We start from the raw sequence: 218,344 nt of genomic DNA, 5'->3' as shown, positions 1-218,344 counted from the left end.
TGCTGGCCTGCGCCAGCAAGACGGAAATATTATCGCGCCCGCCATTGGCGTTCGCCGTCTGAATCAACTGCACCGCCTTCTGCGACAGAGGCATCGAGGCCACCAGGATCTGCGCGATGCCCGGATCATTCACCATGTCCGACAGGCCATCCGAGCACATGAGGTAGATATCGCCGGGCTCGACGCGGTGCTCGTTGATTTCGAGCAGCACCGTGTCTTCCACGCCAAGCGCGCGCGTCACCAGATTCTTGTTCATGGAGGTCGCGGCCTGCTCGGGCGTGATGAGCCCCGCATCCATCTGCTCCTGCAGCAGCGAATGGTCCTTGGTGATTTGCGCGAACTCATCGCCGCGCAGGCGATAGCAGCGCGAATCCCCGATGTGGCCCAGCATCAGGCGCGAATCCTGGAACACGCCAACCACCAGCGTCGTCCCCATGCCGGTGTACTGCGGATTGGAGTTGGCCGCATTGAAAATCGACCGGTTGGCATTCTCGACACAGATCTCAAGGGCTCGCCGAACCTCCTTGGCATTCGCGTGCTTGCCGGCCTGGGACAGCCAGCGCCCCATCTCCGATTTGATGAACGTGGTTGCCATGCCGCTGGCGATTTCTCCGGCGTTGTAGCCCCCCATGCCGTCCGCCAGGATCCCCAGCCGGGCAGGACCATCGAAGGTCACGGAATCCTCATTGTTCTCTCGTGCGAGACCCGGATCGGTATTCGTGCAAAACTCGTAAATCATCATGTACCCGGGTTACGTCTCCAGATCGGTGCGTCCAGCACCGGCGGGGCCCTGATTCTGCGGCACCGGCGACTGGGCCACCACAGTTTTCTCAAAAGCTTCCGCTCCACCCGCGTCGCTCCTGTGGCCCAGATCATAGTCGGGAGACGATGCAGGCGCGGCGACTACCGTCGCTTCAAATGTGCCAGCCGGAGAAGCGGAGAACACCGCCGTTTGATCGGCCTGGGCTCGCCCCTGCTCCGCCGAAGGAACGGCAAAAACAGCCGTCTTGTCGGCCGCCGCCATCGAGGAATGCACAGCAGGAGCCTGGGATGCCGGCACGCCTGCGGAAGTCAGAACCGCGCGCAGATCGGCCGCGAACTGGTCTCCATCCTGGTAGCGCATCTCGGGTCGCTTGTTCAGCGACAGTGCAACGATGTTGGCCAGCTGTTCCGGCAATTCGCTGCGAATGATCCGGATGTCGGGCGCCGGTTCGTTGGCGATCTTGTACATCAGTTCGGCCATCGAGTCGCCTCGAAACGGCAGGACACCGGCCAGCATCTGGAACAGCATCACGCCCAGCGAGTACAGGTCGGAACGACCATCCACCTTCTTGCCTGCGATCTGCTCGGGCGACATGAAGCTCGGGGTGCCCAGCACCAGGCCGGTCTTGGTCTTGCTGGAGTCGGTGATGCGCGCAATGCCGAAATCGGTCACCTTGACCGTGTCGCTATCGAGCTCGTACATGATGTTGGCGGGCTTGATGTCCCGATGCACCACGTTCTGTCGATGCGCATAGGCCAGCGCCTCGGCCACGCGCGCCACGATGGACAGGACTTTCGGCACGGGCAGCAACTGGCCATCCTTGCAGAAATCCACCAGATCCTTGCCCTTGAGGAACTCCATGGCGATATAGGCCAGATCATGTTCTTCGCCGGCATCGAAGATCGTCACGATGTTCTGATGCTGCAGGCGGCCAGCCGTCTCGGCTTCCCGGAAGAAGCGCTCGCGCGCATCAGCAAGTTCTTCGCCCTCGAACTCCTGGCTCAGTGCCATGGTCTTGATGGCTACCACACGGCCGATCTTCGGGTCTTTCCCCAGGTAGACCACGCCCATGGCCCCCTTGCCCAATTCCTTCTCGACCTGGTAGCGGCCCAGCATCGGCTTTTCGACCGCCCCGCCATCCAGCAGCATGGTGCCGCCGGGGTGCGCCCCGCCACCGCCCAGCATCACGGTTTCGGACAGGTTCTTGGCACGATTGAGCTTGGACTGCAGATCCTTGTAGCCCTTGTCGTACGCGGCCATGTGTTCGTAGACGGCCTGCGCCTTGTTGAACTGGCGCTTGCGCTCGAAATCCAGCGCCAGGTTGTACAGGTTGTCCATCACCGCATCGCCCATCGGCACCCGGCGGAAGCGGTCGAACGCCATGTCGAGCTGCCCCTGCCCCTGCAGCGCCAGCCCCATCATGCGATTGGTTTCAGCCGATTCCTCGTCGGATTTGAGCTTGCCCGCCTCGGTCACCAGGAAGCGCTTGGTCGTCAGGGCGAGGTGGCCGATCACCAGCAGGGTCGCCGGAAAAACGAACTTGAGCCACAGCGCCGCCCCCGACAGCAGACCGAACTCGGTGCCGAGCAACGCCACAAACAGCACCAGGGTGACGAGGGCCGCCTTGCCGGCCGACAGGCGAGGCAGGGCGGCGATCAGGTAGGCCGCCACCAGCAGGAAGACGCCGAAAGCCGCCCAGAGACCCCAGCCGGGCTGCACGATGAAGTGCTCGCCCAGAATGCTGGAAGTGATGTGCGCAATGGTTTCCGCCGGCGACAGCGCCGGGTAGCCGGGCACCGGAAACTGCACGCCCACGCCCGCCGCCGTGGCGCCGATGATGACGATCTTGTCGGCGTATTTGGCTGCAGGAATCTTGCCGCTCAGGACGTCGTAGAACGAGTCCACCGCAAATGCGGGCCGACCGTCGCGCCCCTTGTAGAACTGGGGCAGCATCAGTGCCATCTCGTCGGTCTTGACGCGCAGTTTGCCGATCTGCACCGATTCGCCCACGTTCAGCTTGATATCGCCCGGGCTCAGGTTCAGGCTCTTGGCAGCCGCCAGCAGGGCCATCGAGGGCACAGCCTTGCCATAGTAGTTCACCAGCAACGGCTCCTGCCGCACCGCACCATCCACGTCCTGGAACTGGTTCAGATGGGCAATCCCGGCCGCAGCGTTGCCGATGGAATCGATCGGTTGCTGGCCCTTGAAGGCCGGCATCGAAAACCCATTGGTTTCATCGATGGCGCTTTTGAGCGCATAGGAAGGCAGCGGATGGTCGGGTTTGCCCTGCGGCTCACCCAGCATGAACACCGAGGGAACCAGCACATTGCCGGCCTTGCTCATGCTGGCCGCCAGCTTGGCGTCCGTGTCCAGCGCCACCTCGGCCTCCGCAATCACCCGGGACAGCTGCTCGTTGGTTCCGCCGGCTGGGCCTCCCGCATCGGCGGCCTGCCCCAGCGCTTCTTTCATCTTGCGGATGAACACCAGTCCGCGATCGGTCTGCGGCTCGAAAAAGAACACCGTGTGAACAATGGTCTTGGCCTTGGCCGCCGTCAATTGATCGATCAGCTGCGCATGGATGTCGCGCGGCCAGGGCCAGCGGCCAATGTTGGCAACGCTCTGATCATCGATCGCGATGACGGCGATCCGGTCGGAGGGCTGCCGCGAGGTGCTGGTGCTCGCAAAGTCGTAGAAACGCCGCTCCAGCGTTCCGATGAAATCGGTCGATTGGTGCAGGATGACAACCGCCAGCACGATCAGCACCCCGACGAACCAATCGGCGCGCCAGAATCGACCGCGTTTAGCTGATGAAGATGTGCTCAATTCCCGCCCCTTGCCCAGATCGCTGACCGAAAATATCCTTGGTTTTCACAGCATTTAGCGCCCACAGGGCAAAACCGTGCGGGTACAAGACTCCTGACTGTGGACGTTAACAGACAGGCTGGTGGCGGACAAGGGACTTTGTCACACGGGCTCGATGGTCTGTTGCAAATAAGTAGCACCCGTGGGGCCGGCTGAAGGCGCCACGGGCTTCATGAAAGAACCGGCTCGTGGAGCCGGTCGCCCCGGCGCGATGCCGGGGAGCTGCAACAAAAGAGTCAGCTGGCCTTCGCCGTGTTTTCGGCGCGCGCCTGCAGCAGCTTGCCCGCTGCGAGCACGAAGGCAGCGCCGGCGGCGGCGCCGACGTAGTGCAGCCACGGGTTGGCCGCAGCGTAGTCCTTGAGCAGCACGTCGCTGACGATGGTTTCTCCGCCCACCCAGCCGATCAGGGCCGCACCCAGGGTGACGATGATGGGGAAACGCTCCATCAGCTTGATCATCAGCGTGCTGCCGAAGATCACCAGCGGAATGCTGATGGCCAGGCCCAGCACCAGCAGCAGCATGCTGCCCTTGGCGGCGGCGGCCACGGCGATCACGTTGTCCAGGCTCATCACGAGGTCGGCAATCAGGATGGTGCGCACGGCGGCCATCAGGTTGCCGTATTCCTTGCCTTCGCCATCCCCATCTTCCTCGTCGCCCAGCAGCTGCACGCCGATCCACAGCAGCAGGCAGCCGCCGATGATCTGCAGGAACGACAGCTCCAGCAGCTTGGCCGCCACCACGGTCAGGACGATCCGGAGCACCACGGCGGCGCCGGAGCCCCAGAAGATGGCCTTGCGCTGCTGATGGGGCGGCAGCGAGCGAGCCGCCAGCGCGATCACCACGGCGTTGTCGCCCGAGAGGATGATGTTGATCCAGATGATCTTGACGAGACCGATCCAGAAATCGGGGGTAGCCAGCATGTCCATGCAAATCTCCATTGTTGTGAATGCAAAGAAGCGCCCGGGCAGTCCACCCGGAGCGCTTCTTTTTTGTTTTGCGGAGTTTAACGGCGCGGCCGGCCGCGGCCGTTGGTAATTCTGCTTACAGCAGTGCTTTCAGCAGCTTGCCCATTTCCGACGGGTCGCGCGTGACCTTGAAGCCGCATTCTTCCATGATGGCCAGCTTGGCGTCGGCCGTGTCGGCACCGCCGGAGATCAGCGCGCCGGCATGGCCCATGCGCTTGCCGGGGGGGGCGGTCACGCCGGCGATGAAGCCAACGATGGGTTTCTTCATGTTGGCCTTGCACCAGCGGGCGGCATCGGCCTCGTCCGGACCGCCGATTTCGCCGATCATGATGACGGCATCCGTGTCCGGATCGTCGTTGAAGGCCTTCATCACGTCGATGTGCTTGAGGCCGTTGATCGGGTCGCCGCCGATGCCGACCGCCGAGGATTGGCCCAGGCCGATCTCGGTGAGCTGGGCCACGGCTTCATAGGTCAGCGTGCCGGAGCGCGAGACCACGCCGATGCGGCCCTTGCGGTGGATGTGGCCGGGCATGATGCCGATCTTGATCTCGTCGGGCGTGATCAGGCCGGGGCAGTTGGGGCCCAGCAGCAGGGTCTTCTTGCCGCCGGCGGCTTCCTTGGCCTTCATCTTGTTGCGCACTTCGAGCATGTCGCGCACCGGGATGCCCTCGGTGATGCAGATGGCCAGGTCCAGGTCGGCCTCGACGGCTTCCCAGATGGCGGCCGCGGCGCCCGCGGGCGGCACGTAGATCACCGAGACGGTGGCGCCGGTCTGCGAGGCGGCTTCCTTGACGGAGGCGTAGATCGGGATGTTGAAGATCGACTCGCCGGCCTTCTTGGGGTTCACGCCCGCCACGAAGCAGTTCTTGCCGTTGGCGTATTCCTGGCATTTCTCCGTGTGGAACTGGCCGGTCTTGCCGGTGATGCCCTGGGTGATGACCTTGGTGTCTTTGTTGATGTAGATCGACATGACTGTGTTCCTCTTAGGCTTTGACGGCGGCAACCACTTTTTGGGCCGCTTCGGCCATGGTGTCGGCGCTGATGATGGGCAGACCGCTTTCGGCCAGCATCTTCTTGCCCAGCTCTTCGTTGGTGCCCTTCATGCGCACCACCAGCGGCACGGACAGGTTCACCGCCTTACAGGCCGTGATCACACCGGTGGCGATGGTGTCGCACTTCATGATGCCGCCGAAGATGTTGACCAGGATGGCCTTGACCTTCTTGTTCTTCAGCATGATCTTGAAGGCCTCGGTCACCTTCTCGGGGGTGGCGCCGCCGCCCACGTCGAGGAAGTTGGCCGGCTCGGCGCCGAACAGCTTGATGGTGTCCATGGTCGCCATGGCCAGGCCGGCGCCGTTCACCAGGCAGCCGATGTTGCCGTCCAGGCTGATGTAGGCCAGGTCGAACTTGGAAGCCTCGACTTCCGCCGGATCTTCCTCGTCCAGGTCACGCAGGGCCACGATCTCGGGATGGCGGAACAGGGCGTTGGCATCGAAGTTGAACTTGGCGTCCAGCGCCATCAGCTTGTTCTTGCTGTCGCGGTTCAGCGGGTTGATCTCGACCAGCGAGGCGTCGGTGTCCATGTAGCACTTGTAGAGCTTCTGGAACACGTCCACCGCCTGCTCGGTCGACTCGGCGGGCAGGCCGATGCCGGCGGCGATCTTCCTGGCTTGCTCGGCGGTCAGGCCGGCCAGCGGATCGATGAACTCGGTGATGATCTTCTCGGGCGTGGAATGGGCCACTTCCTCGATGTCCATGCCGCCTTCGCTGGAAGCGATGAAGGCCACCTTCTGCGTGGCGCGGTCGGTCACCACGGAAACGTAGTATTCCTTCTGGATGTCGGCACCGTCCTCGATGTAGAGGCGGCGCACCTTCTGGCCTTCGGGGCCGGTCTGGTGGGTCTTGAGCTGCATGCCCAGGATCTCGCCGGCCAGACGCTTGACGTCGTCGATCGACTTGGCCACCTTCACGCCGCCGCCCTTGCCGCGGCCGCCCGCGTGGATCTGCGCCTTGACCACCCAGACCGGGCCGCCCAGCTTCTGGGCGGCTTCCACCGCCTCCTGCACCGTGAAGGCCGGAATGCCACGCGGCACAGGCACACCAAAATTGCGCAAGATTTCCTTGCCTTGGTACTCGTGAATCTTCATGAGGTCTCTCTCAGGAATGGATGGTTTTTTCGCCCGGCTGCGCAAATCTGCCGTTGGGCAGCAGGCACTGGACACAGCAGCCGGGAACTGTATCATGTTGCAATGCACAAAATCCGTGCATGCGACGGCACGCATTTTCGAGCACATTGGCAGGAGCAACGATGCCCAAGGTCTTTATTGACGGCGAAGCCGGAACCACCGGCTTGCAAATCCGCGAGCGGCTGCAGCAGATGCCGCAGGTCGAGCTGGTCAGCATTGCGCCCGAGCTGCGCAAGGACCCGGCCGCCAAGCGCGCGCTGGTGGCCGGCGTGGACCTCGTCATCCTGTGCCTGCACGACGATGCCGCCCGCGAATCCGTCGCCCTGATCGACGACGTGGCTCGGGCCAGCGGCCAGCCGGGCCCCAAGATCATCGACGCCTCGACCGCGCACCGCACGGCGCCGGGCTGGGTGTTTGGCTTTCCCGAACTGGTGCAGGGGCAGCGCGAGGCCGTGGCCAGCGCCCGCCGCGTGGCCAACCCGGGCTGCTACGCCACGGGGGCGATCGCGCTGATCCGCCCGCTGGTGGATGCCGGCCTGGTGCCGGTCGACTTCCCGCTGGCGCTGCCGTCGGTGAGCGGCTACTCGGGCGGCGGACGCAGCATGATCGAGGCCTACGAGAGCGGCTCCGCTCCGCCGTTCGAGACCTATGCGCTGACGCTCAACCACAAGCACCTGCCGGAGATCATGAAGTACACCGGCCTGACGCGCCGGCCCCTGTTCGTGCCGTCGGTGGGCAACTTCAAGCAGGGCATGCTGGTGCAGTTGCCGCTGCACCTGGACGTTTTGCCCGGCGCCCCGAAAGCCACCGACCTGTACGAAGCCCTGGCGCGGCACTACGCCGGCAGCGAATGGGTCACGGTGGAGCCGGCCACGGACGACGGCAAGCTGGACGCCACCGCGCTCAACGACACCAACAAGATGGAGTTGCGCGTGTTCGGCAACGAGGCGTTCCGCCAGGCCGTGCTGATCGCGCGGCTGGACAACCTTGGCAAGGGCGCCAGCGGCGCGGCGGTGCAGAACCTCAAACTGATGCTGGGGCTGTGAGCCGCTCGCTACTGATTTGATAGCATCAGATGACCGCAGGACCTGGACATCCGGCCGAAATGGCTGAAAACCTGCGCTGAGGCGGCCTCAATCCTCGCCGTCCGCCCCCGCGGACACCACCCGGCGCACCACCTCGGCGCCAAAGCCGCGCGAGGCCAGGAACCGCATCTGCCGGCCGCGCTCGGCGGCATCGGCGGGCGGCTCGCCGAATTTCTTGCGCCAGACTTCGCGGGCGCGGGCCAGCTCGGTGGCCTGCAGGCCGGCCACGGCATCCAGCACCGCCTCCGGGTCCAGCCCCTTGTTCTGCAGTTCCTGCCGGATGCGCGCCGTGCCGACGCGGGCGGCGCGGCGGTGGATCACCGACTCGACCACGCGCTGCTCGTCGATGAAGCCCTTGGCCTGCAGTTCGTCGAGCGCCCGCGCGAGCTGGCCAGGCTCTTCCTCAAAGGAGGCCAGCTTGCGCTCCAGCTCGGCCCGTGAGTACTCGCGCGCCGACAGCAGGCGCAGGGCGCGGCCTTTGAGGGACGGCTGACCGGCCAGCGCCATGCCGCCCTACGCCTTCTCTTCGTCGACTTCGGCCGCCAGCAGCGGGATGCCCAGCGACTCGCGCACCTTGTTCTCGATCTCGAAGGCGAGCGCCGGGTTCTCGCGCAGGAACTCGCGCGAGTTGTCGCGGCCCTGGCCGATCTTCTCGCCGTTGTAGGCGTACCAGGCGCCCGACTTCTCCAGGATGCGCGCGGTCACGCCCATGTCGATGATCTCGCCATGGCGGCTGATGCCCTCGCCGAACAGGATGTCGAACTCCGCCGTCTTGAACGGGGGCGCGACCTTGTTCTTCACCACCTTGACCTTGGTTTCGTTGCCGATCGCCTCTTCGCCCTTCTTGATGGTGCCGGTGCGGCGGATGTCCAGCCGCACCGAGGCGTAGAACTTCAGCGCGTTGCCGCCCGTGGTGGTTTCGGGGCTGCCGAACATCACGCCGATCTTCATGCGGATCTGGTTGATGAAGATCACCATGCAGTTGGTCTTCTTGATGGTGGCGGTGAGCTTGCGCAGGGCCTGGCTCATCAGGCGGGCCTGCAGGCCGGGCAGCGAGTCGCCCATTTCGCCCTCGATTTCGGCCTTGGGCGTGAGCGCGGCCACCGAGTCGATCACGATCAGGTCGACCGCGCCGGAGCGCACTAGGCTGTCCACGATCTCGAGCGCCTGCTCGCCGGTGTCGGGCTGGCTGATCAGCAGGTCCGGCACGTGCACGCCCAGTTTCTGCGCGTACTGGATGTCCAGCGCATGCTCGGCATCGACGAAGGCGCAGGTGCCGGCCTGCTTCTGCATCTCGGCGATGACCTGCAGCGTCAGCGTGGTCTTGCCCGAGGATTCGGGGCCGTAGATCTCGATCACGCGGCCGCGCGGCAGGCCGCCCACGCCCAGCGCGATGTCCAGCCCCAGCGAGCCGGTGGAGACCACCTGGATGTCCTCGATCGCCTCGCCTTCGCCCAGGCGCATGATGGTGCCCTTGCCGAACTGCTTCTCGATCTGGGCCAGGGCCGCCTGCAAGGCCTTGGCCTTCTCGCTGTTGGCGCCACTGATGCTGCTGCCTTTGACTTGAGCGTCCATGAAAATCTCCTTGGGAATCAACGGGTTGAACGGCTGCAGCCAGTGTTTTTATCTACAGGCTGGATGTTTGACCAGTACTTTATCGCAGCTCTTCGCGCAAAGTAAGCCTTATTTTGGTCAGTTTGCCTTACCATCTGGCGATGACCTCCTCGCTCCCCGGCCTCCCCGCCGAAGACGGCTGGCGGCAGACCCACCTGGGCCGGCTGCTGGGCCATGCCATGCGGCGTTTCGACGCCCGCGTGCTGGCGCTGATGGCGCACAACGTGGAAGTGCCGCTGGCGCTGTCCAACCTCGCCGCGCGCGCCCAGGTCAGCGCCGCCCACATCCACATCACGCGGCACCTCGCGCTGGAGGGCTCGCGCCTGACCGATCTGGCCGAGCAGGCCGGCATGAGCAAGCAGGCCATGGGCGACCTGGTGGACCAGTGCGAGGCCTGGGGGCTGGTGCTGCGCGAGGCCGATCCGCGCGATGCGCGCGCGCGGCGGGTGCGCTTCACGCCCACCGGCCTGGCCTGGCTGCAGGCGTTCCGCGACGCCGTGGCGCAGGCCGAGGCCGAATTCCGCGCCGAAGTGGGGGCGGACGTGGCCACCGTCGCCATGATCGGGCTGGAGGCCTACGGCGCACAAGCCTAGAATTTCATTCAAAGCCCCGGGCCGGACGATGCCGGGACGGCACAACAGGAGACAGTCATGCGGATTCTGATTGCGGAAGATGACCAGGTGCTGGCCGACGGGCTGCTGCGCAGCCTGCGCGGCTCGGGCGCGGCGGTGGACCATGTGGCCAGCGGCACCGAGGCGGACGCCGCGCTCATGACCAACAACGAGTTCGACCTGCTGATCCTGGACCTCGGCCTGCCCAAGATGCACGGCCTGGAGGTGCTCAAGAAGCTGCGCGGCCGCGGCTCCTCGCTGCCGGTGCTGATCCTGACAGCCGCCGACAGCGTGGAGGAGCGCGTCAAGGGGCTGGACTACGGCGCCGACGACTACATGGCCAAGCCGTTCTCGCTGCAGGAGCTGGAGGCGCGCGTGCGCGCGCTGACGCGCCGCGGCATGGGCGGCACCAGCTCCACCATCAAGCACGGCCCGCTGGTGTACGACCAGGCCGGCCGCGTGGCCACGATCGACGGCAAGATGGTGGAGCTGTCGGCGCGCGAACTCGGCCTGCTCGAGGTGCTGCTGCAGCGCGCCGGCCGGCTGGTCAGCAAGGACCAGTTGGTGGAGCGGCTGTGCGAGTGGGGCGAGGAAGTGAGCAACAACGCGATCGAGGTCTACATCCACCGCCTGCGCAAGAAGATCGAGAAAGGGCCGGTGCGCATCGCCACCGTGCGCGGGCTGGGCTACTGCCTTGAGAAAATTCCTGGCTAACGCTATCAAATCAATAGCATCCAACGTCCACCCGACGAGAACATTGGCTTGTTTTGATGCGCAAACGGCGCGGGAGAGGCCATGAAGATCTTCCAGCGCGAGCAGCGCTCGCTGTTCGGCGAGATCCTCGACTGGATGCTCACGCCGCTGCTGCTGCTGTGGCCGGCCAGCCTGGCGCTGACCTGGCTGGTGGCGCAGGGCATCGCGGGCCGCCCCTTCGACCGCGCGCTCGAGTACAACGTGCAGGCGCTGGCCCAGCTCGTGACGGCGCAGCACAACCGCGTGCAGCTCAACCTGCCGCAGCCCGCGCGCGAACTGCTGCGCGCCGACGACTCCGACCTGGTCTACTACCAGGTGATGGGCGTGAAGGGCGAGTTCCTCAGCGGCGACCACGACTTTCCCGCGCCGCCCGAAGACGAGAAACCCGCCATCGGCGAGGTGCGGCTGCGCGACGGCGAGATCCATGGCCTGGACGTGCGCATCGCCTACACCTGGATCCGCATGGACATCCCCGATGCGCAGCCGGCCCTGGTGCAGGTGGCCGAGACGCGCGAGAAGCGCAAGGTGCTGGCCACCGAAATCATCAAGGGCGTGATGCTGCCGCAGTTCGTGATCCTGCCGCTGGCGGTGCTGCTGGTGTGGCTGGCGCTGGTGCGCGGCATCAAGCCGCTGAACCAGCTCGAGGAGCGCATCCGCGCGCGCAAGCCCGACGACCTGAGCCCGCTGGACGACAGCGCCGTGCCGCTGGAGGTGGCGCCGCTGGTGTCCTCGGTCAACGGGCTGCTGACGCGGCTGAAGGACTCCATCGCCACGCAGAAGCGCTTCCTGGCCGACGCTGCGCACCAGCTCAAGACGCCGCTGGCGGGCCTGCGCATGCAGGCCGACCTGGCCCAGCGCGAGGGTGCCAACGCCGACGAGCTCAAGCAGTCGCTCAAGCAGATCGGCCTGGCCAGCATCCGCGCCACCCACACCGTCAACCAGCTGCTGGCGCTGGCGCGCGCCGAGAGCAGCGGCGCGGTGATCGCGCGCCAGCCCTGCGACCTGGCGCGCCTCACCACCGAGGTGGTGCGCGACTCGGTGCCGCGCGCGCTCGAAAAGCGCATCGATCTCGGCTACGACGGCGCCCAGCCCGGCACGCCGGGCGTCATGCTCGACGGCAACCCGACCCTGCTCAAGGAGCTGATCCGCAACCTGCTGGACAACGCCATCAACTACACGCCATCCTCGGCCGACAAGCCCGGCGTGATCACCGCCCGCGTGCTGGCCGACACCTTCGGCAAGGTGCTGGTGTTGCAGGTGGAAGACTCGGGCCCGGGCATTCCGGCGGCCGAGCGCGAACTGGTGTTCCAGCCGTTCTACCGCACGCTGGGCACGAATGTGGACGGCTCGGGCCTGGGCCTGCCCATCGTGCTGGAAATCGCGCGCCAGCATGGCGCCACGGTCAGCCTGGAAGAAGCCCATCCCGGCCACGTGCCGCCGGGCGCCTGCTTCAGCGTGCGCTTCTCGGCCGCCGCCGGCGCGGGCTGACGCGGCCGGGCTACGCGGCGGCTCAGGCCGCCTTGTAGAGGTTGAGCTGCAGGCGCTCGCGCTCGATCACGCGCGCCACCGGTGGCAGCTGCGCCAGGCGCTGCACGAAGGCCCACAGCGGGCCGTAGTCCTGCGGATCGATGCCGGCCAGGCTGCCCCAGCGCAGCAGCGTGAGGCTGTAGGCATCGAGCGGGCCGAACTGCGCCCCGCCGAGGTAGGGCCGGCCGGCGCGCTGCGCGGCGTCGAGCAGGCCCTGCAGCTCGGCCAGCAGGCCGCGGTAGAGCTGCGTGTTGTAGCTGCGCAGCTCACCCTGCACCGCCGCGCTGTCGCTGTACTTGTGCGGCATGAAGATGTGGGTGAAGGTGGGATGCACCGTGTTGTTCATCCAGGCCAGCGTCTCCATCACGCGGGCCTGCGCCAGCGGCTCGCGCGGCAGGAAGCCCTGCTCCGGAAAGCGCGCGTCGATGTAGCCGACGATGGCCACGATCTGCGTCACCACCTGGCCGCCATCCACCAGCACCGGCACCTGGGCGCGCGGGTTCAGGGCCTTGTACTCGGCGCCGTAGTTCTCGCCCTTGTGGATCTTCACCAGCACCGGCTCATAGTCGGCGCCGGCCGATTCCAGCAGGGTGTGCGGCACGAACGAACAGGCGCCTGGCGCGTAGTACAGCTTGAGCGTCATGGGAATCTCCTTCAGCGAACGGGCGAAATGCGGCGGCGCGGCCTCACTTGCAGGGCCGCCAGGGCTTGGCCGCCAGCGCGGCCTTGAGCTCGTCCAGCCGGGGACGCAGGCTGTCGTCCACCACCGGCAGCCGCAGGCGCTGGCCGCGCGCCTCGGCGCGCTCCTGCATCACGCGGGCCGTGCGCACGCCGCGCCGGGTCAAGGCCTCGAGCTCCTGCGCGGCGCGCTCCTGGGTCTCGAAACCGCCCAGCGAGAGGCCGGGCTCGAGCGCCGGATTGGCCGGCGCCTCGAACAGCACGTTGAGCTGGCGCAGCTCGGCCTTCTTCTTGTTCACGGCCTCCAGCCCCGGGTACTTGCCCATGTAGACGATCCAGCGCGCCGGCTCGACCGCGCTGTCCAGGCTCCAGGCGCCGGCCGGCCAGGCCGACAGGGCCTCGCGCAGCGCCGCCGCCTGCTTGTCGTCGTACAGGCCGGCCTGCAGGCATTCGGGCGGCTTGCCCGCCGGCGCTGCGGACGAGGCGTCGAGGCGGCGCGCCTCGTCGGGGCTCAGGATGTGCAGCGCCTCGGGCCGGATCTGCTGCGCCAGGCGCTGCGGCTCGGCCTGCTGGGCCGGCGCCAGCCCGTAGGAGCGCAGCAGGCCCTGCGACCAGGCAAAGTAGGCCCCATTGGCCAGCAGCAGGATCAGCACAAGCAGTCGCAACATGGTTCAGGCGGGTCGGGCGTTCACGGGGCGCACGCTCACTTCGGAGCTGGTGATCGGCATCATGCCTTGCGCAGTATGCACCAGCAGGGCGCCGCTCTCGCCCACGCCATGGGCCGTGCCCGAGCTGCCGTCACTCAGCGTGACGGCGCGGTCGCGCAGCACGTCGCGGGCATTGAAGCGGGCCTGGAACGGCGCGAAGCCCAGCGCCTCGAAGGCCTGCACCGCCTGCACCAGCGCCGGCGCCATCCGCAGCAGGGCCTGCGGCGCATCAATCGCGGGCAGCAGCTCGCGCAGCCAGGCCGGCGGCGTGGCGGGCAAGGCGGCACCCGCCGGCAATGGCGCGGGCGGCGCGATGTTGGTGCCGATGCCGATCACCGCATAGCGCTGCTCGCCGAAGCTGGCCGTCTCGATCAGGATGCCCGCCAGCTTGCGGTCGCGCAGCCACAGGTCATTGGGCCATTTGAGGCCGATGTCCGGGTGCAGGCTCTCGGCCACGGCCGCGCCCACCGCCAGCGACAGGCCCGACCAGTCGCGCGGCGCCAGCGGCAGCCCGAGCGAGAACGTCAGCGAATCGCCCGCAGCGCTTTGCCAGGCCCGGCCCAGGCGCCCGCGCCCTGCCGTCTGCCGCTCGGCCACCAGCAGCACCGGCTCCAGGCGCCCGGCGCGGGCGCGGCGCATCAGCTCGGTGTTGGTGGAATCGATCTCGGGCAGGATCTCGACCGTGAAGCCCGCCAGGGTGGGCGACACCGCTTCCCAGATCGCTTCGGCGGGCCACCGGATCATTTCAGCCTCCAAGGCGCTGTGCCACCGAACAAAACTAGCTCGGCCCATGCGCGGGCCACCGCGGAACCGGCTCCGCCGGGCCGCTGGTGGCGCCCCCTCGAGGGGGAGGCGCCGCAGGCGCTTCGGGGGTGCTTCACCTCCCGCGCTTGGGCGCCAGCAAGGTACCGCGGCACTGCTTCGAGCCGCACCAGCACGGGTACTGGGCCTTGAGCTTTGGGGTGTAGCGCTCGTCGATGATCAGGCCGTAGTCGTAGTTCAGCTCCTCGCCGGCCTGGATGTTGCGCAGCGCCTTGATGAAGACGCGCCCTTCGTCCTCGTCGGCCTCGCAGTTCGGGTCGCAGGCGTGGTTGATCCAGCGCGAGGAGTTGCCGCCGTGCTTGGCGTCGATCACCCGCTTTTCATCGATGTGGAAGTAGAACGTGTGGTTCGGGTCCTTCGGGTCGTGCGGGTGACGGCGCAGCGCTTCCTTCCAGGTGATGATCTCGCCCACGTATTCGATGATGGTTTCACCCTCGGCAATGTCCTGCACCGCGAACACGCCCTTGCCATGCACGCCGGAACGGCGGGTCTGGATGCGGCGGGAGGACGCGAGGGCCTCCACTGCCGGCTGCGCCGCTGCGCCCTTGCGGGGCGTGCCCCCCCGGTGGGTCGGCCCGGGGGCGGGTCGGTGATTCGGGGAGGCTTTTTGAGGCATTGCCAAAACTCTGTTAAGTTGAATAGGTGCACATGTGCGCGCGTACGCGTATGCGCGCGAGAAACCGCCGATTGTAGGAGAGCCCCATATGCTGACCCGCCGAAACATGCTTGCCGCCGTAGCCACGGCCGGCCCGGCCCTGGCCTGGGCGCAGGGCGCCAGCAGCTCGCCGCCCGGCGATGCGCGGGCGCCGGCCCTGCCCGGGCTCGGCACCCCTTTGCCGCTGGCGCGGGTGCCGCTGCTCGACGGCGGCACCTTCCAGCCGGCCCAGGCCGAAGGCCAGGTGCTGGTGGTCTACTGGTGGGCCAGCTGGTGCCCGTTCTGCGCCGTGCAGAGCCCGCATATAGAGAAGCTCTGGCGCAGCCAGCGCGAACGCGGCCTGCAGGTGCTGGCGCTGTCGATTGACCAGAAGCGCGAGAATGCCGCCAATTACCTGCGGCAAAAAGGCTACACCTTCCCGGCCGGCATGCTGACGCCGGAAGTGGCGAAAATCCTGCCCAAGCCCAAGGGGCTGCCGGTCACGGTCGCACGGGGCCGCAACGGCCGGGTGGTGTTTGCGGAGGCCGGGGAGATGTTCCCCGAAGATATTGAAGGACTGGCGAAATTCCTATGACGAAGACCTTGGTGATAGCAGAGAAGCCATCGGTGGCGCAGGACATCGTGCGCGCCCTCACGCCGGTGGCCGGCAAGTTCGAGAAGCATGACGAGTATTTCGAGAGCGAGCAGTACGTGGTGACGAGCGCCGTCGGCCATCTGGTGGAAATCCAGGCGCCCGAGGAGTTCGACGTGAAGCGCGGCAAGTGGAGCTTCGCCCATCTGCCGGTGATCCCGCCGTATTTCGACCTCAAGCCGGTGGACAAGACCAAGACGCGCCTGAACGCGGTGGTGCGCCAGGCCAAGCGCAAGGACGTGACGGATCTGGTGAACGCCTGCGACGCGGGGCGCGAGGGCGAGCTGATCTTCCGCCTGATCGAGCAGTACGCCGGCGGCGGCAAGAAGGCGCTGGGCAAGCCGGTCAAGCGGCTGTGGCTGCAGTCCATGACGCCGCAGGCCATCCGCGAGGGCTTCGAGCGCCTGCGCAGCGAGCAGCAGATGCAGGGCCTGGCCGACGCGGCGCGCTCGCGCTCCGAGGCCGACTGGCTCGTGGGCATCAATGGCACGCGCGCCATGACGGCCTTCAACTCGCGCGACGGCGGCTTCTTCCTGACCACCGTGGGCCGGGTGCAGACGCCCACGCTGGCGGTGGTGGTGGAGCGCGAGGAGCAGATCCGCAAGTTCGTCAGCCGCGACTACTGGGAAATCCACGCCAGCTTCCTCGCCGAAGCCGGCGAGTACCCCGCCAAGTGGTTCGATCCAAAATGGAAGAAAGACCCTGAAGACGGCGAGAAGAAAGCCGATCGCGTCTGGAGCCTGCAGGAAGCCGTAGCCATCGCCGACGCCGTGCGCGGCAAGGCGGCCACCGTCACGGAGGAATCCAAGCCCACCACCCAGGCCTCGCCGCTGCTGTTCGACCTGACCAGCCTGCAGCGCGAGGCCAATGGCCGCTTCGGCTTCTCGGCCAAGACCACGCTGTCTCTGGCGCAGAGCCTGTACGAGCGCCACAAGGCCCTGACCTACCCGCGGACCGACTCGCGCGCCCTGCCCGAGGACTACCTGCCGGTGGTCAAGCAGACCTTCGGCATGCTGGCCGACAGCGGCATGCGGCACCTGGCCCCGTTCGCCCAGCAGGCGCTGGACGGCAACTACGCGCGCCCCAACAAGCGCATCTTCGACAACGCCAAGGTCAGCGACCACTTTGCCATCATCCCCACGCTGCAGGCGCCCAGCGGCCTGTCGGACGCCGAGCAGAAGCTCTACGACCTGGTGGTGCGCCGCTTCCTCGCGGTGTTCTTCCCGAGCGCCGAGTACCTGGTGACCACACGCATCAGCCAGGCCGTGGGCCATCACTTCAAGACCGAGGGCAAGGTGCTGGTCAAGCCGGGCTGGCTCGCGATCTACGGCAAGGAGGCCGCCGACGAGGTGGCCGACGCCAAGGACGGCGACAAGGGCCAGAGCCTGGTGCCCGTCAAGCCGGGCGAGATGGTGCGCACGGAGACCGTGGAGCCCAAGGGCCTCAAGACCCGGCCGCCGGCGCGCTACAGCGAAGCCACGCTGCTGGGCGCCATGGAAGGCGCGGGCAAGAGCATCGACGACGACGAGCTGCGCGAGGCCATGCAGGAAAAGGGCCTGGGCACGCCGGCCACGCGCGCGGCCATCATCGAAGGCCTGATCACCGAGAAGTACATGCTGCGCGAAGGCCGCGAGCTGATCCCCACGGCCAAGGCCTTCCAGCTCATGACGCTGCTGCGCGGGCTCGATGTCGAGGAGCTCTCGCGCCCCGAACTCACGGGCGAGTGGGAGTACAAGCTCGCGCAGATGGAGAAGGGACAGCTCAGCCGCGAGGCCTTCATGCGCGAGATTGCGCAGATGACCGAGCACATCGTCAAGAAAGCCAAGGAATACGACCGCGACACCGTGCCCGGCGACTACGCCACGCTGGCCACCCCCTGCCCCAACTGCGGCGGCGTGGTGAAGGAAAACTACCGCCGCTACACCTGCACCGGCAAGCCGGGGGCGGCCGAGGGCTGCGGCTTCTCGTTCGGCAAATCGCCGGCGGGCCGCACCTTTGAAGTGGCCGAGGCCGAGGCGCTGCTGCGCGACAAGCACATCGGCCCGCTGGACGGCTTCCGCTCCAAGGCGGGCTGGCCCTTCACGTCGGAAATCGTCATCAAGTTCGACGAGGAAGCGAACAACTACAAGCTGGAGTTCGACTTCGGCGATGACAAGGATGCGGCAGAAACCGGCGAGATCGTCGACTTCTCGGGCCAGGAGCCGCTGGGCCACTGCCCCAAGTGCGGCGGCCGCGTGTTCGAGCATGGCAGCAACTACGTGTGCGAGAAGTCCGTGCCGACCTCGACCCAGCCCACGCCCAGCTGCGACTTCAAGAGCGGCAAGATCATCCTGCAGCAGCCGGTGACGCGCGAGCAGCTCAGCAAGCTGCTGGACACGGGCAAGACCGATCTGCTGGACAAGTTCGTGAGCATGCGCACGCGCCGGGCCTTCAAGGCCTTCCTGGTCTGGAACAAGGACGAAGGCAAGGTGACCTTCGAGTTCGAGCCGCGCGCCAGCAAGTTCCCGCCGCGCAAGACGGCCGCGGGCAAGACCCCGGCCGCGAAGGAGCCGGCGGCGAAGTACGCGCCCACCGCGAAGAAGGCGGCCGCCAGGAAAGCCCCGGCGAAGAAGGCTGCACCCGCCAAGAAGGCCGCCGCGCCCAAGGCCCCGCGCAAGACCGGCGCGGGCCTCAAGCCCAGCGCCGAACTCGCCGCCGTGATCGGCGCCGAGCCAGTGGCGCGCACCGAGGTCATCAAGAAGCTCTGGGACTACATCAAGGCCAACGGCCTGCAGGACGCGGTCAACAAGCGCGCCATCAACGCCGACGCCCGGCTCAAGCCCGTGTTCGGCAAGGACCAGGTGACGATGTTCGAGCTGGCGGGGATCGTGGGCAAGCACCTGGGCTGAGGCGGCGGCCGCGGCCGCCGCTTGGGCCGCGCAGGCCGCCCGCAGCAGCCTCAACCCTCGTTTCAGGCATCAAACCGGCCCGATGTCTGCACGGGCTGGTCATTCATAGCTATCAAAATAGTAGCGCCCTGCCTCACCTTCAGTGCAGATGCAGCACCGGCCAGCCCGCGCTGCCCGCGATGGCCGCGAGCTGGGGATCCGGGTCCACCGCCACGGGATGGTTCACGGCCTGCAGCAGCGGCAGGTCGTTGATCGAATCGCTGTAGGCCGTGCTCTTGAAGCGGTCCAGCGTGTGGCCGCGCGCGGCCAGCCACTGGTGCAGGCGCGCCACCTTGCCTTCGCGCATATTGAGCGTGCCATGGGTGCGGCCCGTGAACGCGCCGTCCACGGATTCGACGTCCGTGGCCAGCAAATGCTCGATGCCAAGGAACAGCGCGGTCAGTTCGGTGATGTAGCGGTTGGTGGCCGTGGTCAGGACCACCAGATCGCCCGCGTCCAGATGGCGCTTGACCAGGTCGAGCGCGCCCTGCGGGATGCGCGGCACCACCTGCGTCGCCAGGAATTCCTGGCGCACCGGCTCCCACTGCGGCGCGGTGCGCCCCGCCAGCGTGCCCACATAGAAATCGGCGAACTCCTGCACGCCGACGGTGCCGGCCTGGTAGCGCGCCGCCATGTCGGCATTGCGCGCGGCGAAGGCCTCGCGCGCGAGCAAGCCCTTGTCCATCAGGAAATCGCACCACAGCACGTCGCTGTCACCGGACAGCAGCGTGTGGTCCAGGTCGAACAGGGCGAGCTTGGGCAGCGGGTTCACGTTTGACGCAGGTGCCAGGCCTTGGGCCGGGTGAAGGTCTGGATGCCGTAGCGGGACAGCGTCAGGCCCACGCCCGAATCGCCTACCCCGCTCCAGGGCAGGCGCGGGCTCACGCGGTCGCAGCAGTTCCAGTAGACGCTGCCCGCATTCACCTGCGCCAGCAGGGCCTGGGCGCGCTGCGCGTCGGGCGTGTAGACGCCAGCCGTGAGGCCGTAGCGGGTGTCGTTCATGAGCGCCACGGCTTCGCCGTCGCCGCCGACCTTCTGGATGCCGATCACGGGGCCGAAGCTCTCTTCCCGCATCAGCGCCATGCCGTGGTTCACGTGGGCGAACACCGTGGGCTCGAACCAGTTGCCAGGGCCCGCGCCGCGCCGGCCGCCGGCCAGCAGCACGGCGCCCTTGGCCCGGGCATCGGCCACCTGGGCTTCCAGCAGCTCGAGCTGCGGCGCGCGCGTCAGGGCACCGATGTAGGTGTCCTCGCTCAGCGGGTCGCCCACCTTGAAGGTTTTCACGGTGTCGACGAAGGCGGCGACGAAGGCGTCGTGGATCTTCTCGTGCACGTAGATGCGCTCGACCGAGCAGCAGCTCTGGCCGGTGTTGTACATGGCGCCATCGGCCAGCGATTCGGCCGCAGCCTTCGGGTCGGCATCGTCGCAGACATAGGTCGGGTCCTTGCCGCCAAGTTCGAGCTGCAGCTTGATGAAGCGGCCGCCCACCGCCTGGGCGATCTTCGCGCCCGTGGCATGCGAGCCGGTGAAGAAGAGCCCGTCGATCGGCTGCGCGAGCAGCGCCGCGCCCACGGCGCCGGCGCCCACGAGGGGAATGAAGACATCCTGCGGCACGCCGGCCTCGTGCAGCAGGCGCGCGATCTCCAGGCCCGTGAGCGTGGCGTATTCGGAAGGCTTGTAGAGCACCGTGTTGCCCGTCAGCAGCGCGGGCACGATCACGTTGCAGCCCACGAACCAGGGGTAGTTCCAGGCCGAGATGTTGGCCACCACGCCCAGCGGCACATGCTGGATCTGCTCCTTCATGCCGCCGTCGTCGAACACGGTTTCGCTCGCGGCGGCGCCGTCCACTTCGGCAAGAAAGAAGTCGATGCGGCCCAGCAGCCCGTTGAGCTCGTTGCGCGACATCCTGATGGGCTTGCCGGTTTCGCGCGTCATGGTGGCGGCCAGCGTGTCCAGCTCGCGCACGATGCCGGCCCGAAAGCGCGTGATGCAGGCCTTGCGCACGGCCAGCGGCACGGCGGCCCAGCCCGGCTGCGCAGCGCGCGCGGCAGCGGCCTTGGCGGCGACCGAGGCCGCGTCGTCGGCTGGTAGTTCGGTGATGCGTTCGCCGGTGGCGGGGTTGTCAATGGCCAGTGTCGTCATGTGTGGGGGGTCCGATGTTGCGCGGCAGCCGCGGCCACCAGGAAGTCTTCCAGCAGGGCGCCGTCGTCGATGGTGTCGGAGCCGGGCTGGTGGAATTCGGGGTGCCACTGCACGGCCGCGATGTAGCTGCGGGCTGAGTCCTTGCGGCGGATGGCCTCGATCAGGTGGTCGTCCACGCTGTAGGCTTCGGCGGTGAATTCGTCGGACAGGTCCTTGATGGCCTGGTGGTGGATGCTGTTGACGCGCACCCGTTCCACGCCCGGGTACAGCGCCGACAGGCGCGTGCCCTGCAGGATGTCCACGCTGTGGTAGTTCTGGTCGTAGGTCTTGGCATCGCGGTGGACGAAGGACTGCGGCACCTGGGTCTGGATGTCCTGGTACAGCGTGCCGCCGTAGGCCACGTTGAGCAGCTGCAGGCCGCGGCAGACGCCGAACACGGGTTTGCCCTGCGCCTCGAAGGCCGCGACCAGCGCCTTGTCGTACTCGTCGCGGATGCGGTCGCCGGCCCATTTCTCGTCCAGCGGCGTTTCCCCGTAGCTGCCCGGCCAGACGTCGGAGCCGCCGTGCAGGACCAGGCCGTCAAGCCACTGGGCATAGTGGTCGTAGGTGACGTCGCCGCGCTGGGTGACGCCCGTGGGGCAGGGCACCATGACCACCATGGCGCCCGAGGACATGATCCAGTGCGCGATCGACTGTTCCACGTACTGCAGCGTCTTGCCGGTGAACAGCGAGCGCAGCGGGTCGGCGTGCAGAAAGCAGGCCGACAGGCCAATCTTCAGGCGGTTCGCAATCATCGGGCCTCCTTGTTTCAGAGCGCGGCCCTGAACAATGACTCGAAATCCGCCGCCGTGCAAGGCCGGGGGTTGGTCTGGTGGCAGATGTCGGTGGTGGCAATCTCCACCAGGCGCGGGATCTGTTCGGGCGTCACGCCATGCGCGGCCAGCGTGCCGGTGATGCCGATGCTGCCCTTGAGCGCCCTGAGCCAGGGCGCGAAGGCCTTGCCGCCACCCGGCACGCCGCACGCATGGGCGAGCTCGTCGAACCGGGCGGGCGCGGCCTCCAGGTTCCAGGCCATCACGGTGTCGATCATGAGCGCGTTGGCCAGGCCATGGTGCAGGTCGCAGACCGCGCCCAGCGCGTGGGCGCAGGAGTGCACGGCGCCCAGGTCCTTCTGGAAAGCGATGGCCCCCATCATCGAGGCCATCATCATGTCGCTGCGCGCCTTCAGGTTGCCGGGCTCCTTGACGGCGGTGAGCAGCGCCGCGGCCGCGATGCGGGCGCCCTCGAGCGCGATGCCGTCGCACAGCGGGTGGTAGGCCGGGGAGAGGTAGCTCTCGATGTTGTGGGTGAGCGCATCCATGCCGGTGGCCGCCGTCACCTGCGCGGGCAGGGCCAGTGTGAGTTCGGGGTCGGCAAACACCGTCTTCGCCAGGATCTTCGGGCTGAACACCACGCGCTTGAGGTGGGTGTCGTTCTCGCTCACCACCGAGGAGCGCCCCACCTCCGAGCCCGTGCCCGAGGTGGTGGGCAGCGCGACGAAGTACGGCAGCGCGTTGACGATGGGCCGCACCTGCGGGTGGTCCCACACGTACTCCAGGATGTCGCCCTCGTGCGTGGCGGCCACGCCGACCACCTTGGCCACGTCGAGCGCGGCGCCACCGCCAAAGCCGATGATGCAGTCTGCGTGATGCGCCCGGTAGGCAGCCGAGCCGTCCATCACCTGGCTGCAGGTCGGATTGCCGAACACGCCCGAAAACACGGCCACGTCGAGGCCCTGCAGATGGCTCCTGAATTCGGCCAGCACGGGCAGGGCGGCGAGGGCCTTGTCGGTCACGATCAGCGGACGCCGCAGCCCCTGGTCCAGCAGGTGCTGCGCCACCAGCCTGCGCGCGCCGGGACCGAACCTGATCGCCGTGGGAAAGGAAAAGCTGTGGATGTTCATGGGTGCCCTGCCGTTTTCAGATGATCTCGAAGTAGCGTTTCAGTTCCCAGTCGGTCACGCCGTCGAGCCACTGGCGCCATTCCCAGTCACGGGTGGCGGCAAAGTGGTCCACGAACGTGTCGCCCAGCCAGTCGCGGGCGATCTTGCTGTTGCTGAAGTTGCGCGTGGTTTCAATCAATGTGCGCGGGGCGCGGGGAATGTGCTCCGCCCCCTGGTTGGTGCCGGTGATCGGCGGCGCGGTGAGCTTGAGGCCTTTTTCCACACCGTCCAGGCCGGCGGCGATCACGGCGGCCATCGCCAGATAGGGATTGACGTCGGCGCCGGGACAGCGGGTTTCCAGGCGCGTGGCCTTCGAGCTGCCCGCGATCACGCGGAAGCTCGCGGTGCGGTTGTCCACGCCCCAGGTGGGTTTGACCGGCGCCCAGAAGCCGTCCACCAGGCGCTTGTAGCTGTTGATGGTGGGCCAGAACAGGGGCGCGAACTCCATCAGGCAGGCCACCTGGCCCGCGAGGTAGCTCTCGAACAGCTTGCTCATCGAGCGCCTGGCCTTGCCGTCGTAGAACAGGTTGGTTTTGCCGTCGGACAGGCTCTGGTGGATGTGGCCCGAGCAGCCCGGGTACTGCTGGTTCCACTTGGCCATGAAGCTGGGCATGATGCCGTAGCGCTTGCCGATCTCACGCGCACCGGTCTTGAACAGGATGGCGCGGTCGGCCTGCTCCAGGGCCTCGCTGAAGCCGATGGCGGCCTCGTAGACACCGGGGCCGGTTTCGGTGTGCAGACCTTCGATGGGCACGTTGAAAGCCTGCATGTCATCCATCAGCGCGTTGAAGAACTCGCTGTGGTCGGCCATGCGCAGCAGGGAGTAGCCGAACATGCCCTGGGTGATCGGCTCGGGCCCGACGCCCTTCTTGGCGGCCCAGCTCTGCGGCGTCTCGCGGAAGTTGAACCATTCGAACTCCATCCCGGTCATGACCTTGAAGCCCAGCTTCTCGGCGCGCCTGAGCACGCGCTTGAGCGTCTGGCGCGGGCACACGGGATAGGGCCCGCCGTCGGCGGTGACGAAATCGCCCAGGAAGAAGGGCACGTTGCCGTCCCACGGCACGCGGCGCGCCGTGTTCAGGTCGATGCGCGCGAGCGCGTCGGGAAAGCCGTGCTGCCAGCCCGTGACGGTGGTGTTGTCGTAGCAGCTGTCGCTGCTGTCCCAGCCGAACACCACGTCGCAGAAACCGAAGCCGCCCCGGGGCGCGGGCTCGGCCGCGCCGAAGAACTTGTCCCGGTGCAGGTACTTGCCCCGCAGGATGCCGTCGATGTCGCTGACCGCGACCTTGACCTTGGTGGCACCGGACTTCTGCACGGCGGCGAGCGCGGGGTGGATCTTGCTGCTTGCGGCTTGGACGGCCATGGCGTTCTCCTGGGAATTCAGAGGGCGGGCGCTCCCGAGGCAATGCCCATGTCCTGCAAGGCCAGCGCGACGGCGTGCACCGCCTGCTCCATCTCGACCGGACCGATGGCGCCGATGCAGCCGACGCGGAATGTCTCGACCTGCGTGAGCTTGCCGGGGTAGAGGATGAAGCCGCGCGCGCGGGCGGCGGCATAGAAGGTCTTGAAGTCGTAGCACGGGTCGGCCGGCGCATGGAACGTCACGATGATGGGCGCTTGGACGGCCGGGTCCAGGAACGGCTTGAAGCCCAGCTTCGCCATGCCCCGCGTGAGCGCCTGGTAGTTGCTCACATAGCGCGCCAGGCGGGCGGGCTGCCCGCCTTCGGCCTCGAACTGAGCCATGGCTTCGGCCAGCGCGACCACCACGTGGGTGGGCGGCGTGAAGCGCCATTGGCCGGTTTTTTCCATGTAGGTGTACTGGTCGTGCAGGTCCATGGCCAGCGACTGGCTGCGGCCCGCGCAGGCGTCGAGAATGGCCTTGCGGATGAACACGAAGCCCATGCCGGGCACGCCTTCCAGGCATTTACCGCTGGCGGCGATCAGCGCGTCGAAGGGCGTCTTTCGCGCATCGATCTCCAGGGCCGCAAACGAACTCATCGCATCCACGATGAGGCCCCTGCCGTGCGCGGCACAGACCTCGGCCACCGGCTGCAGCGGGTTGTGCACGCCGGCGCCGGTCTCGCAATGGATCAGCACGACATGGGTGATGCTGGCATCGGCCCGCAGCCGCTCGTCGAGCGCGGTGGGCGAGACCGGCTGGGCCTCGTCAAAGCCCATCACGGAGCATCGGCGGCCCATCAGCGTGGTGAGCCGGGCGGCGCGCTTGCAGTAGGCGCCGTTGTCCAGCACCAGCACATGGCCGTTCGCCGGCACCAGGGTGGCCACGGCCGCTTCGACGCTGAAGGTGCCGCTGCCCTGCAGGGGCACGACCACGTGCGTCTCCTGGCCGTGGATGATGGCCAGCAGGCTCCTGCGCAGCCGCGCGGTCACCTCGTTGAATTCGGCGTCCCACGAGCCCCAGTCGCGCAGCATGGCGAGCTTGGTGCGCAGGGTGGTGGTCAGCGGGCCGGGGGTCAGCAGAATCTTGTCTCTGTCCATGGATGTCTCGGTTATTGGTTTTATGCCTTCTGGGCAAAGGCATCTCTCAGGAAGACCGGCAGGTCCATCGTGGGAGGCCGGGCCGGCACCTGGTAGATCATCTCGGCCACATAGCCGCGGTGATAGGTCTTGTGGTTGACCACGTGCAGCAGGATGTCGCCCCGCGTCATGGCGCCTGCGCCGCCGTCAACGAACCTGAAGTTCACCACCTCGTCGTGCATCGCCGCGTCCATGTCATCGGCGTACGCCACATACCAGTGGTCCAGCCGGGCTTGCGCTGCCTGTAGTTCTGCCAGCGAGGGGGTGGTTTCCGTATTGCGGTCGCTGAAGCCGTGCGGCCGCTCTTGCAAATGGGCCTGCCAGATCAGGTCGACCACGTGCGCGTGGTTGAGGGTACGAAGCATCCTGCCCAGGCCGTCCGGCCGCGAGGCCGGCAGCGCATCCGTGGCAAGCTCGGTCAACGCGTGAAACAGCCGATGGTTGGCCCACGCGGTGTAGCGGGTCAGCATGCGGAGGTTGCGAAGCGCTGGCATGGCGGGCCTTCAACGGGCGGCAACACGCCAGGCCTGGGTGCGGCGATCGACCCACCAGCCCAGTAGCATGAACAGCGCCGTGGCCACCGCCGAGGCGCAGGCGATCAACACCGCCATCGCAGCGGCCGGGCTCAGCTCGCCGGCTTCGTCCATATTCAGGATTGCGATGGAGGCCAGCTTGGTTTCCGGTGAATACAGGAACACCACGGCCGAGATCGTGGTCATGGCGTTGATGAAGAAGTAGCGCGCGATGTCCACCAGCGCCGGCGTGCAGATGGGCAGCGTGACGCGCCAGAAGGTCTTGAAGAAAGGCACCTTGAGCGAGGCGCTCACCGCCTCGAACTCGCTGTCCAGCGCTTTGAGCGCGGTCACCGCCGTGAGGTGGCCCGTGGTGTAGAAATGCGCGATGGTGCACAGCATCATCAGCGTGAGCGTGTGGTACAGGCCGTTCAGCGGGTTGCCGGGCGCGTTGAAGAAGAAGATGTAGCCCAGGCCCAGCACCAGCCCGGGAACGGCCATCGGCAGCATGGCCAGCAGGCGCACCAGGCCGCGCAGGCTGTCCATGCCCTTGGTCTTCTCCAGCATGTAGGCCCCCATGAACACCAGCGCGGTGCCGAACACCGCCGTGCCGGCCGCCATCTTGAGGCTGTTGACGAAGCCCGCAGCGACCTCGTTGTCCACCAGCCCGTAGATGTAGTGCTTGAGGCTGGGCGTGAGGTCGTAGGGCCAGAAGCTCGCGAACGAGGCGAACACCGCCATGCCCAGCATGGCCAGCATCAGGAAGGCGATCGCACAGCAATAGGCCGTCATGGCCGCGTCGTAGCGCCCTGATTTCTTCGGGCTGTAGGGCACGGCGCGCGCCGTCAGCATCGCGGTCTGTTTGCGCTGCACGAAATGGTCGACGCCAAAGGTGAGCACCGCGGGCAGCAGCAGCAGGATAGCCACGACCGCGCCCTTGGCGAAGTCCTGCTGCCCGATCACGAGCTTGAACACGTCGGTGGCCAGCACGTTGAAGCTGCCGCCGATTACCTTGGGAATGCCGAAGTCGGTGATGACCAGCGTGAAGGTCACCAGCGCCGCCGAGATCAATCCGTACTTGGCGCCGGGCAGCGTGATGGTGAAGAATTTTCGGGCGGCCGTGGTGCCCATGGCGTCGGCCGCCTCGTACAGGCGCGCGTCGGCCAGTGTGAGCGCCGTCACCAGGATCATCAGGGCATGCGGGAATGTCGCCAGGCATTCGGCAATGACGATGCCGGGTGCGCCGTAGATCTGGTCGATGCCCAGGCCCTGCATCCAGCCCTTGAGGAAACCCTGGTTGCCGAACCAGTAGATCAGCGAGATGGCCGAAAGCAGCGAGGGCGCCAGCAGCGGGATCAGCGTGATGGCCCGGAACAGGCCCTTGGCCGGCATGCAGGAGCGCGTGAGCGCATAGGCGAAGCCGAACGCCAGCGGCACCGTGATGAGCGTCACCGCCGCCGACACCCAGAGGCTGTTCCACAGGCTTTGCAGCAGCGCGGGCGTCTGCGCGTACTCGATGAAGTTGCGCAGGCCGACGAATTCGCCCGCCCGGCCTTCGATCGCCTGGCTCAGGATGGACAGCAGCGGAAAGGCCAGGAAGGCCAGCAGCAGCAGGGCGATGACGGCGAGCACCAGGTGGGCGAGGCGGTCGGTCCAGTGCGCCTTGAGCCGCACTGGGGTGCCGGTTCCGTGCAGCACCGCGCTCATCAGAACACTTTCACGCGTTCCTGCAGCAACCGCAGCCGCAGGCTGGAGCCCACTTCCAGCGACTGCTCGGCCAGGTAGTTGAGCGACAGGTAGACCGTGAGCCGGTGCGGCGCCAGCGCGGGTGACGCCACGTGCACGTGGCAGTAGGAGCCGAGAAACTCGATCTTCTCGATGCAGGCATCGAACACATGCGGATCACCTTCGGCGATCGGCCGGGCCAGCACGTCCTCGGGCCGCAGGTAGACGCGCACGTCGCGGTCGGCGCCGTCGGCCAGCAGCCGCAGCGAGCCGGTTTCCAGCTGGCCGGCGCGCACGCGCCCCGGCAGCATGTTGACCTTGCCCACGAAATCGGCCACGAAGGGCGATGCCGGTTCGCGGTACACCGCCTGCGGCGTGCCGACCTGCTCGATCACGCCATGGTTCATCACCACGATGCGGTCGGCCACGGCCAGCGCCTCTTCCTGGTCATGCGTGACCATGATGGTGGTCACGCCCAGCTTCTGCTGCAACGCGCGGATTTCCTGGCGCAGCCGCACGCGCTCCAGCGCATCCAGCGCCGACAGCGGCTCGTCCAGCAGCAGCAGGCCGGGCGAGGTGGCAAGCGCCCGCGCCAGCGCAATGCGCTGCTGCTGCCCGCCCGAAAGCTGGCTTGGGTATTTGCCTTCGCTGCCGGGCAGGCCCACGAGCTTGACCAGTTCGCTCACGCGCCGGTTGATCTCGGCGCGCGGCGTCTTGCGGTTGACCAGGCCATAGCCCACGTTGTCGGCCACGCTGAGGTTGGGAAACAGCGCGTAGCTCTGGAACACGATGCCGTAGTCGCGCTGGGCCGGCGGCAGGCGGGAGATGTCCCGGCCGCCTTGCCAGACCTCGCCGCGGCTTTGCGCTTCCAGCCCCGCAATGATGCGCAGCAGCGTGGTCTTGCCGCAGCCCGAGGGACCGAGGAAGCACATGAACTCGCCCTGGCGGATGCCGAGGTTGATGTCCTGCAGGGCGATGAAGGCACCGAACTCCTTGCGGACGCGGCGCAGATCGAGATAGAAGTCCTGGCTCATGCGGCTGTGGGGTCCATCGGGAACAGGGGGCGGCAACAGGCCCCGGGGTCATGCACCGGTCAAGACGCGATCAACGCTTCTCGGATTTGGCGTTGTAGCGCTTGTTCCACTCGGCCAGGATGCGTTCGCGGTTGCTGGCGGAATAGCTGAAGTCCATCTTGATCAGGCGCGACTCGTAGTCGGCCGGGATGTTGGCCAGCTTGGGCGCGACGCCGGGCTGCGCGGTGATGGCGAAGTTCTTGCCGTAGGCGATCATCGCGTCCTTGCTCGAGGCCCAGTCAGCCAGCTTCTTGGCGGCATCGAGCTTCTTGGTGCCCTTGTGGATCGCGAAGGCCTCCAGGTCCCAGCCCAGCCCTTCCTTCGGGAACACCAGGTCGATCGGCGCGCCCTTGGCCTTGTTGCTGTGGCCGCGGTATTCGAACGAGATGCCGGCCACGTATTCGCCGGCAGCGGCCATGTTGCAGGGCTTGGAGCCCGAGTGCGTGTACTGCGCGATGTTGTCGTGCAGCGCGTCCATGTACTTCCAGCCGCCGCCCTTGCCGGCGTCGTCGCCCCAGAGCTGCAGCCACGCCACCACGTCGAAGTAGCCGGTGCCCGACGACGCCGGGTTGGGCATCACCACCTGGCCCTTGTAGATGGGCTTGAGCAGGTCCTTCCAGCTCTCGGGCTTGGGAATGCCTTTCTTCTGCGCCTCGACCGTGTTGAAGCACACCACCGCGCCGTACACATCCATGCCCCACCAGGCGGGCGGGTTCTTCTTGTCGCGGTACTGGCTCATGATGGCGTCGAGATTGAGCGGCGCATAGGGCTCCAGCATGCCCTGCTGCTCGAACAACGCCAGCCCCGAGGCGGCCACGCCCCAGATCGCGTCGGCCTGGGGATTGGCCTTCTCGGCCAGCAGCTTGGCGATGACGACGCCGGTGGAGTCGCGCACCCACTTGATCTCGATGCTGGGTTCGACCTTGTTGAACGCTTCCTGGTAGGCCTTGAGCTGATCGGTCTCCAGCGCGGTGTAGACCAGCAGCTGGGTTTTCTGGGCCGAGGCGGCCGCAGCGAAGGCGCACAGCCCGGTCAGGGCGAGGGACTTGAAGACACTGGACAAGCGCATGGGAACTCCTCTGAGACAAAAGGTTGCAATGCTGTGACCCGACAGTGACGGCGTGATGACATCCCGATCCCGCTCCCCGCATCCCGCGTCGTCCTCGGAATTGATTTAACGCCGACCCTTTTATCTTGTCAATTGTTTTTTGCAGATTGTTGACAATCTGGCGATTGGTGCTTTAATGCAGGGCATGAATGCGGCGCTCCATCCCACCATTGCTCTGCTTCAAAGCAGCTCGCTCACCACCGTGGTGCAACAGGAGATCGAGCGCGCCATCCTGGCGGGCGAGTACGCCCCCGGCAGCAAGCTGATCGAGGCCACGCTCGCAGAGAAGATGGGGGTGTCGCGCGGCCCGGTGCGCGAGGCCTTCCGCATGCTCGAGGAGGCCGGGCTGGTGCGCAACGAGAAGAACCGCGGCGTCTTCGTGCGCGACATCCCGATCGACGAGGCCGTGGAAATCTTCGATCTGCGCGCCGCCATGGATGAGCTGGTCGGGCGCCAGCTGGCACGCAACATCACGCCGGCGCAGCTCAAGGAGATCAAGGGCCTGGTCGATGCGATGGAGCGGGCCGTCAAGGCCGAGGACGCCTACAACTACCACCTGCTCAACCTCCGGTTCCATGACCGGCTGGTGGAGATGGCGGGCAATCGCAAGCTGACCGCCATCTACCGCAAGCTGATCAAGGAGCTGTCGCTGTTCCGCCGCCTGAACCTGGCCGATGGCTGGCTGCTGCCGATCTCGGCCAGCGAGCACCGCCAGATCGTCAAGGCCATCGCCTCCGGCGATGCCGACGCAGCCGGCCGCGCCCTGTTCGACCATGTGATGGAGAGCAAGGAGCGCACCATCGAAAACGACCTGCGCCGGCAGGCGCGCCTCGGCGCCGGCGCATCGTCCGACACCCCAGACCCTGAAAGGCCCAAACGTGGCAAGCACTGAGCTGAATGTCAACGCCAGGCGCTACAAGCTGCCGGCACAACCCACGGTGGTCGTCTGCGTCGACGGCTGCGAACCCGACTACCTGGCGCAGGCCGTGGCCACGGGCCACATGCCCTGGCTCAAGCGCGCGCTGGCCCAGGGCTCGGGCCTGATCGCCGAGTGCGTGGTGCCCAGCTTCACCAACCCCAACAACCTCTCGATCGTGACCGGCGCGCCGCCCAGCGTGCACGGCATCTGCGGCAACTACCTGTTCGACACCGCCAGCGGCACCGAGGTCATGATGAACGACCCCAAGTGGCTGCGCGCACCCACGCTGCTCGCGGCGCTGGCCGAGGCCGGCAAATCGGTGGCCGTGGTCACGGCCAAGGACAAGCTGCGCCGGCTGCTGGGCCATGGCATGAAGGGCATCTGCTTTTCGTCCGAGAAGTCCGATCAGGTCACGCTGGAGGAGAACGGCATCGAGGATGTGCTGGGCCTGGTCGGCAAGCCCGTGCCCAGCGTCTACAGCGCCGACCTGTCCGAGTTCGTGTTCGCGGCCGGCGTGAAGCTGATGCAGACACGCCGCCCGGACGTGATGTACCTGTCCACCACCGACTACGTGCAGCACAAGCACGCGCCCGGCACCGAGGGCGCCAACGCGTTCTACACCATGATGGACGGCTACCTGGCGCAGCTCGACGCCATGGGCTGCGTGATCGTGCTGACGGCCGACCATGGCATGAACGCCAAGGTGGCGATGGACGGCACGCCCGACGTGATCTACCTGCAGGACTGGTTCGATGCCTGGCTGGGCGCCGCGCAGGCGCGCGTGATCCTGCCGATCACCGACCCCTATGTGGTGCACCATGGCGCGCTCGGCTCCTTCGCCACGGTCTATCTGCCCTCCGGCACGGATGTGGAGGCCGCCCGCAGCCGCCTGCAGCAGCTCAAGGGCATGGAGGCGGTGCTGACGCGCGCGCAGGCCGCCGAGCGGTTCGAGCTGCCGGCCGACCGCATCGGCGACCTGGTGGCCGTCTCGGAGCGCTTCACCGTGATCGGCACCTCCGCCTCCCGGCATGATCTTTCGGGCCTGGACGCGCCGCTGCGCTCGCATGGCGGCCTGAGCGAGCAGCGCGTGCCGCTGATCGTCAACCGGCCGCTGCCGGGGCTCGACACGACCCGGCGCTTTCGCAACTTCGATGCGTTCGAGCTGGCGCTGAACTACGCCCAATAGGCAGGGGAGACACGGTGTGATCGAGCAATACATCCGCGACCACCATCTCGACGCCATGCGCATCGCCGGCCGCCAGGTGGGCGCAGGCCGCAGCGGCGACCGGGCCATCGCCGTCTTCAACCCCCATACCGGGCAGCCGATCGGCAGCGTGCCCAAGGCCTCGCTGGACGAAGTGCGCGAGGCCTTCGCCGCCGCGCAAGCCTGCCAGCCCGGGCTCACGCGCTACGAGCGCGCCGCCATCCTGAACCGCGCGGCCGAGATCATCAGGACGCGGCGGGACGAGGTGGCGCGGCTCATCACCGCCGAGGCCGGCCTGTGCCTCAAGGATTCGGTCTACGAGGCCGGCCGGGTCAGCGATGTGCTGCTGTTCGGCGCCAACGAGGTGCTCAAGGACGACGGCCAGATTTTCAGCTGCGACCTCACGCACCATGGCAAGCAGCGCCGCGTCTACACCCAGCGCTCGCCCCTGCTCGGGGTGATCACCGCCATCACGCCGTTCAACCACCCGATGAACCAGGTGGCGCACAAGGTGGTGCCGAGCATCGCCACCAACAACCGCATGGTGCTCAAGCCGTCGGAGAAGGTGCCGTTCTCGGCCATCCTGTTCGCCGATATCCTCTACGAGGCCGGGTTGCCGCCCGCCTGCCTGAGCGTGGTCACGGGCGACCCGCGCGAGATCGCCGACGAGCTGATCACCCACGAGCATGTCGACCTCGTGACGTTCACCGGCGGCGTGGCCATCGGCAAGTACATCGCCGCCAAGGCCGGCTACCGGCGCATGGTGCTGGAACTCGGCGGCAACGACCCCATCATCGTGATGGAGGACGCCGACCTCGACGAGGCCTCCACGCTGGCGGTGCAGGGCTCGTACAAGAACTCGGGCCAGCGCTGCACCGCCGTCAAGCGCCTGCTGGTCCACGAAGCCGTGGCCGACCGCTTCGTGGAGCAGGTGCTCGACAAGACCCGGGCCTGGAAGCACGGCGACCCGATGGACCCGGCCAGCGACATGGGCACCGTGATCGACGAGGCCGCGGCCAGGCAGTTCGAGTCGCGCGTGAACGAGGCCGTGGCGCAGGGCGCCCGGCTGCTGGCGGGCAACCAGCGGCGCGGCGCGCTGTATGCGCCCACCGTGCTGGACCGGGTGGACCCGCGCATGACGGTGGCGCACGAGGAAACCTTCGGCCCGGTGTCGCCCATCATCCGCTTTCGCGGCATCGACGAGGCGATCCGCATCTCCAATGGCACGGCCTACGGCCTGTCCAGCTCGGTCTGCACCAACCGGCTCGACTACATCACGCGCTTCATCAGCGAGCTGCAGGTGGGTTCGGTGAACGTGCGCGAGGTGCCCGGCTACCGGCTGGAGCTCACGCCCTTCGGCGGCATCAAGGACTCGGGCCTGGGCTACAAGGAAGGCGTGCAGGAAGCCATGAAGAGCTTCACCAACCTCAAGACCTACTCGCTGCCATGGCCCTGACGCTGGACGACATCGAGCACCTGTTCGTGAAGCGCGGGCACGAACAATACACGGGCGAGCCGGTCACCCAGCTGGAGCATGCGCTGCAGACCGCGTGGCTGGCCGAGCAGGCCAGCGAGAGCGACGCGCTGGTGACGGCCGCGCTGCTGCATGACCTGGGCCACCTGCTGCACGACCTGGGCGCCAGCCCCACGGTGCAGGGCGTGGACGATGTCCACCAGTACCGTGTGCTGCCGTTCCTGCGCGGCCTGTTCGGCGATGACGTGCAGGACGCCATCAAGCTGCATGTGGATGCCAAGCGCTACCTGTGCGCCACCCGGCCGGACTACGTCTCGGGCCTGTCCGACGACTCCCGCCGCTCCCTAGCGCTGCAGGGCGGCATCTTCAGCGCGGCGCAGGCCCAGGCCTTCATCGGCCAGCCCGGCGCGCAGGCCGCGGTGCGCGTGCGCATCTGGGACGACCTGGCCAAGGCCGAAGGGCTGGCCACCCCGCCCTTGCGGCATTTCCTGGACCGCGCGCGCCGCTGCGCCCTGGGCGCATGACGCTGACCTGGCCGGTGGTCTGCGCCGTGCTGCTGGGCGCGCTGCTGCACGCCAGCTGGAACGCACTGGTCAAATCCAGCACCGACAAGGCGCTGGACACCGCCCTGATCCACCTGTTCGGCTCCTTCATCACCCTGCCCCTCGTGCTGGTGCTCGGCTGGCCGCCGGCCGCCGTCTGGCCCTACATCCTGGCCTCGGTGGTGATCCACATCGCCTACTACGTCGCACTCACCGGCGCCTACGAGCACGGCGACCTCGGCCTGACCTACCCGCTGATGCGCGGCGTGGCGCCGCTGCTGGTGGCGCTGTCGGCCACGCTGACGGTGGGCGAGCAGCTCTCGCCGCTGGCCTGGGCCGGCGTGCTCGGCGTGTGCTGCGGCGTGCTGGTGCTGGGCCTGTCGCGGCATGCCATGGATTCGCCGCGCGCGGTCGGCTTCGCGCTGGCGAATGCGGTGGTGATCGCCCTCTACACCGTGATCGACGCCCTGGGCGCGCGCGCCAGCGGCCACCCGGTCCAGTACGTGGTGGCGCTGTTCGCGCTCGACGGCTGGCCGTTCGCGCTGATCGTGCTGGCGCGCCGGCGCAGCGCTGCCTGGCCCTATGCCCGCATGCGCTGGCCGCTGGCCATCGGCGGGGCCCTGGCCTCGCTCGGCTCCTACGGCATTGCGCTGTGGGCCATGACGCGCGCGCCGGTGGCCACCGTGGCCGCGCTGCGCGAAACCTCGGTGCTGTTCGCCGCGCTGCTGGGCAGCCGCTTCCTGCGGGAGGCGTTCACGCTGCGCCGCATGGTCGGCACCGCCACCATCGTGGCCGGCGTGATGGCGTTGCGCCTCGGATAAACCAACGGAACACCCTCATGACGCTCCCCAGCCATGCAGACATCGTGATCGTGGGCGGCGGCGTCGCCGGCTGCTCCGTGGCCTACCACCTGGCCCAGCTCGGCAAGACGAATGTGCTGCTGCTCGAACAGGGCAAGCTCACCAGCGGCACCACCTGGCACGCAGCGGGGCTGGTCGGCCAGATGCGGCCCAACCGCACCATGACGGCCATGAGCCGCTACGGCATCGAGCTGTACGCCTCGCTCGAAGCCGAGACCGGCCTGGCCACCGGCTGGAAGCCCTGCGGCAGCGTCAACGTGGCGCGCACGCCCGAGCGCATGAAGGTGCTGAAGAAGCAGGCCGCCATGGCCAACAGCTTCGGCGTCGAGTGTCATCTGATCTCACCCAACGAGGCCGGCGAGCGCTACCCCCTCATGCGCACCGACGACCTGCAGGGCGCGATCTGGCTGCCCGGCGACGGCAAGGCCAATCCGGCGGACCTGTGCATGTCGCTGGCCAAGGGCGCGCGCAACCGCGGCGTGAAGATGGTCGAGGGCGTGGAGGTCACCGGCGTCATCACCCGGAACGGCGTGGTCCAGGGCGTCCGGACGGCGCAGGGCGAGGTGCGGTGCGATGTCCTGGTGAACTGCGCGGGCCAGTGGGCCCGCCAGTTCGGCCGGCTCGCCGGGGTCAACGTGCCGCTGTACTCGGCCGAGCATTTCTACATCGTCACCGGCAAGATTCCCGGCGTGCACCCGATGCTGCCCGTGATGCGCGATCCCGACGGCTACATCTACTACAAGGAAGAAGTTGGCGGCCTGGTGATGGGCGGCTTCGAGCCGAAGGCCAAGCCCTGGAAGATGGACCCGATTCCCAGCACGTTCCAGTTCGAGCTGCTGGGCGAGGACTGGGACCAGTTCGAGATCCTCATGACCCACGCCCTGCACCGCACGCCGTGCCTGGAGACGGCCGAGATCAAGATGCTGCTCAACGGCCCCGAGAGCTTCACGCCCGACGGCAACTTCATCCTGGGCGAAGCGCCGGAGCTGCGCAACTACTTCGTCTGCGCGGGCTTCAACTCGGCGGGCATCGCCAACAGCGGCGGCGCGGGCCGGCTGATGGCCGAATGGATCGTGGGCGGCGAGCCCGCCACGGACCTGTGGGACGTGGACATCCGCCGCTTCGGCGCCTTCACCGGCAACCGCAAGGCCCTGGCCGAGCGCACCGGCGAAACCCTTGGCCTGCACTACGCCATGCGCTGGCCCCGGCAGGAACTGGAAACCGCGCGGCCGCTGCGCACCTCGCCGCTGTACGACCTGCTGGCGACCCAGGGGGCCGAGTTCGGCAGCAAGAACGGCTGGGAGCGCGCCAACTACTTCCGACCGGCCGGCCAAGCCCGGCCGCCCCACACGCTCGGCGCTCCGGGCTGGCTGCCCTGGGTGATCGACGAGCAGCGGGCCACGCGCGAAGCCGTGGCGCTGTATGACCAGACCTCGTTTTCCAAGTTGCTGCTGCAGGGCCGCGACGCACTGGCCGTGCTGCAACGCCTGTGCGCCAACGAGATGGACATGCCCGTCGACAGGATGGTCTACACCGCGATGCTCAACGAGCGTGGCGGGTTCGAAAGCGACCTGACCGTGATCCGCCTGGCGCCGGACCGCTTCCACCTCATCACCGGCTCGGCCCAGGCGGTGCGCGACTTCGACTGGATCTCGCGCCATATCGGCGCGCACGAGCATGCCGTGCTCACCGACGTCTCGGCCCTGACCTGCGTGCTCTCGCTCATGGGGCCGAAGGCGCGCGAGCTGCTGGCCCGCGTGAGCCCGGACGACCTGTCGCCCGCCTCGCTCGGTTTTTCATGGACGCGGGAGATCGATCTCGGCTTCGCCCGCGTGCGTGCGGCGCGCATGAGCTACGTGGGCGGGCCGGGTTTCGAACTCTATGTGCCGGTGGAAATGACGCGCCACGTCTACCTCGCGCTGCAGCAAGCGGGGGCGGACCTGGGCCTGAGGGAGGCCGGCTACTACGCGCTCGACGCACTGCGCATCGAGCAGGGCCGCCGCGCCTGGGGCGCCGAACTCGGCCCCGACGAGACGCCCTGGGAGGCCGGCCTGGGCTACGCCGTCAAGCTCGACAAGCCGGCCGGCTTCATCGGCAAGGCCGCCCTGCGCGCCTCGCAGGGCCAGCCGCTGCGCAAGAAGCTGGTGACGCTGGTGTTCGGTTCGCCCGAGGCCTATGCCTGGGGCGGCGAGGCCATCGTTCTGGACGGGCAGACCGTGGGCGAGATTTCGTCTGCCGGCTGGAGCCCGCTGGCCCAGGCCTGCGTGGCACTGGGCTATGTGCGCGGCGAGGGTGCCGGCCGGCCGCACGCCGGTACGCCGGCCCAGATCGAGCTGTGGGGCGCTTCGGTGCCCGTGCGGCTCTACGACCAGTGGCCGCCCCGGCCCTGAATTACTATCAATTCAATAGCAACAAACGACCGCCCGACCTGGACCTTCGGCCATTTCAGGCTCGACGACGCCACGCCAGCCCGGCCAGCAGCCACAGGGCCGCGCCCCACAGCCAGCCGGTGGAGCCGCCACCACCACCACTGCTGCCGCCACTGCCACCACCGCCGCTGAGCGTGCTGACCGAGAGCGAGTCCGCACTGCTGCGGCCGGCGTTGTCGGTCACCGTCAGGCGGAACACGAAGTTGCCCGGATTCTGGGACAGCACGGCCGTGGTCACGGCGCTGCCAGGCGACTGGATGCTGGCACCGCTGCCCGCTGCCAGCTCCCAGCGATAGCCCACCAGGGCCGCACCCACGGCGGCGGCACTGGCACGGCCGTCCAGCGTGATCGTGGCGCCCGCGCCTGGCGAGCCCACAGGCGCGATCAGCACCACCGGATTGAGCGCCTGCAAGGTGCTGTTGCCGGCATCCAGCAGGCCGGCGCCACAGGCCGCCGTGGTGCAGTTGCAGGCCAGCCCGCCGCCGGCGTCGCATTGCGCATAGGACGCCGTGAACGTGTGAGGCCGTGCGCCGGCCTGCAGGCGTGCCACCAGCTGCGCGGGCGTGAGCGCGGGGTTGAGCGTGAGCATCAGCGAGGCCACACCGGCCGCCAGCGGGGCGGAGAAGCTGGTGCCCTGCTTGTAGCCATAGCCATTGGTGGCCGGGACCGTGGTGCCGAGATTGAGGCTCGAGTACAGGTTGGTGGACGAGCCCTGCGTGCCGCTGCCGCCCGGCGCCATCAGCCCCATGTTGGCGCCGACGTTGGAATAGTCCGTCTTGAGTCCGTTGGGCTGCACGGCCCCGACGGCCAGCACGCCGCGGCAATCCGCGGGCCGCTTGAGCGCACCCGAACTGTTGCCGGCCGCCACCACCACCAGGACGCCGGCAGCCGCCACCTCGTCGATCACGTCCTGGTAGCTCTGCGTGCAGGGCACGTCGCCGCCAAAGCTCAGGTTGATGACGCGCGCCGGCGTGGGATTGGGCGGCACGCCGACGACCGACAGGCCGGCGGCCCAGCGGGTGGCGTCCAGGATGTCGCTGAGCAGCGCGCCGCACTTGCCGGACACGCGCACCGGCAGCACCTGCGTGCCCCAGTTGATGCCCGCGATGCCGATCCCGTTGTTGGTGGCCGCCGCGATCTGCCCGGTGATGAAGGTGCCGTGCCAGGAACTGTTCTGCACGCTGCACTGGCTGAACAGGGCCGGCTGGCTGGCCTTGTCGGCGGCCGACACCCAGTCGCCCGGATCGCTGGGATCGGGGTCGCGGCCATCGCCGTCGTTGGCATACGGCACTTCGCTGACGAAGTCGTAGCCGGCCAGCAGTTGGCCCGCCAGATCGGGATGGTCCTTGCGCACGCCGGTGTCGAGCACCGCCACCACCACCGGCCCGCCCGTGGTGCGGTCCCAGGCCGGCGGCATGTTGATGGCCGCCGCATTGGGCGTGGGCACGCTCAGGTGCCACTGGGTGGCGTAGCCCGGGTCGTTGGGCACGGCCGCCGGCTGGAGCAGCACGTCGGGCTCGACCGAAGCCACGTCGGGATGCAGGCGCAGGCGCCGCAAGGCGGCCTCCAGCGCCTCGCCCTGCAGCGGGCTGGCCAAGCGCATGAGCCGGTGCCCGGCCCCCACGGCGTCCTGGCTCTGCCAGGCCACGCCCGCGCCCTGCGCCACCGTGGCCAGGCGCTCGCGCGCGGCCTGCGGCGTCTCGCGGCCCGACGATTCGGCGGACGGGGGCTTGAGTTTGACGATCAACCCCCGGACCGGCTGGGCACCGGCATGCAGAGGCAACGCGAAGGCAAGGGCCAGCAAAGGGCCGACAAGAAATCGATTCATCCCGCTTTGTAGCACGAGGCCCGCGGCCCGCCTACTCCACCCCGGGTCCCGGGCCGGGCCAGCTGCTTCTGCAAACAACAGCCCGCGATCCATCAGGTTCGCGTCAGGCACCATCAGGTTGAGCGCCCACCCGCCCGGCCCCGGCCACCCGCCGAGTCCGGCTTGAAACCCCGGGCGCGGCCCGCATCTGTTGTTCTTTGGAAGCCCCGCCATGCCCGACCACCCCATCCTCCAGATCCAACCCCTCGGCTTTCCGTGGCAGACCCTCGACCCATTCCTGTTCTGCGCCTACCACGACGATGCCTACCCGCAAGGCAATGCACAGATGGGCCCGGCCACCTCGCTGGCCGGGCGCGATCTGGGCCAGGACTTCAGCCGCAAGGACGGCTGGAGCATGTACCACGGCGGCACGGTGCCGGGCTTTCCCTCGCATCCGCACCGCGGCTTCGAGACCGTGACCGTCGTGCGCAAAGGGCTGATCGACCATTCCGACTCGCTGGGCGCCACCGCGCGCTTCGGCCAGGGCGACGCGCAGTGGCTCACGGCGGGCCGGGGCGTGGTGCACGCCGAGATGTTCCCGCTGCTCGATGAAACGCGGCCCAATCCGCTGGAGCTGTTCCAGATCTGGCTGAACCTGCCGGCGCGCCACAAGATGGTGGCGCCGCACTTCACGATGTTCTGGTCGCAGGCCATTCCGCGCCTGACGGCGCAGGACGACCAGGGCCGCGAGACCGAGGTGGCCTGCATCGCCGGTACGCTGGCCGGGGCCGGCGCGCCGCTGCCGCCGCCGCCCGACTCCTGGGCCGCGCAGGCCGAGGCCGATGTGGCCATCTGGACCCTGCGCATGGCGCCCGGCGCGCGCTGGACGCTGCCGCCGGCAACCGGCAAGGACACGCGGCGCATGCTGTATTTCTTCAAGGGCCGGTCGGCCGCGATCGCGGGCCAGACCGTGAGCGCGCCCCAGGCCATCGAGCTACGCGCCGGCGTGCCCGTGGAGCTGGCCAACGGCGAGACCGAGGGCGAGTTCCTGCTGTTGCAGGGCCGGCCGATCGGCGAGCCGGTGGCGCAGTACGGCCCGTTCGTGATGAACACCCAGGCCGAAATCATGCAGGCCATGCAGGACTACCGCCGCACCCAGTTCGGCGGCTGGCCGTGGGCCGACGAGGCGCCCGTGCATGGCCGCGAGCGCCCGCGCTTTGCCCGCCATCCCGATGGGCGGCACGAGGAGATCGCGGGCGACTGAGCGGCCTGCGCCAGCGGAGCAGGCCCGCGCGGCACGCCGCACGCGCAGACGGCGTCAGTCGAGCGTGATCTTGGAGGCAGTGATCACCTTCTGCCAGGTGTCGAAGTCGCTCTTGACGATCTGCGCGAATTCAGCCGAGGAGGTCGGCACCGGCGGGTAGCCGATGGCCGTGATCCAGCGGTCCTGCAGGTCCGGCGCCTTCAGGATCTGCACGATCTCCCGGTTCAGCCGCTCGATCACCGCGGGCGGCATATGGGCCGGGCCGAAAATGCCGTTCCAGGCGCCGGCCGTGAACGGAACACCTTGCTCCTGCATGGTTGGCACGTCTTTCAGCGATGGCGCCCGCACCGTGCCCGTCTGCGCGATGCCCTTGAGCCGGCCCGTGCGGATCTGGGCGGCGGCGTTGGTCGTGTCGGTGAAGCCCACCATCACGTGCCCGCCCACGAGGTCGTTGACCAGTGCCGTCGCGGACTTGTAGGGCACGTGCGCCATCTTGATGCCCGTGAGCGTCTGCAGGTACTCGCCGGCCAGATGGGCCGTCGAGCCGCTGCCGAATGAGCCATAGCTCATCGGTTGCGGCTGCTTTTTGGCATAGGCGATGAACTCCTGCAGGGTGTTGGCCGGCAAGGAGGGATGCGCCATCAGGTTCACGCCGCCCGACATCACCTGGGTGATCGGCGTGAAATCCTTGCGCGCGTCAAACGGCACCTTCGGGTTGAGCAGGGGATGGATGATGTTGGCCGACACGAAGCCGACCACCAGCGTGTGGCCGTCGGGCGGAGACTTGGCCGCCGCATCCAGGGCGATGGCGCCCACGGCGCCGGGCTTGTTGTCCACGATCACCGGCACCTTGAAGACCGGTGCCAGCCGCTCGGCCAGGATGCGTGCCACCGCGTCGGTCGGGCCGCCGCCGGCGCTCGGCGCAATGATGCGGATCGGCTTGTTCAGAGGAAAGGCCGCGTTGTCCGCCAGGGACGCGCCCGCGCCGCCCAGGGCCGCCAGCATGGCCAGCGTCTGGCGCCGGTTGAGAAGAGTTGAGGTCATGACGTTGGTCTCTTGAATCGGTATCGGATGCTTTGGTCGGCATCAGGGTCAGAAAAACCTGGGCCGGTGCGCGGCGCTCGGCCACGCGCCGGCCCGTGGCGCTAAAGACCCACCAGTTGCACGATGGCACCCGAGGGATCATAGGTATTGGCAAGCCAGCGCTTCGTCGAAGGCACGAATCGCGGCTCGTTCTTGAAGGCCACGCCCCGGGCGCTGAGCACGGCGTGCGCCTTGCCGATATCCTGGCACAGCAGGCCGATGTGGCGGATGCCGGGATTCGCGATGCGCGTCCCGTCCGGCTTGACGCAGGGGATGAGCTCGAGCACCGGCTGCGCGCCGGGACCGGGAAAGCGCAACTCCACGGCACCGCCCGCATGGTCGGTGCGCCGGGCAACCTCGAACCCGAGGCCGATGTAGAACGCCGCCACGGCCTCCACGTCCTCCACCGCCATGTCGATGTGGTCGATGCCCTGGAACAGGGGCGCTCCGGAATCTTCTGCTTTGTCTGCCATGGCGCGCCTCAGAAGGAATGCCGGATGCCCAGATCGATGCCCGAAGCGCTCTGGTTGGCCCCGGTCACGCCGCCGCCCACCGCGAAGCTCGAGCCGCCGCTGTTGCGCACCTGGGCCCAGGTGGCATACAGCGCGGTCCGCTGGCTCAGGTTGTGGACATAGCCGAGCGCCAGCTGCGACGCCTTGTTGCCATCGACCGACGCGACGCTTGCGTCCGTCTTCTTCGAAACGCCATAGCTCACCTTGACGAGGCCAACGCCCACAGGAACGGTCACCGCCATCATCCAGCCACGCGAGGCGCGGTCCGCCGAGCCCGCGCCAGAGGCTTGCTGCTGCTTCTGCAGGTCATAGATGGCGATGGCGCGGGCCACGCCGAAATCGTAGGAACCGGCAATGCTGGTGTCGGTGTAGCTGCCGCCCGCAGTGGCCTTGATCGTCTGGCTGGTCTTGCCGCTGGCGAACGCCACATTCCAGGGCCCCTGCCGGTGCCCCACGCGGAAGCCGACATAGCGGCCGTCGCCGGCGTTGGCCGAATTGGAAGCGTTTTCGCCCAGGGCATACATGGCCTGCCCGTAGAAGCCTCCGAGATTGTCGGGCAGGAAATAGCCCACGGAATTGGAGGCGCGCGCGAGCGTGCCGTCGGTCGGACCGTTCACGCGCAAGCCGGCCGTGTACTCCAGCGCCGCGCCCACGCCCAGCAAGGTGAAGGGATCGAACGCATGGTTCCAGAACGAGGGCGTGAAATCCCGGCCCACGCGGATCTCGCCGAAGCCGCCGCTCAGGCTCACGGTGGAGCGCCGGTTGAAGGTCAGCCCCTGCGTGCCGGACCGCACCGCGGGATTGGCGCCGGTGGCGGGGTTGAAGGCGCCCACTGCCTGGTTGTTGGCGCTGGAGGCCGCGCCGGTGCCGTCGTCGCTGTTCAGGCCGGCCTCCAGCCAGAAGCTGGCGGCCAGGCCGCCGCCCAGGTCCTCCGTGCCGCGAAAGCCGAGGCGGGTGGCCAGGTTGCCGCCCACGCCCTGCACTGCCGTTCGCTTGGACACGCTGCCCGAGCCGTACTGCACGCCGGTGTCGATCACGCCGAACAGGGTCACGGACGATTGGGCATGGGCGGCTGCCGCGCATGCCAATCCGAGCGTGGTGAGAAGTGTTTTTTTCATGGTGAAAGTCTCCTGATAGAACATAAAACGTCCTGCCGCCCTGCGGCCTGCAGGACGGGCAGCGAACCGGAACAGGGGCTGCGGGCTAGATGCGTTTGACGACGTTGCTGAGGCGGCCCAGCCCCTCGAACTCCACGTCCACCGTGGCGCCATCCATTTCGAACAGGTTCACGGAGCGGTTGCCCATCGGGAACTTCTCGGTTCCCGCGCCCGCGGTGCCAAAATGGATGATGTCGCCGGCCTCCAGGGTCAGGAAGCGGCTGGCCTCGGCAATGCACCGCTGCAGCGGGAACAGGTAGTTCGCAGTGCTGTCTTCGGTATAGAGCTCGCCGTTGACCCAGCTGCGCACGGCCAGCTTGTTGGGATCGGGCACATCGGCCGCCAGCGTGAGCCACGGGCCCATCGGGCTGAAGGTGTCCGACGCCTTGGAACGGGTGTGGTAGGTGAAGTAGAGAAAGCCATCGTCGGGACCGTGCTTCTCGCGCCATACCGTGTGGTGCGGGCGCATGTTTTGGGCCCCGATGTTCAGCGCCACGGAGTCCATCGAGAATTTCACGCCGCTGGCGGTGATGTCGTTGGTGATGGTGTATCCGAACACGCAGGACAAGGCATCCTTCTCCGCGATGTTCTTGCCACCCTTGCCGAGCACGGCGCACAGCTCGGGCTCGGGAATGGTGTAGCCGTGGTCCTGCAGGATCTCGATGGGCTTTTGATGCCCCGTCAGCGAAGTCGACGACTTCATGAAGATCATGGGATGGGTCGGTTCGCGAAAGGCCACCCGGTTCAGATTGCGGTTGTTCACGGCAATACCCAGGATCTTGCCGGTGCGCGGCTGCGGCGCCAGCCAATCAACCGACTCCAGCGCAACCAGGGGCAGCCGGCTCGCATGCAGCGGCAGGGCGGCACGCAGCCGCACCACTTCTGCGTCGCCGCGTTCGATCAGGGCCTGCAGGCTGGCGGGCGCTTCGCCGAGCGCAGCGGCGCGGTACAGGTCTTCCAGCAGCGCCGCGCCGCCGTCCGGCAACTCAACGATCAGCGCCACGCGGGAGGCCTGCCGGATGCTTGCGAGTTTCATCAAAATTTCCTTGTCTATCGGTGGGTAGGATCCATGGCCGCGCCGCGGGCCGAACAGGCGCTCGGCGGCGCGCAAAGCGCTCGCACCAGGGCACCGCGCCACGGCTCACCTCCCGGAGGCAAGCCTCTCGAATGAGCTGGGGAGAATCGGCGATCTGACAAAGGGCGCTTCCTTGGCTTCTGGAAAGGAGCGCATTACAACCCCGATGGAGAAGGGCGTAAAACGAATAGTTGTCGCGCCTTTTTGATGAAGTTTCACAAATCCGGCAAGGCCCTCGCCGAGCTAGAACGCCGGCGTCAGCGGGATCCGGCCATCGCTCAGCCCGGCACGCATCAGGGCCAGGAAGGCATCGGCCGCGGGCGACAGCGTGGCCCCGCGCTTGGTCATGATGCAGACGTCCCGCGTCACGGTGGGCGCCACCAGCCGGCGCGCCACCACCTGCGGGTACTTGACCTGGGACACCAGCGAGGACGGCAGGATGGCGATCCCCATGCCCTCGGCGGCGAAGGCCAGCGCCGTCATCAGGTAAGACACCTCGTGGGCAAAGCGGATGTTGGCGCCGGACTCGCTCACCGCGGCATCGATCGAGTGGCGGATGCCATACCCGGGCTTGACGGCGATGACGGGCTGCCCCTTGAGCTCCACCCAGCGCACGAGCTCATCGCGCGCTAAGGGATCCGTCACCCGCATGACTGCGCACAGGTAGCCCTTGATCAGGGTTTCGCACTCGATCTCGGACGTGATCTGCTCGGGCGTCCCGATGCCGAACTCGACCTGGTCGGACAGCAGCCGCTCCGCGAACTGGGCCGGCGCGCAGTCCTCGACGATCACCTGAACACCCGGATGGAGTTCCGAAAAGGCACGGATCGCCTTCGGTGCCAGGTTGACGGCGATGACGGGCGTGACCGCAAACGTCAGCCGTCCCTGCGCGCCGCTCGAGAAGCTCTTGAAGTGCTCGTTGATCGAGCCTAGTTCGCGCAGCACGCGCTCGGCGATCGGGTACAGGTCATTCGCCGCCGCCGTCGGCCGGAGCGTGCGCGTCGTCCGGTCAAACAGCCGCTGGCCCACCTCCGATTCGAGCTGGCGAATCAGCACGCTCACCGCCGAATGCGTCAGAAACAGGCGCTCCGACGCGCTCCCGAATTTTCGGGTCTGGTAGACGGCCAGGAACGCCTTGAGCTGCTTGAGGTTGATGTTCATTCGCGTGCCATCAGCTGATTGCGCAGGATGCCGATGCCCTCGACCTCCAGCTCGACCACATCCCCGGCGGCAAGAAAGCTGAGCGACTCGTAGCCGCAGCCGTTGCCCAGGGTGCCCATTCCGAAAATCTCGCCCGGATGGAGGGTTTCCGACCGGCTCACATGGCTGATGCATGCAGCAATGTCGTGCTGCATGCCGGCCGATGTGGTGCTCACCTTCAGCTCGCCATTGACGCGGACCGACATGGCCAGGGCCAGCGGATCGGGCAGTTCGTCGCGCGTCACGATGCACGGGCCGAAGGCATTGCCGGTATCGAAGTCCTTGCCCTTGGCCGGCCCCATGCGGAAGCTGGTTTCCTTTGCCTGCATGTCGCGGGCGCTGAAATCGTTGTAGATGGTGTAGCCAAACACGGCGTCCATCGCCCGCTCGGGCGGCACATCGCGCGCGGTCTTGCCGATCACCACCGCGAGCTCCAGCTCATAGTCCATTTTTTCGGCAAAGGCCGGCCACTGCACCGGCTGGCCATGCCCGATGCAGCTGAACCGGTTGCCCTTGTAGTACAGGGGCATGTCAAACCAGACCTGGGGAATCTCGAACATGCCCGCCTCCCTGAAGCGCTGCAAGGCGGCAGCCGGATCCGGGGTGGCGTTGGCGCGCAGCGTCATGGCGGATCGGATGGCCTGGCGCACATGAAGCTCGTAGTTGGCGAAATCGCGGATCGACTCGGGAAGCGGCAAGGGCGCGCGCAAGGTAACCCGGGCCCGATCGAGCAGGGCGGCGGACGGTGCCTCGGCGAGCAGGGCACGGGCATCGTCCCATGCGGCCTCGCCGGCCTGGATCAACGCCAGCATCGAGGCAAAGCGCGGATCGGCCCGGCCGGCATGCAGCTCGGCAGCCTGCGCCAGATCCAGCACCTGACGGGAATCGACCAGCGCCCCCAGGCGCGGGCCGGCCGCACCGTGCGCTGCAGGGGACGGCACAAAGGTAATCAGTTTCATGAAGAGGCGGTGAAAGGAGTGAGAGTGGGAGGAGCCATGGCGCCGCGGCAAGCCCTTGACGCCGGCCCGGCGCGCGAGCCTTGACGATAGCCGACCCATCGCCGGTGATTTGAACAAATAACTCAACAATCCTCGCCAAAAATTCGCAAATGCCTTGGCGCACTACCCTCGCCATGGCGGCTTTGCTGCGGCTGTTGGCGCGGCCAAGCCACCGGACGCGGAGCCAGGACGCCAGCCCCGCGCAACCCGGGCCGGAGCCAAAGCGCGGGAGAATAGCGCCATGAACATCACCAAAGACACCGTCGTCACCCTCCGCTACAAAGTCGCCGATGCGCAGGGCAAGCTGCTGGAAGAAAGCAAGGAGCCCATGGTCTATCTGCATGGCGGGTACGACAACACCTTCCCCAAGATCGAGGCCGCGCTGGAAGGCCAGCAGGCCGGCTACCAGACCACGCTGCAACTGGCGCCCGAAGACGCCTTCGGCGTGCGCGACGAGGGCCTGGCCCGCAGCATCCCGCGCAGCGAGTTCCCGCCGGGCGTGAAGGTGGGCGGCCAGCTGCGCGGCCACACCGACGATGGGCGCGAGCAGGTGTTCCATGTGATCAAGATCAAGGGGCCGGTGGTGCTGCTCGACGGCAACCATCCGTTCGCGGGCAAGACCTTGCGCTTCTCGCTGGCCGTGACCGGCGTGCGCGCCGCCAGCGAAGAAGAGATTGCCCACCGCCACGTGCACGGCGAGCACGGGCATCACCACTGAAGAGCATGTCGATGCGTGATGCGTTCGCGCGCAGCGGCCTCGTCTACTCCACCGAGGCGGGCCGCATGTGCCCGGCCTGCCGCCAGCCGGTGGCCCAATGCGTGTGCAAGGCGCTCGGCAAGGCAGCGCCGCCGTCCGATGGCACCGTGCGCGTCTCGCTGGACACCAAGGGCCGGCGCGGCAAGGGGGTGACCGTGGTTGCGGGTGTGCCGCTCGACACACCGGCGCTGGAGCAGCTCGGCAAGCAGCTCAAGGCCGCCTGCGGCTCGGGCGGCACGGTGAAAGACGGCGTGATCGAGGTGCAGGGCGACCACCGCGACACCGTGATCGCTGCGCTGCAGAAGCAGGGCTTTCACGTCAAGCGGGCCGGCGGCTGACATGAGCCCCGAGGATCTGGAAAAACTGGTCACGCGCGAGATGCCGTTCGGCAAGCACAAGGGCTGCCTGATCGCCGACCTGCCGGGCAACTACCTCAACTGGTTCGCGCGCGAGGGCTTTCCGCCCGGCGAGATCGGCCGGCTGCTGGCGCTGATGCAGGAGATCGACCACAACGGCCTGAAGCCGCTGCTGGCGCCGCTGCGCCGCGGCCAAAAATGAGGGTTCCGCCCAGAAAAAACGCGCCCGAAGGCGCGTTCTGTTTTGAGCCAGCCGGGCGGGTTTACTTCGACACCACGCGCACCATCTCCAGACACTTGTTGGAGTAGCCCCATTCGTTGTCGTACCAGCTCACGAGCTTGACGAAGGTGCCGTCCAGCGCGATGCCGGCGTCGGCATCGAAGATCGAGGTGCGGGTATCGCCGCGGAAGTCGGTGGCCACCACTTTGTCTTCGGTGTAGCCCAGGATGCCCTTCAAGGCGCCTTCGCTCTGGGCCTTGAACTCGGCGCAGATGTCCTTGTAGCTGGCTTCCTTGTTGAGTTCCACCGTGAGGTCGACCACCGACACGTCGGAGGTCGGCACGCGGAAGCTCATGCCGGTGAGCTTCTTGTTCAGCTCGGGGATCACCACGCCCACGGCCTTGGCGGCGCCGGTGCTGCTGGGGATGATGTTCTCCAGGATGCCGCGGCCGCCGCGCCAGTCCTTGTTGCTCGGGCCGTCCACGGTCTTCTGCGTGGCGGTGGCGGCGTGCACCGTGGTCATCAGGCCGCGCTTGATGCCCCACTTGTCGTTGAGCACCTTGGCCAGCGGGGCCAGGCAGTTGGTGGTGCAGGAGGCGTTGGAGATGATGGCCTCGCCCTTGTAGGTCTTGTCGTTCACGCCGAACACGAACATCGGCGTGTCGTCCTTGGAGGGGGCCGACAGGATGACCTTCTTCGCACCGGCGTCCAGATGCTTCTGGGCCGTCACCTTGTCCAGGAACAGGCCGGTGGACTCGATCACGACGTCGGCGCCGACCTCGTTCCACTTGAGGTTGGCCGGGTCGCGCTCCTGCGTCAGGCGGATCTTCTTGCCATTGACGATCAGGGTGTTGCCATCGACGGCGACCGTGCCCTTGAAGCGGCCGTGCACCGAGTCGTACTGCAGCATGTAGGCCAGGTAGTCGGGCTCCAGCAGGTCGTTGATGCCGACGACTTCGATGTCGCTGAAGTTCTGCACGGCCGAGCGCAGCACGTTGCGCCCGATGCGCCCGAAGCCGTTGATGCCGATCTTGATGGTCATGTCTGCTTTCTCCTTCGATGTTGAATACGAAACTTATTTCGCGAGCACGGCCTGCACCGTCTCGGCCACGTTCTCGGCGGTGAAGCCGAAGTGCTTGAACAGCACCGGCGCGGGCGCCGACTCGCCGTAGGTGTCGATGCCCACGACGGCGGCCGCGCCGTACTTCCACCAGAAATCGGTGACGCCCATCTCCACCGCGATGCGCGGCACGCCGGCCGGCAGCACGCTGGCCTTGTAGGCCTCGGTCTGGCGGTCGAACGCGTTGGTGCCCGGCATGGAGACGACGCGGACCGCGATCTTCTTCGCCACCAGCAGCTCCTGCGCCTTGAGCGCGAGCTGCACTTCGGAGCCGGTGGCGATGATCACCGCCTGCATCTTCTTCTTGAGGCCCAGGTCGGCCGGCTCGGACAGCACGTAGGCGCCGCGGCTGATCTCGCCCAGGTCGCGCTTGGGCGCGTAGGGCAGGTTCTGGCGGCTCAGCAGCAAGGCCGTCGGCTTGTTGCTGTGCTGCAGCGCCACGGCCCAGGCCACGGCGGTCTCGGCGGTGTCGGCCGGGCGCCAGACGTCCAGGTTGGGGATCAGGCGCAGGCTGGCCGCGTGCTCGATCGACTGGTGGGTCGGGCCGTCCTCGCCCAGGCCGATGGAGTCGTGCGTGAACACGTGGATCACGCGCTGCTTCATCAGCGCGGCCATGCGGATGGCGTTGCGGCTGTAGTCGCTGAAGGTGAGGAAGGTGCCGCCGTAGGGAATGTAGCCGCCATGCAGCGCGATGCCGTTCATGATGGCGGCCATGCCGAACTCGCGCACGCCGTAGTTGATGTGGCGCCCGCCGTTGCTCTCGCCGGCCAGGTCGAAGCGCAGGTTCGGCGTGCTCTTGGTGTTGGTGAGGTTGGAGCCGGTCAGGTCGGCGCTGCCGCCCAGCAGCTCGGGCAGCGCGGCGGTGAAGGCTTCGAGCGCGAGCTGCGAGGCCTTGCGCGAGGCCACGGTCTCGGCCTGGGTGTGGGCGGCCACGGCGGTGTCCACCGCCACCTGGGCAAAGTTCTTGGGCAGCTCGCCCTTCATGCGGCGCACGAATTCGCGGGCCAGCTCGGGGTGCGCGGCCTTGTAGGCGGCGAACTTGGCGTCCCAACCCGACTCGGCGGCCAGGCCCTGGGCCTTGGCGTCCCAGTCGGCATAGACCTCGGCCGGGATCTCGAACGGCGCATACGGCCAGCCCAGCGCCTCGCGCGTGAGCTTGATTTCCTCGGCGCCCAGCGGCTCGCCGTGGGCCTTGGCCGTGTCCTGGCGGTTCGGGCTGCCCTTGCCGATGTGGGTCTTGCAAATGATGAGGGTGGGCTTGTCGGCGCTGTTCTTGGCGTCGGCGATGGCACGGTCCACCGCGTCCACGTCGTGGCCGTCGATCGGGCCGATCACGTTCCAGCCGTAGGCCGCGAAGCGCAGCGCGGTGTTGTCGATGAACCAGGGCGCGACCTGGCCGTCGATCGAGATGCCGTTGTCGTCATACAGCGCCACCAGCTTGTTGAGCTTCCAGGCACCGGCCAGGGCCGCGGCCTCGTGGCTGACGCCTTCCATCAGGCAGCCGTCGCCCAGGAACACGTAGGTGTGGTGGTCGACGATGGCGTGGTCCACCTCGCCATCCTTGCGGTTGAACTCCTTGGCCAGCAGTTTCTCGGCCAGCGCCATGCCCACGGCGTTGGTGAGGCCCTGGCCCAGCGGGCCGGTGGTGGTTTCCACGCCGGGCGCATAACCCACCTCGGGGTGGCCAGGCGTCATGCTGTGCAGCTGGCGGAAGTTCTTGAGCTCGCCGATCGGCAGCTTGTAGCCGGTGAGGTGCAGCAGCGCATAGATCAGCATCGAGCCGTGGCCGTTGGACAGCACGAAGCGGTCGCGGTTGGCCCAGCGCGGGTTGCGCGGGTTGTGCCGGAGGTGGCGGCCCCAGAGGGCAACCGCGATGTCGGCCATGCCCATGGGGGCGCCGGGATGTCCGGAGTTGGCTTGTTGTACAGCGTCCATGGCCAGCGCGCGGACTGCGTTGGCCATCAGTTGGGTGTTTGCCATTGAGGGCGGCTCCGGAGGGGGGAAGATCAGGGAAACCCCGGATTTTACCGTTTGGGCCGGCCCGAGCCGTTTACCCGGATTTCGGGCCCCGCATCGTCTAAAGTCCTACCCCATGCAGGGCCTGCACCTCACCGCCGACCTCTACCAATGCCGCTGCGACGCCGTCTGGCTGACCGACGCCGGGCGCCTGGGCGGCTGGTGCGTGGCGGCGGTGAGCGATGCCGGGCTGCAGCCCGTCAACCAGCTCTTCCACACCTTCCCCGCCACGCCCCGCGGGCCGGGCGGCGTGACAGCCACCGTGCTGCTGGCCGAGTCGCACCTGTGCGTGCACACCTGGCCCGAGGAGCGCGCCGTGACGCTGGATGTCTACGTGTGCAACTTCGGCGGCGACCACTCGGCCAAGGCCCAGGCGCTGATGGAGCGGCTGGTGGCGCGGTTCGCGCCCGAGTGGACCGAACGGCGCTCGCTGGACCGCGGCGACGGGGCCGGCTAGCTAGAGCCGGAAACGCCGCAGGAACACCAGGCCCCACACCAGCACGCCCGCCAGGAAGAAGCCCAGCCCCGCCACGAACCAGAGCAACGGCAGGCGGGGCGGCGAGACCCCGTTGGCGCGCACGACGAGCCAGTGCGTGTAGCAGAGAAACACCACCAGCAGGATGCCGAAGCGCGCCAGCTGCCGGCGGATGAAGGCCACGGTCTCCTCGCGCCGCCCGGGGGCCAGCCAGTGGTCGCGGTGCGGCAGGTTGATGCGGGCGCCGGGACGGTCCAGGGCGCGGCCCGAGCCCACGACCACTGCCAGCGGCACCCCCACCACGACGGCCAGCATGAGCAGCAGGTAGGCGCCGCGCGGCATGAACCCATTGGCCGCGCCCGAGGCATCGAAGTGCGAGGCGACCACCGCGGGCAGCCCGCGGCCGGTGGCCCCGATGAACAGCGCCGCCACGGCCAGCAGAACCAGGAAGATCAGGAGCGCGCGGCCTCGTTGCATGGCGGCCATCGTACTGCCGCCCGCTAAACTGCCGCAATGCCCCAGCCTCCCGCCCAAGCCATGCTTCTCGCCGCCGGCCGCGGCGAGCGCATGCGGCCCCTGACGGACACCACGCCGAAACCGCTGCTGCCCGTGCGCGGCAAGCCGCTGATGCAATGGCCGATGGAGGCGCTGGCCCGCGGCGGCTTCAACCGGCTGCTGATCAATACCGCCTGGCTGGGCGAGCAGATTTCGGGTCATTTCGGCCCGATGTCCTGGTCGGCTGGTGATTCCTTGCTATCAATTTCATACTCCGACGAGGGCCGCGACTTCGGCGGCGCGCTGGAGACGGCCGGCGGCATCGCGCGCGCGCTGCCGCTGCTGGACGAGGTGTTCTGGGTGCTGGCGGGCGACGTGTTCGCGCCGGACTTCGTGTTCACGCGCGAAGCGTTCGAGCGCTTTGCCACCGGCGACAAATGGGCGCACCTCTGGCTGGTGCCCAATCCGCAACACAACCCCCGGGGCGATTTCGGCCTGGGTGCCGACGGGCTGGCGCTGAACCAGGCCGAGCCCCGGTACACCTATTCCACCATCGGCCTGTACCGCCGGCGATTCTTCGATTCGCTGCCCTACGGCAACCCCGCCGGGCTGAAAGCCCCGCTGGCGCCGCTGTTGCGCGCCGCGATGGACAATGGGCAGGTCAGCGCCGAGCTGTACACGGGGGCTTGGACCGACGTGGGCACGCCCGAGCGGCTGGCGCAGCTCAATGCAACGAACTGACGACACAACGACGCACACCATGAACCACACCACCACGATCTACGCCCAGCGCCGCGCCCGTGTGGCCGCTCAACTGGGCCCGGGCGGCATCGCCATCGTTCCCACCGCGCCGGAGCAGGCACGCAACCGCGACACCGATTTCCTGTACCGGCACGACAGCTACTTCTACTACCTCACCGGCTTCACCGAGCCGAACGCCTGGCTGGTGATCACGGACGACGGCCGCTCCACGCTGTTCTGCGCGCCCAAGGACCTGGAGCGCGAGATCTGGGACGGCTTTCGCCTCGGCCCCGAGGCCGCGCCCGCCGCGCTGGGCGTGGACGCGGCCTTCTCCGCCGGCTCGCTGGACGCGCAGCTACCCCGGCTGCTGGAGAACCGCCGCACCGTCTGGTACCCGTTCGCTACCCACAAGGGGCTGGAGTCGCGCATCGACGGCTGGCTGGGCAGCGTGCGCGCCCGCGTGCGCTACGGCGCGCTGTGCCCCGAGCAGCAGCGCGACCTGTGCGGCCTGCTCGACGAGATGCGCCTGGTCAAGGACGCGCACGAGCAGGACGTGATGCGCCGCGCCGCGCAGATCAGCGCCGGCGCCCATGTGCGCGCCATGCAACTGAGCGCCCGCATGCTGCGCGAAGGCCAGGACGTGCGCGAGTACCACCTCGACGCCGAGCTGCTGCACGAGTTCCGCCGCCTCGGCTCGCAGTACGTGGCCTATGGCTCCATCGTGGCGGCCGGCGCCAATGCCTGCGTGCTGCACTACCGCGCCGACGCCGCGCCGGTGCGCGCGGGCGAACTGGTGCTGATCGACGCCGGCTGCGAACTCGACGGCTACGCCAGCGACATCACCCGCACCTTCCCGGCCAACGGCAAGTTCACCGGGCCGCAGCGCACGCTGTACGACCTGGTGCTGGCATCGCAGGACGCCGCCGCCGCGGCCACCAAGGCCGGCGCGCGCTTCATCGACCCGCACGAGGCCACCGTGAAGGTGCTGGCCCAGGGCCTGCTCGACGTCGGCCTGCTGGACCGCAACAAGGTCGGCACGGCAGAAGACGTGATCGAGAGCCGCGCCTACTTCCAGTTCTACATGCACCGCACCGGCCACTGGCTGGGCATGGACGTGCACGACTGCGGCAGCTACGTGGAGCCGTCGCAGGTGGGCGAAGTCAGCGAACGCAAGGACCCGCTGTCGGGCGAGACCATCACCAACCGCCCGAGCCGCATCCTGCAGCCCGGCATGGTGCTGACCATCGAGCCCGGCCTCTACGTGCGGCCAGCCGAAGGCGTGCCCGAACAGTTCCACAACATCGGCATCCGCATCGAGGACGACGCCATCGTCACCGCCACCGGCTGCGAACTGATTTCGCGCGGCGTGCCGGTGAAGGCCGACGAGATCGAGGCGCTGATGCGCGGCTGAGCGCCCGCCGCCTGTCTCCCATGCTGATCCGGACCGGCCCGACCGATGGCGTGCTGGAACTGCGGCTGAACCGCCCGCAGCGCCTGAACGCGCTCACCCTGGCGCTCACGCAGGAACTGCTGGCTGCGGTGCAGCGGGCGAACAGCGACGACGCCGTGCGCGTGCTGCTGCTCACGGGCGAAGGCCGGGGCTTTTGCGCCGGCAAGGACCGCGACGACCCGGCCGGCCCCGAGTTCGTGGCCTTGCTGCAAGCCCTGGCCATGGCGCTGATGCAAAGCCCCAAGCCGGTGGTGGCCGCCGTGCACGGCTGGGTGGTGGGCGCGGGACTCGAAATCCTGTTGAACTGCGACATCGTGGTGGCCGCGCGTTCGGCGCGTTTCATGCTGCCCGAGATCAACATCGGCCTGTTCGGCACCGGCGGCGTGGTGGCCCTGCTGCCGCGCCACGTCGGCCTGGCCAAGGCCAAGGGCGCGCTGATGCTGGGCGAGGAGTTCAGCGCCGCGCAGGCCGACCAGTGGGGCCTGGTCTGGGCGCTGGTGGACGACGAGGCGCTGCACGCCGAAGGCCGCCGCCTGGCCGCCAAGCTCGCGGGCAGCGACCCGCAACTCATGGGCCGGCTCAAGGCCTCGCTGCTCGAAGAAGCGGTGGGCGACCTGCCGGCGGTGCTGGCGCGGGAAGCCGCGGTGCAGCGGGCGCTGATGGGCCCCTCTGCAGAGCAATGAGTGGAACGGTCAATGGACCGGCTTGCGGCTTAGTACCGTCTTGGCCCACTGCGGCAAAGGCTTGACCAGCCGGGTTGTGGCTTGCTTGCGGCAGGTTGCCACCCTCACCGGCCGGTTGAATCCGTCCTGATCCGGGACCGCGCCCGTGTCGTACAGCAGGGCCATGTCGGCCTGGCGCACGGCCCGCGCCAGAAATGCCAGTGTGCGGGGGTAGCGCGCCAGAATGCGGTCTGCGGGCACGTCATGGCCGCCTTCCTGCACGCGCTGGCGCACCCGCTCCAGCAGGCGCTGCGGGTGGTCCAGGCAGACGACCAGCAACACCACCAGAAAGCCGCTGCGCTGCGCCTGTTCGATCAGCAGCAGCTTGGACTCATGCGAAAACACGGTTTCACTGACGAACGTCTTGCCTTGCGCCAGCAGCGCCGCGCGGCGTGCATCGGCCCACTCGCGAGCGGCGGCCGAGCGCCGCTCAGGATCTTGAACATGCTGGAGATGGGCGCGCTCATGAAGATCGGCGTTCACGAACTCGGCCGTTTCGGGAATCAATCCGTCCGCCACTGCGGCACGGTACAGGCTGGACTTGCCAGCGCCATTGGGGCCAGCCAGCAGGAAGAAAACGGGCTGCGGCATTAGCGCGAATCAGCGACGGCTCATGCCGTCTTGCGCACGCGCCTGGCGCCCTGGGCCCCGGCCTTGTTCTCCAGTACCACGTCACGCACGCGCGCGGCCAGGCTGCCGCTCTGCTCGGCGGCGGCGAAACGGGTTTCCAGCTCATCGAGCGTCTGGGATTGGCGCTTGGCGCGCGCGGCCTGCTCGTAGCCTTCAATGGCGGTCTGCGCTTCCTGGGCGCTCAGGCCCGTGTGCTCCACCACCTGCCCCAGTGTGGCCCAGTACTCGATCTGGCTGGCCACCGAGCGGCGCATGGGTTGTGCAGCCTCGCGCGCCTGGCTGACCAGCGCCGCAGGCAGCTTGACGGAGGAAAAGGCGGTCGGGTTTGACATGATTTACTCCAGATTGGCGCATTTTGCGCCAATCTGGTCATCTGCGTCAAACCCACCGGATATGCCATCGCTGGCGCAAATGGCTTGGCGCTCAGCGCGCCTTCAGGAACTCGCCCACTTCGAGCAAGATGAGCTCGTTGTCGTCGGCCTTGTTGGGCTCGCGGCTGCTGGAGAACGGCAGGTTGTTGTCGTTGCCGACCACGATGTGGCTGGCATCGACCACGTCCACGTTCTCAATGGTGAAGAACGGGAAGGTGAGCACGCCACCGTTGAGCGGCTTGCGCGCGAGCTTGTTCGGGTCCTGGATCGCCATCAGGTCGATGTAGCCGATCTTGCGCACGGGCTGGCCGACGTTGGCGTCGCTCAGTTCGATCTTGTAGACGCGCTTGAACCTGGCGAGGTCATGGAAGCAGTCGCTGCGCTTCTGGCCTTCGGGGCAGGCCTTGTCGGCCGTGCCTTCGCCGTTGTCGCGCTCGATGATCAGGCCCGTGGTGGCGTCGATCATGTTGAAGTCGCCGATCGCGTAGCCGTTGGCCTCCAGCGGGTATTTCCACGAACGGCCGCTCCACTGGCCGGCCTTGACGTCGAACTCCAGCACGCGCAGCGCCTCCTTGCCGTCCACGCGCTCGTAGTCCTTGGCCTCGGCGTTCCACAGCGGGCCTTCGAGCAGCGCGTAGAGCTTGCTGCCGTCGGGCGACGAGGCCATGCCCTCGAAACCCTTGGAGCGCTTGACCTGGAAATCCACCGCGCCGCCGGGCGCGCCGGGCGTGGTCACCGCGGGATGGTCGGGCGAGCGCACCACCTTGCCGTCCACCAGCGTGTCGAACACCGCCAGCACCTTGCCGTTGAGGTCGGCCTTGATCAGGAAGGGGCCGAACTCGTCGCCGATCCACAGCGCGCCGCCGGCGAACTGGAAGCTCTCGGTGTCGAAGTCCGAGCCCGTGAGGTAGCGCTGCTTGGTGCCTTCGTGGACGATGCGGAACGGCACCTTCTTGTCAGGGTCGTGCAGGAAGACCGTCTTCAGGCGCTGGAACTGGCCGCTCTTGAAGTCCACCTTGTAGTGGTTCAGGTAGAGCATGAAATCGGGCGAGTTGGCCTTGGAGCCGGCGCCGTTGTCGGTCAGCACCCAGAAGCTGCCGTCGGCCATCTTCTTGATGCCCGAATGGCCCTGCAGCGGCTGGCCCTTGAACGGCAGCGACACGCCCGTGGGCCGGCCGGCGGACTGGCCTTCGACCGAGCTCGGCTTCTCGACGCGCTTGCCGGTGGTGAACTTGCCGCTGACCTGCAGGTCGGCCGGTGCGTCCTTGGGCGCGGGGACGAAGCTCTGCGCAGGCAGCACGGCATGGCCGGCCAGCGTGGCGGGGTAGGCGGTTTGCGCCAGCGCGGGCAGTGACAGCGCGGTGGCCAGGGCGGCGCAGGCCGCCGCAACGGGAAGACGGATCATGGGAAACGTTCCTGGGAGTGGCAAAAGCGCCACCATGCCGGGGCGGCGTGACACCGTCGTGACGCCGCCGGATCAGCCCGCCAGCGCCCTCGCCATGTAGCGCGCCGCGCCGGGATAGGACGCGAGGCGCTGGCGCTGCCTGGCCTGCGCCAGCGCGTGGTCGGCATAGCCCTGGCGCTGCCAGAACGCATGCGAGGCCTGCACCGACACCAGGCCGGAGTGGCGCAGGCCGTCGCGCCGCGCCTGCTCGAGCGCCCGCGCCACCAGCCGCGGGCCGAGGCCGGCGCCGGCCGCCTCCGGGTGCACGGCCAGGTCGTGCAGGTAGAGCGTGTCGGGCGCGGCGGCTGGCTCGAACTCGCCATGCAGCGGCGTGAGCCGGCCGAGCCGCGAAGGGTAGGCCGCCAGGTAGGCCTGCACGCGGCCCGCGCGCAGCGCCACCCAGGAGGTGCCGGGCGCGGCGGCCAGCCGGCGCAGCAGCAAAGCGCCGCTCTCCAGGAAGGCCTCGCCGTAGCAGGCGCGCTGGATCTCCAGCATCCGGGGCACGTCGGCCGGGGCCGCGCACCGCCATTCGAGGTCAAGGGGCAATGGAGTCATCTGGTGAAGGAGCCCGCCGCCGCGCGGGGGTTCCCCTTGCCTGTGCGATGATGCCCGCAGCCCGCCCGCACCGATCCCTCCCGGCCCCCGCACCCCTTTCCATGGACAGCCTTTCCGCCCTGCAATCCCTGGGCCTCACGCTGCCCAGCCCGGCCTACCTCGCGGGCGCTTTGCTGTTCGGCCTGATCGGCATGGCCGCCTGGTGGCGCGGCAAGAAGACGCAGCAGCGCCGCACGCGCTGGCTCGGCCTGGCCCTGATGCTCTACCCCTACGTCGTGCCGCAGACCTGGCTGCTCTACCTGGTGGGCGCGGCGCTGTGCGTGGGGCTGTGGCTGGGCTGAGGCCTCAATCCTCGTGCGTGTCATGCGTGGCGGCGCTGCCGCGGCGCCAGTAGCCTGCGGCCTTGGTCCACCTGGGGTGGGCGCCGCGCTCGGCAATCAGGTAGGCGCGCAGCGCCTTGGCCACGGCCGATTCACAGGCCACCCAGGCGTGGAAGTCGCCCGCGGGCAGCGGCAGCGTCTTGAGCGCCTGCAGCAGGCCGTCGGTGGTGCCGGGCTCGGCGCCGCGCCGGTGCACCCAGGTCAGGCTCACGGCGGCGGCGCTGTCGAACGCCAGTTCATCCGCCGCGCTGTCCACCTCGGCCAGCACCACGGCGCGCGCGCCCGCCGGCAGCTCGGCCAGGCGCCGGGCGATCGCAGGCAGGGCCGTGTCGTCGCCGATCAGCAGATGGCCGTCGAAGCCGGTGGGGATGATGAACGAGCCGCGCGGCCCGCCCACGCCGAGCTGCTGGCCGGGCGCGGCCTGCTCGGCCCACTGCGTGGCGGGTCCGGCCTCGTGCAGGGCGAAGTCGATCTCCAGCGTCTGCGCCGCAGCGTCGTGGCGGCGCGGCGTGTAGTCGCGCATCACGGGCTTCGGCGCATCGGGCGCCGGCGCCTCGCCCGGCGCGCCGAACGACGGCAGCGCCAGTTGGCCCGTGGCCGGGTCGGGAAAGATCAGCTTGACGTGGTCGTCGAAGCCCGGGCTGGCAAAGCCTTGCAGCTTTTCGCCGCCCAGCGTCACGCGGATCAGGTGCGGCGTGACGCGCTGCACCTGGCGCACGGTGAGCATGCGGCGGCGCAGCTCGTGGCGCACGCGCTGCGGCGTGCGGGCGGCCAGCAGCTCGGCGGAGGGCGCGGCGGCGGCGGCGAAAGCGGTCAGTGAAGTGTTCATGGTCATGGTGTCAAAGCCGCTCCAGGTCCTGGGCGGCGGTGTCGAGGATGTTGGCAAAGACGTTGGCCTGCGCCTCGGTCAGGGGGCCGCGCGACAGGCGCAGGCGGATCGCGAGCTTCATGTTTTCCACCGCGCGCACCACCTGCGGCGGGCGCGCCAGCACGGCCTGGGCCTCGGCGTTCTCGCCCATGCGCGCCAGCAGCGCGTCCACCGCTTCGCGGTTGTCGGCCAGATGGGCCTGGCCGGTCTCGGTGATGGTGTGCAGCTTGCGCGCGCCGTCGACGGCGCTGACGGTGACGTAGCCCAGTTCCTCCAGCAGCGTGAGCGTGGGGTAGATCACCCCGGGGCTGGGGCTGTAGCTACCGTTCAGCCGCTCCTCGATGGCCTTGATCAGCTCGTAGCCGTGGCTGGGCTTGTCGGCGATGAGCTGCAGCAGCACCAGCCGCAGCCCGCCATGGCCGAACACCCGGCCACCGCCGCGCCCGCCACCGCCAAAACCATCGCCCCGATGGCCGCCGCGGCCGGGAAATCCGAAATCCTTCATGGAAGGCTCCATTTATATCGATGTGTTTACGATATATCTAAATGCAGTCTTTTTCAATAAACTGAGGCAAAAACCCTGTTGGTGCCTGGGTAAGGCCTTGGCCGTGAAAAGGGGCTTGGCGCCTTGCCCCTCACGCCACGGCAGGGCTCATGCCCGCCGCGTGCCCGCGCGTGAAGGCTTCCTCGAAGATCGAGTAGCCCGACCAGTCGCTGTGCGCGAAGCGCAGGCGCGGCGTGGCGGGTGTGGCTGCCGATTGCTCCTGATTCGATAGCATCAAACGACCGCTGGACGAGGACATCGGGCTGATTTCCTTCAAAATTCCTGGTACCGGCATCGCCATCGCGTGGCCGTAGCGCGTGATGTCGATGCGGGTGGTGCGCGCGGGCAGGTCGGGGTGGGGGACGGACAAGGCTGCGAGGATGGCATCGCGCCAGGCCTCCCAGGGCCGCTCCAGCAGCAGGCGGCGGCCGCCGGGCGTGTCGCCCAGGGCCTGGTAGTAGGTCAGCACGGTGGGGGCGGGGCGCGGGTCCAGCGCCTGGTGGCGGGCGTCCACATAGCCCAGGCCGCCGCCTTCGCCGCTCTCGCGGTAGATCACGTTGTCCCAGGCCGGTGCGGCGCCAGGGCGGTCCTGCAGCGGCGCGTCCAGGTGCAGGTTGGCCACCAGCCAGGGCGCGTAGCGCAGCCGCGCGGCGGCGCGCGCGAGGAACGGCGGCGGGTTCTGCACCACGCGCGCCGCGATGAAGGCCGGCAGCGCCACGATGCAGCGCTCGGCCTGCCAGCGCTGCACCGTGCGGCTGGCGTGGTGGTAGGCGTCCAGTTCGACGCCGTGCCGCCCTTCGGCGATGCGCAGCACGGTGCAGCCGGCGCGCAGCCGCTCGCCCAGCGGCACGGCCAGCCGGCGCGTGAGCCAGGCGTTGCCCTCGGGCCAGGTGAGCAGGCCGTCGCGCTCGCCGGCCGCCGGCTCGTCGGGCGCGCTGAAGCCGTGGCGGCTGGCGAAGTAGTGGATGCCGGCCCAGGCCGAGACGGAGGCGATGCCGGCGCCGTAATCGTCGCGGCAGCAGTAGTCGAGGTACCAGCGCAGCTGCGGGTCGCCAAAGCCTTCCTGGTTCAGCCATGCTACAAAAGTCATAGCATCCAATGACCAGTGCACCTGGACCTTCGGGGCTTTTGATACTGGAATCGAGAATTTCGCCTCGCGCCGCAGCTGCTCCACCCGCGCCGCGAAGCGCCGGTACTGCGCAAGCGTCTCGCGGCCCACGTCCTGCACCGGCAGCAGGCCTTCCTGCCAGGCGCCCCGAAAGAACAGGCGCTCCTGCGGGCTGTGGCACAGGTGGCGCTCGTCATAGACCCAGCGGCCGGCCTCGCGCCGGCGCAGGCCGAACTCCTCCAGCAGGTCCTGCACCTCGCGGGCGTCGTCGCCGGGCACGGGCAGGTAGTGCGCGCCCAGCGGGCAGGCGACGCCTTGCACGCTGCCGCCGCGGCTGTTGCCGCCGGCCTCGTTTTCCAGCTCCAGCAGCGCGAAGTCGTCGATGCCGCGCAGGCGCAGCGCGCGCGCCGCGGCCAGGCCCGCCACGCCGCCGCCGGCGATCAGCACGCGGGTGCGGCGCACCGCGCCGGGCGCGGGCCAGGCCGCGGTGTCGCGCAGCGCGTGGCCGCGTGCCACATTGATGCCGGTGAAGCCGCCGGCGATCTCATGGCGCGGCGGCGCGCAGCCCAGCAGCGGCAGCGCGGTGGTGGAGGCGAGAAAGCCGCGGCGCCTCATCGGTGCTCAATGCGCGGGCAAAACCTGCCCCCACTCGCGCTCGTAGGTGGTCACCAGCACCTGGTTGGACAGGCGGTTCACCTCGGCCGGCACGCGCGCCATGTCCTGCGGAAAATCGAACAGCTGCGGCAGGCTCTGCAGGTTCAAGAAGCGCAGGCCCTCAGGCAGCTGCTGCGGCAGGCGCCAGGGCCGGTGGCTGGCGATGACGTAGCCCCACTCGCCGAAGCTCGGCACATGGGCGTGGTAGGGCGTGGCCCGCAGGCCCACCGATTCCACCGTGGCCACCACGGTCCAGAAGCTCTGGCGCGCCACCAGCGGCGAGGTGGTCTGGATCACGGCGTAGCCGCTGGCGGCCAGGCGCTTGTCCAGCAGCGCGTAGAACGAACTCGTGTAGAGCTTGCCGATGGCGAAGTTGGTGGGGTCGGGGAAATCGACCACGATCACGTCATAGGTGTCCGTGCCTTCATCGAGCCAGCGAAACGCATCGGTGTTGACGACCTTCACCTTGGGCGAGGCGAGCGCATGGCCGTTCAGTCGCGCCAGCGTCTCGTGCTGCGAGAACAGCTGCGTCATGTTCGGGTCGAGCTCGACCAGGGTGACGGATTCGACCGAGGGGTACTTGAGGATCTCGCGCACCGCCATGCCGTCGCCGCCGCCGAGCACGGCCACCTTCTTCGGCGCGCCGTGCGCGGCCATCGCGGGATGCACCAGGGCCTCGTGGTAGCGGTACTCGTCGCGCTCGGCGAACTGCAGGTTGCCGTTGAGGAACAGGCGGTGCCCCTGGCGGCCGCTGGTGACCACGATGCGCTGGTAGGGCGAGGTGGCGGTGAAGACCACGCGGTCCTGGTAGAACTTGTCCTCGGCCAGCGTGGTGATGTGGTCCGCGCCCGCAAAACCGGCGGCCAGCGCTAGCAGCGTCAACCCGCAGGCCGCGGCATGGCTGCGCAGGCGCCGCAGCTCATGGCGGAACAGCCACAGCGCCCACAATGCCACGGCGGCGTTCATCAGGCCGAACAGCAGGCCGGTGCGGATCAGCCCGAGCTGCGGCACCAGCAGCAGCGGGAAGGCGATGGAGACGGCCAGCGCGCCCAGGTAGTCGAAGGTCAGCACCTGCGACACGAGGTCCTTGAGCGCCACGTTGCGCTTGAGGATGCGCATGACCAGCGGGATCTCCAGCCCCACCAGCACGCCCACCAGCAGCACCAGCCCGTAGAGCAGTACGCGGAAGGCGCCGGGCGCATAGGCGTTGGCCAGGAACAGCAGCGCCGGCAGCGCGCCGCCGGCCAGCGCCACCAGCAGCTCGATGCGCAGGAAATGCGCGGGCAGCTGGCGCTCCAGGTAGCGCGACAGCCACGAGCCGATGCCCATGGCGAACAGGTAGCTGCCGATGATGGTGGAGAACTGCAGCACCGAGTCGCCCAGCAGGTACGAGGCCAGCGCGCCCGCGGCCAGCTCGTAGACCAGGCCGCAGGCCGCGATGACGAAGACGCTGGCGAGCAGCGCCACCTCCACCGGGCGCGGCGCAGGGGCTGCATGGGCGGCCGGGCCTGGCGGCCCCCGGTGCGCGCTCACTCAGTGGATCGCCGCTGCCACGATCAGCGAGATGCCCAGACACATCGACGCCACCACCACGCCCAGCGCGAGGTTCTGCTTCTCGACGATCTCGCCCCACAGGTCATAGGGCGTGATCTTGTCGATGATGATGAAGCACAGCCAGAACACCACCACGCCGATCAGCGCGAACAGGATGGAGCCCACGAAGACGCCCGGTTTCAGCCATTCAATGTCCATGTCACTCTCCTTCTTGCAAAACGGAAGGAGCGGGCCGCCGGCCCGCTCCGCAAAACCTCATTTGTGGCCGCCGCCGCTGGAAAAGCCGCCGAACGAGCCGCCCGAGCTGCGCGCGCTGCTGCCCGAGCTGCTGCAGTTCTCCACGCGCGGGTCGCAGCTGGTGCAGCGGCTGAACAGCAGCAGCACCACCAGGATGATGGCGAACAGCACGATCACCGTGACGCAGCCGATGCCCGACTTGCCGCCGACCGGCAGCGCGTCGCCGCGCTGCAGCAGGGCCTTCCTGTTCTCGATGCCGAAGGCCTTGGCCACGGTGTCGCTGTCGATGCGCCCGCCGCCGGACCAGGTCACCTCGTTCGGCGTCTGCTCCAGCGACAGCAGGTTCTTGCCGGACTCGAAGTCGCGGTTGAAGGTCTTCTGCCCGCGCTGCACCTGCCAGTAGAACTCGCCGGCCACGTAGGTGGTCTCGGCGTTGTAGCTGTCCTTGAGCGCGTAGCGCGTGCCCAGGTAGGTGGCGCTCTGCGCGTTGCCGCTGAGCACCGGCGCGCCGGTGGTGGGCTTGACCACGCTCCAGCCGTCCTCGGCATCCACCAGGAAGGTGAAGCCGCGCTTGGCGTTGTACAGCAGGTATTCGTCCCAGCCGAACTGCTCGTCGCTGTCGCCGGGCTCCGCGCCCATGCGGTGCTGGAAACCCACCACCTGCCACTGCGCGCCCTGCAGCTGGCCCTGGGTGCCGAGCGGAATCAGCAGCTGCACCGGCTCGTCCTGCGCGGCGTGGCGCAGCTCGGCACCGATGCCCTGCGAGAGATCGATGATGCTGCGGCAGGCGCCGCAGGTGATGCTCTGGCTGCCCGCCAGCGCCACCGCCACCTGCGCGCCGCAGTTCGGGCAGGCGAACTGGCGGGCCTTGTCTTCCTTGGCCGATTCGGCGCGCAGGCCGGTGAGCTGCAGGTCGTCCAGCAGCACCGAGCGGCCCAGCGAGAGCGTGGGCGGCTGCGTGCCATAGTCGATGCCCAGCACCTGGGCCTCGCCCGCATTGCTGCGCAGCTCCACCATCGCGAACGGCTGGCCCAGCGGCGGCAGCCGCGGCAGCTCGCCCTGCGCCGCGGCCAGGCTCACCTGCTCGTTGGAGGCCACGCTGAACGGCCGGCCGCTGATGGCCGTGGTGGCGCCCACGCGGAACTGCGCGGCGGCCGGCACCTCGCGCTGCAGCGTGGTGGGCAGCGTGAACACGAAGGCGCCGTTGTCCTCGCTCAGGAAGCCGCTGCTGCCGTCGTCGAAGACCGCATGCCACTCGTTCCAGCTGCCTTCGCGGTACTTGTACTGCAGCCGCCCGACGACGGTGAAGCCGCGGCCGTTGAAGCGGCCCGCGGCAAAGAGCTGCAGCGGGCTGAAATCGTCGAACACCTCGGCCATCTTGCCGATGCGCGACAGCGTGTCGCCATCACGCACCACGGTGGAATGGCAGTAGCCGCAGACCGCGTGCGTGGACTGCGCGCTGCGGAATTCGACCGGCGCGCCGCAGCCGGGGCACGCGGCGCGGTAGGCGCGCTGGGGGCTCGTTTCAGCCACGAAAACGGGGAGCTTGCGTCAGACCAGTTTCTTGAGCAGCTCGGCCTTCTTCGCGTCGAATTCCTCCTGGGTCAGGATGCCCTTGGCCTTGAGCTCGCCCAGCTTCTCCAGCGTGGCCATCACCTCGTCGGGCTTGACCGTTGCCGCCGCCGCGGCGGCGCTGGCAGCGGCGGCCTGCGCCGCGCCGCCCTGCAGGCCCTGCTGCAGGTTCTGCGCCAGCACCTGGCCCAGCGCAACGCCGGCGCCCAGGCCCATGGCATCGCCGGCGATGCCGCCGCCCGAGCCCGCGCCCTCGGCGAACTTGGGGATGGCCTGCGCTGTCTGGTACTGCATGAACTTGCCCATGTCGTTGCCGACCATGCCCATGCCGATCTTCTGGTCGAGCACCTTCTGCAGCTCCTCGGGCAGCGAGACGTTCTGCACCGTCATGACTTCGAGCTTGAGGCCGATCCTGCCGAACTCGGGCGCGAGCTGGGTGGTGAGCGCCTGCGCGAACGCCTGCTGGTTGGCCGCGAGGTCGAGGAACGGGATGCCGCTGGACGCGATCGCGTTGCTGATGTTCTGCAGCACCAGGCCGCGCAGCTGGCCGTCCAGGTCGGCCACGCGGAAGCTGTCGCGCGTGCCCGAGATCTCGGTGTGGAACAGCTTCGGGTCGGCCACGCGGAAGCTGTAGTTGCCGAAGGCGCGCAGGCGCACCGCGCCGAAGTCGGGGTCGCGGATGGTGATGGGCTGGGGTGTGCCCCACTTCTGGTCGACCTGCTGGCGCGTGCTGAAGAAGTAGACGTCGCTCTTGAACGGGGACTCGAACAGCTTGTCCCAGTTCTTGAGGTAGGTCAGCACCGGCAGCGTCTGCGTGGTGAGCTTGTAGAGGCCGGGCCCGAACACGTCGGCCACCTTGCCCTCGTTGACGAACACCGCCATCTGCGACTCGCGCACGGTGAGCGAGCCGCCGTTCTGGATTTCCATGTCCCGCATCGGGAAGCGCCAGGCCAGCGTGCCGTCGCCGCTCTCCGTCCACTGGATGATGTCGATGAACTGTTTCTTGATGAAATCCATCAGGGCCATGGGATGCTCCGGTGCAAGGGATGACGAACCATGATACCCGCGCCGTGCGGCAGGCCGGCGCCGCCCGCGCGCGCCAGAACACCGTCAATCGCCGGTTTAGGGAAAAGCAATTGGCGCCTCTTGTTGAGAATCATTATCATTTACTCAACCCTGCCGCCACGCCGCGGCATCCCTGAGCCGCATCAACAAGGAGTCCGCCATGGCTGAATTTGCCCGCGCCAACCTGGCCACGCTGAAGAAGACCGCCAGCTACTACCTCGTGCACATCACCGTCGCCGCGCTGGTGGCCTACGCCGTCACCGGCAACCTCGTGATGGCGTTCACGCTGAGCCTGCTGGAGCCCACGGTGCAGGCCTTCGCGTTCTTCTTCCACGAGAAGGCCTGGCAGCGCTGGAATGCCCGGCGCACGGCCCGGGAGGCTGGCACACCGGCGCTGCTGGTGTAAGAACGTGTTTGCGATCTGTATGGGGTCGCGCAAGTGTCTTTTCGGGATGGGCTGCAAGGCGCGCTGCGCCGCCAATAGCTGGCTATTGGCCAGCAACGCAACGCCGCAGACCGCCCGAAAAGGCACTTGCCCTTCGGGTTGGGACGAAATCGGGCGATTTGCCCACCAAATCCCTTGCATGGGCATGAGCCCATGCGGCGTGATGTTGGCGGCCAACTCATCCCGATTGCGTCCCAACGCGGCCCCATACAGATCGCAAACACGTTCTAGGCCCTCTTTACGCCGCGAAGCGCCCGCGCTACATTGCGCGGCACCATGCCCCAGACTTGGTTCGTCGACACCCCGCCCCACGGCCACTCGCTGGCCGCGCGCTCCGTCGCGATGCTGCTGGACGCGCCGCACGACGCCGCGCCGGCGGCCCGGATGCTGGACTTCCTCAACCAGGTTGCGCCGGTGGAATACATCTCGCTCGTGGCCTATGCGGGCATCGACCGCGGCGATGCGCCCACGCTGGTGGAGGGCCATGCGCACAGCGCGCACACCCGCAACGTGACGGCCGAGTGCTTCGCGATCTACCGCCGCCAGTACTGGCGCAGCGACGCGGCCACGCGCATCGCGCAGCACCTGCGGTACGAGGCCGGCGGCAGCGCGCCGGTGACGGCGCTGCATTTCCAGCCCGGCGACATCCCGCTGGCGAGCTGGCGCAACGAGATCTACGAGCGCGAGCACCTGAGCGACCGGCTGAGCTTCCTCTACGCGCCGCTGCCGCACACGGCCTATGCCATCAACCTGTACCGCGACGAGACGCTGGGCGGCTTCCAGCCGGCCGAGATCGAGCGGCTGCTCGCCGTGGCGCCGCTGCTGCGCCAGGCGCACCGCGGCGCGCTGCGGTTGGGGGCCGGCACCCCGGTTTGGGAGTATTTTGAACCGGATGTCCGCATCCAGCGGTCATTGGTTGCTATAAAAAAGAGAGCGCCCCGGCTCTCGCCACGCGAGGCCGAGGTCTGCGCCCGCATCGCCTGCGGCCTGAGCGCCGACGGCATCGCGGCCGAGCTGGACGTGGCGCCCTCCACCGTGCTCACGCTGCGCAAGCGCGCCTACGCCAAGCTGGCCGAGGCCGGCCTGCACGGCGGGCGGCTGGCGCTGGCCCGGCTGGCCGGCTGAACCCCCCTCTCCGGCCGTGCGCTCACGGCGCCTGCCACACCAGCCAGCCCCCGAGCACCAGCAGCCCCCACATCAGCCAGCGGCGAAAGCCCTCCTGGCTCAGCTCGTCGCGCAGGCGCTGGCCCAGGCCCATGCCCACCAGCGCGGGCAGCAGCACCAGCAGCGACTGCAGGGCCGACACCAGATTGAGGTGCTGCGACGCCGCCAGATTCACCGCCAGCGCGAGCGTGGACACGGTGAACGACAGGCCGAGCGCCTGCGCCATCTCGTCCTTCTCCAGCCCCAACGCCTGCAGGTAGGGCACGGCCGGCAGCACGAACACGCCGGTGGCTGCTGTCAGCAGGCCAGTCAGGCCGCCGACTGCAACGGAAGCGGCGGCCTCCAGCCGCGGCGCGGGCCGCGGCAGGCGCCAGCCCGCCAGCCCGGACAGCGCATAGGCCACGAGGCACAGGCCCAGCAGCCGCAGCGCGTGGCCCGCCGGCCCGGCCATCCAGCCGTGGCCGGCCCACACGCCCGCGCACACGCCGGCCATCATCGGCCACAGCCGCCACGCCAGCGCACGCAGGCGGCCGCCGCGCGCCATCTGCCACAGGTTGGTCAGCAGCGAGGGCAGGAACAGCAGCGCCGCGCCCTCGGCCACCGGCATGACGAGGCCGAGCAGGCCCATCGCCACCGTGGGCAGCCCCATGCCGAGCAGCCCCTTGACGCCGCCGGCCAGGAGGAAAATGAAGCTCACCATCACGAACTCGTGGACACTGGCAGCCGGCATGAACGATCCCTTTCATCAAGCAACAACCCGCAGGCACAGTGTGGTGCGCCGCCGCCGCGGCCACCCTCTGTCTTTGCTTGAGGCAGGCTTCGGCCCAGCCGCAGGCGGTGCCCCGTGATGCGCTTCGACTGGACCGATCTGCAGCTCTTCGTGCACGCCTGCGAGGCCGGCAGCCTGACGGCGGGCGCCGAGCGCTCGCACCTCACCCTGGCCGCCGCCAGCGCGCGCATCCGCGGCATGGAGGAGCAGGCCGGCGCGCCGCTGCTGCAGCGCCACTCGCGCGGCGTGCGCCCTACGGCCGCCGGCGAGGCGCTGTCGCGGCATGCGCGCGCGGTGCTGGCGCAACTGGCCCAGCTGCGCGGCGAGCTGGCCCAGCACGGGCATGGCCTGCGCGGGCAGGTGCGGCTGATGTGCAACACCTCGGCGCTGGTGCAGCACCTGCCGCCGCTGCTGGCCGACTTCCTGCGCCGGCACCCGGCCATCGACGCGGCGGTGGAGGAGAGCGCCAGCCACCTCACGGTGCAGGCGCTGCGCCAGGACGCGGCCGACCTGGGCATCGTCTCGGACGTGGCCGACACCGCCGGGCTGCACACCGTGGCCTGGCGCCGCGACCCGCTGGTGCTGGTGCTGCCGCGCGGCCATGCGCTGGCCGCGAGCCGGCGCGTGGCCTTTGCCCAGGTGCTGGCGCATGACCTCGTGGGTTACGGGCCCGCCAGCGCGCTGCACGCGCACCTGAGCCTGCAGGCCGCGCAATTGGGGCGGCCGATGCGGCTGCGCGCGCAGCTCGGCAGCTTCGAGGCGGTGTGCACGCTGGTGGCGCAGGGCGTGGGCGCGGCCGTCATGCCCGCGGCCGTGCTGGCGCGCGCGGGCGGCGGCGCCCGGCTCGGCACGCGCCCGCTGTCGGACGCCTGGGCGCAGCGCACGCTGCTGCTGTGCGCGCGCACCGGGTTGCCGGCATCGCAGCCGGCGGGGCAGCTGTTCGAGTTTCTGGCCTCTGCGGCGGCCACGGCCTGACATTCGGCGCGCAGCGCGCCCGTGAGAAGGCGAGGGCTCAGACCCTGCGGTGAACCGCGACCTTGCGCAGCAGCTCCATCAGCACCGCCTGCTCCACCTTGGTCAGGTGGCGCAGCAATTCGCTCTCCATCGAGGCGGCGATGCCCTCCGCCTTGTCAACGAAGGCCTTGCCGCTGCGGGTCAGGCGCAAATGCTGCACGCGCTTGTCTTCCACGCTCTGGGTCTTGGTGAGGTACTTTCGATCGGCCAGCCGGTCGATGATGAGGGACATGCGCGCCGCTGCGGTGCCCAGGCTCTGGCAGAGCTGCTTGCTGGTGGCGTCCGGATTCGAATCGATGAGCACCAGCACGGTGTACTCGACCTGGGTGACTTCCAGAGGCTTGCCGATGTACTTCTCGAAGACCTTGAAGCTCGGAATGCAGGCCTGCGCCAGGTTGTACCCCAGCAGCGTGTGCATCCGCTCGTGATTAAGCCCGCCCGGCAGATCGACATCAGCGGTTTTGATGATGCTCGAAGTCATGCCGTCAAGTCTACGGCATGCGCTGCGGCGCCTGCCGCCGTGTCCGTCCTCGCCGATCGAGGGTTCTCCCTAGTCTGAAATTTGTTTTTGTTAACTACATTGATTATTGTCAATAACTTTTAATTGGCAGATTCATCTGATTTTCCCTGGCGATCCAGGTTTTTTTGACGGTTTATTTGTTAACGAAGATATTGAATTTTCCAAGAAAATTTGAAGCACTCGACCCGGTCATGAGGCTGGCTTTCGCCCCGAGGCCAGGCACGGATTCCGGGCACCTATGGAGACAAACATGAGATCAAGCACTTCGTTGGCGGCGCTGTTCGGCGCCGTCTTCTCGGCCTCCCTGCTGGTCACGGCCTGCGGCGGTAGCGATGGTTCGCTCACCGCAGCGGCGCCACCGCCGCCCGCCCCACCGCCGCCGCCTGCCGAGGTGGCGCCGGCGGCCATTCCCGCACCCGGCTCGCTGCTGGGCCCCCTGCCGGCCAACAAGGTGGTCACCGCCGCAGACTGCGATGCCAGCAAGCTCGGGACCAGCATCGACGTGGCGCTGATCGGCGAGCCGGTGGCCAGCGTGACCCTGACCACGCCCACCTGGACCGCAGGCGTCAGCCCCAACCCGTCGTACTGCACCGTCAACGGCATCATGGCCCCGGTCGATACCAGCGCCACCGCCAGGCCCATCAACTTCCGTGTCGTGCTCCCCGCCTCGTGGAGCTACCGCGCCGCCCAGCAGGGCGGTGGCGGCATGAACGGCAGCGTTCCCGGCCTGACGGGCACCGTGGATGGCTACCCCTCGTTCGTCTCGCGCGGCTGGGCCGTTTCGGGCAGCGATTCGGGGCACACCAACGGGCCCAACGACTGGGCGCTCAACGACGAGGCGATGCGCAACCTCGCCTACATGCAGATGAAGAAGACGCATGACGCAGCCTGGGTGCTGATCCAGCGCATGTACGGGCAGAAGCCGAGGTTCTCGTACTGGTACGGCGGCTCGCAGGGCGGGCGCGAAGGCCTGACGGTGGTGCAGCGCTATCCGGCTGACTATGACGGCGTGATCGCCAACGTGCCGATCGTCAATTTCTCCAGCCTGATGCTGGGCCCGGAACTCATCCGCATCCAGGAGAAGCCCCTGGCCAACTGGGTGACCCAGGCCAAGCGCGCGGCCATCTCGGCCGAAGTGATGCGCCAGTGCGACAAGCTCGACGGGCTGGTCGATGCCGTCATCAACAACTACCAGGCCTGCAGGGCGATCTTCGACGTCAACCAGGGCGCGCCCAACCGCAAGCCCTGGGCGGCGATCCGCTGCCCGAACAACGTGGACCCGAATCCGGCCGACACCAGCGCCGCGGCATGCCTGACCGACGGCCAGATCTCGACGCTGCAGTTCACCCACACCCGCTACAAGTTCGCCACGCCCCTGGCCAACGGCGTCACTTCGTTCGGCATGTGGCTGCCGGGCACCGACCCGGGCGGCAGCGGGCTGATCGAGCCGCAGCGCTTCCAGGGCCAGGAAGGCGCCACCGGCGCGTCGCCCGTGCACTCCCAGCTCGGCATTGCCGGCGTGACCGGGTTCCTGTTCCAGGACCTGAACGCGAATCCGCTGGACTATGTCGAGGGCGGCCCCTTGAACGCACGCCGCCTGGAGATCTCGCGGCACCTCGATGCCACCAACCCCGATCTCAGCGCCTTCTACAAGCGCGGCGGCAAGCTGATTTCGATGATGGCCACCAACGACACGCTGGCGTCCCCGGCGGCCCAGCTCGACTACTACCAGTCCGTGCATGACAAGATGGGAACGCCCAACGTGGACGTGTTTGCCCGGTTCTACATCGTCCCCGGTGCGGGCCACGGCATGAGCGGCAACAACTACACCGTCAACGGCGACGGGGAAGCGATTGCCAGCAGTGCGCTGGCCAGCACCTTCGACCGGGTCTCGATGCTCATGGACTGGGTCGAGAACAACCGCGCCCCGGACAAGGCCTCGCTGGTCTTCGGCGGCACGCGCACCTTGCCCCTGTGCTCGTATCCGATGTATCCCCGGTACAAGGCCGGCCCCATCACGTCAGCCAGCTCGTACGCCTGCTCGAACTGATCCCGCGCCGGCGCGACGCCGGCCCGAGCCGCCCCGTTCTGCGGGGCGGCTTTTTCTTTTCCGCCGAGGGTGCGCGCACTGCCGCGCCGAATAACCCCACGCGTCCCCTTCGAGGGGGACAGCGCCGGCCGCGGTGCGCTCCTACATTGCCTTCACGAGCAAGACAAAGGAGACACCCCATGAGCGCCGACTCGCCATGGCTGCGCGACTGCTGGTACGTGATCGCGTGGAACCATGAAATACCGCCGGCCGATGCGCCGCAGCTGTTCAGCCGCACCGCGCTGGGCGAGCCCATCCTGGTGCTGCGCACCGCCGACGGCGGCCTGGCCGCGATCGAGGACCGCTGCTGCCACCGCCTGGCGCCGCTGTCCAAGGGCCGGCGCGAAGGCGACTGCGTGCGCTGCGGCTACCACGGCCTGAAGTTCGACGCACAGGGTGCCTGCGTAGAAGCACCCGGCATCGCCATCGTGCCGGCCAGGGCGCGCGTGCGCAGCTACCCGGTGGCGCTGCACAACAACTGGGTCTTCGTCTGGATGGGCGAGCCGGCGCGCGCCGACCGCGCGCTGCTGCCCGACAACTTCTCGTGCGACCACCCGGACTGGCGCCACCAGCCGGGCTACATGCACTACGACACGCCCTACCTGCTGATCTGCGACAACCTGCTGGACTTCTCGCACCTGAGCTACGTGCACGAAAAGACGCTGGGCGGCTCCCCCCGCATCGCGCAGGCCGTGCCGCAGATCGAGCGGCTGGCGCACGGCATCAAGGTGTCGCGCCACGTGCCCGACGTGGCGCCGCCGCCGTTCTACCAGCGCTTTCGCCGCTTCGACACGCACCTGGACCGCTGGTTCGTCTATGAGTTCCTGCTGCCCGGCACGCTGCTCATGCACTCGGGCGGGCGCCCGGTGGCGGATGCGAAGGACGACCTGAGCCGCGCGGTGCAGCTGCACAGCTGCCAGAGCCTCACACCCGAGACCGAGACCAGCACGCACTACTTCTTCCAGCAGTCGCACCGCGCGGGCCAGGGCGACGAGGGCATGACGCAGTCGATCTACGACAGCCTGCTCACCGCCTTCAACGAGGACCGCGACATGATCACCGCGCAGCACCGCAACATCCTGCTCAACCCGCAGGCGCCGATGCTGCCGCTGGCCATGGACGCGGCGCTGGTGCAGTTCCGCCGCCTGCTGGCCGCGCGCGTGCAGGCCGAGCGCGCCGCCGCGGCCGCCTGAGCCCCTTTACACCATCAGCCCGCCGGCCACCAGCGCACCGCCACCCGAGGAGACACGCCATGCATCGTCCGCTTCTGATTGCTATCAAATCCATAGCTGCCATCGTCCTGTGCACCTGGACATCCGGCGCTTTTGCCCAGAATTTCCCGGCCAAGCCGCTGCGCGTGGTCGTGCCCTACCCGGCCGGCGGCGCCACCGACTACGTGGCGCGCCTGATCGGCGAGCGCCTGTCCCGATCGCTCGGCCAGCCGGTGGTGGTGGACAACAAATCGGGCGCGGCCGGCGCCATCGGCGTGGCCGACGTGGCCAAGGCCGAAGCCGACGGCCACACCCTGCTATTCACCATCAACGACCCGCTGGTCAACAACGTGGCGCTGTTCAAGACCCTGCCCTACGACCCGCAGAAAGACCTCGCCTTCGTCGCGCAGATCCTGCGCAGCCCGGCGCTGGTCTCGGCCAGCACCTCGCTGGGCGTGAAGAACTTCGAGGAGTTCCGCAAGCTCGCGGTGCCGGCCGCCAGGCTCAGCTACGGCTCCTGGGGCATCGGCGGCCTGGGCCACCTCGCGGGCGAGACGCTGAACCGCGACCTCAAGGCGCAGATGGTGCACGTGCCGCAGCGCGGCGAAGGCCCGGTGGTGCAGGACCTGATGGGCCACACCATCAGCATCGGCCTCTCGAGCGTGGCCACGGCCAAGCAGCAGGTGGCCGCGGGCAAGATCGTGCCACTGGCCATGATGGGCCGCGAGCGCTCCACCGCGCTGCCGAACGTGCCCACGCTGCGCGAGCTGGGCTTCACCGACCCGCTGTACGACGCCAGCGTCTGGATGGCGGTGCTGGTGCCCGCCAGAACGCCCACGCCGGTGGTGCAGAAGCTCTCGGCCGAGATCCGCGCCATCGCCGGCAGCCCCGACGTGAAGGCCCTGCTGGTCGACCGCGGCTTCGAGATGATGGTGACCACGCCCGAGCAGGCCCAGGCCCACTACAAGGCCGAGTTCGACATCATCACGCGGCGCATCCGCGAGCTGGGCATCGAGCCGCAGTAGGCGCGGCCGTCCGGGCCGGCCGCCTACTTCGCCCGCTTCGGCCGGGCCTTGGCCTGTGCGGTGGAGGCATTGAGGGCGACTGCCGCACGGATGAGGGCCTGGAACGCACCCGCGTCGACCTCTTCGCCCTCATGGATGTCGATCGCGCGCCGGGTGTTTCCATCAAGGCTCGCGTTGAAGAGCCGGGCCGGATCCTTCAACGAAGCGCCCTTGGCGAAGGTCAGCTTCACGACCGACTTGTAGGACTCGCCGGTGCAGATGATTCCGTCATGCGACCAGACGGGCGTGCCCATCCACTTCCATTCCTCGACGATGCCGGGGTCCGCCTCGTGGATGAGCTCGCGCATCCGGCGCAAGGTTTCCCCGCGCCAGTCCCCGAGCTCGGCGATTCTTTGGTCGATCCGCTCGGAGGCCGGCTGTGCTTCGGCTGGACCTGGCTTTTTCATATTCATCTCCTTTGAATCGAGCGGCCGCTGCCGGCAGAACCTGACGAAGCGCAGGACAGGCCGGCGCCTCGCGGAGCCACGTCAGTGGAGGCTCTTTCGAACAAGAGCTTAGCCATTGCTGCGGTACGTGCCCTCACCATGCGGCGCAGCCTTGAACTCAGGCAAGGCTTCGACTGAAGCCGAGTAGGCGGCCAAGCGGGGGAACCTCTCTGCGGGCACGGCCTCCGGGATCATTTGCTGCGTGAAGTGCCATGCCACGCCAAGGGTCACACCGGCTTGCCGAAGGCCCGGGCTGCCGGCCGCGAGCGGCCTGCGGTTGAGTTCCTGCTCCAGTTCACCGTAGGCGGCAAGCAACTGACCGGTGATCCGGCTCACCCACGGTTCGTGCAGCTTCTCCGGCGGGCGCAGTCCACGCTCGTAGACGATCTGCACGCTCTTCTCTGTCGCGGCAAGAGCCAAGCCCATGAGGCGCAGGTCGTGCTGCAGCTCCCGAAAGTCCGTTGGCATGAGTGTCCTCGGACGGGCCAGCGCTTCGGCGTACGCCAGGATCAGCGTCGAGTCCATCAGCACCTCGCCGTCGTCGCACAGGAGGGTGGGCGCCTTGACGACGGGGTTGATCTGCTGAAACTCGGTGAAGGTACGAAAGACGGAGAGCGACTGGTGTTCAAACCGCAGGCCGAGCAGCTGGAGCGAAACAGCGACGCGCCGGACGTAGGGTGAATCGAGCATGCCGATGAGCTTCACGGGTCCTCCTGTGACGATGGACGTGGACAGTAACCGGCACGCGAAACTGCGCGGGGCGGCCCCCAGCCGTTGCGCGTCCGTGCTGAACGACATATTAGACCGAACGATTCACCAGGGCCTTTGGGCCGCGATGAGACAGGCCGAGTTGACTTCTGCTCTCCAAAGGTGCCTTCTACACGCGCTCGTCATTCCGCAACTGGACAAGGCAAGCCCCTTAAGGAGATTCAAAGGACAGGTCAATCCCCCTGGATAGGGGATAGGTGGTGGCGGGTTCGATGGATAGCCTTGGGGCCGATGTCCTACTCCCACTCCAACTGCCGCATGAACCGTTCCTCCACCGTCCGCACCTCGCGCGCCGCGCTCCTTGCCATTGCCACCATGACCCTCGCCGCCTGCGGTGGGGGCGGCGACAGCCTCCTCGCTCCTGCGCCCGCAGCCACTCCCGCGCCGGCCGCCGTCAGCGTCAGCGCCGCGGCCCTCGTCATCTCGTCGGCCACGCCGGCCAACGTCAATGGCACGCTGGACAAAACCGTTGGCTTGGGCGAAGCGGGCATCAGCAATGCCACGGGCAGTTTCACCAGCGGCGGCCCCAACGACTATTGCCGCGCGGCGGTCTATGCGATGACCCACAGCGGCAACGCCAGGAAATACATGGTGGAGGTCGTTTTCTCCAAGGCCACCAAGGCAGTGAGCTACGTCGCCCTGGGCGAGGACGTCACGCCCGCCACGTTCACCGTGCGCGCCGCCGCGCCGCTGACCAGCGTGGCCATTGACATCGCCAACCGCCGGATCGGTTTCACCAACACCGTGCTGGGCGCCGGCGGCGCCAACGCGGCCACGCTGAATGGATCGCTGGAGTTTGTGACGAATGGTTCTGTGGCGGATCGCGCCAGTTGCGGGTGATTGGGGTTCACCCTCGCGCAGACAGACGCCGATTATTCTTTCAGCAGCTTGCTTACTGCTTTTATCAATTGGTGCGTCAGCAACGCAGATTCCACTACAAATACCGAATATATGACTGCAGCAGAGTCCCTAACAGCCAATCCATCGGCTACTTATAGGGGTTGGGCCTCATTGCGCCGGGCTGGAGCCAGGCGAAGTCGATTCCAACAATCTGGTCATGGCATCAATCAGATTGGTGACTGTAGATTCGGTGCTTTCGATTTCAGCCAAGAACCTGTTTAGATTCTCGGCGACTGCTCTCTTTGCTTTATTTAGATCTTTGCTGATTCGTGGTAGCGAGGAGGTGGCATCGCGCATTCCCGTCAAACCACTACGCGCAGTAGAGGCACTTGCGATTGTGTCGTACAAAGTAATGCGCAGGTCGCGAAGTTGCTCAACATCGCCTGGGAAATCGGCCATTAACGCAACTGCGCTGCTCAAAGCGAAGAATGCATCTTGCCTAGCCCTTGAGAGAACGCCGACCTGGTTTCCAAGCGTTTCGGCGTAATGGAACATGTCTTCTGAGGCACGTTTTATGGATCGCTTTGCAGCTTGCGGATTCGTGCGAGCGTCTTGGACTTCTGCATTTCTTTGGGTAAGCTGCTCTCCAATTCTGACGGTGCCTTCATTAATTGAAGCCATGGCCAGCATCATGTCTTGGGCGCGCGATTCGTAGATGTCTAAGTAGTCGAGCAAGCCAAAGTCAGCGTCATCCGCGGCATCTGGCTCTATCGAGACTTTCTCTTCCCGATATTCGGCCTCGCTATCTTGTGTCCCCCCGGACGCAAACTTCTGCGCGATTGCGGAGAGATGAGCGCGCAACGAAGCCTCGAAGCCAGCCTGGTCTTCAAATGTTGCGTAGAGTCCCCCACGATCGGAGAGAGACGCCTTAAATTCGAGCAGCGCCGCAAGTTGGGCTCCCTCCAGCTTAGATGGAGCAATTGGTGCGTCCTTAAAGTAGAGCATGATCTCCGGAGCAGTAGCTGTGGATCGAAATCGTGCATGCGCTCTTTCGAACTCCTCGACCGTGCCAGCGCGTGCCCGACCAGTCGGAGTACCAAGTCTTGACCAGAAAATCCCAAGGAATACGTCGTAATCATCCGGGAGTTGTGAGTTGATGACTTCCTGCGGGTCCTGAGCGAATCCGGGGCGTGCGTGGGTCTCCCACTTGAGCACTTCGAAGCTCAGGCTCAGACTTTGTGACCATGTTCGATTCAGTTCCGCAACAACGCTGTCTAGAACTGCTCGTTCTTCCGCGACATCCGCAGGAGAAGCTACAAAGACCTGCAGAACTGTTCTGTGGCGTGGCATTGAATCTCCGAAAGAAGCGACGATATAAACATGAGGCCTAGCGCGCGAGCGTCAGTGGACGTCGTAGGCGATCCGCGATCCGGCAGATTGTTACATCTTCTTTTGTGTTCGACCAGCGCTCGGAAGGCCGTCATGCACCCACCACCTACCGCATCTGCAACGCCCGATGGCAAGTGCAATTCCCCCAACGGTACAAATGCAAGTGATGCAGGGTATCCAGCCAGGTCGCCCAGGCCCCACCCGTCAGCACCTCGCTGGCCGTGAGGCCGAACACGCCCAGGCTGATGGAGGGCAGCAGCGAGACCACCGAGTGCCAGGTGCGCTTGGGGATGAACAGCGCGTCGCCGGCCTCCACGCGCGCATAGAGGCCGCTGGCCTGCTCGAACTGCGCCAGCTCGTGCGGCTGCTCGGGCAGGCGCGAGATGTTGATGTCGCTGAGCGTGGCGCCCCAGTCGTACTTCTGTGCGGGGCACAGGTGGGGGCTCTGGTCGGGCGGGAACAGGATGAATTCCTTGACGCCGCGCAGCTGGCAAAACCAGTTGTGCGGAAAGTCGTTGTGCAGGCCGGTGACGGTGCGCGCCGGACCGATGAAGACGAACTCCCAGGTCCAGCGGCGGCCGGGCCAGAGGTCGCCCAGATCGAAGTCGCGACGCAGTTGCGGGAACTGCTTGAGGATGTCCCACTGCGCCAGGTACAGCCGGTTGGCCTGGAACGACTGCATGTAGGCCCAGTCCAGGTGAAAGCTCTCGCCCGGCGCCAGCTGGCGGCGTCGGCTGAGCGGCAGCAGGCCGGTGTCCAGCTCGGGCGCCTGTTCGGCCGGCATCAACTCGCGCAGGTAAGGCTCCACGGGTAGGTAGGGGCGGCCCTGCGTGAGCCCCTGCTCGACCAGGCCGTCGGTGAACTTGGTGGTGAGCTGCCTGCCGTCCGCGTTCTGCAGCCGGGCCAGGCTCTCGAACGACCATTGCGCGGCCGGCCAGTGGCGCAGCCCGCCCTTCACCAGCACCGGCCGCTCGAACGGCGCCTGGCGGCCATCGCGGGCCAGCGCCTCCCAGGTGGTTTCTTCGATCAGCTGAAAACGGGGGCCAAGGGGCGCGGTCATGGAAAGCTTTGCCTGGGGAGGAATCCGGGCATCCATCATGACAGGCGCCGCCGGAGGTTGGCCGCGCCGGCTTCAGGCCCAGCCCGCCCAAGCCCCAACCCCCCGCAAAAAAGTCAAAAGCAAAAGACCTTTTTACGTGGATTCACTGACTAGGGTTTTTACCGTGCCGGGGTCTACAATCCAACTCCCTTACAAAGCCGACGGTTGGCCGCACCCCTGCGACACCCGATCGCCGCAGGAGACGTTTGATGCCCGCCAACATGGTGAAGACCGAAGAGAAACGCGCCGAGCTGCGCCGCGCCGCGCTCGAGTACCACGAATCCCCGACCCCCGGCAAGATCGCCATCGCGGCCACCAAGCAACTGGTCAACCAGCATGATCTGGCGCTGGCCTACTCCCCCGGCGTCGCGGCGCCCTGCGAGGAGATCGTCAAGGACCCGGCCAATGCGTTCCGCTACACCAGCCGCGGCAACCTCGTGGCCGTGATCTCCAACGGCACGGCTGTGCTGGGCCTGGGCGACATCGGCCCGCTGGCCTCCAAGCCGGTGATGGAAGGCAAGGGCGTTCTCTTCAAGAAGTTCGCCGGCGTGGACGTGTTCGACATCGAGATCGACGAAAAAGACCCGCAGAAGTTGGTCGACGTGATCGCCGCGCTGGAGCCGACCTTCGGCGCCATTAACCTCGAAGACATCAAGGCCCCGGACTGCTTCTACGTCGAGCGCGAATTGCGCAAGCGCATGAAGATTCCGGTGTTCCACGACGACCAGCACGGCACCGCGATCACGGTGGCCGCCGCCATGCTCAACGGCCTGAAGGTGGTGGGCAAGGACATCGGCCAGGTCAAGCTGGTCACGTCCGGCGCAGGCGCCGCGGCGCTGGCCTGCCTGAACCTGCTGCTCAAGGTGGGCCTCAAGCGCGAGAACGTGTTCGTGACCGACCTCGCCGGCGTGGTCTATGAGGGCCGCACCGAGCTGATGGACGAGGACAAGATCCTGTTCGCGCAGAAAACCCCGGCGCGCAGCCTGTCCGAGGTGATCGAGGGCGCCGACGTGTTCCTCGGCCTGTCGGCCGGCGGCGTGCTCAAGCCCGCCATGGTGGCCAAGATGGCCCCGCGCCCGGTGATCTTCGCGCTGGCCAACCCCAACCCCGAGATTTCGCCGGAAGACGCGCACGCGGTGCGCGACGATGTGGTCATGGCCACCGGCCGCACCGACTACCCGAACCAGGTCAACAACGTCCTGTGCTTCCCCTACATCTTCCGCGGCGCGCTCGACTCGGGCGCCACCACCATTACCGACGAGATGGAGATCGCGGCCGTGCACGCCATCGCCGAGCTGGCGCAGGCCGAGCAGAGCGAAGTCGTGGCCGCGGCCTATGTGGGCGAGAAGCTCGCGTTCGGCCCGGAATACCTGATCCCCAAGCCGTTCGACCCGCGCCTGATGATGAAGATCGCGCCGGCCGTGGCCCAGGCCGCGGCCGACAGCGGCGTGGCACTGCGCCCGATCAAGGACATGGACAGCTACCGCGAGAAGCTGCAGAGCTTCGTCTATGCCTCGGGCACCACGATGAAGCCGATCTTCGCCGCGGCCAAGCATGCGTCCCGAAAGCGCGTGGCCTATGCCGAGGGCGAGGAAGAGCGCGTGCTGCGCGCCGCCCAGATCGTGGCCGACGAAGGGCTGGCGCGGCCGACGCTGATCGGCCGCCCGGCCGTCATCGCCCAGCGCATCGAGAAATTCGGCCTGCGCCTCAAGGAAGGCACGGACTACGACATCGTCAACGTCGAGCAGGACCATCGCTACCGCGACTTCTGGCAGACCTACCACCGCATGACCGACCGCAAGGGCATCACCGCCCAGATGGCGAAGATCGAGATGCGCCGGCGCCTCACGCTGATCGGCGCGATGCTGCTGCACAAGGGCGAGGTGGACGGCCTGATCTGCGGCACCTGGGGCACGACCACGCTGCACCTGTCCTACCTGGACCAGGTCATCGGCAAGCGCCCCGGCGTCAACACCTATGCCTGCATGAACGGCCTGCTGCTGCCCGACCGCCAGGTGTTCCTGGTGGACACGCATGTGAACTACGACCCCACGGCGGAACAGCTGGCCGAAATCACCATCATGGCGGCCGAGGAGATGATGCGGTTCGGCCTCAAGCCGAAAGCGGCGCTGCTGAGCCACTCCAACTTCGGCAGCAGCAACCAGCCCAGCGCCGTGAAGATGCGCCAGACGCTGGAGCTGCTGCGCATCCAGGCCCCCTGGCTGGAAGTGGACGGCGAAATGCATGGCGACATGGCGCTGGACGCCGGCGCCCGCGCCACCGTGATGCCCCACAGCACCCTGGCCGGCAACGCCAACCTGCTGGTGCTGCCCAACATCGATGCAGCCAATATTTCTTACAACCTGCTCAAAACGGCCGCCGGCGGCAACATCGCCATCGGCCCCGTGCTGCTGGGCGCCGCCAAGCCCGTCCATATCCTGACAGCCAGCACCACGGTGCGCCGGATCGTGAATATGACAGCCTTGACCGTGGCGGACGCCAACGCGGCACGATAAGGCCTGCTCAAGTAGTTGGTGCCTACTTAATTTCTGCCGGCCAGGCTCCCAGCAACCCTTGCAGCTGCTCAAATTTTGGGCAGCTGCTTGCGTTTTCGGCACAGATGCGTCACACTACCGGTCTTGAAATTACGGGTTAACCCGGAGTTTCCGAAGGCGTCCCAACCAAGGTTTTCGTTCTATGGCGCGTTTTGCTGCTCCCAAGTTTGCATTGACCAGCCTGTTGCTGGTGGCAGCATTCCTAAGCCCCAATCTGGTGCAGGCCAAGGGCCCGAGGCCCGAAGGGCGCGTCGACAGTGCGGCCCAGATCGCCGTGGCGGAACTGCCGCGGCAAGGCCAGGAAACCTATGAACGGATCCGCCAGGGCGGGCCGTTTGCATACGACAAGGACGGCACGGTGTTCGGCAACCGCGAGCGGCAGCTCCCGGCCCAGAAGCGCGGCTACTACCGCGAATACACCGTCAAGACGCCAGGATCGCGTGACCGGGGCGCCCGGCGCATCGTGTGCGGTGGCCCCCCCAGGACGCCGGATGCCTGTTATTACACCGGCGATCACTACGCGAGTTTTCGCCAGATCGTCGAGTGATGTGCCGGCCGCCCCGTGGCCGGCCGTGCAGTCAGGGTGAGTTTTTATGATGACTATAGAAAGAGAAGCGGAGATGGATACACCACTTCGTACCGTCAGAACCAACATCGTGCAGTCGATCCGCGCCTTCCGGGTGCAGGACCTGCATGAGGCAGCCAAGGCCCTGGGCCAGCATTTCCTCTATGCCAACCTGGCCAACGCCCAGAGCAAGCAGGATGTGCTGGACCTGATCGCCCAGCAGTTCACGTTCCCGGCGCATTTCGGCAAGAATTTCGACGCGCTGTACGACTGCATGACCGATCCGCTGCATAAATCGGGCCCACAACCCGGCTTCATCGTGGTGCTCGAGCAGATCCCGGCCAACGCCAAGTTCGACAAGGAAGCGCGTGAGCAGCTGCTCGACATCTTCCGGGATGCCTCCGACTACTGGGCCGACCGCAAGATACCATTCCGCTGCTTCTATTCTTTTCTGTAGCCCGTTCTGCACAAACCAGCCAAGCAGAACGGGCGAATGAGGCTCCGGGAACCGACGCCGTTTCCGATACCGCACCCAGCACCGAATCGGGCGAGAAGATGCCCACCGACAAGCTGGTGGATGTGTCCCCGCTGGCGCTGCGCATGAGCAGCCCGTTCAACGCGGGCTACTGGCTCGCCGCCGCCTGACTGAACGCCCCCCTGAAGCGCGCTCCCGTGCGTTTCCTCCCAATGTGGGGGCCATGCAGCGGACCGGCCGAGCCGGCTCCACGCCTTCCCGAAAAAGCCCGTCGCCGACGGGCTTTTTTGTCTTATGTTTGCGGCACCAGCGCGATGGCGAGTGCCAGGGCGATGTATTCGTCCACCGGCACCTCTTCGGCGCGGCGCTGCAGGTCGAAGGCGCCGGCGAAGCGCCGGGCCTCCAGCCAGCGGCCCAGCGTGTGGCGCAGCAGCTTGCGGCGCTGGCTGAACGCCACCTGCACGATCTCGCTCAGCAGCGCGGGATCGACCGGCGCCGGATCGGGCCGCGGCACCATGCGCACGACGGCGCTGTCCACCTTGGGCGGCGGGTCGAACGATTCGGGCGGCACGAACAGCACGTTGTCCATCGCGTAGCGCCACTGCAGCATCACCGACAGCCGCCCATAGTCGGCCGTGGCGGGCCGCGCCACCATGCGGTCGATCACTTCCTTTTGCAGCATGAAGTGCTGGTCCTCGATCACCGCGGTGAAGGCCAGCAGGTGAAACAGGATGGGCGTGGAGATGTTGTAGGGCAGGTTGCCGACCACTCTCAGCCGCGCCACGCCCAATGACTGCGCCACCTGGGCAAAGTCCACCTTCAGCACATCGGACTCGATCACGGACAGCTGCGGATGGCCGCGCAGGCGCGCGGCCAAGTCGCGGTCCAGCTCGATCACGGTGAGCTGCCCCAGCCGCTCGGCCAGCGGCTGCGTCAGCGCCGCCAGGCCCGGCCCGATCTCCACCATGGGCTGGCCCGGGCGCGGCGCGATCTCGCGCACGATCGCGTCGATGATGCCGGCATCGGCCAGGAAATGCTGGCCAAAGCGTTTGCGCGGAATGTGCTTCACGGCTTGCCCGCCGGCCGGTGCAGCGGCCCGGGCGCCGGGGCTCGGGCGCATCGTAAAAGCGCCAGGCTCACTGCGGAGGCTCGCGGTATTCCACGTAGGCCCGCCCGCGCACCTCACGGGCCCAGTCGGCAAAGGCCTCGTCGAGCTTCTTCTCGCGCACCATGTTGCGCGCGATCTCGCGCTGCTCGCGCTGGGAGAGCGTGACGTCGCGGCGCTCGAGCAGCTGGATCAGGTGCACGCCGAAGCGCGACACCAGCGGGTTGCTGATCTCTCCCGGCGTCAGGCTGTTCATGACCTCCTCGAACTCCGGCACGAACATGCCCGGATTGGCCCAGCCCAGGTCGCCGCCCTCGCGGGCGCTACCATCCTGCGAGTTTTCGCGGGCCAGCGTGGCGAAGTCGGCCTGACCGGCTTCGATGCGCTTCTTGAAATCGGCCAGCCGCGCCAGCGCGGTCGCCTGGCTCAGCTGCGGGCCCACACGCAGCAGGATGTGGCGCGCATGGCTCTGCGTGACGCTCACGCCCGGCATGCCGGCCTGCCGCTTCTCCACCACCTTGAGGATGTGGAAGCCGGCGCCCGAGCGCAGCGGCCCGGCGATGCCGCCTTCGCGCAGCGACTGCGTGGCATCGACGAACAGGGTCGGATAGCGGTCCACGCCGCGCAGGCCGAGCAGGCCGCCGCTGCGGCCCTCGGGGGCATCGGAAAACTGGCGCGCCAGCGCGGAAAAGTCCTCGCCGGCACGGGCGCGCGCGGCAATCTGCTGGGCCTTCGCCTGCAGCGGCGCCACCTGGGCCTCGCTCGCGTTGTCGGGCACCGCCACCAGGATGTGGGCGAGGTTGATCTCCAACGCCGCCGGGTCGGCCTGGTCCTGGCGCTCGCTGATGAACTGATCCACCTCCTGGTCGGTCACCCGCACGCGCGGCTCGACCTCGCGCTCGCGCAGGCGCGACAGCAGCAGCTGGTTGCGCAGGTCGTCGCGCAATTGGCTCAGGGGAATGCCGTCCTGGGCCAGCCGGCGGCGCAGCTCCGCCACATCCACCTGGTTTTGCCGCGCCACGTTCTGTTCGGCCTGGTCGACCTGCGCCTCGTCGATCCGGATGCCGGCCTCGCGCGCCATCTGCAGCTGCGCGCGCTCGCTGATCAGGCGCTCCAGCACCTGGCGGGCCAGTTCCTCGCGTGGCGGCATCGGCCGCCCCTGCTGTGCCATCTGCTGCTCCAGCCGCAGCAGGCGCGTACGCACCTCGTTGTTGGTGATTGGCTCGGAATTGACGACCGCCACGATGTAGTCGGCCTGGCGCTGGACATTGGCGGTGGCGGGTGCGCGCAGGCTGCCGGGCGAGATGCCGAGCTGGGGGGAGGCGCGCAGGCCCTGGGCCTGTGCGCCCATGAAGCAGGCCAGGGCGGCGAACGCGAGGGCGCAAACCCCCGGGGAAACGCGTTTGATCATGATCGTGTCAATCGTAATTGCTGAACCGGCTGGGCGTGGTCACCTGCTCGCGCAGGTACTGGTAGCGCGGGATGCTCTGCTTGAGGGTCTGCAGCGGGCTGGAGCCCACGCGGGCGAAGCCGACGAATTCGAGCTGGAACAGGATGCGCGTGCTGGCCGTCGTGGTGCCGCTGGTGGTGCGGTCCAGCACCACGCGGCCCAGCCAGCAGCCCGCATCGTATTCGAAGCCGATCACCGCATCCACCAGCCGGCGGTCGTACATGCTGTAGTTCAGGCGCCCCACACTGTACCAGCGGCCCTCGCCCAGGCCACGCCCGCGGCCCATGTCCTGGTCCTTCTGGCCCCACAGGTCGTTGATCGGCCACTGCCAGCCGACGTCGATCTGCTCGCTGGTGCCGCGCTGCAGGCGGTAGGCCACGTTGAAGACCCGGTAGTTGCCGGGGTTGTAGCGCGCACCGATGGTCGAGCGGGTCGAGGTGTGCGTCTGGGGATTGAACTGCACGGTGGAATCGACCATCCACTTCGGGCTCCAGTTCACCGTGGCGCCGAGCAGCAGGTCGCTGACACCGTCGGCCACCGGCGTGCCGCCGGGCAGGGTGACGTTCTGGGGCTTGAAGCGCAGGCGCTGGGCGATGCCGAAGCGCGCGGCCTCAGCGCCCGAGTCGGGGTCCAGCAGGCGGGTCGTGACCCCCAGCGTCAGCAGGTTGTTGTCCGCGATGCGGTCGTTGCCGCTGAAGGCGTTCTCGGTGTAGACCGTGGCGAAGTTGTAGTCGTTGGCGGCCGTGTCGTAGACCGGCAGCAGGCTCTGATCGCGAAACGGCGTGTACACGTAGAACGCGCGCGGCTCCAGGGTCTGCCGAAACGCGCGGCCGAAGTAGCTGGCGTTGCGCTCGAACACCAGGCCGCTGTCCAGGCTGAAGGTCGGCACCACCCGGCTGGCCGTGGTGGCGCCGTTGGCCAGCGGCGCCTGGAACTGGTAGTTGGTGGCGTTCATCTGCAGCTTGGGCGTGACGAACCAGCCCGGCGCCAGCCAGGGCCGGCTGATCTGCGCCAGCGCGAAGGTGCGCTTGGCATTGGGCTGCAGGGTCAGCGTAGGGTCGGCCTGGAACTGGGTGTAATCGCCGTCGACGGAAAAATCGAACCCGCCGACATTGACGCGCGCATACCGGGCCGCCAGTTGCGGCAGGCGGTTGTAGGGCGGCACGATCGGCGCGGTGACGTCCTGCAGGGTCTGGTAGTTCAGCGTGCGCAGGGTGGCGAAGAAGTCGCCATGCGCCCATGACATCGAGGCGTCGCTGGGCAGCAGGCGCTGGGTCAGCGAGGCCGTGGTGCGCGGGAAATCCCGCCAGTAGTTGCTGTCGCTGACCCGGTTCAGGTTGAGGTTCAGGCCCAGGGTGCCGAGACCGGTGATCCCGGTTTCCAGGCCGCCGGAATGCACTGCGGCATAGCCCCAGCGCTGGCGGTCGCGCAGCGTGTCGGTGGGCATGTAGTCGGCGCGCAGCTGGCCGCGGTAGAGGGGCTCCAGGTAGCGGAACTCGCCGCCCAGGCTGACGCCGCGCTTGGTCATGAGGGTGGGGAACAGCGTGGCATCGCGGTTCGGCGCGATATTCCAATAGTAGGGCGCCGTCACTTCCAGGCCGTTGAGGCTGTCCGGGCCGACGGTCGGCGGCAGGAAGCCGGACTTGCGCCCATCGTTCAGTGGAAAGCTCAACGACGGGATCGGCAGGATCGGCACGCCCTTGAAGCTCAGCGTGGCGCCGGTGGCCACGCCCTCGCCCGAATCGTTGTCCAGGCTGATGCTGGCCGCCCGCAGGATCCAGTCGGGCATCCAGCTCGGGCCGGGCCGGCGCTGGCAGGTGGTGTAGCTGGCGTTGCGCATGATCGCGCGCTTGTCGTCGATGAAGTCGATGCGCTCGGCCTCGCCGTAGGCATCGTTCTTCAGGAAGTGGTAGCGCGGCTCGTTGAAAAAACCCTCGAACGCATCCAGCTTGAGGTCTAGCGACGGGCCTTCGTAGACATTGCCGGCGCGGTTGATGTGCACATTGCCGCGGGCCTTGGCCAGATCGTCGGGCTGGTAATAGTCGAGCCGGTCGGCGCGGATCACCGTGTCGCCGCGGCGCAGCTCGGCGTGGCCGTCGATCACGGTCTCCAGGTCGGGGCGGCCCGACAGGTGGTCGCCCGACAGGAAGGTCGGCAACTCCTTGCGCGCCGCCGCGGGGATTTCGTCCTTCAGCAGCGGGCTGCGCCTGAGCGTGAGCGCCTCTTCGCCACCCGGCGCCGCCGCCTGCGCACGCGCCGCGCCGGCATGCAGCAGCGCCACGGCCACCAGGGCCACCGGCGTCAGGGCGAAACGGGAACGGGACGCCTGGCGTTTCAGGTCGTGCATCGGTGAGGGCATCGGTCAGGTCAGTGGGTCTGGCGAACGGACGGGCAGGGCGCAGGCGGAGAGCGGGTTTGTAGAATGGATTATCCATGAGCCACCCTGCTGCCCCCGCCCCCGTTTCCAGCGCCGCCACCGCACCCGCCATCGCCTGGCCCGACCCGCAGCGCGAGGCCGATTTCACCACCTGGCTCGAGGGCCTCGCCCGGCAGCACCGGCTCGACGCCGCCAGCCTGCGTCCGGCCTCGGCCGATGCCAGCTTCCGCCGCTATTTCCGGATCGACGCGCAGCCCGGCGCCGCCTTCGCCAGCAGCATCATCATGGACGCCCCGCCCGCGCAGGAGGACTGCCGGCCCTTCGTCCAGGTGGCCGGCCTGATGGCGGCCGCCGGCCTGAACGTGCCGCAGGTGCTGGCCTGGGACGAGGCGCGCGGCTTCATGCTGCTGAGCGACCTGGGCCGCCAGACGATGCTGGAGGTGATCGACCCGCAGGACGCACCGGCCAGCCAGCCGCTGTACCTGCAGGCGGTGGACGCGCTGGTCACCTGGCAGCAGGCGTCGCGCCCCGGCGTGCTGCCGCCCTACGACGCGGCCCTGCTGCAGCGCGAGCTGGCGCTGTTTCCTGACTGGTACCTGGAAAAGCACCGCGGCCTGGCGCTCACGCAGGCCCAGCGCGCCACGCTGGCGCAGCAGTTCGAACTCATCGTCGCGCGCAACCTGGCCGCGCCCAGCGTCTATGTGCACCGCGACTTCATGCCTCGGAACCTGATGATGCCGTTGGCCGGCGATACCGGGCACGCCCTGGGCGTGCTCGACTTCCAGGATGCCGTGTACGGCCCCATCACCTACGACATCGCCAGCCTGATGCGCGACGCCTTCCTGAGCTGGGACGAGGATTTCGTGCTCGACATCACCGTCCGCTACTGGCAGCAGGCGCGCCGCGCCGGCCTGCCGGTGGGCGACGACTTCGGCGAGTTCTACCGCAGCGTGGAGTGGATGGGCCTGCAGCGCCATCTCAAGGTCGCAGGCATCTTCGCGCGCCTCACGCTGCGCGACGGCAAGCCCAAGTACTTGGCCGACACGCCGCGCTTCATCGCCTACATCCGCGCCACTGCGGCCCGCTACCGCGAACTGACGCCGCTGCTGCGCCTCGTCGACCAGGTGGAAGGCTCGCAGGCGGCCGTCGGCTACGCCTTCGGGCGGGTCTGAAGGCCGGTGCCGGGTCCATTCACCGGTTTTTCAAGTCAAAGCGGCGGATGTCCAGGAGCACCGGTGCTTTTCCGCTACCAAATCCATAGCAATCCGAGCCGCTACAGCTCATGCGCGTAGACGATGAATCCCTTGTGCTCGGCCACCTTGTCGTACAGCGCCCGGCCCGGGGCATTGGAGGTCTGCGTCTGCCAGTACACGCGCGAGCAGCCCGCCTCGCGCGCCGCCCCGTAGACCGCCAGGATCAGCCGGCGGCCGACCCCCTGGCCGCGCAGCGACTCGGCCGTGAAGAGGTCCTGCAGGTAGCAGACGTCGTTCAGGCGCGTGGTACTGCGGTGAAAGAGATAGTGGACCAGCCCCACGACGCGCCCCTGGTGCTCGGCGACCAGCGCATGCACCGGCTCGCCGGCCGTGAAGAAACGCTGCCAGGTGGCCGCCGTGATCTCCTCCGGCAGCGCCGTTGCGCCCGCGCGTCCGTAGAAGGCGTTGTAGCCCTCCCAGAGCGGGCGCCATGCGTCGTGATCGGCGGGCTGGAGGGGGCGGACAAGCAGGCTGTCGGTCATGCCGCTATCCTAAGCGCCTGCCTGACGATCCGCGCCTGCGCTCTTTCCTTCCCTTCACCCGCCGCCCGCACCATGCCCCGCCTCCACTGCCCCGCTCCGCTCAGCCCCGGCCTCCTTCTGGCGCTGCCTGCGGGCGCGGCGCGCCACGTGCAGGTGCTGCGGCTGCAGCCGGGCGACGCGCTCACGCTGTTCAACGGCGAGGGCGGCGAGTGGGCGGCCACGGTCGAGCGCATGGGCCGCAGCGAGGTCGAGGTGCGCGTGGACGCGCACCAGGCCGTGGAGCGCGAAGCCGCGCGCGCGGTGCACCTGGCGCTGGGCATGCCGGCCAATGAGCGCATGGACTGGCTGGTGGAAAAAGCCGCCGAGCTCGGCGTGGCCAGCCTGCAGCCGCTGCTGGCCGAACGCAGCGTGCTGCGCCTCAAGGGCGAGCGCGCCGAGAAGAAGCAGGCCCACTGGCAGGCCGTGGCCGTGGCCGCCTGCGAGCAGTGCGGGCGCAACCGCGTGCCGCCGCTGCACGCGCCGCAGGACCTGCTGGCCTGGCTGCGCGCCCTGCCGGCGGCCGCGGGCGCCGGAGAAACCCGGCTGCTGCTGAGCCTGCGCAGCGGCGCCGCGCCGCTGGCGCAGGCCGTGCCGGCCGCCGGGCCGGTGCGCTTCCTGAGCGGCCCCGAAGGGGGCCTTGCGCCGCAGGAGGAAGAGGCGGCGCTGGCGCAGGGCTTCGTGCCAGTGAGCCTGGGCGCACGCACGCTGCGCGCAGAAACCGCCCCCCTGGCAGCGCTGGCCGCTCTTACACTGGCTGCATGAACCGCAATCTCTGGCTGCTGGCGGCCGCACAAGGCCTGTTTCTCACCAACAACGTCACCTTCATCGCCATCAACGGCCTGGTCGGCCTGAGCCTCGCGCCGCTGGGCTGGATGGCCACGCTGCCGGTCATGGGCTACGTGGTGGGCGGCGCGCTGTCCACCGGGCTGGTGACCCGCACGCAGGTGCGCTTCGGGCGCAAGCGGTCGTTCCAGCTCGGCCTCCTGGTCGCGCTGCTGTCGGCGCTGCTGTGCGCCTATGCGGCCTTCAGCAAGAACTTCTGGCTGCTGTGCCTGGCCACCGTGGTGGCGGGCTACTACAACGCCAACGCGCAGCTCTACCGCTTTGCCGCCGCCGAGCTGGCGCGGCCCGGCACCCAGGAGAAAGCCGTGTCGCTGGTGATGGCCGGCGGCCTGATCGGCGCCATCGCCGGCCCCAACCTGGCAGCGCGCACGCGCGACCTGTTCGCGGTGCCGTTCTCGGGCGCCTACATCGCGCTGGCCGCCGTGGCGCTGCTGTCCATGGCGGTGCTGTCGTTCATCCGGTTCCCGCCTGCGCCGCCCCGCGCATCGGCCGCCAGCGGCCGGCCGCTGGGCCAGATCATGAGGCAGCCGGTGTTCATCGTCTCGGCGGCGGCCGGCGCCCTGAGCTTCGGCGTGATGAACCTGCTGATGGCCTCCACGCCCATCGCCATGCAGCAGTGCGGCCTGCCGTTCGCCGACGCCGCCTTCGTGCTCGAATGGCATGTGATCGGCATGTTCGCCCCGGGCTTCTTCACCGGCCACCTGATCAAGCGCTTCGGCACGCTGCCCATCATGGGCCTGGGCGTGCTGCTGAACCTGGCCTGCATCGCGGTGGCGCTCTCGGGCGTGGACCTGCAGCAGTTCGTGGTGGCGCTGTTCCTGCTGGGCGTGGGCTGGAACTTCCTGTTCACCGGCAGCACCACGCTGTCGCTGGCAGCCTACACGCCCGAGGAAAAAGACCGGGCGCAGGGCGCTTTGAATTTCTTCGTGTTCGCCACGCTGGCCCTCAGCTCGTTCTCTTCGGGCGTGCTGGTCACCACCCAGGGCTGGACGCTGCTGAACTACGGCTCGCTGCTGCCGGTGGCGCTCACGGGCGCGGCGCTGGCCTGGCTTGCGCTCGGGCAGCGCCGGCCGCAGAATGCTTGAGATGAAACAACCCCCAGGCTCCGCGCTGCGCGCTACGCCTCCCCCCTTCCGCTGCGCGAAGGGGGCGCACCCAGCGGCCTGGCAAAGCCAGTTCCGCGGGTGCCCTGGCATGGCCTGCTCCGCGGCCTTCGGAATCGCTGTGACCCGTCCCACGATTCATGCGGTGTTCTGATCACTCACTCTCTCATCCTTCTCAGGAGGTGCATCATGGGTTTACTTGATTCGGTACTCGGTTCGGTGCTCGGCGGCGCGCAGCAGCAGGGCGGCCTGGCCGGCGCGCTGGGCGGCCTGCTGGCCGACGACGGCGAGCATGGCGGCCTCGGCGGCCTGGTGGAGAAGTTCAACCAGGCGGGCCTGGGCGAGGTGATCGGCTCCTGGATCGGCAAGGGCGAGAACCTGCCGATCTCGCCCGACCAGCTCAAGGACGTGCTGGGCAGCGATGCGATCGCCGGCATCGCCGCCAAGCTCGGCATCGACCCGGCGCAGGCCTCGGGCCAGCTCTCACAGATGCTGCCGGGGCTGATCGACCAGCTCACGCCGCACGGCCAGGCGCCCGCGGGGGGCTTGGGCAATGCCGGCGACCTGCTCGGCGCGCTCGGCGGCTTGCTTCAAAAAAGATAGCACTCTACGCCCGCCCGACGCGGACATCGGGCCGTTTTCTCAGGATTTTTCCGGAAAATGCTGGTCCAGCCACTGCTGGAGCAGCGCGAACACCGCGTCGCGCTCGATTTCGTTGAATAGCTCGTGGTAGTAGCCCTCGAAGCCGCGTGAGGTCACCACCGAGGCCGGCGCGGCCGCGGCGAACGCCCGGCTGCCGGCCGGGTTGACCAACTTATCGGCCCCCGCGTACATCAGCAGCGTGGGCACGCTCCAGCGGGCGGCCTGCGCCACCGTGGCCGGCCCGCCCTCGGCGATGAAGCGCGCCAGCCGGCCCGAGATGCGGTCGTGCACCAGCGGGTCGGCGCGGTAGGCGGCCACCACGGCCGGGTCGTGCGAGAGGTAGCTGTCGTCCAGCCCGTTGCCCACGCACAGGTTGGGCGCGAAGCGCGGCAGCACGCCCACCAGCAGCTTCTGCACGGCGCTGAGCCCGGGGTCGAGCGCGGGCGAGGACATCACGAGCCCGTCCACCGGCCGCAGGTTCAGCGACACGAAGCGCCCCACCACCAGCCCGCCCATGCTGTGGCCCAGCAGGATCAGCGGCGTGGCGGGGCCGGCGCGGGCGCGCAGGCTGTCCACCATGTCGGCCAGGTCGTCGAGCAGGCGCGCGTCGCCGGGCAGGGTGCCGCGCGCGCCGCCCGATTCGCCATGGCCGTACTGGTCGTAGCCGCGCACCGCGAAGCCCCAGTCGTTGAGGCGGCGCGCCACGGCCTCGTAGCGGCCCGCATGCTCGCCCAGGCCATGCACCAGCAGCACCGCGCCGCGCGGCGCCACGGCGGCGGCCAGCGGCCAGTCGTACTGGGCCAGGTTCTCGCCATCGCTGGCGGTGAAGGTGGTCAGGCTGGCGCGGCCGGCCCGGGGCGATGAGTCGGCGGTGTCCAGCAGCATGGGGCGTTCAGGCCGGCAGTTGCGCCATCACCTGCGCCACGGCGGCGGTGAGTTTCTTGGCGTAGGGCACGTGCAGGAACTCGTTGGGCCCGTGCGCATTGCTTCTCGGGCCCAGCACGCCGCAGACCATCATCTGCGCCTTGGGGAAGCCCTGGCTCAGCATGTTCATCAGCGGAATGGTGCCGCCCTGCCCGATGTAGCCGCAGGACGCGCCGAAATGCGCCTGGGAAGCCGCGTTCAGCGCCTGCTCGAACCAGGGCGCGGTGGAAGGCGCATTCCAGCCGGTGGCGCCGCCGCCGGATTCGAAGGTGACCTTGGCCTGGTAGGGCGCGTTGTCTTCGAGCAGGGCCTTCAGGTCCTGCACGGCCTGTGCCGCGTCCACCAGCGGCGGCAGGCGCAGCGAGAGCTTGAACGCGGTGTAGGGCCGCAGCACGTTGCCAGCATCGGCGAGCGCGGGAAAGCCCTCGGCGCCGGTCACGCTGAGGGTGGGCGTCCAGGTGCGGTTGACGAGCGCCTGCACCGGGTCGGTGGTGGTGGGCAGCGCAAAGGCGGTAGAGCCGCCGCAGTCGTAGTGGGCCCAGGGAAAGCGCTTGTAGACCTCGTCGCCGAGGATGGCCGCCGTGGCCCGGGCCTGCGCCAGCCGCTCGGCGGGCACTTCGCAGTGGAAGCTGGCCGGCAGCAGGCGGCCCGTCTTGCTGTCCTCCAGCCGGTCCAGCACCTGGCGCATGATGCGGAAGCTCGACGGCACCAGGCCCGAGGCGTCGCCCGAGTGCACGCCCTCGGTGAGGATTTCCACCTTCAGCGTGCCGCTGGCCATGCCGCGCAGGCTGGTGGTGAGCCAGAGCTGGTCGTAGTTGCCGGCGCCCGAGTCGAGGCAGATCACCAGTGCCACCTCGCCCAGGCGAGGGCGCAGAGCGTCCACATAGGGCAGCAGGTCGTAGGAGCCCGATTCCTCGCAGGTCTCGATCAGGCCGACGATGCGCGGGTGCGGCGCTTTCTGCGCCTTCAGGGCCTGCACCGCGGCGATGCTGGCATAGACCGCGTAGCCGTCGTCGGCGCCGCCGCGGCCGTAGAGCTTGCCGTCCTCGTACTTGGGGGTCCAGGGCCCGAGGTCGTTGCGCCAGCCGGTGAATTCGGGCTGCTTGTCCAGGTGGCCGTACATCAGCACCGTTTGTGCGCTCTGCGCCCGGGTCGCGGCCACCTCGAAGAACAGCACCGGCGTGCGCCCGGGCAGGCGCACGATCTCCAGCGTCAGGCCCTCGACCTTCTGCGCCTCGACCCAGGCGGCGGCGTTGCGCAGCACCGTGTCGATGTAGCCGTGCTGCGCCCAGTCCTTGTCGAAGCCGGGCGATTTGGCGGGAATGGCGATGTAGTCGGTGAGTTGCCGGACGATGTCGCCGTCCCACTGGGCGGAGGCATGGGCCAGGGCGGCGGCGGCGTCGAGCGCGCCGGCGGGCATTTCGCGGTGTAGGGGAGCGTTCATCTGGGAGTTCTCCGGCAGCGTGCGGGACAGGGTCCCGGTAAAGATACGCCACTTTACGCTGCCGGCACGCAGCGCACCAGACCCCTGCGGGACAACCCTTTGACGGCGCTCCCGGGGGCCGGGCCTGGATTGACGCCGCCCTGGCTTGTTCCTATTCTTGGAACTAAATTCTTCCAGGGACGCCCATGATCCGCCGCACCGCTCTCACGCCAGGATATCTGCTGCCGCTGGCCTTGGCGGGCAGCCTGCTGATGGCGCCGCCACCGGTGCGCGCCGAGGAGCCTGCGGCGGGAACCGTCACCCCGTTCTCGGCCGCGCCGCCCGGCACGCCGCCCGGGCCCTGGCACTTCGTCACCTTGCCCAACAAGGTGGCCACCCGGTACACCATCGTCGATCTCAACGGCGAGCGCGTGCTGAAGGTCGAGGCCAACCAGTCGTACGGCAACCTCGCGCACCCCCTGCGCCTGAGCGCCTCCGACCACACCACCCTGAGCTGGCGCTGGCGGGTGGACAAACTGGTCGAGGCCGCCGACCTGACCCAGCGCTCGGGCGACGATGCCGCCGCCAAGCTGTGCCTGTCCTTCGATTTCTCTCCCGAGCATCTCGGCTTTGCCGAGCGTGCCAAGCTCCGGCTGGCGCGCTCGGCCACCGGCGAGGAGGTGCCCGCCGAAACCCTGTGCTATGTCTGGGACAACAAGCTGCCCGCCGGCAGCCGCATCGTCAATGCCTTCACGCGTCGCCTGCGCCTGATCGTCCTGCAGACCGGGCCGCAGAAGCTGGGGCAGTGGGTCGCCGAGAAGCGCAACGTGGTGGCCGACTACCAGCGCGTGTTTGGCGACGAATCGACGGGCCCCGTGCCGGACATCGTCGATGTCGTGGTATCGGCCGACGCGGACAACACGCAGGGCAACGGGCTGGCGTACTTCGGAGACATCCGCCTGGCGCCCTGAACCGCGTGAACCGCGCGCCAGCGCCTCAGCGCCAGGGCGCGAACCAGCCCAGTCCCGAGCGGGTGCCGCCGGGCTGCGCGCCCAGGCGCGGGCGGTACTCGCCGCCGATCCAGCCGTCCCAGCCGCATTGCTGCGCCACCTCGTCGATCACGCCGAACAGGTAGCCGTAGTTGAGCTCGCCGATGTCGGGCTCGTGGCGCTCGGGCACGCCGGCGATCTGCAGATGGCCGACGCGGCCCGTGGGCAGGTACTGGCGCAGCTTCATCGCCACATCGCCCTCAACGATCTGGCAGTGGTAGAGGTCCATCTGCACCTTGAGGTTGGGCGCGCCGACCTCCGCGAGGATTTCATGCGCGTGGTCCTGCCGGTTCAGGAAGAAGCGCGGGATGTCGCGGGTGTTGATGGGCTCGATCAGCACGTCCACGCCCTGCTTCGCCGCCTCGACCGCGGCCCAGCGCAGGTTGTCCACGTAGGTGGCCTGCACGGCTTCACGCGTCAGGCCCGGCGGGATCAGCCCGGCCATGGCATGGATGCGCGGGCAGCCCAGCGCCTGCGCGTAATCCAGCGCCAGCGCCACGCCGGCGCGGAACTCGGCCTCGCGCCCGGGCTGGCAGGCCGTGCCCTTGTCGCCGGCCTGGTCCCAGGCCCGGGCGATGGACGCGGCGTCGGTGCCGCCCGGCGGGCTGTTGAACAGCACCTGCTGCAAGCCGTTCGCCTGCAGCCGGGCCACGATCTCGGCCGGCGCGAAGGCATAGGGAAACAGGTATTCCACCGCGCGAAAACCGTCTTTCGCGGCCGCGTCGAAGCGGTCGAGGAAGGGCAGCTCGGGGTACATCATCGAGAGGTTGGCGGCGAATTTCGGCATGGGGATGTTCTGAAGGTTTTGGTTCACCAGCGCGCGCCGAAGGCCTGGCGCAGCTCGCTGATCTGGTGTTCGTTCAAGGGCTGGGGCCTGGGGTCGCTGAGCTGCCACAGCTTCGCGGTTTCCTCCAGCTCTTCCAGCGTGGCCATCGCGGCCGCCGGCGTATCGTGCCAGACGTTGGGGCCGAGGCGCTCGAGCATCACGGCGCGGATCGGCGTGCCGCGCTCGCCATAGCGCCCGATGGCCTGCATCACCGCCTCGGCGGCTTCGGCGGCGCCGGGGCGGTGGTAGGGAATCACCGGCACATGGCCCACCTTCATCACGAAATAGGGCGTGAGCGGCGGCAGCAGCTCCGGCTCGGCAGGCCCGAGGCTCAGGGCCACGCAATGCGTGCTGTGGGTGTGGATCACGCACCGGGTCTGGGCATCGAATCGGGTCGATGTCCGGTAGATACCGCGATGGAGTGCTATGGTTTTGCTAGCAGCTGCGCCGCCCGTCTGGCGCCCGTCGGCGTCCAGCCTGGCCAGGCTGGCCGGGTCGAGAAAGCCCAGGCAGGCGTCGGTCGGCGTGATCAGGAAACCGTCGTCCAGGCGCACGCTGATGTTGCCCGCCGTGGCATGCACATAGCCGCGCGCGAACAGGCTGTGGCCGACGCGGCAGATCTCTTCTCGGGCCCGGGACTCGTTCATCGCAGCATCGTAAAGGCTTTGGTGAAGAAGTCGTCGGTGCCGAAGTTGCCGGACTTGAGGGTCAGGTGCAGGCCCGCGCCCGGCGCCGCATCGGACGGCGCATGGCACCAGGGCACGCCCGGATCGATCTGCGGGCCGATCTGCATCTGCGCGATGCCCAGCGCCTGCACGCAGGCGCCCGAGGTTTCGCCGCCGGCCACCAGCAGCTGGCGCACGCCGCGCTCGACCAGGCCACGCGCGATGGCCGCGATGCAGCGCTCGACCAGGGCGCCGGCCTGCTCCACGCCGAGCCGGCCCTGGATGGCTTTCACCGCGCCGGCGTCGGCGGTCGAATACACCAGCACCGGCCCGGCGGCCAGCCGCGGTTCGGCCCAGGCCAGCGCCTCGGCCGCGACGTCCACGCCGGCCGCGATGCGCAGCGGGTCCACGGCCAGCGCCGGCTGGCCCGACGCGATGAACGCCTGCACCTGGCGATTAGTGGCCAGGGAGCAGCTGCCCGACACCACGGCCTGCAGGCCGCACGCGGGCGGCAGCGCGCTGGCCCGGGACGAGGGCGCCAGCCCGAAGTTGGCCGGCAGCCCGATGGCCACGCCCGAGCCGGCGGTCAGCAGCGGCAGGTCCTTCAGGGCCGGGCCGAGGCGCAGCAGATCTTCGTTCGAGACCGCGTCCACGATCGCCAGGCCCACGCCCTCGGCGCGCAGCGCGGCGATGCGCGCGCGCACCGCGGCCTCACCCTGGGCCACGACCTTGTGGTCGATCAGGCCGACCTTGCGCCGGCACTGCGCCTGCAGCACGCGCACCAGGTTGGCGTCGGTCATCGGCGTCAGCGGATGGTGCTGCATGCCGCTCTCGTGCAGCAGCACCTCGCCCACGAACAGGTGGCCCTTGAACACCGTGCGCCCGTTGTCGGGAAAAGCCGGCGTGGCAATGGTGAAGTCCGTGCCCAGCGCGTCCATCAGCGCCTCGGCCACCGGGCCGATGTTGCCCTGGGCCGTGCTGTCGAAGGTGGAGCAGTACTTGAAGTAGATCTGCCGCGCGCCGCGGGCCTGCAGCCAGCGCAGCGCGGCCAGCGACTGCGCCACGGCCTCGGCCGGCGGCACCGTGCGCGACTTGAGCGCGATCACCACCGCATCCACCTCGGCCGCCAGCGGGCCGTCGGGCACGCCGATGGCCTGCACCACGCGCATGCCGGCGCGCACCAGGTTGTTGGCAAGATCGGTGGCGCCCGTGAAGTCGTCGGCGATGCAGCCAAGCAGCAGTGGACCCATCAGCGGACCTCCAGCTTCACCGCGCCGGGGTTCTCGCGCACGTAGTCGCGCAGCACGGCCTCGAAGCCGCTGTCGGCGCGCAGGCCCAGCGCCTGGGCGCGCGCGGTTTCCACGCGGCTGGGCCAGCTGGTGACGATCTTCGCCACCGCCGGGTCGGGCTGCCAGTCGAGCAGGGCCGTCGCCGCCGGGCCGGCCACGCGCTCCAGCGCGGCCGCCATCTCGCGCACGGTGGTGCTCAGCGCGGGCAGGTTGACGGCCGTGCGCGCGCCCCATTCGGCATCGCCGGCCTCGGCCGCGCGCAGCAGCCCGCGCACGGTGTTGGCCGGCGAGGACAGCGCCACCGCCGTCTCGGGCGGCACCGGCACCGTGGCGCGCACGCCGGCCAGCGGCTCGCGCAGCATGCCGCTCAGGAAGCTCGAGGCCGCGCCGTTGGGCCGCCCCGGACGCACCGACACCGTCATCAGGCGCACGTTGCGGCCCTGCACGAAGCCCTTGCGCGTGAAGTCGGCCACCAGCTGCTCGCCGATGAACTTCTGGATGCCGTAGCTGTTCTGCGGCGTGGGCAGGGTGCGGTCGTCAATCACGGGCGGCAGCGGCTGCTCGGGCGAGTCGCCGAACACCGCGACCGAACTGGAAAACACGAACGCGGGGCGCGTGCCGAGCGCGCGGCAGGCCTGCAGCAGCGCGCGGGTAGCGTCGAAGTTGCTGCGCAGGCCGAGGTCGAAGTCGGCCTCGCACTCGCCACTCACGGCCGCGGCCAGGTGGAACACCAGCGCGGTACCGGCCGCCGGCAACTGCCCGCTGCCGATCAACGCATTCAGGTCGCCCTCGACGAACGCGATGCGCGGATCGGCGGCCAGGTCATCGGGCGGCGGCACGCGGTCGGCCAGCGTGATGCGCGCGACCGGCTGCGCCGGCGCGCCGCACAGCGCCAGCGTGTCCTGCGCGAGCAGCGTGCGGGCCAGCCGCGCGCCGAGGAAGCCGCAGCCGCCGGTGATGAGAATGTTCATGCCTTGGTCCTTTCCTGTCCTGCCGGGCCGGGCAGCTCGATGCCCGGGAAAATCTTGATGACCGCGCTGTCGTCCTCGCGGGCGAAACCGGCCGTGGACGCCTGCATGAACATCTGGTGCGCGGTGCTCGACAGCGGCAGCGGGAATTTGCTGCCGCGCGCCAGGTCCAGCACCAGGCCCAGGTCCTTCACGAAGATGTCCACCGCCGACAGCGGCGTGTAGTCGCCCGCGAGCACGTGGGCCATGCGATTCTCGAACATCCAGCTGTTGCCCGCGCTGTGGGTGATGACCTCGTACAGCGCGGCCGGGTCCACGCCCTCGCGCAGGCCCAGGGCCATGGCCTCGGCGGCGGCGGCAATGTGCACGCCGGCCAGCAGCTGGTTGATGACCTTGACCTTGCTGCCCGCGCCGGCGCGGTCGCCCAGGCGGTAGACCTTGGCCGCCATGGCATCGAGCAGCGCACCGGCCTTCGCATAGGCCTCGGGCCGGCCCGCCGTCATCATGGTCATCTGGCCGCTGGCGGCCTTGGCGGCGCCGCCGGAGATCGGCGCGTCGAGGTAGAGGATGCCTTTTTCGGCCAGCCGCGCCTCCAGCGCCACCGACCAGTTCGGGTCCACGGTCGAGCACATCACGAAGACGCTGCCCGGCCGCATCGCCGCCGCGGCCCCGCCCTCACCGAACAGCACGGCCTCGGTCTGGGCCGCGTTGACCACCACCGAGACCACCACGTCGCAGGCAGCCGCCAGCTCGGCCGGCGCGGCGCAAGCCACGCCGCCCTCGCGCGCGAAGGCCTCGGCCGCGTCGCGCCGCACGTCGCACACATGCACGGTGTGGCCGGCGCGCCGCAGCGAGGCAGCCATGCCGGCCCCCATGGCGCCCAGGCCGATGACGCCTACTTGCGGTGAATTCATGAATAAGGTTCCTTCTCGAGAAATAAGCGATGCACGCCCGGGCTGTCAGGACGGGATCAGCTGCACGTCTTCACCCGGTGCGGGCGTGTAGCTGCTGCCGCCGCGCCGGTTGATGGCGTCGTAGCCGCCATGCTTGGCGATCAATGCGGCCTGCGCGGCCTTGGCCTGGCGATCGGTCGCCTCCGGGTCGAGGTGCTGCCGCAACTCACCCTCCAGCGCCCGCAGCACGCCCGCACAGGCCGGGTCGCCGGCACGGTCGGCCAGCTCCTCGGGGTCTTCGCGCAGGTTGAACAGTTCCGGGCGAAAGCCCGTGTAGTGGATGTACTTCCAGTCGCCCTGGCGGACCATGTAGCAGGCGCTGATCGAGCCCGCCGCATGGTATTCGCTGAGAACCACGCGCTGCCGGGCTTCGGCCTCGGGCATCTGCATCGACTCGAAAAGCGATCGGCCCGGGTACGCCTGCGATGCCTGGGCCTGCGCCGGCACACCGACCGCCTGCAGGATGGTGGGCCGGAAGTCGATGTGCGACACCGCCGTGTCGCAGCGCGCCCCGGCCGCGATGCCGGGACCGGCGGCGATCATGGGGATGCCGGCCGACTCCTCGTACATGTTCGACTTGCCCCACAGTCCGCGCGCGCCCATGTTGTCGCCATGGTCCGAGAGGAAGACCACGCGGGTGTTGCGCGCCAGGCCGGTGGCCTCCAGCGTGTCGAGCACTCGGCCGATCTGATGGTCGATATAGGTGCACAGGGCGTAGTAGGAGGCGATCGCGATGCGGCGCTGGTGGTCGTCGGCAAAGCTGGCATCGAAGATGTAGCAGCCGTTGAGTGCGTCCCACCAGGGGTGCTGGAAGCCCGCGGGGCGCTTCTTCGGCAAGGTGATCGACTCGGGCGGGTACAGGTCGTAATACGCCTGCGGCGCGACCAGCGGCGAATGCGGCGAAATGAAGGAGGTGAACAACACCCAGGGCTTGCCGTGCGGGCGCTGCACCTGCGCTTGCGTCTGCAGCCAGTGGCAGGCTTCGTCCGCGATCTTGCGGTCATAGTCGGTATAGCTGGTGTCGCCCGGGCCGATGCGCGTGGCCATGTCGCGCGACTGGTAGCGCACCGGCAGCGGATCGCGCAGCAGCCCGTGCAGGTCGCCGACGCCCGCCTCGATGTGCATCGGCAGGACCTGGCGGTCGAAGCCGGTGTCGGCGGTCTCGTCGGTGTAGTGCAGCTTGCCGATCGACACCACCGGGTGGCCGTGTGCCTGCAGCACGTGGCCCCATGAGGGCACCTGGCCGTCATAGGCGATGGCGTTGTCCCAGTAGCCGGTCTGGTGCACCTGGCGGCCGGTGGCGAAGGCCGCACGGGCGGGAACGCAGATGGGCGAGTTGGTGTAGGCGTTGATGAAGCGGGTGCCGCGCGCTGCCAGGCGGTCGAGGTTCGGCGTCTGCACGGTCGGGTGCCCGTAGCAGCCCAGCATCTTCTTGTTGTGTTCGTCGTCCATCAGGACGAGCAGGTTCATCGGTTCCATCGCGGGTGTCGTCCTGGTTTCAGTTGGCGGTGGTGCCGGTGCTCTTGACGATGCGCGCCCACTTCCCGGCCTCGGCCTTCACCAGCCGCGCCAGCTCCACCGGTTCGCCGCCTTTGGCGGTGGCCCCGATCTTGACGAACTGTGCGCGCACCTCGAGGTCCTGCAGCACGACGCCGATGTCGTGGTTCAAGCGCTGCAGCACGGGTAAGGGCGTGCCGGCGGGGGCGAACAGCGCATGCCAGTTGTCCACCTCGAAATCCTCCAGCCCCGCCTCCCTGGCGGTCGGCACGTCGGGCACCGCGGGGAAGCGCGATGCCGTGGTGACCAGCAGCCCGCGCAACTTGCCGGCCTGGATCTGCGCCAGCGCGGGCGGCATGCCGGCAAAGAACATGTCGACATCGCCGGCCAGCACCGCGGTGATGGCGGCCGCGCCGCTCTTGTAGGGAATGTGCGCGAGGCGGGTTCCGGTCACGGACATGAAAAGCTCCGAGGCCAGGTGCTGAGGGCCGCCCGAGCCCGGGGAGGCGTAGTTGAGCTTGCCGGGCTGCGCCTGCGCCATCGTGACCAGGTCCTTGACGGTGCGCGCCTTCGAGTCGGCCCGCACCACCAGGATCAACGGCACCGAGGCAACCTGGCCCACGGGGGCGAAGCTGGTCTCCGGGTCGTAGCTCAGCGCCGGGTAGACGCTCCTGGCGATGGCGTGGGAGGACACCGTTCCGAGGAACAGCGTGTGGCCGTCGGGCTGGGCCCGAGCAACTTGCGCGGCGCCCACGGTGCCGGCGGCGCCGGGCCGGTTCTCCACGATCACCGGCCGGCCAAGCTGCGCGCCGAGCCGGGTGCCGAGGATGCGAGCGATCAGGTCCGGCGAGCCGCCGGCTTCCGTCCCGACCACGATCGTGACCGCCTTCGAGGGGTAGTTCTGCGCGTGCGATGCCCCTGCCGCCATGAGGAGGGGCAGCAGCGCCAGGACAAACCCTCTGCGGGCCCGCGTGAGGGGGGTCATGGCCATTCCTTGGTTGTTGCTCATGGCAGCTCGCTCCATCAGTAGTCCCGCTCGATCCCGTCGGCCACCCCTGCCGCCTCGAACTCGGCCTGGTCGAAGGTCAGCTCGACCTTCAGCCCCGCCGGATCGTGCAGAAAGATCTGGTGCAGCGGCGCGCCGGGCACGGGCGCTTCGCGCCAGGTCACGCCCAGGGCGCGCAGGTGCTCGCGCATCGCCGCCAGGCCGGTGCTGCGGAACGACACGTGGTTGAACTTGCCGGTGGGCAGGGCCGCGTCGGCCGCACCTTCGCCGGCGGGCGCGTTGCCGGCCAGGTGCACCACCGGGCGGTCGGCCGCGTACAGCCAATGGCCCGGAAAGTCGAAGGCCGGGCGCCAGCCTTCGTGCAGGCCCAGCACGGTGGCGTAGAAGTCGCGTAGCGGCGCCAACTCGCGCGGGTGCACGCGCAGCGTGAAGTGGTCGATGTGGTGCAGTTGCGGCATGGCGCTCATCGCGGGTTCCTTCCAGATGATCCATCGGGCCCGGCGGCAATGTCCGCCAGGAACCCGGTCACGGCGTCGGGGTTGCTCAGCATCAGCAGGTGGCCGCCCGGCACCTCGCGCACGGGCCAGCCCGCCGCGCGCGCCTGCGCCACGTAGCGCGCATAGGGCGCGGGCGTGCGGTCGTTGGCCACCAGCACGCTGCCCGGAAAACCGAACACCTCCTGCTGCGGCAGCCGCAGCGGCTCGCTGAAGCTGCGCAGCGGCTGGCGCGTGAGGCGCGCGCCCACCTGGGCGGCCAGCGCCGCATCGGCCAGGCGGAACTGCGCCACGTCGGGCGGCGGCATCCACCAGCCTTCGCCCACGTCAGCGGCCGAGGCACGGTAGCGCTGCGCGGCCTCGGGCAAAGTCAACTCGAGCATGGCGGCACCCGGCGGTGGAATCACCGCTTCGATCCAGGCGATGTGCGCCAGCCGTTCGCGCAGGCGCGCCAGCAGCGCGGGGCCGAGCACCCCGGCATAGGAGTGCAGCGCCAGCACCACCCGCCGCAGATCGAGCGCCTCGACCAGCGCGATGATGTCGCGCGCATGGGTGTCGGCATCCACCTCGGGCGTGAGCTCGGCCGCGCGGTGCGCCATGCCGCTCAGCGTGGGCGCGTAGCAGCGGTGGCCCAGCGCCTCCAGCCGCTGCACCACGGGAGCCCAGCACCAGCCGCCGTGCCAGGCGCCATGCACCAGCACGAAGTTCGCATGCGGCGTGGCGGCCTCCAGCTTCATTCGCCGATCCGGTGGGCCATGCCGTTGGCATCGAAGCCGGCGCCGACGGCCTTGGCCCGGTCGGCCAGCGAGGCATGCCACATCACGCGGCCCGGCGTCTTGCCGCCCAGGATGGAGACCAGCATGCCGGACTCGCCGTCCAGGCTGCGGAAGGCGCGGTGCACGAAGGGCGGCACGCTGATCGTGTCGCGCGGATTCAGGCTGACCGTGTGCTTGTCGCCGCTGGCGCCGTCGATCCAGTCGAATTCCCAGCGGCCGGACTGCACCACGAACACCTCCTCGGAGTCGTGCCAGTGCAGCGCGGCGCCGCAGCCCGGCGGCGCGATGATGTAGTCCACGTGGAAGTTCTCGGCGGCGGCGATCTTGGGCTTGAAGTTGGGGTCGTCGGTGACGCCTGAGCCGATGACGCTGTAGAGCACGCGCTCGTGCCCCTTCACGTAGGTGTCGACGAAGGCGCGCGGGCTGGCAGGGATCTCGCCGAAGCGGGCGATGCGGCGGTCCATGTCGGCCGCCGTGCAGGGCGCGGAAGGCGCAACGTAGTCCTTCCAGGAATCGAGAAGTGCTTGCGGGTCCATGTCGAAAACTCCTTGGGAAATGAGGTGGCCTAGCCCTTGACCGCGCCGGCCGTGAGGCCGGTGATGATCTGCTTGGCTGCGACGAAGGTGAAGATCAGCGGCGGCAGCGCGATGAGCACGCCGGCGGCGGTGATCTTTCCCCACTCCACGCCGGTGTCGGTGATGTAGTTGGAGATCGAAGCCGGCAGGGTGCGCGTGACGCGGTTGGTCAGGATGAAGCTCAGGATGAACTCGTTCCACGCCAGCCGGAAGGTGAAGATCGAGGCCGCCGCCAGACCCGGCTTGAGCAGCGGCAGCACCACCTTGTAGAACACCTGGAACGGCCCGCAGCCGTCGATGGCCGCGGCCTCCTCCAGCTCCACTGGCACCTGCTCGATGAAGCCGTAGAGCAGCCAGATGGTGAAGGGCAGGTTCAGCGCCACGTAGACCAGGACCACGCCCGACAGCGTGTCGCTGATGCCCCAGGCCGACCAGATCACGTACACCGGCACCGCCAGCACGGCCGGCGGCAGGGTGCGCAGGATCAGCGTGGCGTAGCTCAGCGGCTCGCGCCCGAGGAAGCGAAAGCGCGCCATCGCGTAGGCGCACATGGTGCCCAGCATCAGCGTAAGCAGGGTGGCGGCCAGCGAGATCTTCAGGCTGTTGAGCAGGTAGCGGTCGATGTTGCCTTCCTGCACCACGGCCTGGTAGTTGGCCAGCGTGGGCACGAACAGCCAGGACCACTGGGTGTCGAAGATCTGCGCCTCGGTCTTGAGCGAGGTGATGCCCATCAGCACCATGGGCAGCAGGCAGACCAGCGCCAGCACGGCCAGGATGGCGTAGTGCAGCGGCGAGCCGAGCGGCGTGCGTTCGGGGTCGATCGTTCGCGCGCTCATCGGCGCTCTCCCTTCAGTGGATTGGCCATCATCAGCACCGCCAGCGACAGCACGGTCACGACCGCCAGCAGCAGGATGGACAGCGCCGCCGAGTAGCCGAGCTTCTGGCTCACGAAGGCGGCCTTGTAGATGTGCAGCGAAAACAGCTCGGTGCTCTGGCCCGGGCCGCCGAAGGTCATGACGTAGATCACCTCCAGGCCGCGGAAGCCGTCGATCATGCGCATCAGCAGGGTCACGATGAGGATGGGCTTGATGACCGGCAGCTTGACGCGCACGATCTGCTGCCACCAATTGGCGCCGTCGATGCGCGCGGCCTCGACGATGCTGTGGTCCATGCCCTGCAGCGCGGCCAGCACCATGATGAAGACGAAGGGCGTCCACTGCCAGATGTCGGTCACCACCATGGCGGCGAAAGCCAGCGAGTGGTCGGCCAGCCAGGCCTGCGGCGCCAGGCCCAGGAAACCCATGAACTGGTTGACCGGGCCGAAGTTGGCGTCGAACATGTAGCGCCAGATCAGGCCGACGCAGATCGGCGCGATCATCATCGGCAGCACGAAGACGGTGCGGAACGCGCGCATGCCGCGCACCGGCTGCTCCAGGAACAGCGCCAGCGCCACGCCCAGCACCATCTCGCAGCTCACCGCGATGAGGACGAAGGCCAGCGTGACGCCCATGGAAGTCCAGACCTGGGGCGAGCGCAGCATCTCGCCGAAGGCCTCCAGGCCGACCCAGCGCGCGCTATCCCAGTCGGTGCCCATGGGCCAGTCGTAGAAGCTCAGCCGCAGCGCGTCGGCGATCGGCAGCACCAGGCCGGCGAGCATGACCAGCACCGCCGGCGCGATGTAGACATAGGGCGTGAGCCGGGCCAGCCGGGCGCTTGAGATCGACACGTGCGCCGCTCCCTCAGGCCTTGAGCCAGCCGCCCTTGCGCAGCACGTCCTCGGCGTCCTTGACCACCGCGTCCAGCGCCTGCTTGGCCGGCTTGCGGCCGGTGATCACGTCGGGCAGGGCCTGGCCCAGGATCTGCTGGCTGATGTGGTCCCATTCCGGGATCAGCGGGCGCCAGTCGGGGTTGCAGATCTTGAGCGCCTCGCGCAGCACCGGCAGCTCGGATGGGTACTTGCGCGCCACCTCGGCGCTGTTCACCGTGCTCCAGCGGTTGGCGTTGCCGCCCAGCAGCGTGATCTTCTGGTCGGCCTGCTTGGCCGTCATCCACTGCATGAACAGGAAGGCCGCCTCCTTGTTCTTGGCGTTGCGCGGAATGCCCATGCCGAAACCGCCGCTCTGCGCCGAGAACTGCGTGCCCTTGGGGTGCACGGCGTAGCCGATCTTGCCGGCCACCTTGCTCTTGGCCGGGTCCTGGGCCGGGCCGAAGACCGAGATCGAATCCAGGTAGAACGCCGCCTGGCCCTGCAGGAACGCGTTCTGCATCTCGCCGAAGCCGTAGCTCGGGATGCCCGCCGGCCCGGTGTCGACGATCTCCTTGAGGATCTCGGCCGCCTTCACGCCGGCCGGGTTGTTGAAGGCTGCCTTCCAGTTCTTGTCGAACACTTCGCCGCCGAACGGCGTGAGGTGCAGCAGCCAGGCCGCGGTGACCTGGTGGCCGGTCTGGCCGCGCGAGGTCAGGCCGCCGATGCCTTCCTTGTCCTTCATGACATGGCAGGCCTTGAGCAGCTCGTCATAGGTCTTCGGCACGGGGATCTTGTGCTTGTCCAGCAGGTCCTGGCGATAGCCGAGCACGCCGGTCTCGGCGCCGAACGGGATGCCGTAGGGCTGCGCGCCGGGGCCGGGCAGGTACATCTTGGGGCCGCCCACCAGCGCGATGTTCTCCCAGTAGGCAGTGATGATGTCCTTCTGGTCCCAGGCCGGATCGGCCAGCGCCGCGTTGTTGAAGTAGGGCGCCAGCGGCTCGAGCAGCTTCTTGGCCACGTACTCGGTCTTCCACATCACGACGTAGGTGATGACGTCGTAGTCGCCGTTGCCGCGCTTGCCCATCTCCAGCACCTGCTTGTCCTTCATGCGCAGGTACTGCATCTTGTCGCGCTCGACCTTGATGCCGGTCTGCGCAGTGAACTCCGCGAACAGCTTCTCGGCCTGGTCGTAGTGCGGATGCGCCGGGTAGTTGACCACCAGGGTCTGGCCCTTGTACTTGGCATAGCGGTCCTGTGCCTGGGTGTGGACCCAGGGCCCGAGGGCGGCGGCCGCGGCCGCGCCTTGCAGCAGTTCTCGACGTTTCATGCGTTTGTCTCCTTGGGAAATTCCGCTCATGCGGACAGTGAGGGGCCGTGGCCGCCGGGTTCGAAGGCGTACAGCGCCGAGGCGCTCGCGCCCGCCACCACCTCGCTGCCCATCAGGGCGGTGTGGTGGCCCGGCGCCAGCACGGTGACCTTGGTCTGAGCGTCGTCGCGCAGGCAGCAGCTCAGCACGGTCTCGGTGCCCAGGTACTCGGCCACCTCCACGCGCACCGGCAGCGCCAGCTCCGCGTCGGCCGCGCCCAGGCGCATGGCCTGCGGGCGCACGCCCAGCACGGCCTGGCCGTCTTTCAGGCGGGCCGCGGCCTCGTGCATCGGCGCGGGCACCGCGCAGCGGAAGCCGTTGCCAACGAAGGTGAGCGCACCGCCTTCGGAGGCCACGCGCGCCGGCATGAAGTTCATGCTCGGGCTGCCGATGAAACCGGCCACGAACTGGTTCACCGGCCGGTTGAACACCTCGTCGGGGCTGCCGACCTGCTGGATCCGGCCCTGGTCCATGACCACGATGCGGTCGGCCAACGTCATCGCCTCGATCTGGTCATGCGTGACGTAGACCGTGGTCTTGCCCAGGCGCTTGTGCAGCAGCGCGATCTCCACGCGCATGTGGCCGCGCAGCTTGGCGTCGAGGTTGGACAGCGGCTCGTCGAACAGGAACACCTTGGGCTCGCGCACGATGGCGCGGCCCATGGCGACGCGCTGGCGCTGGCCGCCCGACAGCTCCTTGGGCTTGCGCCGCAGCAGGTGCTCGATGCTCAGGATGCGCGCGGCCTCGGCCACGCGGGCGTCGATCTGCGCGCGCGGCGTCTTGGCCAGCTCGAGCGCGAAGCTCATGTTCTGCGCCACGTCCATGTGCGGGTACAGCGCGTAGTTCTGGAACACCATGGCGATGTCGCGGTGCGCGGGCGAGGCGGCCGTCACGTCGCGGCCGTCGATGATGATGCGCCCTGAGGAGGGCGACTCCAGCCCCGCAACCATGCGCAGCGTGGTCGACTTGCCGCAGCCCGAGGCGCCGACCAGCACGATGAACTCGCCCGCCGCGGCGCTGAGGCTGATGTCCTCGACGACCCGCACGTCGCCGAAACGCTTGATGATGTTCTGCAGTTCCAGATAGGCCATGGGTCGGTGCGTGATGGGCGGAAGGAAGAAGGTGGCGGATCGCCTTCGGGCGGCAGGTCCCTGGGGCGGCGAGATCGTCAATTAGTATGGTTATCATACAACTTTGACAATGCCGGAAGACATCCGGGTTTACCCGGAACCGCCGCTCAGCGGGCTTCCGCGGGGGAGCTCAATTGATGACAGACCCCAGCCCCGACACCAGCTTGCGCGCGAGCTGCTCGCCCTCCTGCTGCCAGAACGCCGGATCGGCCTGCTCGATGCGGCGGATCGCGTTGTTCATGTGGCGCGCCGCGGCCTGCCGCGCCTTCGTGGCATCGCCCGCATCGATGGCGCGCACGATGGCCTCGTGCTCCTCGCTGACCTGGCGCGCGAAATCGGCGCGGCGCGCCTCGTTGGCGCGGGTCACGCGGGTGGCGCCGCGCAGGAACTGGCCCAGGTACTCCAGCGTGCCGATGAGAAACGGGTTGCGCGCCGCGTCGGCGATCGCGCGGTGGAACTTCACGTCCTCGTCCACGCCGTCGCCGCCGGCCTGGACGGCCTGGTCCAGCGCGGCAATCGCCTGGCGGATCAGCTTCACGTCGGCGCTGGTGCGCCGCTGCGCCGCCAGCGCGGCAACTTCGGCCTCCAGGGCGCGGCGCACCTCCACCATCTGGATCACGGCCTCGCGCGATTCGGCATGGCGCGCGTCGAAGTTGAGCGGCGAGAAGCCCGCCTTCTTCACGTACACGCCGCTGCCCTGGCGCGAATCGACCAGGCCGATCGACTTGAGCCGCGACACCGCTTCGCGCACCACCGTGCGGCTGACCGAGAACTGCCCGACCAGCTCGGCCTCGGTGGGCAGCTTGCTGCCCACGCCCAGGCGCCCGGCCCGGATCTCGGCGGCCAGCGCGTCGGCCACCTGGTCGGACAGGTGCGCCCCGGGCACCACGGACTTGAAGCGAGTTGTCATACAGTAGCGAAAATTTGTCGTACAACTTTACCTCATGATCGACGCTTCACCCAACTCCTTGCTGCGCCTGCTGCGCGAAACGGGGCCGCGCTGGCACAGCGACATCGGCGCCGGGCGCGATGCCATGCTGGCAGCCTATGCCCCGCTGCTGGCCGCCGCGCCCGTGGCCGCGCTACGCAGCGCGCGCGACCTGGCCTATGGCAGCGACCCGCGCCAGGTGCTGGACATCCACGCGCCGCCCGAGGCCGCCGGGCTGCCGGTGATGGTGTTCGTGCACGGCGGCGCCTTCGTGCGCGGCGACAAGGCGCAGACGCCCTGGGTCTACGAGAACGTGCCGCTCGAATTCGCGCGCCACGGCTTCGTGGCGGTGAATGTCGAGTACCGGCTCGCGCCGCAGGCCCCCTGGCCCGAAGGCGCGCGCGACGTGCGCGATGCCGTGCTGTGGGTGACCCGGCACATCGGCGACTGGGGCGGCGATGCCGCGCGGATCTTCCTGTTCGGCCACTCGGCGGCCTGCGCCCACTGCGCCAGTGCGGCCTGGGACGCCCGCGTGCGCCCGCCGCAAGGCTTGCCGGTGCGCGGCCTGGTGCTGGCCAGCCCGCGCGTGGTGGCCGACCTGCGGCCCGACAACCCCAACGCCCACGGCGTGCGCGCCTACTACGGCGCAGACGAATCACGCTATGCCGAACGCGCGCCGATGGCGCAGCTGCGCGCCGACGCGCCGCCCACCTTCGTGGCGCTGGCGCAGTACGAGAACCCGCTGATCGACTTCTACGGCTTCGAGCTGGCGCACCGGCTGGCGCAGCTGTGCGACGCGCAGGGCGCGCCGATGCCTCGCTTCGTGCAGTACCCGGACCACAACCACATGAGCCTGCTGGCACAGTTCAACACGCCGGACAACCTGCTCGGCGCCGACCTCCGCGACTGGTGCGCGCGCGTGGAGCGCGGCGAGTTCGCCGGCCGCCAGGGCGCTCAGCCCCAGCCGGCCATCCGCAATGCCAGCCCCGCGAGCGCACAGCCCGCGATCACCGGGATCACGCCCAGCTTGTAGCGCAGCAGGGCCAGCGCCGCCAGCCCGCCGAGCGCCAGCGCCGCGACGTCGATTCTTGAATGAAAAGCGACGGAGGTCCCCGTCCGGAGGGCAATGTGCGCTATGAAAAACAGAGCGAGGCTGGCGATCACGCCGACCACCGCCGCGGTGATGGCGGTGAGCGGCGCCGTGAAGTGCAGCTTGCCGTGGGTGGACTCCACCAGCGGCCCGCCGGCCAGGATGAACAGGAAGGAGGGCAGGAAGGTGAACCAGGTCACCACCACGGCCGCCAGCGCCGCGCCCAGGAACCGCGCCTCAGGCCCCAGCACCTGCTGGCTCCAGCCGCCGAGGAAGCCGACGAAGGCCACCACCATGATCAGCGGCCCGGGCGTGGTCTCGCCCAGCGCGAGGCCGTCGATCATCTGCGGCCCGGTGAGCCACTGGAACTGCTCCACCGCGCCCTGGTACACATAGGGCAGCACCGCGTAGGCGCCGCCGAAGGTCAGCATCGCGGCCTTGGTGAAGAACCAGCCCATCTGCGTGAGCGTGGCCTGCCAGCCCTGCCAGGCCACCAGCGCACCCATCGGGGCCAGCCAGAGCACCGCGCCCACGGCCAGCACCGCCGCCAGCCGCGCGGGCCTGAAGCGCGCGTGCTCGGGGGTGGGCGTGTCGTCGTCGATCAGGGCCGGGCCGCCGGTGGACTGCGCATGGGCCGGCCCGCCGATGCCCTGGAACTGGGCCGGCGCCACTTTCGCGCCCAGCCAGCCGGTGAGGGCGGCGCCCAGCACGACCCAGGGGAACGGTAACTTCAGGAAAGCAATTGCTACAAAACTGATAGCAGCAATCGACCACAGGACAGGGACCTTCGCGGGATTTCGCAGTGTTTTTCCGCCGATGCGCCAGACCGCCTGCACCACGATGGCCGCTACCGCCGGCTTGATGCCGTAGAACAGCCCCGCCACCACGGGCACCTGGCCGAACACCACGTAGACCCAGCTCAGCGCGATCAGGATGAACAGCGAGGGCAGCACGAACAGCGCGCCCGCCGCCACGCCGCCCCAGCTGCGGTGCATCAGCCAGCCGATGTAGGTGGCGAGCTGCTGCGCCTCCGGGCCAGGCAGCAGCATGCAGTAGTTGAGCGCATGCAGGAAGCGCCGCTCGCTGATCCAGCGCCGCTGCTCCACCAGCTCGCGGTGCATGATCGCGATCTGCCCGGCCGGCCCGCCGAAGCTGATGAAGCCGAGCTTGAGCCAGAAGCGCAGGGCGTCGCGCAAGGCAATGGGGGTGGGGCGTTCAGCGGTGTCCATGGCGGCTGCCGTCTCCGGAAGGGGTTGCAGCGCTTGGGCGGGACACCGCCTGGAGGGCCGGGAGGCTGTCGTCCCGGAGCGCAAATGTTAACACCCGCTCCATGCATTTACGCCCGCTTTACCCCGTGGCAACGCGGTTTACAGGCCTGTGCAGTTCAATGGCACGACGCAGGGCGCCCCCGTGGCATTCACGACGGCGCGGCCTTCTTTTTCCAGCCGGGCCAGGAGCCTGCGCCGGCCGGAGTGTCGGTCACCGGAGAGTCCGGTGCCAATGCGCAATTGCGCCAGGAGCTTGTATGAAAATGAAACCCCTCTGGTCATCCATCGCACTGTTGTCCCTCGGGGTTGGCCTGGCGGCACCCGCCGCCCATGCGGCCGACGCCTCCACAGGCACGGGCACGGCCTCGACGAACGCGGCCTCCGCGGGCACGGGCCTGTATGTCGGCGGCGCCATCTCCTTCAACCACGCCAACGGCCTGGGCGGGAAGATCGACTCGGCGCTGGCCAACCAGGGCTTCGGCAGCAGCAGCTCGAGCGATTCGTCCAGCACCAACCCCAGCCTGCGCCTGGGCTACCAGTTCAACCCGAATTTCGCCATCGAAGGCACCTACGACCGCCTGGGCACCATGGGCGTGCAGTCCAGCCTGTCGTCACCAGCCGCCGACACGGCCTCGGGCTCCTGGAAATCCCACGGCCTGGGCCTGCATGCGCTGGGCATCCTGCCGATCAACCCGCAGTGGTCGGTCTACGGCCGCCTCGGCGTGGAGCAGTGGCATACCCGCCTGGACCTGAACTCCAACGCGGGCGGGCCGACGGCCCTGTCCAACACCGACAGCACCACCTCGCTGGCGGTGGGCGTCGGCGCCAGCTATGCGCTGACGCGCAACCTCGATGCCACGGCCGAGCTGATCCACTACAACCGCGTGGGCGACGCGGCCTCCACCGGCCGCACCGGGCTGAACCAGTTCAGCGTGGGGCTGCGCTACCACTTCCTGTAAAGGCACCGCCCGGCCAACGGCTCGCACCGTTGCCGGGCGATCGGCTTCTCAGCCCTTCGTGAGCCGGAACACCGCCGTGCTGGCGCGCAGGTTCGGCCACAGCCGCAGCGTGCGGCCCTCGTGCAGGCCGAAGCTGTCTTCGATGCGCAGGCCGTTGCGGCGTGCCAGCTGCTCGAAATCGGCATGCGTGCCGACGCGGATGTTGGGCGTGTCGTACCACTGGTAGGGCAGGGTCTTGGTCACGGGCATGCGGCCGCGCGCGACGCTCAGCCGGTTGGCCCAGTAGGCGAAGTTGGGAAACGCGACGATGCCGATGCGGCCCACGCGCGCGGTCTCGCGCAGCATGGTCTCGGCATTGCGCAGGTGTTGCAGGGTGTTGATCTGTAGCACCACGTCGAACGAGGCGTCGTCGAACATGGCCAGCCCCTCGTCGAGGTTGAGCTGGATCACGTCCACGCCGCGGCGCACGCAGGCCAGCACGTTGGCGTCGGCGATCTCGATGCCGTAGCCGGTGCAGCCGCGCTCTTTCTGCAGCAGCGCCAGCAACGCGCCGTCGCCGCAGCCGAGGTCGAGCACGCGCGAGCCCTCGGGCACGAGGCGGGCGATGGATTGCAGGACGGCCATCTCGCTCATGCCGCCAGCTCCTTCGCGATGCTGTCGAAGTAGGAGCTGACCACGCCCATGTAGCGGGCGTCGTCGAGCAGGAAGGCGTCGTGCCCGTGCGGCGCGTCGATCTCGGCGTAGCTCACGCTGCGCCGGTTGTCGAGCAGGGCCTTGACGATCTCGCGGCTGCGCGCGGGCGAGAAGCGCCAGTCGGTGCTGAAGCTCACCAGCAGGAAGCGGCTGGTGGCGCGCGCCAGCGCCGCCGTCAGGCTGCCGCCATGCTCGCGCGCCGGGTCGAAGTAGTCGAGCGCGCGCGTGATCAGCAGATAGGTGTTGGCGTCGAAGTATTCGCTGAACTTGTCGCCCTGGTAGCGCAGGTAGCTCTCGATCTGGAACTCGATGTCCTGCGTCGTGTAGCGCAGATCGATGCCCTCCCTGAGCTGGCGTCCGAACTTCTCGTTCATCACGTCGTCGCTGAGGTAGGTGATGTGGCCGATCATGCGCGCGATGCGCAGGCCGCGCTTGGGGATCACGCCGTGCTCGTAGAAATGGCCGCCGTGGAAATCGGGATCGGTCACGATGGCGCGCCGCGCCACTTCATTGAAAGCGATGTTCTCGGCCGTGAGATTGGGCGCGCTCGCCACCACCACGGCGTGGCGCACGCGCTGCGGGTACTGCAGCGTCCACGACAGCGCCTGCATGCCGCCCAGGCTGCCGCCCATCACGGCGGCCAGGGTCTCGATGCCCAGGGCATCGAGCAGCCGCGCCTGGGCGTCGACCCAGTCCTCCACCGTGACCACGGGGAAGTCGGCGCCGTAGACCCGGCCCGAATCGGGGTTGACATGCATCGGCCCGGTGGAGCCGAAGCAGGAGCCGAGGTTGTTGACGCCGATCACGAAGAAGCGCTCGGTGTCCACCGCCTTGCCGGGGCCGATCATGTTGTCCCACCAGCCCTCGCTCTTTTCCTGGCCCGCATAGACCCCGGCCACGTGGTGCGAGGCATTGAGCGCGTGGCAGACCAGCACGGCGTTGGAGCGGTCGGCGTTGAGCGTGCCGTAGGTTTCGTAGGCCAGCGTGTAGCCGCGCAGGGACGCGCCGCTTTGCAGCGGCAGCGGCGCGGCAAAGGTCATGAACTGCGGTGTGGCGACAAAACTCATGGCAATGAAAAACCCGGCGTCGCTAAAAACGAGGCCGGGCCGGCTGCCGTCTTTAGCTGAACTTGTTACGCGCCCGCAAGCTGGAGCAAATCGGCGCCAGCCAAGTATAGCGGGGTCCCGCCGCACCTGCCGCCGCCCGCAGCGGCGGCCGCCGGAGCAACCGCGGCGCCGCCGGGGATTTACCTGCAGGGGCCACAATGCGGCCATGTTCAGCAAACGCCTGCTTGCCGGTGGCGCCCTGGCGCTGGCAGCGCTGCTGGCGGGCTGCGCCAGCCCGATCGCCAGCAAGGTCACCACCTTCCAGCGCTGGCCTGCCGACGCGGCGGGCCAGACCTTCGCGTTCGCGCGCCTGCCGCTCCCGTTGCCGCTGGGCGAACTCGAGCAGAGCAGCTACCAGGGCCTGGTGGCCGATGAGCTGGTGCGCCAGGGGCTCAAGCCCTCGGTGGCCGGCGCACCGGTGCGCTTCCTGGTCGAGGTGCGGCCCGATGTCGCCACCACCAGCCGGCAGTCCTACGAGCCGGTCTACGCCAGCGCGCCCTACCCGCCCTACTGGGTGTCGGGTCGCTTCTCGCGGCGCGGCGCCTTCATCGGCGGCACCTATGGCTACGGCCCCTACGGGCCGCGCTACATCGGCGACCAGCTCGTGACGCGCACCCTGCAGGTCAACCGCCTGAACGTGGTGATCCGCGACAACCTCGCCGCGCCGCCGGGCGGCAAGGCCCCGGCGGTGTTCGAGGCCAGCGCCGTGATCCAGGACGATGCGCCGGACCTCGCGGCCACCATGCCCTACCTCGTGCGCAGCGTGTTCGAGGGCTTCCCCGGAGCCAGCGGCCAGGTGCGGGTGCTGAAGTTCGACCCGGCCCAGCCGGCCCGCACCAGCCCCTGAGCCGGCGGCTCAGGCTTTGGCGAGCGCCATCAGCGGCGCGGCCAGCACCAGCACCCCGATCATCAGGAAGACCGCCGCGGCGATGCGGTGCACCCACTGCACCGGCATGCGCCGCGTGACGCGCTCGCCCAGCCAGACCACCGGCGCGTTGGCCAGCATCATGCCCAGCGTGGTGCCGGCCACGACCCAGGCCCAGGCGTGGTACTGCGCCGCCAGCATCACCGTGGCCACCTGCGTCTTGTCGCCCATCTCGGCCAGGAAGAACGCGATGACGGTGGTGCCGAAGATGCCCAGGCGCGGCGTGGTGCCGGCCTCGTCCTCGTCGAGCTTGTCGGGAATCAGCATCCAGCCGGCCATCGCCAGGAACGACAGGCCCAGCACCCAGCGCAGGACGTCGGGGCCCAGCACCGTGGTGACCCAGGCGCCGACGGCGCCGGCCAGCGCATGGTTGACCAGCGTGGCCACGAAGATGCCCAGCACGATGGGCCAGGGCTTGCGAAAGCGCGCCGCCAGCACGAGCGACAGCAGCTGGGTCTTGTCGCCTATTTCGGCGAGCGCGACGATACCGGTGGAGACGAGAAAGGCTTCCATGAAAGTACTCCGGCCGGAACGAATGAACCATTGACTGCGCGGCATCCCCGGCCAAAACGGAGGCTGCGCAGTCAAAGGTCTCGCCAAGTCCGGAAAACCGTTTGCGCCATGGGCCGAAGACCCAAGTCTGTTGACGCAAACCCCTCTCGAAATCGAAGGGAGGCTACTCCCCAATGACAGGCCGGATTATAGCCCGGCGATGGCGCCGCACGCTTCTGGCGCACTTTTTGCTTGATTTTGGTGCGTCAGCGCAAAGACACGCTGGCGCGCACCAACAACAAGCAATTTCATCCAAAGAGGCCTTATGGAAGCACTCAAACAGGGCACGGACGTCCTGTTCATCCTGCTGGGCGGCATCATGGTGCTGGCCATGCATGCCGGTTTCGCGTTTCTGGAGCTGGGCACGGTCCGCAAGAAGAACCAGGTCAATGCGCTGGTGAAGATCCTGGTGGATTTCAGCGTCTCCACCGTCGCCTACTTCATGGTCGGCTACGGCGTGGCCTACGGCACGCACTTCTTCGTGGGCGCCGAGCAGCTGGCCGCGAAGAACGGCTACGAGCTGGTGAAGTTCTTCTTCCTGCTCACCTTCGCGGCGGCGATTCCCGCCATCATCTCGGGCGGCATCGCCGAGCGCGCGCGCTTCTGGCCGCAGCTCATCGCCACGGCGGTGATCGTCGGCTTCGTCTACCCGTTCTTCGAGGGCATCGCCTGGAACCGGCACTTCGGCGTGCAGGGCTGGATCCAGTCGCTCACAGGCGCGGAATTCCACGACTTCGCGGGCTCCATCGTGGTGCACGCCGTGGGCGGCTGGCTGGCGCTGCCGGCCGTGCTGCTGCTGGGTGCGCGCCGCAACCGCTACCGCAAGGACGGCGGCGTCAGCGCCCACCCGCCCTCCGACATCCCGTTCCTCGCGCTGGGCGCCTGGATCCTGACAGTGGGCTGGTTCGGCTTCAACGTGATGAGCGCGCAGACCATCGACAAGATCTCGGGCCTGGTGGCCGTGAACTCGCTGATGGCCATGGTCGGCGGCACGCTGGCCGCGCTCGCGTGCGGCCGGAACGACCCGGGCTTCGTGCACAACGGCCCGCTGGCCGGGCTGGTGGCCGTGTGCGCGGGCTCGGACCTGATGCACCCGCTGGGCGCCCTGGTCGTGGGCGCGGTGGCCGGTGCGATCTTCGTGGCAATGTTCACGCTCACGCAGAACCGCTGGAAGATCGACGACGTGCTGGGCGTGTGGCCGCTGCACGGCCTGTGCGGCGCCTGGGGCGGCATCGCGGCCGGGCTGTTCGGCAGCCGGGCGCTGGGCGGGCTCGGCGGCGTGAGCCTGGGCGCGCAGCTGATCGGCTCCATCATGGGCGTGGCCTGGGCGCTGCTGGGCGGCGCGGTGGTCTACGGCGCGCTCAAGCTCTTCATGGGCCTGCGGCTTTCGCCGGAAGAGGAATACGAGGGCGCCGACCTGTCGATCCACCGCATCGGCGCCACGCCGGGGCGCGAGGCGAACTGGTAGTTGCTCCTGTTTTAATAGCACAAAAGTACCGCTGCATTTGGACATCGGCCTGATTTCAGGGTGGAATCGGGCCAGCCGGCCTTCGGAAGGCCCGGGTTTCCCTCACCCCGGGCCCTGTACGATGATGCCTTCCCAGCCACCCGCCGCCATGTCGCTCGAAACCCAGCTCGCCGAGCACCACGCCTACCTTCTGCGCTTCGCGCGCCTGCAGCTGCGCAACGACGCGTGGGCCGAAGACGCCGTCTCCGAGACCTTCGTGGCCGCGCTGGCCAAGCCCCAGTCGTTCGGCAACCGCTCGCAGCTCAAGACCTGGCTGGTGGGCATCCTCAAGCACAAGGTGATCGACCAGCTGCGCCAGCGCTCGCGCGAAGTCAGCCTCGATGACGGCGGCGCCGACGGCAGCGACGAGCTGGACGCGCTGGTGTTCCGCGCCGACGGCCATTTCGCCCACCCGCCCTCGGACTGGGGCAATCCCGAGCAGGAGCTGAACTCGCGCCAGTTCTTCCTGGTGCTCGAGGCCTGCGCCGAGAAACTGCCGGCCGCGCTGGGCCGCGTGTTCCTGATGCGCGAGTGGCTGGAACTGCCCAGCGAGGACATTTGTAAGGAACTGAACCTGACCTCGACCAACCTTTACGTTCAGTTGCATCGCGCCCGGCTGCGGCTGCGCGAGTGCCTGGAGCTCAACTGGTTCGGCCCTTCGGCCCCATCCCGACCATGATCCTGCGACGCACCTGCAAGCAAGTGGCCGCGCTGCTCATCGCGCGCGAAGACCGCGCCCTGCCTCTGGCAGAGCGGGTTGCGCTGCGGCTTCACCTGCTGGCCTGCCATGCCTGCCCGAGGTTCGAGCGGCAGCTGCTCACCATGCGCAACGCCATGCGGCAATGGCGCCACTACACCGGGGACGACACCCCCGGCGGGTAGGCCGGCGGCCCGCGCGCGGCAGCCGGTTTGCCGCGCGGCGGCAATATAGCGGATAATGGGAGGGTGCAGCCTTCAGGGGCCGCACATTCCTGCGGTGATCGGTCGGCTTCGCGTCTTTGAAGTCTTTACTGTTTTGTTGATTGCGTTTATCGGACTCCATCGCGCTCTGAGTTTTTTTGAGGAGTCCCTTCATGGGCAACAAACTTTACGTGGGCAACCTGCCCTATTCCTTCAGCGACAGCGACATGCAACAGGCTTTCAGCCAGTTCGGCACCGTCTCCAGCGCCAAGGTCATGATGGAACGCGACACCGGTCGCTCCAAGGGTTTCGGCTTTGTCGAAATGGGCAGCGATGCCGAAGCACAAGCCGCCATCAGCGGCATGAACGGCCAGTCCATGGGCGGCCGCAACCTGGTGGTCAATGAAGCCCGCCCGATGGAAGCCCGTCCCCCCCGCAGCGGTGGCGGCGGCTTCGGCGGCGGTGGTGGTGGCGGCTACGGCGGTGGCCGCAGCGGCGGCGGCGGTGGTTACGGCGGCGGCCGCAACAACTACTGATCCCTGCCGACGGCAGGAGCGGCCCGCAACGGGCCGTCCGGATCACGAAAAGAGCCCTGCGGGGCTCTTTTTTGTTGGAATTTGGTGATTATTCACATCTTGCAACACGCTGGACGCTTGCATGATTCCCGGATATGTGGCGCATAATGGATGAGGTTTGGGTGGGAAACCGCCTGCGCCAAGTTTGCGGTGAACAGGTCACTTTCGCGTCTCTCCGGTTTGTTGAATGCGTTTTCGGGACTCCATCGCTAAAGTCAATGTGTTTAATTGAGGAGTCCCTTCATGGGCAACAAACTGTACGTCGGCAACCTGCCTTATTCGGTGCGCGACGGCGACCTGGAGCAAGCCTTTGGTCAATTTGGCGCGGTCACCAGCGCCAAGGTGATGATGGAACGCGACACCGGTCGCTCCAAGGGTTTCGGCTTTGTCGAAATGGGCAGTGATGCCGAGGCACAGGCCGCCATCAACGGCATGAACGGCCAGCCCCTGGGCGGCCGCAGCGTCGTCGTGAACGAAGCCCGCCCGATGGAAGCCCGTCCCCCCCGCAGCGGTGGTGGATTTGGCGGCGGCGGTGGTGGCGGCTACGGCGGTGGTGGCGGCGGCGGTGGCCGTCGCGAAGGCGGTGGCGGCGGCTACGGCGGTGGTGGCCGCAGTGGCGACGGCGGTTTCCGCAGCCCCTACGGCCCTGGCCCGCGTGGCGGTGGCGGCGGCGGTGGTGGCCGCGGCGGCTACGGCGGTGGTGGCGGCGGCTACTGAAGCCCCGGCAACCCCATGAAAAAAGGCTCCTCACGGAGCCTTTTTGCTTTGCGCCATCCAGACCGCGCGGGCGCCCGCGCGCAAGGCGAAGCCCTCAGGAGGCCGCGCCGTCTCCCTCGCGGTGCTTGCGGGGCCGCCCGGCCAGCGCCTTGTCGAACAGCGCATTGGGCAGCAGGCGCAGCAGCTTGGCCACCAAGCCCATCTGCCACGGAATGACGCGGTAGCTCGCACCCGCCTCGATGGCGGCGAAGGCCTTGTCGGCAAAGGCCTCGGGCTGCATCAGAAACGGCATGGCATAGCGGTTCTTCCGCGTCAGCGGCGTGTCGATGTAGCCCGGGCAGATCGTGACGACCCGTACCCCCGAGGACCGCAGCTCGCCGCGCAGGCATTCGCAGTAGCTGATCACGGCCGCCTTGCTTGCGCAATAGGCGCCATGCCCCGGCAAGCCGCGGATGCCGGCCACGCTGCCGATGCCGACCAGCGCGCCCGAGCCGCGCCGCGCCATGGCCTCGATGAACGGATGGAACGTTGCCGCCATGCCGATGTTGTTGGTGGCGAAGGTGCGGGCGATGACGTCGATGTCCGCGCGCACCGCCGTGTCCACGCCGATGCTGATGCCGGCGTTGGCGATCACCACGTCGGGCACGCCCTGCTGGGCCATGCAGGCCTGGCCGGCGGCCACGGCGCTGTCGGCGTCGGACACGTCGGCGCTATAGATCTTGTAGCGCCCTGCGTCCAGCTGGTGCCGACCTGCCCATGATTCGATCTCGGAAGTGCGGCGCGCCACCAGCGCCAGCGCGTAGCCGGCCTGGTAGAAGCGCCAGGCCAGCGCCTGGCCGATGCCACTGGAAGCGCCGGTGATGAAGACGAGTCGGGACATGCTGCCTCCGCCGCGAACGGCCGTTGAATGATGCTTACTTGGTGGCCTTGGGCACCAGCAGGCCCTTGACCCGCCCGTGCAGGTTCATGAGGCGGTCGAGGTTATCGTAGTCCATCGAGTCGGCCGTGAACCGGTCTTCGCCGCGGATCAGCACCACCGGCAGGTGCGTGATGATGCGCTCGGTGTCCGTGAAGGCGTGCAGGAACTCGCTGCGGGCCTCGAAGCGCGGCAGCAGGTTGCCGGCCTTGTCGGTGGTGGCCTCGCGCACCACCACGGCGTCGCCGAACAGCTGCACCTCGGAGCCGTCGCCATTGGACAGGCCGCGCCGCGCCGTGGCGGTGGTCAGGCGCCCGTCCTCGCTGAACGAGCGGATGCGCGGCTGGTCGATTTCCAGCGTGTCGGTGTCGGGGTAGTGGCGCGCCTCGGTACCGATCACCTCGCTCTTGAGGCGGCCGCCGGCGTCGAAGGTCTTGACCGAGAACTGGCGCATGAAATAGTCGGGCACATGCCTGGCCGGCTTCTCGGTGCCGGGCAGGCTGAAGATCGGGGTGGTGCGCACCAGCCAGTAGCTGCCGAGCGCGAGCACGCCCATCAGGATGATGGGCAGGTAGATCGAGGCGCGCTCCCAGCCCGCGCGCCACAGGCGCAGCGCCTGGCCGAGGCCATGGGCGGCTTGCGCGGCGCTCATGCGCCGGCGTCCTGCAGCAGCTGCGCGTAGCGGCCGCTGGCCACCAGCAGCAGGTCGCAGAACTCGCGCGCCGCGCCCTGGCCGCCCCGGGCCTGCGTGACGTGGTGGGCCGCCGCCCGCACCTCGGCATGGGCCTGCGGCGGCGCGCCGGCCAAGGCGCAGCGGCGCATCACCGCGAGGTCGGGCCAGTCGTCGCCGATGGCCGCGGCCTGCGACCAGTCCAGCCCCAGCGCGGCCAGCATCTGCTCGGCGGCCGGGCGCTTGTCTTCGGTGCCGTAGCGCACCTGCGTGATGCCCAGCGCCGACAGGCGGGTGCGCAGCGGCTTGGAATCGCGCCCGGTGATCACGGCCGGCGTGATGCCGGCCTTCTGCAGCAGCTTGAGGCCGTGGCCGTCCAGGGTGTTGAAGCGCTTGAGGGTCTCGCCCGCCTCCGAGAAGTACAGGCCGCCGTCGGTCAGCACGCCGTCCACGTCGAAGAAGGCGATGCGGATGCCCTGCGCCCGCAGCAGCAGCTCCGCAGGGAAGCTCAGGGACGGTTCGAGCCAGGGCAGCTGCGAGGCCAAGGGCTCAGCTTCCATGATTCACCGGCCCGCGCAGTGAAGCGCAAAGGTGGGATGCCATCGCATGCGGAGCCTGAAGACTCATATCACCTTCGCGCGCATCAGGTCGTTGCTGTTGAGCGCGCCCACCAGCCGGAGGTCGGCATCCGCCACCAGCACGCTGGTGATGCGGTGCTGCTCCATCAGCTCGACCGCATCGACCGCGAGCGCATCGGCGCGGATGGTGCGCGGGCTGGCGTGCATGACGTCCTGCGCGGTGGCGGCGCGCAGGTCAACGCCGCGCTCGATCAGGCGGCGCAGGTCGCCGTCGGTGAAGATGCCGAGCACGCGGCTGTCGGCATCCACCACGGCCGAGGCACCCAGGCCCTTGGCGCTCATCTCGCGCATCAGGTCGCTGAAGCTGGCCTGCGGGCCGACGCGCGGCACGTCCTCGCCCGAGCGCATGACGTCGCTCACATGGGTCAGCAGCTTGCGGCCCAGCGCGCCGCCGGGGTGCGAGCGCGCGAAGTCCTCGGTGCGAAAGCCGCGCGCATCGAGCAGGGCCACGGCCAGCGCGTCGCCCAGCGCCATCTGCGCGGTGGTGCTGGCGGTGGGCGCGAGGTTGAGCGGGCAGGCCTCCTTCTCCACGCCGCTGTCCAGCACCAGGTTGGCATGCCGGGCCAGCGTGGACTGCAGGCCGCCGGTCATCGCGACCACGGGCGCGCCCAGGCGCTTGAGCACCGGCAGCAGCACGCTCAGCTCCTCGACCTCGCCGCTGTTGGAGATGGCCAGCACCACGTCGATCGGCTTGATCATGCCGAGGTCGCCGTGGCTGGCCTCGGCCGGGTGCACGAACATCGCCGGCGTGCCGGTGGAGGCCAGCGTGGCGGCGATCTTGCGCCCGACATGGCCGCTCTTGCCCATGCCCATGACGACCACCCGCCCGCGCACGCCGAGCATCAGCTGCACGGCCTGGGCAAACGCCTCGTTCACACGGGCCTTCAGCCCGAGGACGGCGGCGGCCTCGATATCGAAGGTCTCCTGGGCCAGGCGCAGGGCCTGCTGGGCGTCGAATGTCATCGGGCGATTTTATCGGTCGCGGCGCGCCTCCGGGCATCCTGGTCCGCACAAGGTTTTTGCGCCTCGCGGCGCGGCGCCGCGCACAAAAGCACCGGTGCGAGGCACATGGCTTGCTAGCATCGGGGGATGAGCTCCCTCGAATTGACGCTGTTGTACCTGCTGGCCGCGGTGTTGGGCGTGGTGGCCTGCCGCTCGCTCAAGCTGCCGCCGATGCTGGGTTACCTGAGCGCCGGGGTGCTGATCGGCCCGCATGCACTGGCGCTGGCGCAGAACTCCGAAGGCGTCAAGCACCTGGGCGAGTTCGGCGTGGTGTTCCTGATGTTCGTGATCGGGCTGGAGTTCAACCTGCCCAAGCTGCGCGCCATGCGCGCCCATGTGTTCGGGCTCGGGCTGTTCCAGGTGGTGCTGACGATCCTGGTGGCCACCTTCGCCTCGCTGTTCCTGGCCGCGCTGGCGCCCACGCTGTGGCACATGAACTGGCAGACCTCTCTGGCGCTGTCGGGCGCGCTGACCATGAGCAGCACGGCGATCGTGGTCAAGCTGATGTCCGAGCGGCTGGAGCTGGAGAGCGAGCATGGCAAGCGCGTGATGGGCGTGCTGCTGTTCCAGGATCTGGCGGTGGTGCCGCTGCTGGTGCTGATTCCCGCCCTCGGCTCGTCGCCCGAGCAGCTGCTCAAGGAGCTGGCGCTGGCCGGGCTCAAGGCCGCCGTGCTGATCGCCGTGCTGCTGGCCGGCGGCCAGCGCGTGATGCGCTGGTGGCTCACCATCGTGGCGCGGCGCAAGAGCGAGGAGCTGTTCGTGCTCAACCTGCTCCTGATCACGCTGGGCCTGGCCTGGCTGACCGAGATGGCGGGCCTGAGCCTGGCGCTGGGCGCCTTCATCGCCGGCATGCTGGTGTCGGAGACCGAGTACAAGCACCAGGTGGAGACCGACATCCGGCCGTTCCACGACGTGCTGCTGGGCCTGTTCTTCATCACCATCGGCATGATGCTGGACTGGCACATCGTGCTCGAGCGCTGGGGCCTGGTGCTGGTGCTGCTGACGCTGCCGGTGCTGTTCAAGCTGGCGCTGGTGACGGCGCTGGCGCGCGGGCTGGGCGCCACCACCGGCGTGTCGCTGCGCACCGGCCTGTACCTGGCGCAGGCCGGCGAGTTCGGCTTCGTGCTGCTGACGCTGGCGCAGGAGCACGCGCTGGTGCCGCCGGCGCTGCTCAACCCGATCCTGGCGAGCATGGTGCTGTCGATGCTGGCCACGCCGGTCATCATCATGTACAGCAACCGCATCGTGATGAAGCTGGTGGCCAGCGAGTGGCTGCAGCAGTCGCTGCAGATGACCACCATCGCGCGCAAGTCGATCAACACCAGCAAGCACGTCATCATCTGCGGCTACGGCCGCTGCGGCCAGAACCTGGCGCGCATGCTCGAGCGCGAAGGCATCCCCTACATGGCGCTGGACCTCGACCCCGACCGCGTGCGCCAGGCCGCCGCCGCCGGCGACTCGGTGGTGTTCGGCGACGCGGCGCGGCTGCAGGCGCTGATCGCCGCCGGCATGGGCCGCGCCAGCGCGGTGGTGGTGACCTACCTGGACGTGGCCGGCGCGCTCAAGGTGCTGGCCAACACGCGCGCCCACGCGCCCCAGGTGCCGGTGATCGTGCGCACGCAGGACGACCACGACCTGGAGAAGCTGCAGGCCGCCGGCGCCACCGAGGTCGTGCCCGAGGCGATCGAGGGCTCGCTGATGCTGGCCAGCCACGCGCTGGCCCTGGTGGGCGTGCCGATGCGGCGCGTGATCCGCATCGTGCAGGACCAGCGCGATGCGCGCTACAACCTGCTGCGCGGCTACTTCCACGGCGCCGACGACGACACCGTCAACGAGCGCGACCACGAGCGGCTGGGCACCTTCACGCTGCCGCCGAGCGCCCGCTCGCTGGGCCACCCGCTGGAACGGCTGGCGCTGCATGCGCTGGGCGCGCGCGTCATGAGCCTGCGCCGCCAGGATGGCAAGGCCGCCGCCGTGGACGACGCCACGCTGCTGCAGGAAGGCGATACGCTGGTCCTGTCGGGCAAGCCCGAAGCCCTGGCCGTGGCCGAACAGAAGCTATTGAAAGGATAAACCCCCGATGGACACCTCCGCCTACCTCCGGAACCACATCCGCACCGTGCCCGACTGGCCGGCGCCGGGCGTGCAGTTCCGCGACATCACGCCGCTGCTGCAGGACCCCCAGGTGTTCCGCGTGCTGATCGACGCCTTCGTGCACCGCTACATGAGCCGCGGCATGCGGCCCGACGTGGTGGCCGGGCTCGATGCGCGCGGCTTCATCCTGGGCGCCGTGGTGGCCTACGAGCTCAACGTCGGCTTCGTGCCGATCCGCAAGAAGGGCAAGCTGCCGTTCACCACGGTGGAGGAAACCTACGAGCTCGAATACGGCAGCGCCACGGTGGAGTTGCACACCGACGCCGTGAAGGCGGGCGACCGCGTGCTGCTGATCGACGACCTGATCGCCACCGGCGGCACCATGATGGCGGGCAAGAAGCTGCTCGAGAAGCTCGGCGCCACGGTGGTGGAGGGCGCGGCCATCGTCGACCTGCCCGAACTCGGCGGCTCCGGCAAGCTGCGCGCCGCCGGCCTGCCGCTGTTCACGCTGGTCGATTTCGAGGGCCATTGAGCAATCCCGTCGCTCTCTTTTTGATAGCGCCCGAGAACCGCTGCATCTGGACCTCCGGCCGATTTCGGCCAGAATTCAGGTGAACTGGCCGACCAGCAGCGCTTCGCGCATGCGCACGGCCAGCACGGCGGCCACGCTGCGCACCAGGTCCAGCGCCAGGCGCGGCTGCTTGTGCGACAGCGCCTCGAACCGCTCCCAGCTCAGCGCCCAGGCCACGCCGGGCTGCGACGGCACCACGGTGGCGCTGCGCGGCTGGCCGGAGAAGAACGTGCCTTCGCCCACCACCGCGCCGGGCTTCTGGGTGGCGATGACCGTGTCCTGCAGGGTCACCTGCAGCTCGCCTTCGGCCAGGATGTAGAGCTCGCGCTCGGCGTCGCCCTCGCGCATCAAGGGCTCGCCGGGGATCAGGAAACGGATCGACAGGTAGGGCGCGATCTTCTGCCACTCCTCCAGCGTGAGCCGGCACTGCAGCGCGTCATGCGCGTCCAGCGCGGCGATCGCGCTCACCAGTTGTTGTACGTTCATGGTCTCTCCTCCTTGATCGTGACGCCTGGCGGCGCGCGCGGCCTCGTCCCCCTGCTGGGGACGGGCGGTCTCTCAGTTCAGGTCGCCGTACTGCGTGGTGCTGAGCGCGGGCATGCGCGCATCGGGATCCGGCATCTCGGTGTCCTCATAGCCCGTGAGCAGGGCGTAGCGGCTGGCATTGGGCCGCGCCGCGAGCGCGGCGGCCGCCGGCAGAGCCGCCGCCGCGGCCGTGGCCGCTGCAGCAGGAGCCGCCACCGGAGCCGCCGGCACCGCGCTGGCGGCGAGCGCGCGCTTGAAGGCGGCCACTTCGTCTTCCTGGATCGGCTCGAAGCGCGGGACCGCGGGCCGCGCGCGCGGGCTCTCGGCCTCGCCCAGCGGCGCGGGCTGTGACACCCGGGGCAGGGCCGACGCCGCCGGCACGCGCGCCTGCACCTGGCCCACGGCCACATGCTCGTTCATGCGCCAGTAGACCGCGGTCACCACGATGTCGTAGCGCGACTTGGCGTTCTGGGCGATCATGGCCTCGATCTCGGCCAGGCGGGCGGGCTCGCCGGCGAAGCCGCGCGCCAGGTCCATCATCACCATGAACTGGCGGCCGCGCTGGTCCAGCGACAGCACCTTGAATTTGTAGCTTGCAGACAACACCCCGGCACGCACCATGGACTCGCGCACCACGCTGTACAGCAGCTCGCGCCGCGCCATGCGCTCGCTCTTGCGGTTGGCCGCATGCTCGGTCCCGCCGGGCGGCATCTTGGCGCCTGCCGCCTTGGCCGAGGCCACCGGCCGCGTGGCTTCCACCCGCGACAGGCCTGAGCTTTCGGGCATCGGCACTGGCAAGGCGGGCTTTTTTCGGGAGAACCACTGGAACAGGGACATGCGTGTGCTTTCTTGAATTCGCGGCCGGCCGGTGCCGGTGCGGCATCGGCGACAGTGTAAAACCCGATGCTTGCAAATACCGTTCTCACCGGCCGGCAAATCCGGGTTTCGCGCCGATGGGAGCTCCATTTTCGTGAAATAGTTGTCACTACTTCGGTTTTCACGAGGCCCGGGGCTCCAAGGGGCGGGCGCAGGCGGCTGGGCGGCGCCCGGCGGGCCCTCGCGGACGCGAAGACCGCCTTTTTTGGGTACTTTTTACCTCGAGGTCCAGGCCCGGCGGTGATGGTCTGCTCTGCTTTTGGGAGCAGATCAGGTCACGGCCACGCGCTTGGGCCGGTTCACCAGCCGCTTGGCGACCACCGCGCCCAGCCCCAGGCTGATTTCCAGCGCCACCGAGGGCTGGCGGTTGGCCAGTTCGGTGAAGCGGATCGGGGTCAGGCTCCAGACCTTGCTGTGGCTGGCGGCCTGCACCGTGGCGTTGCGCGGCAGGTGCGAGAAGAAGCTGCCTTCACCGACCACGGAGCCGGGGCCCAGGATGGCCAGGCGCACGCGGGATTTCTCGTCTTTGTAGTGCACGCTCAGCGAGCCGCTCTCCACCACGTAGAGCGTGCGGTCCACCGCGCCCTGCTCGATCAGCACCTGGCCCTGCATCAGCGCGAACGGCTGCATGTAGCTGGCCAGGATGTCCCACTGGGCCGGCGTCAGCGTGAGCTTGAAGCCGTCGACGGCATGGTTGTGCGCCATCGCCTGGGCCAGGCCCTGGACGTCGAACTTGAGGTGGGTCGGGAGAGGGGCGTTCATGATGGGCGCAACGGTATCGTCGCCGCCGAGCCCGCACAAGGGTCTTTAACGCCCGCTTACACCTGATACACCGGCCCGGGCGGGGGCGGATGGATCTGTCTCATTTGCCGATGCAGAAGCTCGAAAAGATCACGCCCAGCAGGTCGTCCGAGCTGAATTCGCCGGTGATGTCGCCAAGCGCGTTCTGCGCCAGGCGCAGCTCCTCGGCCAGCAGGTCGAGCGACTGCGCCTGCGCGGCCAGGTGGGCGGTGGCCGCTATCAGGTGGGCATCGACGCGCCGCAGCGCCTGCACGTGGCGCTCGCGTGCGAGGTAGACGCCCTCGGGCGCCGACTGCCAGCCGGCGATCTCCAGCAGCCGGCGGCGCAGCGCCTCCAGCCCGTCGCCGGTGCGCGCCGACAGCGCCAGGCCGCCCGCCGGCACGGCGCCGGCGGCGGCGTCGGTTTTGTTCCAGACCTCGACCACGGGCACGCTTTCGGGCAATTTTCCGGCCAGGGTCCGCATGATGCGGTCATCGGCTGCTATGTATTCCATAGCACCGGCACGCGTCAGGTCGTGCAGGAACAGCACGGCGTCGGCGCGCTCGATCTGGTCCCAGGCGCGCGCGATGCCGATCTTCTCGACCTCGTCATGGCTGTCGCGCAGGCCGGCGGTGTCGATCACATGGACCGGCACGCCCTCGATCTGGATGGTCTGGCTCACCACGTCGCGGGTGGTGCCGGGGATCGGCGTGACGATGGCCAGCTCGGCCCCCGCCAGCGCGTTGAGCAGCGAGCTTTTGCCCGCGTTGGGCTGGCCCGCGATCACCACCTTGATGCCCTCGCGCAGCAGCGCGCCCTGGCGCGCGCGGCGCAGCACGCCGGCCAGGGTCTGCTGCAGGCCCGCGAGCTGCCCCTGGGCATCGGCCTGGCGCAGGAAGTCGATCTCCTCTTCCGGAAAATCGAGCGTGGCCTCCACCAGCATGCGCAGATGGATCAGCGCGTCGCGCAGCGCGTGGATCTCGCGCGAGAACTCGCCCGACAGCGAGCGGCTGGCGCTGCGCGCCGCGGCTTCGGTGCTGGCGTCGATCAGGTCGGCGATGGCCTCGGCCTGCGCGAGGTCGATCTTGTCGTTGAGGAAGGCGCGCTCGGTGAACTCGCCGGGCTGCGCCACGCGCAGGCCCGCCAGGCGCGGCCGGCCCGTGGCCGGATCGGTTTCGGCACCGGCCTCGATGCAGCGCGCCAGCAGCAGCTGCAGCACCACCGGCCCGCCATGGGCCTGCAGCTCCAACACGTCCTCGCCGGTGTAGGAGTGCGGCGCGGGAAAGTGGATGGCCAGTCCATGGTCGATCGGCGCGCCGTCGGCCGCGCGGAACGGCCCGTAGCTGGCCTCGCGCGCCTTCAGCGCGCGGCCGCACAGCGCCGGGACCAGCGCGCCCAGCTGCTTGCCGCTCACGCGCACAATGCCCACGGCCCCGCGCCCGGGCGCGGTGGCGATGGCGGCAATGGGGTCGGCGTGGCGCGGCAGCATGGGCGTATCTTCCAATAAAAAGGGCCGCTGCAAGCGGCCCTCTTGTTGCGTGGGTGGGCTTACTTGCCCAGGACACCCAGGCGCTTGTTGATGAACCACTGCTGCGCGATCGACAGCACGTTGTTGGTCAGCCAGTACAGCACCAGGCCCGAGGGGAAGAAGAAGAACATCACGCTGAAGGCCAGCGGCATGATCCACATCAGCTTGGCCTGCATCGGGTCTGGCGGCGTGGGGTTGAGCCAGGTCTGCAGCAGCGAGGTGCCGGTCATCACCAGCGGCAGGATGAAGAACGGGTCGGGCGCGGACAGGTCGTGGATCCACAACACCCAGGGCGCATTGCGCATCTCCACGGTGGACAGCAGCACCCAGTACAGCGCGATGAACACCGGGATCTGGATCGCGATCGGGAAGCAGCCGCCCATCGGGTTGACCTTCTCCTCGCGGTAGATCTTCATCATCTCCTGCTGCATCTGCTGCGGGCTGTCCTTGAGGCGCTCGCGCATCTCCATGACCTTGGGGTTGATGGCCTTCATCTTGGCCATGCTGGCGTAGGCCTTGGCGTTGAGCCAGTAGAAGGCGATCTTCAGCAGCACCACCAGCGCCACGATGGACCAGCCCCAGTTGCCCAGCATGCCGTGCAGCTTGTCGAGCAGCCAGTACAGCGGCTTGGCCAGGATGGTGAGCCAGCCGTAGTCCTTGACCAGTTCCAGGCCCGGCGCCAGGGCTTCGAGCTTCTTCTCTTCCTGCGGGCCGACGAACAGCCGCGCCTCCACGGTCTTGCTGGCGCCGGGCGCGATGGCGTCCACCGGCGTGATCATGCCCACGGCGTAGAGGTTGGTGTCGACCTTGCGCACGAACAGCTCGCGCTTGATGCCGTCGGCCAGCAGCCAGGCGCTGGTGAAGTAGTGCTGCACCATGGCGACGTAGCCGTCGGTGGATTCCTTGTCGATCTCGGCCTTGCCTTTTTCGATGTCGCTGAACTCGACCTTGTGGTACTTCTTGGCGCCGGTGTAGACCGCCGGGCCGGTGAAGGTGGAGTAGAACGAGGACTCGCCGGCCGGCTTGTTGCCGTCGCGCACCAGCTGCAGGTAGAGCTGCGGCGACACCGGCGCGCTGCCGGTGTTCACCACGTCATGCTTCACGGCGATGGCGTAGGAGCCGCGCTTGAGCGTGTAGGTCTTGACCAGCTTCACGCCGCCGAGGTCGGCCGACTCGAAGCGCACGCTGAGTTCGTCCTGGCCGTCCTTGAGCGCGCGGTCGCCGCTGAAGGCCATGGGCGTCTTGTGGGTGGGATAGGCCCCGCCGATCAGGCCGGTCTGCGCCACGTAGACGCGCGAGGCGCTGTCGTCGAGCAGCACGAAGGGCTTGTCCTTCTCGGTCAGGTCGGCGTAGCGGGTGAATTCGGAGCGGATCAGCGAGCCGCCTTCGGTGTCGAAGGTCAGGTGCAGCACGTCGGTGTCGACCTGGATGCGCTCGTGCGCCGGTGCCGGCGCGGCCGCCGTGCCCGGCACCTGGCCGACCCCGGCCTGGGGTGCGGCACCGGCAATGCTGGTGCTGCTGGCCGGCACGCTGGAGGCGCCGGCCGGGGCGCTGGCCGCCGCCACGGGCTTGGCCGGCGAGGGGAAGAAAGTGGCCTTGTGCCCGTTGTGGACCTGCCATTGGTCCCACAGCAAAACCATGGAGAAACCAAATATCACCCACAGGATGGTGCGGCGGATGTCGTTCATGAAGACTTCTTTGCTGAAAAAGGAGAAAGCAGCTGGGTGAACAGCCGGGGCTTTTCAAGAGAGGGCTGCGCCGGATCGCCGCCGGGCGCCGCAGAGCCCGCGCGGGCGCGGGCCCACGGGGTCTCGGGCACCGGGTCGCAGCCGCCCTCGCACCAGGGATGGCAGCGCACCAGGCGCCTGAGCGTGAGGTAGCTGCCGGCGGCGGCGCCGTGGCGCTCCAGCGCCTGCAGCGAATAGGCGGAACAGGTGGGCTCGAAGCGGCAGGCCGAGCCCAGCCAGGGGCTGAGCAGCAGGCGGTAGCCCTTGACCAGGGTGATCAGGACGGCCCGGATCATGATGCAGGCCGCCCGGCGGAGAGCGCCGCCTTGCTGAACAGCTGCTGCAGTTCGGTGCGCACGGCCTGCTTGAGCCGCTCTGAAGTGGCGCTGATGAACTGGGCGCGGTCGAAGCCGGCGCGCAGGCGCACCACATGGGCGGCTGCGGGCAGCTGGGCTTCGAAATCGGTGCTCACGTGGTAGATCTGGCGTTTGATGGCGTTGCGGGTCACCGCGCGCTTGGCCCAGCGCTTGGGCGTCATCGCCCCGATCCAGACGTCCCGCACAGCAAACAGGGCCTGCGGTCGCATGGACTCAGGCCCTGTTGAGATCGGCGCCGGCGTGTCGAGTTCCGAGCGATGCAGCGCGAAATGGGCTGTGCGGGACACCGTGCCTCCCGCCATGGCAGCCTGGAACTGCGCCCGCGTTTTCAGCCGCTGCACGTCGATGCCACACCGAAGCTGTGCGCCAGCTTTTGAAAGCCTGGGGCTCAGGCAGCCAGGCGCTTGCGGCCCTTGGCGCGGCGTGCGTTGATCACAGCACGGCCGCCGCGGGTCTTCATGCGGACCAGGAAGCCGTGGGTACGCGCGCGGCGAACTTTGGAAGGTTGGTAGGTGCGTTTCATGGTGAATTCCTTGAGGGTTCAGTTTCCGGCCCCGCACGCGGCAAAAAGCCTGGGGCCTTGATTCAAATCGCCCTGAACAATCAGGGAAACCCATGATTATCGCAAAATTTCTGAATGCCGGCAAGGCCTTACAAGGCATTTGCGGTGTGTTGCAAGAGCACCCCGGGCGTGCCGTCCGCCTTGTGGATAAATCCTTGATAAATTACAATGGAGGGTTCGACAAATTTAAAATATCCACAGAAGCTGATACCTATAATGACCGAGGGATACCACCCCAGCCTGGCTGCTGCGGCCGGCCAGAATGCGGGCCAGAGCCTATGGCAGGCCTGCGTCGACCAGCTGGCCCAGGAATTGCCCGAACAGCAGTTCAACACCTGGATCAAGCCCCTGGTGGCCCAGGTCGCCGACGACCTCTCCAAGGTCACCCTGTACGTGGCGAACCGCTTCAAGCTCGACTGGGTCCGGGCCCAGTACGCCGGCCGCATCGCCGGCATCCTGGAGCGGCTGTATGGCCAGCCTCTTCAACTTGAGTTAGCGCTTGCTCTCCGCGAAGCACCTGCCAAGACGTTTGTAGCCCCCACCTATGCCGAGATCGGCGTGGCGCCCGAGCCGGCCGGCCTGGGCGAGGAAAACGCCCAGGCCGTGTTCAAGAACCGGCTCAACACGGCACTGACCTTCGACACCCTGGTGGAGGGCACGGCCAACCGCATGGCGCGCGCCGCGGCCATGCACGTGGCCGGCACGCCGGGCCAGCTTTACAACCCGCTGTTCATCTACGGCGGCGTCGGCCTGGGCAAGACCCACTTGATGCACGCGGTGGGCAACCGGCTGCTGGCCGACCGGCCCGACGCGAAAGTTCTCTACATCCACGCCGAACAATTTGTTTCAGATGTGGTTAAGGCCTACCAGCGCAAGACCTTCGACGAGTTCAAGGAGCGTTACCACTCCCTCGATCTGTTACTGATCGACGACGTGCAGTTCTTCGCCAACAAGGACCGCACCCAGGAAGAGTTCTTCAACGCCTTCGAGGCGCTGCTGGCCAAGAAATCGCACATCGTGATGACCAGCGACACCTATCCCAAGGGCCTGGCCGACATCCACGAGCGCCTGGTGTCGCGCTTCGACTCGGGCCTGACGGTGGCGATCGAGCCGCCCGAGCTCGAGATGCGCGTGGCCATCCTGATCAGCAAGGCGCGCGCCGAGGGCGCCGAGATGCCCGAGGAAGTGGCCTTCTTCGTGGCCAAGAACGTGCGCTCCAACGTGCGCGAGCTCGAGGGCGCGCTGCGCAAGATCCTGGCCTATTCGCGCTTCAACCAGAAGGAAATCTCGATCATGCTGGCGCGCGAGGCGCTGCGCGACCTGCTGAGCATCCAGAACCGCCAGATCTCGGTCGAGAACATCCAGAAGACGGTGGCCGACTACTACAAGATCAAGGTCGCCGACATGTACTCCAAGAAGCGGCCGGCCTCCATTGCCCGCCCGCGGCAGATTGCGATGTACCTGGCCAAGGAACTGACACAGAAAAGCCTTCCGGAAATCGGAGAATTGTTCGGCGGGCGCGACCACACCACGGTGCTGCACGCCGTGCGCAAGATCTCCGGCGAGCGCCAGCAACTGACCGAGCTCAACCAGCAGCTGCACGTCCTCGAACAGACGCTGAAGGGCTGACCTCATCATGAAACCGCCATCAACTCCCACGACCCGCAGCGCGGTTCGGGCAAGCCTGGGGACAGTTCCGGCACAACGGCCCGGTTGTCCACATGCCCGGGCGCCGGCGCGGAAGTGTCCACCGGGCCGCGACAACCCGGAAGCAGGGCTGTGCACAGGCTTCGCTGGGGGCCAAGTGCTTGATAAAACAGGCGAAAATGGCGAAGTCCACAGCGCCGCGCGCGCCTTATCTACTACGACTCATTTGAATTAAAGAAATCAAGAAGAGGTTGACATGATTGTTCTGAAGGCAACACAAGACAAGGTTCTCTCGGTTTTGCAGTCGGTCGCGGGCATCGTGGAGCGGCGGCACACCCTGCCCATCCTGGCCAACGTGCTGATCCGCAAGACCGGCGGCTCGGTGCAGCTCACCACCAGCGACCTGGAGATCCAGATCCGCACCACGGCCGAGCTGGACGGCGATGCCGGCAACTTCACCACCACCGTGGGCGCGCGCAAGCTCATCGACATCCTGCGCACCATGCCGGCCGACCAGACCGTGAGCCTGGAGTCGAGCCAGAACAAGCTGATCCTCAAGGGCGGCAAGAGCAAGTTCACGCTGCAGACGCTGCCGGCCGAAGACTTTCCGCTGGTGCAGGAGGCCGCCAACTTCGGCCCCGTGTTCAGCGTGCCGCAGAAGACGCTGAAAGACCTGCTGAACCAGGTGAGCTTCGCGATGGCCGTGCACGACATCCGCTACTACCTCAACGGCATCCTGTTCGTGGCCGAGGGCCAGCAGCTCAGCCTAGTGGCCACCGACGGCCACCGCCTGGCCTTTGCCTCCGCCACGCTCGACGTGGAAGTGCCGCGCCAGGAGGTGATCCTGCCGCGCAAGACCGTGCTCGAAATGCAGCGCCTGCTGTCCGACGCCGAAGGCGCCATCGAGATGCAGTTCGCCAACAACCAGGCCAAGTTCAGCTTCGGCGGCATGGAGTTCGTCACCAAGCTGGTGGAGGGCAAGTTCCCCGACTACAACCGCGTGATCCCCAAGAACCACAAGAACAGCGTGACGCTGGGCCGCGCGCCGCTCCTGGCCAGCCTGCAGCGCACCGCCATCCTGACCAGCGAGAAGTTCAAGGGCGTGCGCCTGAACATCGAGCCCGGCACGCTGCGCGTGGCCTCCAACAACGCCGAGCAGGAAGAAGCGGTGGACGAGCTCGACATCGACTACGGCGGCGACGCCATCGAGATCGGCTTCAACGTCACCTACCTGATCGACGCGCTGGCCAACATGGGCCAGGAGATGGTGAAGGTCGATCTGGCCGACTCCAACAGCTCGGCGCTGCTGACCATTCCCGACAACGCCACCTTCAAGTACGTGGTGATGCCGATGCGCATCTGATGCTACAAAAAACGTAGCAAACAACGACCACAGCCCGCGGACATCCGCGGGTTTGGTCCTTCAAGAGTTTAGATACTGGAGATTTCCGCCCGGAAACCACGCTGACCATGACCGAAGACAACAAGCTGAACGAAGCCGCCCCCACGGAAGAAAGCTCCAACTTCCAGCCCAAGATCGACGCCCACCAGGCCGGCGCTTCCGAAGGCTATGGCGAAGGCGCCATCCAGATCCTCGAGGGCCTGGAAGCGGTGCGCAAGCGCCCCGGCATGTACATCGGCGACACCTCCGACGGCACCGGCCTGCACCACCTGGTGTTCGAGGTGGTGGACAACTCCATCGACGAGGCACTGGCCGGCCACTGCGACGACATCATGGTGACCATCCACACCGACAACTCCATCAGCGTGGTGGACAACGGCCGCGGCATCCCCACCGGCGTGAAGATGGACGACAAGCACGAGCCCAAGCGCTCGGCCGCCGAGATCGCGCTGACCGAGCTGCACGCCGGCGGCAAGTTCAACCAGAACAGCTACAAGGTCTCGGGCGGCCTGCACGGCGTGGGCGTGAGCTGCGTCAACGCGCTGAGCAAATGGCTGCGCCTCACGGTGCGGCGCGAAGGCAAGGTGCACCTGATCGAGTTTGCCCGCGGCGTGGTGCAGCACCGCCTGGTGGAGGCGGTGGACGGCGTCGAGGTCTCGCCCATGAAGGTGACCGGCCCGACCGAGAAGCGCGGCACCGAGGTGCACTTTCTGCCCGACACCGAGATCTTCAAGGAAAACTACGACTTCCACTACGAGATCCTGAGCAAGCGCCTGCGCGAACTGAGCTTCCTCAACAACGGCGTGCGCATCCGCCTGAAGGACGAGCGCAGCGGCAAGGAAGACGACTTCGCCGGCGCCGGCGGCGTCAAGGGCTTCGTGGACTTCATCAACAAGGGCAAGACCGTCCTGCACCCCAACGTGTTCCACGCCATGGGCGACCGCCAGAGCGAACACGGCACCAACATCGGGGTGGAAGTGGCGATGCAGTGGAACAGCGGCTACAACGAGAGCGTGCTGTGCTTCACCAACAACATCCCGCAGCGCGACGGCGGCACCCACCTGACCGGCCTGCGCGCCGCGATGACCCGCGTCATCAACAAGTACATCGAGGAAACCGAGCTGGCCAAGAAGGCCAAGGTCGAGGTCACCGGCGACGACATGCGCGAAGGCCTGTGCTGCGTGCTCAGCGTGAAGGTGCCCGAGCCCAAGTTCAGCAGCCAGACCAAGGACAAGCTCGTTTCCAGCGAAGTGCGCGGCCCGGTGGAAGACATCGTGAGCAAGCTGCTGGCCGACTACCTGCAGGAGCGCCCCAACGACGCCAAGATCATCTGCGGCAAGATCGTCGAAGCCGCGCGCGCCCGCGAAGCCGCGCGCAAGGCCCGCGAGATGACCCGCCGCAAGGGCGTGCTCGACGGCATGGGCCTGCCCGGCAAGCTGGCCGACTGCCAGGAGAAAGACCCGGCGCTGTGCGAGATCTACATCGTGGAGGGCGACTCCGCCGGCGGCTCGGCCAAGCAAGGCCGCGACCGCAAATTCCAGGCCATCCTGCCGCTGCGCGGCAAGATCCTGAACGTGGAGAAGGCGCGCTACGAGAAGCTGCTCACCAGCAATGAAATCCTCACGCTCATCACCGCGCTGGGCACCGGTATCGGCAAGGCCGGCGGCGTGGGCGGCACGGCGGGCGCGGACGACTTCAACGTGGCCAAGCTGCGCTACCACCGCATCATCATCATGACCGACGCCGACGTGGACGGCGCCCACATCCGCACGCTGCTGCTCACCTTCTTCTACCGCCAGATGCCCGAGCTGGTGGAACGCGGCCACATCTACATCGCCCAGCCGCCGCTCTACAAGGTGAAGGTGGGCAAGGACGAGCAGTACCTGAAAGACGGCAACGAACTCGACAGCTTCCTGCTGCGCGTGGCGCTCAAGGACGCCAACGTGTTCACCGGCGGCGAGGCCGGCCAGACCCTGGCCGGCGACACCCTGGCCGAGCTGGCGCGCAAGCACCAGCTGGCCGAAAGCGTGATCGCGCGCCTCTCGGGCTTCATGGACGCCGAGGCGCTGCGCGCCATCGCCGACGGCGTGAGCCTGAACCTCGACAGCGTGGCCGATGCCGAAGCCAGCGCCGTGCTGCTGCAGGCCAAGCTGCGCGAGCTGGCCACCAACGGCGTGCCCGCCGAAGTGGCCGGCGAGTTCGACGTCCGCACCGACAAGCCGCTGCTGCGCATCAGCCGCCGCCACCACGGCAACATCAAGAGCAGCGTCATCACGCAAGACTTCGTGCACGGCGCCGACTACGCAACACTGGCCGAAGCCGCCGACACCTTCCGCGGCCTGCTGAGCGAAGGCGCCCGCGTGACGCGCGGCGAAGGCGAGCGGCAAAAGGAAGAAAAAGTGAGCGACTTCCGCCAGGCCATGAAGTGGCTGATCGGCGAAGCCGAGCGCGCCACCGCCCGCCAGCGCTACAAGGGCTTGGGTGAAATGAACCCCGCCCAGCTCTGGGAAACCACGATGGACCCGAACGTGCGCCGCCTGCTGCGCGTGCAGATCGACGACGCCATCGAGGCCGACCGCGTGTTCACCATGCTGATGGGGGATGAGGTGGAGCCGCGGCGGGACTTCATTGAGACGAATGCGTTGAGGGCGGCGAATATTGATGTGTAGTCACATTCGATAACACAAGCGATGTAGTCTGTATAACGTTGGCGAACAGATTCGCCCGATCCGGATAGAAAGGGACGGCAGGCTGCCGTCCCTTTTCTTTTAAGACAATTGCTAGGTCGTCGGATGCTGCGCAGCCCAGTTCTCCAACGATCGTGACTCATCTGTGGATCGGCTTCGTTTGACAATGTAGTGGTGACGTATGCCTGATGTACTCGAGAGCACATCAGGTTGATCCAAGCTCACGAAGAAGCCGGCAACGCTTTGCCCAGCGATGCTCTCAAATGAGCACGGGTCTCCTCATCGGATGCCCACACATACAAGCCATGAATCGCTCGTGTCATCAGAATCCGATAGGCTTGTGCAACCTTGTGACGCAGCAACTCTCCATGCGGGCCAAAAGGCGCGAAAGCCCCTTCTTTTGCTGCGCGCGCGGTTATCACAGAAATCCCGCTCTCAAGAACCCTATCCACTTGAACTACCCAGCGGCCATCACGCCAAAGCAGATCGTCCAGCCAGATCAAGCCCAGATAGTGGTAGTCGAAACCCCGCACGGCATAAGGGCAACCCACTTCACACAAGGGGTCCAACTCCATGGCGCTACCGGGTCTGGCCTGGATGAATGATGTGTAGTCGGAACCTTTTGGGATGACATTCCACGGCTTGGCCCATAGACGTATCTGACCATCGACCTGCACAGGCTCGCAGAAGTCTTGCCCTTCTTGCGGGCCTTTGTGCGGGCTGACCATGCCTTCGGTTTTCCACTTACGTGAATAGCTGGAGACAAGCCGAACGGTGCGCTTCGGCGTATGCGCCCGCAGTGCGTCTTCCAGTTCAAAGGGGCTGTCGAAGACGCGAAAGTCGAAAGCCTGGGCCTTGCGTTGCTGAATGGACCAGAAATCCTCTTGTCTTTCAGCCGCCACGGCCACGGGGGGCCATTGTCCCAATGTGATGTGCTCAGTGGTTTGACCCGAACGAAGGGCAGTACCTTGCCGCTGTAGCTACTATTGGCTGCTGCAACGACATGATGGGTGTTTTCACTTTCTTGTTCCTTGTTCTGACGCCACGCGCCAGCATGTACGCAGTTCACAGTAGCGGGAGTACCTCCTAACAGCGCTTCCACCCAAGACATGTACTCCGCTGATCCAACGCACCGGAATTGCGCGCCGGCCAACGATACCGTGTCGACATCGGCCTCCAGTTCCTTCGCCCACTGCTTAATGTCATCCACCGTGGTGTTCTCGCGCGCTCGAAAGCTCTGCTGCGGATCGATGAAGAAAACAGCAACACGGCTGCTGCGGATGATGTGGAATGCCTGTGGCCCCAGGCCCGTGACAAAGCCGTACTGGCCAACCCCGTGCTCACGCTCAGGGTTGATCAGTGCATGTGCTTCGTCCACCAAGGTAATGATGCAACTGTTGTCTTCCGAACCGGGTTGGCATTTCATGCCGGTTTGATCCATGGCCTGCAAAGCATGGAGATGCTCTCTCCATTGCTTGGCGCTCTTGAACAGATTCTCGTTATTGAGGGTCTTGCGCAGTTGGTTGAGTTGCGGCGTTGTGATCGGCGTGAAACTGGTGGCCTTGCGTGCCACGCCTTTGCCTGAGCGCGACTTGGCCACTTGGTCGATGAGCCAGCTCCAGTTGCTGCTCTGACTTTGAGGGGTTGTGACCAAGACCACATTGCCGTCCGGCAGTGCCTTGTCGGTGACCAAGGTAGCCCATAGTCGCGCGGCGACGGCGGATTTGCCTGAGCCAGGCGGGCCTTCGACAATGATCACCTTGCGTTGTTTGAAAGTCTTGTCTGATATCTGATGGTTGACCTTGGCCTGGCACAGTGAGAAAGCACGACGTTGGTTGTCAAGCAACTCAAAGGCACCGCCGCTCTGCTGCAGGATTTCGCTCCCAATCTGCGCCATGAAACTCCGGTTCTGGCGGTAAGTGCCGGAGGTGAAAGATTGGGCAAATGCAGCATCTGCCTCTGTGAGGCGTGTCTTCAGGAAATTGGGAAAGGCCTGGGCCGCGTCTTGCTCGCTAGTCGTGAAAAGTGGGAACTCACCACTCAACTGCTCGTTGGGTGCGGTTGTGTAGGCCTGAGTGTGGAAGGCACTGGTGAATAGCACGCAGCCGTGGACTTTGGCCGCATGGTCCAGCACGGCGGAATGAAAGCGTTGGCAATAGTGAACATACCCGCGCACCTGATCGGATGGATGAAGCTCCTGCAAGCCATGACGTGCAACCAAGCCTTCCCACACACCAGGCTTGTCCTGCCGGGTGTCCCAATCCTTCAACTCGATCATGACTGTGGCTGGTAGTCCTTCATGCTGCCCCAGCAGCACGACGTCACACCATGCGGAGGCACCTGGCAGGTGGTACTCCAAAGAGACATGATGTTCGCGCTTGGCAAAGTGCAGGTGAAGTTCACCCAACTTCGAATGGGTCAGCATCTGCGCCAGTTTGGGCAACGACAGCCTCCATGCATTTGCTTCTGCTTCGCCAAAGCGGCCTGTGACACTTCTCAAGTCCTCAACCAAGCGGTTCAAGTTGTGATTGACGGTCTCTCTGAATTCAGCGACTGTGAGCAGCATGCGCGATACCTGGCTTTTGTTGACTTTGCGAGTTTAGTGATAAGGAGAAAGCACCTTCAGCCCGGGCCAGGCAAAGGTGTCGTGCTCTAAACTGCGCTCTAGAGGTTCTTTGCCATGTCGGACTCCATCCAGCAACTCATTCAACGCTTGCAACAGTTTGCCGATGCACGCGATTGGGGACAATTCCATTCGCCAAAAAACCTGGCTTCCGCTTTGATCGTTGAAGCAGGCGAATTGCTTGAACACTTTCAGTGGATGTCGGAATCCCAAAGTCGGGAACTGAATGAAGAGAAAAAGCAGCAAGTGGCATATGAAATGGCGGATGTGTTGTTGTATTTGATTCAACTATCGTCGGCCCTGAATATCGACCTGCTGACAGCAGCAAAGAAGAAGATGGCCCTCAATGAGCAAAAGTACCCGGTAGACCTCGCCAAGGGCAATAGCAGGAAATACAGCGAAAACTAGGCTGGATGTGCTGTGCGCACTCTCTTTCCTGATCTTCTCCATTGAACGGCCTCTCCTCACTTCTTTGAACTAACACCTCAACCGAAACTGCTCATCCCGCGCCACCTTGCGCCGCGCACTCAAGCGGTCCTGCTCCCACGCCGGCTGCGGCTGGCGTGCCCGCGCGTCGATGTAGCTGATTTCTTCTTCCAACCCCTGGCAGACCGCCTTGAGCTGAACCGCCAGATCGGGGTAGGCATAGACCGGTTGCGGCGCTGCCTGCACCACATGCTGCTGCCGTGGCTGCAAGGACTGCAATGCAGCCGCCCGGTGTTCAGGCCGCATCCCGTCGGCCAGGTTCTGCGCGGGGTCGATGCGCAGGTGCGTGGCCGGCGCGGTGGCGGAGGCACAGCCGGCGTCCGAGTAGCTGGTGACGCCGTTGACCACGCACCGGGTCACCACCTTCGGCGCGGCGGGCACCGTGGGCGAAGGGTAGGTAAGGGCGGCGGGGCCACGGGGCGGCGGCACGGCCGGACGGGAGACCGTGGCGGTGGATGGCGGCTGGCGCTTTGCCGGTTGCCGCGCCTCCCACCAGCCCCAGGCCTTCCAGAGCACAAAGCCCACGGCCAGCCAGAACAGGATGATCTGCAGCGTGGATTGGAGCGTCGGCTCGGGCGGCGCAAACGGCCGCGGGCGGGCGTCGAGGTCGCGCCAGCGGCGCTCGCGCACATAGTCACGGTCTTGCAGTCCCACGGGGGAGCCTCCCTGCTCGTCATTCGTTCATCGCCCTCTCGCATGAGGCGTGTTGTCGTAAGTTGAGACGATTTGTAACCCAGTTCCGTGGCGGCGGCAACGCGGCAGACCCCTTAGCGCTTTTGGCCTCAGTTTTTGAGCCAAATCGCCCCGAGGTCCGCGCCGCATGGTCATTGGTTGCTCATCTTTTCATAGCAACCCGCCTTCGCGGCCGCAAGCCACCCGGCTTTCGTGTGCCACACTACCACTGTATGTCTCAACAGGATTGGGCCCAGGCGGCCCTGCAGTCGTTCGATGAAGTGGTGCGGGGCACCGAGGGGTTTCGCAGCCGCGAGGGCCAGCGCCACATGGCCGAGCAGGTGGCCCGGACCTTTTCCGCCGCCGCCCTGGGCAAGCCGCAGGAGGAGGGCGCGGCCGGACCCGCACCAGCGCCCGTTATTGCCGTGATCCAGGCCGGCACCGGCGTGGGCAAGTCGCTGGCCTATTGCGTGCCGGCCATCACGCTGGCGCTGGCGCGCAGCACGCGGGTGCTGATTTCCACCGCCACGGTGGCGCTGCAGGAGCAGCTCGTCAACAAGGATTTGCCGGCGCTGGCCGGGCGGCTGCCGCAGCCGTTCAAGTTCGCGCTGGCCAAGGGGCGCGGGCGCTATGTGTGCAAGCTCAAGCTGGAGCGCCTGGCGGGCACCGGCGGGGCCGGCGCGGGCGGCAGCGGCGATGACGACGACGATCTGTTCGCCGAGGAAGAGGCCGCGCTGCGCGCCAGCCGACCGCGCCAGGAGACCGAGGCGCGCATCGCGTTCTACGGCGCCCTGGCGCAGGCGCTGGGCAAGGGCCTGTGGGACGGCGACCGCGACTCGCTCGACGCGCCGCCCGAGCCCGAGATGTGGCTGCCGGTGGCGGCCGAGGGCGCGTCGTGCACCGGCAAGCACTGCCCGGCCTTCAGCCAGTGCACCTACTACGACAAGCGCAAGGAGCTGGTGGGCGCGCAGGTGATCGTGGCCAACCACGACCTGCTGCTGTCCTCCCTCGGTGCGCGGGTGCTGCCCGAGCTGGACAACTGCCTGCTGGTGCTGGACGAGGCGCACCACCTGCCGGCCACCGCGCTCGGCCAGTTCGCCGGCGAGATGGACCTGAGCCGCCTGCAGTGGATCGACCGCCTGGCCAGCCGCGGCCTGCGCATCGGCGCGCTGGTGGAGGTGAGCGAGATCGCCGACATCCCGCGCCATTCGGCGCAGCTGCTGCAGCACCTGCAGGGCCTGGCGCGGCAGGTGATGGATCTGTACGGCGAGGCCCTGCGCGGCCAGAAGGACACCTGGGGCCCGGCGCGCGTGCGGGTGCCGCGCGGCGAGCTGCCCGAGGCGCTGCTGGCGCCGCTGGGCCAGGTGGCGCACCATGCGGCGGGCTTCCTGGACGTGCTGCGCGCCATCGCCAAGGCGCTGCGCGCCGAGATGCGCGACAAGCCCGCCGAGGCCCGGCGCCTGTCCACGCTCTATGCGCAGATGGGCATGCTGGCGCCCCGGCTCGAAGAGGTGCACGCCACCGCGCAACTGCTGCTGCAGGACGCGCCCGAGGGCGCGGCCCCGGCGGCCAAGTGGTTCACGCTGGCCACCGATGGCGACTACATCGTGGTCAAGGCCCATGCTAGCCCCATCCTGCCGGGCGCCACGCTGCGCCACCACCTGTGGGGGGCCGTGCGCGGCGCGGTGCTTACCTCGGCCACGCTCACGAGCTGCGGGCAGTTCGATTTCTTTTTGCGCGAGGCCGGCCTGAACGGCCTGCACGAGGAGGGCGCGGCCACCACGCTGGAGGTGCCCAGCCCGTTCGACTACGCGGCGCAGGGCACGCTGGTGGCCGTGGCCACGCGGGCCGACCCGAAGCAGGCCGCCGCCTTCACGGCCGAGATGGTGCAGGCGCTGTTGCAGGATCTGGCGCAGGTGGCGCACGGCGCGCTGGTGCTGTTCACCTCGCGCGAGCAGATGCGCCTCGCGGTGGAGGCGCTGCCCGCGCGGCTCGCCTCGCGCGTGCTGGTGCAGAACACGCTGCCGCGCGCCCAGTTGCTCAAGCGCCACCGCGAGCGCGTGGCCGACGGCGAGCCCTCCATCATCTTCGGCATGCAGTCGTTCGGCGAGGGGCTGGACTTGCCGGGCGCGCTGTGCGAATCGGTGTTCATCACCAAGCTGCCGTTCGCGCCGCCCGACGACCCGGTGGGCGAGGCGCGCGCCGAGTGGCTGCGCGGCGTGGGCCGCGACCCGTTCAGCGAGCTGGTGGTGCCCGCCACCGCCATGCGGCTGGCGCAATGGGCCGGCCGCGCCATCCGCACCGAGGACGACCGGGCCCGGGTCTACTGCTACGACCGGCGCCTGACGCAGACCGCCTACGGCCAGCGCCTGATGAACGGCCTGCCGCCGTTCGCCGTCGAGCGGCGCGCGGCCGGCGCGGCGGTGCCGGGCTGAAGAGCCTCACGCTGCATAATCCGCCCATGGTTCTCGGGCCCGCGCAACGCAATCGCATCGCAGACATCTGCCGGCGCTACCACGTCCGCCGGATGAGCCTGTTCGGCTCGGCCGCGGTGGGTACGGAGCGGGCCGACAGCGATGTGGATCTGCTGGTGGAGTTCATTCCCGGCGAAGCGCCCAGCGGCTTCGCGCTGGTGGACATGCAAGGCGAGCTGGCTGATGCCTTCGATGGGCGCCGCGTGGATCTGGCCTTTCCGTCCGTGCTGCGCAACCCCTGGCGGCGGCGCGCGATCGAAGCGCAGCTGCAAACCCTTTACCAATGAGCATGGACCGCACCCCCGCGCATGTGGCAGACATGCTGGAGTTCGCGCGCGAGCTGATCGCGCTGGCTGGCAGCAAGCCGCTGCCGCTGTTCCTCGCCGACCGGGTGCTTTGCCTCGCGGTCGAGAAGCTGTTCATCAATCTGGGCGAAGCCGCCAAACGCATCGATCCGGCAGAGACCGGGCGCATCCCGGGCGTGCCCTGGGTCCGGGTGATCGGTTTGCGCAACATCCTGGCTCATGGCTATGAGCAGATCGAGCACGAGGTGCTTTACAAGGCCATCGTGAATGACCTGCCCGCGCTGGCGGCGGCACTTGAGCAATGGCTTGCCGGCCACGGCGCCTGAGCTGGCGCTCAAGCACCCGCGCCCCCAGCCAGCCTTCATGCCCCGCATCGCCGTCATCGACTTCGAAACCACCGGCCTGTCGCCCGCGCTGGGCGACCGCGCCACGGAAATCGCCATCGTGCTGGTGGAAGAGGGCCGGGTGGTCGACCGCTACCAGAGCCTGATGAACGCCGGCGTGCGCATCTCGGCCTTCATCGAGGCCTACACCGGCATCAGCAACGCCATGGTGGCCGCCGCGCCGCCGGCGGCGCAGGTGATGGCCGAGGCCAGCCGCTTCGTGGGCCGCACCCCCATGGCGGCGCACAACGCCTCGTTCGACCGCCGCTTCTGGGCCGCCGAGCTGGAGCGGCTGGGCCTGCCGGCCGCGCAGCCCTTTGCCTGCACGCTGCTGCTGTCGCGCCGGCTCTACCCGCAGGCCGCCAGCTACAAGCTGGGCGCGCTGGCGGCGCTGCACGCCCTGCCGGCCGCGGGCCGGGCCCACCGGGCGCTGGCCGATGCCGAGGTGGCGGCGGCCCTGCTCGAGCGCATCCAAAGCGATCTGCGGCAGCGCTTCGGCGCGCCGCAGCCCCGCCACGAGCTGCTGATGGCGCTGCAGGCCTGCCCGCGCCACGCCGTGCCGCGCGCCATCGAGCGGCACCTGGCGGCGCAGCCGGGCGCCTGAGGCGGCCGCGGCGGCGATTTAATAGTCAAATCGGCCGGAGGTCCAGGTCCTGCGGTCATTGTTTGCTCCTGATTCAATAGCAACCAGGCGCTGCTCGCTGCTCGTTTTTTAAGCGCCGCTTAAGCCCTGCGTCCCAGAGTGAGGCAAGGCGGCCGTCGTGGCCGCCAGCCTGACGAAAGGAGTTCACCATGTTTCACCGTGTAGCCACCCGGCCGCTGCTGGCCGCGTTCTGCCTGATGGGTGGCGCCCTGCTGGGCCCGGGCGCGCATGCGGCCGGCCCGCCGCCGCACAGCCGCGACGGCGTCGAGTTCATGAGCGGCGGCATCGGGCAGGACCAGGCCCGCCTGATGGAAGAACAGGCGCCGCACTGGCCCGCCACGCTGGAGTTCGCCGTCCAGGACCACGGGCATTCCGCTTTCGCGGCCAATGTGCATGTGACGGTGCGCCAGGCCGGGCATGACGAGCCCGTGCTGCGCAACGTCACGGCCGAGGGCCCGTTCCTGATGGCGCGGCTGGCGCCGGGCCACTATGAGGTGGAGGCCACGCTCGCGGGCCAGACCCTGCGGCGCACGCTCACCGTGCAGTCCGGCAAGCCCAGCCGCGCGCTGTTCCTCTGGCCCGCCGGCACCGACATGGGCGCCCCGTCCTGACTGTTGAGAGTCTCCCAGGGGCTGCGCGGCCGCGAGAAGGCGCCGTTCAGGGAAAGTGCGGGCATGGCCCGGCGCGTCCTGCCCGCATACTCGGCGCCCTATGAAACTGCTCTGGAAAAGCCTGCTCCTCCTGCTCGCGGCTGGCCTGTTCTTCGCCATCGCGGGCATCGTCGCCACCTGGGCGCCCGACCAGCCGGTGGCGGCGCTCAAGGCGCGCTGGGCGCCGCCGCCCTCGCAATTCATCGCGGTGCAGGGCATGCAGGTGCACCTGCGCGACGAAGGCCCGCGCGACGACCCCGAGCCCCTGGTGCTGCTGCACGGCACCTCGGCCAGCCTGCACACCTGGGACGGCTGGGCCGCCGCGCTGCGCGGCCAGCGCCGCGTGATCCGCGTCGACCTGCCGGGCTTCGCGCTGACCGGCCCGCAGCCGCAGGACGACTACTCGATCGACGCCTATGTGCGCTTCGTGGCCGCGCTGCTCGACCAGCTGGGCGTGCAGCGCGCCGTGCTGGCGGGCAACTCGCTGGGCGGGCAGATCGCCTGGTCCTTCGCCGCGGCACAGCCGCAGCGCGTCACCAGGCTGGTGCTGGTGGATGCGGCGGGCTACGACTTCGCCTCCGCCTCGGTGCCGCTGGCCTTTCGCATCGCGCGCCTGCCGATGCTGGCGCCGCTGCTGGAGCACACCCTGCCGCGCGGCATGGTGGAGGGCAGCGTACGCAACGTCTATGGCGACCCGGCCAAGGTCACGCCCGAGCTGGTGGACCTGTACTACGACATGGCGCTGCGCGAAGGCAATCGCCGCGCCCTGGGCCTGCGCATGAGGCAGCGCCTGGCGGTGCATCCCGAGCGCATCGCCACGCTGAAGCTGCCCACGCTGATCCTGTGGGGCGGGCGCGACCGGCTGATCCCGCCGGACAGCGCCCGGCGCTTCGCCCAGGACATCGCGGGCAGCCGGCTCGTGATGTTCGACGACCTCGGCCACGTGCCGCACGAGGAAGACCCGGCGCGCACCGTGGCGGCGGTGAAGGCCTTCCTCGGCCCCTAGCGCCATTGCCGTCCACCGTAATTTGCGACAACCCGCGGTTGAATGCGGGACCGGCGGCTCCATCTGCAGGCCCGGGGCCGACTTTTTCGCGCGGCTCCCCCGCCATGCCCTTGCAACTTCTCCGTGTCATCGTGCTGCTGTTCCATGCCTGGGTCGGCTGGCGGCTGCTTCCGGCGCTGGCGCCGTTTCCCGTGGCGCAGGCCCTGCTGGCCGGGGTGCTGGCCGCCTCGGCGCTGCTGATGCCGCTGGGCCTGCGGGCGCCGCGCGGGGTCAGCCCCCGGCTCGCCAACGCGCTGGTGTGGCTCGGGCTGCTGTGCATGGGCCTGTTCTCCTCGCTGTTCGTGCTCACGCTTGTGCGCGACCTGGTGCTGCTGGCCGCCGCCGCGCTGCCGGTGGCCGGCGCGGAGCACGCCGCGCTGCGGTTGTGGAGCGCGCTGGCCGTGCCCGCGCTGGGCCTGCTGGCCACCCTCTGGGGCTTTCTGAACGCGCGCCGCACCGCGGCCGTGGTGCGGGTCGACGTGCCGATCGCCGGGCTGCCGGCGGCCCTGCACGGCTTCACCGTGGCGCAGATCAGCGACGTGCACGTCGGCCCGACGATCCGGCGCGACTACCTGAGCCGCATCGTGGCGCGCGTGAACAGCCTGAACGCCGACATGGTGGCCATCACGGGCGACCTGGTAGACGGCAAGGTGCCCGAGCTGGCCGCGCACGTGGCGCCGCTGGCGCAGCTGGCCTCGCGCCACGGCAGCTACTTCGTCACCGGCAACCACGAGTACTACTCGGGCGCCCCGGCCTGGATGGCCGAGCTGCAGCGCCTGGGCGTGCGCGTGCTGCTCAACGAGCATGTGGTGCTGCGCCACGGCGGCGCGCCGCTGGTGGTGGCCGGCGTGGCCGATTTCAACGCCCACCACTTCGAGCCCTCGCACCGCAGCGACCCGCAGGCCGCGCTGGCCGGCGCGCCCGCGCAGGCGGGGGTGGTGAAGCTGCTGCTGGCGCACCAGCCGCGCAGCGCCGAGGCGGCGGCCGAGGCCGGCTTCGACCTGCAGCTCTCGGGCCACACCCACGGCGGCCAGTTCTGGCCCTGGAACCTGCTGGTGCCGCTACAGCAGCCCTACACCGCCGGGCTGCACCGGCTGCGCGCGCTGTGGATCTACACCAGCCGCGGCACCGGCTACTGGGGGCCGCCCAAGCGCTTCGGCGCGCCCTCGGAGATCACCCACTTGCGGCTGGTGCCGGCGCCACAGCGGCGCGCCTGAAATATCTCGTTGCACAAGAAGTAACTCCTGTACCAGATTGTTGGGCAACTGCAGGCATAGTTTGGCCGTCAGCACCGAAGGAGCGGTTGTGTCCCAATTCCTCTACCGGCCCGCCAAGGCCAGCGATCTGGCGCGCTGCGTGGCGCTGTTCCGGCAGGGCGGTTCGCGCGGCGCGCTGCTGGACCAGGCCCTGCTGACGCAGCTTCTGAGCGAGCACGTGCTGGCCATCGCCTGCGTGTTCGAGGAGCGCCGGTTCGACGGCACGGCCACGGTCTGGGGCTGCGGCTTCAGCGCCTTCGTCACGCCCGAGGTTGCCGCGCGGGCCTGCCGCGGCGAGATTCCCGACCTCGTCAACACGCTGATGTATTCGCACCGGGGCCCGGCCCCGATGCTGCTCGGCCGCACCGAGCAGGCGCGCCTCAACGCGGCGGGCGAGATGCATGTGGTCATGCTCAATTTCGTGATCGACGATTCACCCGAGGCGCCGGCCGCGGAGATCGACATGGTCTGCAACAAGGCTTTCCTGATGACGCACAGCGGCTATGGCCTGCGCACCTATTTCATGGAGCTGAACGACCGCGAGCGCAAGACCCCGGCGCTGCGCCAGTCGGCGATGGCCATGGGCTGCAAGACCGCGCCGGCGCCCGAGGGCGCCACCGCCCATGTGTACTTCCTCGAAGAGCCCATGTTCAGCGAGCACCCGTTCCATGCGCTGCGCATGCTGTTCCGGCGCCGCACGCCGCGCCTCGGTTTGGCGCCCGCGCAGCAGGACCTGCTGGTGCTGGCCCTGCGCGGCTGCCCGGACGAGGAGATCGCCTCCGAGCTGGGCATCACCTGGAACACCGTGCGCAAGCGCTGGCGCGCCATCTTCCAGCGCGCCGAACAGGCGCTGCCCGGCCTGCTCGGCGACCCGCCGGCAACGGGCGCCGGCACGGCGCGCGGCACGGAAAAGCGCCGGCCCCTGCTGAGTTTCCTGGAAGAGCACCCGGAAGAATTGCGGCCCTGGCTCAGCGCGCACTGAGCGCGCCGGCAGCCCTTTTTCGCGCCTTCGGCGCCCCCGCGGCATACCCATTTTGGGGCCTTGTGCCGCCCATCCCCCGTCAATAGCATCCGCTCCGACCTTGGACCACGGTCCGGATCGGCCAGCGGTCCTGCATATCAACGACACCACAGGGGAAGCCGTCATGAACCACCTCAAGAACCGCCACCTGCTGGCGCTGGCACTGTCACTGGGCCTCACCGCCTGCGGCGGCGGCAGCGACGGCCTCGCGCCATTCGGCCCCGTCAGCAGCACGCCTGCCAACGGCGCCACCGGCGTGGCGCGCAACGTTCAACCCTCAGCCACTTTCAACCAGAGCCTGAACGCCGCCAGCATCACGGCCACGACCGCGCAGCTGCTCAGCCCGCTGGGCCTGCCCCTTCCCGTCACGCTCAGCGCGAGCGGCGCGGTGCTGAGCATGGCGCCCGTGGCTGCGGCCTTGCCCGGCGGCACCACCTACACCCTCGCGCTGGCCGCCGGCCTGCAAAGCGCCTCCGGCGCCGTGCTGGGCACGGCTTTGTCTTCCACGTTCTCCACCGTCGCCCAGCAGTGGAGCGGGGTGGCCCAGGTCAGCGCACTGCCGTCCGCCGGACACGCCTTCGCCTCCTCTGTGGTGGCGGATGCCGCGGGCAACCTGACCCTGGCCTGGTATCAGGACAATGGCACGCGCACCGTCGTCAACGCCAGCCGCTATGCCAATGGCGCCTGGAGCGCCCCTGTGCAAGTAGACAATCCCGCAGCCACGGGCAACGCCGTCAATCCCTCGCTGGTCGCCGATGCGGCGGGCAACGTGACCGCCGCCTGGCAGCAGAACAACGGCACGCGCTTCGTGCTCAACGCCAGCCGCTACAGCGGCGGCGCCTGGAGTACGCCGGTGCAGGTGGACAGCCCCAGCGCCACGCGCGATGCACAGAATGCCGCGCTGGTCGCCGATGCGGCGGGCAACGTCACCGCCGTCTGGCGGCAGTCCAGCGGCGGCTCGAACTATGTGCTCAATGCCAGCCGCTACAGCAGCGGCGCCTGGAGCGTGCCGGTGCGGATCGACAGCCCCAGCGCCATCAGCGCTTCGTCCTCGGCGGCCCTGGTGGTGGATGCCGCCGGCAACGTGACGGCCCTCTGGTCGCAGAACAACGGCACGCGCAACATCATCAACGCCAGCCGCTACGGCGGCGGCGCCTGGAGCGCGCCGACGCAGGTGGACAGCGCCAGCGCCACTGGCGATGCGCAGTCCCCGGCGCTGGCCGTGGATGCGGCCGGCAGCGTGACCGCGGCCTGGTCACAGAACAACGGCGTTCGCAGCGTCATCAATGCCAGCCGTTTCAGCGGCGGGAGCTGGAGCCCCGCCGTGGAAATCGACAGCCCCGGCGCCACCGGCAGCGCCGACCGGCCGACCCTGGCGGCCGACGCCGCCGGCAACGTGACCGCCGCCTGGATCCAGATCAGCGGCGCCCGCGCCATCTTCAACGCCAGCCGCTACAGCAGCGGCAACTGGAGCACGCCGGTTCAGGTGGACAGCCCCAGCGCCACCGGCGGCGTGGACCAGACCGTCCTGGCAGCAGACATCGCCGGCAATGTGACAGCCCTCTGGAGCCAGGCCAGCGGCGCCCGCGTGGTCATCAATGCCTGCCGTTTCAGCGGTGGCCGCTGGAGCACCCCGGTGGAAGTGGACAGCGCCAGCGCCACCGGCACAGCCGACGGGCCTTTGCTGGCCGTGGATGCCGCGGGTAACGCCGTGGCGGCCTGGAGCCAGGTGCTCGGCTCAAGCTTTGTGGTCAACACCAACCGCCTGCAATAAGAACGTGTTTGCGATCTGTATGGGGCCGCGTTGGGACGCAATCGGGATGAGTTGGCCGCCAACATCACGCCGCATGGGCTCATGCCCATGCAAGGGATTTGGTAGACAAATCGCCCGATTTCGTCCCAACCCGAAGGGCAAGTGCCTTTTCGGGCGGTCTGCGGCGTTGCGCTGCTGGCCAATAGCCAGCTATTGGCGGCGCAGCGTGCCTTGCAGCCCATCCAGAAAAGGCACTTGCGCGACCCCATACAGATCGCAAACACGTTCTAAGGCCCGAACTTCATGACAGCCACAGGAGAAACCACCATGCATCATTCGAGAAACCGCCACCTGCTGGCGCTGGCACTGTCACTGGGCCTCGCCGCCTGCGGCGGCAGCGACGGCATCGCGCCGTTCGGCCCCGTCAGCAGCACGCCTGCCAACGGCGCCACCGGCGTGGCGCGCAACGTTCAACCCTCAGCCACTTTCAACCAGAGCCTGAACGCCGCCAGCATCACGGCCACGACCGCGCAGCTGCTCAGCCCGCTGGGCCTGCCCCTTCCCGTCACGCTCAGCGCGAGCGGCGCGGTGCTGAGCATGGCGCCCGTGGCTGCGGCCTTGCCCGGCGGCACCACCTACACCCTCGCGCTGGCCGCCGGCCTGCAAAGCGCCTCCGGCGCCGTGCTGGGCACGGCTTTGTCTTCCACGTTCTCCACCGCCGCCCAGCAATGGAGCGGGGTGGCCCAGGTCAGCGATGCGTCGGCGAATGCCCTCAACCCTGTGCAGGCAACGGATGCCAGCGGCAACGTGACGGCCGTCTGGCAACAGGACACCAATGGCACGAACAACGTGGTCAAGGCCAGCCGCTACAGCGGCGGCAGCTGGAGCGCGCCGGCTTTGCTCAGCACCGCGGCACTGGGTGCCGCCGTGAACCCCGTCGTCGCCGTCGATGCGGCGGGCAACGTGACCGCCGTCTGGCGGCAGTTCAAAAGCGCGAGCAATTACGGCATCAACGCCAGCCGCTACAGCAATGGCAGCTGGAGCGCGCCGGTTCGGGTCGACAACGTCCCGGGCAACGCCGTTAGCCCCGCTCTGGTGGTGGATGCCGCCGGCAACCTCACCGCGGCCTGGCAGCAAAGCAATGGCACGCGCGTCGTGATCAACGCCAGCCGCTACAGCAACGGCGCCTGGAGCGTGCCGGTGCAGGTGGACGCCCCCAGCGCCACAGGCGACGCCATGGCGGCGGTGCTGGCCGTGGATGCCGCCGGCAACGTGACCGCCTCCTGGAACCAGTACAACGGCAGCAACTATGTGATCAACACCAGCCGCTACAGCAACGGCGGCTGGAGTGCGCCGGTTCAGCTCAACAGCGCCACGGGCGACGCTTTCTACCCCGCTCTGGCGGTGGATGGCGCCGGCACCGTGACCGCGGCCTGGTGGCAGCACATTGGCACGCGCGACGTGATCAACGCCAGCCGCTACAGCGGCGGCAATTGGAGCGCACCGGTTCAGGTGGACGCCCCCAACGCCACAGGCAATGCGCGAACCCCGGCTCTGGCCGTGGATGCCGCCGGCAACGTGACGGCCGCGTGGCACCAGGTGAGCGGCGCCTACTACGTCATCAACGCCAGCCGTTACCGCAACGGCAGCTGGAGCCCCCCCACCCAGGTGAGCGGCGCCAGCGCCACGGGCGATGCCATCAATGCCGCCCTGGCCGTGGATGTTGCCGGCAACCTCAGCCTGGCCTGGACCCAGTACGACGGAACGCGCTTCGCCGCCAATGCCAGCCGCTTCGGCAACGGCAGCTGGAGCGCGCCCACGGAGCTCGACATCCCCGCCGCCACGAGCAACGCCATCAGCCCGGTCCTGGGAGTCGATGCCACCGGCAACGTGACCGCCACCTGGTACCAGGGAAGCCCCGGCACCTACGTCATCAATGCCCGCCGCCTGCAGTGACCCGGCCTCGCCTTTCCCTCACCTCAAGGAGCCTGACATGCACCCCCCAACCTTTGCTGGCCGCGTCTTCGCTGCCGCTGTTGCCCTGGCGGCGCCCCTGTGCGCCCAGGCGGACTCGTTCAACGCCAAGCCCGGCGCCTGGGAAACCACCACGGTGATCGTGACGACGGGCAACCCCATGCCCGACGCGATGCTGGCCAAGATGCCCGCCAGCATGCGTGCCAGGTACGAGCAGAGCATGGCCGCGCGCTCCGGCAAGCCCAGCACCGGCGTCAGCAAGGTCTGCCTGACGGCCAAGGACTTCGACCAGAACCGCTGGCTCAAGATGGAGGACGAGGACGACAAGGAGGACAACTGCGCCAAGAAGACCGACAAGGTGATCTTCAAGTCGGCCAGCAAGCTCACGCTCGAGCGGGTCTGCAGCGCGTCCTACGTGCAGACCGCGCTGATGACGGTGGAGGCCCAGGGCCCCGAGCGCATCGTGAGCAGCGTCGACATCACGAACGCGGGCTCGCGCGGCAAGGTCCACATGGACACCGCGAGCCGCTGGCTCGGCGCGAGCTGCGCCGGGATCCAGTAGCCACGCCGGGCAGGCTGCTGACAGGTCCGTGTCGTGCGGCTTGCTAGCCTTGGGCTCCCATTCCCCCGACAGGAGCCGCCATGCCCCCTCTTTCTCCCAGCGTCATGTCCCATGTCTCGCTCGGCACCAATGACTTCGCGCGCGCCAAGGCGTTCTACGACGCGGTGCTGGCCACGCTGCAGATCCGCTGCGTGATGGAGCACCCGGGCGCGGCGGCCTATGGCCGCGAGTTTCCGGAGTTCTGGGTGCAGCAGCCGTTCGACGGCGGCCCGGCGCAGACCGCCAACGGCGTGCACTTCGCCTTTCTGGCGCAGTCAGCCGAGGAGGTGCGCGCCTTCCATGCCACGGCCCTGGCGCTGGGCGCGCGGGACGACGGCCCGCCTGGCCCGCGGCCGCTGTACGGCCCGCCGTACTACGGTGCCTATGTGCGCGACCTCGACGGCCACAAGATCGAGGCCATGTACTGGGACGAAAGCGCCGCCTGAGCCCGGTTTTCAAGAAAAATAGGCCAAAGGTCCGCGCCGGGCGGTCATTTCACGCTATTGATTTCATAGCATCTTCCGTGCGGCGCCAGCGCAGCGCCGGCGCGCACGGCGCGCCGCCTCAGCGCGCGTCGGGCAGCTCGATCTTGACTTCCAGCACCTCGAGGTTGTCCTGGCGCTCCAGGTTCACCTTGATGTCGTTCGGGTCGATCTTGATGTACTTGCTGATCACGGCCACCAGGTCGCGCTGCAGCGCGGGCAGGTAGTCGGGCTCGGCCGGGTTGCGGCCGCTGCGCTCGTGGGCCAGGATGATCTGCAGGCGTTCTTTGGCAACGCTGGCGGTTTTCTTCTTCTCGCCAAGCAGGAAGGACAGCAGGGACATCACTTACTTTCCTCCGAACAGGCGCTTGAGAAAGCCCGCCTTCTGCGCGTCGACGAAGCGCAGCGGCTTGTCTTCGCCGAGGAAGCGGTCGATCACGTCCTTGTAGGCCTCGGACACCTCGGTGCCCTTGAGGTGCACCGCCGGCAGGCCCTGGTTGGAGGCCTGCAGCACGCTCTCGCTCTCGGGGATCACGCCGATGAGCTTGATGCGCAGGATGTCCTGGATGTCCTCGAGCGAGAGCATCTGGCCCTGGTCCACGCGGCTCGGGTTGTAGCGCGTGATCAGCAGGTGCTCCTTGATCGGCTCCTTGCCGTCGATCGCGCGCTGCGTCTTGCTGCCCAGCATGCCCAGGATGCGGTCGGAATCGCGCACCGAGGACACCTCGGGGTTGGTGACCACCAGCGCCTCGTCGGCGAAGTGCATGGCCATCAGCGCGCCGGTCTCGATGCCGGCCGGCGAGTCGCACACGATGTACTCGAACTCCATCGCGGCCAGGTCCTTGAGCACCTTCTCCACGCCGTCCTTGGTCAGCGCTTCCTTGTCGCGCGTCTGCGAGGCGGCCAGCACGAACAGGTTGTCGCACTGCTTGTCCTTGATCAGGGCCTGGTTCAGGTTGGCCTCGCCGTGGATCACGTTGACGAAGTCGTACACCACGCGGCGCTCGCAGCCCATGATGAGGTCGAGGTTGCGCAGGCCCACGTCGAAGTCGATGACCACCGTCTTGTGGCCGCGCAGGGCCAGGCCGGTGGCGAAGCTGGCGCTGGTGGTGGTCTTGCCCACCCCGCCCTTGCCGGAAGTCACGACGATGATTTTTGCCATGGGAGTCCTTGATTGAATGGTTGGGTGGGGCTCAGCCCCTGGCCTTGAGCGCCTCGATGACCAGCTTTTCGCCGGCCAGCCGGATCTGCGTGGGCTGGCCCCACACATCGGCCGGCAGCGGCACGTCGCTGGTGCGGTAGATGCCGCTGATGGAGATGAGCTGCGCCTCCAGGCACAGCGAGAAGATGCGGGCGTCCTCGTTGCCGCGCGCGCCGGCGATGGCCTTGCCGCGCAGCGGCGCATAGACGTGGATGTGGCCGTCGGCGATGACTTCGGCGCCGGGGTTGACCATGGCCATCACCACCAGGTCACGCCCCTTGGCATAGACCTGCTGGCCCGAGCGCAGCGGCTTATCGATCACCAGCGCGCTGGGGGCCACCGGCGCGGGCGCCGGCAGCGGGGCCGCGGGCGCGGCGGCGCGGGACGCCTTGGGCGCGGGCGCCGCCACCGCGTCGGGCGCGGCGGCCAGGCCGGCCGCCAGGGCAGCCGCCATCTGCTCGGCATTGCCGCCCCGGGCGGCGATGGGCGCCACGCGGTAGCGCCGCAGCAGGCTCACCAGCGCGGCGAAGTCGGGCGGCGGGGCCTCGGCCGGCAGCGCCGACATGTCGACCACCAGCGGATCGTTGTCGAAAAAATCGGGAATCTCGTCGAAGCGGCGCGCCAGCTCGTCCGTCACCGCGGCCAGGTCGGCCGATTTCAGCAGGAAGGCGACCAGCGGCAGGTGGGCGCTCTTGATCTCGAACGTGGCAGGGGCGCTTCCTGCGAGGGCAACGGGCATTGTGGGAAGAGGACGACTCGGGAAAAGTGGCAAATCTTAACAGCCGCCCACGACCCGAAGGTGAAGGAATGAAACAGGCCGCGGTTTCAGGGTGATTCAGGCCAAAGGTCTGCGTGCAGCGGTCTTTGATAGCTATGGTATTGATAGCAAACCGGGCTGCGCGGCGGGCGCCGGCAGCGTCTGCAGCCAGTGCGCGATGGCCTCGCAGGTCCAGCCGGCGTCGTCGTGCGGCAGATCGTGGCCGGCCCAGGGGTGCTGTTCATGGGCGCAGCCCCAGGCCGCGGCAATGCGCTGCGAGCACACCGGGTTGACCAGCGCGTCGCCGCGCCCCGACAGCACCAGCGTGGGACAGGCGGGCGCCGCGGCGCCGGCGCGAAAGCGCGCGGCCGCCCAGAGCTGGCGCAATGCATTGGCGGCGCTGACCGGCGCGCTGCGGCGGATCTCCAGCCACTCGGCCAGGTCCTGCGCGCGCGAAGCCGTGTGGCGGCAGGTCAGGCGGTGGATGGCATCCTCCACCTCGGCCGCCTCGCGCCAGCGCAGCACCAGCCGGGCCAGCCGCGGCCAGTGGGCGGGCCGCAGGCGCTCGGTGATGCCGCTGAACGGGCGCATGCTGGTGTTGATCAGCACCAGGCGGCTCAGCTCCGGCCCGTGCTGCTGGGCCCAGGCCGTGGCCACCATGCCGCCCAGCGACATCGCCACCAGCCCGAATGGCGGAGCCAGGCCCCGGCCGGCCAGTTCAGCGCGCGCCGCGGCCAGCAGGCCATCGACTTGGCCCGGCGTGCGCTGCGGCCAATGCACGCCGTTGCCGGGCAGGTCGAGCAAAGTGACCGCGCAGGGCGCCAGCCGCGCCTGCAGCTGCGCGGGAAACTGGCCCCAGTGGCGCGCCTCGCGGCTCAGACCGCGCAGCAGCACCCAGTGGCGCGGCTCGGGGACCGTGGTGGCGGGCGGCGTCATGCGGCGCGGCGCGGACGCCAGTAGTCATGCGCGTAGGCCAGCAGGCGCGCGCGCCGGTCGTTGGCGGGCAGCCAGCGGTGCGGCGCGAACGCGGCGCGCGTCAGAAAGTCCAGCAGGTTGGCGTGGCGGCGCAGCACGCGCTTGGTGCGGTGTTCCTTGATGGGGTTGAACATGCCGTGGCGCGTGAAGAGCTGGCCCGGGTTCTTCTTGATCCACAGCCACGAGCCGAGCTCCAGCGTCATGGGCAGAAAGATGTGGCCGGGCGGCGCCTGGTCGTAGGCGCAGTCCCACAGGTCGCCATGGGCCAGGTACTGCCGGCTTTGCGGCTCGAAGGCGTAGCCGTGGTGCGGGTGCGACTGCTCGAACATGGTCTTGAGCGCGAACATCTCGGGCAGGTGCGGCATGAACTGGCGCGTGCGGGCATAGGGAAACCAGATGCTGTCGCCCCAGCCGTAGCCCGAGTGGCAGTCCAGCGCGAGGCTGAAGGGGCGCGCCGTGAGCTCCTGCTGCACCACACGCAGCACGGCGGCGCTCTCGTCCTCCAGCGGCGCGCCGCGCGCGCCGCGGTACCACGGCAGCCAGGGCCCGAGGCGCTGGCCGCCGGCCAGGAAGGGCACGCGGTCGTCCGCGTCCTGCGGGCCGTTGCGCATCAGGTCCACGCCGCTCGGGTTGGAGCGAGTCCAGGCCCACATGCCGCCGGGGTTGACCAGCGGCATGAAGACCAGCTGCACGTTCTGCAGCTGCTGGTGCAGCAGCTCGTCCCATTCGAGCCTTGAAAGCAGGGCGCGCATGTAGTCGAGCAGCAGCTGCGTTCCGATGCGCTCCAGTCCGTGGATGCCGCCGAAGAAGCCGATGGCCGGGGCCTGCGGGTCGCGCGAGCCCAGGCGGGCCGAGTACACGGGAAAGCGGCGCTGGCGGATCTGCACCTCGCATTCGGTTCGGGTGTCGAACAGGGCGCTGCCGGCCTCGAGGATGGCCTGGAGGTCTTCGTGCTCGCTGAAGGTGTCGGGCAGCAGGTGCAGGCGCGGCATCAGGCTCTCAAGGATCGGTCCGGGCAGGAACAGGGCCCCCATTCTGCCGGTCAAGCAAGGCAGTGTCCCCCTTGGCGGCGCGCACGGGCTGCTTTTTGGGGCAAAAACTTGGCTCGGAGCCCGATCGGGCCGCGCGGCGTGGCCGGCGCGACGATTTTTTTGCGCGCGAAGGGGTTCCTGTTTTCTTCTTTAGTATCTCTATGTTTATTTAGTAGTAGTAGGTAAGGCTTGCGTCCTTCTGTGGACAGGGCTGTTTTTCCCTTTGGCGTCAACGACTTGCCGCGGCTTCAAGACTGTGGGCAGGCGTGCTTCCCGGCTGTCGCGCGCCGATGAACAACTTCGGGGTTGGCGCGCGGCCTGTGGATAACTGGGCGGTTGTTCTCAAACTATCCCCATGGTTGTCCTTTGGCCTGGCGGATGTTTTCGTGTAGGGTGAACAGGCCCTCATCCATTCCTGCAGGAGTTCGCCATGCCCCGCCCGATCCTCGACGAAGCCCAGATGCACCCCGCCGTCCGTGAGCGGATTGCCAGCCACCAGCAATCGATCGTGCAGGAGGTGCAGGCGGCGGTGGCGGCCCATGCCGTGGTGGTGGTGGGCATGGGGCTGAACCCGTTTCCGCGCAAGGCGCGCCGGCTGCTCGATGCCGCGGGAGTGAGTTACCACTACATGGAATACGGCAACTACCTCAACACCTGGCGCCGGCGCACCGCGCTGAAGCTGTGGACCGGCTGGCCGACCTTTCCGATGGTGTTCGTGAAGGGCGTGCTGGTGGGCGGCGCCGAGGACCTGGACAAGCTGATCGCCAGCGGCGAGCTGAAGAAGTTATTGGCCTGAAACGCAAAACCCCGGACCGCGCTGCTGCGTCCGGGGCAGTGTTTCAAGGCACGAGGCCGGTTCAGCCAGGTTGGCCGGGGCGGCCCTGCGGGCGCGGGCCATGGCCGTCGCCATGCGGGCCGCGGCGCAGCGTTTCGGCGTCGAACACCTTTTGCTGCTGCGGCGTCAGCGTGGCGTAGAAGGCCTTGGCAGCGTCGGCGCGCTTGTCCATCGCGGCCATGCGCTGCTCGCGCATGGCGCGCATGCGGTCGATGCGCTCGGGCGTGGTGAGCTTGGCGAACTCGGCGCGGTCCAGGCGCGCGTGCATCGACGGCTTCATGGCCTCGGTGAACGTGGTCCAGGCGCCTTCCTGGTTGGGTGTGATCTGCAGCTTGGCCTTGAGCTCGGCCTGGCGCTTGGCCATGAATTCCTTCATCTTGGCCGGGTCGGGGCGGTTCATGCGCTCCTGGCGGGGCGGCTTGGCGCCCATGTCGCCGGGCTGGCCGGCGGGAGCGGGGGACTGGGCGAAGGCGAGGGCGCCCACGCCGGCCAGCAAGCTGGCCACCAGGGTGCGTTGGAGGGCTTGTTTCATGAGAGCTTCCTTTCGTTGAGAAACCCCCGGTGCCGCAAGAAGGCATCAGGTTGAAGGGAAGTGTGGGCGGCCCATGTAACCGCGCCATTGCTACGCAATGATGGTTTGTAAAGTTTTGGCGCCCGCCCGGCCAGGCTTGGCCCGGACCCGGCTGTCAGGTGAAGCGGCCGTTCTGCAGGTCGTGCACGGCCTGGACCAGCTGGTCGCGCGTGTTCATCACGAACGGGCCGTACTGCACGATCGGCTCGCGCAGGGGCTTGCCGGCGATCAGCAGCAGCCGCGCGGGCGACGAATTGGAGGCAGGCGCGCTGATCAGCACGCCGTCGCTGCCCGGGTCGTTGGCCAGAATGGCCATGCGCTTGGTCGGGATCTCGCTGCCGGCGACGAACACCGATTCGCGGTACACGTAGAGCAGGGCGTTGTGCGTGTCGGCCAGCGGCTGCGCGAACTGCGCGCCCGGGGGCAGCGCGATGTCGAGGTACAGCGGCTCGGTGTGCTCGCGCTGCATCGCGCCGGCCACGCCATGGCTCTCGCCGGCGATCACGCGCACGTGCACTTTCTCGTCGGTGCGGTACTCGGGAATCTCGCTGCTCTGGATGTCGCGGTACCAGGGCTCGCACATCTTGTCCTTGGCCGGCAGGTTGAGCCAGAGCTGAAAGCCTTCCATCAGGCCCTCTTCCTGCTCGGGCAGCTCGCTGTGCATCAGGCCGCGCCCGGCCGTCATCCACTGCACGCCGCCGTTCTGCAGCACGCCCTCGTGGCCCCGGCTGTCACGGTGGCGCATGCGCCCGGCGATCATGTAGGTGACGGTCTCGAAGCCGCGGTGCGGGTGGGTGGGAAAGCCGCCGATGTAGTCGCCCGGGTTGTCGCTGCCGAAGGCGTCGAGCATCAGGAACGGGTCCATGCGTTGCTGCAGCGGCTGGTGCAATACACGCGTGAGCTTGACGCCATCGCCATCGCTGGTGGAGACGCCGGCGACGATGTGGTCGATCGTGCGCGGGGAGGACACGGGCTGCGGGGCGTAGGCCATGGAACGATTACACAGCAGCAGGGCATAACCCTGCCAGCGTCATCATTGCCGCCAGCGGCATTGGCAGGCCAGATTCTCCATGAAAAGAGGAGGATGTCCTTGCCCCCTGGTCATTGGGTGCTATCAAAAACGAAGTGATCAATGCGCCGGCTGGCCCGCCAGATCGTCCAGGATTGGGCAGTCGGGGCGCTCGTCGCCGTGGCAGCAATGCACGAGGTGCTCGAGCGAGCGCTTCATGGCCTGCATGGCCTTGATGCGCTGCGCGAGGTCGTCCACATGGGCCTGCGCGATGCGCTTTACGCCGGCGCTGGTGCGGCGGCGGTTGTTCCACAGACCGAGCAGTTCGCCGATCTCGTCCATCGAGAAGCCGAGGTCGCGCGAGCGCTTGATGAAGCGCAGGGTGTGCACGTCGGCCTCGGTGTACTGGCGGTAGCCGCTGCCGGTGCGCTGCACGCGCGGCAGCAGCCCGAGCGATTCGTAGTGCCGCACCATCTTGGCCGACACGCCCGAGCGCGCGGCGGCGGTGCCGATGTTGACGGGCTCGGGCGGCGCGGCGCGCACAGCGCCGGCGGCTTCAGGCGGCCGCAACGCTGTAGCCTTCATTGGCGATGGCGCGGGCCAGCGTGTCGCGCGGCCAGGTGCTTTCCACCTCGACGCGGCCCTGCTCGCGGTCGATCCTGACTTCGGCCTGCGGGTCCACCTGCTTGAGGGCCTTGGCCACGGTGCGCTCGCAGTGGCCGCAGGTCATGCCTTGTACATTGAAGGTCTGGTTCATGAGGGTTCTCCTTGAAGGATGTTGATGACATGATAAGTGTCAACCCTGACACGATGGGAAGGTCAAGGCCATGGCTGAAATAACCCTTCGGCTTGTGTTCATAAACAACAGGAGCGCTTGACCTTTCCATCATGGCAAGGTTTACGCTGACACCCATCATGAGTCAAACCACCTCCCTCCCCTCTCTCGACTCCCTCAACCTGTCGGTCGGCGGCATGACCTGCGCTTCGTGCGTGGGCCGTGTCGAGCGGGCGCTCAAAAAAGTGCCCGGCGTGCAGGACGCCACGGTGAACCTGGCCACGGAGTCGGCCCATATCACCTACCAGTCCGGCGAGCCCATGGAGGCGCAGTTGCGCCGGGCCGTGCGCGATGCCGGCTACGAGCCGCGCACCGAAGCCCAGGCCGACGCGGCGGAGCATGCCTCGCCCTGGGCCGGCTTCGCGCCCGTGGGCTTTGGCCTGCTGCTGTCGCTGCCGCTGGTGGTGCCCATGATCGGCGACCTGTTCGGCGCGCACTGGATGCTGGCGCCCTGGCTGCAGTTCGCGCTGGCCACGCCGGTGCAGTTCATCCTCGGGGCCCGCTTCTACCGCGCGGGCTGGCATGCGCTCAAGGCCTTCACCGGCAACATGGACCTGCTGGTGGCCATCGGCACCAGCGCGGGCTGGGGCTTGTCGGTCTGGCTGTGGCTGACAGCCGAGGCAGGCAGCATGCCGCACCTGTACTTCGAGGCTTCGGCCGTGGTGGTGACGCTGGTGCTGCTGGGCAAGTGGCTGGAGGCGCGTGCCAAGCGCCAGACCACGGCCGCGATCCGTGCGCTGCACGCGCTGCGGCCCGAGGTGGCGCACTGGGTCAGCGAGGACGGCGAGGTGGACGTGCCGGTGGCCGAGCTCATGGTGGGCGACCGCGTGGTGGTGCGCCCGGGCGAACGCATCCCGGTCGATGGCCGGCTGCTCGAGGGCGAGACGCAGGTGGACGAATCCATGCTCACGGGCGAGCCGCTGCCCGTGCCCAAGGTGGCCGAAGCCGCGCTCACGGGCGGCTCGATCAACGGCGAGGGCCGCATCGTGATGCAGGTGAGCGCCGTGGGCGCCGAGACGGTGCTGTCGCGCATCATCCGCCTGGTGGAAGACGCGCAGGCGGCCAAGGCGCCGATCCAGCGGCTGGTGGACCAGGTCTCGGCCGTGTTCGTGCCGGTGGTGCTGGTGCTGGCCCTGCTCACGCTGCTGGGCTGGCTGTGGGCCGGCGCCGGCGTGGCGACGGCGCTGATCCATGCGGTGGCGGTGCTGGTGATCGCCTGCCCCTGTGCGCTCGGGCTGGCCACGCCGGCTGCCATCATGGCGGGCACGGGCGTGGCCGCGAAGCACGGCATCCTGATCAAGGACGCGCAGGCGCTCGAACTTGCCCACAAGGTCGATACCGTGGCCTTCGACAAGACCGGCACATTGACCGTGGGCCAGCCGCGCCTGGTGGCCTTCGTCCCGGCCGAGGGCCTGGAGCTGGCCGCCCTGCTGCGGGCCGCCGCCAGCCTGCAAAGCGGCAGCGAACACCCGCTGGCGCGCGCGGTGGTCGCGGCGGCGCAGGCGCAGGGGCTGGCCGTGGCGGCGCCCGACGGCGTGCGCGCCGTGCCAGGGCGCGGCACCGAGGGCGAGATGGGCGCGGTGAGCTACCTGATAGGCAGCCTGCGCTGGATGGACGAGCTCGCGGTGGCGCTGGGCCCGCTGCGCGCGCGTGCCGCCGGCTTGCAGCAGGAGGGTGCCACGGTGTCGGTGCTGGTGGAGCGCACCACCGGCGGCCTGGCGGCGCGTGCGTTGATGGCGTTCGGCGACGAGCCCAAGCCCGGCGCGCAGGCGGCGCTGGCCGGCCTGCGTGCGCGCGGCCTGCGCACGGTGATGATCTCCGGTGACAACCGCGGCGCGGCCGAAGCCATGGCGCGCCGCCTCGGGCTGAATCCCGAGGCCGGCGAGGTGCTGGCCGAGGTGCTGCCCGGCGACAAGGCGGCCGCAGTGGCAGAACTCAAGCGAGGGGGCCATCATTTTTCCGCCGGGCCGTCCCAAGGAAAAAACGGCCCCCTCGAGGGGCAGCGCAGTACACGCAGTGACAAGCGTGGGGGCCATATCGTGGCCATGGTGGGCGACGGCGTGAACGACGCGCCCGCGCTGGCTGCAGCCGACGTGGGGCTGGCCATGGGCAACGGCACCGACGTGGCGATGCAGGCGGCCGGCATCACGCTGATGCGCGGCGACCCGGGCTTGGTGGCGGGGGCGCTGGACATCTCGCACCGCACGGTGCTGAAGATCCGGCAGAACCTGTTCTGGGCCTTCGCCTACAACGTGGCCGGCATCCCGCTGGCGGCGCTGGGCTACCTGAGCCCAGTGGTGGCGGGCGCGGCCATGGCGCTCAGCTCGGTGAGCGTCATGGCCAACGCGCTGTTGCTCAGGCGCTGGTCGGCGCCGGCTGCGGCTCCTTCGGCGAAAACCACGCCACATACAGCGCCGGCAGCACGATCAGCGTGAGCAGCGTGGCGGTGACCAGGCCGCCGATCACCACGATGGCCAGCGGGCGCTGGGTTTCCGAGCCGATGTCGTGCGACAGCGCCATCGGCAGCAGGCCCAGGGCGGCCAGCAGGGCCGTCATGAGCACGGTGCGCAGGCGCTGCATCGAGCCCTCGCGCACCGCCTCGATCACGCTCGCGCCCTCGCCGCGCAGCTGCTGGAACACCGACAGCATCACCACGCCGTTGAGCACGGCCTGGCCCGACAGCGCGATGAAGCCGATGGCGGCCGAGACCGACAGCGGGATGCCGAAGATCCACAGCGCGACGAAGCCGCCGATCAGCGCCAGCGGCACGTTGATCAGGATCAGCGAGGCGGTCTTGAACGACTTGAAGGCGTCGAACAGCAGCACGAAGATCAGCAGCAGCGAGATCGGCACCACCACGGACAGGCGCTGCATGGCGCGCTCCTGGTTCTCGAACTCGCCCGACCAGGTGATGGTGTAGTTCTCGGGCAGCTTGACGTTCTGCTCGACGCGGGCCTTCATGTCGGCCACCACCGAGCCCATGTCGCGGCCCTTGATGAAGATGCCGATGGCCATGGTGCGGCGGCCGGCCTCGCGCGCGATGTTCATGGCGCCGCTGGCCTCGCGGATGTTGCTCACGGCGCCCAGCGTGGTGTAGCCGCCGTCGGCCAGGGCGATCGGCGTGTTGGGCAGGTTGCCGATCACGCGCCGGTCTTCCGGCAGGCGCACCGCCACGGCGAACTTGCGCTCGCCCTCCCAGAGCTGGGTGGCGGCCTTGCCGGCCAGCGCGGCCTCGATCACGTCCTGCACGTCGCCCACGTTCAGGCCCAGGCGCGAGGCGCGGTCGCGGTCGATGTCGATCACCAGCTGGGGCAGCTCGCCCAGGCGGTCGACCTCGGCACGCTGGATGCCGCGCACCTGCTTGAACTCACGCTGCATGGCCTCGACCGCCCGGCGCAGCTCGCCCAGGTCGTCGCCCGAGACCTTGACCACGATCTGGCCCTTGATCTGCGAGATCGACTCGAGCACGTTGTCGCGGATCGGCTGCGAGAACGCGGGGTCCACGCTCGGGATGGCCGAGAGCTTGCGGTCCATCTCCTCGATCAGCTTGTCGCGCGTCATGCCCTTGCGCCATTCCTCGGGCGGTTTCACGTCGACGAAGACCTCGGCCATGCTGAGCGTCTTGGGGTCGGTGCCGTCCTCGGGCTGGCCGGCCTTGGAGACGGTGGTGCGCACCTCGGGAATGGTCTGCAGGGTGGTGCGCGCCATGTTCAGCACCTTGATGGCCTCTTCCTGCGACAGGCTGGCCGGCATGTCCCAGTTGACCCAGAACGTGCCCTCGTTGAGCTCGGGCAGGAACTCCGAGCCCAGCCGCGCGGCCGCCACCATGGACAGCGCGAACACGCCCAGGGCGATGGCCACCACCTTGCGCCGGTGTTCCAGCGCCCAGGCCAGCACCGGCGCGTACAGCCGCTTGGCCGTGGCGACGACGCGGTTGTCGCCGTGCGGCAGCTTGCGCTTGAGCATCCAGTAGGCCAGCAGCGGCACGAGGGTGAGCGAGATGATCAGCGAGCCGATCAGCGCGGTGGTGACCGACAGTGCCATCGGCTGGAAGATGCGGCCCTCGTGGCGCTGCAGCGCGAAGATCGGGATGTGCGCGGCGATGATGATGAGCATCGAGAACAGCGTCGGGCGGCCGACCTCGTTGGCGGCCTTGGCCACCACCTCGCGCCGCTCGTCGTCGCTCATGTCCTCGCCCTTCTGCGCGAGGCGGTGCATGATGTTCTCGATCACGATCACCGCGCCGTCCACGATGATGCCGAAGTCCATCGCGCCCAGGCTCAGCAGGTTGGCCGGCACGCCCATGATCTTCAGGCCCATGAAGGTGGACAGCAGCGCCAGCGGGATCACCACCACCACCGCCAGGCTGGCGCGGAAGTTCGACAGGAAGATGTAGAGCACCAGCGACACCAGTAGCGCGCCTTCCACCAGGTTGTGGAACACGGTGGTCATGGTCTTGCCCATGAGCCAGCTGCGGTCGTAGAACGGCACGATCTGCACGCCCTTGGGCAGGCCGCGGGTGTTGAGTTCCTCGATCTTGGCCTTCACGCCCTGCAGCACCACGCTCGGGTTCTCGCCCTTGCGCATGATGACGATGCCGATCACGGCGTCGTCATCCTGGTCCTGGCCGGTGATGCCCAGGCGCGGCACGGCGCCGAGCTTCACCTGCGCCACGTCGCGGATCAGGATCGGCGTGCCGTTGCGCGCGCCCAGCACGATGCGGCCGATGTCCTCGGGCGAGCGCAGCAGGCCGATGCCGCGGATCGCGAACTGCTGCGGGCCCTGGGCCACGTAGCTGCCGCCGGCGTTGGAGTTGCCGCGGCCCAAGGCGTCCAGCAGGTTCTGGAAGCTGAGCTTGTAGGCGCGCAGCTTGTCCAGGTCGGGCTGCACCTCGTACTGCTTGATGAAGCCGCCCATCGCCACCACGTCGGCCACGCCGGGCACCTGGCGCAGTGCGCGCTCGGCCACCCAGTCCTCCAGCGTGCGCAGCTCGGTGGTGGACAGGCCGTCGCCGCGCAGGCGGTAGCGCATGATCTCGCCCACCGGCGTGGCGTTGGGCGCCACGTTGACCTGCGCGCCGGGCGGCAGGTCGACGCCGGTCAGGCGCTCGTTGACCTGCTGGCGCGCGATGTTGACGTTGGCCGCGTCGTCATAGGTGATGACGGTGTAGGACAGGCCGAACTGGGTGTGCGAGAACAGCCGGATCGAATTGGGCAGGCCCGACAGCGCGGTCTCGATCGGCAGGGTGACCTGCTTTTCCACCTCTTCGGCAGCCCGCCCCGGGTACAGCGCGATCACGGTGACCTGGGTGTCGGTGACGTCGGGGAAGGCTTCGACCGAAAGGTTCTTGAACGCGATGACGCCCGCCATCACGAACAGCAGGGTGCCCAGGACGATGAACAGCGGCTGGTGCAGCGCGTAGTCGATCAGGCGCTTCATGGCTGCGAGGCCTTCGCAGCCGGCGCTGTGGCGGGACGGGCTCCGTCCGTCGCCACCCTGAACAGGCGGGCCAGCAGCAGCGCGTTGCTGCTGACGACCTGCTCGCCGACCTCCAGCCCGCCCGCGACCACGACCTCCTTCGGCCCTTCATAGCCAAGCTGCACCTCGCGCGGCTCGAACACGCCGGGCTGCACCTGCACGAACACCCATTGCGTGACGCCGCGCAGCACCACGGCGGAGGCCGGCACCAGCACGCCCGAGCCGAGCTGGCGCTCGACGCGGGCGGTGGCCAGCATCTCGGCCTTCAGGCGGCGCTCGGGGTTGGCCACCACGCCGCGGACCTTGATGGTGCGGGTGCTGGGGTCGATGAAGTCGGACGCGGCCGTGACCCGGCCCTCGAACTTCTGCCCGGGCAGGGCCGGCAGCGAGAGCTCGAAGCTGGTGCCGGCGCGCAGCGTGCCGGCCTCGGATTCGCGCGCATCGATCTGCACCCACAGCGAGGTGGGATCGGAGATCACGAACAGCGCCGGCACGCCGGGGCCCGACTGGTCGGGCCGCAGCTCCTGGCCCGGGTTGAGGTTGCGCTCGACCACCGTGCCCGCGATGCTGGCATTGAGCGAGAGCTGCTGGTTGACGCTGCTGCCGCTGCTGTACAGGCGGGTGCGTGCCTCGGCGCGCAGGCTCTCGGCCTGCGCGCGCGCGGCGTCGGCCTCGGACTGCTCGAGGTCCTTGCGCGCCACGATGCCGGCCTCGAACAGCTCGCGCTGGCGTTGCAGGGCCTTTTGCGTGAGGCGCACGTCAACCTGGGCGCGCGCCGTGTCGGCCTGCGCCTGCCCGAAGTCGGGCGAGGCCAGCTGCGCCAGCGGCGTGCCGGGCTGCACGGCCTGGCCCACGTCGGCGCGGATCGCGGTGACGCGCCCGGCAAACGCGGGGTAGATGCGCTGCGTGCGTTCCTCGTTCCAGACCAGCCGAGCCGGCAGCTCCACCGTGATGGCGCGGCCGGGCGCGGCCGCCGTCAGGCCCAGCAGCGCGAGCTGCGGGTGGCCGGGGGTGAAGCGCAGCTGGTTGTTCTGCATGATCGGGGCCGCCGCTTCGGGCGGGGGCGGCGGGGCGGCTTCGTTGCAGCCGTTCAGCAGCAGCGCCAGGGCCAGTGCGGGCAAGGGAAAAAAGCGAGTCGGCATGAAGGATCCGTTGGGTCAAATTCAGGGGGTGGGGGCGAGCAGCGCTTCGGGCCGGGTGCGCAGCTGCCAGGCGCCTGCGGCCTTGGCGAAGTCGGTGCGGGCGTCGAGCGCGTCGAGCTGCGTGGCGCGCAGCGTGCGGCGCGCGTCGAGCAGGTCGGTCAGCGACAGGGCGCCCTTGTTGTAGGCGGTCTCCGCGCTCTCGGCCACCTGGCGCGCGCGCGGCAGGATGCCGCCCTGGTAGCCCTGGGCGCGCTGCGCGCTGCTCATGGCTTCCTGCTGCAGGCGCAGCATTTCGTTGCCGGCGGCGCGGCGCGTCTTCTCGAGCGCGTCCTGGGCCTGGGCGTACTGGGCCTGGGCGCGCCCGATCTCGCCCTGGTAGCTGTAGCCCCATTGCAGCGGCATCTGCAGGCGCAGCTCCAGCAGCCGGGTCGAGGTGCCGGGGTAGTGGTCGAGCGAGGCGCCCCAGGTGATGTCGTTGCGCTTGAGGGCCTCGGTGCCGTCCCGCACGGCCTGTGCCGCCTGCACGCGGGCCTGGGCGGCGCGCACCTCGGGGCGCGCGTCCACCAGCGCGGCGAAGTCGGCCGGGCTGGCCGCCGCGGCGTCGAGCGCGGGCCAGTCGCCGCGGGCCGTGAGCGCGCCGGCATCGCCTTCGCGCCCGATGATCAGCGCCAGCGCCAGCGCGGCGCGCTGGCGCTCGAGCTGGGCGGCCTGCACGTCGGCCAGCGCGCGCTGGGCCTCGATGCTGGTGCGGGCTTCGTCCTGCGCCGCAAGGTCGCCCGCGCGCACGCGCCGGGCCGCCGTGGTGGCCAGCTGGGCGGCGCTGCGCTCGATGGCCGACACCTGCTCGAGCCGCTCCTGCGCGGCCAGCAGGTCGAAGTAGGCGGCGTGGGCGGCCAGCAGCTGCTGGGTCTGGACGTCGTCCACGTCGGCCTTGGCGGCGTCGGCGGCGCGCTGCGCGGCCAGGGTGCGCAGTTCGCGCTTGTTGCCGCGCTCCCAGGTCCAGTCCAGGCCGATCGACTTGTCGATGCGCTTGTCGCGCAGCACATTGCCGCCGCCGACGCCGTTTTGCAGGTCGATGGCGGACATCTTGGCGGTCAGCACGGGCAGCGGGGCGTGGTTGGCGGCCGTGATGTCGGCCTGGCTGGCGGTCAGTGCGTGGCGGGCCAGCGCCACGTCGAGGTTGTTGCGGGCGGCTTGCAGGGTCTGGCCGAGCGTGAGGCTGCGGTCGGCCTGAGCGTGGGCCTGGCAAGCCAGGGCCAAGCTTGAAATCAGGAAAAGCTGTCGTATGCTCATCGACCACTTATCGCTGCCGGGGGCTGACTTGTTACTGACCCAACGGTTTCGTAAAAATGCGTACACCAACTCCACGAAAATAAGCTATGAGAATCCTGCTGGTTGAAGACGATGCCGTGCTGCGCGACGTGATGCTGCGAAGCCTGCAGGACGCAGGCCATCGCGTGGATGTGGCCGTGACGCTGGCCGAGGCCGAGCATTTCTGGCGCGTGCAGCCGTTCGACGCGGTGCTGCTGGACCTGAACCTGCCGACCTCGGACAACCCGCAAAGCGGCCTGGGCAGCGGCCTGTCGGCGCTGCGCAATGCGCGCGCGCGCGGCGACCGCACGCCGGTGCTGGTGCTGACGGCGCGCAACCGCACGGACGAGCGCATCGCCGGGCTGGACGCCGGCGCCGACGACTACCTGGGCAAGCCCTTCGACCTCGCCGAGGTGGAGGCGCGGCTGCGCGCACTGGTGCGCCGCTCGCAGGGCGCAGAGGACATGGCCGTGGTGAGCCAGCTCGCGCTGGACCGCAAGAACCGGCGCTTCTCGATCGGCGTCACCGAGCTGGTGCTGCCGGCGCGCGAGTTCGAGGTGCTGTGGGAGCTCATGAGCCCGCCGGGTCGCGTGGTCAGCAAGCGCACGCTGTCCGACAAGCTCTCTGATTTCAACGATGCGCTGGGCGACAACGCGCTCGAAGCCTTCATCTCGCGCCTGCGCAAGAAGCTGGCCGGCAGCGGCGCCGGCATCCGCACGCTGCGCGGCCTGGGCTACGTGCTGGAGGCCGAGCACTGAACCCGGCCGCCCGCCCCGAGGGGGAGCGCGGCCCGAAGCCGTCGCTGCGCACCCGCGTCCTGCAGCATGTGATGCTGCCGCTGGCGCTGACCTGGCTGATCGGCACCGTGGTGGCGGTGGGCATCGCCAATTTCTTCACCCAGCAGGCGTTCGACCGCTCGCTGCTGGACGACGCCTATTCGGTGGCCTCGCGGGTGCACCTGCATGGCGACCGGCTGGAGCTGGCCCTGACGCAGCGCGAGGTCGGCGCCGTGCTGTTCGACCAGGTGGAGACGATGTACTTCGCGGTGCGGCTGCCGGACGGCTCGCTGGTGGCCGGCCACGCCGGGCTGCAGACCCCGCCGCTGCTCGACGAGACGGCCTACCGGTTCTCTGACATCAGCTACCAGGGCAAGAACCTGCGCGCGGTGACGCTGCACCGCCTGGAGCCGCTGGAGTTCGACGTGGTGATGGCCCAGACCACGCTGAGCCGCAACGCGCTGCTGCGCCGGCTGCTGACCTACTCGATCGTGCCGCAGGTGCTGCTGCTGCTGCTGCTGGCCGCCTGGCTGCACCGCGCGATCCAGCGCGACCTGGCGCCGCTGGCCCGGCTGCAGCAGGCGGTGGAGCAGCGCGATGCGCGCGACCTGACGCCGGTGCCGGTGTCGGCCAGCACGCGCGACGTGGAGCGGCTGGGCACGGCCATCAACTCGCTGCTGGAGCGCGTGGGGCAGGGCGTGCGCGCGCAGCGCGAATTCGCGGGCAACGTGGCGCACGAGCTGCGCACGCCGCTGGCGGGCATCCGCGCGCTGACCGAATACGGCCTGGCGCAGGCCGAGCCCGAGGTCTGGCGCGAGCAGCTGCAGCGCATCGCCGGCAGCCAGACGCGCGCCAGCCACCTGGTGGACCAATTGCTGGCGCTGGCGCTGGCGGATGAGGCGCAGACCGGCCTGCCGCTGGCGCCGGTGCAGCTGGACGAGCTGGTGCACGCGGTGGTGCTGCGCCACCTGCCGGGCGCCGACGCGGCCGGGGTCGATCTCGGCGCGCGCGGGCTCGACGACCCGGTGTGGGTCGAGGGCCATGCCGCGCTGATCGAGGGCATTCTCAACAACCTGATCGACAACGCCCTGCGCTACGGCCGCTACGGCGCCGACGCGGCCCACGTGACGGTGGCGCTGCAGCGCGAGGGCGAGCGGGTGGCGCTGAGCGTGGTGGACAACGGCCCGGGCATCCCGGCCGACGAACAGCGGCGGCTGATGCAGCGCTGGGCCCAGGGCGGGGCCGGCGAGCGCCTGGGGCAGGGCGCGGGCCTGGGGCTGGCGATCGTGGCGCGCTATGCGCAGCTGCTCAATGCCAGGCTGGAGCTGGCCGGCGGGCCCGACGGGCATGGCCTGCGCGCCAGCGTGGTGTTTGCCGCCGCCGCGCCGCCGGCTTGATCTGCGTCAACGCGGCGCGCGGGTGGATGTGGGAGCCTCGGGGCCCCGACTCCGGAAGCCGCGCCATGACGACCACCCCCGCCACTGTCCGCATCATCTTCGACGAGCACGCGGCCCTGGCGGCCATGCTGGTGTCATTGCGCACCCTGGCCGAGCGCGGCCCGGGCGACCGGCCCGCGATGTTCTTCGACGTGCTGCGCGCCATGCTGTTCTACATCGACGAGTTCCCCGAGCGGCGGCACCACCCGAAGGAGTCGGACCTGCTGTTTCCCCGCGTGGCGCGGCGTGCGCCGCAGACCCTGGCGGCGATCGCGCGGCTGGAGCAGGACCACCTGCAGGGCGAGGCCCGGGTGCGCGAGCTGCAGCACCTGCTGCTGGCCTGGGAGCTGCTGGGCGAGTCGCGCCGCCCGGCCTTCGCGGAGGCGGCCGGGCACTACGTGGCGTTCTACCTGGAGCACATGCGGCTGGAAGAGCGCGAGATCCTGCCGCAGGCGCAGGCTGCGCTCACGGCCGCCGACTGGGCCGAGCTGGACGCCGCCTTCGGCGCCCACCGCGACCCGCTGGCCGGCGGGCAGCCGCCCGACGCGCTCTACGACCGGCTGTTCACCCGCATCGTGATGACGGCGCCCGAGCCGCTCGGGCTGGGCGACGCCGGCGGCATGGCGCGCGCCGGCGCGCAGCCGGCTCAGGCCAGCGCCGGGTAGTCGGTGTAGCCCCGGGCGCCGCCGCCGTAGAAGGTGCTGCGGTCGCCCTCGTTGAGCGGCGCGTTCTCGCGCAGGCGGCGCGGCAGGTCCGGGTTGGCGATGAAGGGCTTGCCGAAGGCCACGAGGTCGGCGCCCTGGGCCAGCGCGGCTTCGGCCAGTGCGCGGTCGTAGCCGTTGTTGACCATCCAGGCGGCCTTGCCGCCCGCGGCGCGGTAGGCCGCCTTGAAGGCCGCGTAGTCGAACGGGCGCTCGGCGATCTCGCGCGGCCCGCCGGTGGCGCCCTCGATGATGTGCAGGTAGGCCAGGCCCAGCGGGGCGAGCTGTTTCGCCACGTAGCCGAATAGCGGCTGCGGGTCGGCGTCGACGATGTCGTTGGCCGGCGTCACGGGCGAGAGGCGCAGCCCGGTGCGGTCGCCGCCGATCTCGGCCGTGACGGCCCGCATCACCTCGAGCAGCAGCCGCGCGCGGTTCTCGAGAGGGCCGCCGTAGTCGTCGCTGCGCTGGTTGGCGCCGGTCTTCAGGAACTGGTCGAGCAGGTAGCCGTTGGCGCCGTGCACCTCGACGCCGTCGAAGCCGGCCTCGATGGCATGGCGCGCGGCGCGGCGGTAGTCCTCGACGATGCCGGGCAACTCGGCGCGCTCCAGCGCGCGCGGCTCGGAGGTGTCGACGAAGGCGCCAACGCCGTCGTGGATCAGGTAGGTCTTGGTCTTGGCGCGCAGGGCCGAGGGCGCCACCGGCGCGCGCCCGCCGGGCTGCAGCTCGTTGTGCGAGATGCGGCCCACGTGCCACAGCTGCACCACGATGCGGCCGCCGGCCGCGTGCACGGCATCGGTGACCTTCTTCCAGCCGGCCACCTGCTCGGCGCTCCAGAGGCCGGGCACGTCGGCATAGCCCTGGCCCTGGTGGCTGATGGCGGTGGCCTCGGTCACGATCAAGCCGGCGCTGGCGCGCTGGGCGTAGTAGGTGGCCATGGGGGCCGTGGGCTGGGCGCCGGGCGCGCGGTTGCGCGTGAGCGGCGCCATCACGATGCGGTTGGCCAGCGCGATGCGGCCGGCATGGGTGGGGTCGAACAGGGAGGTCATGGAGATCCGCCGGGGTGGAAATGTCGGTCCGCCAGATTAGCGGCCCGGCAAAAGCCTTGTTTGCGCGGGATCAAGCCCGGCGTGCTAGAGGCGCCGGCTTGGCGAAGCGCTGCGGTGCTATGAAAACAAGAGCGCCCCGTGACCGCGGGACGCGGACATCGGGGCGTTCTGGCTTGAAAACCGGCGGTTTGGCGCGGCCAGGCTTACTTGAGCAGGCCTTCGGCCTTCATGGCTTCCTGCACGGCCGGGCGGGCGGCCACGCGCGCGCGGTAGGCGTTCAGGTTGGCGTAGGCGGAGAGGTCCACGCCGGTGGGTTGGGCCCAGTTGGTGACGGTGAACAGGTAGCCGTCGGCCACGCTGAAGTGCTCGCCCATCAGGTATTGCTTGCCGGCGAGCTCGCCGTCGACCCACTTCAGGCGCGAGGCCAGGCGGTCCTTGGCAATGGTCTTGTAGTCCTCGGGCGTGGCCGGGTTGAACAGCGGGCTGAAGCCCTTGTGGAGTTCGGTGCCGATGAAGGTCAGCCACGACTGCAGGCGGTAGCGCGGCAGCGTGCCGGCGGCGGGCGCGAGGTTCTTGGTGGGCACCTGGTCGGCGATGTACTGCACGATGGCCGGGCCTTCGGCCAGGCGGGTGCCGTCGTCCAGCTCCAGCAGCGGCACGTAGCCCAGCGGGTTGATGCCGTAGTAGTCGGTGCCGTCCTGCAGCTTGTGGCTCTTGGTGCTGGCCAGCACCGGCTCGAAGGCGAGGCCGGCTTCGCGCAGGGCGATGTGGGGCGAGAGCGAACAGGCGCCGGGAGAGTAGTAGAGCTTCATGGCTTTCGTTTCCTTCGGAGGAGTTGGAGTGGTTTTCGGAAATCGGGCGGAATCGCCAATGCTAGCGGCTGGGGCTTTTTCCTGCTGGCGCAACGGCTTTCGCGACAATGCGGCCATGTCACGCATTTTCAAATGGCTGGCGGCGAGCCTGCTGCTGGCGGCGGCGCTGCTGGGCGCGGCGGCCTTCGCGCTGCACCTGTGGTTGGGCAGCGGCGATTTCAGGCTGCGGCTGGCGCGCGAGGCCAGCGCCGCGCTGGGCGTGCAGGTGCTGCTGGACGGCGTGTACGTGACGGTGTGGCCGCTGCCGGCCGTGGCGTTCGACGGCGTTCGCGTCCAGAGCCAGCCCGCGGTGACGCTGCAGCGCGTGGAAATCCGCCCGGCCTGGGGCGCCTTGCTGCAGGGCCGGCTCGAAGTGGCGACGCTGGTGCTGCACGAGGCCGTGCTGCCGCAGCAGGGGCTTGCCGCGATCCTGGGCATGCTACAAAAAAAGAAGCACACAACGACCGCCGGGCCTGGACCTGAGGCCGATGAGGCTGAAAAATCGTCGGCCAGCATCACGCGCTGGCTGCCGCGCCGCACGGTGCTGGACGGCGTGACCTGGCAGGGCGCCGGCGGGCGCCGCAGCACCGTCAGCGGCGAGGCCCGCCTGGGCCCCGATGGCCTGCCCGATACTGCATCGCTGAACGTGGTGGCTGGCGCCTGGCAGGGCGCGCAGGCCACGCTGCAGCGCCAGGCGCCGGGCTGGCAGCTCAAGGTGGCGGTGGGCGGCGGCACGGTGGAGGGCTCGCTGCAGTGGCTGCCCGCGCCCGGCGGGGTGCTGGCGCTGCAGGGCCGGCTGGAGACGCGGGGCGTCGAGGTCGCGGCGCTGACCGCGCCCAGCCGCCCCCTGAGCGGCCGGCTGGAGGCCTCGACCACGTTCAGCGCACGGGCGGCGAACCCCGGCGCACTGGCCGATGCGCTGCAGACGCAGACCCGCTTCACGGTGCAGGGCGCCGTGCTGCATGGGCTGGACCTGGCCAAGGCCGTCACCACCGTGGGGCTGAGCCGCGGCGGGGAAACGCGACTGGACACGCTGACCGGGCAGGTGAACACCCAGGGCCGCGCGGCGCAGCTCAGCCAGCTGGTGGCCCGCTCGGGCGTGCTCACGGCCAGCGGCAGCGTGGCGGTGTCGCCGGCGCGCGCCCTGAGCGGGCGCATCAGCGTGGACGCCGCGGGCGGCATCGTCGGCGTGCCGCTGGCGGTGGGCGGCACCCTGGAGGCGCCCGAGGTCACGCTCACGCGCGGCGCCATGCTCGGCGCGGCCATCGGCACCGCAGTGATGCCGGGCGTGGGCACGGGCGCCGGCGCGCGCCTGGGCGACAAGATCAGCAACGGCGTCGGCAAGCTGTTCGGCAAATAAGTCAGGGCCTGTGCGGGCTGCCTTGCGCGGGTCGGGCCGGGGTGTCTGCGAATGGTATTTGACCAGAAGCTGTAAATAATTTGACTATGGTTGTTCTTCGGGGTATCGTCACGACACATCAGCGCTGAAGCGCCGCTGGGGCCGCAGGCCCGGAGTTTCGTGTCGTTGACAAGCCGCGCACCGATCTGCGGTGACGACCCACGCCTACCCGGAATCACCTCCCCGGGTAGGCGTTTTTTTGCGCGGCGGCGCCCGTGCGAGGGCCTTGCTGCGTGACGCCTCGGTGCGCCGGACAAGGCGCTGGAGCGCACTCAGCCGATGCTGCCCATGGGCTTTGGGCTACGCGGAGGGGGTGACTCATGACGACAAGCGCCATGGCACCACCCCACTGTTCGCGGCGCTGAAGTCAAGCAACTCGTTCAGCGCATCGATCGGTTCGTCACCCATCACAACGCCAACAGCCAACCGTTCCAGTGGACGGCCACCGCAGATTCGATTCTTGAGACGTTGCATCGACGTTGCAAGTCCACAGCCACAGTCGTTTCGCGACGCGTGGCGGCGGTCCTACGCCGGCAACGCCGCCTTCCTCACCTCTGCCCTAACCGGCAACTCCCTGATCCTCGTCCCCGACGCCGCGAACACCGCATTCACCAACGCCGGCGCCACCGGCGGCAATCCCACCTCCCCCAGCCCACCCAGCGGCCCATCGCTCTCGATGAACGAGACTTCAATCACCGGCACCTGCTCCATCCGCAGGATCGGGTAGTCGGGGAAGCTGCGCTGCACCACCGCGCCGTCCTTGATGGTGATGGCTTCTCCCAGCACCGCGCTCAACCCCATGACGATCCCGCCCTGCACTTGCGCCGCGCCCGTATCGCGGTGAACGACGAAGCCGCAGTCGACCACTGCGGTGACGCGATGCACCTTGGGTAGGTTCGCTTCCATCGACACCTCGATCACTTCGGCGACGACGCTGCCGAAGCTTTCCACCAAGGCAATGCCGCGCCCATGCCCGGCGGGTAGCGGCGTGCCCCAGCCGGCGCGGCGGGCAACTTCGTCGAGCACGCGGCGGTGCCGCGAGTCGGTGGGCACGTGCATGCAGCGGAACGCCAGCGGGTCTTTCCTTGCGGCGGCAGCCAGTTCGTCGATGAACGATTCCGTGAAGAAACCGTGCTGGCTGTGCGCCACGCTGCGCCACGCGCCGTAGCGCACGTGCGTGGGCGCGGGCACGGCGTCGATGCGCTGGTTCGCTACAGCGTATGGCAGCGGAAAGCCTTCGTTGATCAGCTCGGGGGTGTCGATGAAGCGCTGCTGCCAGGTTTGAATCTGCCCCTTGTCGTCGAGGGTCGCCTCGATCCGCGTCGCGACAGCCGGCCGGTAAGCGCCTTGAGCGAAGTCTTCTTCGCGGCTCCAGATCAGTTTGACGGGTGCGGGTTCCATCGCCCGCGCAATACGGACGGCTTGCGCGAGATGGTCCTTCTTCGGCGCGGAGCGGCGGCCGAACCCGCCGCCGACCGACATGGGCGTGAACTCCACATCGGCGATCGCCAGGCCGCTCACTTCCGCGAGGTTCGCGCGCGCGCCGAGTGCATCCTGCTCGCTGCCCCACACCTTTAGCTTGCCCGCATCCCACATCGCCGTCACGTTGATCGGCTCCATCGTCGCGTGGTGCAGGAATGGCACGGTGTAGGTGGCGGCGATGCGCGTGCCGCTCACCTTGGCGGGATCGCCTTGCGCGTGGATCTTCTTCGCCTCGCCGGTGTCGAGTGCCCCGTTGAAGCGCGCTGAGATCGATTCGCTGGAGATTTGCGCATTCGGTCCCGAAGTGAACTCGGGTTTGAGCGCGGCCAGGCCGGTGCGCGCCGCCCAGTAGCCGTCCGCGATCACGGCGACTGACGTGGGAAGCTGAACAACCCTGCGCACGCCGCGCACGGCAAGTGCCGGCGCTTCATCGACTCTCAGGAGCCGCTCGCCGTGCACGGGCGCGGCCATCACCGTCGCGACCAGCATGCCAGGCAGACTCACGTCGATGCCGTACTTCGTGCGGCCTGTCACCTTCGCGGGAATGTCCATGCGCGGCGGCGCCGTGCCGATCAGGCGGAACTCGCTGCGTTGCTTCAGCTTGACGTGCGAAGGCGTGCTCATCTCCGCCGCACGCTGCACCAGCTCACCATAGCGCAGCGTCCGCTTGCTGGCCGCGTGGGTCACCCTGCCGTCACGCGTCGTGAGTTCTGCCGCCGGCACGCCGAGTTGCGCGGCGGCCGCTGCCACCAGCATCTCGCGTGCGGCTGCGCCCGCGGCGCGCAGCCCCATCTGCCCCGTGAACCGCACCGAGGCAGAACCGCCTGTCACCTGCATGTGGGCAAGCCGGCCGATCTCGCCGAACACCAGCGTCGCGCCCGAGCGAGCGAAGCCCGGTGCCTCCTTGCCGTTGAGCAGGAACCCTTCGATGAAATAGCGGTTCGCAAACGCGGGGTCGGCCGGTGCCTGCTCGGCGCGCACCAGGCTCCACGCGACATCGAGTTCCTCGGCCGCCATCATGGCGAGCGCGGTGAGCGAGCCCTGTCCCATGTCCGAATGCGGGATGTACACAGTGACGACGTCGTCCGGCGCAATGCTGATCCAGCCCGCGAGCAGCGATGGCCTGGCGATTTCTTTCGCGCGATGGGCGAAGTACGCGTCGCGCCCGACCAAGCCCAGCACGCCCACGCCGAGCGCGCCGCCCACCACGGCACCCGTGCCGATCAACCAGGTGCGGCGCTTCATGCTCGCCCCTTCGCATCGGCCATGGTCCGGGCTGCATCGTGGATTGCCTGCCGCACACGCGGGTACGTGCCGCACCGGCAGATGTTCGTCATGGCCGCATCGATGTCGGCATCGGTGGGCGCGGCCTTCTGCGCCAGCAGGGCGCTGGCTGCCATGATCATTCCCGACTGGCAGTAGCCGCATTGCGGCACCTGCACAGCGATCCAGGCTTTCTGCACGGGGTGTTCGCCTTCAGGCTGGCCCGCACTTGCGCCCAGGCCTTCGATCGTCGTGACGCGCGTACCGGCTGCCGCGGACACCGGATACACGCACGAGCGCACGGCAGCGCCGTTCAAATGCACGGTGCAGGCACCACAGGCGGCGATCCCGCAACCGAACTTCGTACCAGTGATGCCAGCGAGTTCGCGGATGGCCCATAACAAGGGCATCTGCGGATCGGCGTCGAGCGTGGCGGGCTTTCCGTTGAGGGTCAGGGTGACGGGCATCGTGGCTCCTTGCTGCTGTGGCCTCGCCCGGATACTGAGGGAGGACGGCGCGGCGCCCCTTGCCGCACATGCCAAACGACATGCGCGAGGCGCCATGGCGCGGTGATGGCGCGGTCTGGGGGCGGTGCAATATCATTCGCCGGTGCCCCAGATGCTCGTCACGCCGCTGCCCAGGAACCTGATCGACGCGATCGCCGATGCGGGCGTCGACCTGGACGATGCGGCGCGTGAGGCGGGCATCAACCAAGAGGCACTCGAATCCGGTGTGACAATTGCGGAAGCGGGTCGATTCATCGGCGTGGCGTGGCGGCGCCTCGACGACCCCGCCTTCGGCCTGCGCGCGGGTTGCGTGCTGCGCCCCGAGCGCTACGGCATTTCGGGCCTCACCGCGATGGCGAGCCCGACTTTCGGCGCCGCCCTGCAGCGCAAGGCGCGCTACAACCGGCTGGTGTGGGGCGACACCTACCGGATCAGGCAGGACGCGAAGGAATTCACCGTCGTCACCGAGGCGCCCGACGAATCGAACCCGTGGGGCTACTCGAAGGTCGATATGGAGTTTGCGTCGCTGCTTACATTCGGCCGCCGGTTTGCGTCAGCCGCCATGGCGCCGATCAAGGTCACGTTGCGGCGGCCGCGGCCTTCGTTCGTCGCACTGTATGAACAGATATTCCGCTGCCCCATCTCGTTCGCGCAACCCATCAACAGCATCAGCTTTTCGCAGGCCGATGCGCTGCGCCCGCTGATTTCCGCGGACCACCGGGCGGCGCAGTGGCTGGAGTTCGGCGCGAGGGCCGCCCTCGAGCAGATGGACGACAGCAGCGTGACGCAGCGCGTGCGCGCCCAGCTGGAACGCATGCTGCAAGGCGACGAACCCACGCTGGCGGTCGTTGCTTCGGAACTGTGCATGAGCGAGCGCACGCTGCAGCGGCGCTTGTCGGCCGAGGGGCAGACCTTCCGGCGCGTGCTGGACGAAATGCGCCGCGATATCGCGCAGCGCTCGCTGGCCGCAGGCAAGCGCAACGTGATCGAACTCGCGTACCTGCTGGGGTTCGAAGACTCGAATTCTTTCTATCGTTCGTTCCGTCGCTGGACGGGCACCACGCCGGAGTCTTACCGCAAGGCAGTAAACGAGTAAGGCTGATCGAAACCGCGCTGGCGCCACCGTCGGCTGATGGCCGACTGTAGCCGGTCGCGGCCTCGGAGTCAGCACAGCGGACGCCCATCTTCGATGCGGTCACCATCGCGCGGCTGTACCGCAAGCGCTGACGCCTTGGCCGGGCGGCACGGGGGCCTACGCGCCGGTCTGATATCCCAGCACCTGCGCGCCGCCAGCGCATCGTGAGCAGGCGTCAGGTCTTGTACGAGGTGTCCTGGCGGTCCAGCTTGCGGATCAGCGCGGGCCAGACGAAGACGCCGCCCATGCCGCCGGTCTGCACCTTCAGGGCCTGCGCCACGCCCTGCACGATCTGCGGGTTCACCTGCGTGAGTTCGCCGCCGGCCTGCGCGCCGATCTGGATCTGGCAGGTGCTCTCGAACACGTACATGCTCAGGAAGGCGTCGGCGATCGTCTTGCCCACGGTCAGCAGGCCGTGGTTGCGCAGCATCAGGAAGGTGGCCTCGCCCATGTCGGCCTGCAGGCGCGGCTTCTCGTCGTCGCGGAAGGCCACGCCTTCATAGTCGTGGTAGGCCAGCGAGGCCAGCACAAAGGTGGACTGCTGGCTGATCGGCAGCACGCCGGCCTTCTGCGCGCTCACCGCCACGCCGGCGCGGGTGTGGGTGTGCAGCACGCACTGCACGTCCTCGCGCGCGGCGTGCACCGCGCTGTGGATCACGAAGCCCGCGGGGTTGACCGGGAACGGCGACTCGATCAGCTTGTTGCACTGGGCGTCCACCTTGATCAGCGAGGACGCGGTGATCTCGTCGAACATCAGGCCGTAGGGGTTGATCAGGAAATGATGCTCGGGCCCGGGCAGGCGTGCGCTGATGTGGGTGAACACGAGGTCGCTCCAGCCATAGGCGGCGACCAGGCGGTAGCAGGCGGCGAGGTCGCAGCGCAGCTGCCATTCCTCGGCGCTGACGACTTCCTTGAGAGAGGGGATCTGCATGGTGTGTCTCCGGTGAGGGTTCCATTCTGGGCGCGTGCTTGACCCCGGACTGTCAAGCATTTGACAATGGCCCGATGACGCTTCCCGCCACCGCCACGCCGGACCTGATGGCGGCGCTCTCGGCCAACCCCTGGTTCGGCGCGCTGGCGCCGCGCGAGCGCCGCGCGCTGCTGGCCGCCGGCGCGCCGCTGCACCTGCGCCGCGGCGAGATGCTGTTCCGCCAGGGCGATGCGCCGGGTGGCTTCTACGCGGTGACCGCCGGCCTGCTCAAGGCCTCGTCGCTGCGCGAGGACGGGCGCGAGGCCATTCTCGCGGTGCTGGAGCCGGGCAACTGGTTCGGCGAGATCTCGCTGCTCGACCACCTGCCGCGCACCCACGACGCCACCGCGCTGACCGACGCCGCGGTGCTGGTGGTGCATCAGCCGGCCTTTGCCCGGCTGATGCAGCGCGCCGCGTTCGCGCAGGCGGTGGCGGCACTGCTGGCCGCGCGGGTGCGCGGCCTGTACGCGATGATGGAAGACGCCACGCTGCGTTCCACGCGGGCCCGGGTGGCGCGAAGGCTGGCGCAGCTCGCGCACGGCGACGCCACCATGGCGCCCGAAGCGCGGGCCGTGGTATCAGTGTCGCAGGAGGCGCTGGCCATGATGCTGGGCCTGACGCGCCAGACCCTCAACAAGGAGCTCAAGGCGCTGGTGGCCGAGGGCGCGGTGGCGCTGGGCTACGGGCGCATCGAGATCGTCTCGCCGCAGAAGCTGCAGGCGCTGGGTGCGCGCAGTTAGTTGATCGACAACAGGGCCGGCGCCGCATGCGCCGGCCGCTGGCGGAAGGCGCTCGGGCTGAAGCCGGTGTGGGCGCGGAACGCGCGGCTGAAGTGCGCGGTGTTGTTGAAGCCCCAGGACAGCGCGATCTCGGTGATCGAGCGCGCGGCCAGCGCGGGGCGGCGCAGGTCGCGCGCGCAGTTCTCCAGCCGCTCGCGCTGGATGTAGGCGGCCAGCGTTTCGTGCTCGCCGCCGAAGGCGTTGTACAGGTGCCGGCGGCTGCAGTTGAGGGCCTGCGCGATGCGGTCGATGGACAGGCCCGGGTCGCCCAGGTGGCGGCCGATGTAGTGGCGGATGCGGTCCTTCAACGCCTCGCGCTGGGTGAGGGCGGTGCCGCTGCCGTTGCGTTCGAGCAGCGAGAGGTGCACGAGCTGGGTCAGCGTGTCGGCCACGCCTTCGGCCACCGGCGCGGCCATGCCGGGCAGTTCGTCGAAGGCCGAGAGCAGGGTGCTCCAGGCCAGGCGCGACACGCCGCTGCTGCCGCTGAAGCGCTGCACCATCAGGTGATCGAGCCGCAGGCCACGCTCGGGCATCTGCTCCTTGGGAATCATCAGCACCATCTGCTGCACACTGTCGGGGTTGGCCACCGAGTAGGACTGCGTGGTGTCGTACACGCTCCATTCGCCCGGTGAGAGCCAGACATGGCGGCCGTTCTGCTCGAAGCAGGCGCGGCCCTTGAGCTGCGCGACGACTTTGAGGAAGGCGCGGTCGCTGCCGCGGATCAGTGAGGGCGTGCGCACCACGCGGTGGCGCGAGACGTCGAGCTGGCACAGGCTCAGGCAGCCGGCCTGGCCCGAGACGATGCGGCCGTTGAAAGCCTCGTCGCCGAAGGCGTCGGACTGCAAGCCGCCGATCAGGCGCCAGACCGCGTCGCCCCACAGGTGCAGGCGGTCGCGCGGCGCCACGGTCTGGGTGGAGACCACGTTCAGATCGGCCATGGCGTGTCCTGCATCGATGCTCCTGCGCTGTTCGCTCGGATTATGGGTGCGGCCGCTTGACCTGACTTGGGGCGGGGTTGAGGGTTAACCCGAGCCGGCGTGCACGCTGCGGCAAGCAGTTTGTGCACGCACAGCAAAGCGGCGGCGCGCCGCGCTTCGTACCATCGCCGCAGATCAGGCCCCCAGGCCCGGCAAGGCACAACGAAGGAGACATCATGGTTCAGCCATCACGACGCAGATTGATCAAGGGCGCGGCCGCCGCGGTCGGCGCCCTCTCCGTGGCCCCCGGGCTGCTGGCGCAGGCCGCGCCGGTGCGCATCGGCTACGCGATCTCGCGCACCGGCCCGTGGACGCCGGGCGCGCAGGTCAGCCAGGAGCCCAACTACCTGCTGTGGGCCGAGCAAGCGAACGCCGCGGGCGGCCTGAGCGTGAAGGGCGCGAAGCGGCCCATCGAACTCATCAGCTCCGACGACCGCTCCGAGATGGAGACCTGCGTGCGCTCCTACGAGAAGCTCATGGGCAGCGACAAGGTCGACCTGATCCTGCCGCCCTGGGGCAGCAACGCCAACTTCGCGATCGCGCCGCTGGCCAACCGCTTCGGCTACCCGATGCTGGCGCCCACGGCGCTGTCGCGCAAGCTGATCGACATGAACCTGCCGTTCTTCTTCTCGCTGCTGCAGCAGCCCGACCGCATGATGAACGCACTGGTCGACCTGCTGGTGGCCAATGGCGCCAAGACCGTGGCCATCGTCTACATGGACGATCTGTTCGGCCTGGAGAACTTCGCCGCGCTCAACAACGCGCTCAAGAACACCAGCATCCAGGTGGTGGAGCGCAAGAGCTATCCGCTGGGCGTGAAGGACCTGTCGCCGGTGCTGCGCGGCATCAAGGACCTGAACCCCGACGCCTTCATCGGCATCACCTACCCGCCCGACACCATCCTGGCCAGCAAGCAGGCCAAGGAGGTGGGCCTCAACCCGAAGTTCTTCTACGCCTCGGTGGGCACGGCCTTCCAGCTCTACAAGAACGTGATGACGCCGGCCGGCGCCGAAGGCGTGCTCGGCATGGGCTCGTGGAACAGCAAGACCAGCGCCGGCGCCAAGGCCTACTTCGACGCGCACACCAGGAAGTTCGGCGGCAAGGAGCCGGACCGCTGGGCCAGCGGCCACTGCTGGGCCGGGCTGGAGATCCTGCAGGCGGCCGTGGGCCAGGTCGGCCTGGACCGCAAGGCGATCCGCGAGTACGTGGCCAAGACCACGCACAAGACCCTCATCGGCGACGTGAAGTTCACCGGCAGCGAGAACACGGCCACGCCGGGTTCCGTGGGCCAGTGGCAGAACGGCGAGTTCGAGGTGGTGTGGCCGCAGTCCATCGCGACGGCGAAGCTGCACCCCGCCAAGCCTGCGTGGAAGTGAGGCTCCCCCCGAAGCGGCCTGCGGCCGCCTCCCCTCAAGGGGCGACACCAGCGGCTCGGCGAAGCCGGTTCCGCGGTGTCACTGAACCTGAATCAAAACTCAAACATGTCTCTTGGCGCCTGGCTTGAACTGCTGGCCTCCGGCCTGATCACCGGCGGCATCTATGCGCTGGTGGCGCTGGGGCTGAACCTCCAGTACGGGCTGATGCGCATCCTCAACATCGCGCATGGCGAGTTCCTGATGCTGGGCGCCTACCTCACCTGGATGGCGCAGAGCACGCTCGGCCTGTCGCCGCTGGCGATGGTTCCGGTGTCTTTCCTGGTGCTGATGGCCGTGGGTCTGGTGGTGCACCGGCTGTGCTTCCGGCGGCTGGCCGCCACCTCGCCCAACGTCGATATCTTCGAGGCGCGCGGCCTCATGGTGGCGTTCGGCCTGATGTTCCTGGTGCAGAACTTCGCCTCGTGGATGTGGGGCGGCGATCTGCGCGGCTACGACTACCTGACCTCGCCGGTGGCGGTGGGCGGCGCGCAGTTCGCGGCCAACAAGCTGCTGGTGTTCGGCCTGGCGCTGCTGTTCTCGCTGGCGCTGATCGCGCTGCTGCGCCTCACACTGCTGGGCAAGGGCGTGCGCGCGCTGATGCAGTCGCCCACCGGCGCGCAGCTGGTGGGCATCGACACGAAGCGCCTGCATCCGCTGATGTTCGGCGTCGGCCTGGGCCTGTCGGGCGTGGCGGGCTGCCTGCTGTCGATGGCCTACACCATCACGCCGGCCATGGGCGAGCCCTACACGGTGACGGCGCTGATCGTCATCACGCTGGGCGGCTTCGGCAGCATGAGCGGCGCGCTCGCGGGCGGCCTGCTGCTGGGCGTGGTCGAGGCGCTGGGCATGCACTTCACCAACCCTTCGCTCAAGGCGCTGCTGTCGTACAGCGTGTTCATCGCGGTGCTGCTGCTGCGCCCGAAGGGGCTGTTTTCCAAATGAAATCAAAAGATTCCTTCGTGCGCGACCTCGCCGTGCTGGCCGTGCTCGGCGCCGCCGCGCTGACGGTGCCCTTCATGGCCAGCGACTTCCTGGTCTCGCTGGCGCTGACCTGCCTGATGTACGTGGCGCTGTCGTCGAGCTGGGGCCTGTTCTGCGGCAGCACGCGCTATTTGTCGCTGGCCACCTCGGCCTTCTTCGGCCTGGGCGCCTACACCAGCGCCCTGGTGCTGGGCCAGGTGCCGTGGCTGGTGGCCATCGGCCTGGGCACGCTGCTGGCCATCGCCGTGGCCCTGGTGATGGGGGCGGCGGTGCTGCACCTGCGCGGCACCTACTTCGCGGTGCTGACCTTCGGCATGACCGAGCTGATCCGCCATGCCGTGACCTATTTCGAGAAGCAGGTGACGGGCACCGTGGGCCGGGTGCTGATGACGGTGCCGGAGTCGGGCACCGTGTACTTCACGGTGCTGGGCATCGCAGTGGCTGCGGTGCTGGCCTCGATCTTCGTGCGGCGCAGCCGCTTCGGCCTGGCGCTGGCGGGCATCGGCGCCGACGAGCAGCGCGCACAGACGCTGGGCGTGAACACGCAGCTCGTGAAGATCGCCGGCTTCGCGCTGACGGCGGGCTTTGCCGGCGCGGTCGGCGCGGCGATGGCCGTGCGCTGGACCTACATCGACCCGGTGACGGTGTTCAACCCCTTCATCGGCTTCCAGACCGTGCTGATCGCGCTGATCGGCGGCGCCGCCACGCTGTGGGGCCCGCTGATCGCGGCCGTGGTGTTCAGCCTGCTGGCCGAGACGCTGCGCCTGCAGCTGCCGCAGGTCTACATGATGACGCTGGGCCTGCTGCTGATCCTTTCGGTGCTGTACCTGCCGGGCGGGCTGGCCTCGCTGCGCTGGGGCATGCTGGGCCGCCTGGCCGGCCGCGGCGCGAAGGGGCCGGGCCATGGCTGAGCTGCTGCTGCAGGCCCGCGGCGTCACGGTGCGCTTCGGCGGCCTGACGGCCGTGGACGGCGTCGATGCCGCGTTCCACGCCGGCGAGCTGGTGGGCATCATCGGCCCCAACGGCGCGGGCAAGACCACTTTCTTCAATGCCATCTCGGGCGTGATCCCGCCGAGCGCGGGTGCGCTGATCGCCGCCGGCCGCGACCTGGCCGGGCAGGGCCCGCACCGCTATGCGGCGCAGGGCATCGCGCGCACCTTCCAGACGCCGCGCGTGTTCGCCGACATGACGGTGATCGCCAACATCGACTTCGGCCTGCAGTTCGCGGGCCGGCACCGCGCGGCGCCGGCGCTGCTGCGCGACGGCGAAAGCATCCTGGCGCTGATCGGCCTGCTGCGGCTGGCCGATCGCCCGGCTGCCGACATCACGCCCTCGCAGCAGCGCCTGCTGGAGATCGGCATGGCGCTGGCCACGCGGCCGCGCCTGCTGCTGCTCGACGAGGTGGCCGCCGGCCTGACCGAGGCCGAGGTGGAGGCCATCGCGCGGCTGATCGGCCGGCTGCGTGCCGAACTGGGCCTGGCCGTGGTGTGGATCGAGCACGCGGTGACCACGCTGCTGCGCCATGTGGAGCGCGTGATCGTGCTGCACCAGGGCCGCAAGATCGCCGACGGCACGCCCGCCGAGGTGGTGCGCAACGCCGAGGTGGTGGAGGCCTACCTGGGCGACGAGATGAGCGAGGCCGCGGCATGACGCAGGCCCATCTGGTGGTGAAGCACCTGAGCGCCGGCTACGGCGGCTTTTTGGTGCTGCGCGAGCTGACGCTGGAGGCCGCGCCGGGCCTCACCGTGATCCTTGGCCCCAACGGCGCGGGCAAGACCACGCTGCTCAAGGCGCTGGCCGGCTTGATTCCGCGCCAGGGCGAGGTGCTGCTCGATGGCGCGGCGCTGCCCCTGGGCGACGCCAGCGGCACCGTGAAACGCGGCCTGGCGCTGGTGGCCGAAGGGCGCCAGCTGTTTCCGCAGATGAGCGTGGCCGAGAACCTGGAACTCGGCGGCTGGCTGATCCCCAAGGCCGAGCGCGCGCGCCGGCTGGAGCAGGCCTTCAGCGACTTCCCCAAGCTGCGCGAACGCGCGAAACAGCTGGCCGGCACCATGAGCGGCGGCGAGCAGCAGATGGTGGCCGTGGCCCGCGCCATGATGAGCGGCCCGCGCCTGCTGATGCTGGACGAGCCCTCGCTCGGCCTGGCGCCGAAGATGGTCGATGAGCTGCTGGCCATCGCGCGGCGCATCGCCGACGCCGGCACCACGGTGCTGATGGTCGAGCAGAACGTGCGCAAGGCGCTGGCCGTGGCCGACCGCGGCTACGTGCTGGAGCGCGGCGCGCTGGTGGCGCAGGGGCCGGCCCCTGAGCTCGCGCGCTCCGACATCATCCGCCAGGCCTACCTGGGCCAGGCCTGAGCTTCATCGATGAACGACACATTCAAGGAGAACCGTCATGTCCAACCTGTCCATGCTGATCGGCGGCCAGCCCGCGGCCGCCAGCAACGGCGCCACCTTCGACCGCCTGAACCCGCTCGACGGCAGCCTGGCCACGCGTGCGCCCGCTGCCACCCCGGCCGACGCGGTGCGTGCCGTGGAGGCCGCGGCCGCCGCCTTCAAGACCTGGAGCAAGACCGGCCCCAACGAACGCCGCGCGCTGCTGCTCAAGGCGGCCGACGCGCTGGACGCGCGCACGCCGCAGTTCATCGAGGCCATGGGCGCCGAAACCGGCGCCACGGCGATGTGGGCCGGCTTCAACGCGCATCTTGCGGCCGACATGCTGCGCGAGGCCGCGGCGCTGACCACGCAGGTGGCCGGCGAGGTGATTCCCTCCGACGTGCCGGGTAGCCTGGCGATGGGCGTGCGCCAGCCCGCGGGCGTGGTGCTGGGCATCGCGCCGTGGAACGCGCCGGTCATTCTGGGCACGCGCGCCGTGGCCACGCCGCTGGCCTGCGGCAACACGGTGATCCTCAAGGGCTCGGAGCTGTGCCCGCGCACGCACCAGCTCATCATCGAGTCGTTCCAGGCTGCCGGCTTTCCGGATGGCGTGGTCAACTACCTCACCAACGCCCCGGCCGATGCGGGCGCGGTGGTCGAGGCCATCGTGGCCCACCCGGCGGTGCGCCGCGTGAACTTCACCGGCTCCACGCACGTGGGCCGCATCATCGCGCAGACGGCGGCCAAGTACCTCAAGCCCACGGTGCTGGAACTGGGCGGGAAGGCGCCGCTGCTGGTGCTGGACGATGCCGACCTGGACGCCGCGGTGAATGGCGCCGCCTTCGGTGCGTTCGCCAACAGCGGGCAAATCTGCATGTCCACCGAACGCATCATCGTGGATGCCCAGGTGGCCGATGAATTCGTCAAGCGCTTCGCGGCCAAGGCCTCGGCGCTGCCGCTGGGCGACCCGCGCAAAGGGCCGGTGGTGCTGGGCTCGGTGGTGGACCAGTCGGCCGTGGACCGCTGCAATGCGCTGATCGACGACGCGCTGGCCAAGGGCGCGAAGCTGGTGTGCGGCGGCAAGGCGGAAAACACGCTGATGCCCGCCACCGTGATCGACCACGTGACACCCGGGATGCGCATCTACCGTGAGGAAACCTTCGGCCCCGTGAAATGCGTGGTGCGCGTGAGCGGTGTGGACGAGGCCGTGGCCTGCGCCAACGACAACGAGTTCGGCCTGTCGGCCGCCGTGTTCGGCCAGGACATCGCACACGCCTGGCAGGTGGCGGGGCGCATCGAATCGGGCATTTGCCACATCAACGGCCCCACGGTGCACGACGAGGCGCAGATGCCCTTCGGCGGCGTCAAGGCCAGCGGCTGGGGCCGTTTCGGCGGCAAGGCCGGCATTGCCGAGTTCACCGACTTGCGCTGGATCACGGTGCAGACCACGCCGCGGCACTACCCGTTCTGAGCGCCCCCGAGGCCGAGCCGGCCCGGCGCTAACTGGAGCGCCGCCTCAGCCGCCGTTCCAGCGCGCCGCGGCCGCCCGGCTGACGAAGCCCGCCACGGCCAGCAGGCGTGCGTCGTCGCCGTAGGCGCCGATCACCTGCGTGCCCAGGGGCAGGCCATGCGGGCCGCGCGCGATGGGCAGCGAGACGCAGGGCAGGTGCAGCAGGCTCCAGAGCGCGCCGAAGCGTGGCGAGCCCGAGTCGGCCAGCCCGGCGTCGGCCTCGCCCTCGGCCGGCGGGTAGAGCAGGGCGTCGACGTCGGCGAACAGGGCCTGGATCTGCCGGCGACCCCGGGCCGCGCGCCGGCGCATCTCCAGGTAGTCCTGCGGCGTGATGCCGAGTCCGCCGTCAAGGCGCCGCTGCAGTCGCGGACTGAACTGCGCGCTGTGGTGCAGGCGTTCGTGGGCCAGCGACTGGCGCGCCTCGAAGGCGAACAGCCGCGCCTGCATCTCTACCAGGTCTTCGATGTCGGCGGGCAGCGTGATGCGCTGCACGCTGGCGCCCTGGCGCTCGGCATCGGCCGCGAGCTGCTCGATGGCCTGTGCCATCTCCGGGCGCGCGTGCGCCCATTGGCGCGACTGGCACACGGCCAGGCGCGGCCGCAGGTCGGGCGTGTCAGCGAGCCGGGCGCCGTGCAGGCCGAAGCCGAAGAAGGCGGCGTCGGCCACGCTGCGTGCGAGCAGGCCGAGGGTGTCCTGCCCGGGGCTCAGCGGCTTGAGCCCGGCGCTGTTGAAGAAGCCGAAGGTGGGCTTGTAGCCGACCACGCCGCAGTAGGCGGCGGGCCGCACGATGGAGGCCGTGGTCTGCGTGCCGAAGGCCACCGGCACCATGAAGTCGGCCACGGCGGCGGCCGAGCCGCTGGAGGAGCCGCCCGGCGTGTGGCCGAGGTTCAGCGGGTTGCGCGTGTCGCTCGGGGTCTGGGTGGCGAACTCGCTGGTGGCGAGCTTGCCCAGCACCACGGCGCCGCGCTCGCGGGCGCTCGCCACGCAGGCGGCGTCCAGGCGCGGGCGGTGGCCGGCGTAGATCGGCGAGCCGTAGGCCGTGGGGTAGTCGGCGGTCTCGATCACGTCCTTGACGGCGAACGGGAGGCCGCGCAGCGGGCCGGTGGCGGCGCGGTCGGCCTCGCGGGCGTGCTGCAGCGCGGTGGCCTCGTCCACGGCCGTGAAGGCCCGCACGTCGGCGTTGCGTTCGGCGATGCGGGCCAGGCAGGCCCGCACCAGGGCCTCGCTGCTGAGGGTGCCGGCCTCGATGGCGCGGGCGGCGTCGAGGGCGGAGAGATGGTTGGCGGGGGTCATCCGGGAGCGTATCGGTGTCTTGTTCGGGTTACTGCAGGGTGATGCCGGTGTCGCGGATGATCCGGGCCCAGCGGTCGTGTTCCTTCTTCACGAAGGCGGCGAAGGCGTCGGGCGTGTCGCCGATCGGCTCCGCGCCCTGGGCCAGCAGCTGTTCCTTGACCTTGGGGTCCTTGAGGATGCGCACCACTTCCTCGTTCAGGCGCAAGACGATGGGGCGGGGCACGGCGGCCGGCGCGAACAGGCCGAACCAGCCTTCCACGTCGTAGCCCGGCACGCCGGCCTGCGCGATGGTGGGCACCTCGGGCAGCAGAGGCGAGCGGCGCGGCGAGGTCACGCCGAGCGCGGTGAGCTTGCCGGCGCGAATGTGCGGCAGGCACAGCGGCAGGTTGCAGAACATGGCGCTGACGCGGCCGCCCATCACGTCGGTGACCGGCGCACTGCCGCCCTTGTAGGGGATGTGGAGCAGGTCGGGCGTCTGGGTCATCGACTTGAACAGCTCGCCCGACAGGTGCATGCTGCCGCCCGCGCCACTGGAGGCGTAGCTGTATTTCTCGGTGCTGGCGGCCTGGATGAACTCCTTGACCGTGCGCGCGGGCACGCTCGGGCCGACCACCAGCACGTTGGGCACGGCCGCCACGTTGGTGATGGGCGCGAAGTCGCGCAGCGCGTTGAAGCGCAGGTTCTTGTGCAGGCTCGGGTTGATGGCGTTGGTGCTGGCCGCGCCCATCAGCAGGGTGTAACCGTCGGGCGCAGCGGCGGCCACGAAGGCGGCGCCGATGTTGCCGTCGGCGCCGGCCTTGTTGTCCACCACCACGGGCTGGCCCAGCGCGTCGCCCAGGCGCTGCGCCACGATGCGGGCCAGCAGGTCGGTCACGCTGCCGGCGGCGAACGGCACCACGATCAGCACCGGTTTGGTGGGGTAGGCCGGGGCGGCGGGGGCCTGTGCGGCGCTGGCCGTGGCGAGGCCGGCGAGGGCGGCGCCCAGCAGCAGGCGGCGAAAGCTTTGCAAGTTCATGAAGTGGACTCCAGAAGAAAAGGGGATCACCGTCGGGCACGGGGATGGCCGCCAGAATAGGAGCCGGCAATTGATACGTCCAATATAAAATATTCGATCATTTAGGTTGTAGATTGTCTTAATGCTGGTTTCACGCGCACTCAGAGCTTTTGTGACGGTGGCCGAAGAGCTGCACTTTGGCCGTGCCGCCGAGCGCCTGCACATCAGCCAGCCGCCGCTGAGCCAGCAGATCCGGCAGTTCGAGGACGCGGTGGGCGCGCCGCTGTTCGTGCGCACCACGCGCTCGGTGCAGCTCACGCCGGCCGGGCGGCTGATGCTGGAGCGCGCGCGCCAGCTGCTGGCCGAGGCCGAGGCCGCCGTCCATGCGGTGCAGCGCGTGGCGCGCGGGGAGGCCGGCAGCCTGACGCTGGGCTTCACCCACAGCACGGTCTACCAAGTGTTGCCGCAGGCGCTGAAGGCCTACCGCGAGCGCTACCCCGATGTGGCGCTGGACCTGAAGCAGCTCACCTCGGACCTGCTGACCGACGGCGTGCGTTCGGGCCGCATCGACGTGGCGCTGGTGCGGCTGTCGCCTTCGATGATGGGGCCCGAGCTGGAGGCGCAGGTGGTGGCGCGCGATCCGATGGTGCTGGCCCTGCCGGCCGGCCACCCGCTGGCCGCGCTGGACCGCGTGCCGGCGCAGGCGCTGCAGGGCCTGCCCTTCATCGGCTATGCGCCCGATGGCGCGCGCTACTTCCATGAGCTGATCGAGAGCATCTTCGCCGCGGGCCGGGTGCGGCCGGAGGTGATCCACACCAGCATCCTGCCGACGCTGCTGGCGCTGGTGGAGGCCGGCATGGGCGCGGCGCTGGCGCCGGCCTCGGTGGTGCCGGTGGGCGAGGGCCGGCTGGTGTGCCGGCCGCTGCAGGGCGTGGGCGAGACGGCGCAGGCCGTGCTCTCGTGCATCTGGCGGCGCGACAACGCCAACCCGGCCGTGCCGGCGTTTGCGGCGCTGCTACCGGGCGGCGTCAGCCCGGTCGCGTCTGCCACTCCAGCCGGGTGAGGCCGTCGAGGGCCTGGGCCGGCGAGTCGCCGCACATCTCGGCCGAGGGTCGGAGCTGGCCGCAGACGGCGGGCCGCAGCGGGCTGCCGAAGATCAGGCAGCGGCTGTCCTCGCCGAGCTGCACGCAGCGCATGCCCGCCGGCTTGCCCTGGGGCATGCCGGGGATGGCGCTGGAGATGGAGGGCGCGATGCAGCAGGCGCCGCAGCGCGGGCGGCAATTCAAGCGGGATTCCGTGTTGCTATTGATTTGATAGCAAACAATGACCGCGGCACCTGGACATCGGGCCGATCTGGCATCAAAACCGGGCTCAGGTGGCCGGGGCCAGCCGTTCGGCGGCCCACAGCACCTGGTCGATCACGGCCTGCACGTTCTTGACGGCAAAGTCGTTGAGCAGGCGGCCGTCGGCGTCGAAGGCGTCACCCGCGCGGCCGAGCGCGAAGTTCTGCGGCGCCAGCCAGCACATCAGGTTCAGCAGCAGCGGCGCCAGGTGGCTTTGCGAGCGCAGGCCGCCCAGGGCGCCGGGCGAGGCGCTGAGCACGCCCACCACCTTGCCGCGCGTGGCCTTGAAGCCGTCGGTCCAGTCGGGGTCGGACTTGACGGGGCTGGAGACCCAGTCCAGCGTGTTCTTGACCAGGGCCGGGTAGCTCGCGTTGTACTCGGGCGTGCAGATGATCCAGGCCGGGTGCTCGAACATCAGGCGCTTGAGGCGCATCACGTCGGGCGGTGTGCCGCGGGCTTCGAGGTCGGCGTTGTACATCGGGATGTCGAAGTCGGCCAGCTCGATGTGCGTGACCTCGGCGCCGCGCTCGCGTGCCAGTGCGGCGGTGGCATGGGCCAGCCGGCGGTTGAAGGAGAGCTGGCGGGTGCTGCCTGCGAAGATGAGGAGTTTCATGCCCTCGATTGCAACACAAACAGGCGCAGGAATCCTGCAACGCGCGCAGGGCGGGCGCGCCCGGTTGGCGCAAAAAAGCCCCCGCCGGTAAAATCGAGGGCTCCGGGCCGAACGGCCCCCTGCGCACAAGGCGCCCGCACTCCCATGCTTTACCCTGAAACATTCGACGTCATCGTCGTCGGCGGCGGCCATGCCGGCACCGAGGCTGCGCTCGCGGCTGCCCGCATGGGCAGCAAGACGCTGCTGCTCACCCACAACATCGAGACGCTGGGCCAGATGAGCTGCAACCCGTCCATCGGCGGCATCGGCAAGGGCCACCTGGTGAAAGAGGTGGATGCGCTGGGCGGCGCCATGGGCATCGCCACGGACGAGGGCGGCATCCAGTTCCGCATCCTCAACAGCTCCAAGGGGCCGGCGGTGCGTGCCACCCGGGCCCAGGCCGACCGCATCCTGTACAAGGCGGCGATCCGCCGCCGGCTGGAGAACCAGCCCAACCTCTGGCTGTTCCAGCAGGCGGTGGACGACCTGGTGGTGGAGGGCGACCGCGTGGTCGGCGCCGTGACCCAGGTCGGCATCACCTTCCGCAGCCGCACCGTGGTGCTGACGGCCGGCACCTTCCTGGACGGCAAGATCCATGTGGGCCTCAACAACTACGCGGCCGGCCGCGCGGGCGATCCGCCTGCCGTGTCGCTGAGCGCGCGCCTGAAGGAGCTCAAGCTGCCGCAGGCCCGCCTGAAGACCGGCACGCCGCCGCGCATCGACGGCCGCAGCATCGACTTTTCCAAGTGCACCGAGCAGCCGGGCGACGGCATGCCGGGCGGGGTAGGGAATGAGGTGCCAGTGTTCAGTTTCATGGGCAACGCCGACATGCACCCGCATCAGGTGCCCTGCTGGATCACCCACACCAACGAGCGCACGCACGAGATCATCCGCAGCGGCTTCGACCGCAGCCCCATGTTTACCGGCAAGATCGAGGGCGTGGGGCCGCGCTACTGCCCGAGCGTGGAAGACAAGATCAACCGCTTTGCCGACAAGGACAGCCACCAGATTTTCCTGGAGCCCGAGGGGCTGACGACGAACGAGTATTACCCCAATGGCATCTCCACCAGCCTGCCGTTCGACATCCAGTACGCGCTGGTGCGCAGCATGCCGGGGCTGGAAAACGCCCACATCCTGCGCCCGGGCTATGCCATCGAGTATGACTACTTCGACCCGCGCTCGCTGAAAAGCAGCTTCGAGACGCGCCAGATCAATGGCCTGTTCTTCGCCGGCCAGATCAACGGCACGACCGGCTACGAAGAGGCGGCAGCCCAGGGCCTGTTCGCCGGCATCAATGCCGCGCTGCAATGCCGGGGTGAAGCCGCCTGGCTGCCGCGGCGCGACGAAGCCTACCTGGGCGTGCTGGTGGACGACCTGATCACCAAAGGCGTGACCGAGCCCTACCGCATGTTCACCAGCCGCGCCGAGTTCCGCCTGCAGCTGCGCGAGGACAACGCCGACATGCGCCTGACCGAAACCGGCCGCAAGCTGGGCCTGGTGGACGACGCCCGCTGGGATGCCTTCAGCCGTAAACGCGACGCTGTTTCACGTGAAACCGAGCGCCTCAAGTCCATCTGGGTCAGCCCCAAGAACCTGCCGGCGGCCGAGTCGGAGCGGGTGCTGGGCAAGGCCATCGAGCACGAGTACAACCTGGCCGACCTGCTGCGCCGGCCGGATGTGAGCTACGAATCGCTGATGTCGTTGGACGGCGGGCGCTTTGTCTCGTCCGATGTTTCACGTGAAACATCGGAGGGCAGGGTGGTGATCGAACAGGTGGAGATTGCCGCCAAGTACTCGGGCTACATCGACCGCCAGAAGGATGAAGTGGAGCGCGCCGCCCACTACGAGAACCTCAGGCTGCCGGCCGAGCTGGACTATCTGCAGGTCTCGGCGCTCAGCATCGAAGCCCGGCAGAAGCTCCACAAGCACCGGCCTGAGACCTTGGGCCAGGCCTCGCGGATCTCCGGCATCACGCCGGCCGCGATATCGCTGCTGCTGATTCACCTCAAGCGCGGCAAGTTCAAGGGCTTTGCCGGCGAGCCGGCCAACGACATCGGCAAAGTGGCGGCCTGATGCGGGCGCTGGAAACTCCGCTGCGGGACGGACTCGCAGCGCTGAACCTGTCCCTGTCCGACGCCCAGGTCGGTCAATTGCTGGACTACCAGGACCTGATCCAGAAGTGGAACAAGGTCTACAACCTCACGGCCGTGCGCGAACCTGCCGACATGCTCACCCACCATCTGCTGGACAGCCTGGCGGTGGTGGCGCCGCTGCGCCGCCACACCGGCGGCCGGCCGATCCGCCTGCTCGACGTGGGCTCGGGCGCCGGCCTGCCGGGCGTGGTGATCGCGATCTGCTGCCCGGAGATCAGTGTGAGTTGCGTGGACACCGTGGCCAAGAAGGCGGCCTTCATCCAGCAGGCAGCGGTGGCGCTCAGGCTGGCCCATCTGCGTGGCCTGCATGCACGGGTGGAGACACTGACCGAGCGGTACGACGTGGTCAGCTCGCGGGCCTTTGCCTCGCTGGCGGACTTCGTGAGCTGGTCCGGCGACACGTTGGCGGAGCAGGGCGTCTGGCTGGCCATGAAGGGCCGGCATCCGGCCGACGAGATCGCCGCGCTGCCGGCGGGCACGGAAGTGTTTCACGTGGAACAGCTGACGGTGCCAGGGCTGGACGCCGAGCGCTGCATCGTCTGGCTGCGCAGGAAAGCATCGTAAACTCGACCCCTCGGCTCCTGAGGGAATTTCCATGTTCGGCATTGCAGATTACGGCGCGTTCGTCGCCGCCATCATTCTTTTTCTCGCGATTCCCGGGCCGGGCAACCTGGCACTGATCACCTCCACCAGCAAGGGCGGGCGGCTCGGCGGCCTGGCCGCCACGCTGGGCGTGATCGCGGGCGACCAGGTGCTGATGTGGCTGGCCGTGGCCGGCGTGGCGGCCCTGCTGTCGGCCTACCCCACGGCCTTCCATGCCGTGCAGTGGCTCGGCGCGGCCTACCTGGCCTGGCTGGGCTTTCGCATGCTCACGGCCAAGCCCGGCGCCCAGCCGATCCTGAACATCCAGCCGCGCCACTACTTCCGCCAGGCGATGCTGATCACGCTGCTCAACCCCAAGGCCATCGTGTTCTACATGGCCTTCTTCCCGCTGTTCGTGGACCCAGCCCGGCACCAGGGCCTGCTGACCTTCGGCGTGATGGCCGCCACCATCGCCGCGCTGACCTTCGCCTACGGGCTGGCCGTGGTGCTGCTGACCTTCCATCTGGCCGAGCGCCTGCGCGCCAACCCGCTCATCACCCGCACGCTCGAAAAAGTGGCCGGCGTCTTCCTCGTCGGCTTCGGCATCAAGCTGGCCCTCTCCAAATAACAAGCAGCACCACCCATGGCCAAGATATTTTGTGTCGCCAACCAGAAGGGCGGCGTCGGCAAGACCACCACCACGGTCAATCTCGCCGCGGGCCTGGCCAAGGTCGGCCAGCGCGTGCTGATGATCGACCTGGACCCGCAGGGCAATGCCACCATGGGCTCGGGCGTGGACAAGCGCCAGCTCGAACTCACCGTGTACGACGTGCTGCTCGAATCGGCCTCGGTGGCCGAGGCGCGCGTGCGCAGCGAGAAGTGCGGCTACGACGTGCTGGGCGCCAACCGCGAGCTGGCCGGCGCCGAGGTCGAGCTGGTGGAGGTGGAGCGCCGCGAGCGGCGCCTCAAGCTGGCGCTGGCCGAGGTCGACGCGCAGTACGACTTCGTGCTGATCGACTGCCCGCCCAGCCTGAGCATGCTCACGCTCAACGGCCTGTGCTGCGCGCACGGCGTGATCGTGCCCATGCAATGCGAGTACTTCGCGCTGGAAGGCCTGACCGATCTGGTCAACACCATCAAGCAGGTGCACGCCAACCTCAACAAGGACCTGCAGATCATCGGCCTGCTGCGCGTGATGTTCGACCCGCGCATCACGCTGCAGACGCAGGTCAGCGAGCAGCTCAAGGAGCATTTCGGCGACAAGGTGTTCAACACCGTGATCCCGCGCAATGTGCGCCTGGCCGAGGCGCCGAGCTATGGCCTGCCGGGCGTGGTGTTCGATCCTTCGTCCAAGGGCGCGCAGGCCTTCATCGCCTTTGCCGAAGAGATGGTGGAGCGCATCCGCAAGATGTGATGAGCCCCAAATTGGCTGGATGTCCGCGTCCTGCGGTCATTGTCTGCTATCAAATTCATAGTCCATGAAGCCCTCCAACGTCCTCATCCTGCCCGGCTGGGAAAACTCCGGCCCGCAGCACTGGCAAAGCCTGTGGGAGCAGGCGCATGGCTACCGCCGCGTCGAGCAGCACGACTGGATGCGCCCGCTGCGCGGCGACTGGATCGCGCGGCTCGAAGACGTGCTGCTGTCCTGCGACGAGCCCGCCGTGCTGGTGGCCCACAGCCTGGGCTGCATCCACACGGCGGCCTGGGCCGCGCACTCGAAGAACACGCAGCGCGTCAAGGCCGCGCTGCTGGTGGCGCCGGGCGACGTGGAGCGCGAGGCCATCCGCCCGCTGCTGCCGGGCTGGTCGCCCGTCGTGCGGCAGGCGCTGCCGTTTCCGAGCGTGCTGCTGGGCAGCCACGACGACCCGTATTGCACGTTCGAGCGCGCCCGCGGTTTTGCCGAGGCCTGGGGCTCGCGCTTCATCGACTACGGCCACCGGGGCCACATCAATGCCAACACCGGCCTGGGCGACTGGCCCGAGGGCCACGCGATGCTGCTCGACCTGATGAAAGATTGAAAGAGAAAAACACAGCTATGGTCACCAAGAAACCCAAGGGCCTGGGCCGCGGACTCGAGGCACTGCTCGGACCGAAAGTCGACGAAGCCGCCGGCGCCGACGCCAGCGCCACCAACCATCCGGGCCTGCCGGCCTCGCTGCGCCTGTCCGACATGGTGCCCGGCATCTACCAGCCGCGCACCCGCATGGACGAGGGCGCGCTGTACGAACTGGCCGAGAGCATCAAGGCCCAGGGCATCATGCAGCCGATCCTGGTGCGCCGGCTGACCAGCGGCCCGAACGACGGCAAGTACGAAATCATCGCCGGCGAACGCCGCTTCCGCGCGGCCCGCCTGGCCGGCCTGGACAGCGTGCCGGTGCTGGTGCGCGACGTGCCCGACGAGTCCGCCGCGGCCATGGCGCTGATCGAGAACATCCAGCGCGAAGACCTCAACCCGCTCGAAGAAGCCCATGGCCTGCAACGCCTGGTGAAAGAGTTTGGGCTCACTCATGAGCAGGCGGCCCAGGCCGTGGGCCGCTCGCGCAGCGCCGCCTCCAACCTGCTGCGCCTGCTGAACCTGGCCGAGCCGGTGCAGACCATGCTGATGGCCGGCGACCTCGACATGGGCCACGCCCGCGCCCTGCTGGCGCTGGACAAGGCCACGCAGATCACGGCCGCCAACCAGATCGCCGCCAGGAAGATGTCGGTGCGTGAAGCCGAAAGCCTGGTCAAGAAACTGGGCGCCGAATTCAACCTGGTCTCGCCCAAGCCCAAGAAGGAGAAGTCGCGCGACCTCAAGCGCGTGGAGGAGGAACTGTCGGACCTGCTCACCGCCGAGGTCGAGGTGCGCGTCAAGAAGCGCGTCAAGCGCCACGGCCGGGTCGAGGAGATGGGCGAGCTGGCGATCCAGTTCGGCTCGCTGGACGAACTCAACGGCCTGATCGAGCGCCTGCGGGGGTAGGGCTCGCCCGCTCTGGTGGGCGGCGGCGGCCGGGGTCACAATGGGCGCATGCGAAAGCCGCAGCTCGCCCTTCTTCTTGCACTGGCCGCCGCGATGCCGGCCTGGCCCCAGCCGCGCAGCAACGCCTTCCACGATCCGTTCGTGCAGGTGACCTCGGCCATCGCCGCCTGCCCGGTGCCGGCTGGCCCGCTCTACACCGAGGCCGAGGCGCGCGCGGCCGAGCATGTGCGCACCCAGCACGGCACGAGCTGCTACCACTCGGGCCGCTGCCGGCTGCCCAACTCCTATCTCTACGACGCAGAAATCATCCCGCGCGTGGCGCAGTACATCCAGCGCGACGGCCGCTTCGCCGGCACCAGTGTCTGGGTGGTGGGCGAGCGCCGGCTGGTGACGCTGCTGGGCTGCGTGCAGTCGCGCGAGCAGGCCGAGGCGCTGGAGAAGTCCGTGCAACTGGTGGACGACGTGATGGGCGTCATCAACCACCTGGCCGTGCCCGGCGAGCCGCCGCCCTACGACGTGGCGAAATAGCGGGCGCGGCCTGCGCCACCCCCCTGAACCGGGGGATGACATCGCAAGGGCGGGGGCCTACCGTGGCGGCTTTCAAGGAGCCTTCCATGCGATCACCCCGAACCCGCGCGGCCGTTGCCGGCCTGGCTGCGGGCCTGTGCCTTGCCGTAGGCGCGCAGCCCATCGAGCGCGTTCGCCTCACCGACAACGACCTCGGCTGCCAGCAGATCTACGGCGAGATCGTGCAGATGGACGGCCTGATCGCCAAGGCCGCCGCGCCCACGGCCCTGCCCACCGCGGCCGATCCGGGCGCGGGCCAGGGCGCTGCCGTGGCTGGCGCGGTGGCGCAGACCGCGCTGGCCAACGTCGCGGCGCGCACCGGCGGCTTTGGGGGGTTCGGCGGCCTGGGCAACATGTTCGGCAACATCGCCGCGCAGGCGGCCCAGCAGCAGGCTACCCAGCAGGCGGTGGCGCAGGCCGGCGCGCAGCAGCAGGCCCAGCAGGGCGCGCAGATGGCGCAGCAGGCCCAGGGCCGCAAGGAGCACCTGACGGGGCTCTTCCTGTCCAAGGGCTGCAAGATGGGCGAGCTACAGAAATAGGGGCTTCCCCCATCATCCGGGGGATGCCTGCGCACCGGCGTTGCCTTAAGCTGCCACCATGTCACCGCTTGCCTGTGTCGACCGTGTCCTGATCGTCGAAGACCTGGACGAGCCGCGCCGCTGGCTGGCCGAGCTGGTGCCCACCGTGCTGCCCGGCATCCTGCAGGTGGATACGGCCGCCAGCGTGGCCGAGGCGCGCAGCCTGATCGGCGCGCATGCCTACCGCCTGTCGTTCATCGACTGGGCCCTGCCCGACGGCACGGGCGAGGTGCTGATCCGCGCGCTGGTGGCGGCTCGGCCGGAGGCGCTGGTGATCGTGACCACCATCCATGACGACGATGCCTACGTCTTCCCGGCGCTGCGCGCCGGTGCCACGGGCTACATCCTCAAGTCGCAGCCGCGCGAGGTGGTGGCCATGCAGATCCGCCGCATCGAGCAGGGCGAACCGGCGCTCTCGCCCTCGGTGGCCACGCGCATCCTGAAGCACTTCCAGTCCGGGGCCGCGCCGCAGCCCGCGGCCGAGGCCGGCGTGGCGCTGACCCGGCGCGAAGTGCAGGTGCTGCAGCTCATCGCCAAGGGCTACAACGTGCCCGAGGTCGGGCGTCTGCTGGACATCGCGGCCTCCACCGTCAGCGGCTATGTGCGCGACATCTACCGCAAGCTGGACATCTCTTCGCGTGCCGAGGCCGCCATGGAGGCGGTGCGGCGCGGGCTGATCGAATGAGGCCCGCGGGCGCCGGCGCGGCAGCGCGCGCCATGCCGCCCGGAGGCTGGCTCGCGCTGGCCCTGTTCTATGGCCTGGCCGTGGTGGCCCTGGTGACGGCCCTGGCGGCGTCGCAGCCCCGGCTGGGCCTGCAGCTGCGCTGGAGCGACGCGGCGGGCGGCGCGCAGGTGCTGCAGGCCTCGGGGCCGGCCGCCGCCATCGCCGCCGGCACCGTGCTCACGGGCGTGCAGGGCGAGGGCGGGCGCATGGCGTTCACGGCGCACGACTTCGTGCAGGAGCCGGCCGCCGGGCTCAAGACCTTCCGCGAGTACGACGAGATGCTGGCGCGCCAGGACCGCCTCGCCGCGCTGCAGGCCGGGCCGGGCCTGGGCTTCATCGACAGCCAGGGGCAGGTCCATCCGGTCCAGCCCGAGCCGGTGCGGCACCTGCTGCTGCTGCCGGTGGAGTTCTGGGTCCAGGTGGCGGTGGGCTTTTTCGCGTGGCTGATCTCGGCCGGCGTCTGGATCTTCCGGCGCCGCGAGGCCAGCGCGCGCTACCTGCTGCTCAGCGGCTGGAGCACGCTGCTGTTCGCGCCGTTCGCGGCCGTCTACAGCACGCGCGAGCTGGCGCTGCCCGCGCAGCAGTTCCGCTGGCTGTGCGACCTCAACTTCTACGGCGGCTGCATCTACGTCGCCACCATGGTGGCCCTGCTGTGGTACTACCCGCGCCGGCTCGGGCGCCTGGCGCTGGGGCCGCTGTTGCTGGGCCTGTACACGCTGTGGTGGCTGGCCCAGGAGTTGCGGCTCGTGGACTCCATGCTCATGGGCCGGCGCTCGCTGGTGTTCGCCGGTTTCGCCGCCACCCTGGCGCTGGCCGTGGTGCAGTGGCGCGCCACGCGCCGCGACCCGGTGGCGCGCGCGGCGCTGCAGTGGTTCCTGCTGTCATGGCTGCTGGGCAGCGGGATCTTCGCAGCGCTGAACTTCGTGCCGCAGATCTTCGGCATCAGCATGGCCGCGCTGCAGGGCTACAGCTTCCTGCTGTTCCTGCTGGTGTACGGCGGCCTGGCCTTCGGCATCCTGCGCTTCCGGCTGTTCGAGCTGGGCGAGTGGTGGTTCCGCATCCTGCTGTGGGTGGCCGGCGCGTTCCTGTTTTTTGCGCTGGACCTGTTCCTGCTGCTGATGCTCCATCTCTCGCCCACCGTGTCCCTGAGCCTGGCGCTGCTGATCTGCGGCTTCGTCTGGCTGCCGCTGCGCGGCTGGCTCTGGGGCCGGCTGGTGGAGCGCAGCCGCCCGCCCCAGCAGGAGCTGTTCCGGCGCGTGCTCGACATCTCGCTGGCCGCCAGCGCGCAGGAGCGGCTGGCGCGCTGGCGCGGCTTGCTGCGATCGATGTTCGATCCGCTGCAGATGGACGAGCAGGCGGCCCCCGCCGCGCGGGCCGTGATCGTCGACGACGGCCTCGCCCTGGTCCTGCCCGCCGCCGGCCCCGGGCCGGGCCTTGTGCTGCGCTACCCGGGCGGCGGCGGGCGGCTGTTCGCGCCGCGCGACCTCGCGCTGGCCGAGGAGGTGCTGGACATGCTGCGCTACGCCGACGGCAGCCGCGACGCCTACAACCAGGGGGCGCAAGAGGAGCGCGCGCGCATCGCGCGCGACCTGCACGACGACCTGGGCTCGCGCCTGCTGTCCAGCCTGCACCAGACCGGCGTCGAGCAGACGCGCCAGGTGATCCAGCAGGCCATCAACGAGATGTGCACCATCGTCAACGGCCTGACGGGCACGCGCATGCCGCTGGCCTCGGTGATCGCCGAACTGCGGCACGAAACCTCGCGCCGGCTCGAAGCCGCCGGTCTGGCGCTGGAATGGCCGCTGCATGACGACAACGACGGCGTGGTGCTGGGCTACGGCAGCTACCGCAACTACATGGCGATCCTGCGCGAGCTCGTGAGCAACGTGCTGCGCCACGCCGGCGCGCGCTGCGTGTTCGTGGACATCCGCTGCGAGGGCGGCGAGCTGCTGACCACGGTGCGCGACGACGGCGGCGGGCTCGACGGCGCGCGCGGCACGGGCCACGGCCTGGCCAACCTGCGCAGCCGCGCGGCCGAACTCGGCGGCCACATCCGCTTCGACAGCGGACCGCAGGGCACGCTGGCCCGCGTGGTGCTGCCGCTGCCGCTGCCGCGCATCGGCGCGGCGCGCTGAGGCTCTTCAGCAGCCACTTCGGTGGCCGCCACCTCTTTCGAAGTCGATTCCGTTGCCGCTCCAACGCGGCTGCATGGAGCACGCACCCCTGCGATTGAGGGGTTGTGGCCGGGGGGCGGGCTTTTTACATTGGCCCGGTCTGCAGCCCAACGTTGTCTCAGGAGTCGCCATGCCCGCCATGTTTTCCGCCCGATCGCGGTGTGCCGCCCTGGCCACCCTGCTGGCGCCGGCCGCTTTCGCGCAGGCCCCGGCCATCGAGCGTGTGCGCCTGACCGACGGCGAGCTGGCCTGCTCGCAGATCCATGCCGAGATCGGCAGCATGGATCTCGCGGTCCTGTCCACGCCGCAGGCCGCGACGCAGGCCCTGGCGCGCAAGGACTTCCTCACGCAGCTCTTCGTGGCGCGCGGCTGCAGGGTGTCGGACCTGGGCTTTGCCGGCAGCCCCGTGCCGCCGGAAACCTTCCGCCGGCTGGTGGCCCAAGCGCCCGCCGCGTCCGTCCCGCCTGCCATGTCCGCCACGCCCGCGCCGGCCAGCGCCGCCGATGTGCAGGCCGCCCTGCAAGCCCCGGTCACGGTGCTGGACGCGAGCCGCCACATCAAGGGCACGGCCGCGCTCAAGGGCAAGCGCTACTACGTGTCCGAATACCGCGTGATGGTCGAGACGGGCGGCAGCATCACCGCCAGCACACGCGCCGCCTACCTGGGCGGCACCGACTACGGCGCCACGCGCATGACGGTCAACTACCAGGCGCCGCAGCTGGACCTGGCGGCGCTGCAGGCGGTGGTGGACCGCTCGTATGCCGATTTCGTGCAGCGGCTGGAGGCGGCGGGCGCCAAACCCGAGCCGGCCGAGGCGATCATCAAGGAAGCAGGCGGGGCCGTCTACGAGGCGAACCTGGAGGCCAGCCAGCCCGGCGCGCCGGTGACGGACGAGGCCGACCTGGGCTACGGCAAGCGCCGCTACCTGGTCTTCGCGCCCACCGGGATGAAGCTCAACCCGCGCGGCTTCGCGGGCCTGGGCGCCGGCAACATCGGCCAGCGCATTACCTACAGCAAGACCCACCTGGAAGCCATCTCGGTGGTGCTGGCCATCAACCTGGCGGCGCAGGAGAGTTCGGGCAGCGGCTCCTCGCTGTTCCGCCGCGGCTCCAGCGCCAGCGCCTCTGCCGCCATGGAAGCGGCCGGCGTGCCGCGCATGCTGCTGCTGCAAAGCCATGCCCAGACCCAGACGCTCAATGTGCAGGGCGCGCTGCCGGTGCCGGGCCAGTTCGCCACGATGCGCGAGACCGGCGGCTACGACACGCGGCAGGACGCCGCCGTGCAGGGCCTGCAGGCCCTGGGCCGGATCATGGGCCAGGCCGGCAACCAGTCCAAGCGCGTGGACATGACGCTGGACGTGGACACTGCCGCCATGAGCCGCATGGCGCTGCAGGGCCTGGTGTCGATGAACCAGGGCATTGCCGGGGCCCTTCAATGAATCCATTTGCCTTCACCCACCTTGAGAGGGAGTTTCCATGAAACCGATCAGATTGTTGACTTGCGCCGCCGCGCTGCTGGCCCTGTTGTCCGGCTGCGGCGGCAGCGACGCGCCGCCGGCCGCGGCGAGCGGGGGCGCCACCGTCACCGGCGCCGTCGTGAAGGGGCCGGTGCTCGGTTCCACGGTGTGCGCCTATGCCATCACCGGCGGCGCCAAGGGCGCGCAGGTGATGCTGTCTACCGTTGCGGGCGCGGCGGGCTCCATCAGTGCCGGCTGCTATGTGACGCCTGCCAGCGGCAGCTACAACTTCGCGGTCCCGGCCGGGACGTCCGGCGACCTGCTGGTCGAAGCCACCGGCGGGACGTTCTGCAGCAACGAAACGCCCATCGTCTCCGGTGCATGCCCGGGGGGCGGCACGCTGCTCAACCTCGGCTCTTCCGCCATGCGCGCCCTCGTCACCGTCTCGACCAGCGGCAACGCCACGGTGTACACCACGCCGCTGACCACGGCGGCCATTGGCGCGGCGGGCGCCGGCCTGAGTGCCGGCACGTTCAACACGCAATTCAACGCCCTGGCGGGCACGCTGCTGGGCACAAGTTCCGGCGTCACGCCGTCCACGGCGCCCAATGCGACGAACCAGCCCTACCTCGCGCAGGTCGCCACCTACCTGCAAGGCGGCGGCAGCCTGAGCACCGCCGTCACGGCGCTGAGCCGGGGCACGACGACATTCACGCCGCCCGGCAGTTCGGGCGGCAGCACGACGACGGCAACCATCCATGCCGCGCTGGCCGGCACCTACAACCTCTCGTTCTACAAAGGCAGCGGCGCGGGCTGCGCGGGAACGGGCTGCACCTTCACGGAAGGGCAGGCCGTTTCGCTGTCGATCTCGGGCAACAACCTGAACCTGCCCGGCGGCAAGGTGCTGACCAACCCGTTCTACCGCAATGGCCACACGGCGGAGGCCATCTGGCGGGACGCGGCAGCGGGCATCGAATACGCGCTCACCGACAACGACTCCGGCACCTTCAGCGAAATCAACGTGGGCGACGGGACGCATTTCCTGGGCCAGATCCGCGCGACCCAGTCACCGGTTCAGGCAACGCTGGCGGCCGTCGCCGGCACCTACAACAAGGCCCAGCAGTACGCGGGCCCGGCCAACGACGTGGCCTGGACGAGCCTCACGCTGGGCTCCGACGGGGCGGTGACCTTCACGGGCGGCGCCGGGCCCACCCTGGCGAATGTGTCTGTCACCATGGTCTACCCCAATGGCGGGACCGCCGCCGTGCTGCGCATCTATTCGTCGACGGACATCAATGGCGCGGGCGGCGTGGACGACGACGACCAGATCGTCTTCTACCTGGACACGCCCAATCACATCAAGGACGTGGAGTACTACGTCGGCCCGAGCAACGCCTCGGGCAACAAACGCGGCGTGACGCTTCGCAAGACCGGCGATGCCGCGCCGCCGGATATCGGCGCGCCCAGCGCCTTGACGAATGCGATCGCCGCCAACCAGATCACCGGCACGGTGGGTGCGGGCGGGCCGGCCCTGGCGCTGAACGTCAGCTCCTTCGGCGGCCTGTATGTCGCCAGCGGCTTCACGATGACCGCCTATGCGGGCAACCAGCAGTGGCAGATCAGGGTGGGGAACGCCGTGGCGGCCAACACCAACTACTCCTGCGTCCACGGGGCGCGGGACGGGCGCTACGTCAGGGTGCAGACCAATGCCAACACGATCCTGAGCAGCCAGGAGGGCGGCAACTGCAATATCTACATCACGGAGCTCACCACGAGCGGCAGCGCCATCACGTCGATCAAGGGGCGGTTCACCGCCGAAGTCTTCAGCTTCAGCCGCAACGCTTCAACGGTGATCGCCGACGGCACGTTCTCCTACACCGCGCCCTGAGACGAGACACCCCCGGGCGCCTGCGGCGCCCCGGGCTCGCAGCCCTGGCCGGCCAGGCAAGCTCAGAGCGCGAAGATCTTGCCCGGGTTCATGATGTTCTTCGGATCGAGCGCGCGCTTGATGGTGCGCATCACGTCCACCGCGCCGGCGCCGGCCTCGGTCACGAGGAAGTCCATCTTGTGCAGGCCCACGCCGTGCTCGCCGGTGCAGGTGCCTTCCAGGCGCAGGGCGCGCGCCACCAGCTTGTGGTTCAGGTCCTCGGCCACCTCGCGCTCCTTCGGGTCGTCCGGGTTCAGCAGGTAGCCGAAGTGGAAGTTGCCGTCGCCCACGTGGCCGACCAGGAAGTAGGGGAGGCCGCTGGCGTCGGCTTCGGCCACCGAGTCGAGCAGGCAGTCGGCCAGCCGGCTGATCGGTACGCAGGTGTCGGTGGAGATGGCGCGGCAGCCGGGGCGCGACTGGATCGCCGCGAAGTAGGCGTTGTGCCGCGCGGTCCACAGGCGGGTGCGCTCCTCGGGCGTGGTGGCCCACTCGAAGGCGTTGCCGCCGTGCTCGCTCGCGATCTCCTGCACGGTCTCGGCCTGCTCCTTCACGCCGGCGGGCGAGCCGTGGAACTCCATCAGCAGCATCGGCTCCTCGCGCAGCCCGAGCTTGGCGTAGGCGTTGACCATGCGCACGGTGTTGCTGTCGATCAGCTCCACGCGCGCGATCGGCACACCAAGCTGGATCACCTGGATGGTGGTGCGCACGGCGGCCTCGATGCTTGGGAACGAGCAGATCGCGGCCGACACCGCCTCGGGCAGCGGGTAGATGCGCAGGGTGACCTCGGTGATCACGCCCAGTGTGCCCTCGCTGCCCACCATCAGGCGCGTGAGGTCGTAGCCGGCCGACGATTTCTTGGCGCGCGTGCCGGTGCGGATGACCTCGCCGGCGGCCGTCACCACCTCCAGGCCCAGCACGTTCTCGCGCATGGTGCCGTAGCGCACGGCGTTGGTGCCGCTGGCGCGCGTGGCCGTCATGCCGCCGATCGAGGCATCGGCGCCCGGGTCGATCGGGAAGAACAGGCCGGTGCTCTTGATCTCTTCGTTGAGCTGCTTGCGCGTGACGCCGGGCTGCACCGTCACGGTGAGGTCCTCGGCGTTGATGGACAGCACCTTGTTCATGCGGCTCACGTCGATGCTGATGCCGCCCTGCACCGCGAGCAGATGGCCTTCGAGCGAGGAACCCACGCCGAACGGGATCACCGGCACCTCGTGCTGGCTCGCGAGCTTCACCGCATCGGCCACGTCCTGCGTGCTCTCGGCGAACACCACGGCCGCCGGCGGCGGCACCGTGGTGTAGGAAGACTCGTCGCGCCCGTGCTGCTCGCGCACCGCCAGGGCAGTGGAGCAGTTGGCGCCGAAGCGGCTTTTCAGCGCGTCGAGCAGGGCCTGGGGCACCTCGCGCTGGTGGATGTCGGGCACGAGGTGGGTGATCGAGGTGGGGGCGTTCATGGGTGTCTCCGGCTGGATCAATGAGTTTACTGCCGGGGGCCGCCCGGCGCCCAGCCGCGTGGGCCTTCAGTCGAGGACGATGTGCCGGGCCTTGATGATCTTGCCCCACTGCTCGGATTCGCGCTGGATGGCCTGCGCCATCTCCTGCGGCGTGGTGGTCATGGGCTGCGAGGCAAAGTCGGCGATGCGCTTCTGCATCTCGGGCAGGCGCGTGATGCGGATGAATTCGCTGTTGAGCCGCGTGATCACCTCGGGCGGCGTGCCGGCCGTCACCCACACGCCCTGCCAGCCGGCCAGGTTCATGCCGGGCACAGCCTCGTTCATGGCCGGCACGTCGGGCAGGTCGGCCACGCGTTTCTCGGTGGTGACGGCCAGGGCCTTGACCTTGCCCGACTTGGCGAATGGCACGCCCGACGGGAACGGCTCGAACACCATCGCCACCTGGCCGCCCATCACGTCGGTGACCTGGCCCTGCTTGTAGGGCACGTGCAGCATCTGCACCTTGGCGTTGTCCTGGATCAGCTCGAACACCAGATGCGACGCCGTGCCCGGCCCGTAGCTCGCGTAGGCCACCTTGCCCGGGTTCTTGCGCGCGTAGTCGAGCATGCCGGCCAGGTCCTTCACCGGCAGGTCCTTGTTGCCCAGCAGCACGTAGGCGGTGTTGAGGGTCTGCGTCACCGGCGCCAGGTCCTTCACCGCGTCGTACCCGAGCTTGGAGAACAGGTGCGGGTTCATGGTGGGGATCTGGTTGTAGGCGTAGAAGATCGTGTAGCCGTCCGCCGGGGCCTTGGCCACGAACTCCGCACCGATGTTGCCCGAGGCCCCGGCCTTGTTTTCCACCGTGAACGGCTGGCCCAGCGCGCGGCCCAGGTGTTCGGCATACAGCCGCGCCATCACGTCGGGGCCGGTGCCGGCAGGCGCCGGCACGATGATGCGCACCGGGCGCGTGGGGTAACTGGATTGGGCCGGGGCGGCCAGGGCCAGCGTGGCCAGGCTCAGGCCGGCCAGCAGGGCCCGTGCGAAGTTTTTCATGGGGTTGTCTCTTTGTTCTGTGAATTCTCGGGGAATCAGGCCGTCAGCCGCTCCGGCGGGAAAATGCCGGCGTCCACCAGCGCGCGCACGCCTTCGGGTGAAATCTCGGCGGCGGGCGAATCGCCCGCAATCACGCCCAACAGCAGGCCTTCGTCGCCGCCGGCCGGGGCTTCGAGGCATTCGAAACGGCGCTGCACGCCGACCGGGCAGGCGATGAAGTCGAGCGGGCCGAGCGTCACGCCCGCCACGCCCTGGGCGCCTTCCCATTCGATCTTCCAGCGGCCCTTCATCACCATGAAGGTCTCCACCGTGTCGTGGGTGTGCATCAGCACGCCGTTGCCGGGCCGGGCGCAGATGAAGGACACGCCGAAGCCCGCCTTGAGATGCGAGACCGGGGCCGGCGCGCGGTCGCCGAACGGCGAGAACTGGCCTTCGCCCTTGGGCTGGCTGAAGCCGAGCACGTTGAGGAAGGCGCGGTGGCAGCCGTCCAGGGCCATGTCGGGCAGGCCGGTGTCGCAGCGCTGCAGCTCCGAGAAGCGCGCCACGCAGCGCTGCATGTCTTCGGGCGCGGGCCGCACGGTGGTGATGGGCATCAAATTCTCCTGTTGGTACGATGGAACGAAGCGGATTCGACCACTCGCCCCCCGGTGCCGCAATCAAGTCCGCCGAATGCAGCCATCCGCCCGATGGATGCTGCACCGCAGCGAAGAGGAACGTCTTGGAGAACAAACACATCGACCTGCACCTGCTGACCTGCCTGGAGGCCTTGCTGGCCGAGGGCTCGGTCACGCGCGCGGCGCAGAAAATGGGCATGAGCCAGCCGGGCATGAGCAACGCGTTGGCGCGGCTGCGCCAGCTCACCAGTGATGCATTGCTGGTGCGCACCTCGCAGGGCATGCAGCTCACGCCGCGCGCGCACGAGCTCGCCGTCTCGGTGCGCAAGGGCCTGTCGGCGATGGAGGAAATCTTTGCCGACCGGCGCCCGTTCGACCCCGCGCAGGCACAGGGCGCGGTCACCATCGCGGCGGCGGATTCGGTGGGCGTCATGCTGGTGCCGAGGTTGATGCAGCTGATCGGGGAATGCGCGCCCGGCGTCACCGTGGACATGCGCCTGCCCGACCCGGCGCATGTCCACGAATGGCTACGCGACGGCGAGTGCGACCTCGCCGTCGGCTACTTTCCCCACCTGGCCGACGGGCTGCGCTCGACCTCGCTGTTTTCCCAGTCGCTGTCGTGCGTGGTGAAAAACGGCCACCCGCAGCTCGGCCCGGGCATGACGCTGCAGGACTACGTGGCCGCGCGCCACGTGGTGTTCGGCTCGCCGTTCGCGCTGATGTCCACCATGGAGGCCTCGCTCGACGAAGCGCTCGCGCGCATCGGCCAGCGGCGCCAGCAGGCCATGCGCGTGTCCTCGGTGCTGCTCACGCCCTACGTGGTGGCGCAGACCGCGCTGGTCGCCACCCTGCCGACCTGGCTTGCGCGCCACTATGCGCAGATGCTGCCGATCCAGCTGCTGCCGCTGCCGTTCGAGCCGCCCGACATCGACAGCCGCATGGTCTGGCATGAGCGCAGCCACCAGGTGGGGCTGCACCAGTGGATTCGCGAGCAGATGCGCAGGCTGCTGGAAGAAAGCCATGCGCTCGCGGTCAGCGAGGTGCCGCTGCTGGTCGCCACGCGCCGGGGCATGGCCCACGTCGAATGAGACCATTGCCGCTGCTTGATGGACGCCGGCGGCGGCCCTGCGGTCCAATCGGCCGATGCAATGGACCGCCCCCGAAACCGCCGCCGATGGCCAGACCGTCGCCCGTGAATTCGTCCTGAACGCCGATGGCCGCGCCGTGCCCGGCGTGCTGTTCTGCCCGGCGGGCCCGGCCGCGGCGCGCCGGCCGCTCGTGCTGTTCCAGCATGGCGGCGGCTCGCACAAGCGCGGCGCCGACGTGATGGACTGGGTCGACCTGCTGGTGTGCAGGCGCGGCCTGTGCCTGGCCGCCATCGACGGCCCGGTGCACGGCAGCCGCCGCCCCGCGGGCACGGCGCTGGACGACCGCGCCGCAACCCGGGACCGCTTTCTGGCGCTGTGGACGACGCAGCACGGGCACGTGGACACGATGGTGGCCGACTGGCGCGCCACGGTGGCGGCGCTGAGCCGCGAAGACGCGGTGGACGCCACGCGCATCGTCTGGGTCGGCCAGTCCATGGGCACCGCCTACGGGCTGCCTTTGCTCGCGCGCGAGCCCGCCGTGCGGGCCGCCGCGATCGGCATGTGGGGCTTGTCGTACCCCAACTCCGAGCGCCTCGCGCAGGACGCGCAGAACGTCGCCTGCCCGGTGCTGTTCCAGCAGAAATGGGACGACGAGCTCTTCGACCGCCAGGGCCAGATCGCGCTGTTCGAGCGGCTGGCGCCGCAGGACAAGCGGCTCAGCGTCTACCCCGGCGGGCACACGGCGGTGCAGGGCGTGCAGCGCCGCGATGTGGATCTTTTCGTCATGGAGCATCTGGTAAAAACAGGGTGAACAGGCCCTGGCCTGCCGCTTCGCAGGAGCCCCCCATGACCATCGAGATTCCAAAAGAGAACCGCCAGCAGGCCATCACGTCCATCGAGCGCTACTTCGACGAGAACATGGAGGAGAAGATCGGCAACATCGCCGCCGGCGCGCTGCTCGGGTTCTTCCTCGAAGAGATTGGCCCGCTGATCTACAACAAGGCCGTGGCCGACGTGCAGGAGCGCCTGCAGCTGCGCGTCTCGGAGCTCGACCTCGAGATCCACGAGGACGAGTTCCAGTACTGGCGCAAGTACGAGCGCCCGCGCAAGGGCCGCTAGCGCCGGCCGGTGCTCAGGCCGGCGCGCTCTGCGGTCCGCGCACCAGCTGGCCCGGCAGCGCGCCCGTGGGCTGGCCGTTCTCCAGGGTCACCTCGCCGTTGACCAGCGTGGCGAGGTAGCCCTCGGCGCCCTGCGTGAGCCGCCGCCCGCCCGCGGGCAGGTCGAACACGAAGTGCGGCAGGTCGAGCGCGAGACGCTCAAAATCGATGATGTTGAGGTCGGCCTTCAGGCCCGGCGCCAGCAGGCCGCGGTCGTGCAGGCCATAGACCTGCGCCGTGTCGCGGGTCTGCTTCTTCACCACCTGCGCGAGCGGCAGCGTCGGCCCGCGTGCGCGGTCGCGCGCCCAGTGCGTGAGCATGAAGGTGGGCATGGACACGTCGCAGATGTAGCCCACGTGCGCGCCGCCGTCGGCCAGGCTTATCAGCGTGCGCGGGTGCTGCAGCTGCGTGTGCAGCTGCGACAGGTCGCCATAGGCGTAGTTGAACACCGGGAAATACAGCAGGCCCTTGCCGTCGTCGCGGCCGTCGTTGCCCAGCATGGCGTCGTAGGCCACCTCCAGCGGGTTGCGCCCGGTGGCCTGGCCGATCACCACCACGCTGTCGGACAGCGGCGGTTCGTAGTCCACCGCGTCGTGCAGCACGAACAGGCGCGGCAGGCCGCGCAGGAACAGCGCCGCCTCCTGGCTCACCTGCGCCGCCATTTGCACCACCTCCATGCGGGTGAGGGCGGCGCGCACCTCGGGCTCGCGCAGCCGGGCCAGCTTCGCGTCCCAGGGCAGCGGCGCGAGCTGCTGCCACAGCGGATGCAGCACGAACGGGTGCAGCGAGCCCTGGAAGCCCATCACCATGCTGGTGGCGCGGCCGCTCACGCTGCCGTACAGCGGCACGCCCTGCGCATGGGTGCCGTCGAGGTGGGCGAGCAGGCGCTTCCAGGTGTCGGGCGTCTGGTCGGTCTGCACCAGCGCGAAGGCCACGGGCAGCTGGTTGTCGCGCGCGATCTGCGTGAGCCACCAGAGCTCGCCCTCCATGCCCACGTGGTTGGCCGTCATCTGGAACACGCCATGGCCCGCGGCCTTGATCGACCGGGCGATGCCGAGGATCTCCTCGGGCGAGGCGAAGGTGCCGGGCGGGTACTTGTGCTGCTGGTACTTGTGGATCAGCGTGCGGCTGGTGGAAAAGCCCAGGGCGCCGGCGCGCAGGCCCTCGGCCACGATCTGCGTCATGGCGCGGATGTCGTCGGCCGTGGCCTCGTCGTGCGTGATGCCGCGCTCGCCCATCACATAGGTGCGCACCGCGCTGTGCGGCACCTGCGCGCCCACGTCGAGCGCGCGCGGCTTTGCGGCCAGCGCGTCGAGGTACTGCGGAAAGCTCTCCCAGTCCCAACGGATGCCCTCGCTGAGCACCGTGCCGGGAATGTCTTCCACGCCCTCCATCACGCTGATCAGCCAGTCGCGCCGCTCGGGTTTCACGGGCGCGAAGCCCACGCCGCAGTTGCCCATCACCGCGGTGGTGACGCCATGCTGCGTGGAGGGCGAGAGATAGGGGTCCCAGGTGGCCTGGCCGTCGTAATGCGTGTGCACGTCGACCCAGCCGGGCGTGACCAGCGCACCCGCGGCGTCGATCTCGCGGCGCGCGGCGCCGAGCTTGCCGCCGACCTGCGCGATCAGGCCGTCCTTGAGGCCCACGTCGCCCGTGAACGGCGCACCGCCGCTGCCGTCCACCACCGTGGCGCCCCGAATGACCGTATCCAGCATGGCTCTCTCCTTGGAACCGCAAAGATAGCATCAATGCCGGGGCGGCACGCACGCCAAAGGCCGGGGGCGGCCAGCGCCCCCGGCACATGCCTGGGCCGGGGCCTCAGGGTTTCAGGGCTTGGTCGAATTCTGCGCGCGACAGGGCGCCGTCATGGTCGAGGTCGACCTGATCGAAGCGCTGCGCCACGGCGGGGAAGCGCTGGGCTTCTTCGCGGCTGATCTTGCCGTCCTTGTTGGCGTCGGCGCGCGCGAAGGCTGCATCGACGTCCTTGGCCGACCATTTGCCTTTCTGCGCGGGAGCGGCCTGGCCGTCGGCGGGCTGGCTCATCTGCGCGACGGGGCGCGCGGGCGAAGCCGGGGAGGAGGAGGCGTCGGGCGCCTGGGCATACACGTTGAGGGCTGAGCCGAAGGCCCAGGCGGTGAACAGCATCACGCTGCGGGCTTCAAAGTTCGGGATACATCGTCGCTTGGCTTTCATGGAGAGGCTCCGGTGAAGTTGAAGAGGCTTTCATTCCAACCCAGGCCGGCGCTCGGGGCCAGCCTTTTTGCCGGGTGTTTCCTTCTTCACATTCACCTTGCCTGAGACACATCCGCCAGCATGGCGTAACACCCGCGCGATGTGACGCACAATCACTGGAATTGCTGCAAAGAGGCCTCATATGGGCAACCGCCTGACTCAGATCGCAACGCGCACCGGCGACAACGGCACCACCGGCCTGGGCGACAACACGCGCGTCTCCAAGGACAGCCTGCGCGTGCACGCCATGGGCGACGTGGACGAACTCAACTCCAACATCGGCGTGCTGCTGTGCGAGACGCTGCCGCCCGATGTGCGCGAGCTGCTGATCGACATCCAGCACCAGCTGTTCAACCTCGGCGGCGAACTGTCGATCCCCGGCTTCGAGCTGCTCAAGCCCGAGGCCGTGGCGCAGCTCGATGCGGCGCTCGAGAAACACAACGCGCAGCTGCCGCGCCTGCAGGAGTTCATCCTGCCCGCGGGCACGCGCGCCGCCGCGCTGGCGCATGTGTGCCGCACCGTGGCGCGCCGGGCCGAGCGTGCCGTGGTCGCGCTCGACCGGGCCGAGACACTGAAGGAAGCGCCGCGCCAGTACCTGAACCGCCTGAGCGACCTGATGTTCGTGCTCTCGCGCGTGCTCAACCGCATGGACGGCGGCGACGACGTGTACTGGAAGAGCGAGCGGCTGGCACGCTCGGGGGAAGCCTCGTGAAACACATCCTTCGCCGGGCGCTGGCCGCCGGCCTGTGCGGTCTCATGGCGGGCCTGGCTCCGGCGGCGGAGAACCCGGCCTGGCTGCTCGGCACCTGGCAGCTGCATGAAGACCAGAAGAGGCCGGGCTTCACGGATGACTTCATGGACTTCCACGCGGATGGCTCGGTGACGCTGCGCGACAGCAAGGGCGTGTTTGCCACCTGCCCGTACACCCCGTCGGTGACCCGCCTGATGCTGGTCTGCACCGTTCGCGGCCAGGAGAAGGCGGTGGTCTACCGCATCTCCGACGACCACAAGACCCTGGTCAATCCGCTGGGCGACGTCTACCGCAGGAAAGCGCGCTAGCGAGACGCTGAAGCCGCGGCCCGTGGCCGCGCCGGGGTAGCATCGGATTGCTATTGATTTGATAGCTGGAAACGACTGCCCGACGAGGACATGCGGCCGATATGATGCAAAAAAACGGCCTCCCACCGCGCTCGAACGCCTACATCTTGCCCGGCTCGCCGCCCGCGAGCGCCTGCTCGACCACGGCGCGCGTGAGCGGCGGCGCGAACGAGGCGATGAAGTCGTACAGGTAGCCGCGCAGGTAGCTGCCGCGGCGCACCGCGAGCCGCGTGAGGTTGATGCCGAACAGCGCGCCCGCGTCGAGCGCGCGCAGCCCGGTGTCGCGCTCGGCCTCGTAGGCGATCGAGGCCACGATGCCCACGCCCAGGCCGAGCTCCACATAGGTCTTGATCACGTCGGCGTCCATCGCCGAGAGCACGATGTCGGGCGCGAGCTGGCGCTGCGCGAACGCCGCGTCGATGTGGGTGCGGCCGGTGAAGCCGGTGTCGTAGGTGATCAGCGGGTACGCCGCCAGCCGCTCCAGCGTGAGCGGCGCCTCCAGCAGCGCATGCGCCGGCGGCACCACCACCGCGTGCGTCCAGCGGTAGCAGGGCAGGGCCACGAGGTCCTCGTAGTGGGCCAGCGCCTCGGTGGCGATGCCCACGTCGGCCTCGCCCGACAGCAGCATCTCGGCCACTTGGCGCGGCGAGCCCTGGTGCAGGTGCAGTGTCACGCCGGGGTACTGGCCGCGGAACTCCTGCACCGCCGCCGGCAGCGCATAGCGCGCCTGCGAGTGCGTGGCCGCGATCGCCAGGCGCCCGCTCTGCTGCGCCACGAACTCCTGGCTGGCGCGGCGCAGGTTGTGGCTGTCCTGCAGCAGGCGCTCGACGATGGGCAGCACATGCGCGCCGGGCTCGGTGAGGCCGGTCAGCCGCTTGCCGGCGCGCACGAACAGCTCGATGCCCAGCTCGTCCTCGAGCTCGCGGATCTGCCGGCTCACGCCGGGCTGCGAAGTGTGCAGCGCCTGGGCGACCTCGGTCAGGTTGAACCCGCAGCGCACGGCTTCCCGCACGGAGCGCAGTTGCTGGAAGTTCATGGAGAGAAACAGTCTTGCTTAATACTTTAAATATTATTAGGCGAGACTTTTATATGCCAAACCAATCATTGGTAGATTGGTTATTGCCGATCTGTCTGAGGTTTTCTGAGGGCGCTACTCGATGGCCGATGACGGCAGGATGCCCTGCCGCAAGGACTGGTTGACCCGCATCCGCACCAAATGCGACACCTCCAGCGCCGCGGCGGATGCCACGCGGTCGCGGCGGCGGCAAATGGCAATTCTCCGCAGGGGCACCGGGCCGCTCAGCCTGCAAGTGGCCAACTGGTCGAGGTTCATCTCCAGCAGCGCGGTGAGCGGCATGATGGCCGCGCCCATGCCCGCCCTGACCATGCTCACGGCCGTGTGCAGGCTGGCCACCTCGTACGCGGGCTTGTCGGGCAGGCCGCTTTCGAGCAGGGCCTCGGCAATCGTGCGGCGGGTGCTGGAGTGGTGCGTCATGAGGATGAGCGGCACGCGCGCCAGCTTCTTCCAGCTCTGCCGCGCCTTACCCGCCAGCGGGTGGTGCGCGGGCACCACTGCCACCAGCTCTTCCGTGAACAGCCCGTCGAACACCAGCTCCTGCGACGCAGGCACCTGGGCGCAAACCGAAAACTCCACCTGGCCTTGCAGCACCATCTCAAGCAGGTCGGGGTTTTGCGCTTCGTGCAGGCTCACGCTCACGCCGGGGTGCATGCGCCGCAGGTCGCCCAGCGCCTGGGTCACGTAGCCGCAGGCCAGCGAGGGCAGCGCGCCCACCGAGACGTGCCCTTTTTCCAGCCGGCTGATTGCCTGCGCGTCCAGACACGCTTCCTCGATGGCTTGGAGGCCGCTGCGCATCTTGAGCATCAGCGAACGACCGGCCTCGGTCAGCACGACCTTGCGCGTGGTGCGGTCGAACAGCCGAACGTCCAGCGCCGCTTCCATCTCGCGGATCAGTTGCGAGAACGCCGACTGCGTGACATGCAGCTTCTGCGCCCCGCGGGAGAACGACAGGGCATCAGCGGTCGCCAGGAATCCTTCGATCTGTCGCAGGGTGACCTTCATTGATTAGCTATATCAAATAATTGATAAAGAAAATCCAATTGTACTAATGAATACCACGGTCAATACTGGCGCAGACCTCAAGCCGGACCGGCCGGTAAACCACTGGAGACAAGCCGTGAAACTCATCAAAAGACGGGCCGCGCTGGCGGCCGCTTTTTGCGCCCTGCAGCTCGTGCATGCCGCACCCGCGCAGGCCGATTGGAAGCCAGACCACCCCATCAGGCTCATCGTTCCATTCGCGCCTGGCGCGGCCACCGACATCAGCGCGCGCACGATCTCCGACCACCTCGCGGCTGCCCTGGGCCAGCCCGTCGTCATCGACAACCAGGGCGCCGCCAGCGGCACGGTGGGCACGGCGGCGGCCGCGCGTGCCGCGCCGGACGGCTATACCTGGGTGCTGGCACACGACCCGCCGTTCACCATCCTGCCGCACGTGCGCAAGCTCGGCTACGACCCGCTCAAGGACTTCGAGCCCGTGGCCCTGATCGCCACCATTCCCATGGTGCTGGTGGTGCGGCCGGGCTTGCCGGTCAACAGCATCCGGGAGCTGATCGACGCGGCCCGCACACGCCCAGGCCAGATGACCATTGCCTCGTCGGGTACGGGCGCCACGTCGCACCTGGCGGCCGAGCTGTTCAAGTACGAAACCCAGACCAACATCCTGCACGTGCCCTACAAGGGCCAGGCCCAGGGCGTGACGGACGTGCTGGGCGGGCAGGTGGACATGATCTTCAGCTCCTTCGGGCCGGTGGTGCAGCACATCCGCAGCGGCCGGCTCAAGGCGCTGGGCATCTCGGTGCCCAAGCGCTATGCCAGCCTGCCGGAGGTGCCGACCATCGCCGAATCGGGCGTGCCGGGGTTCGACTTCAGCGTGTGGACCGGCATCGCCGTGCCGGCCGGCACGCCGCAGGCCATCCGCGACACGATCGCCGCCGCCGTGGCCAAGGCGCTGCAGGTGCCCGAGGTGCGCGCGCGCTTCGACGGGCTGGGCTTCGTGCCGGGCGACGGCGACCCGCAGGCGCTGCGCAGGAAGATCCAGGGCGATTACGCCAAGTGGAAGCAGGTCATCCACGCCGCGCGCATCCAGATCGAGTGAGCGCGGCCATGAAGCACCAGACATTCGGCCAGATCCGCCTGGACGAAACCTTCGTCAGCTACGGCCGCACGGTGACCGAAACGGACATCGTGCAGTTCACCTGCCTGGCGGGCCTGAAGCTGCCCATCTTCATCGACGCGGCGTACTGCCGCGACCACAGCCCGTTCGGGCAGCGCATCGTGCCCGGCCTGCTGATCCAGGCCTTCGCGGCCGGGATGATGGAAGAGCTGATCGGGCCCTACACCATCGCCGCGCTGGGCTTTGGCGAGTCGCGCTTCCTGCGGCCTGCACTCATCGGCGACACCCTGCGCACCCATTCCCGCGTGGCCTCCAAGCGGCTGGCTTCCAAACCGGGGCGCGGCGTCATCGACATCGCCATTCGCGTGGCCAACCAGCGCCAGGAGACCGTCATGGAAGGCTCCTACCGCCTCCTGATGCGCACCGACGCTGCCGGGGAGGGCGCCCCATGACAGATGAATTCATCCTGTACGAGCAGGACGAGGGCATCGCCACGCTGACGATGAACCGGCCCGCCACCCTCAACGCGCTCACGGGCGTGGCCGAGACGCGCAGCGTGGTGGAGGCGTGCGAGCGCATCAATGCCGATGCGAGCGTGCGCTGCGCCATCTTGACCGGCGC

Annotated in this window: 214 protein-coding genes, 2 pseudogenes and 1 riboswitch (2 of these 217 cut by a window edge); of the genes and pseudogenes, 99 read left to right on the top strand and 117 right to left on the bottom strand. The window is 68.6% G+C overall.

Going from position 1 to position 218,344, the window contains the following annotated elements:
- The 5 genes from MMF98_RS21495 to sucC form a co-directional block, all read right to left on the bottom strand.
- Positions 1-739: the 5' portion of a Stp1/IreP family PP2C-type Ser/Thr phosphatase gene (locus MMF98_RS21495; RefSeq protein WP_243309688.1), read on the bottom strand. The gene continues 47 nt to the left of window position 1, outside the view; the window shows 739 of its 786 coding nt (coding positions 1-739); it begins with the start codon at positions 737-739; its stop codon lies off the left edge, out of view.
- Positions 740-751: 12 nt separating this feature from the next.
- Positions 752-3,586 carry a CHASE2 domain-containing serine/threonine-protein kinase gene (locus tag MMF98_RS21490; protein ID WP_243309388.1) on the bottom strand — a complete coding sequence of 945 codons (2,835 nt, stop codon included), beginning with the start codon at positions 3,584-3,586 and terminating at the stop codon, positions 752-754.
- A 275-nt stretch (positions 3,587-3,861) separates the two neighbouring features.
- Positions 3,862-4,551 carry a TerC family protein gene (locus MMF98_RS21485; protein ID WP_243309387.1) on the bottom strand — a complete coding sequence of 230 codons (690 nt, stop codon included), beginning with the start codon at positions 4,549-4,551 and terminating at the stop codon, positions 3,862-3,864.
- Between the two features lie 115 nt (positions 4,552-4,666).
- Complete coding sequence (sucD, locus tag MMF98_RS21480; protein WP_243309386.1) at positions 4,667-5,560, bottom strand: succinate--CoA ligase subunit alpha; 894 nt, start codon at positions 5,558-5,560, stop codon at positions 4,667-4,669.
- 13 nt (positions 5,561-5,573) lie between these two features.
- Positions 5,574-6,737 carry an ADP-forming succinate--CoA ligase subunit beta gene (gene sucC, locus MMF98_RS21475; RefSeq protein WP_243309385.1) on the bottom strand — a complete coding sequence of 388 codons (1,164 nt, stop codon included), beginning with the start codon at positions 6,735-6,737 and terminating at the stop codon, positions 5,574-5,576.
- Positions 6,738-6,898: 161 nt separating this feature from the next.
- On the opposite strand from sucC, the gene argC reads away from it, so the two are divergent.
- A complete protein-coding gene (gene argC / locus MMF98_RS21470) occupies positions 6,899-7,822 on the top strand; it encodes an N-acetyl-gamma-glutamyl-phosphate reductase (RefSeq protein WP_243309384.1) in 924 nt (307 codons plus the stop codon).
- Positions 7,823-7,909: 87 nt separating this feature from the next.
- On the opposite strand, the gene recX is transcribed toward argC, so the two are convergent.
- Complete coding sequence (gene recX, locus MMF98_RS21465) at positions 7,910-8,368, bottom strand: recombination regulator RecX (protein ID WP_243309383.1); 459 nt, start codon at positions 8,366-8,368, stop codon at positions 7,910-7,912.
- A gap of 6 nt (positions 8,369-8,374) precedes the next feature.
- The gene (gene recA / locus MMF98_RS21460; RefSeq protein ID WP_243309382.1) at positions 8,375-9,436 is read right to left on the bottom strand and encodes a recombinase RecA; all 1,062 of its coding nucleotides are present in this window, start codon (positions 9,434-9,436) and stop codon (positions 8,375-8,377) included.
- A 140-nt stretch (positions 9,437-9,576) separates the two neighbouring features.
- Here recA and MMF98_RS21455 point away from each other — a divergent pair, with 140 nt between their 5' ends.
- The 3 genes from MMF98_RS21455 (at position 9,577) to MMF98_RS21445 (ending at position 12,327) form a co-directional block, all read left to right on the top strand.
- Positions 9,577-10,068 carry a MarR family winged helix-turn-helix transcriptional regulator gene (locus tag MMF98_RS21455; protein WP_243309381.1) on the top strand — a complete coding sequence of 164 codons (492 nt, stop codon included), beginning with the start codon at positions 9,577-9,579 and terminating at the stop codon, positions 10,066-10,068.
- Positions 10,069-10,125: 57 nt separating this feature from the next.
- Positions 10,126-10,800 (top strand): response regulator, encoded by a 675-nt coding sequence (locus tag MMF98_RS21450; RefSeq protein WP_243309380.1) that lies wholly within the window; start codon positions 10,126-10,128, stop codon positions 10,798-10,800.
- An 81-nt stretch (positions 10,801-10,881) separates the two neighbouring features.
- Positions 10,882-12,327, top strand: a complete 1,446-nt coding sequence (locus MMF98_RS21445; protein WP_243309379.1) for a sensor histidine kinase — start codon at positions 10,882-10,884, stop codon at positions 12,325-12,327.
- A gap of 22 nt (positions 12,328-12,349) precedes the next feature.
- Here MMF98_RS21445 and MMF98_RS21440 read toward each other — a convergent pair whose 3' ends face one another.
- The 4 genes from MMF98_RS21440 to MMF98_RS21425 form a co-directional block, all read right to left on the bottom strand.
- Positions 12,350-13,009 (bottom strand): glutathione S-transferase family protein, encoded by a 660-nt coding sequence (locus MMF98_RS21440; RefSeq protein WP_243309378.1) that lies wholly within the window; start codon positions 13,007-13,009, stop codon positions 12,350-12,352.
- A 43-nt stretch (positions 13,010-13,052) separates the two neighbouring features.
- Complete coding sequence (locus MMF98_RS21435) at positions 13,053-13,712, bottom strand: SPOR domain-containing protein (protein WP_243309377.1); 660 nt, start codon at positions 13,710-13,712, stop codon at positions 13,053-13,055.
- 3 nt (positions 13,713-13,715) lie between these two features.
- Entirely contained in the window at positions 13,716-14,495 is a 780-nt protein-coding gene (locus MMF98_RS21430) for a biotin--[acetyl-CoA-carboxylase] ligase (RefSeq protein ID WP_243309376.1), read from the bottom strand.
- A 133-nt stretch (positions 14,496-14,628) separates the two neighbouring features.
- Complete coding sequence (locus MMF98_RS21425; RefSeq protein WP_243309375.1) at positions 14,629-15,096, bottom strand: SET domain-containing protein; 468 nt, start codon at positions 15,094-15,096, stop codon at positions 14,629-14,631.
- A gap of 181 nt (positions 15,097-15,277) precedes the next feature.
- Here MMF98_RS21425 and MMF98_RS21420 point away from each other — a divergent pair, with 181 nt between their 5' ends.
- Both MMF98_RS21420 and MMF98_RS21415 read left to right on the top strand, forming a co-directional pair.
- Complete coding sequence (locus MMF98_RS21420; protein WP_243309374.1) at positions 15,278-15,802, top strand: TlpA family protein disulfide reductase; 525 nt, start codon at positions 15,278-15,280, stop codon at positions 15,800-15,802.
- Positions 15,799-18,747: a DNA topoisomerase III gene (locus MMF98_RS21415; RefSeq protein ID WP_243309373.1), complete on the top strand. Its 2,949-nt coding sequence runs from the start codon at positions 15,799-15,801 to the stop codon at positions 18,745-18,747. Before MMF98_RS21420 ends, MMF98_RS21415 begins: the two co-directional genes overlap by 4 nt.
- Positions 18,748-18,886: 139 nt before the next feature.
- Here the strand turns inward: MMF98_RS21415 and MMF98_RS21410 are convergent, their stop codons facing one another.
- The 10 genes from MMF98_RS21410 to MMF98_RS21365 all read right to left on the bottom strand — a co-directional run bounded on the left by MMF98_RS21410 (position 18,887) and on the right by MMF98_RS21365 (position 29,826).
- On the bottom strand, positions 18,887-19,558 hold the full coding sequence (locus MMF98_RS21410) for an HAD family hydrolase (RefSeq protein ID WP_243309372.1): 672 nt from the start codon (positions 19,556-19,558) through the stop codon (positions 18,887-18,889).
- Positions 19,555-20,928 carry an aldehyde dehydrogenase family protein gene (locus MMF98_RS21405; protein ID WP_243309371.1) on the bottom strand — a complete coding sequence of 458 codons (1,374 nt, stop codon included), beginning with the start codon at positions 20,926-20,928 and terminating at the stop codon, positions 19,555-19,557. The genes MMF98_RS21410 and MMF98_RS21405 overlap by 4 nt, the downstream gene beginning before the upstream one ends.
- A complete protein-coding gene (locus MMF98_RS21400) occupies positions 20,925-21,722 on the bottom strand; it encodes a gamma-glutamyl-gamma-aminobutyrate hydrolase family protein (protein ID WP_243309370.1) in 798 nt (265 codons plus the stop codon). The genes MMF98_RS21405 and MMF98_RS21400 overlap by 4 nt, the downstream gene beginning before the upstream one ends.
- Positions 21,723-21,736: 14 nt before the next feature.
- The gene (locus MMF98_RS21395; protein ID WP_243309369.1) at positions 21,737-22,870 is read right to left on the bottom strand and encodes an iron-containing alcohol dehydrogenase; all 1,134 of its coding nucleotides are present in this window, start codon (positions 22,868-22,870) and stop codon (positions 21,737-21,739) included.
- Between the two features lie 16 nt (positions 22,871-22,886).
- Positions 22,887-24,272, bottom strand: a complete 1,386-nt coding sequence (locus MMF98_RS21390) for a glutamine synthetase family protein (protein WP_243309368.1) — start codon at positions 24,270-24,272, stop codon at positions 22,887-22,889.
- Between the two features lie 17 nt (positions 24,273-24,289).
- Positions 24,290-25,408, bottom strand: a complete 1,119-nt coding sequence (locus MMF98_RS21385; protein WP_243309367.1) for a 2-aminoethylphosphonate--pyruvate transaminase — start codon at positions 25,406-25,408, stop codon at positions 24,290-24,292.
- A gap of 20 nt (positions 25,409-25,428) precedes the next feature.
- Positions 25,429-25,917, bottom strand: coding sequence for a DinB family protein (locus MMF98_RS21380; protein ID WP_243309366.1), 489 nt, complete (start codon positions 25,915-25,917; stop codon positions 25,429-25,431).
- A gap of 33 nt (positions 25,918-25,950) precedes the next feature.
- Positions 25,951-27,666, bottom strand: coding sequence for a putative 2-aminoethylphosphonate ABC transporter permease subunit (locus MMF98_RS21375; RefSeq protein ID WP_243309365.1), 1,716 nt, complete (start codon positions 27,664-27,666; stop codon positions 25,951-25,953).
- Positions 27,666-28,718 (bottom strand): putative 2-aminoethylphosphonate ABC transporter ATP-binding protein, encoded by a 1,053-nt coding sequence (locus tag MMF98_RS21370; protein ID WP_243309364.1) that lies wholly within the window; start codon positions 28,716-28,718, stop codon positions 27,666-27,668. Before MMF98_RS21370 ends, MMF98_RS21375 begins: the two co-directional genes overlap by 1 nt.
- A gap of 70 nt (positions 28,719-28,788) precedes the next feature.
- Positions 28,789-29,826: a putative 2-aminoethylphosphonate ABC transporter substrate-binding protein gene (locus MMF98_RS21365; RefSeq protein ID WP_243309363.1), complete on the bottom strand. Its 1,038-nt coding sequence runs from the start codon at positions 29,824-29,826 to the stop codon at positions 28,789-28,791.
- 175 nt (positions 29,827-30,001) lie between these two features.
- Here MMF98_RS21365 and MMF98_RS21360 point away from each other — a divergent pair, with 175 nt between their 5' ends.
- From MMF98_RS21360 to MMF98_RS21335, 6 genes are read left to right on the top strand one after another with little or no spacing between them, the layout of a single operon-like run.
- Positions 30,002-30,757, top strand: a complete 756-nt coding sequence (locus tag MMF98_RS21360) for a phosphonate utilization associated transcriptional regulator (RefSeq protein WP_423837674.1) — start codon at positions 30,002-30,004, stop codon at positions 30,755-30,757.
- A complete protein-coding gene (phnA, locus tag MMF98_RS21355) occupies positions 30,744-31,970 on the top strand; it encodes a phosphonoacetate hydrolase (protein ID WP_243309361.1) in 1,227 nt (408 codons plus the stop codon). The genes MMF98_RS21360 and phnA overlap by 14 nt, the downstream gene beginning before the upstream one ends.
- A 55-nt stretch (positions 31,971-32,025) precedes the next feature.
- The gene (gene phnY, locus MMF98_RS21350; RefSeq protein ID WP_243309687.1) at positions 32,026-33,444 is read left to right on the top strand and encodes a phosphonoacetaldehyde dehydrogenase; all 1,419 of its coding nucleotides are present in this window, start codon (positions 32,026-32,028) and stop codon (positions 33,442-33,444) included.
- Positions 33,435-33,986, top strand: coding sequence for a phosphonate degradation HD-domain oxygenase (locus MMF98_RS21345; protein ID WP_243309360.1), 552 nt, complete (start codon positions 33,435-33,437; stop codon positions 33,984-33,986). The genes phnY and MMF98_RS21345 overlap by 10 nt, the downstream gene beginning before the upstream one ends.
- The gene (locus MMF98_RS21340) at positions 33,983-34,825 is read left to right on the top strand and encodes an EamA family transporter (RefSeq protein WP_243309359.1); all 843 of its coding nucleotides are present in this window, start codon (positions 33,983-33,985) and stop codon (positions 34,823-34,825) included. The genes MMF98_RS21345 and MMF98_RS21340 overlap by 4 nt, the downstream gene beginning before the upstream one ends.
- 17 nt (positions 34,826-34,842) lie before the next feature.
- Positions 34,843-37,254, top strand: a complete 2,412-nt coding sequence (locus tag MMF98_RS21335) for a GcvT family protein (RefSeq protein WP_243309358.1) — start codon at positions 34,843-34,845, stop codon at positions 37,252-37,254.
- Between the two features lie 55 nt (positions 37,255-37,309).
- On the opposite strand, the gene MMF98_RS21330 is transcribed toward MMF98_RS21335, so the two are convergent.
- Positions 37,310-39,121, bottom strand: a complete 1,812-nt coding sequence (locus MMF98_RS21330) for a S8 family peptidase (RefSeq protein WP_243309357.1) — start codon at positions 39,119-39,121, stop codon at positions 37,310-37,312.
- A 211-nt stretch (positions 39,122-39,332) separates the two neighbouring features.
- Here MMF98_RS21330 and MMF98_RS21325 point away from each other — a divergent pair, with 211 nt between their 5' ends.
- Entirely contained in the window at positions 39,333-40,364 is a 1,032-nt protein-coding gene (locus MMF98_RS21325) for a pirin family protein (RefSeq protein ID WP_243309356.1), read from the top strand.
- A gap of 54 nt (positions 40,365-40,418) precedes the next feature.
- Here the strand turns inward: MMF98_RS21325 and MMF98_RS21320 are convergent, their stop codons facing one another.
- The 6 genes from MMF98_RS21320 to MMF98_RS21295 all read right to left on the bottom strand — a co-directional run bounded on the left by MMF98_RS21320 (position 40,419) and on the right by MMF98_RS21295 (position 46,350).
- Entirely contained in the window at positions 40,419-41,408 is a 990-nt protein-coding gene (locus tag MMF98_RS21320; protein WP_243309355.1) for a Bug family tripartite tricarboxylate transporter substrate binding protein, read from the bottom strand.
- A 101-nt stretch (positions 41,409-41,509) separates the two neighbouring features.
- Positions 41,510-41,920 carry a VOC family protein gene (locus MMF98_RS21315; protein WP_243309354.1) on the bottom strand — a complete coding sequence of 137 codons (411 nt, stop codon included), beginning with the start codon at positions 41,918-41,920 and terminating at the stop codon, positions 41,510-41,512.
- An 8-nt stretch (positions 41,921-41,928) separates the two neighbouring features.
- Positions 41,929-43,077, bottom strand: coding sequence for a porin (locus MMF98_RS21310; protein ID WP_243309353.1), 1,149 nt, complete (start codon positions 43,075-43,077; stop codon positions 41,929-41,931).
- An 85-nt stretch (positions 43,078-43,162) separates the two neighbouring features.
- Entirely contained in the window at positions 43,163-44,152 is a 990-nt protein-coding gene (locus MMF98_RS21305) for a fumarylacetoacetate hydrolase family protein (protein ID WP_243309352.1), read from the bottom strand.
- Positions 44,153-44,434: 282 nt separating this feature from the next.
- Complete coding sequence (locus MMF98_RS21300) at positions 44,435-45,352, bottom strand: LysR family transcriptional regulator (RefSeq protein WP_243309351.1); 918 nt, start codon at positions 45,350-45,352, stop codon at positions 44,435-44,437.
- Positions 45,349-46,350: a fumarylacetoacetate hydrolase family protein gene (locus MMF98_RS21295; protein ID WP_243309350.1), complete on the bottom strand. Its 1,002-nt coding sequence runs from the start codon at positions 46,348-46,350 to the stop codon at positions 45,349-45,351. Before MMF98_RS21295 ends, MMF98_RS21300 begins: the two co-directional genes overlap by 4 nt.
- Positions 46,351-46,630: 280 nt before the next feature.
- Here MMF98_RS21295 and MMF98_RS21290 point away from each other — a divergent pair, with 280 nt between their 5' ends.
- The 3 genes from MMF98_RS21290 to MMF98_RS21280 are packed head-to-tail and all read left to right on the top strand — an operon-like array spanning position 46,631 to position 47,704.
- A complete protein-coding gene (locus tag MMF98_RS21290) occupies positions 46,631-47,107 on the top strand; it encodes an FKBP-type peptidyl-prolyl cis-trans isomerase (protein WP_243309349.1) in 477 nt (158 codons plus the stop codon).
- A 5-nt stretch (positions 47,108-47,112) separates the two neighbouring features.
- Positions 47,113-47,484: a translation initiation factor Sui1 gene (locus tag MMF98_RS21285; protein WP_423837661.1), complete on the top strand. Its 372-nt coding sequence runs from the start codon at positions 47,113-47,115 to the stop codon at positions 47,482-47,484.
- A gap of 1 nt (position 47,485) precedes the next feature.
- Positions 47,486-47,704 (top strand): DUF3820 family protein, encoded by a 219-nt coding sequence (locus MMF98_RS21280; protein ID WP_243309348.1) that lies wholly within the window; start codon positions 47,486-47,488, stop codon positions 47,702-47,704.
- A gap of 61 nt (positions 47,705-47,765) precedes the next feature.
- Here the strand turns inward: MMF98_RS21280 and gap are convergent, their stop codons facing one another.
- Together gap and tkt are read right to left on the bottom strand one after the other, a co-directional pair.
- Positions 47,766-48,764 (bottom strand): type I glyceraldehyde-3-phosphate dehydrogenase, encoded by a 999-nt coding sequence (gene gap / locus MMF98_RS21275; RefSeq protein WP_243309347.1) that lies wholly within the window; start codon positions 48,762-48,764, stop codon positions 47,766-47,768.
- A 33-nt stretch (positions 48,765-48,797) separates the two neighbouring features.
- Positions 48,798-50,822: a transketolase gene (gene tkt / locus MMF98_RS21270; protein ID WP_243309346.1), complete on the bottom strand. Its 2,025-nt coding sequence runs from the start codon at positions 50,820-50,822 to the stop codon at positions 48,798-48,800.
- 112 nt (positions 50,823-50,934) lie between these two features.
- On the opposite strand from tkt, the gene speD reads away from it, so the two are divergent.
- Complete coding sequence (gene speD, locus MMF98_RS21265) at positions 50,935-51,315, top strand: adenosylmethionine decarboxylase (RefSeq protein WP_243309345.1); 381 nt, start codon at positions 50,935-50,937, stop codon at positions 51,313-51,315.
- On the opposite strand, the gene MMF98_RS21260 is transcribed toward speD, so the two are convergent.
- Positions 51,316-51,810 carry a DUF1648 domain-containing protein gene (locus MMF98_RS21260; RefSeq protein ID WP_243309344.1) on the bottom strand — a complete coding sequence of 165 codons (495 nt, stop codon included), beginning with the start codon at positions 51,808-51,810 and terminating at the stop codon, positions 51,316-51,318.
- A gap of 36 nt (positions 51,811-51,846) precedes the next feature.
- On the opposite strand from MMF98_RS21260, the gene MMF98_RS21255 reads away from it, so the two are divergent.
- From MMF98_RS21255 to MMF98_RS21245, 3 genes are read left to right on the top strand one after another with little or no spacing between them, the layout of a single operon-like run.
- Positions 51,847-52,569, top strand: a complete 723-nt coding sequence (locus MMF98_RS21255) for a nucleotidyltransferase family protein (protein ID WP_243309343.1) — start codon at positions 51,847-51,849, stop codon at positions 52,567-52,569.
- Positions 52,556-53,980 (top strand): aminopeptidase P N-terminal domain-containing protein, encoded by a 1,425-nt coding sequence (locus MMF98_RS21250; protein ID WP_423837660.1) that lies wholly within the window; start codon positions 52,556-52,558, stop codon positions 53,978-53,980. Before MMF98_RS21255 ends, MMF98_RS21250 begins: the two co-directional genes overlap by 14 nt.
- Positions 53,981-54,000: 20 nt before the next feature.
- Positions 54,001-54,702 carry an enoyl-CoA hydratase/isomerase family protein gene (locus MMF98_RS21245; protein WP_243309342.1) on the top strand — a complete coding sequence of 234 codons (702 nt, stop codon included), beginning with the start codon at positions 54,001-54,003 and terminating at the stop codon, positions 54,700-54,702.
- A 9-nt stretch (positions 54,703-54,711) separates the two neighbouring features.
- Here the strand turns inward: MMF98_RS21245 and MMF98_RS21240 are convergent, their stop codons facing one another.
- The 4 genes from MMF98_RS21240 to MMF98_RS21225 form a co-directional block, all read right to left on the bottom strand.
- Positions 54,712-55,332 carry an ATPase gene (locus MMF98_RS21240; protein ID WP_243309341.1) on the bottom strand — a complete coding sequence of 207 codons (621 nt, stop codon included), beginning with the start codon at positions 55,330-55,332 and terminating at the stop codon, positions 54,712-54,714.
- A gap of 20 nt (positions 55,333-55,352) precedes the next feature.
- Positions 55,353-55,703: a ParD-like family protein gene (locus MMF98_RS21235; RefSeq protein WP_243309340.1), complete on the bottom strand. Its 351-nt coding sequence runs from the start codon at positions 55,701-55,703 to the stop codon at positions 55,353-55,355.
- 91 nt (positions 55,704-55,794) lie between these two features.
- Complete coding sequence (locus MMF98_RS21230) at positions 55,795-57,147, bottom strand: esterase-like activity of phytase family protein (protein WP_243309339.1); 1,353 nt, start codon at positions 57,145-57,147, stop codon at positions 55,795-55,797.
- A gap of 72 nt (positions 57,148-57,219) precedes the next feature.
- Positions 57,220-57,741, bottom strand: coding sequence for a GNAT family N-acetyltransferase (locus MMF98_RS21225; protein ID WP_243309338.1), 522 nt, complete (start codon positions 57,739-57,741; stop codon positions 57,220-57,222).
- Positions 57,742-57,842: 101 nt separating this feature from the next.
- Here MMF98_RS21225 and MMF98_RS21220 point away from each other — a divergent pair, with 101 nt between their 5' ends.
- A complete protein-coding gene (locus MMF98_RS21220) occupies positions 57,843-58,082 on the top strand; it encodes a hypothetical protein (RefSeq protein WP_243309337.1) in 240 nt (79 codons plus the stop codon).
- Positions 58,083-58,086: 4 nt separating this feature from the next.
- On the opposite strand, the gene MMF98_RS21215 is transcribed toward MMF98_RS21220, so the two are convergent.
- The 7 genes from MMF98_RS21215 to MMF98_RS21185 all read right to left on the bottom strand — a co-directional run bounded on the left by MMF98_RS21215 (position 58,087) and on the right by MMF98_RS21185 (position 65,684).
- A complete protein-coding gene (locus MMF98_RS21215; RefSeq protein ID WP_423837659.1) occupies positions 58,087-58,950 on the bottom strand; it encodes a siderophore-interacting protein in 864 nt (287 codons plus the stop codon).
- Positions 58,951-58,960: 10 nt separating this feature from the next.
- Positions 58,961-59,494, bottom strand: a complete 534-nt coding sequence (locus MMF98_RS21210) for a PadR family transcriptional regulator (RefSeq protein WP_243309336.1) — start codon at positions 59,492-59,494, stop codon at positions 58,961-58,963.
- A 130-nt stretch (positions 59,495-59,624) separates the two neighbouring features.
- Positions 59,625-61,256: an NAD(P)-binding protein gene (locus MMF98_RS21205; RefSeq protein ID WP_243309335.1), complete on the bottom strand. Its 1,632-nt coding sequence runs from the start codon at positions 61,254-61,256 to the stop codon at positions 59,625-59,627.
- A gap of 6 nt (positions 61,257-61,262) precedes the next feature.
- Positions 61,263-62,828: a polyamine aminopropyltransferase gene (locus MMF98_RS21200; protein ID WP_243309334.1), complete on the bottom strand. Its 1,566-nt coding sequence runs from the start codon at positions 62,826-62,828 to the stop codon at positions 61,263-61,265.
- Entirely contained in the window at positions 62,829-63,047 is a 219-nt protein-coding gene (locus MMF98_RS21195) for a DUF350 domain-containing protein (protein ID WP_243309333.1), read from the bottom strand. It abuts the gene before it with no gap.
- A gap of 57 nt (positions 63,048-63,104) precedes the next feature.
- On the bottom strand, positions 63,105-64,619 hold the full coding sequence (locus MMF98_RS21190; protein ID WP_243309332.1) for a DUF4178 domain-containing protein: 1,515 nt from the start codon (positions 64,617-64,619) through the stop codon (positions 63,105-63,107).
- Between the two features lie 18 nt (positions 64,620-64,637).
- Positions 64,638-65,684 (bottom strand): SPFH domain-containing protein, encoded by a 1,047-nt coding sequence (locus tag MMF98_RS21185; RefSeq protein ID WP_243309331.1) that lies wholly within the window; start codon positions 65,682-65,684, stop codon positions 64,638-64,640.
- A 20-nt stretch (positions 65,685-65,704) separates the two neighbouring features.
- Here MMF98_RS21185 and MMF98_RS21180 point away from each other — a divergent pair, with 20 nt between their 5' ends.
- From MMF98_RS21180 to MMF98_RS23675, 3 genes are all read left to right on the top strand, one after another.
- Positions 65,705-65,860 carry a hypothetical protein gene (locus tag MMF98_RS21180; protein ID WP_243309330.1) on the top strand — a complete coding sequence of 52 codons (156 nt, stop codon included), beginning with the start codon at positions 65,705-65,707 and terminating at the stop codon, positions 65,858-65,860.
- A 23-nt stretch (positions 65,861-65,883) separates the two neighbouring features.
- A complete protein-coding gene (locus MMF98_RS21175; protein WP_243309329.1) occupies positions 65,884-66,129 on the top strand; it encodes a DUF2061 domain-containing protein in 246 nt (81 codons plus the stop codon).
- Between the two features lie 315 nt (positions 66,130-66,444).
- A complete protein-coding gene (locus MMF98_RS23675) occupies positions 66,445-67,293 on the top strand; it encodes a helix-turn-helix transcriptional regulator (RefSeq protein WP_279343767.1) in 849 nt (282 codons plus the stop codon).
- Between the two features lie 22 nt (positions 67,294-67,315).
- Here the strand turns inward: MMF98_RS23675 and MMF98_RS21165 are convergent, their stop codons facing one another.
- Positions 67,316-68,062 (bottom strand): sulfite exporter TauE/SafE family protein, encoded by a 747-nt coding sequence (locus MMF98_RS21165; RefSeq protein WP_243309328.1) that lies wholly within the window; start codon positions 68,060-68,062, stop codon positions 67,316-67,318.
- Between the two features lie 117 nt (positions 68,063-68,179).
- Between MMF98_RS21165 and MMF98_RS21160 the strand changes: the two genes are divergently transcribed.
- On the top strand, positions 68,180-69,076 hold the full coding sequence (locus MMF98_RS21160) for a LysR substrate-binding domain-containing protein (protein ID WP_243309683.1): 897 nt from the start codon (positions 68,180-68,182) through the stop codon (positions 69,074-69,076).
- Positions 69,077-69,113: 37 nt separating this feature from the next.
- Here MMF98_RS21160 and MMF98_RS21155 read toward each other — a convergent pair whose 3' ends face one another.
- Positions 69,114-69,596: a MarR family winged helix-turn-helix transcriptional regulator gene (locus MMF98_RS21155; protein WP_243309327.1), complete on the bottom strand. Its 483-nt coding sequence runs from the start codon at positions 69,594-69,596 to the stop codon at positions 69,114-69,116.
- A gap of 289 nt (positions 69,597-69,885) precedes the next feature.
- Between MMF98_RS21155 and MMF98_RS21150 the strand changes: the two genes are divergently transcribed.
- The 3 genes from MMF98_RS21150 to MMF98_RS21140 all read left to right on the top strand — a co-directional run bounded on the left by MMF98_RS21150 (position 69,886) and on the right by MMF98_RS21140 (position 73,960).
- On the top strand, positions 69,886-71,685 hold the full coding sequence (locus MMF98_RS21150) for a tannase/feruloyl esterase family alpha/beta hydrolase (protein ID WP_243309326.1): 1,800 nt from the start codon (positions 69,886-69,888) through the stop codon (positions 71,683-71,685).
- 179 nt (positions 71,686-71,864) lie between these two features.
- Entirely contained in the window at positions 71,865-72,917 is a 1,053-nt protein-coding gene (locus MMF98_RS21145; RefSeq protein ID WP_243309325.1) for an aromatic ring-hydroxylating oxygenase subunit alpha, read from the top strand.
- A gap of 59 nt (positions 72,918-72,976) precedes the next feature.
- Complete coding sequence (locus MMF98_RS21140; protein WP_243309324.1) at positions 72,977-73,960, top strand: Bug family tripartite tricarboxylate transporter substrate binding protein; 984 nt, start codon at positions 72,977-72,979, stop codon at positions 73,958-73,960.
- 23 nt (positions 73,961-73,983) lie between these two features.
- Here the strand turns inward: MMF98_RS21140 and MMF98_RS21135 are convergent, their stop codons facing one another.
- Complete coding sequence (locus tag MMF98_RS21135) at positions 73,984-74,406, bottom strand: DUF1801 domain-containing protein (RefSeq protein ID WP_243309323.1); 423 nt, start codon at positions 74,404-74,406, stop codon at positions 73,984-73,986.
- Positions 74,407-74,514: 108 nt separating this feature from the next.
- The gene (locus MMF98_RS21130) at positions 74,515-75,150 is read right to left on the bottom strand and encodes a glutathione S-transferase family protein (protein ID WP_243309322.1); all 636 of its coding nucleotides are present in this window, start codon (positions 75,148-75,150) and stop codon (positions 74,515-74,517) included.
- A gap of 321 nt (positions 75,151-75,471) precedes the next feature.
- Here MMF98_RS21130 and MMF98_RS21125 point away from each other — a divergent pair, with 321 nt between their 5' ends.
- Positions 75,472-76,053 (top strand): hypothetical protein, encoded by a 582-nt coding sequence (locus MMF98_RS21125; RefSeq protein WP_243309321.1) that lies wholly within the window; start codon positions 75,472-75,474, stop codon positions 76,051-76,053.
- 168 nt (positions 76,054-76,221) lie between these two features.
- Here MMF98_RS21125 and MMF98_RS21120 read toward each other — a convergent pair whose 3' ends face one another.
- On the bottom strand, positions 76,222-77,403 hold the full coding sequence (locus tag MMF98_RS21120) for a hypothetical protein (RefSeq protein ID WP_243309320.1): 1,182 nt from the start codon (positions 77,401-77,403) through the stop codon (positions 76,222-76,224).
- A gap of 145 nt (positions 77,404-77,548) precedes the next feature.
- Positions 77,549-78,502 carry a cupin-like domain-containing protein gene (locus MMF98_RS21115; RefSeq protein WP_243309319.1) on the bottom strand — a complete coding sequence of 318 codons (954 nt, stop codon included), beginning with the start codon at positions 78,500-78,502 and terminating at the stop codon, positions 77,549-77,551.
- Positions 78,503-78,750: 248 nt separating this feature from the next.
- On the opposite strand from MMF98_RS21115, the gene MMF98_RS21110 reads away from it, so the two are divergent.
- The 3 genes from MMF98_RS21110 (at position 78,751) to MMF98_RS21100 (ending at position 82,118) form a co-directional block, all read left to right on the top strand.
- Entirely contained in the window at positions 78,751-81,057 is a 2,307-nt protein-coding gene (locus tag MMF98_RS21110) for an NADP-dependent malic enzyme (RefSeq protein WP_243309318.1), read from the top strand.
- A 181-nt stretch (positions 81,058-81,238) separates the two neighbouring features.
- On the top strand, positions 81,239-81,643 hold the full coding sequence (locus MMF98_RS21105) for a guanyl-specific ribonuclease (RefSeq protein ID WP_243309317.1): 405 nt from the start codon (positions 81,239-81,241) through the stop codon (positions 81,641-81,643).
- A 46-nt stretch (positions 81,644-81,689) separates the two neighbouring features.
- A complete protein-coding gene (locus tag MMF98_RS21100) occupies positions 81,690-82,118 on the top strand; it encodes a barstar family protein (protein ID WP_243309316.1) in 429 nt (142 codons plus the stop codon).
- A gap of 310 nt (positions 82,119-82,428) precedes the next feature.
- Here MMF98_RS21100 and rsmA read toward each other — a convergent pair whose 3' ends face one another.
- From rsmA to MMF98_RS21085, 3 genes are all read right to left on the bottom strand, one after another.
- Positions 82,429-83,205: a 16S rRNA (adenine(1518)-N(6)/adenine(1519)-N(6))-dimethyltransferase RsmA gene (gene rsmA / locus MMF98_RS21095; RefSeq protein WP_243309682.1), complete on the bottom strand. Its 777-nt coding sequence runs from the start codon at positions 83,203-83,205 to the stop codon at positions 82,429-82,431.
- A 67-nt stretch (positions 83,206-83,272) separates the two neighbouring features.
- A complete protein-coding gene (locus MMF98_RS21090) occupies positions 83,273-84,652 on the bottom strand; it encodes a peptidylprolyl isomerase (RefSeq protein WP_243309315.1) in 1,380 nt (459 codons plus the stop codon).
- Positions 84,653-84,659: 7 nt separating this feature from the next.
- The gene (locus MMF98_RS21085) at positions 84,660-87,038 is read right to left on the bottom strand and encodes an LPS-assembly protein LptD (protein ID WP_243309314.1); all 2,379 of its coding nucleotides are present in this window, start codon (positions 87,036-87,038) and stop codon (positions 84,660-84,662) included.
- 86 nt (positions 87,039-87,124) lie between these two features.
- Here MMF98_RS21085 and MMF98_RS21080 point away from each other — a divergent pair, with 86 nt between their 5' ends.
- Positions 87,125-88,240: an aminoglycoside phosphotransferase family protein gene (locus tag MMF98_RS21080; protein ID WP_243309313.1), complete on the top strand. Its 1,116-nt coding sequence runs from the start codon at positions 87,125-87,127 to the stop codon at positions 88,238-88,240.
- A gap of 101 nt (positions 88,241-88,341) precedes the next feature.
- Here the strand turns inward: MMF98_RS21080 and MMF98_RS21075 are convergent, their stop codons facing one another.
- Positions 88,342-88,803: a GNAT family N-acetyltransferase gene (locus tag MMF98_RS21075; protein ID WP_243309312.1), complete on the bottom strand. Its 462-nt coding sequence runs from the start codon at positions 88,801-88,803 to the stop codon at positions 88,342-88,344.
- A gap of 72 nt (positions 88,804-88,875) precedes the next feature.
- Between MMF98_RS21075 and MMF98_RS21070 the strand changes: the two genes are divergently transcribed.
- From MMF98_RS21070 to MMF98_RS21060, 3 genes are all read left to right on the top strand, one after another.
- A complete protein-coding gene (locus MMF98_RS21070; RefSeq protein WP_243309311.1) occupies positions 88,876-89,604 on the top strand; it encodes a 16S rRNA (uracil(1498)-N(3))-methyltransferase in 729 nt (242 codons plus the stop codon).
- Positions 89,601-90,770, top strand: coding sequence for an MFS transporter (locus MMF98_RS21065; protein ID WP_243309310.1), 1,170 nt, complete (start codon positions 89,601-89,603; stop codon positions 90,768-90,770). Before MMF98_RS21070 ends, MMF98_RS21065 begins: the two co-directional genes overlap by 4 nt.
- Before the next feature lie 207 nt (positions 90,771-90,977).
- Positions 90,978-91,391 (top strand): YidB family protein, encoded by a 414-nt coding sequence (locus MMF98_RS21060; RefSeq protein WP_243309309.1) that lies wholly within the window; start codon positions 90,978-90,980, stop codon positions 91,389-91,391.
- A gap of 39 nt (positions 91,392-91,430) precedes the next feature.
- Here MMF98_RS21060 and MMF98_RS21055 read toward each other — a convergent pair whose 3' ends face one another.
- Together MMF98_RS21055 and MMF98_RS21050 are read right to left on the bottom strand one after the other, a co-directional pair.
- Positions 91,431-92,315, bottom strand: coding sequence for an alpha/beta hydrolase (locus MMF98_RS21055; RefSeq protein ID WP_243309308.1), 885 nt, complete (start codon positions 92,313-92,315; stop codon positions 91,431-91,433).
- 7 nt (positions 92,316-92,322) lie between these two features.
- A complete protein-coding gene (locus MMF98_RS21050; RefSeq protein WP_243309307.1) occupies positions 92,323-93,798 on the bottom strand; it encodes a M20 family metallopeptidase in 1,476 nt (491 codons plus the stop codon).
- 185 nt (positions 93,799-93,983) lie between these two features.
- Here MMF98_RS21050 and MMF98_RS21045 point away from each other — a divergent pair, with 185 nt between their 5' ends.
- A complete protein-coding gene (locus MMF98_RS21045) occupies positions 93,984-94,748 on the top strand; it encodes a DUF3047 domain-containing protein (RefSeq protein ID WP_243309306.1) in 765 nt (254 codons plus the stop codon).
- A gap of 25 nt (positions 94,749-94,773) precedes the next feature.
- On the opposite strand, the gene otnI is transcribed toward MMF98_RS21045, so the two are convergent.
- The 15 genes from otnI to MMF98_RS20970 form a co-directional block, all read right to left on the bottom strand.
- Entirely contained in the window at positions 94,774-95,613 is an 840-nt protein-coding gene (gene otnI / locus MMF98_RS21040) for a 2-oxo-tetronate isomerase (protein ID WP_243309305.1), read from the bottom strand.
- A 23-nt stretch (positions 95,614-95,636) separates the two neighbouring features.
- Positions 95,637-96,299 carry a class II aldolase/adducin family protein gene (locus MMF98_RS21035; protein ID WP_243309304.1) on the bottom strand — a complete coding sequence of 221 codons (663 nt, stop codon included), beginning with the start codon at positions 96,297-96,299 and terminating at the stop codon, positions 95,637-95,639.
- Positions 96,296-97,567, bottom strand: coding sequence for a 3-oxo-tetronate kinase (gene otnK, locus MMF98_RS21030; RefSeq protein ID WP_243309303.1), 1,272 nt, complete (start codon positions 97,565-97,567; stop codon positions 96,296-96,298). Before otnK ends, MMF98_RS21035 begins: the two co-directional genes overlap by 4 nt.
- A complete protein-coding gene (gene denD / locus MMF98_RS21025) occupies positions 97,567-98,577 on the bottom strand; it encodes a D-erythronate dehydrogenase (protein ID WP_243309302.1) in 1,011 nt (336 codons plus the stop codon). Before denD ends, otnK begins: the two co-directional genes overlap by 1 nt.
- Positions 98,574-99,488 (bottom strand): L-threonate dehydrogenase, encoded by a 915-nt coding sequence (ltnD, locus tag MMF98_RS21020; protein ID WP_243309301.1) that lies wholly within the window; start codon positions 99,486-99,488, stop codon positions 98,574-98,576. The genes denD and ltnD overlap by 4 nt, the downstream gene beginning before the upstream one ends.
- 45 nt (positions 99,489-99,533) lie before the next feature.
- The gene (locus MMF98_RS21015; protein WP_341481331.1) at positions 99,534-100,997 is read right to left on the bottom strand and encodes a sulfatase family protein; all 1,464 of its coding nucleotides are present in this window, start codon (positions 100,995-100,997) and stop codon (positions 99,534-99,536) included.
- 28 nt (positions 100,998-101,025) lie between these two features.
- Positions 101,026-102,009, bottom strand: a complete 984-nt coding sequence (locus tag MMF98_RS21010; RefSeq protein ID WP_243309299.1) for a Bug family tripartite tricarboxylate transporter substrate binding protein — start codon at positions 102,007-102,009, stop codon at positions 101,026-101,028.
- A gap of 38 nt (positions 102,010-102,047) precedes the next feature.
- Complete coding sequence (locus MMF98_RS21005) at positions 102,048-102,497, bottom strand: VOC family protein (RefSeq protein ID WP_243309298.1); 450 nt, start codon at positions 102,495-102,497, stop codon at positions 102,048-102,050.
- Positions 102,494-103,261, bottom strand: a complete 768-nt coding sequence (locus MMF98_RS21000; RefSeq protein ID WP_243309297.1) for an alpha/beta fold hydrolase — start codon at positions 103,259-103,261, stop codon at positions 102,494-102,496. The genes MMF98_RS21005 and MMF98_RS21000 overlap by 4 nt, the downstream gene beginning before the upstream one ends.
- The gene (locus MMF98_RS20995; RefSeq protein WP_243309296.1) at positions 103,258-103,836 is read right to left on the bottom strand and encodes a cupin domain-containing protein; all 579 of its coding nucleotides are present in this window, start codon (positions 103,834-103,836) and stop codon (positions 103,258-103,260) included. Before MMF98_RS20995 ends, MMF98_RS21000 begins: the two co-directional genes overlap by 4 nt.
- Positions 103,837-103,865: 29 nt before the next feature.
- Entirely contained in the window at positions 103,866-104,711 is an 846-nt protein-coding gene (locus MMF98_RS20990) for a carbohydrate ABC transporter permease (protein ID WP_243309295.1), read from the bottom strand.
- Positions 104,708-105,601: a carbohydrate ABC transporter permease gene (locus MMF98_RS20985; protein WP_243309294.1), complete on the bottom strand. Its 894-nt coding sequence runs from the start codon at positions 105,599-105,601 to the stop codon at positions 104,708-104,710. Before MMF98_RS20985 ends, MMF98_RS20990 begins: the two co-directional genes overlap by 4 nt.
- A 13-nt stretch (positions 105,602-105,614) precedes the next feature.
- The gene (locus MMF98_RS20980) at positions 105,615-106,949 is read right to left on the bottom strand and encodes an ABC transporter substrate-binding protein (RefSeq protein WP_243309293.1); all 1,335 of its coding nucleotides are present in this window, start codon (positions 106,947-106,949) and stop codon (positions 105,615-105,617) included.
- Positions 106,950-106,975: 26 nt separating this feature from the next.
- On the bottom strand, positions 106,976-108,079 hold the full coding sequence (locus MMF98_RS20975; protein ID WP_243309292.1) for an ABC transporter ATP-binding protein: 1,104 nt from the start codon (positions 108,077-108,079) through the stop codon (positions 106,976-106,978).
- Positions 108,080-108,248: 169 nt separating this feature from the next.
- On the bottom strand, positions 108,249-109,028 hold the full coding sequence (locus MMF98_RS20970) for a FadR/GntR family transcriptional regulator (RefSeq protein WP_243309291.1): 780 nt from the start codon (positions 109,026-109,028) through the stop codon (positions 108,249-108,251).
- A gap of 34 nt (positions 109,029-109,062) precedes the next feature.
- Between MMF98_RS20970 and MMF98_RS20965 the strand changes: the two genes are divergently transcribed.
- Complete coding sequence (locus tag MMF98_RS20965) at positions 109,063-110,079, top strand: alpha/beta hydrolase (RefSeq protein ID WP_243309290.1); 1,017 nt, start codon at positions 109,063-109,065, stop codon at positions 110,077-110,079.
- On the opposite strand, the gene chrA is transcribed toward MMF98_RS20965, so the two are convergent.
- Entirely contained in the window at positions 110,001-111,365 is a 1,365-nt protein-coding gene (gene chrA / locus MMF98_RS20960; protein WP_243309289.1) for a chromate efflux transporter, read from the bottom strand. The genes MMF98_RS20965 and chrA overlap by 79 nt on opposite strands.
- A gap of 296 nt (positions 111,366-111,661) precedes the next feature.
- On the opposite strand from chrA, the gene MMF98_RS20955 reads away from it, so the two are divergent.
- Entirely contained in the window at positions 111,662-112,363 is a 702-nt protein-coding gene (locus tag MMF98_RS20955; protein ID WP_243309288.1) for an outer membrane beta-barrel protein, read from the top strand.
- A 48-nt stretch (positions 112,364-112,411) separates the two neighbouring features.
- On the opposite strand, the gene metW is transcribed toward MMF98_RS20955, so the two are convergent.
- Together metW and metX are read right to left on the bottom strand one after the other, a co-directional pair.
- The gene (gene metW, locus MMF98_RS20950) at positions 112,412-112,996 is read right to left on the bottom strand and encodes a methionine biosynthesis protein MetW (protein ID WP_243309287.1); all 585 of its coding nucleotides are present in this window, start codon (positions 112,994-112,996) and stop codon (positions 112,412-112,414) included.
- Entirely contained in the window at positions 112,993-114,123 is a 1,131-nt protein-coding gene (gene metX, locus MMF98_RS20945; RefSeq protein ID WP_243309286.1) for a homoserine O-succinyltransferase MetX, read from the bottom strand. The genes metW and metX overlap by 4 nt, the downstream gene beginning before the upstream one ends.
- Positions 114,124-114,328: 205 nt before the next feature.
- Between metX and MMF98_RS20940 the strand changes: the two genes are divergently transcribed.
- Complete coding sequence (locus MMF98_RS20940) at positions 114,329-115,009, top strand: DUF4136 domain-containing protein (RefSeq protein WP_243309285.1); 681 nt, start codon at positions 114,329-114,331, stop codon at positions 115,007-115,009.
- A 9-nt stretch (positions 115,010-115,018) separates the two neighbouring features.
- On the opposite strand, the gene MMF98_RS20935 is transcribed toward MMF98_RS20940, so the two are convergent.
- Positions 115,019-115,600: a TMEM165/GDT1 family protein gene (locus MMF98_RS20935; protein WP_243309284.1), complete on the bottom strand. Its 582-nt coding sequence runs from the start codon at positions 115,598-115,600 to the stop codon at positions 115,019-115,021.
- 2 nt (positions 115,601-115,602) lie between these two features.
- A riboswitch (yybP-ykoY riboswitch) is annotated at positions 115,603-115,785 on the bottom strand.
- Between the two features lie 119 nt (positions 115,786-115,904).
- Between MMF98_RS20935 and MMF98_RS20930 the strand changes: the two genes are divergently transcribed.
- The 5 genes from MMF98_RS20930 to MMF98_RS20910 all read left to right on the top strand — a co-directional run bounded on the left by MMF98_RS20930 (position 115,905) and on the right by MMF98_RS20910 (position 119,338).
- The gene (locus MMF98_RS20930; RefSeq protein WP_243309283.1) at positions 115,905-117,107 is read left to right on the top strand and encodes an ammonium transporter; all 1,203 of its coding nucleotides are present in this window, start codon (positions 115,905-115,907) and stop codon (positions 117,105-117,107) included.
- A 148-nt stretch (positions 117,108-117,255) separates the two neighbouring features.
- Positions 117,256-117,825, top strand: coding sequence for a sigma-70 family RNA polymerase sigma factor (locus tag MMF98_RS20925; protein WP_243309282.1), 570 nt, complete (start codon positions 117,256-117,258; stop codon positions 117,823-117,825).
- On the top strand, positions 117,822-118,028 hold the full coding sequence (locus MMF98_RS20920) for a zf-HC2 domain-containing protein (RefSeq protein WP_243309281.1): 207 nt from the start codon (positions 117,822-117,824) through the stop codon (positions 118,026-118,028). Before MMF98_RS20925 ends, MMF98_RS20920 begins: the two co-directional genes overlap by 4 nt.
- Positions 118,029-118,219: 191 nt before the next feature.
- A complete protein-coding gene (locus tag MMF98_RS20915) occupies positions 118,220-118,582 on the top strand; it encodes an RNA recognition motif domain-containing protein (protein ID WP_243309280.1) in 363 nt (120 codons plus the stop codon).
- 282 nt (positions 118,583-118,864) lie between these two features.
- Positions 118,865-119,338 carry an RNA recognition motif domain-containing protein gene (locus tag MMF98_RS20910; RefSeq protein WP_243309279.1) on the top strand — a complete coding sequence of 158 codons (474 nt, stop codon included), beginning with the start codon at positions 118,865-118,867 and terminating at the stop codon, positions 119,336-119,338.
- Positions 119,339-119,432: 94 nt separating this feature from the next.
- Here MMF98_RS20910 and MMF98_RS20905 read toward each other — a convergent pair whose 3' ends face one another.
- From MMF98_RS20905 to MMF98_RS20890, 4 genes are all read right to left on the bottom strand, one after another.
- A complete protein-coding gene (locus MMF98_RS20905) occupies positions 119,433-120,218 on the bottom strand; it encodes an SDR family oxidoreductase (protein ID WP_243309278.1) in 786 nt (261 codons plus the stop codon).
- A 34-nt stretch (positions 120,219-120,252) separates the two neighbouring features.
- Positions 120,253-120,906, bottom strand: a complete 654-nt coding sequence (gene lptC, locus MMF98_RS20900; protein ID WP_243309277.1) for an LPS export ABC transporter periplasmic protein LptC — start codon at positions 120,904-120,906, stop codon at positions 120,253-120,255.
- Entirely contained in the window at positions 120,903-121,484 is a 582-nt protein-coding gene (locus MMF98_RS20895; RefSeq protein WP_243309276.1) for a KdsC family phosphatase, read from the bottom strand. The genes lptC and MMF98_RS20895 overlap by 4 nt, the downstream gene beginning before the upstream one ends.
- A gap of 63 nt (positions 121,485-121,547) precedes the next feature.
- The gene (locus tag MMF98_RS20890; protein WP_243309275.1) at positions 121,548-122,525 is read right to left on the bottom strand and encodes a KpsF/GutQ family sugar-phosphate isomerase; all 978 of its coding nucleotides are present in this window, start codon (positions 122,523-122,525) and stop codon (positions 121,548-121,550) included.
- Positions 122,526-122,651: 126 nt separating this feature from the next.
- On the opposite strand from MMF98_RS20890, the gene MMF98_RS20885 reads away from it, so the two are divergent.
- Both MMF98_RS20885 and MMF98_RS20880 read left to right on the top strand, forming a co-directional pair.
- Complete coding sequence (locus MMF98_RS20885; protein ID WP_243309274.1) at positions 122,652-124,637, top strand: monovalent cation:proton antiporter family protein; 1,986 nt, start codon at positions 122,652-122,654, stop codon at positions 124,635-124,637.
- 7 nt (positions 124,638-124,644) lie between these two features.
- The gene (locus tag MMF98_RS20880) at positions 124,645-125,190 is read left to right on the top strand and encodes an adenine phosphoribosyltransferase (RefSeq protein WP_243309273.1); all 546 of its coding nucleotides are present in this window, start codon (positions 124,645-124,647) and stop codon (positions 125,188-125,190) included.
- 75 nt (positions 125,191-125,265) lie between these two features.
- On the opposite strand, the gene MMF98_RS20875 is transcribed toward MMF98_RS20880, so the two are convergent.
- The 8 genes from MMF98_RS20875 to rpmH all read right to left on the bottom strand — a co-directional run bounded on the left by MMF98_RS20875 (position 125,266) and on the right by rpmH (position 131,565).
- Positions 125,266-125,715, bottom strand: coding sequence for a Crp/Fnr family transcriptional regulator (locus MMF98_RS20875; RefSeq protein WP_243309272.1), 450 nt, complete (start codon positions 125,713-125,715; stop codon positions 125,266-125,268).
- A 72-nt stretch (positions 125,716-125,787) separates the two neighbouring features.
- On the bottom strand, positions 125,788-126,591 hold the full coding sequence (locus MMF98_RS20870) for a hypothetical protein (RefSeq protein WP_243309271.1): 804 nt from the start codon (positions 126,589-126,591) through the stop codon (positions 125,788-125,790).
- Positions 126,592-126,900: 309 nt separating this feature from the next.
- Entirely contained in the window at positions 126,901-127,392 is a 492-nt protein-coding gene (locus MMF98_RS20865) for a Crp/Fnr family transcriptional regulator (protein ID WP_243309270.1), read from the bottom strand.
- A gap of 100 nt (positions 127,393-127,492) precedes the next feature.
- Positions 127,493-128,899: a tRNA uridine-5-carboxymethylaminomethyl(34) synthesis GTPase MnmE gene (gene mnmE, locus MMF98_RS20860; protein ID WP_243309269.1), complete on the bottom strand. Its 1,407-nt coding sequence runs from the start codon at positions 128,897-128,899 to the stop codon at positions 127,493-127,495.
- A 59-nt stretch (positions 128,900-128,958) separates the two neighbouring features.
- Positions 128,959-130,626 (bottom strand): membrane protein insertase YidC, encoded by a 1,668-nt coding sequence (yidC, locus tag MMF98_RS20855; protein ID WP_243309268.1) that lies wholly within the window; start codon positions 130,624-130,626, stop codon positions 128,959-128,961.
- Positions 130,623-130,961 (bottom strand): membrane protein insertion efficiency factor YidD, encoded by a 339-nt coding sequence (gene yidD / locus MMF98_RS20850; RefSeq protein ID WP_243309267.1) that lies wholly within the window; start codon positions 130,959-130,961, stop codon positions 130,623-130,625. Before yidD ends, yidC begins: the two co-directional genes overlap by 4 nt.
- On the bottom strand, positions 130,958-131,383 hold the full coding sequence (locus MMF98_RS20845; RefSeq protein ID WP_243309266.1) for a ribonuclease P protein component: 426 nt from the start codon (positions 131,381-131,383) through the stop codon (positions 130,958-130,960). The genes yidD and MMF98_RS20845 overlap by 4 nt, the downstream gene beginning before the upstream one ends.
- Positions 131,384-131,430: 47 nt before the next feature.
- On the bottom strand, positions 131,431-131,565 hold the full coding sequence (gene rpmH / locus MMF98_RS20840) for a 50S ribosomal protein L34 (RefSeq protein ID WP_145893359.1): 135 nt from the start codon (positions 131,563-131,565) through the stop codon (positions 131,431-131,433).
- A gap of 255 nt (positions 131,566-131,820) precedes the next feature.
- Here rpmH and dnaA point away from each other — a divergent pair, with 255 nt between their 5' ends.
- The 3 genes from dnaA (at position 131,821) to gyrB (ending at position 137,322) form a co-directional block, all read left to right on the top strand.
- On the top strand, positions 131,821-133,233 hold the full coding sequence (gene dnaA / locus MMF98_RS20835; protein WP_243309265.1) for a chromosomal replication initiator protein DnaA: 1,413 nt from the start codon (positions 131,821-131,823) through the stop codon (positions 133,231-133,233).
- A 274-nt stretch (positions 133,234-133,507) separates the two neighbouring features.
- Positions 133,508-134,614: a DNA polymerase III subunit beta gene (gene dnaN / locus MMF98_RS20830; protein WP_243309264.1), complete on the top strand. Its 1,107-nt coding sequence runs from the start codon at positions 133,508-133,510 to the stop codon at positions 134,612-134,614.
- Positions 134,615-134,721: 107 nt separating this feature from the next.
- Positions 134,722-137,322, top strand: a complete 2,601-nt coding sequence (gene gyrB, locus MMF98_RS20825) for a DNA topoisomerase (ATP-hydrolyzing) subunit B (RefSeq protein WP_243309263.1) — start codon at positions 134,722-134,724, stop codon at positions 137,320-137,322.
- Between the two features lie 239 nt (positions 137,323-137,561).
- On the opposite strand, the gene MMF98_RS20820 is transcribed toward gyrB, so the two are convergent.
- Both MMF98_RS20820 and MMF98_RS20815 read right to left on the bottom strand, forming a co-directional pair.
- Entirely contained in the window at positions 137,562-138,242 is a 681-nt protein-coding gene (locus MMF98_RS20820) for a DNA/RNA helicase domain-containing protein (protein WP_243309681.1), read from the bottom strand.
- Positions 138,243-138,427: 185 nt separating this feature from the next.
- Positions 138,428-139,237, bottom strand: a pseudogene (locus tag MMF98_RS20815) (DNA/RNA helicase domain-containing protein); the annotation flags it as partial.
- A gap of 783 nt (positions 139,238-140,020) precedes the next feature.
- Between MMF98_RS20815 and MMF98_RS20810 the strand changes: the two are divergent.
- Complete coding sequence (locus tag MMF98_RS20810; protein ID WP_243309262.1) at positions 140,021-140,371, top strand: nucleotide pyrophosphohydrolase; 351 nt, start codon at positions 140,021-140,023, stop codon at positions 140,369-140,371.
- Between the two features lie 69 nt (positions 140,372-140,440).
- Here MMF98_RS20810 and MMF98_RS20805 read toward each other — a convergent pair whose 3' ends face one another.
- Positions 140,441-141,103: a hypothetical protein gene (locus MMF98_RS20805; protein ID WP_243309261.1), complete on the bottom strand. Its 663-nt coding sequence runs from the start codon at positions 141,101-141,103 to the stop codon at positions 140,441-140,443.
- Positions 141,104-141,354: 251 nt separating this feature from the next.
- On the opposite strand from MMF98_RS20805, the gene dinG reads away from it, so the two are divergent.
- From dinG to MMF98_RS20745, 12 genes are all read left to right on the top strand, one after another.
- Entirely contained in the window at positions 141,355-143,556 is a 2,202-nt protein-coding gene (gene dinG / locus MMF98_RS20800) for an ATP-dependent DNA helicase DinG (protein WP_243309260.1), read from the top strand.
- 26 nt (positions 143,557-143,582) lie between these two features.
- Positions 143,583-143,882: a nucleotidyltransferase family protein gene (locus MMF98_RS20795; RefSeq protein ID WP_243309259.1), complete on the top strand. Its 300-nt coding sequence runs from the start codon at positions 143,583-143,585 to the stop codon at positions 143,880-143,882.
- A 2-nt stretch (positions 143,883-143,884) separates the two neighbouring features.
- Positions 143,885-144,226: a HepT-like ribonuclease domain-containing protein gene (locus MMF98_RS20790; protein WP_243309258.1), complete on the top strand. Its 342-nt coding sequence runs from the start codon at positions 143,885-143,887 to the stop codon at positions 144,224-144,226.
- Positions 144,227-144,263: 37 nt separating this feature from the next.
- Positions 144,264-144,887 (top strand): 3'-5' exonuclease, encoded by a 624-nt coding sequence (locus MMF98_RS20785; RefSeq protein WP_243309257.1) that lies wholly within the window; start codon positions 144,264-144,266, stop codon positions 144,885-144,887.
- A gap of 188 nt (positions 144,888-145,075) precedes the next feature.
- Positions 145,076-145,537 (top strand): carboxypeptidase-like regulatory domain-containing protein, encoded by a 462-nt coding sequence (locus MMF98_RS20780; RefSeq protein ID WP_243309256.1) that lies wholly within the window; start codon positions 145,076-145,078, stop codon positions 145,535-145,537.
- A gap of 100 nt (positions 145,538-145,637) precedes the next feature.
- Positions 145,638-146,582, top strand: a complete 945-nt coding sequence (locus MMF98_RS20775) for an alpha/beta fold hydrolase (RefSeq protein WP_243309255.1) — start codon at positions 145,638-145,640, stop codon at positions 146,580-146,582.
- Between the two features lie 104 nt (positions 146,583-146,686).
- On the top strand, positions 146,687-147,838 hold the full coding sequence (locus MMF98_RS20770; protein WP_243309254.1) for a metallophosphoesterase: 1,152 nt from the start codon (positions 146,687-146,689) through the stop codon (positions 147,836-147,838).
- A gap of 88 nt (positions 147,839-147,926) precedes the next feature.
- A complete protein-coding gene (locus tag MMF98_RS20765) occupies positions 147,927-148,859 on the top strand; it encodes a hypothetical protein (RefSeq protein WP_243309253.1) in 933 nt (310 codons plus the stop codon).
- 163 nt (positions 148,860-149,022) lie between these two features.
- Positions 149,023-150,672, top strand: a complete 1,650-nt coding sequence (locus tag MMF98_RS20760) for an Ig-like domain-containing domain (protein ID WP_243309252.1) — start codon at positions 149,023-149,025, stop codon at positions 150,670-150,672.
- Positions 150,673-150,978: 306 nt separating this feature from the next.
- Positions 150,979-152,607, top strand: a complete 1,629-nt coding sequence (locus MMF98_RS20755) for an Ig-like domain-containing domain (protein ID WP_243309251.1) — start codon at positions 150,979-150,981, stop codon at positions 152,605-152,607.
- Between the two features lie 37 nt (positions 152,608-152,644).
- A complete protein-coding gene (locus tag MMF98_RS20750; RefSeq protein ID WP_243309250.1) occupies positions 152,645-153,187 on the top strand; it encodes a DUF3617 domain-containing protein in 543 nt (180 codons plus the stop codon).
- An 80-nt stretch (positions 153,188-153,267) separates the two neighbouring features.
- Positions 153,268-153,672, top strand: a complete 405-nt coding sequence (locus tag MMF98_RS20745; protein WP_243309249.1) for a VOC family protein — start codon at positions 153,268-153,270, stop codon at positions 153,670-153,672.
- A gap of 118 nt (positions 153,673-153,790) precedes the next feature.
- Here the strand turns inward: MMF98_RS20745 and minE are convergent, their stop codons facing one another.
- The 5 genes from minE to MMF98_RS20720 form a co-directional block, all read right to left on the bottom strand.
- Entirely contained in the window at positions 153,791-154,051 is a 261-nt protein-coding gene (gene minE, locus MMF98_RS20740) for a cell division topological specificity factor MinE (RefSeq protein ID WP_243309248.1), read from the bottom strand.
- 3 nt (positions 154,052-154,054) lie between these two features.
- The gene (gene minD, locus MMF98_RS20735; protein WP_243309247.1) at positions 154,055-154,870 is read right to left on the bottom strand and encodes a septum site-determining protein MinD; all 816 of its coding nucleotides are present in this window, start codon (positions 154,868-154,870) and stop codon (positions 154,055-154,057) included.
- A gap of 31 nt (positions 154,871-154,901) precedes the next feature.
- Positions 154,902-155,648: a septum site-determining protein MinC gene (gene minC, locus MMF98_RS20730; RefSeq protein ID WP_243309246.1), complete on the bottom strand. Its 747-nt coding sequence runs from the start codon at positions 155,646-155,648 to the stop codon at positions 154,902-154,904.
- 132 nt (positions 155,649-155,780) lie between these two features.
- Positions 155,781-156,602 (bottom strand): alpha/beta fold hydrolase, encoded by an 822-nt coding sequence (locus tag MMF98_RS20725; protein ID WP_243309245.1) that lies wholly within the window; start codon positions 156,600-156,602, stop codon positions 155,781-155,783.
- Positions 156,599-157,633, bottom strand: a complete 1,035-nt coding sequence (locus MMF98_RS20720; protein ID WP_243309680.1) for a M14 family zinc carboxypeptidase — start codon at positions 157,631-157,633, stop codon at positions 156,599-156,601. The genes MMF98_RS20725 and MMF98_RS20720 overlap by 4 nt, the downstream gene beginning before the upstream one ends.
- Before the next feature lie 469 nt (positions 157,634-158,102).
- Here MMF98_RS20720 and MMF98_RS20715 point away from each other — a divergent pair, with 469 nt between their 5' ends.
- Positions 158,103-158,468, top strand: coding sequence for a glutaredoxin domain-containing protein (locus MMF98_RS20715; protein ID WP_243309244.1), 366 nt, complete (start codon positions 158,103-158,105; stop codon positions 158,466-158,468).
- A gap of 61 nt (positions 158,469-158,529) precedes the next feature.
- On the opposite strand, the gene MMF98_RS20710 is transcribed toward MMF98_RS20715, so the two are convergent.
- The 4 genes from MMF98_RS20710 to MMF98_RS20695 form a co-directional block, all read right to left on the bottom strand.
- Positions 158,530-159,039 carry a Spy/CpxP family protein refolding chaperone gene (locus MMF98_RS20710; protein WP_243309243.1) on the bottom strand — a complete coding sequence of 170 codons (510 nt, stop codon included), beginning with the start codon at positions 159,037-159,039 and terminating at the stop codon, positions 158,530-158,532.
- Between the two features lie 154 nt (positions 159,040-159,193).
- Entirely contained in the window at positions 159,194-160,069 is an 876-nt protein-coding gene (locus tag MMF98_RS20705; protein ID WP_243309242.1) for a pirin family protein, read from the bottom strand.
- Between the two features lie 138 nt (positions 160,070-160,207).
- Positions 160,208-160,672: a Cu(I)-responsive transcriptional regulator gene (gene cueR / locus MMF98_RS20700; protein ID WP_423837658.1), complete on the bottom strand. Its 465-nt coding sequence runs from the start codon at positions 160,670-160,672 to the stop codon at positions 160,208-160,210.
- Positions 160,644-160,844 (bottom strand): heavy-metal-associated domain-containing protein, encoded by a 201-nt coding sequence (locus tag MMF98_RS20695; protein WP_243309241.1) that lies wholly within the window; start codon positions 160,842-160,844, stop codon positions 160,644-160,646. Before MMF98_RS20695 ends, cueR begins: the two co-directional genes overlap by 29 nt.
- A 158-nt stretch (positions 160,845-161,002) precedes the next feature.
- Here MMF98_RS20695 and MMF98_RS20690 point away from each other — a divergent pair, with 158 nt between their 5' ends.
- Entirely contained in the window at positions 161,003-163,357 is a 2,355-nt protein-coding gene (locus MMF98_RS20690; RefSeq protein WP_243309240.1) for a heavy metal translocating P-type ATPase, read from the top strand.
- Here MMF98_RS20690 and MMF98_RS20685 read toward each other — a convergent pair.
- From MMF98_RS20685 to MMF98_RS20675, 3 genes are read right to left on the bottom strand one after another with little or no spacing between them, the layout of a single operon-like run.
- Positions 163,278-166,361, bottom strand: coding sequence for an efflux RND transporter permease subunit (locus tag MMF98_RS20685; RefSeq protein ID WP_243309239.1), 3,084 nt, complete (start codon positions 166,359-166,361; stop codon positions 163,278-163,280). The two genes, MMF98_RS20690 and MMF98_RS20685, sit on opposite strands and share 80 nt — an antisense overlap.
- Positions 166,358-167,542: an efflux RND transporter periplasmic adaptor subunit gene (locus MMF98_RS20680; RefSeq protein ID WP_243309238.1), complete on the bottom strand. Its 1,185-nt coding sequence runs from the start codon at positions 167,540-167,542 to the stop codon at positions 166,358-166,360. Before MMF98_RS20680 ends, MMF98_RS20685 begins: the two co-directional genes overlap by 4 nt.
- 21 nt (positions 167,543-167,563) lie before the next feature.
- A complete protein-coding gene (locus MMF98_RS20675) occupies positions 167,564-168,802 on the bottom strand; it encodes a TolC family protein (RefSeq protein ID WP_243309237.1) in 1,239 nt (412 codons plus the stop codon).
- A gap of 119 nt (positions 168,803-168,921) precedes the next feature.
- Here MMF98_RS20675 and MMF98_RS20670 point away from each other — a divergent pair, with 119 nt between their 5' ends.
- The 3 genes from MMF98_RS20670 (at position 168,922) to MMF98_RS20660 (ending at position 171,730) form a co-directional block, all read left to right on the top strand.
- Entirely contained in the window at positions 168,922-169,611 is a 690-nt protein-coding gene (locus tag MMF98_RS20670) for a response regulator transcription factor (RefSeq protein ID WP_243309236.1), read from the top strand.
- 71 nt (positions 169,612-169,682) lie between these two features.
- Positions 169,683-171,026 (top strand): sensor histidine kinase, encoded by a 1,344-nt coding sequence (locus tag MMF98_RS20665; RefSeq protein WP_341481330.1) that lies wholly within the window; start codon positions 169,683-169,685, stop codon positions 171,024-171,026.
- 65 nt (positions 171,027-171,091) lie between these two features.
- The gene (locus MMF98_RS20660) at positions 171,092-171,730 is read left to right on the top strand and encodes a hemerythrin domain-containing protein (RefSeq protein WP_243309235.1); all 639 of its coding nucleotides are present in this window, start codon (positions 171,092-171,094) and stop codon (positions 171,728-171,730) included.
- Here MMF98_RS20660 and MMF98_RS20655 read toward each other — a convergent pair.
- Together MMF98_RS20655 and gstA are read right to left on the bottom strand one after the other, a co-directional pair.
- Positions 171,712-172,812: an alkene reductase gene (locus MMF98_RS20655; protein ID WP_243309234.1), complete on the bottom strand. Its 1,101-nt coding sequence runs from the start codon at positions 172,810-172,812 to the stop codon at positions 171,712-171,714. The two genes, MMF98_RS20660 and MMF98_RS20655, sit on opposite strands and share 19 nt — an antisense overlap.
- 203 nt (positions 172,813-173,015) lie before the next feature.
- Positions 173,016-173,624: a glutathione transferase GstA gene (gene gstA, locus MMF98_RS20650; protein ID WP_243309233.1), complete on the bottom strand. Its 609-nt coding sequence runs from the start codon at positions 173,622-173,624 to the stop codon at positions 173,016-173,018.
- A 115-nt stretch (positions 173,625-173,739) separates the two neighbouring features.
- Here gstA and MMF98_RS20645 point away from each other — a divergent pair, with 115 nt between their 5' ends.
- Positions 173,740-175,023: an AsmA family protein gene (locus MMF98_RS20645; RefSeq protein ID WP_243309232.1), complete on the top strand. Its 1,284-nt coding sequence runs from the start codon at positions 173,740-173,742 to the stop codon at positions 175,021-175,023.
- A gap of 294 nt (positions 175,024-175,317) precedes the next feature.
- A pseudogene (locus MMF98_RS20640) lies at positions 175,318-175,548 on the top strand (hypothetical protein); the annotation flags it as partial.
- A gap of 39 nt (positions 175,549-175,587) precedes the next feature.
- Here the strand turns inward: MMF98_RS20640 and MMF98_RS20635 are convergent.
- Both MMF98_RS20635 and MMF98_RS20630 read right to left on the bottom strand, forming a co-directional pair.
- Positions 175,588-177,789 (bottom strand): xanthine dehydrogenase family protein molybdopterin-binding subunit, encoded by a 2,202-nt coding sequence (locus MMF98_RS20635; protein ID WP_243309231.1) that lies wholly within the window; start codon positions 177,787-177,789, stop codon positions 175,588-175,590.
- A complete protein-coding gene (locus MMF98_RS20630; protein ID WP_243309230.1) occupies positions 177,786-178,274 on the bottom strand; it encodes a (2Fe-2S)-binding protein in 489 nt (162 codons plus the stop codon). The genes MMF98_RS20635 and MMF98_RS20630 overlap by 4 nt, the downstream gene beginning before the upstream one ends.
- Before the next feature lie 151 nt (positions 178,275-178,425).
- On the opposite strand from MMF98_RS20630, the gene MMF98_RS20625 reads away from it, so the two are divergent.
- Positions 178,426-179,409 (top strand): AraC family transcriptional regulator, encoded by a 984-nt coding sequence (locus tag MMF98_RS20625; RefSeq protein ID WP_243309677.1) that lies wholly within the window; start codon positions 178,426-178,428, stop codon positions 179,407-179,409.
- Positions 179,410-179,623: 214 nt separating this feature from the next.
- On the opposite strand, the gene MMF98_RS20620 is transcribed toward MMF98_RS20625, so the two are convergent.
- Positions 179,624-180,379 (bottom strand): class II aldolase/adducin family protein, encoded by a 756-nt coding sequence (locus MMF98_RS20620; RefSeq protein ID WP_243309229.1) that lies wholly within the window; start codon positions 180,377-180,379, stop codon positions 179,624-179,626.
- Between the two features lie 74 nt (positions 180,380-180,453).
- Here MMF98_RS20620 and MMF98_RS20615 point away from each other — a divergent pair, with 74 nt between their 5' ends.
- Positions 180,454-181,158, top strand: coding sequence for a Crp/Fnr family transcriptional regulator (locus MMF98_RS20615; protein WP_243309226.1), 705 nt, complete (start codon positions 180,454-180,456; stop codon positions 181,156-181,158).
- Here MMF98_RS20615 and MMF98_RS20610 read toward each other — a convergent pair.
- Positions 181,155-182,135, bottom strand: a complete 981-nt coding sequence (locus MMF98_RS20610; protein WP_243309224.1) for an AraC-like ligand-binding domain-containing protein — start codon at positions 182,133-182,135, stop codon at positions 181,155-181,157. The genes MMF98_RS20615 and MMF98_RS20610 overlap by 4 nt on opposite strands.
- A 215-nt stretch (positions 182,136-182,350) precedes the next feature.
- Between MMF98_RS20610 and MMF98_RS20605 the strand changes: the two genes are divergently transcribed.
- The 6 genes from MMF98_RS20605 to MMF98_RS20580 all read left to right on the top strand — a co-directional run bounded on the left by MMF98_RS20605 (position 182,351) and on the right by MMF98_RS20580 (position 188,416).
- Positions 182,351-183,550, top strand: a complete 1,200-nt coding sequence (locus MMF98_RS20605; RefSeq protein WP_243309216.1) for an amino acid ABC transporter substrate-binding protein — start codon at positions 182,351-182,353, stop codon at positions 183,548-183,550.
- 105 nt (positions 183,551-183,655) lie between these two features.
- Positions 183,656-184,531, top strand: a complete 876-nt coding sequence (locus MMF98_RS20600; protein ID WP_243309213.1) for a branched-chain amino acid ABC transporter permease — start codon at positions 183,656-183,658, stop codon at positions 184,529-184,531.
- Positions 184,528-185,481: a branched-chain amino acid ABC transporter permease gene (locus tag MMF98_RS20595; protein WP_243309211.1), complete on the top strand. Its 954-nt coding sequence runs from the start codon at positions 184,528-184,530 to the stop codon at positions 185,479-185,481. The genes MMF98_RS20600 and MMF98_RS20595 overlap by 4 nt, the downstream gene beginning before the upstream one ends.
- Positions 185,474-186,220: an ABC transporter ATP-binding protein gene (locus MMF98_RS20590; protein ID WP_243309209.1), complete on the top strand. Its 747-nt coding sequence runs from the start codon at positions 185,474-185,476 to the stop codon at positions 186,218-186,220. Before MMF98_RS20595 ends, MMF98_RS20590 begins: the two co-directional genes overlap by 8 nt.
- The gene (locus MMF98_RS20585) at positions 186,217-186,927 is read left to right on the top strand and encodes an ABC transporter ATP-binding protein (protein WP_243309207.1); all 711 of its coding nucleotides are present in this window, start codon (positions 186,217-186,219) and stop codon (positions 186,925-186,927) included. The genes MMF98_RS20590 and MMF98_RS20585 overlap by 4 nt, the downstream gene beginning before the upstream one ends.
- Positions 186,928-186,964: 37 nt before the next feature.
- Positions 186,965-188,416: an aldehyde dehydrogenase gene (locus tag MMF98_RS20580; protein WP_243309206.1), complete on the top strand. Its 1,452-nt coding sequence runs from the start codon at positions 186,965-186,967 to the stop codon at positions 188,414-188,416.
- Positions 188,417-188,461: 45 nt separating this feature from the next.
- On the opposite strand, the gene MMF98_RS20575 is transcribed toward MMF98_RS20580, so the two are convergent.
- Both MMF98_RS20575 and MMF98_RS20570 read right to left on the bottom strand, forming a co-directional pair.
- Entirely contained in the window at positions 188,462-189,748 is a 1,287-nt protein-coding gene (locus tag MMF98_RS20575; RefSeq protein WP_243309204.1) for an amidase, read from the bottom strand.
- 28 nt (positions 189,749-189,776) lie between these two features.
- Complete coding sequence (locus MMF98_RS20570; RefSeq protein WP_243309202.1) at positions 189,777-190,763, bottom strand: tripartite tricarboxylate transporter substrate binding protein; 987 nt, start codon at positions 190,761-190,763, stop codon at positions 189,777-189,779.
- 121 nt (positions 190,764-190,884) lie between these two features.
- Here MMF98_RS20570 and MMF98_RS20565 point away from each other — a divergent pair, with 121 nt between their 5' ends.
- A complete protein-coding gene (locus tag MMF98_RS20565; protein ID WP_243309200.1) occupies positions 190,885-191,805 on the top strand; it encodes a LysR substrate-binding domain-containing protein in 921 nt (306 codons plus the stop codon).
- Here the strand turns inward: MMF98_RS20565 and MMF98_RS20560 are convergent.
- Together MMF98_RS20560 and MMF98_RS20555 are read right to left on the bottom strand one after the other, a co-directional pair.
- Entirely contained in the window at positions 191,771-192,028 is a 258-nt protein-coding gene (locus tag MMF98_RS20560) for a YkgJ family cysteine cluster protein (protein WP_243309198.1), read from the bottom strand. The genes MMF98_RS20565 and MMF98_RS20560 overlap by 35 nt on opposite strands.
- An 85-nt stretch (positions 192,029-192,113) precedes the next feature.
- Positions 192,114-192,698, bottom strand: coding sequence for an NADPH-dependent FMN reductase (locus tag MMF98_RS20555; RefSeq protein WP_243309196.1), 585 nt, complete (start codon positions 192,696-192,698; stop codon positions 192,114-192,116).
- Between the two features lie 144 nt (positions 192,699-192,842).
- Between MMF98_RS20555 and mnmG the strand changes: the two genes are divergently transcribed.
- The 12 genes from mnmG (at position 192,843) to MMF98_RS20495 (ending at position 205,818) form a co-directional block, all read left to right on the top strand.
- A complete protein-coding gene (gene mnmG, locus MMF98_RS20550; protein ID WP_243309195.1) occupies positions 192,843-194,810 on the top strand; it encodes a tRNA uridine-5-carboxymethylaminomethyl(34) synthesis enzyme MnmG in 1,968 nt (655 codons plus the stop codon).
- Positions 194,810-195,454, top strand: coding sequence for a 16S rRNA (guanine(527)-N(7))-methyltransferase RsmG (gene rsmG / locus MMF98_RS20545; protein WP_243309191.1), 645 nt, complete (start codon positions 194,810-194,812; stop codon positions 195,452-195,454). The genes mnmG and rsmG overlap by 1 nt, the downstream gene beginning before the upstream one ends.
- Before the next feature lie 31 nt (positions 195,455-195,485).
- Positions 195,486-196,100 carry a LysE family transporter gene (locus MMF98_RS20540; RefSeq protein ID WP_243309190.1) on the top strand — a complete coding sequence of 205 codons (615 nt, stop codon included), beginning with the start codon at positions 195,486-195,488 and terminating at the stop codon, positions 196,098-196,100.
- A gap of 15 nt (positions 196,101-196,115) precedes the next feature.
- Positions 196,116-196,886 (top strand): ParA family protein, encoded by a 771-nt coding sequence (locus MMF98_RS20535; protein WP_243309189.1) that lies wholly within the window; start codon positions 196,116-196,118, stop codon positions 196,884-196,886.
- A 64-nt stretch (positions 196,887-196,950) separates the two neighbouring features.
- Positions 196,951-197,490 (top strand): RBBP9/YdeN family alpha/beta hydrolase, encoded by a 540-nt coding sequence (locus MMF98_RS20530; protein ID WP_243309188.1) that lies wholly within the window; start codon positions 196,951-196,953, stop codon positions 197,488-197,490.
- A gap of 17 nt (positions 197,491-197,507) precedes the next feature.
- A complete protein-coding gene (locus MMF98_RS20525) occupies positions 197,508-198,431 on the top strand; it encodes a ParB/RepB/Spo0J family partition protein (RefSeq protein ID WP_243309187.1) in 924 nt (307 codons plus the stop codon).
- Positions 198,432-198,479: 48 nt separating this feature from the next.
- Complete coding sequence (locus MMF98_RS20520) at positions 198,480-198,959, top strand: BON domain-containing protein (RefSeq protein ID WP_243309186.1); 480 nt, start codon at positions 198,480-198,482, stop codon at positions 198,957-198,959.
- A gap of 86 nt (positions 198,960-199,045) precedes the next feature.
- Positions 199,046-199,537, top strand: coding sequence for a hypothetical protein (locus MMF98_RS20515; RefSeq protein ID WP_243309185.1), 492 nt, complete (start codon positions 199,046-199,048; stop codon positions 199,535-199,537).
- A gap of 58 nt (positions 199,538-199,595) precedes the next feature.
- Positions 199,596-200,261, top strand: a complete 666-nt coding sequence (locus tag MMF98_RS20510) for a LuxR C-terminal-related transcriptional regulator (protein WP_243309184.1) — start codon at positions 199,596-199,598, stop codon at positions 200,259-200,261.
- Entirely contained in the window at positions 200,258-202,435 is a 2,178-nt protein-coding gene (locus tag MMF98_RS20505; protein ID WP_243309182.1) for a sensor histidine kinase, read from the top strand. The genes MMF98_RS20510 and MMF98_RS20505 overlap by 4 nt, the downstream gene beginning before the upstream one ends.
- Positions 202,436-202,613: 178 nt before the next feature.
- Entirely contained in the window at positions 202,614-203,912 is a 1,299-nt protein-coding gene (locus MMF98_RS20500) for a hypothetical protein (protein ID WP_243309172.1), read from the top strand.
- A gap of 37 nt (positions 203,913-203,949) precedes the next feature.
- Positions 203,950-205,818 carry a hypothetical protein gene (locus tag MMF98_RS20495; protein ID WP_243309170.1) on the top strand — a complete coding sequence of 623 codons (1,869 nt, stop codon included), beginning with the start codon at positions 203,950-203,952 and terminating at the stop codon, positions 205,816-205,818.
- A 62-nt stretch (positions 205,819-205,880) separates the two neighbouring features.
- Here MMF98_RS20495 and MMF98_RS20490 read toward each other — a convergent pair whose 3' ends face one another.
- The 3 genes from MMF98_RS20490 to MMF98_RS20480 form a co-directional block, all read right to left on the bottom strand.
- Positions 205,881-207,308, bottom strand: coding sequence for an FAD-binding oxidoreductase (locus tag MMF98_RS20490; protein WP_243309168.1), 1,428 nt, complete (start codon positions 207,306-207,308; stop codon positions 205,881-205,883).
- Between the two features lie 66 nt (positions 207,309-207,374).
- Positions 207,375-208,340, bottom strand: coding sequence for a Bug family tripartite tricarboxylate transporter substrate binding protein (locus tag MMF98_RS20485; protein WP_243309167.1), 966 nt, complete (start codon positions 208,338-208,340; stop codon positions 207,375-207,377).
- Between the two features lie 35 nt (positions 208,341-208,375).
- Complete coding sequence (locus MMF98_RS20480) at positions 208,376-208,933, bottom strand: cupin domain-containing protein (RefSeq protein ID WP_243309165.1); 558 nt, start codon at positions 208,931-208,933, stop codon at positions 208,376-208,378.
- A 125-nt stretch (positions 208,934-209,058) separates the two neighbouring features.
- Here MMF98_RS20480 and MMF98_RS20475 point away from each other — a divergent pair, with 125 nt between their 5' ends.
- From MMF98_RS20475 to MMF98_RS20465, 3 genes are read left to right on the top strand one after another with little or no spacing between them, the layout of a single operon-like run.
- Positions 209,059-210,042 carry a LysR family transcriptional regulator gene (locus tag MMF98_RS20475; RefSeq protein WP_243309164.1) on the top strand — a complete coding sequence of 328 codons (984 nt, stop codon included), beginning with the start codon at positions 209,059-209,061 and terminating at the stop codon, positions 210,040-210,042.
- A gap of 55 nt (positions 210,043-210,097) precedes the next feature.
- Positions 210,098-210,853 carry an alpha/beta hydrolase gene (locus MMF98_RS20470; RefSeq protein ID WP_243309161.1) on the top strand — a complete coding sequence of 252 codons (756 nt, stop codon included), beginning with the start codon at positions 210,098-210,100 and terminating at the stop codon, positions 210,851-210,853.
- A gap of 35 nt (positions 210,854-210,888) precedes the next feature.
- Complete coding sequence (locus tag MMF98_RS20465) at positions 210,889-211,161, top strand: DUF2164 domain-containing protein (protein ID WP_243309159.1); 273 nt, start codon at positions 210,889-210,891, stop codon at positions 211,159-211,161.
- Positions 211,162-211,174: 13 nt separating this feature from the next.
- On the opposite strand, the gene MMF98_RS20460 is transcribed toward MMF98_RS20465, so the two are convergent.
- Together MMF98_RS20460 and MMF98_RS20455 are read right to left on the bottom strand one after the other, a co-directional pair.
- Complete coding sequence (locus MMF98_RS20460; RefSeq protein WP_243309158.1) at positions 211,175-212,914, bottom strand: N-acyl-D-amino-acid deacylase family protein; 1,740 nt, start codon at positions 212,912-212,914, stop codon at positions 211,175-211,177.
- A gap of 103 nt (positions 212,915-213,017) precedes the next feature.
- Complete coding sequence (locus MMF98_RS20455; protein WP_243309156.1) at positions 213,018-213,392, bottom strand: EF-hand domain-containing protein; 375 nt, start codon at positions 213,390-213,392, stop codon at positions 213,018-213,020.
- A gap of 181 nt (positions 213,393-213,573) precedes the next feature.
- On the opposite strand from MMF98_RS20455, the gene MMF98_RS20450 reads away from it, so the two are divergent.
- Entirely contained in the window at positions 213,574-214,143 is a 570-nt protein-coding gene (locus MMF98_RS20450; protein WP_243309155.1) for a cob(I)yrinic acid a,c-diamide adenosyltransferase, read from the top strand.
- Complete coding sequence (locus tag MMF98_RS20445) at positions 214,140-214,490, top strand: hypothetical protein (RefSeq protein ID WP_243309154.1); 351 nt, start codon at positions 214,140-214,142, stop codon at positions 214,488-214,490. Before MMF98_RS20450 ends, MMF98_RS20445 begins: the two co-directional genes overlap by 4 nt.
- A 139-nt stretch (positions 214,491-214,629) precedes the next feature.
- On the opposite strand, the gene MMF98_RS20440 is transcribed toward MMF98_RS20445, so the two are convergent.
- Positions 214,630-215,565 carry a CysB family HTH-type transcriptional regulator gene (locus MMF98_RS20440; RefSeq protein WP_243309153.1) on the bottom strand — a complete coding sequence of 312 codons (936 nt, stop codon included), beginning with the start codon at positions 215,563-215,565 and terminating at the stop codon, positions 214,630-214,632.
- A 114-nt stretch (positions 215,566-215,679) separates the two neighbouring features.
- Entirely contained in the window at positions 215,680-216,609 is a 930-nt protein-coding gene (locus MMF98_RS20435; protein ID WP_243309152.1) for a LysR family transcriptional regulator, read from the bottom strand.
- A gap of 115 nt (positions 216,610-216,724) precedes the next feature.
- Between MMF98_RS20435 and MMF98_RS20430 the strand changes: the two genes are divergently transcribed.
- The 3 genes in view from MMF98_RS20430 to MMF98_RS20420 are tightly spaced (at most 8 nt apart) and all read left to right on the top strand, a layout consistent with a single transcriptional unit that may run on beyond the window.
- On the top strand, positions 216,725-217,705 hold the full coding sequence (locus MMF98_RS20430; protein ID WP_243309151.1) for a Bug family tripartite tricarboxylate transporter substrate binding protein: 981 nt from the start codon (positions 216,725-216,727) through the stop codon (positions 217,703-217,705).
- A gap of 8 nt (positions 217,706-217,713) precedes the next feature.
- Entirely contained in the window at positions 217,714-218,175 is a 462-nt protein-coding gene (locus MMF98_RS20425; protein ID WP_243309150.1) for a MaoC family dehydratase, read from the top strand.
- On the top strand, positions 218,172-218,344 hold the 5' portion of the coding sequence (locus MMF98_RS20420; protein WP_243309149.1) for a crotonase/enoyl-CoA hydratase family protein. 613 nt of this gene lie beyond the right edge of the window; 173 of the gene's 786 nt are visible here — the first part of the coding sequence; its start codon is at positions 218,172-218,174; its stop codon lies off the right edge, out of view. The genes MMF98_RS20425 and MMF98_RS20420 overlap by 4 nt, the downstream gene beginning before the upstream one ends.

It is taken from the genome of Variovorax terrae, assembly GCF_022809125.1.
Classification (GTDB): domain Bacteria; phylum Pseudomonadota; class Gammaproteobacteria; order Burkholderiales; family Burkholderiaceae_C; genus Variovorax_A; species Variovorax_A terrae.
Note: the sequence above shows the minus strand (reverse complement) of the source record. Positions and strands in the feature narration are given on the sequence as shown.

What these genes read in the sequence shown, in the direction of transcription:
- MMF98_RS21485 (WP_243309387.1), bottom strand. Translation starts at nt 4,551, where the DNA reads ATGGACATGCTGGCTACCCCCGATTTCTGGATCGGTCTCGTCAAGATC.
- sucD (WP_243309386.1), bottom strand. Translation starts at nt 5,560, where the DNA reads ATGTCGATCTACATCAACAAAGACACCAAGGTCATCACCCAGGGCATC.
- sucC (WP_243309385.1), bottom strand. Translation starts at nt 6,737, where the DNA reads ATGAAGATTCACGAGTACCAAGGCAAGGAAATCTTGCGCAATTTTGGT.
- argC (WP_243309384.1), top strand. Translation starts at nt 6,899, where the DNA reads ATGCCCAAGGTCTTTATTGACGGCGAAGCCGGAACCACCGGCTTGCAA.
- recX (WP_243309383.1), bottom strand. Translation starts at nt 8,368, where the DNA reads ATGGCGCTGGCCGGTCAGCCGTCCCTCAAAGGCCGCGCCCTGCGCCTG.
- recA (WP_243309382.1), bottom strand. Translation starts at nt 9,436, where the DNA reads ATGGACGCTCAAGTCAAAGGCAGCAGCATCAGTGGCGCCAACAGCGAG.
- MMF98_RS21455 (WP_243309381.1), top strand. Translation starts at nt 9,577, where the DNA reads ATGACCTCCTCGCTCCCCGGCCTCCCCGCCGAAGACGGCTGGCGGCAG.
- MMF98_RS21450 (WP_243309380.1), top strand. Translation starts at nt 10,126, where the DNA reads ATGCGGATTCTGATTGCGGAAGATGACCAGGTGCTGGCCGACGGGCTG.
- MMF98_RS21445 (WP_243309379.1), top strand. Translation starts at nt 10,882, where the DNA reads ATGAAGATCTTCCAGCGCGAGCAGCGCTCGCTGTTCGGCGAGATCCTC.
- MMF98_RS21440 (WP_243309378.1), bottom strand. Translation starts at nt 13,009, where the DNA reads ATGACGCTCAAGCTGTACTACGCGCCAGGCGCCTGTTCGTTCGTGCCG.
- MMF98_RS21435 (WP_243309377.1), bottom strand. Translation starts at nt 13,712, where the DNA reads ATGTTGCGACTGCTTGTGCTGATCCTGCTGCTGGCCAATGGGGCCTAC.
- MMF98_RS21430 (WP_243309376.1), bottom strand. Translation starts at nt 14,495, where the DNA reads ATGATCCGGTGGCCCGCCGAAGCGATCTGGGAAGCGGTGTCGCCCACC.
- MMF98_RS21420 (WP_243309374.1), top strand. Translation starts at nt 15,278, where the DNA reads ATGCTGACCCGCCGAAACATGCTTGCCGCCGTAGCCACGGCCGGCCCG.
- MMF98_RS21415 (WP_243309373.1), top strand. Translation starts at nt 15,799, where the DNA reads ATGACGAAGACCTTGGTGATAGCAGAGAAGCCATCGGTGGCGCAGGAC.
- MMF98_RS21405 (WP_243309371.1), bottom strand. Translation starts at nt 20,928, where the DNA reads ATGACGACACTGGCCATTGACAACCCCGCCACCGGCGAACGCATCACC.
- MMF98_RS21400 (WP_243309370.1), bottom strand. Translation starts at nt 21,722, where the DNA reads ATGATTGCGAACCGCCTGAAGATTGGCCTGTCGGCCTGCTTTCTGCAC.
- MMF98_RS21395 (WP_243309369.1), bottom strand. Translation starts at nt 22,870, where the DNA reads ATGAACATCCACAGCTTTTCCTTTCCCACGGCGATCAGGTTCGGTCCC.
- MMF98_RS21390 (WP_243309368.1), bottom strand. Translation starts at nt 24,272, where the DNA reads ATGGCCGTCCAAGCCGCAAGCAGCAAGATCCACCCCGCGCTCGCCGCC.
- MMF98_RS21385 (WP_243309367.1), bottom strand. Translation starts at nt 25,408, where the DNA reads ATGGACAGAGACAAGATTCTGCTGACCCCCGGCCCGCTGACCACCACC.
- MMF98_RS21380 (WP_243309366.1), bottom strand. Translation starts at nt 25,917, where the DNA reads ATGCTGACCCGCTACACCGCGTGGGCCAACCATCGGCTGTTTCACGCG.
- MMF98_RS21375 (WP_243309365.1), bottom strand. Translation starts at nt 27,666, where the DNA reads ATGAGCGCGGTGCTGCACGGAACCGGCACCCCAGTGCGGCTCAAGGCG.
- MMF98_RS21370 (WP_243309364.1), bottom strand. Translation starts at nt 28,718, where the DNA reads ATGAGCCAGGACTTCTATCTCGATCTGCGCCGCGTCCGCAAGGAGTTC.
- MMF98_RS21365 (WP_243309363.1), bottom strand. Translation starts at nt 29,826, where the DNA reads ATGCGCTTGTCCAGTGTCTTCAAGTCCCTCGCCCTGACCGGGCTGTGC.
- MMF98_RS21360 (WP_423837674.1), top strand. Translation starts at nt 30,002, where the DNA reads ATGCAGGGCATGAATGCGGCGCTCCATCCCACCATTGCTCTGCTTCAA.
- phnY (WP_243309687.1), top strand. Translation starts at nt 32,026, where the DNA reads ATGCGCATCGCCGGCCGCCAGGTGGGCGCAGGCCGCAGCGGCGACCGG.
- MMF98_RS21345 (WP_243309360.1), top strand. Translation starts at nt 33,435, where the DNA reads ATGGCCCTGACGCTGGACGACATCGAGCACCTGTTCGTGAAGCGCGGG.
- MMF98_RS21340 (WP_243309359.1), top strand. Translation starts at nt 33,983, where the DNA reads ATGACGCTGACCTGGCCGGTGGTCTGCGCCGTGCTGCTGGGCGCGCTG.
- MMF98_RS21335 (WP_243309358.1), top strand. Translation starts at nt 34,843, where the DNA reads ATGACGCTCCCCAGCCATGCAGACATCGTGATCGTGGGCGGCGGCGTC.
- MMF98_RS21330 (WP_243309357.1), bottom strand. Translation starts at nt 39,121, where the DNA reads ATGAATCGATTTCTTGTCGGCCCTTTGCTGGCCCTTGCCTTCGCGTTG.
- MMF98_RS21325 (WP_243309356.1), top strand. Translation starts at nt 39,333, where the DNA reads ATGCCCGACCACCCCATCCTCCAGATCCAACCCCTCGGCTTTCCGTGG.
- MMF98_RS21320 (WP_243309355.1), bottom strand. Translation starts at nt 41,408, where the DNA reads ATGACCTCAACTCTTCTCAACCGGCGCCAGACGCTGGCCATGCTGGCG.
- MMF98_RS21315 (WP_243309354.1), bottom strand. Translation starts at nt 41,920, where the DNA reads ATGGCAGACAAAGCAGAAGATTCCGGAGCGCCCCTGTTCCAGGGCATC.
- MMF98_RS21310 (WP_243309353.1), bottom strand. Translation starts at nt 43,077, where the DNA reads ATGAAAAAAACACTTCTCACCACGCTCGGATTGGCATGCGCGGCAGCC.
- MMF98_RS21305 (WP_243309352.1), bottom strand. Translation starts at nt 44,152, where the DNA reads ATGAAACTCGCAAGCATCCGGCAGGCCTCCCGCGTGGCGCTGATCGTT.
- MMF98_RS21300 (WP_243309351.1), bottom strand. Translation starts at nt 45,352, where the DNA reads ATGAACATCAACCTCAAGCAGCTCAAGGCGTTCCTGGCCGTCTACCAG.
- MMF98_RS21295 (WP_243309350.1), bottom strand. Translation starts at nt 46,350, where the DNA reads ATGAAACTGATTACCTTTGTGCCGTCCCCTGCAGCGCACGGTGCGGCC.
- MMF98_RS21290 (WP_243309349.1), top strand. Translation starts at nt 46,631, where the DNA reads ATGAACATCACCAAAGACACCGTCGTCACCCTCCGCTACAAAGTCGCC.
- MMF98_RS21285 (WP_423837661.1), top strand. Translation starts at nt 47,113, where the DNA reads ATGTCGATGCGTGATGCGTTCGCGCGCAGCGGCCTCGTCTACTCCACC.
- MMF98_RS21280 (WP_243309348.1), top strand. Translation starts at nt 47,486, where the DNA reads ATGAGCCCCGAGGATCTGGAAAAACTGGTCACGCGCGAGATGCCGTTC.
- gap (WP_243309347.1), bottom strand. Translation starts at nt 48,764, where the DNA reads ATGACCATCAAGATCGGCATCAACGGCTTCGGGCGCATCGGGCGCAAC.
- tkt (WP_243309346.1), bottom strand. Translation starts at nt 50,822, where the DNA reads ATGGCAAACACCCAACTGATGGCCAACGCAGTCCGCGCGCTGGCCATG.
- speD (WP_243309345.1), top strand. Translation starts at nt 50,935, where the DNA reads ATGCAGGGCCTGCACCTCACCGCCGACCTCTACCAATGCCGCTGCGAC.
- MMF98_RS21260 (WP_243309344.1), bottom strand. Translation starts at nt 51,810, where the DNA reads ATGCAACGAGGCCGCGCGCTCCTGATCTTCCTGGTTCTGCTGGCCGTG.
- MMF98_RS21255 (WP_243309343.1), top strand. Translation starts at nt 51,847, where the DNA reads ATGCCCCAGCCTCCCGCCCAAGCCATGCTTCTCGCCGCCGGCCGCGGC.
- MMF98_RS21250 (WP_423837660.1), top strand. Translation starts at nt 52,556, where the DNA reads ATGCAACGAACTGACGACACAACGACGCACACCATGAACCACACCACC.
- MMF98_RS21245 (WP_243309342.1), top strand. Translation starts at nt 54,001, where the DNA reads ATGCTGATCCGGACCGGCCCGACCGATGGCGTGCTGGAACTGCGGCTG.
- MMF98_RS21240 (WP_243309341.1), bottom strand. Translation starts at nt 55,332, where the DNA reads ATGCCGCAGCCCGTTTTCTTCCTGCTGGCTGGCCCCAATGGCGCTGGC.
- MMF98_RS21235 (WP_243309340.1), bottom strand. Translation starts at nt 55,703, where the DNA reads ATGTCAAACCCGACCGCCTTTTCCTCCGTCAAGCTGCCTGCGGCGCTG.
- MMF98_RS21230 (WP_243309339.1), bottom strand. Translation starts at nt 57,147, where the DNA reads ATGATCCGTCTTCCCGTTGCGGCGGCCTGCGCCGCCCTGGCCACCGCG.
- MMF98_RS21225 (WP_243309338.1), bottom strand. Translation starts at nt 57,741, where the DNA reads ATGACTCCATTGCCCCTTGACCTCGAATGGCGGTGCGCGGCCCCGGCC.
- MMF98_RS21220 (WP_243309337.1), top strand. Translation starts at nt 57,843, where the DNA reads ATGGACAGCCTTTCCGCCCTGCAATCCCTGGGCCTCACGCTGCCCAGC.
- MMF98_RS21215 (WP_423837659.1), bottom strand. Translation starts at nt 58,950, where the DNA reads ATGAACACTTCACTGACCGCTTTCGCCGCCGCCGCCGCGCCCTCCGCC.
- MMF98_RS21210 (WP_243309336.1), bottom strand. Translation starts at nt 59,494, where the DNA reads ATGAAGGATTTCGGATTTCCCGGCCGCGGCGGCCATCGGGGCGATGGT.
- MMF98_RS21205 (WP_243309335.1), bottom strand. Translation starts at nt 61,256, where the DNA reads ATGAGGCGCCGCGGCTTTCTCGCCTCCACCACCGCGCTGCCGCTGCTG.
- MMF98_RS21195 (WP_243309333.1), bottom strand. Translation starts at nt 63,047, where the DNA reads ATGGACATTGAATGGCTGAAACCGGGCGTCTTCGTGGGCTCCATCCTG.
- MMF98_RS21185 (WP_243309331.1), bottom strand. Translation starts at nt 65,684, where the DNA reads ATGGCCCTGATGGATTTCATCAAGAAACAGTTCATCGACATCATCCAG.
- MMF98_RS21180 (WP_243309330.1), top strand. Translation starts at nt 65,705, where the DNA reads ATGACGAACCATGATACCCGCGCCGTGCGGCAGGCCGGCGCCGCCCGC.
- MMF98_RS21175 (WP_243309329.1), top strand. Translation starts at nt 65,884, where the DNA reads ATGGCTGAATTTGCCCGCGCCAACCTGGCCACGCTGAAGAAGACCGCC.
- MMF98_RS23675 (WP_279343767.1), top strand. Translation starts at nt 66,445, where the DNA reads ATGCCCCAGACTTGGTTCGTCGACACCCCGCCCCACGGCCACTCGCTG.
- MMF98_RS21165 (WP_243309328.1), bottom strand. Translation starts at nt 68,062, where the DNA reads ATGCCGGCTGCCAGTGTCCACGAGTTCGTGATGGTGAGCTTCATTTTC.
- MMF98_RS21160 (WP_243309683.1), top strand. Translation starts at nt 68,180, where the DNA reads ATGCGCTTCGACTGGACCGATCTGCAGCTCTTCGTGCACGCCTGCGAG.
- MMF98_RS21155 (WP_243309327.1), bottom strand. Translation starts at nt 69,596, where the DNA reads ATGACTTCGAGCATCATCAAAACCGCTGATGTCGATCTGCCGGGCGGG.
- MMF98_RS21150 (WP_243309326.1), top strand. Translation starts at nt 69,886, where the DNA reads ATGAGATCAAGCACTTCGTTGGCGGCGCTGTTCGGCGCCGTCTTCTCG.
- MMF98_RS21145 (WP_243309325.1), top strand. Translation starts at nt 71,865, where the DNA reads ATGAGCGCCGACTCGCCATGGCTGCGCGACTGCTGGTACGTGATCGCG.
- MMF98_RS21140 (WP_243309324.1), top strand. Translation starts at nt 72,977, where the DNA reads ATGCATCGTCCGCTTCTGATTGCTATCAAATCCATAGCTGCCATCGTC.
- MMF98_RS21135 (WP_243309323.1), bottom strand. Translation starts at nt 74,406, where the DNA reads ATGAAAAAGCCAGGTCCAGCCGAAGCACAGCCGGCCTCCGAGCGGATC.
- MMF98_RS21125 (WP_243309321.1), top strand. Translation starts at nt 75,472, where the DNA reads ATGAACCGTTCCTCCACCGTCCGCACCTCGCGCGCCGCGCTCCTTGCC.
- MMF98_RS21120 (WP_243309320.1), bottom strand. Translation starts at nt 77,403, where the DNA reads ATGCCACGCCACAGAACAGTTCTGCAGGTCTTTGTAGCTTCTCCTGCG.
- MMF98_RS21115 (WP_243309319.1), bottom strand. Translation starts at nt 78,502, where the DNA reads ATGACCGCGCCCCTTGGCCCCCGTTTTCAGCTGATCGAAGAAACCACC.
- MMF98_RS21110 (WP_243309318.1), top strand. Translation starts at nt 78,751, where the DNA reads ATGCCCGCCAACATGGTGAAGACCGAAGAGAAACGCGCCGAGCTGCGC.
- MMF98_RS21105 (WP_243309317.1), top strand. Translation starts at nt 81,239, where the DNA reads ATGGCGCGTTTTGCTGCTCCCAAGTTTGCATTGACCAGCCTGTTGCTG.
- MMF98_RS21100 (WP_243309316.1), top strand. Translation starts at nt 81,690, where the DNA reads ATGATGACTATAGAAAGAGAAGCGGAGATGGATACACCACTTCGTACC.
- MMF98_RS21090 (WP_243309315.1), bottom strand. Translation starts at nt 84,652, where the DNA reads ATGATCAAACGCGTTTCCCCGGGGGTTTGCGCCCTCGCGTTCGCCGCC.
- MMF98_RS21085 (WP_243309314.1), bottom strand. Translation starts at nt 87,038, where the DNA reads ATGCACGACCTGAAACGCCAGGCGTCCCGTTCCCGTTTCGCCCTGACG.
- MMF98_RS21080 (WP_243309313.1), top strand. Translation starts at nt 87,125, where the DNA reads ATGAGCCACCCTGCTGCCCCCGCCCCCGTTTCCAGCGCCGCCACCGCA.
- MMF98_RS21075 (WP_243309312.1), bottom strand. Translation starts at nt 88,803, where the DNA reads ATGACCGACAGCCTGCTTGTCCGCCCCCTCCAGCCCGCCGATCACGAC.
- MMF98_RS21070 (WP_243309311.1), top strand. Translation starts at nt 88,876, where the DNA reads ATGCCCCGCCTCCACTGCCCCGCTCCGCTCAGCCCCGGCCTCCTTCTG.
- MMF98_RS21065 (WP_243309310.1), top strand. Translation starts at nt 89,601, where the DNA reads ATGAACCGCAATCTCTGGCTGCTGGCGGCCGCACAAGGCCTGTTTCTC.
- MMF98_RS21060 (WP_243309309.1), top strand. Translation starts at nt 90,978, where the DNA reads ATGGGTTTACTTGATTCGGTACTCGGTTCGGTGCTCGGCGGCGCGCAG.
- MMF98_RS21055 (WP_243309308.1), bottom strand. Translation starts at nt 92,315, where the DNA reads ATGCTGCTGGACACCGCCGACTCATCGCCCCGGGCCGGCCGCGCCAGC.
- MMF98_RS21050 (WP_243309307.1), bottom strand. Translation starts at nt 93,798, where the DNA reads ATGAACGCTCCCCTACACCGCGAAATGCCCGCCGGCGCGCTCGACGCC.
- MMF98_RS21045 (WP_243309306.1), top strand. Translation starts at nt 93,984, where the DNA reads ATGATCCGCCGCACCGCTCTCACGCCAGGATATCTGCTGCCGCTGGCC.
- otnI (WP_243309305.1), bottom strand. Translation starts at nt 95,613, where the DNA reads ATGCCGAAATTCGCCGCCAACCTCTCGATGATGTACCCCGAGCTGCCC.
- MMF98_RS21035 (WP_243309304.1), bottom strand. Translation starts at nt 96,299, where the DNA reads ATGAACGAGTCCCGGGCCCGAGAAGAGATCTGCCGCGTCGGCCACAGC.
- otnK (WP_243309303.1), bottom strand. Translation starts at nt 97,567, where the DNA reads ATGGGTCCACTGCTGCTTGGCTGCATCGCCGACGACTTCACGGGCGCC.
- denD (WP_243309302.1), bottom strand. Translation starts at nt 98,577, where the DNA reads ATGAACATTCTCATCACCGGCGGCTGCGGCTTCCTCGGCGCGCGGCTG.
- ltnD (WP_243309301.1), bottom strand. Translation starts at nt 99,488, where the DNA reads ATGAATTCACCGCAAGTAGGCGTCATCGGCCTGGGCGCCATGGGGGCC.
- MMF98_RS21015 (WP_341481331.1), bottom strand. Translation starts at nt 100,997, where the DNA reads ATGAACCTGCTCGTCCTGATGGACGACGAACACAACAAGAAGATGCTG.
- MMF98_RS21010 (WP_243309299.1), bottom strand. Translation starts at nt 102,009, where the DNA reads ATGACCCCCCTCACGCGGGCCCGCAGAGGGTTTGTCCTGGCGCTGCTG.
- MMF98_RS21005 (WP_243309298.1), bottom strand. Translation starts at nt 102,497, where the DNA reads ATGAGCGCCATGCCGCAACTGCACCACATCGACCACTTCACGCTGCGC.
- MMF98_RS21000 (WP_243309297.1), bottom strand. Translation starts at nt 103,261, where the DNA reads ATGAAGCTGGAGGCCGCCACGCCGCATGCGAACTTCGTGCTGGTGCAT.
- MMF98_RS20995 (WP_243309296.1), bottom strand. Translation starts at nt 103,836, where the DNA reads ATGGACCCGCAAGCACTTCTCGATTCCTGGAAGGACTACGTTGCGCCT.
- MMF98_RS20990 (WP_243309295.1), bottom strand. Translation starts at nt 104,711, where the DNA reads ATGAGCGCGCGAACGATCGACCCCGAACGCACGCCGCTCGGCTCGCCG.
- MMF98_RS20980 (WP_243309293.1), bottom strand. Translation starts at nt 106,949, where the DNA reads ATGAAACGTCGAGAACTGCTGCAAGGCGCGGCCGCGGCCGCCGCCCTC.
- MMF98_RS20975 (WP_243309292.1), bottom strand. Translation starts at nt 108,079, where the DNA reads ATGGCCTATCTGGAACTGCAGAACATCATCAAGCGTTTCGGCGACGTG.
- MMF98_RS20970 (WP_243309291.1), bottom strand. Translation starts at nt 109,028, where the DNA reads ATGACAACTCGCTTCAAGTCCGTGGTGCCCGGGGCGCACCTGTCCGAC.
- MMF98_RS20965 (WP_243309290.1), top strand. Translation starts at nt 109,063, where the DNA reads ATGATCGACGCTTCACCCAACTCCTTGCTGCGCCTGCTGCGCGAAACG.
- chrA (WP_243309289.1), bottom strand. Translation starts at nt 111,365, where the DNA reads ATGGACACCGCTGAACGCCCCACCCCCATTGCCTTGCGCGACGCCCTG.
- MMF98_RS20955 (WP_243309288.1), top strand. Translation starts at nt 111,662, where the DNA reads ATGAAAATGAAACCCCTCTGGTCATCCATCGCACTGTTGTCCCTCGGG.
- metW (WP_243309287.1), bottom strand. Translation starts at nt 112,996, where the DNA reads ATGAGCGAGATGGCCGTCCTGCAATCCATCGCCCGCCTCGTGCCCGAG.
- metX (WP_243309286.1), bottom strand. Translation starts at nt 114,123, where the DNA reads ATGAGTTTTGTCGCCACACCGCAGTTCATGACCTTTGCCGCGCCGCTG.
- MMF98_RS20940 (WP_243309285.1), top strand. Translation starts at nt 114,329, where the DNA reads ATGTTCAGCAAACGCCTGCTTGCCGGTGGCGCCCTGGCGCTGGCAGCG.
- MMF98_RS20935 (WP_243309284.1), bottom strand. Translation starts at nt 115,600, where the DNA reads ATGGAAGCCTTTCTCGTCTCCACCGGTATCGTCGCGCTCGCCGAAATA.
- MMF98_RS20930 (WP_243309283.1), top strand. Translation starts at nt 115,905, where the DNA reads ATGGAAGCACTCAAACAGGGCACGGACGTCCTGTTCATCCTGCTGGGC.
- MMF98_RS20925 (WP_243309282.1), top strand. Translation starts at nt 117,256, where the DNA reads ATGTCGCTCGAAACCCAGCTCGCCGAGCACCACGCCTACCTTCTGCGC.
- MMF98_RS20920 (WP_243309281.1), top strand. Translation starts at nt 117,822, where the DNA reads ATGATCCTGCGACGCACCTGCAAGCAAGTGGCCGCGCTGCTCATCGCG.
- MMF98_RS20915 (WP_243309280.1), top strand. Translation starts at nt 118,220, where the DNA reads ATGGGCAACAAACTTTACGTGGGCAACCTGCCCTATTCCTTCAGCGAC.
- MMF98_RS20910 (WP_243309279.1), top strand. Translation starts at nt 118,865, where the DNA reads ATGGGCAACAAACTGTACGTCGGCAACCTGCCTTATTCGGTGCGCGAC.
- MMF98_RS20905 (WP_243309278.1), bottom strand. Translation starts at nt 120,218, where the DNA reads ATGTCCCGACTCGTCTTCATCACCGGCGCTTCCAGTGGCATCGGCCAG.
- lptC (WP_243309277.1), bottom strand. Translation starts at nt 120,906, where the DNA reads ATGAGCGCCGCGCAAGCCGCCCATGGCCTCGGCCAGGCGCTGCGCCTG.
- MMF98_RS20895 (WP_243309276.1), bottom strand. Translation starts at nt 121,484, where the DNA reads ATGGAAGCTGAGCCCTTGGCCTCGCAGCTGCCCTGGCTCGAACCGTCC.
- MMF98_RS20890 (WP_243309275.1), bottom strand. Translation starts at nt 122,525, where the DNA reads ATGACATTCGACGCCCAGCAGGCCCTGCGCCTGGCCCAGGAGACCTTC.
- MMF98_RS20885 (WP_243309274.1), top strand. Translation starts at nt 122,652, where the DNA reads ATGAGCTCCCTCGAATTGACGCTGTTGTACCTGCTGGCCGCGGTGTTG.
- MMF98_RS20880 (WP_243309273.1), top strand. Translation starts at nt 124,645, where the DNA reads ATGGACACCTCCGCCTACCTCCGGAACCACATCCGCACCGTGCCCGAC.
- MMF98_RS20875 (WP_243309272.1), bottom strand. Translation starts at nt 125,715, where the DNA reads ATGAACGTACAACAACTGGTGAGCGCGATCGCCGCGCTGGACGCGCAT.
- MMF98_RS20870 (WP_243309271.1), bottom strand. Translation starts at nt 126,591, where the DNA reads ATGTCCCTGTTCCAGTGGTTCTCCCGAAAAAAGCCCGCCTTGCCAGTG.
- MMF98_RS20865 (WP_243309270.1), bottom strand. Translation starts at nt 127,392, where the DNA reads ATGAACGCCCCTCTCCCGACCCACCTCAAGTTCGACGTCCAGGGCCTG.
- mnmE (WP_243309269.1), bottom strand. Translation starts at nt 128,899, where the DNA reads ATGCTGCCGCGCCACGCCGACCCCATTGCCGCCATCGCCACCGCGCCC.
- yidC (WP_243309268.1), bottom strand. Translation starts at nt 130,626, where the DNA reads ATGAACGACATCCGCCGCACCATCCTGTGGGTGATATTTGGTTTCTCC.
- yidD (WP_243309267.1), bottom strand. Translation starts at nt 130,961, where the DNA reads ATGATCCGGGCCGTCCTGATCACCCTGGTCAAGGGCTACCGCCTGCTG.
- rpmH (WP_145893359.1), bottom strand. Translation starts at nt 131,565, where the DNA reads ATGAAACGCACCTACCAACCTTCCAAAGTTCGCCGCGCGCGTACCCAC.
- dnaA (WP_243309265.1), top strand. Translation starts at nt 131,821, where the DNA reads ATGACCGAGGGATACCACCCCAGCCTGGCTGCTGCGGCCGGCCAGAAT.
- dnaN (WP_243309264.1), top strand. Translation starts at nt 133,508, where the DNA reads ATGATTGTTCTGAAGGCAACACAAGACAAGGTTCTCTCGGTTTTGCAG.
- gyrB (WP_243309263.1), top strand. Translation starts at nt 134,722, where the DNA reads ATGACCGAAGACAACAAGCTGAACGAAGCCGCCCCCACGGAAGAAAGC.
- MMF98_RS20810 (WP_243309262.1), top strand. Translation starts at nt 140,021, where the DNA reads ATGTCGGACTCCATCCAGCAACTCATTCAACGCTTGCAACAGTTTGCC.
- dinG (WP_243309260.1), top strand. Translation starts at nt 141,355, where the DNA reads ATGTCTCAACAGGATTGGGCCCAGGCGGCCCTGCAGTCGTTCGATGAA.
- MMF98_RS20795 (WP_243309259.1), top strand. Translation starts at nt 143,583, where the DNA reads ATGGTTCTCGGGCCCGCGCAACGCAATCGCATCGCAGACATCTGCCGG.
- MMF98_RS20790 (WP_243309258.1), top strand. Translation starts at nt 143,885, where the DNA reads ATGGACCGCACCCCCGCGCATGTGGCAGACATGCTGGAGTTCGCGCGC.
- MMF98_RS20785 (WP_243309257.1), top strand. Translation starts at nt 144,264, where the DNA reads ATGCCCCGCATCGCCGTCATCGACTTCGAAACCACCGGCCTGTCGCCC.
- MMF98_RS20780 (WP_243309256.1), top strand. Translation starts at nt 145,076, where the DNA reads ATGTTTCACCGTGTAGCCACCCGGCCGCTGCTGGCCGCGTTCTGCCTG.
- MMF98_RS20775 (WP_243309255.1), top strand. Translation starts at nt 145,638, where the DNA reads ATGAAACTGCTCTGGAAAAGCCTGCTCCTCCTGCTCGCGGCTGGCCTG.
- MMF98_RS20770 (WP_243309254.1), top strand. Translation starts at nt 146,687, where the DNA reads ATGCCCTTGCAACTTCTCCGTGTCATCGTGCTGCTGTTCCATGCCTGG.
- MMF98_RS20760 (WP_243309252.1), top strand. Translation starts at nt 149,023, where the DNA reads ATGAACCACCTCAAGAACCGCCACCTGCTGGCGCTGGCACTGTCACTG.
- MMF98_RS20755 (WP_243309251.1), top strand. Translation starts at nt 150,979, where the DNA reads ATGCATCATTCGAGAAACCGCCACCTGCTGGCGCTGGCACTGTCACTG.
- MMF98_RS20750 (WP_243309250.1), top strand. Translation starts at nt 152,645, where the DNA reads ATGCACCCCCCAACCTTTGCTGGCCGCGTCTTCGCTGCCGCTGTTGCC.
- MMF98_RS20745 (WP_243309249.1), top strand. Translation starts at nt 153,268, where the DNA reads ATGCCCCCTCTTTCTCCCAGCGTCATGTCCCATGTCTCGCTCGGCACC.
- minE (WP_243309248.1), bottom strand. Translation starts at nt 154,051, where the DNA reads ATGTCCCTGCTGTCCTTCCTGCTTGGCGAGAAGAAGAAAACCGCCAGC.
- minD (WP_243309247.1), bottom strand. Translation starts at nt 154,870, where the DNA reads ATGGCAAAAATCATCGTCGTGACTTCCGGCAAGGGCGGGGTGGGCAAG.
- minC (WP_243309246.1), bottom strand. Translation starts at nt 155,648, where the DNA reads ATGCCCGTTGCCCTCGCAGGAAGCGCCCCTGCCACGTTCGAGATCAAG.
- MMF98_RS20725 (WP_243309245.1), bottom strand. Translation starts at nt 156,602, where the DNA reads ATGACGCCGCCCGCCACCACGGTCCCCGAGCCGCGCCACTGGGTGCTG.
- MMF98_RS20720 (WP_243309680.1), bottom strand. Translation starts at nt 157,633, where the DNA reads ATGCCGCGCCTGCACCTGCTGCCCGACACCTTCAGCGAGCACGAAGAC.
- MMF98_RS20715 (WP_243309244.1), top strand. Translation starts at nt 158,103, where the DNA reads ATGCCCCGCCCGATCCTCGACGAAGCCCAGATGCACCCCGCCGTCCGT.
- MMF98_RS20710 (WP_243309243.1), bottom strand. Translation starts at nt 159,039, where the DNA reads ATGAAACAAGCCCTCCAACGCACCCTGGTGGCCAGCTTGCTGGCCGGC.
- MMF98_RS20705 (WP_243309242.1), bottom strand. Translation starts at nt 160,069, where the DNA reads ATGGCCTACGCCCCGCAGCCCGTGTCCTCCCCGCGCACGATCGACCAC.
- cueR (WP_423837658.1), bottom strand. Translation starts at nt 160,672, where the DNA reads ATGAAGGCTACAGCGTTGCGGCCGCCTGAAGCCGCCGGCGCTGTGCGC.
- MMF98_RS20695 (WP_243309241.1), bottom strand. Translation starts at nt 160,844, where the DNA reads ATGAACCAGACCTTCAATGTACAAGGCATGACCTGCGGCCACTGCGAG.
- MMF98_RS20690 (WP_243309240.1), top strand. Translation starts at nt 161,003, where the DNA reads ATGAGTCAAACCACCTCCCTCCCCTCTCTCGACTCCCTCAACCTGTCG.
- MMF98_RS20685 (WP_243309239.1), bottom strand. Translation starts at nt 166,361, where the DNA reads ATGAAGCGCCTGATCGACTACGCGCTGCACCAGCCGCTGTTCATCGTC.
- MMF98_RS20680 (WP_243309238.1), bottom strand. Translation starts at nt 167,542, where the DNA reads ATGCCGACTCGCTTTTTTCCCTTGCCCGCACTGGCCCTGGCGCTGCTG.
- MMF98_RS20670 (WP_243309236.1), top strand. Translation starts at nt 168,922, where the DNA reads ATGAGAATCCTGCTGGTTGAAGACGATGCCGTGCTGCGCGACGTGATG.
- MMF98_RS20665 (WP_341481330.1), top strand. Translation starts at nt 169,683, where the DNA reads ATGCTGCCGCTGGCGCTGACCTGGCTGATCGGCACCGTGGTGGCGGTG.
- MMF98_RS20660 (WP_243309235.1), top strand. Translation starts at nt 171,092, where the DNA reads ATGACGACCACCCCCGCCACTGTCCGCATCATCTTCGACGAGCACGCG.
- MMF98_RS20655 (WP_243309234.1), bottom strand. Translation starts at nt 172,812, where the DNA reads ATGACCTCCCTGTTCGACCCCACCCATGCCGGCCGCATCGCGCTGGCC.
- gstA (WP_243309233.1), bottom strand. Translation starts at nt 173,624, where the DNA reads ATGAAGCTCTACTACTCTCCCGGCGCCTGTTCGCTCTCGCCCCACATC.
- MMF98_RS20645 (WP_243309232.1), top strand. Translation starts at nt 173,740, where the DNA reads ATGTCACGCATTTTCAAATGGCTGGCGGCGAGCCTGCTGCTGGCGGCG.
- MMF98_RS20635 (WP_243309231.1), bottom strand. Translation starts at nt 177,789, where the DNA reads ATGAAGCGCCGCACCTGGTTGATCGGCACGGGTGCCGTGGTGGGCGGC.
- MMF98_RS20630 (WP_243309230.1), bottom strand. Translation starts at nt 178,274, where the DNA reads ATGCCCGTCACCCTGACCCTCAACGGAAAGCCCGCCACGCTCGACGCC.
- MMF98_RS20625 (WP_243309677.1), top strand. Translation starts at nt 178,426, where the DNA reads ATGCTCGTCACGCCGCTGCCCAGGAACCTGATCGACGCGATCGCCGAT.
- MMF98_RS20620 (WP_243309229.1), bottom strand. Translation starts at nt 180,379, where the DNA reads ATGCAGATCCCCTCTCTCAAGGAAGTCGTCAGCGCCGAGGAATGGCAG.
- MMF98_RS20615 (WP_243309226.1), top strand. Translation starts at nt 180,454, where the DNA reads ATGACGCTTCCCGCCACCGCCACGCCGGACCTGATGGCGGCGCTCTCG.
- MMF98_RS20610 (WP_243309224.1), bottom strand. Translation starts at nt 182,135, where the DNA reads ATGGCCGATCTGAACGTGGTCTCCACCCAGACCGTGGCGCCGCGCGAC.
- MMF98_RS20605 (WP_243309216.1), top strand. Translation starts at nt 182,351, where the DNA reads ATGGTTCAGCCATCACGACGCAGATTGATCAAGGGCGCGGCCGCCGCG.
- MMF98_RS20600 (WP_243309213.1), top strand. Translation starts at nt 183,656, where the DNA reads ATGTCTCTTGGCGCCTGGCTTGAACTGCTGGCCTCCGGCCTGATCACC.
- MMF98_RS20595 (WP_243309211.1), top strand. Translation starts at nt 184,528, where the DNA reads ATGAAATCAAAAGATTCCTTCGTGCGCGACCTCGCCGTGCTGGCCGTG.
- MMF98_RS20590 (WP_243309209.1), top strand. Translation starts at nt 185,474, where the DNA reads ATGGCTGAGCTGCTGCTGCAGGCCCGCGGCGTCACGGTGCGCTTCGGC.
- MMF98_RS20585 (WP_243309207.1), top strand. Translation starts at nt 186,217, where the DNA reads ATGACGCAGGCCCATCTGGTGGTGAAGCACCTGAGCGCCGGCTACGGC.
- MMF98_RS20580 (WP_243309206.1), top strand. Translation starts at nt 186,965, where the DNA reads ATGTCCAACCTGTCCATGCTGATCGGCGGCCAGCCCGCGGCCGCCAGC.
- MMF98_RS20575 (WP_243309204.1), bottom strand. Translation starts at nt 189,748, where the DNA reads ATGACCCCCGCCAACCATCTCTCCGCCCTCGACGCCGCCCGCGCCATC.
- MMF98_RS20570 (WP_243309202.1), bottom strand. Translation starts at nt 190,763, where the DNA reads ATGAACTTGCAAAGCTTTCGCCGCCTGCTGCTGGGCGCCGCCCTCGCC.
- MMF98_RS20565 (WP_243309200.1), top strand. Translation starts at nt 190,885, where the DNA reads ATGCTGGTTTCACGCGCACTCAGAGCTTTTGTGACGGTGGCCGAAGAG.
- MMF98_RS20555 (WP_243309196.1), bottom strand. Translation starts at nt 192,698, where the DNA reads ATGAAACTCCTCATCTTCGCAGGCAGCACCCGCCAGCTCTCCTTCAAC.
- mnmG (WP_243309195.1), top strand. Translation starts at nt 192,843, where the DNA reads ATGCTTTACCCTGAAACATTCGACGTCATCGTCGTCGGCGGCGGCCAT.
- rsmG (WP_243309191.1), top strand. Translation starts at nt 194,810, where the DNA reads ATGCGGGCGCTGGAAACTCCGCTGCGGGACGGACTCGCAGCGCTGAAC.
- MMF98_RS20540 (WP_243309190.1), top strand. Translation starts at nt 195,486, where the DNA reads ATGTTCGGCATTGCAGATTACGGCGCGTTCGTCGCCGCCATCATTCTT.
- MMF98_RS20535 (WP_243309189.1), top strand. Translation starts at nt 196,116, where the DNA reads ATGGCCAAGATATTTTGTGTCGCCAACCAGAAGGGCGGCGTCGGCAAG.
- MMF98_RS20530 (WP_243309188.1), top strand. Translation starts at nt 196,951, where the DNA reads ATGAAGCCCTCCAACGTCCTCATCCTGCCCGGCTGGGAAAACTCCGGC.
- MMF98_RS20525 (WP_243309187.1), top strand. Translation starts at nt 197,508, where the DNA reads ATGGTCACCAAGAAACCCAAGGGCCTGGGCCGCGGACTCGAGGCACTG.
- MMF98_RS20520 (WP_243309186.1), top strand. Translation starts at nt 198,480, where the DNA reads ATGCGAAAGCCGCAGCTCGCCCTTCTTCTTGCACTGGCCGCCGCGATG.
- MMF98_RS20515 (WP_243309185.1), top strand. Translation starts at nt 199,046, where the DNA reads ATGCGATCACCCCGAACCCGCGCGGCCGTTGCCGGCCTGGCTGCGGGC.
- MMF98_RS20510 (WP_243309184.1), top strand. Translation starts at nt 199,596, where the DNA reads ATGTCACCGCTTGCCTGTGTCGACCGTGTCCTGATCGTCGAAGACCTG.
- MMF98_RS20505 (WP_243309182.1), top strand. Translation starts at nt 200,258, where the DNA reads ATGAGGCCCGCGGGCGCCGGCGCGGCAGCGCGCGCCATGCCGCCCGGA.
- MMF98_RS20500 (WP_243309172.1), top strand. Translation starts at nt 202,614, where the DNA reads ATGTTTTCCGCCCGATCGCGGTGTGCCGCCCTGGCCACCCTGCTGGCG.
- MMF98_RS20495 (WP_243309170.1), top strand. Translation starts at nt 203,950, where the DNA reads ATGAAACCGATCAGATTGTTGACTTGCGCCGCCGCGCTGCTGGCCCTG.
- MMF98_RS20490 (WP_243309168.1), bottom strand. Translation starts at nt 207,308, where the DNA reads ATGAACGCCCCCACCTCGATCACCCACCTCGTGCCCGACATCCACCAG.
- MMF98_RS20485 (WP_243309167.1), bottom strand. Translation starts at nt 208,340, where the DNA reads ATGAAAAACTTCGCACGGGCCCTGCTGGCCGGCCTGAGCCTGGCCACG.
- MMF98_RS20480 (WP_243309165.1), bottom strand. Translation starts at nt 208,933, where the DNA reads ATGCCCATCACCACCGTGCGGCCCGCGCCCGAAGACATGCAGCGCTGC.
- MMF98_RS20470 (WP_243309161.1), top strand. Translation starts at nt 210,098, where the DNA reads ATGCAATGGACCGCCCCCGAAACCGCCGCCGATGGCCAGACCGTCGCC.
- MMF98_RS20465 (WP_243309159.1), top strand. Translation starts at nt 210,889, where the DNA reads ATGACCATCGAGATTCCAAAAGAGAACCGCCAGCAGGCCATCACGTCC.
- MMF98_RS20460 (WP_243309158.1), bottom strand. Translation starts at nt 212,914, where the DNA reads ATGCTGGATACGGTCATTCGGGGCGCCACGGTGGTGGACGGCAGCGGC.
- MMF98_RS20455 (WP_243309156.1), bottom strand. Translation starts at nt 213,392, where the DNA reads ATGAAAGCCAAGCGACGATGTATCCCGAACTTTGAAGCCCGCAGCGTG.
- MMF98_RS20450 (WP_243309155.1), top strand. Translation starts at nt 213,574, where the DNA reads ATGGGCAACCGCCTGACTCAGATCGCAACGCGCACCGGCGACAACGGC.
- MMF98_RS20440 (WP_243309153.1), bottom strand. Translation starts at nt 215,565, where the DNA reads ATGAACTTCCAGCAACTGCGCTCCGTGCGGGAAGCCGTGCGCTGCGGG.
- MMF98_RS20435 (WP_243309152.1), bottom strand. Translation starts at nt 216,609, where the DNA reads ATGAAGGTCACCCTGCGACAGATCGAAGGATTCCTGGCGACCGCTGAT.
- MMF98_RS20425 (WP_243309150.1), top strand. Translation starts at nt 217,714, where the DNA reads ATGAAGCACCAGACATTCGGCCAGATCCGCCTGGACGAAACCTTCGTC.